The following is a 230,686-nucleotide window of genomic DNA, read 5'->3' as shown; positions in this document are numbered from 1 at the left end:
ATTGAATCACAATCCCTTTGTTCAACTCGGATACCGGCACCTGATCGCCGGGTTTGAGGAACATCAGGGAAGACCCGCGCAGTACCGGATTGCCGGTCGCCCAGGCATCCTTACCCACCGTGACCAAGTCACTTTCGTGAATCTTACCGGATTTAAGTGCCTGACCTACGACGTAGCTCACCATGATTTTACTCAGGCTTGCCGGGTCAAGGCGGGCATCGGGCTGTGACTCGGCAATGATTTTGCCGCTGCCGTAGTCCATCAGCACCCAGGATTTTGCGTTAATTTGAGGGGCGGCAGGCGCGCCCGGCGTTGCAGTTGCAGGGGTAAGCGCGACCGGTTTGGCCGGTGCCGTGTCGGCATGCGCTACAGGAAACGTCAGCAGAAAAACCGTGCCGCTGAACGTACAAAGAAGGTTCCGTTTGGATAAGAGAGAAATTGTCATAGGTTATTAGCGCTTCTGTCCGGGTAACTGAAAATCGGTTTATCTTTCAATCAGGTCTTTGAAGATGAAGTAAAAACTCGACCGACGTAAAAACTAACGTTTTATCCAGCGATAAGAAACCACTCCATTGTAAAGTTTCTTCGAATAGTAGACTTTAATGCGCTTTTGTCTGCTTTACATCCTCTAATTAGACGAAATTTAAACAAAATTTTCGCTTTCCACTTTTCATCGGCTAGCTTAACGATCCCACTCCCTGTAAATCTAAATGATCTGTCAACAATTTGGTAAATTCAGAGAAATATCAGATTCTGGAGTCTGGCGAGCCAATTTCATACTAAAAATATTCTTATTTCGTATAACTGTTCACAGTTTTTTCCACTAACCTCAATTTACATCGACCAAAAATGCAGGAACCGGTTATGGATTTAGCGCTGTTCGACCTCGACAAAACGCTGATTTGCGATGACAGTGCCAGTCTTTGGCTGCAATGGCTTATCTCTCAGGGTTATACGTCACCCGCTACCCTGCAAAACCACCAGCGACACATGCTTTCTGCCACCGAATATACCGATACTCCGCCCGACCCCCACAGCATTGCATCCTATTTGAAACTGACCCTTGGCCCCATGAGCGGATATCACTGCCGCACCGTTTCAGGCTGGGTAGAACGTTTCGTTCATCGCGATATCCTGCCACGTCTTTATCCGCAGGCCCGTCAGCAGATTGCCTGGCATCGCGAACGAGGTGACGTAATCGCGCTGGTCTCCTCCTCCGGAGAGCATCTGGTTTCTCCGATAGGCAGACGCCTCGGCATCGATCAGGTGTTTGCGCTGCAACCTGAAATCACGCAGGATCCCCTGTGCTTTACCGGTGAAACCACAGGAGACATCACCTTCCATCAGGGAACCGTCGAGCGCCTGCAAACCTGGCTCGCCCAACCCGCTACGCCGCGTTTTAGCACTCTTTATGCCTATACCGATTCGATATTCGATCTACCGCTGCTGGAATTTGTCGACAAGCCGACGGTGGTCAATGGGTGCCCTGCACTGCGCCAGATGGCGGTTGAAAAAGGGTGGCCGAGCCTGACGTGGACACGTCATCCGGCCCGGCAGACGGCGTATTCCTGAGCCTTATTCCAACCTGTTGAGAGACGTTAAAGGGCAAAGTCGCGTTCAAACGCGGCGCTTTCCCTTGCCAGCAGATCACAGCTGAAATCGATAAACTGACTCAACGCCGCCGAACGATGTTTACCCGCCTGTGTCTGTAGCTGCAGGGTGCGCTGATTCAGCTGCTCGATATTGATGGATTTAAGGATTAACCCATCGGTGCGGGCTTTGAACAGCACAGAGAAATGGCTGCAGGCAACAATTGCGCCGGGGGTCTCGCGCATGAAATCGTAAAGCGTACTGAAGCGATTACAGCTGAGAGCAGGCTCGAGGAAAATACCGCTCATGCGACAGGAAAGGTCGAACAGCTGGCGGATAGTGCTGGTCGGTTCATTGAGCGCCAGCGGATAGGCATGTAAATCCGTAAGCTTGATATCAGCGGCCGCCAAAGGATGATCGGGTCGCATCGCCATTCTGACTGTGGCCGGATGCGATGCCAGCACATCTACCCCACGCTCCGGCGACAGGCTGAACTGCAAGGCCAGATCGCAGTCGCCGCTGCGGATCATCTCCGACACCTGCAACGCCGTCCCGACATTGAGATAAAACATCACGCCCGGATTGATTGCCCTGAAGCGGGCAAACATCTGCGGCAGCAGGTCAAAGGCCGGGCCATCGGTACAGGCCATACGAATCACGGTGCGGCGAACCGCTTTTAACCCCTGAATTTCGGCAATCGCAAACTCCATATCCATCATGCTCTTACGCACATGATTTTCGAGAATTTGTCCGGCGTCATTAAGCACCATGCCCCGCGCGTGGCGCTCGAACAACGTCGCGCCGATTCGCGCTTCCAGCTGTTGAATCTGCCGACTGATAGCCGAAACGGCAACAAAAAGCTGCTTGCTGGCGGCACTGAGGGAACCGGTGCTGGCCACCGCCATAAAATAACGGATTTCGGTACTCTGCATGATTGCCCCTTAACTGTGCATGCCTCTCTTTCGTGCATGCCAGCGTTATAATTAAAGCAACGCTACATTGCAATTATTATTATTGTAGCAACGCTCGGAATGCTAGTAGATTGAATCGATAAAAACATAAATGACACAACATCAGGACATTTTATGACAGTGGAAAAAACGGTAGCACAAGCTCTGGGCTGGTTCGACAGTGGGGAGTTCAGGCAGGTTTTGGCGCGTCGCGTGGCGATGCCAACGGAAAGCCAGTCAGCCCTGCGCGACGACGCGCTGTTGAGCTATTACGAACAAGAGATAAATCCGGCGCTGGTCGCCATGGGCTTTGGGCTGCAACTTATTGAAAATCCTCATGCAGCCAATCGTCCTTTCCTGATTGCCACCCGAATCGAAGACCCGGCTTTACCTACCGTGCTGAGCTACGGCCACGGTGACGTGGTCTTCGGCGACGATGAAAACTGGCGTGAAGATCTCACTCCCTGGGAACTGAAAGAAGACGGCAACCGCTGGTATGGTCGCGGCAGCGCCGACAACAAAGGGCAGCACAGTGTCAATCTTGCGGCACTGGAGCAGGTCTTTGCGGCCCGCGGCGGCAAACTGGGATTTAACTGCAAGCTGCTGTTTGAAATGGGCGAAGAGATAAGTTCGCCGGGGCTGGCTGAAATCTGTCACCAATATAAAGACGCGCTGAGTGCCGATGTGTTTCTGGCCTCGGACGGCCCACGCCTGAGCGCCGAGCGCCCTACGCTGTTTCTGGGTTCACGCGGCGCGGTCAACTTCCGGCTGAGCGTCAACGCGCGTGACAAAGACTACCATTCCGGCAACTGGGGCGGCCTGCTGCCTAATCCGGGCACCCTGCTTGCCAATGCCGTCGCCTGTCTTGTCAATGCACACGGCCAGCTTCAGGTCGAGGCCCTGAAACCGCCTGCGGTCAGCGCGGCTATCCGCCAGATTCTCGCCGACGTCGAAGTGGCCGCCACGCCGGGCGACCCTGAAATCGATATTCACTGGGGAGAAGCGGGTCTGACACCGGCCGAACGCCTGTTCGCGTGGAACCAGATGGAAGTGCTGTCTTTCCTGACCGGTAATCCTGCCAGACCGATGAACGCCATTCCGGGCAAGGCGACGGCGGTGTGCCAGCTGCGCTTCGTGGTCGGCACCGACTGGCAGAATCTACAGCAGCACGTCCGCGAGCATCTCGATGCCCACGGTTTCCCGCAGGTGGAGGTTGAATTCCTGCGCGGCTCGCCTGCCACGCGCTTTGATCCGACCGACCCGCTGGTTGACTGGGTTCTTGACGTCATGTCGAAAAGTAGCGAGAACAAGCCTGCGTTGCTGCCAAATCTTGGCGGTTCACTGCCCAACGAAGTGTTCGCGGATATCCTCGGCCTGCCTACCCTGTGGGTGCCCCACTCCTATCCGGCCTGCGGTCAGCATGCGGTGGATGAACATATGCTGATTTCGATTGCCCGCGAAGGGCTTGAGATAATGACCCGCCTGTTCTGGGATTTGGGCGAACGCGGTACGGCGCTGCTCGATGCCCACCACGCACACGCCGCCAAAGGCGGTAAACAATGAGCCAGATTTCCTCACTCAAGACCGCCGCGATGCAAGGCAGCACCGTCAAGCCCAGCCTGACCAAAACGCTGTTCGTCACCTGCATCGGCAATGCGCTGGAATGGTTTGATATTGCGGTTTACGGCTTCTTTGCGGCCTATATTGCCCGCGCCTACTTCCCGACCACCGATCAAACGGTATCGCTGTTGCTGGCATTCGGCAGCTTCGGCGTTTCGTTCCTGATTCGTCCGCTGGGCGCGGTTGTGCTGGGCGCCTTCGCCGACCGCGCCGGTCGCAAGGCTTCGTTACTCGCCTCTATCAGTCTGATGATGGTGGGCAGCCTGATGATTGTCGTTACGCCGTCCTACGCGACAATCGGCATCGCGGCACCGCTGCTTATTCTGCTGGCCCGTCTGATTCAGGGCTTCTCGGCGGGCGGCGAATTCGGCAGTTCCACCGCGTTTCTGGTGGAACATTTCCCGGAGCGCAAAGCCTACATTGCCAGCTGGCAGTTTGCGACACAGGGTGCCAGTACCTTGCTGGCTTCGGCCTTTGGTCTGGGTCTGTCGCAGTGGCTATCGGAAACGCAGATTCAGGATTGGGGATGGCGCATTCCGTTTGCGTTCGGATTACTGATTGGTCCGGTCGGGCTTTATATCCGTCGCAACATCACGGAAGCAGAAAGCTTTGTGAAAGCAGACAAGACTGCCACGCCACTCAAAACCCTGTTTGGCAAGCAAAAATCGTTACTCTGCATGGCGATTGGCCTGATGGTGGTGTCAACGGCGGTCAACTATATGCTGAACTATGTGCCGACCTACGCCACCAAAACCCTGCATTTCTCGGGCCAGATTGCCTTCACCGCAACCCTGCTCGCCGGGGTGATTTTGACCGTCGCCACGCCGCTGATGGGCCTGTGGGCTGAAAAAGTGGGTCGACTGCCGCTGATGTGGGGATCGCTCATTCTGCTGCTGGTCACCATTTATCCGGGATTTTGGTTGATGACGCATTACACCACCGCGTTCTCGCTGGTGGCGCTGGTTTGCTGGATGGCATTGCTGAAATCGGTCTACTTCTCGGCAGTGCCGTCGATGATGGCCGACCTGTTCCCGGTGGGCACTCGCGCAAGCGGCATGGCTATCGGCTACAACATTGCCGTGACCGTGTTTGGCGGCTTTGCGCCGTTCATCTGTACGCTGTTGATTAGCGCCACCGGCACCAGCCTGGCACCCAGCTACTATCTGATGGCGGTCGCCTTGCTCTCTCTGTGGGCCTTGATCAAATCCCGGCAGGTTCGTCGATAACAGACGCAGCCTCGCCGATGCGGGTCGGCGAGGCTGCTATCATCGCGTCAAGTTTACTTAGGCGACAGCTTCAGCAATTTACCGTCAGTTTCGTCGGTCAGGACATAGACGTATCCATCCGGCCCGACCTGCACCTCACGAATACGCTGACCCAAATCGGTCAGGCCGCGCTTTTCATTCAACACTCGCTTGTCATTGACTCTCAACTGAATCAGCGTGGTCTCTTTAAGTGCGCCGACAAACAGCAGGTCTTTCCACTGCGGGAATTTATCGGAGGTATAGAACGCCATCCCGCTCACGCCCGGCGAAACGCGCCAGTAATAAATCGGGTCTTCCATGCCGTCGATGTGCGAGCCTTTGGCTTCGGGAATGGGCAGGCCGGAATAGTTGATGCCGAACGTCGCCACCGGCCAGCCGTAGTTGCTGCCCGCCTTGAGAATATTGACTTCATCACCGCCGCGCGGACCATGCTCGGTTTCCCACAGTTCACCTGTCTTCGGATTAATCGCCAGCGCCTGCGGATTACGATTGCCGAAGGTCCAGATTTCAGGGCGTGCGCCGGTGGTTTTGACGAACGGATTATCCTGTGGAATACCGCCTTCCGGCGTCAGGCGAATCACCTTGCCGCGCAGAGAGCTCATCTCCTGCGCCTGACTGCGCTGATTGTTGTCACCCAGCGACATCAGAATATTACCCTGTGCGTCGAACACCAGACGGCCGCCGAGGTTGATGCCGCTTTCAAGCGCCGGAGTTTCAACAAAAATCGTCTTGAAGTTTTCCAGATGCAGCCCGTCTTGCGACAGAGTGCCATAACCCAGCTCCGCATGCGGCTCGCCCTTGTCATCCTTTCTGGCATAACTTAAATACACACGGCGGCTGCTGGCAAAATCGGGAGCCAGACGAACATCCCAAAGCCCCGCCTGACTTTCTACCCACACCGCCGGTACGCCGGTGAGCGGTTCGGAGAGCGGTTTTCCGGGCTGCCACAGGCGCAAGTTTCCGCTGCGCTCGGTAATAAGTGCGCCCTGATTATCAGGAAGGAAGGCCAGCGACCAGGGATGATTCAAGCCGGTGAGTTCGGTTTGCACGTCGAGGGCCAATTTCGGTACGGGCTTGCCCGCAGCCTGGGCGAGCGCAGCACCCGGCGTTGCCAGCACGCCAGCCACCAGCAGCCAGGGCCAGACACGGGCGGATAAATGAGGGGAACGAGCCATCGGATAATCCTTTTAGAGCGACAAAATCTTATTCTAGCCGACTAATCACGCCATATTGTATAGAGACTGTAAATTAGAACGCGGCTAACCCTCTGAAAATTCGGCCTCCCTAAAATCTCACCGCCTCAGGGGTAACAAAATGCATATAGCTTAAAAGCATAACCAAGGCGCGAAAAATACTAACTCGAGGTTATTCCCCTGCATTTCATAAGCCGCTACTATGCTTGTGAAATTAGACACCTAGCCTTATGGATGTCTAAATAGTTGAATACTGCTCGCCTCTTGTGCGCCTTATTGATTTTTCCTGCCAACGCCTGACGGAGTAATAATGAAAAAAATGTCCGCGTCACTGCTTGCACTAAGCCTGTATGCCGCCGTTCCTGCCTTTGCCGCAGAACAGGCAACGGTCGCCGCCGTGCCTGCCGCCATCGCGCAGCACAGCGGTCCCGTGCGTATTGCCGTGATCCGCAATCTGGGTTCCGACGACAACACCACGCAGTTTCTGGCCGGTGCCATCAAGCAGGGTCGCGCATTAGGCTTCAAGGTCGATACCTTTTTGAGCAACGGCGACGACGCCAAGTTTCAGGATTTCGTCAATCAAGCCATTAGTCAGAAATACGACGGCATTATTCTTTCTCAGGGTCGCGGCCCCTACTCCAATAATCTGGTCAAGCACATTACGGCGGCAGGCATTGCCGTCTCCGTATTCGATACCGAAGTCACCGAAGGCACGCCGGGCGTGACCGTGACGCGACAAGATGATAAATCCCTGACTCAGGCTTCGATGGGCGAACTGGTCAAGGACTTCAACGGCAAGGCCAATATCGTTCGCCTATGGGTGGCCGGTTTCCCGCCGATGGAACGCCGCAACGTCACCTACCAGCAGATTCTTAAAGATAATCCGGGCATTCATCAGCTGGAATCCATCGGTGCGGTCTCATCCGACGTGCAGGGCGACACCGCCAATCAGGTCGGTGCTCTGCTAGCCAAATATCCAAAGGGCAAGATAGATGCGATTTGGGGCGCATGGGATGCTTTCAGTCAGGGCGCATACAAGGCGCTTAAAGAGAATGGCCGTACCGAAATCAAACTTTACAGCATCGATGCCTCGAATCAGGATTTGCAGCTGATGCGCGAGAAAGACAGCCCGTGGAAATTCACCGCGGCGGTGGATACCCAGCTTATCGGTGCCGTGAATCTGCGTCTGGTCGCGCTGAAGATTGCCGGTGAAAAAACGCCGTCTACCTACGAGTTCCGGCCCAGGTAATTCCGCAATCCCTGCTGCTGAGCCAGCCGGGTGCCGTCAACGTCAATGCGCTGGGTAAAATTATTCCGGGCTGGGGCAAGTCGGAAGACTTTACCGCGCCGTGGTTCGCCACACTGGAAGCCAAGTACAAGAAGTAGTCGTCAACCGCCTTGTGCAGCCCGCCCGTCGTCATGACAGGCGGGCTTTTCTATTTATGTCCTTCATCATGACGTTAGGCCCTTTCTGTCATCACCTTGTGGTATCACGTTCAACATCTGCCAGGAAAATTGCAGATGTGATGGCGATCACACTGGCAAGCCGATAAGTTTAATTGTATGATGAATGCATATTTCGACTGGGGCAAGGTTATGAAATCCGCACTCTCTCTACCTATCCAATATATTCGGGCATTTATTCTGATTTATGCCTGCCTTTACGCAGGGAATGCTGTTTCAGCCCTGCTTCCGCTCACCATTCCGGGCAGTATTATCGGCATGCTGATTCTGTTTGTGCTGCTCTCGACGCAAATCCTGCCCTATAAATGGGTCAAACCGGGCTGTAGCGTGCTGATTCGCTATATGGCGCTGTTGTTTGTGCCTATCGGCGTGGGCGTCATGAACTATTACGATCAACTGCGCAGTCAGTTCGGGCCGCTGGTCGTCTCCTGTTTTGTCAGCACCTTTATCGTGCTGCTGGTGGTCGCCTACTCGTCACACTATATGCACGCCGAACGCGCCACCGTGGTCAAACCGGAGGATAAGCCATGAGTGAAATCTGGTGGTCGCTGCCGTTGACGCTGGTGGTGTTCTACATCACCCGTCGGCTGGCGATGAAATTTCGTATGCCGCTGCTGAACCCGCTTTTGATGTCGATGGTGATTATCATTCCTCTCTTGCTGGTGATGCAGATTCCGTATGCGCGCTATTTTGCGGGCAGCAAAATCCTCAACGACTTGCTGCAACCCGCGGTCGTCGCGCTGGCTTTCCCGCTCTACGAGCAACTGCACCAGATTCGCGCCCGCTGGAAATCCATCATTGGCATCTGCTTTATCGGCAGCGTGGTGGCGATGACAACGGGTACCGCGATTGCGCTGTGGATGGGCGCTACGCCGCAGATTGCCGCGTCTGTCCTGCCGAAATCCGTGACTACGCCGATTGCCATGGCGGCTTCACAGTCCATACACGGCATTCCGGCCATCAGCGCCGTATGCGTTATCTTCGTCGGCATTCTTGGTGCGGTATTTGGTCACACCCTGTTGAATCTCCTGAAAATAACCACCAGGGCGTCGCGGGGACTGGCAATCGGTAATGCCTCTCACGCACTCGGGACGGCGCGCTGTGCCGAACTCGACTATCAGGAAGGTGCCTACAGCTCGCTGGCGCTGGTCATTTGCGGCATTATCACCTCGCTGCTGGCCCCATTCCTGTTTCCCGGTTCTGCTGAAACTCTTTGGTTAACACACTGGCACCCTGCCCATTGCGGGGTGCTGCACCAACACCTCTCAGGCCGATTTCAAAACGGATCATTTTAGTTCGCCCTGCCTATATTGACCGGGCACGTGTTCGCCACATTCTGCGCGCCCTGCGACTCCCGCTTATTGTCTAAATGTTTCAAAATGTTGGCCTCTTTATTGCTTGGTGACTTATTGCGTAGTCATGGACAGGTACCGATCTGTCTCTTTCACAGCCAATAAGGATTTTTGCCATGCAGCCAACCGATGCTTCGCCCTCAGCCGCAGACAGCGCCCTGCTTCAAGAAATTTGGGCGCTTATCGATGAGAAGAAAGCGATATTCTGGGATCTTAGCGACCGTATCTGGGCCACTCCCGAAGTGAATTACACCGAATTCAAATCTGCCGCCGCGCACCGCGAGCTGTTAACGCAGCAAGGTTTTCGCGTGACCGAAGGCGTGGCCGGTCTACCGACGGCGATGATCGGTGAAGCGGGTTCCGGCGGGCCAGTTATTGCCATCATGGGGGAATACGATGCGCTGCCGGGCCTCAGTCAACAGGCCGATGTCGCAGAACCTCTGCCGCTGGAAGAAGGCGGCAACGGTCATGGCTGCGGACACAACATGCTGGGTTCCTCGGCGCTGCTGGCAGCTACCGCAGTCAAGGATTTTCTCGAGGCTCGGGGTCTTGCCGGTCGGGTGCGCTATTACGGTTGTCCGGCGGAAGAAGGCGGGTCGGCCAAGGGCTTTATGGTGCGCGCCGGCCTGTTCGACGACGTGGATGTCGCTATCTGCTGGCATCCCGGCGCGTTCAACTGCGTCATGGACGCCAATTCCCTCGCCTGCAACGAACTCAACTACCACTTCACCGGCCGCGCCGCGCATGCCGCCGCGTCTCCTCATCTGGGCCGCAGCGCGCTGGACGCCGTGGAGCTGATGAACGTCGGCATCAACTATCTACGCGAACATATGCCCAACAGCGCCCGCATTCACTACGCCATCACCGACAGCGGCGGTTTTTCACCCAACGTGGTGCAGGCCCGGGCGACGGTGCGTTATCTGGTCCGCACACGCACGCTGCCGGAACTCACCGCGCTGCTGGCACGCGTCGATGACGTCGCCAAAGGCGCGGCGCTGATGACCGGCACCCGCATGAAAAGCACTGTGCTGAGCGGTGATGCCAACCTGATAGGTAACCGCCCGCTTGAAGAACTGATGCACTCGCACCTGCTGCAACTCGGCGGTCCGGGCTTTGATGAGGCGGATAGCGCCTACGCCGCGCGTTTTCGTGAATCGATGGATGGAGAGGAAGTGCGCAGTGCCTATCAGCGCATGAGTATTCCTGCAAAATCCGATGAACTGCTGTGCGACTACGTGCTGCCGCTGGATCGCCCCGAGAGTTCGCTGATTGGCTCGACCGATGTCGGCTCTGTAAGTTGGGTCGTGCCGACCGTTCAGTGTCGTAGCGCCACCTACACTATCGGCACACCGGCTCACTCGTGGCAACTGGTCGCACAGGGGAAATCCGCCCTGGCGCACAAGGGGCTTGCACATGCCGCCAAGCTGATGGCGAGCACGGCGATAAGTCTGTTGACACAGCCTGCGCTGATTGACGACGCCAAGGCCGAGCACGCACGTCGTCTTGACGGCACGCCGTTTGTGAATCCTATTCCCGACGAAGTACAGCCGCCGTTTCCGGACAGCCACTGAGTCCTGAACGGGCGGATAACACGTTGCCGGATAACACAAGGAGCGCGAGATGGGGAATTTGGGATTTTTGAATACATTGAGCTTCGGGCCGGGCGGTTGGGGGCCGATGCTGTTATCCGGCGCGCTGATGACCGTCGCTCTGTCACTGTCCGGCTTTTTGCTGGCCGCTGTGATAGGCGGCGTATTCTCGTGGGCAAAGATTTGCGGCAATCGCCCGCTGCGCTGGTTTGCCGACGGCTATACCACTGTAGTACGCGGCATTCCCGACCTGTTGATTATCTATCTCCTGTATTTCGGCGGCAGTCAGTTGCTGACCCATCTCGGCAAGCTGTTTGGCGAAGGTCAGTTCATCAGTTTTCCGGGATTTCTGGCGGGCATGCTGGCCGTAGGCATTGCGGCGGGCGCGCAGCAGACGGAAGTGTTTCGCGGGGCCTTTTACGCCATCGCGCCGGGTGAACTCGAGGCAGCGCGGGCCTTTGGCATGAGCACGCCGGTGCGCGTTCGCCGCATTGTCATTCCTCTTTTGCTGCGCCACGCCTTGCCCGGCATGGGGAACGTCTGGCAGTTGGTGCTGAAAGCCGCAGCGCTGGTATCGGTCACGGGTCTTGCAGAATTAATGAACAAGGCACAGACGGGCGCAGGCTCGACCGGCAAGCCTTTCGATTTCTACTGCGCCGCCGCCCTGCTGTATCTGCTGATTTCGGCCTGTTCGGGCTGGTCGCTTCGACAAGCCGAGATGCGCTATTCGCGCGGAGTGAAACGCTGATGGACATGGAATTTCTTGTCGATACCCTGTTTCAGTTGCTGCCCGGCATACCGCTAACGCTGGAGCTGACCTTCTATTCGGTACTCGCAGGGTTTTGTCTCGCGCTGCTGCTGGCCTTTGCGCGTCTTTCGCCCTACCGCTGGCTGAGCGCACCTGCACGACTTTATGTGTTCTGTTTTCGCGGCACGCCGCTGCTGGTGCAACTCTTTCTGATTTACTACGGCATGGGCCAGTTCGAGAGTGTTCGCCAGAGCTTTCTCTGGCCGCTGCTGCGTGAACCTTTCGGCTGCGCGTTGCTGTCCCTGTCGCTCTGTACGGCGGCCTACGGCAGTGAAATCCTGCGCGGTGGCTTGCAGTCCGTGCCGCACGGTGCGCTCGAAGCCGCCCGCGCCTGCGGCATGTCTCGCCTGCTCATGGTGCGACGGATTATTTTCCCCATCGCCATTCGTCAGGCTCTGCCCGCCTACGGCAATGAACTTATCTCTATGGTGCAGTCCACGTCGCTGTGTTCCATCATCACGCTGATGGATATCACGGGCATTGCCGCACAGATTATTTCCGACACCTATCGCGCCCTTGAAGTCTTTCTGGTCACGGGTGCCCTTTATCTGCTCATCAATCTGGTGATAAGCCGTCTGGTGATGCTGCTGGAGTACCGAATCACGCCCCATCTGCGTGCGCCGGTGACGCGTCCACGCAAGAAACCCCTTGGCGAGGTGCATTGACGCGTCCTGCGTTGCCGATTTCCCTGCCAACCGGCAGATATCCCGCTGTAACTTTGAATCCATGCATGACGAAAGAGGTTGTAAAACATGAAATTGGCAAGCTTGGTTAGTGCTTTGTGCTTAACGGCGTCGCTGGTCATCAGCGTTAGCAGTCATGCCGAGGAAGGTAAAAAATGGACCGTGGTCAAAATCGCCACTGAAGGCGCTTTCCGCCCTTTTAACTTCACCAAACCCGACGGCACGCTGGACGGTTTTGAAATCGATCTGTACAAGATTTTGTGCCAGAAGATGAGCGTTAAATGCGAAATTGTGGTGCAGCCTTTTGCGGGCATCATTCCAGCGCTCAATGCCGGAAAGTTTGACGCCATCATCGACGGGCTGTCTGCCACCGATGCCCGCAAGAAAATCATCGATTTTTCGGTGCCATACAGCAATGCGGGGCAAACTTTTGCCGTCTTGAAAAGTAGCCCGCTGGCGCAGTTGCCGGATCTCGGCCAGCGCTTTTCGCTGACAACCGATGAAGCCGGTGCAGAGGCCGAAGTGAAGAAACTCGCCCCGCTTCTGAAAGGCAAAGTCGTGGGTGTGCAAGGCTCGTCAATTGGTCAGCAGTTCCTGGAAAAGTACATGAAAGGCATTGTGACCGTTCGCCAGTACAAGACCACCGAAGAGCACGATCTGGATTTGAAATCAGGGCGGGTTGACCTCGTCTTCGCGTCTGCGACCTATCTGACCGGTGCCAAAGCCAAGGCAGGCAATGAAGAGATGCAGATGGCAGGCCCGCAGTTTATCGGCGGTCTGCTCGGCGCAGGATCGGCGGTCGGGATTCGTAAAAGCGATCCGGAGCTTAAAAAGATGTTTGACGAGGCCATCTTGCAGACCAAGCAGGACGGCACGCTGAAAACGCTGGCAATGAAGTGGTTCGGCACAGATACCGTCCCGCAGTGAAGTCTCTCGCAATCGGGTGAGTGGATTAAATCTGGCCTATCGATCGACGCGGAATGAACGCCGCGTCGAAATTCGGCATCACACCGGCCTCTTCACCACGCAAGTCACAGATTATCCGCCTTGCCGCCTCTCTGCCCATCTCGTACACCGGCTGGGCTATTACCGACAGCGGGGGCGAAACGATTTCCGTCCACGGAAAGTTGTCAAACATCACAAACGAGAGATCCTGCGGCACCTTGAGACCCCGATTGCCCAACTCGCGCAGCACACTCATCGCAATCAGGCTGTCTGAGGCAATCAGCGCGCTGGGCGGCACGGCGTGGTGGAACAGGTCGTCGATAATTGCGGCGATGGCCGCGTCGCTGCTGGCACGGGTTTTAATAAGGCCGGGAACAAATGCCACCTCCCGTTCGGCGAACGCCTGTTCCATTCCCGCCACGCGCTGCGCCACCGGCGTCAGGCCCAATTCGGACGAAGAGACAAACGGTTTGTCGAGCGTCATGCTGGTTAAATAGGCGATGCGCCGATGCCCGGCATCAAGCAGGGCCAATGTAGCCTGTCGCGCGGAGGCCGTGAAGTCGACCATGATGGTTTCCACCGCCAATCCCGGCACGCCGCGGTCAAACAGCTTCAACGCCCTGCCGTCGGCAAGAATTTGTGCCAGATGCGCGCTGTCGGCGGGCAGTGACGAACATGGCGCAATGATGATGCCATCGACCTGCTTCTCAAGCATGACTCTCACCGCGTCCTGCTCGTCCGCAGCCGTTTCATCGCTGTTGCCGAGCAGCACATGGTAACCCGCCTGCCGCGCGACATCGGCAATTCCGCGCAGCGCCAGACCAAAGTGCGGGTTTTCGATATCGCCCACAATGACGCCCAGGGTATTCGAGCGCCCGGTATTCATGCTGCGGGCCAGTTCATTGGGACGATACGCCAGCTTTTGCGCAGCCGCCATCACCCGCGCCAGGACGTCTTCACTGACCGACCCATAGCCGCCCAAAGCCCGCGCCGCCTGCGCTTTCGAGACTTGAGCCTCTCGCGCGACATCGGCCACGGTCGGCGCTTTACTGCGAATGTTGCCAAGACTCATAAGTTATTCGTATCACAGGTTGCGTTAAGGGAGATTGACGTTTCGATAATGCCGTTGCTAGTATCATCATAACTGATTTGAGACCGGTCTCACAAACGATTCCACTCGCTTATCAGCACCTGCATTGAGAACGGCTTATCATAAAATCGACAGTAAAGCCGCCTCACGTGTCGTTGATGTTAACTACAACAAAAACGGACTCACCATGAAATCGCAAAAGACCCTGATTAAGCTGGCCGCTGCACTGATAGCCTCAGTGTCACTCTTTTCACTTTCAGTCCCCTCTGCGTCGGCGGCGGGTAAGCAGGACAACCCTTACGGCCTTATCCAGCCCGGCGAACTGCGTGTCGCCAGTCTGGGTGATGCCAAGCCTTATACCTTCACTGATGCCTCGGGCAACTTTACCGGCTTCGACGTCGAATTCTTTACCGATGTCGCCAAACGTATCGGCATCAACAAAGTCGTGTTTATCGGTCAGGATTTTGCCGGCATTCTGCCTTCGGTCGCCAATGGCCGCTATGACGCCGGTGTCGCAGCCATTGGTATCACGCCCGCCCGTCAGAAAACCGTGGATTTCTCGCAAGGCTATCTCGCCGGTTATCTGACCGTTCTCACCCGCAAGGATTCGGGCGTTACCGATGTCAACTCACTGGCGAAACACCGTATGGCGGTGGTTCAGGGCACCTTGCAGGAAAACTATGCGGTTCAGCACTTTACGCAGACCGATCTGGTGCGTTTCCCGGACAACAATGCCGCGATATCGGCACTTAACAACGGCACGGTCGACGCGGACTTTCTGGATTACGAAGCGGCAAAGGATTACGCCACGCGCTTTAATCTGATCCACGCAGCCGATATTCCTTCCTTCGACGCGCCTGCCGGTTTTGCCATCGCCAAAAACAAACCCGAATTCAAGGCGGCGCTGGATAATGCTATCAAGGCATCCATGCAGGACGGCACCTGGAAAAAGCTCTACGAGAAATGGTTCCCTGGCTCGCCGATGCCAAAACAGTACCTGCCGGACGCCAGCTAACCCGCAGTCGTTACGACGTTTCTCTTCTTACATCCCGCGGTGGGGGCAACCTCACCCCGTTAAAGAGCGAGTCCCCGTATGAGTCTCTTTGAAATGCTTTCCCGCACCTTTTTCGATTTTCAATCGATGGGCGAAGTGTTGCCGCAGTTGCTGAAAGTCGGGCTTGTCAATACGCTCATCATCTCGATAGCCGCGACGCTGCTGGGCACCTCCATTGGCCTGATTCTGGCGCTGATGGGCATTTCACCCTCGCGCTGGCTGCGCGTGCCTTCCCGTATTTACACCGATCTGTTTCGCGGCCTGCCGTCAATTCTCACTATCTTGCTGATAGGTCAGGGGTTGGCGCGCTACAGCTATGAGCTGTTTGGTCCGTCGCCCTATCCGCTTGGCATTTTTGCCCTGAGCCTGATTGCCAGCGCCTACATGGGCGAAATATTTCGCGCCGGAATTCAAAGTGTGGAGAAAGGTCAGCTCGAGGCGTGCCGCGCCCTTGGCATGAGTTATGGCCGCGCCATGCGACTGGTGATTATCCCGCAGGGCATTCGTCGTGTGCTGCCTGCGCTGGTCAATCAGTTTATCGCCATCATCAAGGACTCTTCGCTGGTCTATCTTTTAGGTTTGATGGTCAACGAACGCGAGCTGTTCCGCGTGGGACAAGACGCCGCCGTGCTGACCGGCAACCTGTCGCCGCTGATGCTGGCCGGTTTGTTCTATCTCGTTATTACGGTGCCGATGACGCATCTGGTCAACTATGTCGATGACCGTTTCCGCACGGGACGCCGCAAGATGACGCGACCGGTCAGCAGCCTCAAGGAAGTCGACGAGCTGCAAAAAATGGACCCACGCGGCGGCGGCAGCAACGCCTTCACTATCGAGCGAGGACAATAATCATGACGATGACAGACACGCCTGCTTCCCGCGTTGAAACGCCTGCCTTTCATGGCGCCAGTGTGGAAATCCGTGATTTGACCCTGGCATTCGGCGACATTCAGGTGCTGCGTAACGTTTCACTCAACGTCGCGCCCGGCACCACAACCTGCATTATCGGGCCGTCGGGTTCTGGAAAATCCACGCTGCTGCGCGGCATTAACCGGCTGCACGAGCCACAGTCCGGCGATGTGCTCGTCTCGGGGCGGTCGGTACTGAAAGACAAACCTGACGCTCTGCGTCTGCGCATCGGCATGGTGTTTCAACATTTCAATCTTTTCCCGGACCACACCGCGCTGGAAAACGTGGCGATGGCCCCCTGGAAAATCAAGAAGCTGCCGAAAGCCGTGGCCTATAAGCTGGCCGCCGAGCGACTGAAAGAGGTAGGTCTCGAGCAGCGCGCCGATCATCGTCCGCGTTATCTCTCGGGCGGACAGCAGCAGCGCGTGGCGATTGCGCGCGCGCTGGCGATGGATCCCGAAGTGATGTTGTTTGACGAAGCCACCTCCGCACTGGATCCCGAACTGGTAAAAGGTGTGTTGAATTTAATGGCGGACCTGTGCCGCCGGGGCATGACCATGATTGTCGTCACGCATGAGATGGGCTTTGCCCGTAAAGTGGCGGATCAGGTGGTGTTTATGGATGAAGGGGAAATCGTCGAAGCCGGTACACCCGAGCAGATTTTTGACCGTCCGCAGTCTGCGCGTCTTCAGCGCTTTTTATCCGAGGTGCTGTGAACGCAGTCGGGTCACAGCAGCGTGAACTATCATTTTGTTTCGAATAGGAAATCTCCATGTCAGTTGAAAATGTAAACAACAGTGCCATTGTTCTGGGTGGCGGCATTATTGGCGTCTCGAGCGCCGTCCACTTGCTGCGCCGTGGCGTGGACGTCACCTTAGTGACCGATGCGGCACTGGCGTCGGGCGCATCGGGCCGTTCACTGTCATGGCTGAACTCGGCCGCCGACCGCACTCAGGAATACCACGCTATCCGCATGGCCGGGATTGACCGCTACCGCACGCTGTTTGCCCAGGATCCCTCTCGCGAGTGGCTCCGTTTCGATGGCGGACTGTATTGGGGCAAAGACAGGCAGGCGGAGACGCAGGCGCGTTATGCCTATGAAACGGCACACGGTTACGCCTCGCAGTTAACCGGGCCAGATACAGTGGGCAAGATAGATTCGCAGGTGAATGCCGAGGCCGTAGGTGAACCTGCCCTGTTCAATCCGGGCGAGGGCTGGGTGAGCCTGCCGCATCTGGTCAATTTCCTGCTGGTCGAGTTCCATAAACTCGGCGGTCAACTGGTGGAACATGCGGGTCAATGCTCGGTGTTGACCGATGCCAGCGGCAAGGCTACGGGTATTCGCACCAACAATGGCGAGAGCTTTAGCGCCGACGCGGTGCTGGTGGCCTGTGGTCCGCAAACCCCTGACGTCGTCGCTCCGCTCGGCGTGACCATTCCGAACGATTCTCCGCTGTCGATGCTGGTGATAACCGCGCCGGTCGAAGACAACATCAAGGTGGTGATGAATACGCCGCGTGTCGCGCTGCGCCCGAATCCGGGCAAGACACTGGCGCTGGACCACGACTGGTACGAATCTTCCATTACCCGTGATGAACAGGGCAACTACACCATTCCCGAGGCGGTGGTCGATGAACTGGTCGGCGAAGCGGCAAAAGTGCTGGCAGGCGACAAGGGACTGAAAGCGGCAAGCTGGAAGATTGGGTTAAAGCCGATTCCGGGTGACGGCAATCCGGTACTGGGTGAACTGAAAAGCGTACCTCATTGCTTTGTGGCCTTCACCCATTCGGGCGCGACCCTCGGGCTTATCGTAGGCGAACTGCTGGCCAGCGAAATCGCCAGCGGCAAGAAACACCCGATGCTGGCGACCTTCCGGCCGGAACGTTTTGACGTTTAACGGCACCTTTTCGCCTCAGGCCGATTGCAGATGAGGTGAAATAAACTGCTGAAAACGCGGCGACCCCTCCGAGCCAAACAGCGCCCGAGGGGCGCCTTTACAGTCAATCGCTCCCTGATGTAAAAACACCACCTGACTGGACACGCTGCGGGCAAAAGCCATTTCGTGAGTTACCACCAGCATGGTGCGCCCTTCTTCCGCCAGACTGCGCATCACTTTGAGCACTTCGCCTACCCGCTCCGGGTCCAGCGCCGAGGTCGGCTCGTCAAACAGCATGACCTCGGGGTCCATCGCCAGTGCACGGGCAATCGCCACCCGTTGTTTCTGGCCGCCGGACAACTGCGACGGATAATAATCTTTTCTCTCGAACAACCCGACTTTCTCGAGCAACGCCTCTGCCTGCTCGATACAGGTTTTTCGCGGACGTTTCAGCACATATCGCGGCCCTTCCATCACATTTTCCAATGCCGTCATATGCGACCACAAATTGAAATCCTGAAACACCATGCCAAGCCGTGAACGTATCCCCTCGACCTGTCGACGACTCACCGGTTGCTGAACGCCACGCGCATCGCGCTTCATGTGAATAATGTCGCCGCCAACCGCAATCGTGCCGGAATCGGGCGTTTCAAGGAGATTGATGCAGCGCAGAAAGGTGCTCTTTCCGGAACCACTGGCCCCGAGAATCGAGATGACATCTCCCTTTCGCGCATCGAGCGAAATGCCTTTCAGCACCTCGTTTTCGCCAAAGGATTTATGAATGTCGATTGCTGACAGCGTGATGTGCGGATAATTCGGGTGCATCGGCCTCTCCCTGCTCGAGATTTAATAATTCAATTAAAAATGAAGCAAGAAAGAGGCCAACCCCCTGATTTCGGATAAATATCAGGGAAAAATCAGGGTGGATAGCTGAAACTGACGGTGCAAAAACGCCGCAATGAAAACTGCGATGCTTAGGTGCAATTCTTTAGTTCAACGGCATACGCTCGGGATCGGGATACTGGTATTCGAACCCCAGCTCTTTCACGATACGGCTGCCATCGACCAGTTTACCCGTTGAGTCGGCAGGTTCGGGCGCGAATGTGGGTTCGGGCAGGCCGAGTTTTCTGGCCGACAGCGGGTAAAACTGCTGCTTGGCCGGATGTGCCGGTGCGCAGAGATTGTACGTATGGCCTCCACGCGGCAGCGAAAGCAGCAACTGCACTGCCGCAACCACATCGTCCTGATGCACCAGATTGACGCCGTGGTTTGCACCTTTAACGTCGGTTTTACCGGCCAGAAAACGCCCCGGATGACGTTCGGCACCCACCAGTCCGGCAAGACGCAGCACGTCGACGGAGGTGTTCGGCAACTGGTGGAACCACTCTTCCAGCTCCTTGAGCACCTTGCCGCTTGACGTCACCGGCAGGAGCGGCGATGTTTCGCGCACCATGCCCTCGACATCGCCATAAACGGATGTCGAACTGGTGAAAATCATGCGGGGAACATTGTGCGCCAACGCGCTGTCCACCAGCATTTGTACCGCCTGAAAATAGAGTTCGCTGCCCTCAACGGTGCGACGCGCCGGTAAGGTGATGATAAGCGCATCGACGTTGAGCAACACATCAAGGTCGTCGGCATCGCACTCCATCGTGACGCCCGGAGTGAAGTTAAGCTGATAGCATTCGATGCCGCTCATACGGGCGGCTTCCACGCCGTCAAGCGTTGTCTTGCTGCCCACCACCTGATAACCACGGGCGCTAAGCGCCATGGCCAGCGGCATGCCAAGCCAGCCTAATCCAATGATCGATACCTTCTTCATCCTGCTCTCCAAAGCTGCGTATTCTTGTTCATAAGTCTAGCAGGCTACCGTCGTGCCCTGCTCAACTCAATGCGAGAATCGTGAATGAATTTAACCGTCTTTTCAGTTGTTTACTCTGTACGGCATCTTGAGGTCTTCTATACAACTCATGACAATCCATTCACATTAATCATTAGACCCTGAAAGATATTAATATTACTCATCACCCTAAAAAAGGTTGCGCCCTCGGGCGCGGTGGTTTAGGTTAAATGCCAACAGATTATCAACCTGTTGCCCTATCGCGGCAGGTCGCAATTCATAAAACGAGAGAAAGACACATGCTTAACGTTCTGATCAACCACCATCATCACCATCATCCTGACTAGTCTTTCAGGCAGATTGGTGCTGGGAGACTTTTAAGATCTTCCAGTGGCGCAGAACGCAGCAGAGAGCCCTCGGAAGATTTCTTCCGGGGGCTTTTTTTACCCTGAAGATTTCTAAAAATGAATTAAAACATCGACTTAAACTTAAAAATACACATTGCTGGAAGGATTGAATCATGTTGGACAAGAACCGTTTACGTATCGCGATGCAAAAATCAGGTCGCCTGAGCGACGAATCCCGCGAGCTGCTGGCCCGCTGCGGGATCAAAATCAACCTGCAGGAGCAGCGCCTGATTGCCTTCGCCGAAAACATGGAAATCGACATCCTGCGTGTACGTGATGACGACATCCCGGGTCTGGTGATGGACGGTGTGGTCGACCTCGGCATTATCGGTGAAAACGTGCTGGAAGAAGAGTTGCTGAGCCGTCGCGCCCAGGGCGAAGACCCGCGTTACTTCACCCTGCGCCGTCTGGATTTCGGCGGTTGCCGTCTGTCGCTGGCCACCCCGCTGGACTTCGACTATACCGGCCCGCAGAGCCTCGGCAACAAACGTATCGCCACTTCTTATCCACACATCCTCAAGCAATACTTCGACAAAAAGGGCCTCGACTTCAAATCCTGTCTGCTAAACGGTTCGGTAGAAGTGGCTCCTCGCGCCGGTCTGGCCGATGCCATCTGTGATCTTGTTTCTACCGGCGCAACCCTTGAAGCCAACGGCCTCAAGGAAGACGAAGTTATCTACCGCTCCAAAGCCTGTCTTATCCAGCGTGACGGTGAAATGCCGCAGTCCAAGCAGCTGCTGATTGACAAGTTGATGACCCGCATTCAGGGCGTTATTCAGGCGCGTGAATCGAAATACATCATGTTGCATGCTCCAAGCGCCCAGCTGGACGAAATCATCGCCCTGCTGCCGGGAGCCGAACGTCCGACCATTTTGCCGCTGGCCAACGACAAGCAACGCGTGGCGATGCACATGGTAAGCAGCGAAACGCTGTTCTGGGAAACCATGGAAAAACTGAAAGCGCTGGGCGCCAGCTCGATTCTGGTATTACCCATTGAAAAGATGATGGAGTAAGACGATGCAAGCCAACGGTTTCTCTACCCCCATTGACTGGCAAGCCTGTGACGCGCAGCAGCGCCGCGAGTTACTGACGCGCCCGGCTATCGCCGCCTCGGGCAGCATTACCGAAACGGTGACGGAAATCCTGACCCGCGTGCGCAACGAAGGCGATGTCGCGCTGCGTGAATACTGTGCGCGTTTCGATAAAACCGACGTCGATCAGATTCGTGTCACCGCCGAGCAGATTGAGCAGGCATCGGCGCGTCTGGGCGATGATGTGAAGCAGGCGATGGCCGTCGCCGTGCGCAATATCGAGACTTTCCACGTCGCGCAGAAACTGCCGGTTGTGGATATCGAAACCCAGCCGGGTGTGCGCTGCCAGCAGATTACGCGCCCGATTGCCTCCGTCGGCCTCTATATTCCCGGCGGGTCTGCCCCGCTGCCGTCCACGGTATTGATGTTGGCGACTCCGGCGCGCATCGCCGGATGCCAGAAAGTGATTCTGTGTTCGCCGCCGCCGATTGCCGATGAAATTCTGTATGCCGCCAAACTGTGCGGCGTCACCGAGGTGTATCAACTCGGCGGCGCGCAGGCGATTGCCGCCATGGCATTCGGCACTGAAAGTGTGCCGAAAGTGGCGAAAATCTTTGGTCCGGGCAATGCCTTTGTGACGGAAGCCAAACGTCAGGTCAGCCAGCACCTGAACGGCGCGGCTATCGACATGCCCGCCGGTCCCTCCGAAGTGCTGGTGATTGCCGATGCAGGCGCCACGCCCGATTTCGTGGCCTCCGACTTGCTGTCGCAGGCAGAGCACGGCCCTGACTCGCAGGTCATTCTGCTGACGCCGGACCTCGGGATGGCCAACGCGGTGGCTACCGCGGTTGAAAATCAGCTGCAAAGCCTGTCGCGCAGCGGGATTGCCCGCAAGGCGCTGGAGAGCAGCCGCCTGATAGTTACCCGAGATCTGGCGCAGTGTGTCGAAATCAGCAACGCCTACGGCCCCGAGCACCTGATTTTGCAAACCCGCGAACCGGAAGCGCTGGTCGACAGCATCACCAGCGCAGGATCAGTCTTCCTCGGCGACTGGTCCCCGGAATCGGCGGGTGATTATGCTTCCGGCACCAATCACGTACTCCCGACCTATGGCTATACGGCGACCAGTTCCAGTCTGGGTCTGGCCGATTTCCAGAAACGGATGACCGTTCAGCAATTGACACCGGCCGGCCTGCTGGCACTGGCGCCGACCATTGAAACCCTGGCTCAGGCCGAGCAGTTGACCGCACACAAAAATGCCGTCACGCTGCGCGTTGCCGCCCTGATGGAGCGTAAATAATGACTGACAACAGTAAGAGCATCGTATCTCTGGCGCGTGAAAACGTGCAGCAGCTGACTCCCTATCAGTCGGCGCGCCGCCTGGGCGGTAACGGTGACGTCTGGCTCAACGCCAACGAATACGCGACAGCCCCGCGCTTCGAGCTGACCGCGCAAACGTTAAACCGCTATCCTGAAAGCCAGCCCGTGGAAGTCGTGCGTCGCTATGCCGCCTATGCCAAGGTGCAGCCCGAACAGGTTTTAGTCTGCCGGGGTGCCGATGAAAGCATCGAACTGCTGATCCGCGCGTTCTGCGAACCGGGCAAGGACGCTATACTTTATTGTCCGCCCACCTACGGCATGTACAGCGTGAGCGCCGAGACGTTTGGCGTCGAAGGCCGTACCGTGATGGCCAAAGCCGACTGGCAGCTGGATGTCCCTGCCATCGAACAGGCACTGGACGGCGTAAAACTGGTCTATATTTGCAGCCCGAACAACCCGACCGGGCAGTTGATTAATCCTGACGATATCCGCGCCGTACTGGAGATGACGCGCGGCAAGGCTGTCGTTGCCGTCGACGAGGCGTATATCGAGTTCTGCCCGCAGGCGACCGTTTCCGGCTGGCTTGAAGATTATCCGCACCTTGCCATTTTGCGTACCCTGTCCAAGGCCTTTGCGCTGGCCGGTCTGCGCTGCGGCTTTACGCTGGCAAACGTTGAACTGATTGACGTGCTGAACAAGGTTATCGCGCCTTATCCCCTCGCCACCCCCGTAGCCGACATCGCCGCACAGGCGTTGAGCGACGAAGGGTTGGCCGTGATGCGCCAGCGCGTGGCAGAAGTGACCGAGACACGCCAATGGTTACAGCAGGAACTCGAAGACTGCGACTGCGTCGAGGAAGTCTTCACCAGCGAAGCCAACTATTTACTGGTACGCATGACTGCGTCGGCAAGCGTATTTAAAACCCTGTGGAATCAAGGTATTATCTTGCGTGATCAAAACAGGCAGCCGAGTCTTTCCGGTTGTCTGCGCATTACCATTGGCACCCGTCAGGAGTGTCAGCGCGTCCTCGACGCCCTTCGTCCGTTACCGGGCGCATCATCATCCGTCAATGAAAACCGTTGCGCCAGCAAGGAGCCTATGTGAGCCAGACCCCTGTTAGTCAGAAAATCCTTTTTATCGACCGTGACGGTACGCTGATTTCCGAGCCACCGGAAGATTTCCAGGTCGACCGCCTGGATAAACTGGCCTTCGAGCCGGGCGTTATCCCTGCGCTGCTGGCCCTGCAAACGGCAGGCTTCAAGCTGGTGATGATCACCAATCAGGACGGACTGGGCACCGCAAGCTTCCCGCAGGAGACGTTTGATCCGCCGCACAACCTGATGATGCAGGTGTTGACCTCGCAGGGCATCGTGTTTGACGACGTGCTTATCTGCCCACATCTGCCGGCGGACGAGTGCGATTGCCGCAAGCCGAAAACCCGACTGGTGCAAACCTATCTCGACAGCGGCGTGCTGGACAGCGCCAACAGCTACGTGATTGGCGATCGCGAGACGGACATTCAACTCGCCCAGAACATGGGCATCGGCGGCCTGCGCTATCAGCGCGACTCGCTGGGCTGGGCGGCCATCGCCAAACAGCTGACGCAGCGCGATCGTCACGCCAAGGTGAACCGCGTAACCCGCGAGACGGCGATTGACGTCGACGTCTGGCTGGACCGCGAAGGCGGCAGCAAAATCAAGACCGGCGTCGGTTTCTTCGACCACATGCTGGACCAGATTGCCACCCACGGCGGTTTTCGCATGAACATCGAAGTCAAGGGCGACCTTTACATCGACGATCACCACACCGTGGAAGATACCGGTCTGGCGCTCGGCGAAGCGCTGAACAAGGCGCTGGGTGACAAGCGCGGCATCGGCCGTTTCGGCTTTGTGCTGCCAATGGACGAATGTCTGGCGCGCTGTGCGCTGGATATCTCCGGCCGCCCGCACCTCGAATATAAAGCCGAATTCAGCTATCAACGCGTTGGGGATCTCAGCACGGAGATGGTGGAACACTTCTTCAGCTCGCTCTCCTACGCGATGGGCTGCACGTTGCACCTGAAAACCAAGGGCAAAAACGACCACCACCGCGTCGAGAGTCTGTTCAAGGCCTTTGGCCGCACACTGCGTCAGGCGATCCGCGTCGATGGCAACACGCTGCCGAGCTCGAAGGGAGTGCTCTAATGAACGTCGTTATCCTCGATACCGGCTGTGCCAATCTGTTTTCCGTCAATGCGGCTATCAAGCGTCTGGGTTATGAGCCTGTCATTAGCCGCGATGCCGACGTAGTGCTGCAATCCGACAAGCTGTTTATGCCGGGCGTAGGCACCGCGCAGGCCGCCATGGACAAACTGGAAGAGCGCGACCTTATCGAGCTTATCAAAGCCTGCACCCAACCGGTGCTCGGCATTTGTCTCGGCATGCAGCTGCTGGCCTCGTCGAGCGAAGAGAACCGGCGGCATTGCGACGCTTGGCATCATCGACAAGCCAGTGATCAAAATGCCCGATCGCGGCCTGCCCCTGCCGCACATGGGCTGGAACAAGGTCAAGGCGCGTGCCGGACATCATCTGTTTCGCGGCATCGATGAAGACGCCTATTTCTATTTCGTGCACAGCTTCGCGATGCCGGTGTGCGAAAACACCATCGCCCAGACGCTGTACGGCGAGCCGTTCAGTGCGGCCGTCGAGAAAGACAACTTCTTCGGCGTGCAGTTCCACCCCGAGCGTTCGGGTGCCGCAGGCGCGCAGTTGATCAAAAACTTTTTGGAGATGTAAGCAGCATGATTATCCCCGCTTTGGATTTAATCGAGGGCAGCGTGGTGCGTTTGCATCAGGGCGACTATGGACAGCAGCGCGACTATGGCAATTCGCCGTTGCCGCGTTTACAGGATTATCAGGCTCAGGGCGCGCAGGTGCTGCACCTTGTGGACCTCACCGGCGCCAAGGATCCGGCCGCCCGGCAGATCCCGCTGTTGAAACAACTGGTGGCGGGCGTCTCCGTGCCGGTTCAGGTTGGCGGCGGGATTCGTACCGAGCAGGACGTCGAAGCCCTTCTGGCGGCGGGCGTTTCGCGCGTGGTCGTCGGTTCAACGGCCATTAAAAATCCCGAGCTGGTGCAGCAGTGGTTTACCCGTTTTGGTGCCGACGCGCTGGTGCTGGCGCTCGACGTACGTATCGACGACGCGGGCAACAAGCACGTTGCCGTCAGTGGCTGGCAGGAAAACTCGGATTCCACGTTGGAACAGGTCGTTGAACAGTTTTTACCGTTCGGCCTCAAGCACGTGCTGTGTACCGATATCTCCCGCGACGGCACGCTCGCCGGTTCCAACGTCGAGCTGTATCGCGAAGTCTGTGGCCGTTTCCCGCAGGTTGCGTTTCAGGCTTCCGGCGGTATTGGCGGTCTGGAAGATATCGCCGCCCTGCGCGATATCGGCGTCAAGGGCGTTATCGTGGGCCGCGCCCTGCTCGACGGCAAGTTTACTGTATCGGAGGCAATCTCATGCTGGCAAAACGGATAATTCCCTGCCTCGATGTTAAAGACGGACAGGTCGTCAAAGGCGTTCAGTTCCGTAATCACGAGATTATCGGCGACATCGTGCCGCTCGCGAAACGTTACGCCGAAGAAGGTGCCGACGAGTTGGTGTTTTATGACATCACCGCGTCTTCCGACGGACGCGTCGTCGACAAAAGCTGGATAACTCGCGTGGCGGAAGTGATCGACATTCCCTTCTGCGTGGCGGGCGGCATCAAGACACTGGAAGATGCAGGTCGCATTCTTGAATTCGGCGCGGACAAGATTTCCATCAATTCCCCTGCGCTGGCCGACCCGACACTCATCAGCCGTCTGGCAGACCGCTATGGCGTGCAGTGCATTGTAGTGGGTATCGATACCTGGCATGACGCCGAAACCGATACCTATCAGGTGCATCAGTTTACCGGCGACGAAGCGCGCACCAAAATCACCACCTGGCAGACGCTGGACTGGGTGCAGGAAGTGCAGCAGCGTGGCGCAGGCGAAATCGTGCTGAACATGATGAATCAGGACGGCGTGCGCAACGGTTATGACTTGCGCCAGCTGAATATGGTGCGCGAAGTCTGTCAGGTTCCGCTGATTGCCTCGGGCGGCGCAGGCGAGCGCGGCCACTTCCTTGATGCCTTTACGCTCGCGAAAGTCGACGGCGCACTGGCCGCCTCCGTGTTCCACAAACAAATCATTAATATCGGCGAGCTGAAACGCTATCTGGCCGAACCAAGGCGTGGAGATCCGCTTGTGAGTAACGCAGAACAGAATCAAGATGTGAAAAGTATCAAAGAACCCCGCATGCTGAGCGCAGAACAACTCGCGCAACTCGACTGGGAAAAGACTGATCACATGATGCCGGCCATCGTGCAACACGCCGTCTCCGGTGAAGTCCTGATGATGGGCTACATGAATCAGGAGGCGCTGGGCGTCACGCAAGACACCGGCAAGGTGACCTTCTTCTCGCGCACCAAGCAGCGTCTGTGGACCAAGGGAGAAAGCTCCGGCCACTTCCTGAACGTCGTCAGCATTACGCCGGACTGCGACAACGACTCGCTGCTGATTCTGGTCAACCCTATCGGCCCGACCTGTCACAAGGGCAACAATAGCTGCTTCCACCCTGCGAGCAGCGACTGGGGTTTCCTGTATCAGCTTGAGCAGTTGCTGGCCTCGCGTAAAACCGCAAGCCCTGACAGCTCCTATACCGCAAGCCTATACGCCAGCGGCACCAAGCGCATCGCGCAGAAAGTCGGTGAAGAAGGCGTTGAAACAGCGCTGGCAGCCACCGTCAATGACCGCTTCGAGCTGAAGAACGAAGCCTCGGATCTGCTGTATCACCTGATGGTACTGCTTCAGGACCAGGATTTGGATTTGAGTACAGTTATCGATAATCTGCGTCAGCGTCATAGCAAGTAACCGCCTGCGAAGACGACTCGCTGGCAGAATTATCTCGCTGCGATAATCAAAAAGGCCGCCTGAAATTATCGGGCGGCCTTTTTTGTCAGTTTATTTGGAGGGACACGTTATTTTTTTATGATAAATCGCGGTCGTCCCTTGGTTTCAACATATATTCTGCCGACATATTCACCCAGCACGCCAATACCAATCAGCTGAACGCCGCCCAGGAACAGGATTGACACCATGACGGAAGGATAGCCGTGAACGGGATTTCCAAAAACCAGCGTGTCGAGAACCAGCCAGGCACCGTAGACAAATGAAGTCAGCGCGACGAGCAGCCCAATATAGGTCCAGACGCGCAACGGGAAGGTTGAAAAGCTGGTGATACCTTCCAGCGCCAGATTCCACAGTTTCCAGCCATTGAATTTGGAGGTACCGGCTACCCTGGCCGCGCGGGAATACTCGACGACTTCCGTCTTGCCTCCAACCCAGCTCAACACCCCTTTCATAAAGAGATTTCTTTCGGGAAGTTGCTTGATATTCTCGACCATATCACGCGACATCAAGCGAAAATCACCCACATTCTCTTCGATTTTGGGGTTGCTGATTTTGTTGTGCAAGCGGTAAAACCACAGCGCAGACTGCTTTTTCAGATGACCATCGGTTGAACGATCGGTTCGTTTGGCGAGAACCATATCGGCACCGGTCTGCCATTTTTCAATCAATAGCGGGATGACCTCGATAGGGTCTTGTAAATCCACATCGATAGGAATGATGGCATCGCCCGTGGCATGTTCAAGACCGGCCAGCAACGCCGGTTCCTTACCAAAATTTCGGGTAAAGTTAATCGCCTGCACGTTATTGTCGGCCAATGCCAGGGCATTGATAATGGACTCGGTGCTATCACGGGAGCCATCGTTGATAAAGACTATTTCAACGTCGTAGTCTTTCAACTCGGCATAACCACGGACCTCTCTATAAAAAATCTGAATAGTGTCTTCTTCGTTATACACGGGAACGACAAGAGAAATTTTCATTATGCTTTTTTCCTGAACACGATGAAATTCGAATAAAGAAATCCGATGAGCAGACTGGTGCCTGAAAAACCGATCAGGGTAATGTACGGATTCAGTTTTAGTTCATCAGCCAGCAGGCCAAAGCACAGCGCGACAAGTCCCATGAAACCGACAAACATGAAATATCTCATGGAAGTATGCTCGGCTTTGAATGTCCATCTTGCATTGACATAGAAGCTGAAAGTGACGGCAACACAGAAAGCGACGAAGTTGCTGATCATCTGATTGCGAACAATCAGATTATAAACAAGGGCAAATGTGGCCCAATGCAGCAGCGTGTTAAAGCCTCCGACGACCACGTATTTGATAAAGACTTTAATCATGTTGCACCTCTCCGTGCCGAGTCAGGCAAACCGTACATATTAACGCGCGCCGATTATTCAACATTTATACTTTTGATACCTATTGCCAGCATGCGTGAATCCATACCCAGACCTGCATTGAGCGGAATAATCGCATCAGGAAGTTCAAAGTGAAGGCTCACGGTTTTACGGCCCTGAATCAAGGCGTGCGGAAGCGCAATCTCCTGGGTCGCACCCGCGCCGTCGGCACTCGAGAATTCAGCCAGCGTTTTACCCTCGAGCGTGACGATAACGTGCTGAACAGGCGTTTTTGAGGAGATAAACGGGTTATAGGCCAGCGTGATTTTGTGTGCTCCCGGTTTTATCGGCAACGTAATCGCCGTTTCGCGGTTGCTGCTCCATACGCCCCAGGGTTCCTGAACCGACCAGCCATCGGCCAGCAGCAAGGTGTTTTTACCCTGCTCCCTAAAGTCGAAGAAACTCTCTACCGTATTTTTCGGCTGAACCACTTCACAGGCAGCACATGCCGCATCACCTGGCGCAAGCACATATACGCCGTCAATTTTGGCATACAAATCCTGCGGTCGGAGATTGAATAATGAACTCCAGTCTCTGTCCATGACATACAGGGTGTCTTTTTGATAATTGCCTTCCAGCAGGGATTCAAGCACGGCCTGATTCATCTCCCCTGCTTTTTTGCTGTCAAAGCGCGCCATGTACACCGCATCCGTAGCCTTGTTGCCTTTGGACGCATAATAGGAAAGCTCTTTCCAATACTTCTCGGAGGAGTTGTCGAAAGGCACCCAGCGAATATATTTGTATTTAGCGACCGCATCGCGCCAGAAGGCGTTTTTCAGATGAGGGGTCCAGTCAGGTTGTTCAGACGCGCTGTACTGCTTGTGAATCGCCACCCAACCGCTACTGGTATCGACAATCTGCACAAATGCGCAAAACGCCAGCAGGAAACCGGCTGTGCTGCGGCTGTTGTTCTTGATAGTCCGTACGACCAGGAAAATAATCAGGAAATAGGTGACAGGCCACATGAGTCGACCTGACGCCCTGAATATGGCGCAGATTTTAAGCACGAAATCCGGCAGAGGATAATGTACGACGTAAGGACCAATACCTATCTGATTGCTCAGGGAGTAGATAAACAAGAAGGCAACGGCAAAGATGACAGCGCCATGCTGTTTGACTTTCGAGGCCGTGAAGTAGCGAACCACGCTTCTGACATTCAACAGCAGCAGGAATATTACGCCAAGTCCCAGGAAGTTGAAGCCTTCTCCCTCGGTCGGGTAATAGGAATGCGTATTGATAAGCAGTGACCAGCCATTAGCCAGTACAGGTGAAAGCAGGTTGGCCCGATATGCGCCGAATCCTTGCGCCGCCACACCATGACTTACGGAAAAATAGCCGGTGACATAGGCCAGCAGTGCGACACAGACAAAAATAGGCACCATCTCGAAGAGAATCATTTTAGGTGCTTTTTTAATGTCTTTAATCGCCCTGAACAACATGATGCTTCCCCAGAACCACGCAGACCATAAGGGAAAGATAGAGGTGAACCAAAATCGAAAAGCAGATGAGAATCCCCCACTTCAGCGCATTTTCTCTGTGTTTGGGATTCAGGGTGAGGTAAGCGGCGGCCAGTATAAAGAAGTTTGCCATAAGGTTGATGTGATAGATGCGGTTTATCCACGCAGGTATAAACATCAGCAGCAAGGTTCCCGCAAGCTTGATAACGATACTTTCGGAATACAATCGGATAATTTTCCAGGCGAAAATAGCCTGCAATACACAGCAACCCAACAACCAGATCCCAAAATACTGGAAATCGGCAGGCAGGAAAGAGTTAAATATTTTAAAGATTATGGCCAACAGTGGATTTGAATCCGAGTAGACCACGGCATTGCTCACTTCCATACCAAAATCAGGGGTCAAGCCAATGACAGGAAAGCGCCAGGGTGTGTTTCTAAAGAATTCCCACCCTAGATACGCCTGCGCCGTATCACCATGACTCAACCAGGCGATATTAGCGGGATTGATGATTTCGGTGCCAAAAATTGCAAAATAAAACACGATGCCAATAAAAATTGAAAGCAGAAAACCGCGATAGTTATCCCCTTGCTCGGGACTACTTAGCAACATGTAACATCCTTAAATATAATTGTATTTTTACCGTATGGAATCAGTAAGGAAGTTTACAGAGGTTGGCGAAGCGTGTCCAAACGTTAACGGCGTTTTAAGCATTGTCCTGTGCCTGCCGCCTCGGGAGGCTTGAAAAACGTATAAAAAAAGCCCCGGAGTAAAACTCCGGGGCCTTGATTGGCTGGACAGTATGACTGTCCGCAATAGGTCAGTTCACTGCTGAACTTATTCCATCCACTCGGTGTGGAAGACGCCTTCTTTGTCGGTACGCTTGTACGTGTGAGCACCGAAGTAGTCGCGCTGAGCCTGGATCAGGTTCGCTGGCAGAACCGCACTGCGGTAGCTGTCGTAGTAGTTGATAGCAGCGGAGAAGGTTGGCGTCGGGATACCGTTCTGTACAGCGTAGGAAACCACGTCACGCAGCGCCTGCTGGTATTCGTCAGCGATGTTTTTGAAGTAAGGCGCCAGCAGCAGGTTCGCGATGGACGCATCTTCCGCGTAGGCATCGGTGATTTTCTGCAGGAACTGGGCACGGATGATACAGCCCGCGCGGAAGATCTTGGCGATTTCGCCGTATTGCAGATCCCAGTTGTTCTCGTCGGACGCCGCTTTCAGCTGTGAGAAGCCCTGTGCATAGGACACGATTTTACCCAGGTACAGTGCACGACGGATTTTCTCGATGAACTCGGCTTTTTCGCCTTCGAAGGCTTTCACGGTTGGACCGGTCAGCACTTTCGAGGCAGCAACGCGCTGGTCTTTCAGGGAAGACAGGTAGCGAGCGAAGACGGATTCAGTGATAAGAGACAACGGTTCGCCGAGGTCCAGAGAGCTCTGGCTGGTCCACTTACCGGTACCTTTGTTGGCAGCTTCGTCAAGAATGACGTCAACCAGGTAGTTACCCGCTTCGTCTTTCTTGGTGAAGATATCTTTGGTGATGTCGATAAGGTAGCTGCTCAGCTCGCCTTCGTTCCACTCGACGAAGGTTTTGGCCAGCTCTTCATTGCTCAGGTTCAGAGACTGTTTCAGCAGGGAATAGGCTTCGGCGATAAGCTGCATGTCGCCGTATTCGATACCGTTGTGAACCATTTTAACGTAGTGACCCGCACCATCGGCGCCAATGTAGGCAACGCAAGGTTCGCCGTCTTCGGCCAGTGCCGCGATTTCGGTCAGGATTGGAGCAACCAGTTCGTAAGCTTCTTTCTGACCACCAGGCATGATGGATGGGCCTTTCAGTGCGCCCTCTTCGCCACCGGAAACGCCGGTACCGATAAAGTTGAAGCCCTGCTCGGAAAGTTCTTTGTTACGACGGATGGTATCTTTGTAGAAGGTGTTGCCGCCATCGATGAGGATGTCACCTTTATCAAGGTGCGGTGTGAGGGAGGCGATGGTTTTATCGGTCGCTTCGCCTGCTTTCACCATCAGCAGAATACGGCGTGGTTTTTCCAGTGACTCAACAAACTCTTCAACTGTGTAGTACGGTACCAAATTCTTACCCGGATTCTCGGCAACGACTTCTTCAGTCTTGTCGCCGGAACGGTTAAAAATAGCAACGGAATAACCACGGCTTTCAATGTTAAGCGCCAGGTTACGACCCATTACCGCCATACCCACTACGCCGATCTGTTGTTTGGACATTAGCAACTCCTGTCTGAAATAGTTGATAGCCCGGTGCAACGTAATCCCATGTTATTAGTGGGTTTATCGCCACCGCGCCATACAAATGAACCCAAGCATTGTACATCAGAATGACTGAGGGTGTACCTATCACAGCTATAACTAGCACAACCAGTACGTGGTCATTGCAGCCAAGCCTCAGCCACCATGCTGAGCACGAAACACTTTACCGGTAACAGCGGTAAATTGCAGGTCAAAAAGAGCGATGAAATGTTTTCTGCCGGAGTTTTCACCAGTTGGAATGGCTTCAGCGGCCCGAGATAAGTCTTTCATAGATTTGCGCGTACTGTTCGACCATCTTTTCGGCGGTAAACAGTTGATCAAAACGTATTTTGGAAGCCTCGCCAAAGCGCTGCGCCTCTTCGGGATTTGACCAGATTCGGTCCATCGCCACGCGTAGAGCCTTGGGATCGTCGGGTGGAACCACCAAACCGGTGGACTCGGCGATATTGATAAAGGTCGTGCCCGTACCGATTTCGCAAGAGATCAACGGCTTGCCATACAAGGAAGCTTCAATCAGCGAGATACCAAAGGCTTCCGAACGGAGGTGCGAAGGAAACACCAGGCACGTCGAAAGCTCGAGCAAGGCGGCTTTGTCTTCATCGCCCAACGCCCCCAGGAAATCGATATTGGTGACGCCGCTGGCGCTTGCCTGCTCTTTCAGTTCAGCTTCGATAGGCCCGCCACCGATAAGCACGATGGGGTACTGTGAATTTCTCGCCGCCTCAATGAGAATGTGCAGCCCTTTATAATAACGAAAAGCGCCGACGAACAGGAAAAAGCCGTTGGGATAGCGCTGTTTCCATTGGGCTTTCACATCAATCGAGGCGTTATTATAAAATTTCCGGTCGAGGCCATAAGGAATGACGGCGACTTTGTCCTTGAAATTCTGTAATACGCTGCTGCTTTCCACATAGTTGGGCGAGGCGGCAACGATGACATCGACATCAGACAAAAACTTGTTCATCAAGGGCGTATAAAGGCTTAGCAGATATTTTTGCTTCACGATATCAGAGTGATAACTGACTACGCTCGGCTTCTTGATACCCGCTCCGTAATGCAGAAAATCCATAAACGGATACGGGAAGTGATAGTGAATAATATCTGCTTGTTCGGCCAGCTTCTTGAATTCGTTGAAGGCTTTCAGAGAAAAAGGCGTCGAGGCCACTTCAAGCTGGGTCTTGATGCGGTAGCTTGAATGGTGCTCAATCTGGCGCGGGTTTGGTCCAATTTCGTTGGAGGTCAGCGTGAAAACGGTGGAAGCGATCCCACGTTGCGCGCCCCCTTCGGATAACTGATAGATAACCTGTTCAATGCCGCCAAAAGAGTCCGGGTAATAGGTTTTATAACAATGTAAGACGTTAATCATAGCGTTCCGAAACCTGATGATAGGCCTGAATGGTTTTATCCGCGCAATGCTTCCAGGAAAATTGGCTGGCCCTTTCAATACCGGCAGTTATCATGCGTTGTTCAATCGAGGGATCCTGAATAAGTCGATCGATCGATTCAGAAAAACGAGGAACGTCATAAGGGTCGTGCATGAGCGCCGCCTCTCCCACCACTTCCGGAAGTGAACTGGCGTTGGAACAGATGACCGGCACGCCTGAGGCCATCGCCTCAAGCACAGGCAATCCGAAACCTTCATAAATCGAAGGAAACAGAAAACCTTTGGCTGCGGCATAAAGCTTGGGTAAATCTTCCGAGGCCGTAAAGCCGAGATAGTTAAGCCAGCCTTCGTCGCTACCTTTCTTGAACAGCTTGAACAACTCTTCGTTTTCCCAGCCTTTATACCCGCTAATGACCAGCGGGAAGTTTCTCTTTGTCACCGCATCCAACCTATCGTAAGCCTGCAACAGACTCAGAATATTTTTACGCGGTTCGATGGTGCCGGTGTACAAGAAGAACTGCTTATAACCCAGCTTGTATTTGTTCAATACGGAATGCACGTCGGCGGGTTGTCGCGGCATGAAGAATCCGCTGCTCGCCAGTGGCGCAACCACAACGTCGCTGGCATCCAGACAGAAATACTCGACCAGCTCGGTTTTGGTATATTCCGAATCGGTGATAAGCACTTTCGCACGGGCTACCGTCTTCTTTAACTCTTTCTGCATAAGATGCACACGACCGGCAGGATGAAACTCCGGCCAGTGGAACACGGAAAGGTCATGGAAGGTCGCCACGCTTTTGCCGATATTGGGCGGAATATAGTAATTGGGGCTATGGAAGATGTGCTCTTGCTGTTTTTTCAGTACATAGGATTTGGCGTAAGGATAGGTGACACGGTAAATGTCACTGACCAGACGGCTTTTCTGTAACTGCCTTTTCAATCCTTGTCCGCTATTACCCGTTTCGCTGGCCACGGGCAATGTCTTCGTAATCGATAAGCCATTGAGGTAGGACAGGTCAACACTCTGGCTGTTTTCGAGCTGTTTGGCCAGCTCGAATGCATAGCGCCCAATACCGGTTAGCGGGAACTTTACGCAGTCAGTGGAAAGGATTATTTTCAACATTAGTTATTCAGCATCCAACGCAGGGTCTCTTCCAATTCGATTTTTTCGGCAACACGTGACAGGTTGACTGCAAACCACCTGTATCGCCGCAGAGTTCCTTGATTTCGTTTTGCCTGACGAACAGAGGATTCACCTGGACATCGATTTTATGGCCGGTTATTTTTTCGCAAAGCGAAATCACGTCACGCAGCGAATACATTTCGCCGGAAGCCACATTATAGGTGCCGCCAAAAGCCTGCGCGTTGATCAACGCATGATAAACGGCCGTAACATATCTGACATCGGAGAAATCGCGCCACACATCGATATTGCCCAACTCGATGGTCGGAGAACGTCTCTTGAAGTGATCGACGATTTTCGGGATCAGGAAATTGTTCGCCTGCCCTGCACCGGTATAGTTAAACGGACGTGTAACGATAATCGGCAATTTGCTCGCGTAAAGCTTAGCCACGTACTCCATGGCAATTTTACTGACGGCATAATCGTTGGCAGGGTTCAGCTCGGTCTCTTCGCTCAACCGCCCTTCTGCCGCGTTGCCATAGACATTGGCGCTGCTGGCAATGAGCACGGCTTCGGGTTGATGCGAGCATTCAACCAGTGCCTGCAACAGATTGCGGGTGCCGCACACATTCACGTTGTAGAAAGCGTTGATGTCGGCGTGGCCTACAAAGGCTATTGCGGCCAGATGCACGACAACATCGGGTTTGATGCTTTCTATAATGGATTTCGTCGCCTCGAAATCGGTCAGATCGGCGACGGCATAGTTAACCAGCGATGGGGATGGCTGCGTGCCCAGGCCATGAACCTGGTATCCGGCAGCCGATAACTCGGCTGCCATGAAATGGCCTGTAAATCCCTTAATCCCGGTGATTAAAGCTATTTTGCCATTTGTTGTCATTAGAAGGAGAAGCCCTGTTTGTTGCGACGCAGATCTTCTTCAACCATCATTTTGCACAGCTGCTCGAGGTTGGTTTTTGGTTCCCAGCCCAGCACTTCCTTCGCTTTTGCCGGGTCGCCGATCAGCAGCTCGACTTCCGCAGGACGGTAGAACTTAGGATTCACTTTCACCAGCGTTTTGTTGGTTGCGGTGTCGATACCTACTTCGTTCTCGTTTTCGCCTTCAAAGCGCAGAGTGATGCCTGCTGCCTTGAACGCCATGGAGACGAAATCACGCACGGTTTCGGTACGGTTGGTCGCCAGCACGAAGGTGTCTGGTTTGTCGGCCTGCAGCATGCGCCACATGCCTTCAACGTACTCTTTGGCGAAGCCCCAGTCACGTTTGGCATCCATGTTACCCAGCTCGAGCACGTCCAGTTTGCCCAGATGGATTTTCGCCACGGAATCGGTGATTTTACGGGTAACGAATTCCTGACCACGCAGTGGAGATTCGTGGTTGAACAGAATGCCGCTTGACGCAAAGATGTCGTAGCTTTCGCGGTAGTTGATGGTCATCCAGTGTGCGTACAGTTTTGCTACGCCGTATGGGCTGCGCGGGTAGAAAGGCGTGTCTTCCTTCTGAGGAATTGCCTGGACTTCGCCGAACATCTCGGAAGTGGATGCCTGATAGAAACGGGCTTTCGGATTAACGATACGAATCGCTTCCAGCAGGTTTACCGCACCCAGACCGGTAATTTCGGCCGTGGTGATAGGCTGTTCGAAGGACACGCCCACGAAGCTCTGTGCGGCCAGGTTGTACACCTCGGTAGCACCCGTGTTTTGCAGCAGACGGATGCTGGCTGACAGGTCGGTCAGGTCATATTCGGTCAGATGCAGGTTAGGATTACCTTTAATTCCCAGTTCTTCGATACGCCAGAAGTTAACAGAACTGGTACGGCGGTAGGTTCCGTAAACGGTATAGCCTTTCTCCAGCAGAAGCTCAGCCAAATACGCGCCATCTTGTCCGGTAATACCCGTAATAATCGCTACTTTATTAGTCATCATGAAATCCATCTAGGTTTACAAATGTTATAGTTTATTGATTATCAATCAAAAGTGCATTAATAAGTTGTTGAGTACTTTCAGCGTAAATCGGTACAACAATTCCCTTTGCATGACGATTTTTCTTTTGCCGAGGAGCAAGAGTGTGACGCAGGCAAAGCGATAATAAAATCGGATTTTTACAGCTTTTTATAAGCCTTGAGAGTCTCGTCCGCACAATGTGCCCAGGAGAACCCTCCGGCCTGATGAAGTCCGGCGGTGATGGCCTCACTGCGCCAGACCGTGTCTTCAATCGCGCGCTGAATCGCCTGAGTAAACCCCTCGACATCGAGAGGTTCACAAACCAGTGCCGCCTCGCCCACGACCTCGGGTAATGAAGCCGCATTCGAGCACACCACAGGCACTTCGGAAGACATGGCTTCAAGAACCGGCAAGCCAAAACCTTCATAAAGCGAAGGGAACAAAAACGCACGCGCGCCGGCAAACAGCAACGGCAGATCCTGCGAAGCCATATAGCCCAGATACTTGATCCACCCTTCGCGCTCGCCGCGCTCAAAGCGCTGGTGAATCGCCTCGCTGCCCCATCCTGAATATCCGCATAACACTAGCGGATAGTGCGCCCTGAGTGAAATCGGTAATTTCTCATAGGCATCCAGAAGTGTGCCAATATTTTTACGTGGCTCGATAGTGCCCGTATACAGGCAATAGTGACCATGTTTCAAACCCAGTCGACGCATGAGATCGGCTGTTTCTGCGCTCGAGCGTGCATAAAACTGACCGCTGCTCGCCAGGGGCGCCATATCGATTTTATCCAGCGGATAATTGAAATAGCTGGCTATCTCCTGTCGCGAGAATTCCGAGATAGTCACCAGCCGTTGCGCACGACGCAGCGACAGCAATAATTCCTTGCGCATAAATGCGATACGGTCGGCGGGATGACACTCGGGCCAGGTAAAAATCGACAGGTCATGAAACGTCGCGATGGCGCGGTCAACGCTTGGCGGCAAAAAGTAGTTGGGTGAATGAAATATAGCCCCTTCGGCCTGCTTCAAGGTGCGCGACTTGAGCCACGGGTAGACAAACCGATAGGCTCCGGTAATCAACGGATTCTTGCGTAACATGCCCCGCATCTTCGGCTCGACCTCACCGCTCTCGACCGGCACGGGCAACTTTTCTACCAGTGTTCGTCCGTTGAGATAACGCAGCGAGGTAATGTCGCTGCGGGTTTCAAGCTGCGTGGCTAACTCCAGCGCATAACGCCCAATCCCGGTCAGGGGATACTTTATGCAGTCTGACGCAAAGACTAGCTTCATGGTTAACACCTTTATGCCCTCGCTCGACCCCGCCCTATAAGGGGCGGGCGATTAAGGGATTGCATTCATATCGTGATCCTGGCGCGCGGGAAACTCGTCACGCAGGGAGTCAGTCGTCATGCTTATAAAGGCAATTGCCTGACCAGTAATTCCGTGCTTTCGCGCCATGTCAACCAGTTGATATCCGAAGACCGAGGGATGTTTCCGGTCTTGGCCTGCTCAATCCAGGTTACGATGGCATCGCTCAGAATGGCCGGATCTGACCCGTTGAAGTAGGTCGCATGATCGCCCGCGATTTCACGGAATACCGGAATATCACGAATAATGACCGGTAAATTTTTCTGCGCCGCTTCAATCACCGGCAGGCCGAAACCTTCGGCAAAAGATGACACCAGCAACGCGCTCGACTGGGCATACAGCATTTCAAGGAATTCGTCGCTTATTCCGTTCAACCAGAACAGTTGTTTGTCCAGTTCAGGATGGTTACGGATTCTCTCGACCAATTCTTCAACGGCCCAGCCCTGCTTGCCGACGATAATCAGATTGCACTTGACGCCCCGACGCCAAAGGAGGTCGAAGGCTTCGAAGGCCTGCTGATATCCCTTGCGTGGCTCGACGGTACTGACCATCAGGAACGAGTCGTTCTGCTTCATGGTCGCCAGAATCTGTGCCGCGTTTTCCGGCATGCCCTTGCTTGGCATACTGGCGTCGAGATCCGCACCGAGCAGGAAGTTTTTTACCGTCAGGTAAGGGTTGACGGGAATGCTGTCACGCTGCTCGTCGAGCCAGGTGCGCACTTCGTTCGCGACACTGTTGGAGATGCAGACGATACCGTCGGCATGCTGAGCCAGAGAGGCCAGCCACCCCGGGAACACTTGCTGAATGCTCTCCGCGGCCCATTTTGGCTGCGAAATCGGAATAATGTCATACACCACAAAGTGGACCTGGGTCCCGGTGCGGCGAATTTTGTCGAGCTGCGTATTCAGATAAGGGAACAGGTGCGCCGTAAGGTCCAGCACCAGCAGCAGGTCGCCCTTGCAGAACAGTACCGCGTCATCTTCGCCGTGGTGCGAACCAAACTTGCGGTCCTGATAGGTATTGGCGTAATGGTAGTTCTTGCCCATATGGCAATAAACCGGGCGCACGTCGTAGTCCGGCAGATTCATTTCCAGCAGACAAGACAACACACTACGCGCAACACGCTGAATACCGGTTCCGGCGTCGTGTTCGACCAGCACCGAGACATCCACCAGCAGTTTTTTCTTGTGGCGGGCAAAGCTGTTCTGAGCCAAGGCCCAGGCCGTTCCAAGCCGGTCTTCTTCCGTAAACGCCGGAATGGCGTTGATATGTTCAATCGCGTGGTCAAGACTTACCGCGTTGGAAACCGGTTCGATTTCAGCGGGCGCTGCCAGCGCTTGTTCAAAGGCAGCCAGTGAAAGCTCGGCGCTGCGCTCCCAGGAGAATTTGGTTGCCTGCTGGGTGGCGTGAGTGACCAGTTCGGCGTGGAAAGCTTCATCGGTCAACGCGCGCTCCATGAGCGCCGCCATTGCGCGGGTATCGCGAGGGTCAAACATCCCGGCTTCCCACCCCATGACTTCCGGCAGGCTGGTGGCATTGGAGGTAATGGTCGCCGCACCGCATTTCATCGCTTCAAGCGGAGGCAGGCCAAAGCCTTCATGCAATGACGGGAAAACAAACAGTCGACAAATATTGTAAAGGCCAATCAGGTCTTCATCGGAGAGATAACCGGTAAAGACGATTTGCTCCATCGGCACGCCATGCTTCCTGGCCACTTCCAGCAGATAGGTGCGGTTGTGCGGCTTAATCTGACAGGCCAGCACCAGGCTATATTGCGCACGCACACCTTCCGGCAGCAAACCGTAGGCTTCGATCAGCGCATCGATATTCTTGCGCGGTTCAACGACCCCGATGGTCATCAGGAAATCGCCCGGAATATGATATTTAGCTCGCAGTGCATCGCGTTCGACGTCACTTAATCCCAAAACATGGAATTCGTCGTCTACCGCAGAAGAAATATGCACTACTTTTTCCGGCACGACCTGCGTATGTTTTTTAACTTCCTCAACCACAGAATAAGAGATAGCCAGCACGCCGTCGTAATTCTCGTATTCTTTAATCTTGCTCATGTAGAACTGCTTGAATAACGCATCGCTAAGATAGACGGCAGGGTTAATCAGCGGGATCAGGTCATAACAAATGCAGAAGCTCTTCCATGAATGTTTGGATTCAGGAATCGACACCACGAAATTATCTGAAAAACCTTCAAAGAAAGAGGTCACAAAAACAATATCGGGATTAATATTGGCAATTGCGTGATCGCGGTTAATCTGTGCGGCTTTCAAACGGCCGTGGTTTGTCGTGTCGCTGTAATTGGTCGGCATATGCGCAGAGAATATATACATATCGGCCGGGTCAATCACATCGCGATAAAGCTTTTTAACGGCATTGATATTATCGATATCATACATGCCGTTAATTAGAATAGAAATTTTATGCTGCGGAGCAATGCGGATGAGCGCCTTGGTGAGAGAAACACTGTAACGCCCTATTCCACGCAAGCGACTTTCAGATTGACAACCTTGAAGGTCAATTAAAATATGCAAAGTATCTTTCCTCAAATTATCTTTATTTAAGCTTCGAGAATATTTCTTTAACTTCAACCGGGAGCAACGCAGGATCGTGGAGTTGATTCACGAGATCCTGATGCTGTAAGACTTCAGCGGTTGAAACAACATGAGGAGTACTTTGCGCCTTCACATAAATACGTCGGGCGATTTTCTCGAGACCGGCTTTTTTCACACCCTTGACCAGCTTCGCTTTAATATCGGGATAGCGATTGAGCCTGTGGTTCAGTGCGACGAGGATGCGCTTGATAATCTGTTTGGAGCGATTGACCGGACCATGCTGGGCAACGTATCTGAACTGTTGGCCTGCGAAACGATAGGGTTTGGTCATCTTCCACGAACGGCTGTACACGACATGGTGATGCGCGGTACTGACGTCAATGTATTCGCGGGTTTTCTGTTCCAGCGCGGCCTTGAGCTGCTCATTTTCGCTTTCGAGCGCAGCTTTAATCTGGTTGTTTTTGAAACCCAGCGCGGCTTCCAGTTCATCCCTTTCAAGCTCGAGCGCCGCTTTGAGCTGGGCTTTTTCAGTCTCGAGCTTTTTATTGGCCAACGCGAGTTGCTGATTTTCATATTCGAGACGAATTTTGGCTTCCAGCACGCCGCTCGAACTGAAAGATTCCACCCTATCCAGATTGGTTTTCAGTTCCGTTATCTCTTCTTGCATGGTCTGTACACGAGCCAACTGAGCGTCCTCTTTGTGTTGTATCCTGTCATCGTAGGCATTGGCCATCTCGATAAGTGACACCCCGTATCGCGTTGCAAAAGGCGTATCAAACTGAGCAAGAATAGCCTCGTCTGCCACTTTCTGCGCGACAACGCTGTAGTCCGGGCTGACAGACAGCAAGACGTCGGTGAGTGAAAACTGTTCGTTTTCCAGACTGATATGCCCAGGTTCCTGCAAACGCATAATCTTGGTGCGGTGGAACCCTGCATACTCTGCCACAAACTCCAAAAGCTGATGCGGAATCGGTTTGTCGTGCGTGGGATCAAGATGGAAAGTGTGCGTGCCGACCTGCAGGTTTTCAGCGTTTCGGCGTTTCAAGAATCAGCAGGCCACCCGGTTTCAGTACGCGCAGCGACTCGTTAATCAGACTGCGCACATTCTCGAATCCGATGTGCTCGACCAGATGAAACGACGAGATAAGGGCTATCGATTCATCCGGCAACGCTTTGAGGCTGGCAATCGCTTCGGCTTTTTCTGCTTTGAGATTCAGTTCGGTGCAATAAGACAGCATGCCTTCATCGAGGTCGACACCGCGGGCATCGAAGCCCATTTTGGAGACCATTTCCAGCCATTCACCACGACCGCAGCCTAAATCCAGTGCGCTGGCCTGCGGGTAAATGTCCAGCAATGGCGCGATGGTTGGAATATAAGCTTCAAGCCGCGCCCCGATTTGCTCACGGGAACCACGGTACTTCTTTTCAAATGCGCTATAAAAACTATCTTTCATAAGTACACTCTAGCTCCGTTTGCAACCACGACACTCCCATAAAGGTTGACCTGTCAATGTTGATAACATTGAACACCAGGGCCAGATCCCGCCACTCGAAGTTGTTGTTGATGTGCGTGTCGCGATCGTGCAGCGCGGTTGCCACGGAAAAGTTACCCTCACCGATATTCATCGGGAATTTATAGTTGAAGGTAACCTTCTGGCCCGCCGGCAAATCATTGACAATGGCTTTCATGTGGTAGGAGTTGGTGCCAAATACCACTTGTCCGAGACGGTCTTTAATCTGGAACCCAAGTACCAGCTCTCGGATTGGTCGATGCACATCGACATCAATCTTCAGAGTAACAAGATCACCGACACCGATATTCTCCGACACTTTTCCGCTGCTGTTGATGAGTGAAATAGCCGAGACTGTCGCATCGCCGTTACCGGAAATGGTCTGAACCTGACCGCTTTCGGTCTGCTCCTGGCGAATCGTTACAGGGTTGCCGGATTTTTCGGCCAGCATAGCATTGTAGTAATCCATAATTTCTTCCGGATTACCCTGCTTCTCGATGCGTCCCTTATTCAACAAAATGGCGCGATCGCAAATGGACTGTATGGCGGTTTTGTCGTGAGACACCAGCAACAGGGTCGTACCCTGCTCGCGGAATTCGCGAATACGGGCAAAACTCTTGTGCTGGAAATAGGCATCGCCGACCGAGAGGGCTTCGTCAACAATCAGAATATCCGGACGAATAGCTGTAGCAATACTGAAGGCAAGACGCACCTGCATGCCGCTGGAATAAACGCGCACCGGCTCGTCGATATAGTCGCCGATTTCGGCAAACTCTTCGATTTCGGGCATCAGGTCGGTGATCTGCTGAGACGTCATACCCAGTAGCTGACCGGACATATACGCATTCTGTCTGCCGGTAAAGTCCGGGTGGAAACCCATTCCCAACTCGAGCATCGCCGCCACGCGGCCTTCAAGGCGGATTTCGCCCGTAGTCGGTTTTGCCGTCCCGGTAATCAGTTTAAGCAGCGTACTTTTCCCTGCGCCGTTGATTCCGATAATACCGACCGCCTCACCGGGCTTCACCACAAACGAAATATCGTTAAGGATCCATTTGAGTTTGTGATGCTGTTTCTTGGTAGGCGACAACCACTCGACCAGACGGGCAGATTTAGAGGGATACTGTTTGTAGGCCTTGCCTACTTTATCAACAGAAATATAGCTCATTATAATTCATCCACCATGTCTGCAGAATGCTTCCTGAACAGGCGCATTCCTAACGCACAAAAGATAATCCCCAACAACAGCACCGGCCATAAAGATACCCAGTCCGGCATCTTCTGATAGGCGAAGATAGACTGATAGGCCGCCATTAAACGCGCCATCGGATTATACATAAGTACGTTGTGTGCCCAGCTTGGCAAGGCGCTGAGAACATAAACGACAGGGGTAAACCAGAACCAGAACTGCAATAACACGCTGACAAACTGACCGACGTCGCGGAAGAAGACATTCATGACGCCGAAAATCATCCCAAGTCCGACCGAGAACAGCAACTGAATAAACAGCAGCGGAATAATGGCCAGGAATAAGGTGCCGGGGAAACTGCCGCTAATCAGCAGGAAAATAACGAACAGGCTGAATATAATCAGGAAGTTCATGACCGCCGAAAGTACCACGATAATCGGCAGGCAGATTTTCGGGAAATTCAGCTTTTTAATCAGGTTGGAGTTGGCAATAAAAACATTCTGGCTTTTATCGATAATCTCGGTAAACAGAGTCCAGGTCAGTACGCCGGAACACAGGTAGATACTGTAGGCGAAGGGACCGATTTCACCCGGCATTTTTGCCTGCATGACCTGCGAAAATACCAGCGTATAAACCAGAATCATGGCGAGAGGTTGAAGCACCAGCCACAGAGCGCCCAGCATGCTTGTCTGGTAGCGAGACTGAAAGTCTCGCTTTACACTGCTGATAATAAAACCACGATAGCGATAGATAGCTAATAACAAATCTTTCACAGCGCCTCACCACCCAATAACTGCAGGATTTCCGCCGTTTTCTGTTTCATTAGCGCAATGTCCTCTTTAGATTCGACGTTTAAACGAACCACGGGTTTCGGTATTCGACGAGCGAAGGTTGAAGCGCCAGTCAGCATATTCAATACTGATGCCGTCGGTGAAATCCACATTTACCGCATCTTTCTCGTATACGGCGCGGATTTGACCGATGACTTCTGCGGCCCCGACGACTTTACGGTTAATCTCGCCCGACGCCGGGAAGGCCGCCATGCGGTCTTTTACCATGCTGCTAAGAGAATGGCCTTTCACGGAAACGAGCTCGGCCACCAGCAACCACGGGATCATGCCGCTGTCGCAATAGGCAAAATCACGGAAATAGTGGTGCGCACTCATCTCGCCGCCATAAATGGCATCTTCCAGACGCATACGCTCTTTGATAAACGCATGGCCGGTTTTCGACATAATTGGCACGCCGCCGGACTGGGTCACAATATCTTGCGTGTTCCAGGTCAGGCGCGGGTCGTGAATAATCTTTTGGCCCGGATTCTTTTCGAGGAACGCCTGACCCAGCAGGCCGACAATATAGTAGCCTTCGATGAATTCGCCGTCGGCATCGAAGAAGAAGCAGCGGTCGAAATCACCGTCAAAGGCAATGCCCATATCCGCTTTGTGCGCTTTGACTGCATCGGCGGTATCGGCACGGCATTCCGGCAGTAATGGATTAGGGATCCCATTGGGGAAATTGCCGTTTGGCTCGTTGTGGACCTTGATAAAGGTCACGGGCACGTTGTCGCGTTTGAAACGACGCTCTATCTCGTCAATGACGTGACCTGCTGCGCCGTTACCCGAGTTGATAACCAGTTTCATCGGCTTCAGGGCTGCGGCATCGATATAGCTCAGCAGGTGATCCACATAGTGCTCGAGAATATCGATTTTCTGATACGCGCCCCGTTTGGCGTCATCGACTGCGGCAAAGGTATTCTGCTCGGCCAGTTTTTTGATATCCAGCAGGCCGGTGTCGCCGCTGATAGGCTGCGAATTCTTGCGCACCAGCTTCATGCCGTTGTAGTTCATCGGGTTATGGCTTGCAGTCACTTCGATGCCGCCGTCCATATCCAGATGGAAAGTCGCGAAATAGACCTCTTCGGTGCCGCTCACGCCAATGTCGTACACATCGGTGCCCGCGTCCATCAGGCCGTTGGCCAGGGCCAGTTTCAGTTCTTCGCTGGTCAGCCTGACATCGCCGCCCAATACCACTTTTTCGGGTTTGAGGTATTCACCGAATGCACGGCCAATACGGTAGGCAATATCGGTATTTAACTCTTCGCCCAGTTTTCCGCGAATGTCATAAGCTTTGAAACAACTCAGTGTACTCATTCTTGCCTCATAATCTTGATTACGGCTGGATATTATAGCGACCGTACTGATCCTGGATACGCACTACGTCATCGGCACCCAAATAGGAACCCGAGCTGATTTCGAGTAGCTCAAGCGGGATCTTGCCGGGGTTTTCCAACTTGTGTAATGACCCGATCGGAATAAAGGTGGACTGGTTTTCCGTCAGCAGGAAGGTTTTTTCACCGATGGTGACCTTCGCCGTTCCGGCGAGAATAATCCAGTGCTCCGCGCGATGATGGTGCATTTGCAGAGAGAAACTGCCGCCCGGGATCACCGTAATGCGGTTAACGTTGAAGCGGTCTTCGGCGACCACGGCATCACAGCGGCCCCACGGACGGTAAATGTCGCGGTGGTGACGATATTCGCTACGCTCGTTCTCTTTAAGGAATTCTACAACGCGTTTTACGTCCTGGACTTGAGATTTATCAATGACCAGCACGGCGTCTTTGGTGTTGACGATGACCAGATTATCGACACCAATGGCAGCGACCAGTTTTTCATCGGTGTTGATGTAGCAATTGTTGGTGTTGTGCAGGAAGACGTCGCCGGTAAGCGCATTGGCCGCGTCGTCTTTGCTGTTTACTTCCCACAGTGCCGACCATGACCCGACGTCGCTCCACTCTGCCGACAGAGGTACCACCATGGCGTCATGGGTTTTTTCCATGACCGCATAATCAATCGACTCATCCGGGCAATTGGCAAAGGTTTCTTTATCGACGGAAATAAAATCAGAGTTTACATTGGTTTGCGAAAGCGCCAATTCACAGGCTTCCAGAATATCTGGACGGAATTTTTTCAGTTCCTGCAAATAACGTTTCGCGCGGAACATAAACATTCCGCTATTCCAATAGTAGTCGCCGGTTTCGATATAACTTTCGGCCGTCGGTTTATTTGGCTTTTCCACGAAGCATTTAACTTTATAGCCTTCGTTATTTTCGCCAATCAACTCGCCGCGCTGAATATAGCCGTAGCCGGTTTCCGGACCCGTAGGAACGATACCAAAGGTCACCAGACGATCCGCTTCGGCGAAAGGAATGGCTTTTTCGATGGCAACGTGGAAGGCGTCAACGTTATTGATAACGTGATCGGCGGCCAGAACCAGCATCACGGGATCGTTGCCGTCTTTCACCGCGTTGATTGCGGCAAGCGCGATGGCGGGCGCGGTGTTGCGGCCCATCGGTTCAAGAATAATATTGTTGGAGAGCTTATTGATTTCGCGCAACTGCTCCGCGACTAAAAAGCGATGCTCTTCATTACAGATAACTACCGGCTCACTCACACTCAAGTCATTCAAACGCAACAGGGTTTCCTGCAGCATTGAATTCTTGCTGTGCAATCTCAGAAATTGCTTAGGGTACATCTCACGCGACATTGGCCATAAACGACTCCCAGTGCCGCCCGCCATAATGACCGGTAGTATCATTTTTTTAATCCTTACAGAATTGCTAAATTTTCAAATATAGCGACTAACGGAAAGTTGAATAATTTCGTATGCAATTGGCATGCTACCGCCCTTGGCGTGTAGCAACCAAAGTACCAAAAAATTGTCGTTGAATGCTGTAGTGACGGCTGCGAATTTCCGGCCCGAGGGCAACCCGATAAATCAATGAATATCAGGTAATTAATAACTGTTACCTCACCACTGATAACAATGAAGCCCGTATATTACCACTACCTTTGTTGATTTTCTTCAAGAACGCTCTCGGTTCCTCTAGAAAGTCAGGGCGCTCGATTTTTACGTGGTTCAGGACCCAGCGCGAGGTCGAACGTTCGACCGTCATCGCATTAAAAATGGTCAATTCACACGTCTTATAAATGAAAAAAGGAAAGCCCAGTGAAGAGAGCTTTCCATGATTCGACAAAACAGCGAACTTATTTAGCGGTAAATTCTTCAAGCCACTCTTTGAATGCCGCGCCGGTCCCTTTGTGACGAATGCCGTACTCGACGAAAGCTTTCATGTAGCCCAGCTTGTCACCGCAGTCGTGTGAACGACCGGTCATGGTGAAGGCTTCAACGGTTTCTTTTTTCATCAGCAACGCGATGGCATCGGTCAGCTGGATCTCGTTGCCCGCGCCGTAAGGAGTTACCGCCAGCAGAGGCCAGATATCTTCGTTGAAGACATAGCGGCCAACTACGGCCAGGTTGGAAGGCGCGTCTTTACGATCCGGCTTCTCGACGATGGCTTTCATCGGGATGCTTTTACCCGGTTCGCCTTCAACGCCGTTACAGTCGACCACACCGTATTTGGAGACATCTTCTTCCGGCACTTCTTCTACCATAACCTGACTGTTGCCGGTTTCTTCGAAACGGCGCAGCATCGCGGCCAGGTTGTCCTTGCGCAGATCGCAGGAAACTTCGTCCATCAGCACATCAGGCAGGATAACGGCGAAAGGTGCATCACCAATCAGCGGACGAGCGCACAGAACCGCGTGACCCAGACCTTTGGACTGGCCCTGACGCACGTTCATGATGGTTACGCCTTTCGGGCAGATAGACTGGATCTCTTCGAGCAACTGGCGCTTGACGCGGGATTCCAGCATGCTTTCAAGTTCAAAGGAGGTATCAAAGTGGTTTTCGATGGCATTCTTGGAAGAGTGGGTCACCAGAATGATTTCTTTAATGCCGGCGGCAGCACATTCGTTCACGATGTACTGGATCAGTGGCTTGTCAACAATCGGCAGCATTTCTTTCGGAATTGCTTTTGTTGCAGGCAACATACGGGTACCCAGGCCAGCTACAGGGATAACAGCTTTTAACATTGTAAGAGATACTCCTCAACACCGTGAGATAAAATTTCAGCCAGCAACAATGCGTCTGGACAACAAGGCATTGCACCGAATTAACTTAAGGAATTGTTACCACGCCCTAATCACTTAAGCAAAGTATAGACCTTCGTCTTGGTTTGAACAGGGCCGAAATGCCAGGTCCCTTTCTGCATAAAGATGTTGGCTTACTGCTGCTTAATAACTGTACTTTCAATTCTTATTAACATAATGGTTTCGTTTAGTAAGATAGCAGCATCTTAAGCAAGACAGTAACTTAAACCCTTCAATTTAAGATTGTTACCTACTAATCGGTGCGTTTTTGAACAAAAGCGCTCTATTTTTTATACACCGCCGAGTCTTGCCCTTAACACGCTAGCCTACTGATTTTAAATTTGAATTTTACCGGTGCAGCGGCCATTATTCACTGAGCGGACTTCGCCGCGCATTCAAGGTTAAAACGCATTATGGAATGGATCGCCGATCCGTCAATCTGGGCCGGGCTGGCTACCCTGGTAGTGCTCGAAATCGTTCTGGGCATCGATAACCTGATTTTTATCGCTATTCTTGCCGATAAACTGCCCAGAAGTCAGCGTGAACGCGCCCGTGTGACCGGTCTGTTGCTGGCTCTGGTGATGCGCCTGCTGCTGCTGGCCTCCATCTCGTGGCTTTCAACGTTGACGCGCCCTCTCGTCACTCTCTTTTCGCACGGCTTCAGCGCACGCGACCTGATTATGTTGACCGGGGGCCTCTTTCTGTTGTTCAAGGCCACCACGGAACTCAACGAAAGGCTTGAAGGTAAAGACGAAGACAATGGTCAGCAGGGAAGCCGCGCGCGCTTCTGGCCCGTTGTGGCGCAGATAGTGGTGCTCGACGCCGTCTTCTCTCTCGACTCGGTGATCACTGCGGTCGGCATGGTCGACCACCTGCCCGTCATGATGGCCGCCGTGTGTATTGCCATCGGCTTGATGCTGCTCGCCAGTCGTCCGCTAACCCGATTCGTCAATGACCACCCGACCATCGTTATTCTCTGTTTAAGCTTCCTGCTGATGATAGGTTTCAGTCTGGTAGCCGAAGGCTTTGGTTATCATATTCCGAAAGGCTATCTTTATGCCGCGATTGGCTTCTCGGTCATCATCGAGATGCTGAACCAGTGGGCGCAGTTCAACCGCCGCCGTTTTCTGTCTTCCCGCCGTTCCTGCGCGAGCGCACCGCCGAAACGGTCTTGCGCGTGCTGCGCGGCAAGCATGACGATGCCGAGCTGGACGCCCATTCATCGAACATGATTGCCGATATCGCCAAGGAAGAAGATGCCATCTTCAATCAGCAGGAACGGCATATGATTGAGCGGGTATTGGGGTTGGCGCAACGTTCGGTGAGCAGCGTCATGACCTCGCGCCACGACGTCGACAACCTTGAGCTGAGCGAACCGCTTGACGTGCTGACGCATCGGATTGCCGAAAACAGCCACACGCGCATGCTGGTTACCGAAAACAGTTCGACCGACTCGCCACTCGGGGTTATCCATGTCGTGGATCTGCTCCGCCAGCAGTTGCTGCACAATAAATTGAATCTCAAGGCTATCGTCAAACAGCCGCTCATCTTTCCGGAGCAGCTCTCTCTGCTGGCGGCTCTGGAGCAGTTCAAGCAGGCCAAGACGCATTTCGCCTTTGTGGTCGACGAGTTTGGATCGGTGGAAGGCATCGTTACGCTGACGGATGTCATGGAAACCATCGCCGGCAGTATGCCGGAATCTTCCGCGACGCTGGACGCGCGGCATGACATTGTGCAACTGGAAGACGGCAGCTGGATTGCCAACGGCTACATGCCGCTCGACGATCTGGTGATGTATATTCCGCTGCCCATCGATGAAAAACGCGAATACCACACTATCGCCGGTCTGTTGATGGAGTACGCCCAAAATATTCCGCAGGAAGGCACGCAGCTGCACATCGACAACTACCTCTTTGAACCGCTCGAGGTGAACAGCCACCGCATACTCAAGGTAAAAATCACCCCGCTCAAGACCCTCGAACCCGATTACGAAGTCTAAAATTTGCAGGCGGCCGAAGTCTCGGCTCGCCTGCTGTTTTGGCAAAGCGATGCAGCGCGTTGATGCAGTCCGTCTGGCAACCTAGACAGGGGGATTTTCGAATCAGAGTGAAGTGTTCTGGCAGGAAGGCGCTATCAGCGATAGCTGGCTTGTTTTGCCCGGGACAGACTGTGCCATCCCGGACAAAACACGATAGGCTTGTTCGTCGATTATCTCTTTAACAGCGATTTGCCGTCTTGCAGCTGCTTGTTGTCCGCATTCTTGTCTATCCAGTTCTGAATAGCGCTGCGAGCATCTTTTTGCAGTTGCTGGCGCAGGACCTGATCGGCTTTCAGCTCGTAGTTGAGCTTCTTCCAGGGGCCGAAGACGCGCAGCGGAATATCGGTTTTTTGCAGCGTGGCAATCAGCGCATTGTCGCCCTGCCAGCCGCCGGTCACTCTCACCAGCAGGTTCATGTCGACCTGTTCACCCGGGAAATTCACCTGCCCTGCGCCCTTGGCGTTGATCATATCCGACTCTGCCGCCAGATTGTTCAAGTCCAGCACTCCACTACGCAGAGCGCCATGCGCGCTCAACTGGCGGATGTTGGAGTAGGTATTATAACGTTCCATTCCCTGAACCCGATTGCTGTTGCGGGTGACCGCCTGCTGGATAAGCTGCTGGATATTCAATCCGTTGAGATGCGCATCGGCCATCGACATTTGCGCGTCGCCCTGCCAGTTGCTGTTGAAATCGTTCATCGAGAGGCCGTTGCCGCTCAAATTACCCTGCATGCTGAAACTGCCCGACATGGCTTTGGGCAGATTGTAGGCCCGCAGCAAATCGCTGAGTTCGATGTTCTTGATGTCAGGGGTAAAGTTCACCACCAGACGTTTTCCAGTGGCATTTAGCGTACCCGGCAACGAGAACGTGCCCTGCCCGAGACTGCCGGTCAGCGTAGAAAGACGGACATTGCCTTCACGGTTCACCGCCTGCAGGTCGAGGTTCTGGATTTTCAAACCGCGATAAGTGAGATCAATAGCCTTGAGGGCAAGTTGCGCATTAAAACCATTGAGCAGTGACAGGCTGTTTTGCTGGCTGTCCATATCGTGAGCGATAACCGGTGCCGAGGTGACAGCCTGTCCCTTCTGCACCGTACTGTCGGTGCCGCTGGCCTGCCAGCCGGAAATGGCGTCGAGATCCATCTTGTCGGATTGCAGGCTCAACTGATAGGTCGGCACATCGTCCAGGATAGCCTGCCCGCTGCCGGTGAGTTGATTCTGGTTGGCCGTCAGCGCCAGTTTGTTCAGCGTCAGCGTATTGCTGTTTTGCAGATATTTCGCCTGTAGGCTGCCCTGCCCGCTAATCCCGTTGGGCGGCACATCGGCCCCGCTGAGTTTATAGGTCAGAGTGGAGATGTTGGCCGCGTACTGTCGCGGATAGTTCTGCATGTCGAGGGTGGCATTGAGACTCAGCGACAGGTCGCGTTGATCACGGTTGATGCGGCTCGAAAGCTGAACCGTTGCCTGCTGATGATCGTTTTGATCCATCTGCAAATTGATATCACGCACATTGACCGGGTAACTGTCACCGCGCTGCCAGATAAGCAGACTGTCGACCACGCTCAGGCGGCCGATATCGAATTTCCACCCCTGTTCGGCATCGTCCGACGGCTGACTGCCGGAACTGGCCGGAGCAATCGGGGCATCGGGTTCATTGGCTTCGCTGTCTGGCGTCAGGCGGATGACGGCGCTTTTCAGCATCACCTGCTTGACTGAAAGCTTATGTGAGAGCAAAGGCAGAAGGCGGACGTCGAGACGCATGTTCTCTGCGCTGACCACCGGGTCTTTCGCGCCCGGTGCCGTCAGAGAGGTTTGCCCCGCCAAAATGCTCAGCTGGGGCCAGACATGCCAGCGAAGATCGCCGTCGATTGCCAATTTGTAACCGCTTCTCTGTTCAACGCGATTGACCATGTAGTTACGAAAGTCATTCGGGTTGATCAAAAAACCAGCGAGGTCATACCGGCAATAACTACCACCAGCAAAATAACCAACGTTGTCACTAATCTCTTCATGCCATCCTCTTGTAGTTTGCCTGCTCTCGCATCCTGCCAGAACGTATCAGTCTTTATCTATACGGCTGGCCACCGCACTCTGCTGATCGCGATATTTGGCATCCTGCCGACTGTTGTACGGGCGTGCCGCCGGGCCTGAAAGCGGCTCGAAGCTCAACGCGCCAATCAACATACCCGGACGCAAGGCCAACGGCAGCTTACCTGAATTATAGAATTCAAGCACAATGCGGCCCTGCCAGCCCGGATCGATACGGTGTGCGGTCACGTGAACCATCAGGCCAAGACGCGCCAGCGATGAACGACCGTCGAGCCAGCCCACCAGATCGTTTGGCAGGGTGACAGACTCGAGCGTAACGGCCAGCGCCAGCTCGCCCGGATGCAGGAAGAATGCCTCGCCTTCGGGCAGAACGATTTCGTCGCTCATGACGCGGTCGAGCGCGGCGCCCACTTCGTGTTTCGGGCCGCTCAGGTCGATGTAACCCGCGTTGTGGCCCAGAAATACCCGAAAGCCGTTGCCAAGACGCACATCAATGGTCGCGCCGTTGATACGCTCGACGGGCGGCCGTGGTTCGATGCTGAGGCGGCCGTCGTCCAGCCACGCTTCTATATCCCTGTCACATAATCTCATGGTGTTTTCCTTTTCCTTCCGGGAGTTGGCGGTGTCACGACGCTGGCCTTGATGCGCCCTTCGACTCGCTGACAAGGTCAGCGCATCGCATAATGACGTCTTGCCGCCCTGAAACTACGCCAACTACCAGAGTGCTAGTGAATAGCTATTTGGATAATTCAAAAGAATAGAGTAAATATACTTACTATTCAAAGAACTGGCTGATTTTTGCCTTAAGGATATCGATGGCGATGCGGTTTTTGCCGCCGCGTGGCACGATGATATCGGCATACTGTTTGGAAGGTTCGATGAACTGCAGGAACATCGGACGAACCGGTCTTCTGATACTGCGCCATAACGGAATCCATGGAACGGCCGCGCTCGTTGACGTCGCGCTTCATGCGGCGCATCAGACAGATATCCAGCGGAGTATCGACAAAGATCGAGAAATTCATTTCCTGACGCAGACGGACATCGGTCAGCAGCAGGATCCCTTCAAGAATAATGACTTTTTTCGGCGCTAAGGTTACGGTCTCGTTAAGGCGAGTGTGCTCGATAAAGCTGTAGCTCGGCAGTTCGATGGCTTGTCCTGCTTTCATCGCCTGCAGATGCTGGAACAGCAGATTGTGATCCATCGCGTTCGGATGGTCATAGTTGGTCTTAATCCGCTCTTCCATGGTCAGATGACTCTGATCCCGATAGTAGCAATCTTCCGGGATTACACCGATATGTTCGTCACCGACCTGATCGCGCAACTCACGATACAAGGTACTGGCAATAAGGCTTTTTCCAGAGGCAGATGCGCCAGCGATACCTACGATGACACACTGATGGAACTTGTCAGACATAAAATTAACGACCTGATTTGGAGGTTTGAAGGGCAAGCAGCCAGATGGCGCTTTGATCGCGCCAATTATAGGTATATGTGATGGATGAAGCCAGCCTTAAAGCCACTAAGCGGCTGGCTGGCTTAAATTAATCGCCAAAAAAGGGCGTTTAGACGGCGCGGAAAGCGATTTCCGTCGGGATGGCATCGCCTTTCCAGTACAGCTGCGCGGCGACCCTGGCGGCAAGCTGGCGATAGATTGCCGTAAATTCGCTGTCGGGATTGGCAACAACCGTCGGTTCACCGCGGTCGAGGTCTTCACGCAGCGAGATATGCAGCGGCATTTGCGCCAGCAGTTCGCAGCGGTATTTCTCGGCCAGCTTCTGCGCCCCGCCGGTGCCGAAAATCGCCTCGTGATGACCGCACTGCGAGCAGATGTGCATGCTCATGTTCTCGATAATACCCAGCACCGGCACCTTGACCTTTTCAAACATGACGATGCCCTTCATTGCATCGAGCAGCGCGATGTCCTGCGGCGTGGTCACGACCAGCGCGCCGGTCACCGGCACACTTTGCGCCAGCGTCAGTTGAATGTCGCCCGTGCCCGGCGGCATATCCAGAATAAGGTAGTCGAGGTCCGGCCACAGCGTGTCCTGCAACATCTGCAACAGCGCCTTGCTCGCCATCGGGCCGCGCCATACCATCGCATTTTCATCTGTGACCAAGTAGCCTATCGAGTTGGTCGCAAGTCCATGCGCCATAATCGGCGCCATATGCTGACCATCGGGAGAAGTCGGGCGTTCCTCTTCCGTGCCGAGCATATTCGGTACAGACGGGCCATAGATATCGGCATCCAGCAGGCCGACCTTCGCCCCTTCGGCCGCCAGCGCCAGCGCCAGATTGACGGCAGTCGTCGATTTGCCCACACCGCCCTTGCCCGAGCTTATCGCCAGAATATTGCGCACGCCCTTGATACCCGGTTTATCGTTGGCACGGCGCAGCGTGACGATATCATGGGACAATCGCCACTCCACGGACCGGGTGCCGGTCACGCGCAGCAGTTCGGAGGTGGTCAGCAACTTGAGTTGTTCAAAGCCAGACTTCCAGGCAAAGGGCAGCGTCAACTCGATGTGCAGCACGTTGTCCAGCACCACACACTGGTGCAGCGCCTTCAGCGCCGTCAGGCTTTTTTGCAGGGTAGGATGGGTAAAAGTCGCCAGCACCACGTTGACAGCGGCGTGCAGTTCGGCGGGCGTTGCGTTCTGGGGGGATTGTGATGTCATCCCGGCTCCTTGAAATCTCTATTTGGTTTTTTGTTGGTCAGCAGGATTTACTGGGCAGAATCATCCGAACATTCTGCTATCTCACTGTTATAAAAATAGCATAACAGAAAGGCTCTAGGTTTACGTAGGGCCGCGCAGTGAGTTAACATCATGGGCCCAATACTCAAAAAGAAAGCACGCTCTAACTATGGCTCAAGTCGCGAAAAAATTTTGGTAACCTGTGCACTTCCTTATGCTAACGGTTCAATTCACCTCGGACACATGCTCGAGCACATCCAGGCAGATATCTGGGTCCGTTACCAGCGAATGCGCGGCAACCAAACTCACTTCATCTGCGCCGACGATGCGCACGGCACCCCGATCATGCTGAAAGCTCAGCAGATGGGCATTGCGCCGGAGCAAATGATTGAGGAGATGAGCCAGGAGCATCAGAAAGATTTCGCCGGTTTCGGCATCAGCTACGACAACTATCACTCTACGCACAGCGAAGAGAACCGCGAGTTGTCGACCCTGATTTACAGCCGCCTGAAAGAAAATGGCTTCATCAAGAACCGCACCATTTCCCAGCTTTACGATCCCGAGAAAGGCATGTTCCTGCCCGATCGTTTCGTGAAGGGCACCTGTCCGAAGTGCAAGTCACCGGACCAGTATGGCGATAACTGCGAAGTGTGCGGGTCTACCTACAGCCCGACCGAGCTTATCGATCCGAAATCCGCCGTGTCGGGCGCGACGCCAGAACTGCGCGACTCCGAACACTTCTTCTTCGACCTGCCGGAATTCAGCGCCATGCTTCAGGCGTGGACACGCTCCGGTGCGTTGCAGGAGCAGGTCGCCAACAAGATGCAGGAGTGGTTCGAATCGGGTCTGCAACAGTGGGACATCAGCCGCGACGCGCCTTATTTCGGTTTTGAAATCCCCGATGCCCCGGGCAAATACTTCTACGTCTGGCTGGACGCGCCAATCGGCTACATGGGTTCCTTCAAGAACCTGTGCGATCGTCGCCCCGATCTGGACTTCGACGAATTCTGGAAGAAAGACTCAACGACCGAGCTCTATCACTTCATCGGCAAGGACATCGTCTATTTCCACAGCCTGTTCTGGCCGGCGATGCTGGAAGGCAGCAACTTCCGCAAGCCGACCAACCTGTTCGTGCACGGTTATGTCACGGTGAACGGCGCGAAGATGTCCAAGTCGCGCGGTACCTTTATCAAGGCCAGCACCTACCTGAAACACCTGGATGCCGACTGTCTGCGCTACTACTACGCCGCCAAGCTCTCCTCACGTATCGACGACATCGACCTTAACCTCGAAGACTTCGTGCAGCGCGTGAATGCCGATATCGTCAATAAAGTGGTGAATCTGGCGTCGCGTAATGCCGGTTTCATCAACAAGCGTTTCGATGGCGTACTGTCCGACAAACTGGCAGACGAAGCCCTGTACAAGACCTTTACCGACGCGGCGGCCAGCATCGCCGAAGCCTTTGCCAGCCGCGAGTCGGGCCGTGCAATCCGTGAAATCATGGCGCTGGCCGACCTTGCCAACCGCTACGTTGACGAACAGGCTCCGTGGGTGGTGGCAAAAGAGGAAGGCCGCGACGCCGACCTGCAGGCTATCTGCTCGATGGGTATCAATCTGTTCCGCGTGTTGATGACCTACCTCAAACCGGTTCTGCCTTCGCTTGCCGAGCGCACCGAGGCCTTCCTCAACACCGAACTGACGTGGGATGCCATCGCGCAACCGCTGCTGAACCACAAAGTCAGCCCGTTCAAGGCGCTGTTTACCCGTATCGAAATGGATAAAGTGACGGCAATGGTTGATGCCTCGAAGGAAGATATTGCCGCCACGCAGCCTGCGGTAACCGGTCCACTGGCCGACGACCCGATTCAGGAAACCATCACGTTTGATGATTTCGCCAAGGTCGATATGCGTATTGCCCTGATTGAAAGCGCCGACTTCGTGGAAGGTTCCGACAAACTGCTGTGCCTGAAGCTGGATTTAGGTGGAGAGAAGCGCCAGATCTTCTCCGGCATTCGCTCTGCCTATCCGGATCCTAAACTGCTGGAAGGCCGTCTGACCATCATGGTCGCCAACCTCGCGCCGCGTAAAATGCGTTTCGGCGTGTCGCAGGGCATGGTCATGGCGGCGGGTCCCGGCGGTAAGGATATCTTCCTGCTAAGCCCGGACAGCGGCGCACAGCCGGGCATGCAGGTCAAGTAACCTCCCAGGCCTCGCACGCGAAGCCCGTCCTGTTTTCAGGGCGGGCTTTTTTTTATCCTGAACACAACGATAAGAACAAAAAGTGACTTCTAATAAACAAATTTGAATTTAGAGGGTTAATTTGTAAAACTGGTTTTTACTCTTGCCATTGAGCATAAAGGAAAAATCATGACTCAGACCGTACATCTTCAAGGTAATCCCGTCAGCGTTGCCGGCCAACTGCCGCAAAAGGGTGACGTTGCCAAACCTTTCACACTGGTCGCCAAAGATCTCTCTGACGTTGCCTTGAGCAGCTTCTCCGGGAAACGCAAAGTCCTGAATATTTTCCCAAGCGTAGACACCGGCGTATGTGCCGCTTCCGTTCGCACCTTCAACAAAGCGGCCGCCGAACTCGAAAACACCGTGGTACTGTGCATCTCCTCCGACCTGCCGTTTGCTCAGTCGCGTTTCTGCGGTGCAGAGGGGTTGGAAAACGTCGTGACCCTTTCCACGCTGCGCGGCGATGATTTCAAATCTACTTATGGCGTTGCCATCACCGACGGTCCGCTGGCGGGATTGACCTCACGCGCCGTGGTCGTTCTGGACGAACCAGGACAACGTTCTCTACAGCGAACTGGTCAGCGAAATCAGCCAGGAACCTGACTACGATGCCGCACTCGCCGCCCTGAACTGATACAGTCAGTCAGGCATCGACCGAGCATAAAAAAACCCGTCTCATGGACGGGTTTTTTATGTGTCACTCTTAAGATCACAAAACGGCTACTCTTCGCCCTCGCCGCCTTCCGGCTTACGGGTACTTAATCCGTATTCGCGCAACTTGTTGGCAATGGCGGTATGCGACACCCCAAGACGTTTCGCCAGCTTGCGGGTACTCGGATAGTTGCGGTACAGCCGTGTCAGCACAGACCGCTCGAAACGCTTGCTGATATCATCCAGAGATCCGTTCAGCGCCTCTTCACCCAGGGTGACTTCCGCATCGAAGTCCGGCAGCGCGACATCCTGCGGGCGAAGCTCGTTGCCCTCAAGCTGAGTCAGCGCGCGATAGATGGCGTTCTTCAACTGACGCACGTTGCCCGGCCAGCCGTAGTGGGTAAGGTAACTGCCAAGCTGAGGATTCAGCTTCGGACGCGACATGCCCTGCTCATCGGCAAAGCGCGCGACAAACAGCTCGGCCAGCGGCATGATATCGGTCGGACGTTCGCGCAGCGGCGGCAGCGTCACCGTTAACACGTTGAGACGATAATAGAGATCTTCGCGGAATTCACCGCGCTGCACCAGTTCTACCAGATTCTTCTGCGTGGCACAGATGACGCGCACGTCGACCTTGACCTCATGCTCTTCCCCCACGCGGCGGAACGTGCCGTCATTGAGAAAACGCAGCAGCTTTATCTGCATGCGAGGCGACATCTCGCCGATTTCGTCGAGCAGCACCGAACCGCCGTTGGCCTGTTCGAAGAAGCCCTTTTACCTTCAACCGCATTGGGATACGCGCCGGCCGCATAGCCAAACAGCTCGCTCTCGACCACGTCGTCGGGCAAAGAGGCGCAGTTCAGGCCAAGGAAGGCATTCTTGCCGCGCGCCGAGCGCAGATGGCAGGCGCGCGCCAGCAGGTCTTTACCCGTGCCGGTATCGCCGATGATAAGCAGCGGGGCATCGAGCATCGCCAGTTTTTTCGCCTGTTCCAGCACCTGACGCATTTTCGGGCTGACGGCAACGATGTGGTCGAACTCGCGCTCGTCGTTGATGGTCAAATCCTGAAGCTGACGTCCCATTCTGGCGGCCGATTTCAGCATCACCACGGCACCCACGACTTCGCTGGCGCGGTTCTCATCGTCCAGTTGAATAGGCGTGAGATCCATCAGGAAATCCTGCCCGTGGATCACAACGCGGTCGGTATGCGGTTTGTCGCTGTCGTGTTCGAGCCAGCGGGTAAAGTTGTAACCGCTAATCAGGCTGCCCGCCGTGTGCTGACGCACCCTGGCTTCTTCGAGATCAAACAGCGACAGCGCCGCCGGATTGACCAGTTCGATACGGCCTTTCATGTCGATGGAAAACACCGGCTCGGGCATGGAAACCAGCAGTGCACGCAGCGCGCGATGTTCTCTTTCCGACGGCATAAACGGCACGGTGCGTACATCGGTCACGCCTTCGATACGGCGTATTTCGGCCATCAGGGCGCGGAAGGTGTCAAAATCGAGCTGCGAAAAGTTGAGGTAGATTCGGCTGGAGGCCGCAATCTCTATCCCATGCAAATCAATACTGCGCAGCACCAATAAATCGAGTAACTCTCGGGCAAGACCCAGACGGTCTTCGCAAAAAACTTCCAGGCGCATCAGTGTTGACCTTCTTCGAGGAATACAGAATTTCTTGGGGTCATAATACCCTGTCGCGCCTCCTGTAAAAAGAGACTGTCACAAAATGTTGACAGAAAATTTGCTGCCTGACGGTTTCCTCATCAGGGTCAGGCGCTAACGCCCTGCTAATGCCTGTTCATCAGACGTAACAGTCCGCGCCCATCGTGACATTGCAGAACAAACTCTGCTACCATCAGCGGCTGAATTCAACGCCAAATGGTTCCCGACTATGAAGTTCGTCTCTTTCAATATCAACGGATTGCGCGCTCGCCCCCATCAGCTTGCGGCAATTATCGAACAACATCAGCCCGACGTTATCGGTTTGCAGGAAACAAAAGTCCACGACGACATGTTCCCGCTCGAAGAAGTCAGCCAACATGGTTATCACGTCTATTATCATGGGCAGAAAGGTCACTATGGCGTGGCACTGCTGACCAAAGAAAAGCCGCTGGACGTACGCCGCGGTTTTCCGGGCGATGAAGAAGACGCCCAGCGTCGCATCATCATGGCGGATATCGACACCCCGCAGGGCGTGCTCACCGTGATCAACGGCTACTTCCCGCAGGGCGAAAGCCGCGACCATCCGACCAAATTCCCGGCCAAACAGCGTTTCTACGCCGATTTGCAGGACTATCTGCAGCAGCAGCTTTCCGTCGAGAAACCGGTCGTGGTGATGGGCGATGTCAATATCAGCCCGACCGATCTGGATATCGGAATTGGCGAAGACAGCCGTAAGCGCTGGTTGCGGACCGGCAAATGCTCGTTTCTGCCGGAAGAACGTGAATGGATGGACAAGCTTAAAGGTTGGGGTCTGGTCGACACCTTCCGGTTTGCCAATCCCGAGGTCAACGATCAGTTCTCATGGTTTGACTACCGTTCCAAAGGCTTTGACGACAATCGCGGGCTGCGCATCGATCTGGTTTTGGCCAGCACGCCGCTGGCCGCACGCTGCACGGCAACCGGCATCGATTATGTGACACGCGCGATGGAAAAACCTTCCGACCACGCGCCTGTCTGGGCGGAGTTCGACCTTAAGTGAGCACCTTGAACACGTTGCATGTGGTCGCCGCGATTATCGAACGCGGCGACCATATTCTGCTGGCGCGGCGTGACAACAGTAGCGATCTTGCCGGTAAATGGGAGTTTCCGGGCGGCAAGGTCGAGGCTGGCGAAACGCTGTCGCAGGCTTTGCAGCGTGAGTTGCACGAGGAGTTGAACATCGACGCGCAGGTCGAGCAGTGGATTGCCAGCCACCGCTGGCAGCGCGGTGAAAGAATTATCGAACTGCATGCGCTGCGAGTCAGCGGCTTTACCGGCACCCTTTCGTTACGTTGTCACAGCGAAACGGTCTGGGTGACGCCGCAGCAGGCTTGCGAGTACGACCTTGCTCCTGCCGACGTTCCCCTTTTGGAAGCGTATCTCGCCTCGTGTTGCTAGGCGGCAGCGCAATAAAGCCCAACGTGACAACGTCACCTTGGGCTTTTTTTATTTCTCGCTTTTGCCGGCCTTGGCGGGCGCGCGTTTACGTTTTGGCGCGGCAGCTTTGGGCTTGGACGGGATAGTGCGAAAGGCCGGAGACACACGATTTTGTCTGGCCTGCACAATCAGGTCTTGCAGCGTCGAGACCAATGGCTGCATAAAATCTTGATAACGGCAGTTCTTTTCGCTGATGCGCGTCAGGGTCGATTCCCAGTCGGCGGTCATATCGGGGCGCGCGGCGATGTCGGGCAGCGAGTGAATCAACGCCCTTCCGGTGTCGCTGGAATGAATATAGCGTCCTTTCTTGTAGAGGAATTCACGGCGGAACAGCAGCTCGATAATTCCGGCGCGCGTGGCCTCCGTGCCTAGGCCATCCGTGGCACGCAAAATCTTTTTCAGCGCCTTGTCCTGCACGAAGCGGGCAATGCCGGTCATCGCCGAAAGCAGCGTGGCGTCGGTAAACGGGCGTGGCGGCTGGGTCTGGCGTTCGACCACTTCGCCGCGCTCGCAGAGCAGTTCATCGCCCTTGGCCACAACGGGTAACGGCGTTCCTTCGTTTTCTTCGTCGCGCTCTTTGCTGCCGAGCAGCGTGCGCCAACCGGCATCGGCCAGAAAACGCGCCTTGGCGACAAATTTACCGCCGGCGATATCCAGATCAATCACGCATTTACGGAACACTGCGTCGGCGCAAAACTGCATCAGGTATTGTCGGGCAATCAGGCCGTAAATCTTGCTTTCATCGTCGGTCAGGTTGACACGGCTGCTGCGCGCGGTCGGAATAATCGCGTGGTGCGCATCGACTTTTTTGTCATCCCAGCAACGATTGCGTTTATCGGTATCCAGCGCTGGCTGCGGCATCAGAGAGGGTTGATGGATGCCGATGGCGTTAAGCACGGAATGACGGCCGGCGAAATGCTCCTCCGGCAGATAGCGGCTGTCGGAACGTGGATAGGTAATCAGCTTGTGGGTTTCATACAGACGCTGGCAGATGTCGAGGATTTTCTGCGCGCTTAAACCAAAGGCTTTGGCTCCCTCGATTTGCAGCGTGGAGAGCGAGAACGGCAGCGGCGCGGTTTCAGACTCGCGTTTGTCGTTGTAGCCGCTGACAACAGCAGGCTGCCCGCCGATGCGCGCCACCACGTGATCGGCCAGTGGACGATGCAGCAGACGCCCCTCTTCATCCTGATAAGGTTCGCAGGACTCACTGGGTTGCCAGACGGCGACAAAGCGCTCGTCGGCGGGGGTCACGATGTGCGCCTTGACCTCGAAGAAGTCTCTGGCCACAAAGTTTTCAATCTCTTCGTCGCGGCGGACCACCAGCCCGAGTACCGGCGTCTGCACGCGCCCCACGGAAAGCACGCCGTTGTAACCGGCGTTGCGTCCAAGAATCGTGTAGGCGCGCGTCATGTTGATGCCGTAGAGCCAGTCGGCGCGGAACGAGCCAGCGCAGAAACACACAATGGAATGAAATCGCGATTGTCGCGCAGACGGGACACCGCCCGCTCGACCGCCTGCGGATTGAGATCATTGACCAGACAGCGTTGCACCTGCTGGCGCTTGGTGGCGTCAAGATCCAGATAATCCAGCACTTCGTCGACCAGCAATTGCCCCTCATCATTACTGTTACAAGTATTTTTTGTGAAAAAATTTATTTTTATGATTTCCATGAAAAAAATTGGACTTCAGAGTTTTGGGATTTTCATAAAAAAAAGTGCCAAGAGCTGACTATTGCATATAGAACAATGTAAAATTCGTTTGACATGAGCCTTTCAAAATCAACTAATGAGCCTGTTATGAGCGATAAATCATAATTATTTAACATTCCATTATCCTTTAGCAACCAAAAACACTAGATAAAAGTCTGAAATTAACCTCTCTAGAATAATAACTTAGCTAAGTTACTTTATGGACATTAAGATTTTAGTTACCTTATTTAGTAATACTCCCTTGTCCTATCACAAAAATAATAGCTCACCTCGCTAAGTTGTGTTTCAGACAGATTAAATAGGACTTCCTTTGCATCCTTTCTTTTATATTTTCTTTTAACATCGATTGGTTTATTTAAACAGCTCTGCAACTTATTAATTGACCAACCTTTTTTTAGATGATAAATTGGATTAACAAAACCTTTATATCTGGATAACTTTCCCAACATATACTCCTCAGAAAAGACATATCTATGCCATAGCTCCATGACACTAATTTCATACTCTTTTTGATATTTGAAAATAAAAAGAGGTGAAATAATTTCAAGCGCTTTAAGTGAAAGCCATATAGGCTCCTTCTCCCCTGTATGACAGAAGTTACAACTCCACTGATAAATATTTTTTATATTCTCCAAAGAACATGGTAAATCTAAGCATTTCAAATAAATCAGCTCATTTAATATGTATGTAAAAGGAAAATCATATGATTTCACATTATCACCATTTAATTTCACCACATCAATACTTTCAAAGCCGATAATGCTTTTTATTTTATTTTCAAGTGACACTCTAATTTTAAATGGAATAGAATAGACATCGAAGACTTTACCTGCATGTTGTTCTATAGTTCTATATGTATTGGGAAAAACTGGAGATGCAGCCAAATGAAACAAAGCGTGCTCAGCTATCCTAGATTGACCATACGTGAATATCTGATTTCCTCCTAAGTAAAGCCCATTTTCTGTGGAAAATTGCTCAAGGTCAGCCAGGAAATGTTTCAACAAATCAACTTTATCATCTTGATGGAGATTTAAACCTAGTACATTATCGTTTCCCCTCAAATTCAAAATCTTTTCACTTTGCTCAAAAATAATATTTATTTGCGCTTCATTAGTAGAGCTAATTTTATTTTTTCTTGGAAAATTATTATTGTATTTACCATTAGGGTTAGTTTTCTTTAAAGTGGTAATATATCCATTTAATTTCACACTAAGTTCATTCCACAACTCATCCATTACTATATCCTTTTTAACCATCCTGTACACTCAACGCATCTATTTTATCAATCAAATAATCCAGCTGTAAAGAATTTTTAATATTAGCATAAAGAATTATTTAGAAATTCACGTCTATTAATATTCATTAAACCTGTAAAAACATTATTCACTTAATTTTCATTTTCGTATAGAAGAAACATGCTAAAACAAGTGAGCTTTGTGAAATAAAGCTCACTGCGATAAAAATCAAAATTAATAAATTAACTAGGATGCTACGTAAAGCCTATATGCCGCATCAATCAGTCTTAAAGCTCTATTTTTATCAGTCCCAGGATATTTTAATTGACGTAAGGCGTAGGAATATAAGCAAGCACTAACCTCTCTGTTACCGCGTTTCCTTGAATTAAGCCAATCTCTACAAAATCGGATTTCAGAAGCAATAGGACAACCATCTAGATACTGCTCTATTGAATGCCAATTATCTAAATTCTCATCAGTGGGCCAGTCATACTTGGCTGCATCTGGATGAAATAAGAAGCTACATTCTAATGTAAGAGGATCTAAAATACTGACCATTTCTCCAATATCACCATAATCAATAAGAGATGATGATTGATCTTTGGTGTTAATCAGTATATTTTCACCATGTAAATCACCATGCTGAACGGAATGTGAACAATTTACAGTATGATTTTCAAAATGAAACGCTGTATTAAGATTATATTTTTTCATTAAATCAAAGGCATTTTCATCTGATAATATTTGCTGACGTATACTTTTTATAGAACAATTTCTCATAACTCGAGCATCATACCAAATATCAAGTATATTTCTCGTATTTAAGTATAAATCACTATTCATTACGCCGGCTTCAGAGGCACTGAAAAATGAATGATCATAAGTGTGAGCAAACCCATAGAATACAGCACCATAAGAAGCTGCCCCATGAACTATAAGATCTATGTATCGTGGAGTTGCTCCAGGTGACAACCTTGATATAAAAGTACGATAATTAGTTTCATCCTCATTAACTTTTTCATTTGGACCGCACTTAGACACCACTCTCAAAAAACATGACCATACTCATTTGACAGTTCTAATCCATAGACTTTTGATGCTGATAGCCCTCCCCCTATAGCTTTTATTTTTGTAATGACGCTGCCATGTTTTTTACTAAATATCCTTAATAATCGATCATGTTCAATCGGAAGAGTAATGTTATCAGATTCAAAATTCAGTTCTACATTATATATATTGTCAAATTTTATTTTTAAACTTTCAACAATTTTAGAAAGCTCGTTTATATTTTCCTTTCTACAATGCTCAATTGTAGGACCTGCAACTCCGCTACCCCAAATGTCAGTAATAACCGATGAGGATAAGAATTGCCCAATCATATCAACTGTACTAGTTCCAGTCAGGATGAGGATTGGTGTTCCTTTGATATCGCTCACGCATTTCGCAAGCACTGCTAGGCCATTTTGGGGATCTTTATCAAATCCATTTTTTATTACTGAAAAATTCAAATCCAATGTAATATAGTCAAAAAAAACATTCTCACTCTCTAGAATTTCAAATGCCTCATCACGACAAGTAGCAAAAGTAATATCTATATCATTGAATATGCGCTTAAACACGCTAGAAATATTATCCGATATATCAGGTTCATCTTCTACAATTAACAATTTAAAATTTCTATTTGACATTAAAAGTTACCCCACCGTAAATCTAACTTAGCTCCACCAGAAACGATATTAGCAAGAGATACAGAACCACCTAAGTTCTCAACTGCCTGCTGAATTATAGCCATACCAAATCCTGTATGATTGGCCTTATTGGTATTACCGATTTTAAAAGCAGCCTCTGGAGAACCTAGCAATCCGGTGCCAGTATCGATAATGCTTACCCAATTATCAACATCACTTGCTCCCCAACAAATCGTTAAATCTCTTTCACTAAAAGCGTGTGCGTTAATTGATTCAATGGCATTACGTATGCCATTCGCAAGTGCTAAGCCCAAAATGCGACGATCTGATTTAATTATGCAGGGCTGAATCCCCTCATATAAATATGAAATATTTTCACTATGCTCTTCAGCGATTATATCTCTAATTAACTGTGCCAAGTCAAACTCATGGCTTTCTGGCTTCTTAGCAGTGCGCCTAAGACTTTCAATCGCACCAAATATACGAAGCAGGCTATCAACGACTTTCCTTGAACTACTACTATCGTATTCATGGATTTCATTAGCTAAATGTTCTTTTAACAAACCAATTTTAGGTGAAAGTTCATGGAGTATTGTCCCTGAGAATTCATTTATTGCTTCACGCTTTAAGAATCTAACTCTTGCTTTATCAGTCAAATCATCTGTTTCAGGAAAATTCTGTGAATCTGGAGACATGTGGTGTAGAGCTTTATCCAAAGCCATACGAACATGTCTCACTAACTCCTTGCTCCTCTGGTTCCTCTAACTTAGAGCGAGCACTTGGAGTATTATTTTCTATAAAATATCTCGCTGCATAAAATCGTTCGTTGGCATCTGAAGATATCAAATTATCTAAAGCTTTTTTAAATCATCTACCATAGAAGTCAGCCCTACGGTTAAATGCCTCTCTGCCACCTTCCATGACATTAGATATTGAACTCACGATATTAATATCATCAAGTCCCCCTCTGCAATAACATATCCCCGAGTCCCATCAGAATTTAAATGAATAACAGTTTCGGCACCACCTAAAACTGGTACATTTGCATTGTGCGAAGAAACAATGATTTGCCCATCATTAGCTCGCCTAGTGATGGAAGAAATTAATGTTTCTACAATAAATGCATTATCAATATGATCTTCAGGCTGATCTACTACTAAGATGCTTTCCTTATGCTCTAAAATTATCGGTAGTATCACTGTACATCGCTGACCAGTAGAAAGCGCAGTAAAATCTTTATATTCAGAACCGTCTAATAACTCTAGTTTTATTTCATCTTCAAGCAGGACAGTGGCTATCTTATCAGTAGCTTGTTTGAGACTGTTGATTATCTTCAATGCTCGGTCTTTAGATATTGAAACAAGTGAAATAAAACCATCAATATCGTTAGACTCAAGAATTTTAATTAAAATAACAGGAGGAATTGATTCGCTAATAATCGGTGCAATGTCATTGTATCTAATACCCCCCTTTCAATGCATTTATCAATACCTGTTGATAGTCATCTAATCTATTAGCGACTTCGATAGTTACTTTTATTTTAGGTTTCAATGCTTTATTCAAATCATTGCATTTGGCAACACGTAAGTCAGACCTCTGTTTTCGGAGATCACAAAGCCTTGTTAGAGAAAGGTCTCTTTTGTTTTTTAAATCCAATACTTTAATACTTTTATCAAAGTTGAGTTTTTTAATATTTTCAAGATTTAAGATAGATTGCTGAAGTGTTTGACGCTTCCTAGCTACCTCTCCTGCTCCTTCCTGTATTTTATCGATGTCAGAACGCAAGCCTTGTCCTTGTTTTGTTATATCTTGTATCTTAACTTGCAGTTCATTTAATTCAATTGATATATCATGCATGAAACTATCAAAAGCAGAGATTATCGAAGATATATGACCTCCTGCTATTTTTAATTCATTTACTATTCTAGCATCACTAGAAACTTCACTTGACACCCACGATTCTACTTCTTGTTTTTCAGCCATGAATGAGTTTAAGTTACGCTTTAATGAACTGATTTTTTCTATCTTTTTATTATTTTTTTCAACATTTTCATTTAATTTAAAGTAAACATCACTTAGTTTCTTTAAGTCATCAGATTTTAATTTTGCGACTTCAGATATTCCAGCTATTTTTTTCTTCTAACTCGATTAAAATCATTTGTTGTCTAAGCTGTGGTAGCATTAACAATTTGTCTTCGACATCATCAACACTCGATGATAATGATAGAATCTCTGATGCATAAGATTCTACAATAGCTATTTCTGCAAATTCTTGCTGGTGTAACGTATCGAGACCAGACAAAAAATCGTCAATGAGTTTCATTCGCCCAGAGGATGTTAGCCCAACATTTTCAATTTCTGTTTGGGAAAATATCAGTGGAGTTTTCAGATTGCGATCTATTGGAGGAGTAGGCTCACTATCACCAGTTCTCGTATAAGAAAAAGAGTCACTACCATTACATATGGTAACGGTTATTTGCCCATCATTAAGAACAGATTTGGCATGAGATATAGCTTTATTATTTGATTCAATGGTATGACCTTTAACATCTAGGCAGTACCGAATCAGTTCGATGAATGTAGACTTCCCGGTTCCTCGTGCACCAATAATCGTATTTAAACCATGTTTTAGAGATACATCTAAACCATCAAGAAAACCACCTTCAATTTGCACACGACTAATATATATATCATTCATAAAAGTTCTTCTTTCACAGGTTTATCCAGATAATAGGTAAATAACCTTATCGATGTTCAGTCAAAGCTGATAAGTTCCATGTTTAAACACATTACATTTCAATGCTAATATATTGTCATTGAGCGAGAAAAATAACAATTCATTTCTTATCTCCACGAAGTATTTGGATAATGTTATTTTTTTCATTTTCATTCAAATCTTGAAAAAGAGTCACCATCTCAGCACTTAGCTCATCTTCACAAAAAAGTAACTCAGAGGAACATTCAGTATTGTTCCTATCTTACGTAATGTTTCAATATCAGGAGCATGCCGACCTTTCTCGTAATGATTCATACGACCACTGGCTGATCCTTCATCCATTCCAGCCTTCACCCCCAAATCCTTTTGGGATATGCCGGCTTTTTTCTGGCCTGCCTAAGGCGCTCTGGTATTGGGTTTTTTTGCAAATCTTTTTCATCACATAGCGTCTCAGTAGCTTAGATTGTCTAAGTTTCTCGCACTCCTGTATACTTAGCAATCCTAAGTATTAGTGTTAAGAGCTTTTGTAGATATGACCTGTAGGATTTCATTTAAGATCAGTAAAAAATTTGGTCGGGTTTTAGCCCAGATAAACCATAATAAAATTTCACGTAACCATTTGATTAATATAGCAATTAAAGAGATAAAATTGTCTAGAATACAGGCTACTGGATTGGTTGATCGTGGTGTTCATCAGTTGAAGATGCAAGGACTTGTCATCTCGAGTGGTAGTATCAAAAATATAATCTACAAATTTTCGTCAGAAGTCACAAATCCATCATTATTTCATCAAGCTAATGACGGTAACTGCATGCTTTCTTCAGAAAAGAAAGCATTAGAAAAAGATCTATTGCTGATTCGCTACGAACTGCAAGCTTACAGGGAGTTATTAGAAAAAATCCCACAAGAAAAGCTTAAAATCACGAAACTACAGAAAGATACTGCTGAAAAATTTAACCAGTTAAATGGTACAATTAGAGCAATTAACCAGCTGTTATCCATGTAGGGAAAGAAGGATGCCAACTAACTGGCATCCCATTCCAAACAATACTTTACCATGCGCAAGGACGATTATCTCCGGCACTAATTAATGTGATAGCCATATTTAAAGATGCACAACTCGTTATTGTTGCCGTTTTACCTGTTTTTTCTGCATCGCAATTTTTCGTGGAGCCTTACCTAAGCCTCTAAGCCCGTTAAAACGGATATTATCGACCTGATGAATAAACACATGTAAACCATCAACCATAGGTTGCATAAACTGACCATACTTAATTTTTTCTCAGAAATCGCTTCTAGCTGTGACTCCCAATGTGCCGTCATATCAGGCTTTGTCATAGCTTCTGGCAGAGATAGTATCAACCTGCGGCCAATATCCGTAGCATGAATTTCTTTGCCTTTTTTGGTCAAATAGTCACGCTTAAACAGTAATTCAATGATACCTGCTCGGGTCGCTTCTGTTCCCAAGCCATCGGTCTCTCTAAGTACCTTTTTGATCGCTCTATCGGTGACGTATCTGGCAATTCCAGTCATCGCTGATAGCAAAGAGGCATCGGTAAAGTGACGTGGCGGCGAGGTTTGCTTTTCATCTAGCTTGCCATCAACACAAACTACCCCCTCCCCTTTGATAACCTCTGGCAACCTTACGGCTGAGAACTCTGGATCTTCAGAAGATGATTTCCGCTCGGGTAATAATGCTTTCCAGCCTTTATCAACAACTTCTTTTTGCCTGCTGATAAACAAGCCGCCACCCACTTCGGTATCGATCTGCTTTTCCTGATATTGAAAAGGTGGATAAAACTGCATCAGATACTGTCTGGCGACCAATTCATAGATGTTCTGCTCATCAAGCGATAGACGATTCGTATCAACCCCACGACTGGTCGGAATAATGGCATGGTGCGCACTGACCTTATCATCATTCCACGCCTTAGATTTGACTGCCAGATCGGCAATTTCAACAGCTGTCGCCAGTCCAGGAACAGTTTTAGCGACCGCTTGGGTGACTCTATGTGTATCGCCAAAGTGTCCGCTGGGTAGATAGCGACAATCTGAACGAGGATAAGTAATCAACTTATGTTTCTCATAGAGCTGCTGGCACACATCGAGCGTCTTCTGGGCATTGAGATTAAAACGTCTGGAAGCATCGATTTGCAGTGCGGACAAGTTATAGGGTAATGGCGGGGCTTGTTTCGCCCGGTTCTTCAGTTACCGCAACCACAGTTCCTGGCTGGCCTGTTACCTTCTTCAATACGGTTTCAGCCAGCTTTTTCAGCACCAGTCGCCCCTCTTCATCCATATAGGGTTCACAGGCGGCACTTGGTTTCCATTTTGCCGTATAAATTTGGTCTTTATCGGTTTTAAGATCGATAACCACGTCATAGAAGGGTTTAGAGACAAAATTCTCGATTTCTAAATCACGATTAACGACCAAACCTAATACCGGCGTCTGTACCCGTCCTACAGATAGCACACCGTTATAACCCGATGACTGTCCCCGTAAGGTACATAAACGGGTCATATTGATACCATAGAGCCAGTCAGCGCGTGCACGCGCTAATGCTGAGGTAGCCAGAGGTATGAAGTCGATATTTCTACGCAGGTCATTTAGCGCCCGTTGGATAGCATCGGCGTTCATATCGTTAATTAAACAGCGCTTGGCTGCTTCACGCTTCTCTTTTGGGACACCGCAATAATTGATGATCTCATCAACCAGAATTTGCCCGACCCTATCGGGGTCGCCCATATTGACCAGCACATCGGCTTCGTTAATCAATTTTTTTATAACGTTAAATTGCTTCTGCGTGGCAGGTTTTACCGAGTGTTTCCACTCTATTGGCACGATGGGTAAATGCTCCCTGCGCCACTTTTTAAAGTCAGGGTTATAGGCATCAGGCTCAGCCTGTTCGAGTAAATGGCCAATACACCAAGTCACCACATCACCGTTTGCGGTTCTAATAAACCCGTCCCCTTTTTGATGTGGTTTCGGCAGAACATCAGCAACTGCCCTGCCAACACTCGGTTTTTCAGCTATGTACAAAATCACTGACTTCTCCTGCTACTTATATCAACAACCTTGAGTGCCGATACTTCCCTTTCCAGATCCTCGATCTTATCTAATGCTTCGAACAAAGAGAATTCTAACTGAGCATTTTTAGCAATAATCTTATCGCAGAAGGCTTTGATATCGTCTCGTTGAGACCTGTAACGCTCTTTTAACTCCCGTTCTTTGTCCCTTTGTACGCGCATTTTATCCACCGAGGCTTTACCTGACTCGATAGTAGACACTGCGTTGTCGAGCTTTCTTTCGTGAATAGCTCTTTTAGCTTTCTGGACAAACTCATCGTAATAGTAGATGCCCCCGAACCGAGACCTGCTTCCTGATTGATACGACTCAGACTGACTCGCCCATCGTGGGGAGTCCGTTCCGGAACGCCGTTTAATAAACGCTCAAGAGCCCGTTCAAGCCTGATTATCGTTAGTTTACCTCGCTCAGTGAGCGTTTCTTCATCAATCATAAATAAGTGTCCTATTTCTTAAAAGAAACATAATCAAAATGATGCTCGGATAAGACCTGCTCAATAGCCTTAATTCCATAGAAGAACTTTGAAGTGACATTCGGCATATCAAATCCGGCAGTGGCAATCAGATTATATTTTGTTATTAACTGTTCTCTAATCAGAATCAGTGATTTAGCTTGCTCTTTAGTCACAATTTTGTACTGACAGGTCGTCATATCGCAAATACGATCACAATTTGGATTCGTACAATAGCCGCCTGGATGTTCAACAAGAGAAAGCTGCCCATCTTGAACTTGTTTGCGAATCTCTTCTCGGCTTAAGTAAATACGCGTGTCGCCCTCAGACCGAAGGTTTTTTATTCTTTTTCCTTCATGCCCTGCTAAAGTTTCAGCTTCATTATAAAAATGATAAAAAACATCTGTCATATGGTTTAGATTCTCACCTGCAATTTCATCCTGGAGATCTTTATCAATCATCATATCAACATAAGAAGCGATATTAGCCTGATTGGCATACCAGGATGTCATGGTCATATTCATATGCTTAAACTGATACTTAATATCCAGCAGAGAGGCCAACTTATTACGCACCAAATAAACAGCAAAAGTTCGACGAAATGCATGAGGATGGACTTTCAGTATCTGTCCTATTTTAAGCTCACCTTTTCTGGATGGATTTAATAAGTCGAACTCTTGAACGTCATCCTTTGTGGCACGATATCCCACGGATTTAACGAAGGTGTTAAGAGAATGAGCCAATGATTGTTTTCCAGCATCAGGTCGATGTCCCCGCATATAGGGGAGCGTAACAAATAAGCTATCGACCTTTTCAAGAAAAACATTTTTTTCATCAGGATGTGCTATTGATTCCGCTCTTTCTCTCCACTTTTCACGCGCAAAGCTAAATGCATCCCAAAGCAGTTCGATTGCTTTTTTGACACTCGGTATCGTCACCCATGAAGTATGTCGTACCACACCACCCAAATTAGGCTTAGTATCTAGACCATGTAAGACAGGCACGATCATACCTGCGTATTTTTTCTCTTGATAGGAATCAATCCTAAAAGACTTTATCTCACCATCCCGGCAACCTGTAAATGCCGCAATCACGGTGTAACAGGCTCCTCTGAGCCAGGATAACCATGAACCACCATAGTCAAATTGAATATTAATATTTTTTGGTAGATTTTTAATATTCTTAAGTGCATATCTTCTTGCTGAACGATTAGAATCATAATGTTTTGATGATTCAAAATATCCGGACACGAAATCATTATAGCATGAAGATATTTCATTTCTGTAAGGGTGATAAGTTTCAATAACTTTCAATGCCTCACTATAATATCTGGACGCAATAGATTCTGGAATACACACGGCTTGCGAGACTAATGTACCACTTACTGATAAATACATAGCTAACTCTTCATGATTTTTTATCTCTCTTTTTATTATATCTGCGTTGTACAAATGAGATAAGAATATAAGGTTGTTTTTCCATGTTTTGAACTTCAACCTCTTATTTTTAGCCTCAACTAGTAACCGTCTGAAAAAATCATCATTATCAATAACGCTATATGATGTACCATTGCATATTGTTATACATTTTTCAAAAATGACAGCGCCTTCAATAATGCTTTTAACCGCACTTTTTTTGACTTTAAGCTATTATTTGATATGACCTTATAAACTAAATATTTTACTGTTGATTTGAACGAACCAGATAATCTAGAGAAAGAAATGTTAAAACCTAATGACCATAAATACCAATCATCAGAAGCATAGTGACTATATGGACGACCTTCAGTATCAAAAGAAACAATCAGAGCATCATAAGTATTATTGCCATCAATAAATTCCAGCGCTTTTTTCATCAGTAAATACCCAGCATCAATTCTAGATCATTCACATCCTGCCAAATGGGGTGCATTCCATTCAAATATTTATCATAGGCTTCATTGTATACCGCATTATGCTCCGTTTTCATTCGTTCAATGATGATCTGAATAGTATTATTCACTTTGTTCAGTAAGTTTGATGGGCGGGAGTTAATTGCTGGTCTTGTGACAGAATCCAGAATCACATCGTTAAATGAGAGTAAAAGCCAAATATCATCGACCTCTGCGATAATAGCGTGATGCTTGCACCCAAAACATTCAAGAAACTTATGGCAAGCTACGACATCATGGGATTCAGCCAAGCCATTTTTAACCAAAGCCTCTTTAACTTTTATAGCCTTATCTTTAAATGCTCCACCGCATCTTAAGCCATTAGTCAGTTTTTTAAATTCTTTACTGGCTTCACCTTCTTTTAGTGGGTCGTGGTAAAGGAATGCACTCTCAGTAATAGCCTTATCTAGAGGTTTTCCCAAGGCAGTCTGCTCTCGAATATACAGCGCGGAAGCCAGTGAGAACTCAGTGGTAACAGGGTTACCATCTGCATAATGTTTTGCGACCGTTTCAACGGAATTATTGAGCCCCTGAGAAACAAAGAACACACTCTCTGTAGCTCTCATAATTAATGAAGCTTTAGTTTTTCTAAAGCGCTGGCTTCTTAAGGCAGGTAAACCAAGGTCTACAAAAATTTTATTTAAAATGCCAGTGCTGTTACCTGTCATATAGGAATTTTTATCGTTAGTAGGATTTGGAAATAAAAATCCATTTTTATCGTGATTTATTATTTTACTTATCACGATCCACTTTTCAAAAAATATACGTGCTTCTCTGGTAAAGCCCACATCAATTTCATTGATTCGGCCAGACTGCCTTCCTTTTTTAACACTCAGTTTAAATACTTTCCTTGCAAGGTCTTTAAATGGTTCATCAGTAAGATCTGACAATTTCATTTTTAACAAAGATGTGGCGTTTGCGCCAGTATAAAAACAACTAATAAAATAGGCCGCTCGCACTAGGTCACTTATCCATACTGTATCACTGTTATTATATGATACCGTTCTTTCTGTTGATAAGTTATGTCTATATCGATAAATACCCTTTAGATCTTTTACGCTATAAAGAGGAAAGATATCAGGTTCAGTACCACTTTCAATATGCAAACAATAATCATCATAGATTATATACAGGGCTGAAACCAACTCTTTTAGTTCATCATCTGTATAGGGTAAAATGTTCTGAGTGTCAGCAGGGAATGTAATGAAGATATTTTTACATTGTTTAAAAAGATCAGGGTCTAACCCCATCAGCAACGCTTTAAGTGAATTTTGTCTGCCAGATAATGTTTTCCCTTTGTGCCCACTCCGGTAAGCTTCTGTAAGGCTCTTTATATATAAGCTGACAGAATCAATGCAAAAAATCTGATTAATATCTTGCTCGTCAACCATTCGGATAAAGCGTACAGTCTCATTAAAAATATTGATCTTCGTTCTATCTGTAACATCTAAAGAGTGAATTGTATTACAAATACGTACTACGAGTTCTCTTCTGTTTGCATCAATAAGATCTGGTTGATTAACAGATATAGTAACACGCCGCTCCTTCATAGCTAAAACAGGACAGTGTTTATATAACAAACGTTCGAAGTTCGCAGTACCATGGCCATCAGTGATGGATTGATCCCGTAAATTAATATTAATTATTGTATCCGTATCAATAAACGATGATGTTACTGTTTTGCGTTTATTCTCTTTTAAAAATGCCATAATTATTAATCACTCTTGAGAATAATATTCAATGCTTTCTCATGCACTTCATTAGCTTTCATTGTTTCTTCCTCACAGAATTTTAGGTAACCCAGTAAGGTCGCTCTACTTTTATGTCCCATCATTGATTGCAGATAATCAAGCGCTTTACCCTCCTTCAACCCAGCATTCAATAATTCTTTTAGCCTTTCTACTGCATAGGTTGAACGTAAATTATGAAATTTATGACTAAAGTTGGGTAACTCTTTTCTAACCGCATTTCTGATTTCACACCATCTGGCATCCAGTGTTTTAGCGGCATAGGGTTTACCATTTTGATTGAGCAACAATGGTGGGTTATCTTTATGTTCAGGATAACGCTCTTGATATCTATTTCTACGCTTAATATATCTGGATGAATTAATATAATCATACAGAGTCTGCATTAATTCAGAGTGGATCTCAGCCGTGCGTATTGTACCATTTTTAGTTTTAACGCCTTGTCGAGGATCAAGCAGCAAGCCTTCAGTATTGATCAGATATTTTTTCTTAAGCTGTTCAGTATCTGGTTTATAAATTTGCTTTACTCTTAACGATATTATTTCCGATCTTCTAAGCCCAGAGTATCGGCTAAGATCAATAGCTAACTTACATTCCTCTGATAGTGGAACCTCATTACCCTCACCTGTACTGGTTGAAACACCTAAACCACGGATTTTATATACAGACTCAACGATTTGCCATTCGTTACTGCTAATCGGAACCAGTTTTCGTGATAGTCCAAAGTGTCGGGTATCATTAGGTAATTTTAATCTTAAATCCGTGGTATCAACATGAATAAAATGATTTCTCATATATTCATGGGGTGAATTTCTATGTAACCGAACCACTTCATATTTAAAGGGAGGATAGGCAAAAAAGTGATCGCGAGCCAGATAAAATTTATAAAAATTAATCACCGATCCCATATAACTATTAGCAGTACTGCGCGCCAATTCATCCTGTTTGAACATTTCTCGTAAATGCTTACGGAATGCATAGGTAGGACGTAGTCTGAGCGATATTGGCATTTCATCCCATGACATACCAATATCATGGAGAAAGGTAAAATAATGCAACAATGCCTGAGCCTGTGTATTAACCTCTTTTTTACGTAAATTAGCTTTCAAATGAATTAGCCAATTATTGGCGACTCTGATACTGCTACCGTCTTCCATAAATAATAGCGGCAGCTTTCCTAAATGCTGACCTTCACCTACAAAATTTACCGATAACTCCCCAGTATCAGTATCAATTTCCCTATTAATCTTCTGGTCAACAACAAAGTCAGGAACTTCCCAAAGAATGATGCTCATACGAGTACCTGCCGGATGATTTCATAAGTTCATAGATTATCGACGTAACAATCTAATTCAATAAGAACATCGTACCAGTACGCGGTCGGGGTCACCGGCATGCACCACTTCCTGCGCCTCGAGCAGCAATCTTTTGATGACATTCAACTGTTTGGCAACGGAAGGACGCGGCTGCAACTGCCATTTTTCGGGAATAATCGGCAAGTCTTCCAGCGACCAGCGCGCAAAGCGGCTGTTGTAGGCGTCAGGCTGCGCCTGCTCCAGCAAGTGTCCAACACACCAGGTCACGACATCCTGATTGCCGCAGGCAATATACCCGTCGCCACGTTTATGCGGTTTCGGCAGGACATCAGCAATCGCTCGGGCAAGGCTGGGTTTTTCGGCAATAAACAAGCGCATCGGGCGTGACTCACAAGCAGAGGGCGGCATTTCATCCTTAATATCTGCCTATGTTAGCCGCTGGGCAAACAATTGATAAGTCGGGATTGCACTCTCGACGGGACGTTCGCTCACAAAAACGGCGAAAAAAGGATTTATCGGATAAATCAGACCGATAACGTCTGAAATCCTGCCTGCAAAAGCAGCGAATTGCCGATTATGTCAAAAAACAAGAGTCCACACGGTTGTTAGGGACGCAGGCCGGAAATCTTTGGCTACGCTTAATAGGGTGCAAGACATTCCCACAGAAAACTCATACCTACACGATTCCCAATAAAGAGTTTCGTCTTGCCACGCTGTTCTTTTGCATTACTCACCCATCGACGTTCAACATACTGTCAATACTGGAAAATCTATGTCTAACACTCTGCCATTGCGTTTTAGCATCAACGGAACCCAGCGGTCTATCTCTGTCGATCCGCGCACCACGCTGCTGGATGCACTGCGTGAACATCTTGCGCTGCCCGGCACCAAGAAAGGCTGCGATCAGGGTCAGTGCGGCGCCTGCACCGTGCATATCGAAGGCAAAAGCGTGCTGAGCTGCTTGACGCTGGCCGCACAGGCCAACGGCAAGTCTATTACGACTATCGAAGGGCTTGCCCAACCGAGCGGTGAACTGCATGCCGTGCAACAGGCCTTTCTCGACCACGACGCCTTCCAGTGCGGTTACTGCACGCCGGGCCAGATTATGTCTGCCGTTGCCTGTATCCGCGAGGGTCACGCCAACAGTGACGATGAAATTCGTGAATACATGAGCGGCAATATTTGCCGCTGCGGCGCGTACCCGCACATCATTGACGCCGTCAAACAGGCGGCGCAGGCCGTGAAGAAGGAGCAGGTATGAATGAACTCATCTTTCGTCAGGCCGCTTCCACCCTCGACGCCGCACAACTCAAGGGTCAGGCGGGCGTCAACCTGCTGGCCGGCGGCACGACGCAGCTCGATTTGATGAAGTGCGGCGTCCTGACCCCCTCTTCATTGATAAACATTCTTGACCTGCCGCAACTGGATCAGATTGAATTCAGCGACGACGGCATCAAAATCGGTGCGCTGGTAAAAATGAGCCAGCTGGCCGAGCATCCACTGTGCGCCTCGCTGGCGCCTGCGATTTGGGGCAGTCTGACTCAGGCGGCGTCGTCGCAGATTCGTCATATGGCGACCCTCGGCGGCAATCTACGTCAACGCACGCGCTGCACCTATTTCCGCGACCCTGAAACCTTCCCGGCCTGCAATAAAAGAGCGCCGGGTTCGGGTTGCTCCGCCCTTGGCGGCATTAATCGCAATCACGCCGTACTGGGCACCAGCGCCAGCTGTATTGCAACGTATCCGGGTGATTTTGCCGTGGCGCTGACGGCCTTCGATGCCGTTGTAGTGCTGACCAATGCCGCAGGCAATGAACGTCGAGTCAATATCGACGATTTCTATCTGCTGCCGGGTGACACGCCGCATCTCGAGCATGATCTCGCCGAAGACGAAATGATCACGGCAATCGAACTCCCGGCAACGGCGCTGCCTACGTTAAAACATTCGCACTACCTCAAGGTTCGTGACCGCGCCTCCTACGAGTTTGCGGCGGCAAGTGCGGCGGTGGGCGTCAAGGTCGTCGACGGCGTTATCGAAGATATTCGCATCGCCCTTGGGGGTGTTGCCACCAAGCCGTGGCGCGCGCGTGAGGTGGAACATGCGCTGATAGGTCAGCCCTTTGACGAGCAGTTAGTGTCACAGGCTGCGCAACAGGTAGTCGCAGCCGCACAGCCGCAGCACGACAACCGCTATAAAATCATTTTGGCGCCGCGCGTCATTACCCGTGCCGTATTGATGGCAGGAGAAGCGTCATGAGCGAGACCCTGAACACCCCGAAAACCGATTATCAGGCCCTCGGCAGCGGCAAGAGCCGCATCGATGGCGAGCTTAAAATCACCGGTGCCGCCAGTTATGCCGTCGAGCAGGAAAGAGATAACATGCTGTACGGCGTGGTTATCCAGTCGACCATCTCCAGCGGGCGTATCAGCAAAATGGATACGGCCGAGGCCGCCGCGCTGCCCGGCGTGCTGGCAATTTACACCCATGAAAGCGGCCTGAAAATCAACACGCCGACCGCCATTGCCGAAGGAGGCGCGGCGCAAACGACCTATGTGCCGTTGCAGGACGACGTGATTTTGCACAACGGCCAGAATATCGGCATCGCCATCGCCGAAACCTTTGAACAGGCAACCGCGGCGGCGGCGCGGGTTCACATCGAGTATGAAGAGACGCCCGCCATTCTGTTTCAGACCGACCCGCAGGCCAAACCGCAGCAGGTCGACAGCAGCGATATCGCCCTCGGCGACGCCGACAAGGCGATGCAGGCCTCTGCCGTGCGCATCAAGCATACCTATACCACGCCGCGCGAATACAATATGCCGATGGAGCTGCACGCCTGCATCGCCGACTGGCAAGGGCATGAGTTAACCCTGTGGGAGCCGAGCCAGTGGGTATCCGGATCGCAGACGGTTATTTCCGAATGGTTTGATTTACCGCGTGAAAACGTGCGTATCATTTCGCCCTATGTGGGCGGCGGCTTTGGCTCCAAACCGGTGCCGTATACCCACGTCGCCCTGGCGAGCGTTGCCTCGCGCGAGCTGAAACGTCCGGTAAAAGTCGTGCTGACCCGTCCGCAGACCTTTACCGGTTTCGGCGGCCGCCCTGCCACCTCGCAAACGCTGGAAATGGGTGCGGACCACGACGGCAAAATCAACGCCATCATCCACGAAGGGATGAGCGAAACCTCGCTCAATGACGCCTTCGCCGAGTCATGCAACAAGGTCACCGCCCTGATGTATGCCATTCCTAACGTCACGTCAAAACACAGCGTTGTGCCCATCAATACCGTTACGCCGGGCTGGATGCGCGCGCCGGGCGAGAATCCGAGCACCTTCGGACTCGAAGTCGCGATTGATGAAATGGCCTACGAGCTTGGGATAGACCCGCTTGAGCTGCGCCTGCGCAACTGGGCAGATCACGACTATAAATCCGGGATCCCGTGGACCACTCGCCGTCTGAAGGAAGCCTATGCGGCAGGGGCCAGAGCCTTTGGCTGGGACAAGCGCTCGGCCAAACCCCGTTCCATGCGCGAAGGCCATGAGCTTATCGGCTGGGGCATGGCGGCCGGAACGTATCCGGTGAGCCGGATGCCCGCCGAAGCCCGCCTGACTCTTCAAAAGGACGGCAGTTTCCTGCTGCAAAGCGGCGGCGTCGATTTGGGTACGGGCACCTACACGATTCTGGCGCAAACCGTGGCCGAAGTGCTGCAAGTGTCTTCATCGCGGGTCAAAGTCCAGCTGGGTGATACGCGCTTCCCGCTGGCCGGTGTGGCGGGCGGCTCGCAGCTCGCAGGCAATCTGACCACCGTAACGCACAAGGCGGCGCTGCAAATGCGCGAACGACTAGTCTCGCTTGCCGCCACGCAGGCCGGATCGCCACTGGAAAAAGAGTCCCCTTCCGCGCTGCTGCTGGTTGACGGTAGTGTCAGCTCCGCCAGCCAGCCCGAGCGGGCCATTTCGCTGTCACAGCTGATTCAGCTGGCCGGTCTTCAAGAGTTGCAGGTTGATGCCCACACCTTTAAGGACGGCACCTCGGCCGAGGATCGCAAGAATATCGTCAGCGCGATGGAAGATGCCGAAGGCGCGACGGCGGGCGATGTCTCCGCACACAGTTGGAGCGCGCAGTTTGTCGAGGTTCGGGTCGATGAAGACTTCGGCACCGTGCGCGTCAGCCGTATGGTCGGCGCATTCGACAGCGGCAGGCTCTATAACCCGAAACTGGCCCGTAGCCAGTGGATTGGCGGCATGATTATGGGTCTGGGTCAGGCGCTGATGGAAGAAGGTCAGGTCGACCCGCGCAACGGGCGGGTGATCAACAACAATCTGGCCGACTATATGGTGGCGATTAACGCCGATGTGCCGGAAATCATCACCCTTGACGTCGGCGAGCCGGATTATCAGGCGACGGGACTGGGCGGCAAGGCCGTGGGTGAGCTGGGTATTGTGGGCGTCGCGGCGGCATTCAGCAATGCGGTGTATCACGCAACCGGCAAGCGCGTCCGCGACCTGCCGATCACCCTGGACAAACTTATTTGACGGCGATACGGGCAGGGACGCCCGTTTCACGCATCATCGCCTGATTTTTGGTTTTCACCACATCAGACATCACCGCCAGCGCAATTTCGGCTGGCGTTTTACTACCTATCGGCAAACCAATGGGCGCATGAATGCGCTGCATCTCGTCATCGGTCAAACCGGCAATCCGCTTTAATCGCTCGAAACGCTTCTCGCTAGTGCGCTGCGATCCCATCGCGCCAATATAAAACGCGGGCGTCAGCACTGCTTCCATCAGCGTTAAATCATCCATGCGCGGGTCATGCGTCAACGCCACTACCGCGCTGCATTGATGCTGCCCGTGCTGCTCGAGCCATTTCGCCGGAAAGACCTCTTCAAGCTGTACGCTAGGCGGCAAACGATGGCGATAGTTTTGCAGCATGTCACTGCGCGTCTCGCAGACGATGGTATTAAACCCGAGCGCCGTGGCGAAGTCGGCGCAGTACACCGCCACCTCGGAGAGTCCGGCAATCACCAGCTGCGGTGCGGCCGCCAGTGTGATGGTGAGGGTTTGTTCATCGTCTTCGACCTGCGTGCTGCTGGCATAGTCGCACTCTTCGAGCAGATAGCACGGCAGAGGCAGCACCAGACGTTTACGCAGCGTAATGGCCCCTGCCAGCGCAGCCTGCATACGCGCCAGATAGGCCGCGCTTTCCGCACCGGGCTTCAACCTCTCAATCAGAATGGCAATCGACCCGCCGCACGGCAAGGTCTTGTTCGGCGTCAGTCCGGCTTCCCCGTAGATAACGCGCTGGCTGTCGGCATTAAACTGCCCAAGCGCGATACGCTCGAGAAAATCGTCTTCCACACAACCGCCGGAAAGCGAGCCGCAAAACTGCCCTGCGTTGTTGATTACCATCATGGTGCCCGGCGAACGCGGCGATGAACCAAAAGTACTGAGCACGGTGCACAGCCACAGGGTGTGATGGGTTATCCATTCACTCGCCTGCGCCATCACCTGCTTGTCCAAACTTTGCATGCGCATTCACCTTGTCGAGATCGTCAGGGGTATCGATGTCACAAACAACACCGGCATCATCAATATCTAAAAAATAGCAGTTATGGCGGCGAAGCAACGCCTTGGCCCCCTCGCCCGGCGTCAGGGCCAGCAGCGCCGATTGCATGCTTCTGGCAAACCCGACCGGATGGCCGGGCGCATGCCGATACACGGGGCGCGCGATGGCGTGTTCGCTCAGCAAGGTATAGATCGCTAAAAATGTCTGGCTGGCAACCTGCGGCATATCGGCCAGATGCACCAGCCAGCCGTTCCAGTCGTTACAGGCCTTGACGCCCGCCACAATCGAGTCGGCAAGCGTGTCGGTCTGATGGCAGCCGTAACTGACGCCCCGTTGTCGGCAGGTATCAATAATCTCTTGATGCTCGGGGCGGGTCACGACATAAACCGGCAACCCGGTGCGCAGACAACCTTCAAGCGTGGTGGCAAACACCGATGCGCCCCCTGCAAGCGGCGCATCGAGTTTAAAGACGTCAGGGGCCAGCGCACGATAGCGTTGCCCCTGACCTGCCGCCATCAGCAGAATGCCCATATCAGAAGTAGCTGACAAAGGCGGCGCTGTCGGCCGGAATAACCTGCGTGCTGGATTTAAGCTGCGGCGTGCCGAGATACAGGAAACCGACAATCTGGTCGTGGCCATGACAGCCGAATGCCTCGCGCACTGCTGCGTGTTCGGTCCAGGGACCGGTGCGCCAGATCCCGTTAAAGCCTTGCGCCAGGGCAGCCATCTGCATGGCGTGAACGGCACAGCCCGCCGACACCACCTGCTCCCACTGCGGCACCTTGGCACTCTCTTTGTAATCGGCAATGACCGTAATGATTTGCGGCGCGCGCATGGGCGCCTGCGTCGCCTTCTCGATAGCCTTCTGGTCCAGCCCGTCTTTCTCTGCGGCACTTTTCAGCAAATGACTAAAACGGATAAGCCCGTCGTTTTCGACAATCACAAAGCGCCAGGGTTGAAGTGCGCCGTGGTCCGGGGCGCGCATCCCGGCATTGATGATATTTTGCAGGGATTCCCCCGAAGGCGCAGGTGCGGCAAGGCGCGAGGCGGAACGACGGTTTAGCAAGAGGTCCAGAGCATCCATTTTTTCTCTCCTTATTATGAGCGTATGCCTTAACGTTAGCATAAGCCGCGCGGGTCTGACTAACCCACACGGGCTTCTCTGTTACGAATGCTGCCAATTTATCAAAGGATTTAAAGCTGACTTTTTTCCGGCAGGTCATTAGGATAGCAACACGAGTCGCTCTTGATGGAGACAACATGCGCATACTGTGGCGAATCATCGCCGGTTTTTTTAAGTGGACCTGGCGTCTGCTTAATTTTGTAAGGGAATTTATTCTCAATCTTTTCCTCGTGTTGATCATTCTGGTCGGCGTGGGGATTTATTACGAGCTGCAATCCAAACCTGCTGACACCACCCCGACCAAGGGCGCGCTGCTGGTCGATTTAAGTGGGTCCGTGGTCGACAAGCCAACGGTCAACAACCGCGTGCGCCAGCTGGGTCGAGAACTGCTCGGCACCTCGAGCAATCGCCTGCAGGAGACGTCGCTGTTTGACCTGGTGGAGACTATTCGTGCTGCCAAAGATGACAGCAACGTCACCGGCATGGTGCTGTCGCTGACCGACTTCACCGGAACCGATCAGGCCTCGCTGCAATACATCGGCAAGGCGCTGCGCGAGTTCCGCGACGCGGGCAAGCCTATCTTTGCCGTGGGCGACAGCTATGACCAGTCGCAGTATTATCTGGCGAGCTTTGCCAACAAGATTTACCTGTCGCCGATGGGCACGGTCGACCTGCATGGGTTTGCCACCAACACGCTGTACTACAAAACCCTGCTCGACAAGCTGAAGGTCACCACCAACATCTTCCGCGTAGGAACCTATAAATCGGCCGTCGAGCCGCTGATGCGCGACAACATGTCGCCTGCGGCGCGCGATGCCGATGGACGCTGGGTTGGCGGGCTGTGGAACAACTACCTCAACACCGTGTCGGCGAACCGTCAGTTAACCCCTGAACAACTCTTCCCGGGTGCCGCAGGCGTGCTAAGCGGATTGCAGCAGGTGGGCGGCGACACGGCGGAATATGCGTTGAAAAACAAGCTGGTGGACGAACTGGCTTCTCGCGGCGAAGCAGACGAGGCGATGATCAAGGCCTTTGGTTTCGACAAACAGAAGAAAGACTTCAACTACACCAGCATTGAAGACTATTCGCCAAAAGCCAAACCAGACAACGGTCAGTCGCAGATTGCGGTTATCTTTGCCAATGGCGCTATTGTTGACGGTGAAGGGCAGCCGGGTGATGTTGGCGGCGATACCACCGCCGAGCAGATCCGTGAAGCGCGTCTTGACCCGAAAGTGAAAGCTATCGTCTTTCGCGTCAACAGTCCGGGCGGCAGTGTAAGCGCGTCCGAAGTGATCCGTTCTGAACTGGCTGCGGCGAAGGCGGCAGGCAAACCGGTCGTCGTTTCGATGGGCGGCATGGCGGCATCCGGCGGTTACTGGATTTCAACGCCCGCCAACTACATCATTGCCAGCCCCAGCACCTTGACCGGTTCCATCGGCATCTTCGGCGTGATCAACACCTATCAGGATACGCTCGGCCAATATGGCGTGCATACCGATGGTGTAGCGACCTCGCCACTGGCGGATATCGCGACCACCAAGGCGCTGCCGCCGGAGTTTTCGCAGATGATGCAATTGAATATCGAGAATGGTTATAAAACCTTCCTCGGACTGGTTGCCAAGTCGCGTAACAAAACGCCGGAACAGGTAGACGAGATTGCGCAGGGCCACGTGTGGATTGGAACGGATGCCAAGAACAACGGTTTGGTGGATCAACTGGGTGATTTCGATGACGCGGTCAAGAAAGCCGCCGAGCTGGCTAAACTGCCTAAATGGCAGCTTAACTGGTATGTCGACCAGCCAAGCCTCACCGACATGGTGTTTTCACAGATGAACGCGTCGGTTCACGCGATGCTGCCTGCGGTGGCACAGGCTTACCTGCCCGCGCCGGTGGCCGATGTGGCGCTGAAAATGCGCTCGCAGGCCGACTTGTTCAACAACCTCAACGACCCGCAAAATCGCTATGCGATGTGTCTGACCTGCGGTGACGTGAAGTAACGGATGCTGAATTAATGCGCTGATTGCGTAAATCCTCCCTTTAAATGGCCTCGTGACGAGGCCATTTTTTTATCACTTAACATTCAAATTTTTATTCCGGCCCCACTCGCTTTATAATCGCCCCCACCTGGCCTGTCTGGCTGATTAAAAAAGACTTTTGCTCATGACTAAAAAATCGATTTATGTTGCCTATACCGGCGGTACCATCGGCATGCAGCGCTCGGAACAGGGCTATATTCCTGTCTCCGGTCACCTCCAGCGCCAGCTGGCGCTGATGCCCGAGTTCCATCGCCCCGAGATGCCCGATTTCCACATTCAGGAATATTCGCCGCTGATGGACTCCTCCGACATGACGCCGGAAGACTGGCAGCATATCGCCGACGATATTCAGGCACATTACGATCAGTATGACGGCTTCGTTATTCTGCACGGCACCGATACCATGGCGTTCACCGCCTCGGCGCTGTCCTTTATGCTCGAAAACCTCGACAAGCCTGTTATCGTGACCGGTTCGCAGATCCCGCTGGAAGCCTTGCGCTCCGACGGCCAGATAAACCTGCTGAACTCGCTGTACATCGCCGCCAACCATCCGGTAAATGAAGTCACCCTGTTCTTCAACAACCGTCTGTATCGCGGAAATCGCAGCACCAAGGCGCACGCCGATGGTTTCGATGCCTTCGCGTCGCCGAACATGGCGCCGCTGCTCGAAGCCGGTATTCATATTCGCCGCCTGTCCACGCCGTCGATTCCGGCAACCACCGGTCCGCTGCGTGTGCACAACATTACCCCGCAGCCTATTGGCGTCGTCACCATCTATCCCGGCATTTCTGCCGAAGTGGTGCGCAACTTCCTGCAACAGCCGGTCAAGGCGCTGATATTGCGCTCTTATGGCGTAGGCAACGCGCCACAGAAAGGTGACCTGCTCAACGAGCTGAAAGAAGCCTCGGATCGCGGCATTGTGGTGATTAACCTGACCCAGTGTATTTCGGGCAAGGTCAACATGGGGGTTATGCAACCGGCAATGCGCTGGCGCACGCGGGCGTTATCAGCGGTTTCGACATGACCGTCGAGGCAACCCTGACCAAACTGCACTACCTGCTCAGCCAGCCGCTGTCTGCAGCCGACATTCGCGAGCAGATGCAGCAAGACCTGCGCGGAGAGTTATCCGCCTGATAGATTATTGAGGAGATGAGATGAGCACTGCGCTGTTACTGATCGACCTGCAAAACGATTTCTGTGAAGGGGGCGCACTGGCCGTGGCGCAAGGCGATGCCACCGTGGAGGTCGCCAATCTGGCGATCGCCGCCTGTCGTCACGCCAATATGCCTGTGGTGGCTTCGCAGGACTGGCATCCGGCCCATCACCGCAGCTTTGCCGTCAACGCCGACGCGCAGGCATGGACAATGGGCGAGCTGGAAGGCCTGCCGCAGGTCTGGTGGCCGGTGCATTGCGTGCAGGGCAGCTCAGGGGCCAAATTTCATCCCGAGCTCAATATCGCCGCCGTGGACTATATTGTGCACAAGGGGCAGGACCCGGCCATCGACAGTTACAGTGCATTCTTCGACAACGGCAAACGTGCCGCCACGCCGTTGCACGACTGGCTGAAAGCCCGTCAGATAGACCACGTGATTGTCATGGGGCTGGCGACCGACTATTGCGTCAAGTTCAGCGTGCTGGATGCGCTGGAGCTGGGTTATCAGGTCACTCTGCTCAGCGACGGTTGCCGTGGCGTCAACCTGCGGCCCGAAGACAGTCAGCAGGCCATTGAACAGATGCAGCAGGCAGGCGCGCAGGTACAAACGCTGTCGCAATGGGTCAGTCATCTGCATTTTGCTCTATGATTTAAGCAGTAGCCGCCGACCTCGAGTCTGCACACCGCTTACTCCATGAAATAGTGAAACGGGTCGCGCACAAGGCGGCCCGTCTCCCAAAGAAGAAGTCGATTATTTATGAATTCAGTCAAGATCCACACTCAGCAGGAAATCGAAAAGGCGCGTATCGCCGGTAATACCGCGGCGAAGGTGCTGGAATTCATCACGCCTTATGTCAAGGTCGGCGTGACCACCAACGAGATTGACCAACTCTGCCACGACTATATCGTCAATGAACTCAAGGTGACGCCAGCCAATATCGGCTATCACGGCTACACCAAGACCTCCTGTACTTCCGTCAATCACGTAGTGTGCCACGGCATTCCTGCGGATAAAAAGCTCAAGGACGGCGATATCGTCAACATCGACGTCGCTATCATTCAGGACGGCTGGTACGGCGACACCAGCCGTATGTATTACGTCGGCAAACCGTCGATTCGTGCGCAGCGTCTGGTGGACGTCACCTATCAGTCGATGGTGGCGGGTATCAAGACCGTGCGTCCGGGCGCGACGCTTGGCGACGTGGGTGCGGCGATTCAGCATATTGCCGAGAGCAACGGTTTCTCCGTGGTGCGTGAATACTGCGGTCACGGCGTCGGCGAAGAGTACCACACTGCGCCGCAGGTGCTGCATTACGGACGCGCGGGTGAAGGCATGGTTCTCGAAGCGGGTATGATTTTTACCATCGAGCCGATGATCAATGCCGGTAAGGCAGCCACCAGCGTCTTGTCAGACGGCTGGACCGTCGTTACCAAAGACCGTTCTCTGTCGGCGCAGTGGGAACATACCATTGCTGTGACGCAAACCGGTTATGACCTGCTGACGCCGTGGCCGGAAGGCACAGGCGACTACGAGGCGATTTAAAGACCCGCCGGGTTAAAGGCAGGTCAGTTAATCCGCAGTCATCCGCTCTGTCTACGCCCCTTCTTGAAGCCCCGTGCAGACGGGGCAATTTCTCAAAGCCTGCTTTATTTTTACCCCACTTGAAAATATACGAAAATAAATGGCATGGCCTTTATATCGATATTTATTATGTTTGCCGCCGCACTAAATATTAAATTTTATTGAAATCATCATGATTTACCCGTTAATACATGAAAAATTTGAAACCGATCATAATTAAGTTAAGACCTCGACATTTAGTTAATTAAAAGCCATCACTTTCCGCTAAGTTTATTCCACCAAAGTTAAAGGCTAATTTAATTTTGGCGAGGGACCCTGAATGCGCATATCAGAGACCGATTTTATCTCATCAACGGTATTTCCATTATGGAATAAGGAAAGTCATTATGAATAAATTTACCTCGTTCGCTGTGGCGTTAACCTTGCTCGGCGCGGCAGGCGTCAGTTCGACGGCCAGCGCCGATCTGCTGCCGCTGCCGCCTGTGCCGGTTCCTGGCCTGTGCTCGACGTTAATCGGCCTGCTACCGGTCGGTGTACCAACCGATCAGCTTACGCCTGCGCAAATTATCGAAATATTAGGCAAACTTCCGGCCGGCACCACCATTCAGCAAGTGTTGGCCTGCCTGAAATAACCTTTTCCCCCTTCTGTATACAGGAGGGGGTTTAATTTCATTCTCATCATTAAAATACATCACCCTATTAATATTCACCAAGCAAATATATTGGATAAGAACTCATGCGCCCTCCTTATTATCATTGGCGTAAAAAAACAGGATGGCTGATTGGCATGACCTTGGCGCTTATTTTAATTCTGGGGTATCGGTTCGTTCGCCCCCTCCTTCCGCCTTGCCTTCGAGTGTGGCCGTTGTGCGCGATACCCTTGAAGATAGCGTGCTGGCAAGCGGCACCTTGCAACCCATAACTCGGGTCGATGTCGGCTCACAGGCTTCGGGTCAGTTGACCTCGCTTAATGTCAATCCGGGCGATTTTGTCAAACAGGGCCAACTGCTGGGCGAAATCGATCCCACGCTTTCGCAAAACGCCCTGAGAGATGCCGAGGTCGCGCTCAACAGCCTGCTGGCCCAGAAACGCGCCAACCAGGCATTGGTGAAGCGCGCTTATCTCGTGCTGCAACGTCAGCGACAGATGTATCAAGAGCACGCCACGGCGCGGCAGGACGTCGAGACGGCCGAGGCCGACTGGCAGGTGCAGCAGGCGCAACTTGCTTCGATGCAGGCACAGATTCGCCAGCAGCAGATCCGCGTCGATACCGCCAGAACCAGTCTCGGCTATACCCGCATCGTTGCGCCGGTCAGCGGCACCGTGGTGTCGGTCAGCACGCAGGCGGGGCAAACGGTCGTCGCCGCCTACCAGATTCCCGTCATTCTGCAAATTGCCGATTTATCGGTGATGACCGTCAAGGCGCAGATCCCCGAGGCCGATTTTTCGCGCATCCGGCAGGGTCTTGCCGTCTGTTTCACCACGCTGGGCGCTGCCGATAAGCGCTATTGCAGCACACTTCGCACCCTTGAACCCGCGCCGGAAAAGATTAACAACGCCCTTTTCTTCAACGCCCTGTTTGATATCGATAATCCTCAGGGTCTATTGCGCCCCGACATGACCGCGCAGGTCAGCATTGTGCTTGACCGCGCCGAAAATGTGCCTACTCTCCCCTTGCGGCGCTGGGCCGTGCAACCTCGTCTCATCATTATCAGGTCGAGGTCATTGATGCTCAGGGAAAAATCCGCAGCCGCGCCATTCAGACCGGACTCGACGACGGGATGAAAATCGAGGTTAAAACAGGATTACAGACCGGCGAGCGCGTGGTCCTGCCCGCTCCCCTACGCCAGGGCAGCGCATTATGACCGCCATTGCCACGCCACCCGCCCTTGCCCTTCGCGCCGTCTCGCAGCGTTTTGCGCTGGAGAGCGGCATCCTTGAGGTGCTTCACGATATTTCGCTGACCATCACGGCGGGTGAAATGGTGGCGATCATGGGACCTTCCGGTTCGGGAAAATCGACGCTGATGAATATTCTGGGCTGTCTGGATACCCCCTCCGACGGAGAATATGCGGTCGACGGCATTGCCGTGCACACGCTGCCTGCCGATGCCCGGGCGCAACTGCGCAGGGAAAAATTCGGCTTCGTGTTTCAGCGCTATCAGTTGATCCCTACGCTGTCGGTTATCGAGAATATCGAAATGCCTGCCCGTTACGGCAACGACTCACGTCTTGTGCGACGGGAGAAGGCCCGCCATCTTTTGACGGAGCTTGGACTGTCGGGTTTCGAGCATCGCCACGTCACGCAGTTGTCGGGCGGTCAGCAACAGCGGGTCAGTCTGGCGCGTGCGCTCATCAACGGCGGCACGATTATCCTCGCCGACGAACCGACCGGCGCACTGGACCGGCAGAGCAGTCAGGCGGTGATGCTGCTGCTGCAACGTCTGCATCGTCAGGGTCATACGGTCATCGTCATCACCCATGACCCCGACGTGGCCCGCTATGCCGAGCGCAAGATACAGCTGCGCGATGGCCGCATCATCGCCGATCGCAGACAGACCTCGCTACACAAGAAACTTCCCGCTTCGGCTCCGCGTCCAGTTTTAGCAAAACACGAACGTCGGCCGCTTGAGGGATGGCTTGATGTGCTGGTCGGCGCCTGGCGCACTCTCAAGGCGCATCGCCTGCGCTCAAGCCTGACGCTGCTCGGCATTGTTATCGGCATTGTCTCGGTGGTCACGCTCAATGCCGCGGGCGAAGGCGCACGGCGTTACGTGATGAAAACGCTGTCCTCGCTAGGGGGCAACGTCATCACCCTGTCGGCGGGCCGTGGATTGGGTGACGATCTGGCTGCCCAGAGCCGTGCCTTGCGGGAGCGAGATCTTGCAATGCTCTCGGCACAACCGTGGATAACCTCTCTGTCGCCGCAGGTCACTCTTGCGCTGCGTATTCGCTGGCAGCGGGTGGATACCAACGCCAACGTCCACGGCGTGAGCGCCGATTACCTGAAAACCGCTTCACTAAGCCTTGTGCGGGGCCGCAGTCTGCTGCCCTATGATATCGACCAGCATGCCGCCGTGGTTGTTATCGATGAAAACCTGATGAACAAACTCTTTCCGGCTCATCAGGATCCTTTAGGCACGATCCTCCTGCTCGGCAATCTGCCCTGTCGCGTGGTCGGGGTCGTTCGAAACGGCGCGGCGCTGCCTGCCCCGGTCTTTAATCTGTGGCTGCCGTGGAGCACAGCCAATAGCCGCCTGCTGGGGCAAGACTGGTTTAACACCATTACCATTACCCTGCCAGACGCGATGCCAACCGCCGCCGCGCGCGAGGCCTTGCACCACAGGCTTTTACAGTTGCACGGCCGCGAGGATTTCTCTTTGCAAGACAACGCGGCGTTTATTCACAGCATCGAAAAAACCAGTTTGGCGCTCCGGCTGTTTCTGTGGCTGATTGCGCTGGTGTCGCTGCTGGTCGGCGGTATTGGCGTGATGAATATCATGCTGGTGTCCGTTACCGAGCGCACCCGTGAAACCGGCATTCGCATGGCGGTCGGCGCACGGCAGCGGGATATTCAGTCGCAGTTTCTGGCAGAGGCGATTCTACTTTGTCTTGTCGGTGCGGCGGTGGGCATCGGGTTGTCTCTGGCGCTCGGAGGTCTGTTCGCCTTTCTGATGCCGGACTGGCAGCTGGTGTACTCCGTCAGGGCGATGTTGATGGCAACCGGCTGCGCCCTTGTCGTGGGCATTCTCTCCGGCTGGTTGCCCGCCCGAAAAGCCGCGCGAAGGGATCCGGCCGAGGCGCTGACGCGCGAATGAAGACAGGCAAGGCAGGGTTGCCCCTGAAACGTTTTATGCTCGCCTGCATGTTGGCGGTAGGGCTGGGCGGCTGCAACAGCCTGAGAACGCCGCCGCCCGAAGCACCGCCGCTGCCCGCACGCTGGATATTTGCCGAGGACAACGCCAATCATTCGCCCGCAGCGCCTTCGCCGCGCGGCGATGGTTTCTGGTATTCGCTTGGCGATCCCGCCTTGCCCGCGTTGCTGGCGACCGCACTACGACATAATGCAGAGGTAAAATTTGGCGTATTGCAAAGCAGACTGGCGCGACTTCAGGCGGCGTTCGCGGGTCTGTCGCGCTGGCCGTCCACCTCACTGTCGTTCAGTGCCGGGTTGGCGCGTCCTTTATCTCATCCGGCGGGTACTCAACCGCAGACGGTGCGCACGGCATCAACCGCATTCACTGCCGGTTATCCGCTGGATCTCTGGGGTAAAGAACAGGCAACCCGTGAGGCCGCCACCCTTCTGGCGCACGCCAGCGAGCGCGATGTTGAGGCCATCAGGCTGGCTATCTGTGTTTCCGTCGCCGAGGCGCGCTGGCAGATAGGTTTTCTGCATCGCGTGCAGCGCAATGCGCAAGCCGACCTCAAGGAGGCCGGCCAGAGTGTGCGGCTTGCGCAGGTTCGTTACGAGGCGGGTGCCATCAGCGGTGGCGATATGCTGTTTGCAAGGCAAGCGGTGGCGCTGAGGCAGAATGCCCTCTCCGTGATACAGCAAGACCTCGTCGAGGCGCGTCTGGCGTTTGATTTGCTACTCGGCACATCGACGCCCGACGAACTCACCGATCTGCAAGATACCCCGTTTCCGACACCACGGGCCGGACTTCCGGTGCAGATCCTTGCCCGCCGCGCAGATGTTCATGCGGCCGAGCTACGGGTGCGCAGCAGTCTGGCCGAAGCCGATGCCGTGCGACTCGGCTTCTATCCTTCGTTTAATTTAACGGCAAGTTACGGCACCTTGAGTCCAACGCTGACGCACTATTTCACCGATCCATTGGGTGCGCTCGGCGCGACGCTGGCCTTGCCCTTTATCCAGTTCAACACTGCCCGTTTCAGCCGAAAGAGCGCCTATCTGGTCTTCGAAGCCAACAGGGTCAATTTTATCAACCAGCTGCAAACGGCCTTGAAAGAGGTAGAACAGGCGCTGTCCGCCCGTCAGCAGTTGATGACTCAACGCATCTATCAGCAAGAGGCTCTGGCGTTGTCACAAGAAACCGAAAATCTTACCTATCTTCGCTGGCAGCGGGGCAGTACGGACATCCAGCCCTGGCTTGATGCCAAAAGCGCCCGCCGACAGGCGCAACTCGGCCTGCTACAAAACGTGCTGGCGCGTAAAATCAATGCGGTTCGGCTTTATGCCGCACTTGGCGGCCACTCTCCTGCCGAACCCGCCATCGATTGACTTATCTTCCGCGCAGCGTGTCGAGCGCCCTCGCAAAGAAATCCTTGCCGCCAAAATTGCCGGACTTCAGCGCCAATGCCAAAGGTTGGCTGCCGTGGGAAACCATGGCGGGCACGCCGGTATCGATCTCCTCGCCGATGGTCAAGGCTCCGAGATTAAGCGCGCTTACCACCGCTCCCGATGTTTCACCACCGCCCACCACAATTCGGCGCGTACCGGCTGCCACCAGTTTTTGTGCCGTCTCGCCAAAAAGCGTATCCAGTGCTGCGGCCACCTTTTCACGGCCGTACTCCTGCTGGATTTTTTCACCGACTCGGGCGTGCCGGAAGAATAGACCAGCGGCGCTTCCCCTGATGCGCCTGAATAAACGCCACCAGCTCATCCGGACCGGTAACGCCGCCGAGCACGTCTTTGACCTCAATCATCAAGACCGGATGCCGCTTCTGATGTTCATCTATCTGTCCGCGCGTGGCACCCGAGCAACTGCCCACCAGAATGGCCTCCGGACCTTCGACGCCGTCAACCCCGGCACAATGCCCTCTGGCAAGGCCCTTGACGATAAAGTTACGCGGTAACGCAAGCGCAATGCCTGAGCCGCCCGTCAGCAGCGGCAACCCGGCACAAGCTTCACCGATTGTTTGCAGATCACGCTCGTCCAGCGCATCCACCAGCACCAGCGTGGTTTCATGCGGTTCAGGCGTTTCGAGCGCCTGCCGCAAGGCCTCAACCCCTTGCGCCACCTTTTGCCAGCCAATGTGCGCCACGCGATGACGCGTCTGTTTATGCAGCACGCGGCGCAGGTCGGCATCTTTCATCGGCGTCAGGGGATGATGCTCCATGCCCGATTCGTTAAGCGGCTTGCCATGCACAAACAGATGCCCCTGATACAAGGTTCGACCCATCGCCGGAAACGCCGGACACATCACCACGCGGTCTGCCTTGAGTCTCTCGGCCAGCGCATCGGTAACGGGGCCGATATTGCCCTCGTCGGTGGAGTCAAAGGTTGAGCAATATTTAAAAACTATCTGCCGACAGCCTTGCGCCAGCAACCACTCGCAGGCAACCAGCGACTGTTCGACCGCCTGAGAGGCTGGAATCGAACGGCTTTTCAGGGCAATGACGCCCGCTTCCACCTCGGGTTCTGCGGGCTGCGACGGTGTGCCGAGATACTGCGTGGTGCGCAGGCCGCCCTCACCCGTCAGCCCTTTGGAGAGGGTCACCGCGATGTCGCTCGCGCCGGTAAAGTCGTCTGCAATGACGCCAATCAACATAGATTATTCCTTCTCGGCGGCCAGAATGCTGGCCTTGATACGATTGACCGCAGCGTGCGGCGCGGTCAAAACCGGGACCGTAACGTTTTCCCGCACGGCGGCAGCGGCGCGCGAGGTGGAAAAGTGCGCCAGCATGATGACATCGCAGTGCGCCAACTCTTTGGCACGCGCGGCGACCAGCCGGTTATGGCTTTCGGCATCGCCTTTTTTCAGTAAATCGATGGCGTCGTCGACCAGAATGGTGGTCAGGGTCGCCTTCGCGCCGTGTTCGGCAACGTAGCTGTCAAATTCGTCGGTCATGGTTTCGACGGAAGGACCAAAGGTCGCCAGCATGCCGATGTTGTTGCCCTGCGCTACCGCCTCGTGAAACATCGCCTCGTTGGGTTTCAGGACGGGGATCGGCAATTCGGACGCCAGTTGGTCGATAGCCGGACCAAAGGCCGAGCAGGTAATCAGAATACCGTCGGCCTTCATGTCGTAGCCGTAATGGCCGAAGCGGACGAACCGCGCAATCATCGATTCGCTAAGTTCAGACTCGCGAGCACGATCGGTAGACAAACCATCGTCCAGCAGATTGACCAGCTCGGCTTCGGGCCAGACCTCCTGAAAGGCGGTGTGAATCGGGGACATCGCCACCGGCGTGGCGTGCAGTAAAACGACGCGATGTGACATGAAAACTCTCCTTTCAAAGGGGGGATGCCGGGCTGGCTTATATAAAACAGCTGGCTCAATCTTGCCTGACTCATAATGTAAGGGCTTACAAATCATTCTGTAAAGTGAGCTGCGTCACATAAAAAAGTTATAATACTGTTACCGTAACGTTGAAATACACGATGATTAAAGCCAATATTGTAAGCGCTTTCAAATTTATCGCCTATTCAGAGAGGCCGGGTCCGCTTTGAACCGGGCGTCAACCATTACATCAAGCAAGAGTGTGGGAACGCATCATGACTTCATCTGCCAACGAATCCTCCCTGCAACCCGGCGTCAACGGCAACGTCACCAGCGCGGGCAACATCAAGGCCCCTGCCACGTCCGTGCGCACCGTGCCGCGCCAGTTTCGCGACCTGCTGGCGCTGGAAGATTTCGAGCGCCACGCGCGCCGCCGACTGCCGAACATGATTTTCCAATACGTGGCGGGCGGCGTTGAAACCGGCCGCGGCATCGCCGGAAATTTTAAAGCCTACCAGCAATATGCCTTTGTGCCGCGCATGTTCCGCGACGTGTCGGGCCGCAGTCAAAGCGTCGACCTGTTCGGCCATACCTACAATCATCCCTTTGGCGTCGCGCCGCTTGGCGGTGCATCCTTTGTGGCCTACCGGGCAGACATTGCGATGGCCAAGGCCGCGCGCGCCATGAATACGCCAATGATCCTGAGCGCCTCGTCGCTGGTTAAACTCGAAGACGTGCATCAGGCCAATCCCAACGCCTGGTTCCAGGCCTATCTTGCAGGCGACCAGCCGCGCATCGACCGACTGGTCGATCGTGTGGCGCAGGCAGGCTTCACCACGCTTGTGGTAACCGGCGACACGCCGATGCTCGGCAATCGCGAGCACAACACCCGCAGCGGCTTTAGCATGCCTATCAAGCTCACGCCCAAAGTCTGTTTCGAAAGCGCCATGAGCCCGCGCTGGCTGCTCGGGACCGTCGCGCAAACCTTCTTGCGTCACGGCGCACCGCATTTCGAAAACACCGATGCCGAGCGCGGGCCGCCCATGATGTCCAGCAAAGTGCGTAACACTCACGCGCGTGATCAGTTGAACTGGAAGCACGTCGAGGCGATTCGCAAGAAGTGGAAAGGTAATCTGGTCGTTAAGGGACTGATGTCGCCGGATGACGCCTTCATCGCCCGCGATTTGGGCGTGGACGGCGTGATTTTGTCCAATCACGGCGGGCGTCAGCTGGACTATACGGTGCCGCCGCTGCATACGCTGGCGGAGATTGCGGCGAAAAAAGGCAATATGAAGGTGATTATTGACAGCGGGATCCGTCGAGGCACCGATGTGCTGAAGGCGCTGGCGCTCGGCGCCGACTTTACCTTCCTGGGCCGCCCTTTCCTGTACGGCGCGGTGATTGGCGGTCAGGCGGGTGTTGAGCACGCGATGCACATTTTACGGGACGAAATCGACCGCGATCTGGCGCTGGTCGGCGTACGCACGCCGCAGGAACTGAATGCCGCCCTGCTGCGCCGTGCGCCGTTTTACGACGTCAATCTTTGAATAACATTAGCGCGCAGGTCGAGGTGCCGAGCCGGTACTGCCGCGCACGATAAGCTCGGGTTTAAACACCCACTGCGCCTCGACCGGGTCACCGTTCAGCGTCGCCAGAAGGTATTCGGCGGCGCGAATGCCTATCAGATCCAGCTCCACGCGCATGGTCGTTAACGGCCGTTCCAGATGTTCGGCGTATTCGTAATCGTTGAAACCGGTAATGGAAATGTCATTCGGCACCCGCAGATAGCGCTCGCTGGCGGCCCGCATCGCGCCAAATGCCAGCATGTCATTGCCGCAGATAACCGCTGTCGGCGGCTCGGGTCCATCCAGCAGGTCGAACATTGCCCTTCGCGCATCGTTCATGGTGAAGGCGCATTCAATCAGGTTGCTGGCGGGCAGCGTTAATCCTGCCGCCGCCAGCGTTTCACGCGTGCCGCGCAGACGATCCGATACGCGGTCGTTGGAGGGCGGCGTTCCGGCAATAACGCCGAATTTCCTGTGTCCCAGCGACAGCAGATGTTCAACCACATGCTGCGCGGCCAGCGTGCTGTCGTAGCCAATGCTGGGATACTGGGTGTCGATGGAGAAGGTTTGAATACACGGAATATCATGCTGGCGGATACGCTCCCACAGGCGCGGATGGTGAGTGTGTCCGACCAGCATCAGCGCGTCGATGCCGTATTCCACAAGCTTGTTGACTTCACGCAGTTCGATTTCCGGATCAAACTCGGAGTTCGCCAGCAGCAGCGTATAGCCTGACTGGTGAATATGCTGCTGAAAGGCTGCAAGGGTGCGGGAAAAGGTTTCAGTGGCAAGTGTGGGCACCACGGCGCCGATGGTCATGCTGCGGCGCGAGGCCAGAGTTCGGGCGGCACGGTTGATGACATAGCCCAGGGCTTCACAGGCGCTCTCGACGGCCTCACGTCTTGACTGGCGCACGCTGGTGCTGCCGTTCAGTACGCGGGATACCGTCGCGGTCGAGACGCCAGAAAGTCTGGCAACGTCTTCGAGTGAGGCTCTGGCCTGTGGAGGAGTCTTCTGTTTCATTGCCGTAGTCCCTATCAATTAGTGATGTCGCCCACAAATTTGGCAGACACTTTCGATTCAAGTTTGAAAGCGCTTACTTTTGGCTTGACTGAATTTTGTAATCGCTTACTTTTAACATCACATTATCAAATTTGAGGTATGGTTTTCACTAAATAATAACAGAACCGTTTCAGAGAAGGCCACTCTGTAGACAGTTCGGCTGAAAACCCTCAAAACCGAGTTTCTGTCCAGACAGTGTACGAGAGATTGCTTAAATAGCGCTCTCGACAGGCGGTCGAATGGTTCAGAAAACCTTAACTTACTAATAGACATAAGATAATAAAGGAATTCACCATGCGTAGATACCCTCGAATCCGCTGGATGATGATCGTATTTTGCTTCTTTGCCATCGCCATCAATTATATCGACCGCGTTAATCTGGCCATTGCTGCACCTCACATCAAAAAAGATTTAGGACTCGACGACGCCAGCATGGGCCTGATTCTGGGAGCCTTCTTCTGGACCTACGCCCTGATGCAAATTCCGGCCGGCCGCATGATTGACAAACTGGGGGCGCGTGCCGGTCTGGCGATTGCCGTAGGCTGGTGGTCGCTGTTTACCGTCTTTACGGCTTTCGGTAAAGGCTTTACCTCACTCTTCATTTCGCGTCTGCTGCTGGGCGTCGGTGAGGCGGGCGGTAATCCGGGCTGTGCCAAAGTGGTTTACAACTGGTTTGCCAAAAAGCAGCGCGGGACTGCGTCAGGCATATTCGATGCGGGTCCGCGTGCGGGTACCGCCCTCGCCCTGCCGCTCGTGGCCTGGCTTATCAGTACCTGGGACTGGGAAACTTCGTTTGTCGTTACAGGTGCGCTGGGTCTGGTCTGGGTCGTGCTGTGGCTGGTGTTTTACCGCGAGCCGGAAAACATGAAAGGGCTGGACGACATCGAGCGTCAAAACCTGATTGAAGACCGTGGCGAACCGTCAACTCGCGGGGGCAGAAAAAATCAAACTGCGCACGCTGTTCGGCTATCGCAATGTGTGGGGCATGATGATTGGCTTCTTCTGCATGAACTTTGCCACCTATTTCTTCGTGACCTGGTTCCCGACCTATCTGACCGTTTCACAAGGCTTCTCGCTGAAAGAGCTGGGTACACTCGGTGCCATCCCTGCGCTGATGGGCATTCCCGGCAGTCTGCTCGGCGGCATGACCTCCGACTGGCTGTATCACAAGGGCTTTAGCCTGACAGCGGCGCGTAAAACTTGCCTCATCAGCGGCATGGTGCTGTCTTCCGTAATTGCGCTCGCCGCCTTTACCAGCAATATCACCATCATCCTGACCCTGTTCTCACTGACCTACGCGGGTCTGGCGTTTACCGCAGCCAACATCTGGACGCTGCCTGCCGACGTCGCGCCCAACTCCAACTACGTGGCGACACTCGGCGGGATCCAGAACTTTGCCGGTAATCTGGCCGGTATTGTGACCGCTTCGTTCACCGGCGTGATGCTGGGCCTGAGCAACGGCTCATTTGTGGTGCCGCTGTGCGTTGCGGGCGGTATCTGTCTGCTCGGTGCGCTTAATTTCCTGTTTGTGATGGGAAAAATTGAACCGCTGAACACCCCTAAAGAAAAGGACAATGCCGACGACGTTAATCCGCAGCGTCCGGCGTCCGTCTCAAGTCACTGATTATAAAGCTCGATAGCCGTACCTATATCGATATGTGCCCTACATTACACAAGGATTGGGTTATGAAGAAGAGTCTTTGCGCCCTCGCGCTGATGTCCCTGCTGGCCGCAAGTCATGCGGCCAGTGCCAAGAGTTTTGTCTATGTTTCCAACGCGGACAGCGGCACCGTTTCTGGCTACACGCTGGATAAAAAGGCCAGCAAGCTTGAGCCGCTCGGCGATTTCCCGGCGGGGAAAAAGTAATGTCCTCCGTGGTGTCGCCCGACAGGAAAATGCTTTATGTGTCGGTACGCAGCAAGCCTTATCACGTTATTCAATACCGTATACAACCCGACGGCAAACTCGAGAAAGTCAGCGAGTCACCGCTGGAAGAGAGCATGGCCTACCTTTCAACCGACAAGACCGGCACGTTTTTGCTCAGCGCCTCTTATGGCGGGGATCTCTTTACCATCAACCGCCTCGACAGCAGTGGCAAAGTTGTGACGCCGCCGGTGCAAATCGTGCACACCGGCAAGCGCGCGCATGCCATTCAGGTCGACCCGAGCAACCATTTCCTGTACGTCACCCTGCTTGGCGCCGACCAGTTGCTGCAATTCCGCTTTGACCCCGAAAGCGGCAAGGTTACGCCGAATTCGCCCGCCTCCATCAATATTCAGAAAGAGGCGGCCACCGGTCCGCGTCATTTCCAGATTGCCCCGCAAAAGGATAAACAGGGCGAGCAGAACATGTACATTCTGACCGAAATGGCGGGCAACATTACGCGGGTCACGCTGGATGCCGAAGGCAAGGCGCACGAGCAGGAGTTCGTCAACTCTGTTTCGCCAAAGGAAGATATGCAGCGTGGCGAAGCGCGTCCGCTGACGGGCGACGATGACCTGCCTCCTTCACACAAACCGCGCATCTGGCAGGCGGATATTCACCTCACGCCAAACGGCCGTTTTCTTTACTCCACCGAACGCACGAGCAGCACTTTATCCTCGTTTTCCGTTAATCCCGACAACGGTCATCTGACTTATCTCGAGAGCATCAAGACCGAAGCGCAACCGCGCGGCTTTGCCATCGATAACACCGGCCGTTTCCTGATTGAATCAGGTCAGAAATCGACTCAGCTTTCGCTCTACAGCATCGATGAAAGCAGCGGCAAGCTGACCCTGCTGGGCCGTTACCCCACCGGCAAAGGCGGTAACTGGGTGTCAATCGTCGAGCAATAACTTACGGAAAGCGGACCAACCTACAGGAGACGTTAGGATGAAATCAGCAACACTGGCTTTGAAAGGCGCGCTGACCGGCGCAGCACTGATGACACTGGCAACGACATCCAGCGCGTTTGCCGCTGAAAAAGTGGTGGCGACCAATCTGGAGCCCGATCACCACGTCATTCTCGAGAATCAGTATGTGACCGTTATGCGGGTGATGATTCGTCCGGGGCAATCCACCTTGTTCCACGAACCAGCATCTCGATTACGTCAACACGCACATCGACGGCAGTCCGGTGCGCGCGTCTTATCCGGACAAACCGGCCAAAGACTTTGAAATGAAGAGCGGCAACGTCAAGTTTGGCCCGCATCAGGGGCATTCCGAAGTCGACAAGATAACCAACACCGGTTCCAGCCTGAACATGCAGATAGCTTTTGAAATCAAGCAGGCAGGGCCGCTGGGCTTCAACGGGACCACGCGCCCCGAAAGTGACGCCTTTAAGCAGGTGCTGGATCAAAAATCGGTCAAAGGCTGGAAAGTGACGCTGCAACCCGGCGAAAGCACCACCGTCTATACGCAGAAAGGACCCGGCGTACGCGTGTTCTTTACCGAAGGCCGCCTTCTGGAAGCGATTCCCGGACACGAAAACCGTACCCACGAAACCTGGGTACATAAAGGCGATGCCTCGTTAACCGCGGCGGGTCCGGTCGAGTTGATAAACGGCGGCGATACCGAGCTGGTCTTCAACGATTACGAATTGCAATAACGCGTGAATCGGTGGCGCGCGCAGAATGCGTCCAGCCACCCTTTTTGGGCGCGGCTCTCTCCCCGAAGGTTGCCGCGCCCGCTCGTAAAAACGTTATACCAATGAAGGATAGCCGTACGTCTGCGGGCAGGAACGCCCCTTTTTTCAATACATCACCTCGAAAAATAAAAAAATAATACGACTTATTCAACAGGAGCAATGCCGTGAGAAGACGCTGTCTGTCTCTTGCGATGGGTACACTTTTTGCCACGGGTTTCAACGCCGTGGCGGCGGATCCCACCAGTCCGGAAGATCTCATTGCGAAAGGCCACTATCTTGCCGTCGCCGCTGACTGCGGTGCCTGTCATACTCCGCCCAAAGAAGGGGCGGCGATGTCAGGCGGCTATGCGATTCAGTCCCCGCTCGGGACGATTTACGCCAGCAACATTACGCCGTCGAAAACGGCGGGTATCGGCAACTATACTGAACAGGATTTTGCTCGCGCAGTGCGTGACGGTGTCACGCCGCAGGGCGAAAATCTCTACCCTGCCATGCCCTACACTTCCTATGCGCGTATCACCGATGAGGACATCCACGCGCTCTATGCCTACTTTATGCATGGCGTTGCACCGGTTGATACCCCCTCGACCCAGACTCATCTTCCCTTCCCGTTCAATATTCGCAGTTCGATGGCGCTCTGGAACACGCTGTTTGCCACCCATCAACCCTTCAAGCCGACGGCCAACCGCTCTGCCGAGCTTAATCGCGGAGACTATCTGGTCAATGCGCTTGCGCACTGCGATACCTGCCATACGCCGCGAAATGCGCTGATGGGTCAGGATGACAGCAAGGCGCTGTCGGGCGGCGAACTGGGCAGTTGGTATGCGCCGAACATTACGCCGGACAAGGTAGCAGGCATCGGAAGCTGGTCCGGCAATGACCTCGCCGCTTATCTCAAAACAGGTCATGTAACCGGCAAGGCTCAGGCTGCGGGTCCGATGGCCGAGGCGGTCGAGCACAGTTTCCAGCATCTCGACGACGCGGATATCAGGGCCATGGTCGCGTATTTGCAGCAGATCCCGGCCATCAATAACGGCGAGAAAAAATCCCGCGACAGTTTCGGACAGCCCTCCACCAGCGAAAGTCAGCTGCGGGGCCTGACGGAGAATGTCGATGCAGGCTGGAAAGTGTACAGCGGCAGCTGCGCCAACTGCCATCAGGCGGACGGACAAGGCAACGCGCATTATCCTTCGCTGTTCAACAACAGCGCAACGGGCGCGGATCGTCCCGACAATCTGGTTGCGGCCATTCTGTTTGGCGTCAGTCGCGACATCAAGGGCAACCCGATTGCCATGCCCGCCTTTGGTCCAGAGGCCAATTTCAGCGAGCGTCTGACGGACAGGCAGATTGCCGACGTCAGCAACTATGTGCTCAAGCATTACGGCAATGCGCAGGTGACGGTGACAGAAGATAACGTCCGCACTATTCGCGAAGGCGGAGAAAAGCCGCTGCTGGCCAAACTGGCTCAACCTTCGTCTCTCATCATCGGTGTCGTCATTTTCGCCCTGATTTTACTGGCCCTGGGCTTTGGCGTGGCAAAAAGAAGGAGAAAACATGCTGCACAATAATGCTAACCAGGCAGGCGTAAGCCGTCGCAGCCTTCTGAAAGGCATGGGCATACTCTCTTTTGCCGCCATGACTTCCTCGCTGTTTCCGGCCATCAAGGCGCAGGCGCAAGCAATGTCAGACAGCGGATTTCTGCCGCTTTCCGCATTCCTGGTCAGCCGGGAGGTCAACCCCGTGCTGGCCCAACGTTACTATGCCACGCTGCAAAAACATTATGCCGACTTCTCAAGCCGTCTTGCCGCGCTCGGTGACTACGTCAATGCGCATAACTTCAAACACGTCGATGACTTTCTTGCAAGCCTAAGCGCCGACGACCCGCGCCTGAAAACCGCCTCGCTTATTATTTCGGCCTGGTACACGGGGGTGGTGGGCGAAGGCGAACATCTAGAGCTGATTGCCTATGCCGACGCCCTGATGTATCTCCCTACGCGCGGTATTCTGGTGGTGCCAAGCTATGGCGGCGGCCCTGATTCGTGGGGCAGCAAACCCGGCGCATCGACGTCGGTAAAAGGAGTAAATGCATGAGCGACAATAACAACAAAGCCGTCGATGCCGAGGTGATAATCATCGGTTCCGGCGTGATGGGCGGTCTTATCGCCACTCAGCTGGCCAAAGCCGGGAAATCGGTGATCATTCTGGAAGCGGGTCCGCGTATCAAACGCGAGGAGATTGTCGAGCGCTTTAGAAACTCGCCGTTCAAGATGTCGCTGACCAACATGAAACTGCAGGGCGTGGGGTCACCCTATCCTGACCTGCCGCACGTGCCGTCCACTTATGGCAGCTATCTGCAACAGACCGGACCCGTGAAATATCCGACCAAGTATCTGCGTGTGGTGGGAGGCACGACCTGGCACTTTGGCTCGGCGCTGTGGCGTATGATCCCGAACGATTTTAAACTGCAAAGCCTGTACGGACGCGGGCGTGACTGGCCGTTTGGTTATGACGAGCTCGAGCCGTGGTACGGACGTGCCGAGCATGAACTCGGGGTTTCGGGGGTAGACGGACAGGACGAAAGTGGTCAGGGCCAGCGCCCGTGGCCGCCACGTTCCACCCCTTTCCCGATGAAAGGTCTGGCCCCGAGTTATCTGTTTACCCGGATCACCGAGTTGCTCGGCAAGGACGGCTATCACCCGGTGCTGGAACCCAACGGACGCGCCACAGTGCCCTATGGCAAGCGGCCGGTCTGCGCGGGCAATAACAACTGCAATCCGGTTTGCCCAATCGGGGCGAAGTACGACGGTTCGATGCATATTGACGAAGCCGAACCGGCTTGGCGCAAAGCTGCTCGACAACTCGGTGGTCTATAAAATCGAAGCCGATGATAAAGGTCATATCACGGGCGTGTGGTACCGAAAACCCGACCGCTCCGAACATCATCTCACCGCCCGCCACTTTGTGCTCGCGGCCTATGGCATTGAATCTCCCAAGCTGTTGCTGATGTCGACCTCTGAACGGTATCCAAACGGGATTGCCAACAGTTCGGATCAGGTGGGCCGTAATTTGATGGGCCATACCGGCATCAGCATGAATATCATGATGAAAGAAGATGTGTGGCCGGGTCAGGGGCCGACGGAGCTGCTGGTGTATCTCAACAATCGCGACGGCGCATTCCGCAAGGATTTTCCGAGTTACAAGACCAAAATCCGCAATACGGTGCCGACGGCAGACTATGCCGCCGCGCTTATCGGCAAAGGGGTACTGGGGTCGAAGCTGGATGCCGAACTGCATCGTCAATCCGCCCGCTCCCTCAACTTCGCGGTGGATTTCGAAACTTTACCGCTACCGGAAAACCGCGTGGTGCCCAGCAAGACAAAAACCGATGCCATCGGGATCCCGTTGCCCGAAATCTATTACAGCGTGACGGATTATTGGGAAGCCGGAAAAGAGGTCGCACTGAAGGATTTCGCCAACATCGCCAAGTTGCTCGATGCCGAGGTGCTCAAGGTCGATACGGGTTATCAGGACCGCCAGCACATTATGGGCACCACAATTATGGGGGATGACCCTAAAAATTCGGTGGTGAATGCCCAGTGCCAGAGTCATGACCACCCTAACCTGTTTATCGCCGGAACCAGCGTGATGCCGTCGGCTTCGTGCATGAATCCTACGTTGACGGGCGCGGCGCTGAGTTTGCGGCTGGCGAAACATCTGCTCGAGACGATGGAAAGTTAAGCAATAACAGGAGTAGTGGGCGTCGGATGCCCTTGATGGCAAGCGGCAGGAGGGAAGCAGGTTGCTGTACGGCAGGAACCTGCTTTACCGCCATTCAATGAGGAAAGGCGAGGTTTACTCAGGCTTCAGGCGTATCAAATTGTCGTCAAGAAACTGTTGTTTAAGCTCCTGCTTGCTTTTGGTAACAATCTGCCCGTTGGTGCCGACCGTCATGTGCTGGGCATCGACATTGTGCCTGGCCTGATACAGCATGACGACCTGCAAACTGTGCTCTTTCTGCTGCTCGGTCAAACGAACGCCGTCCGGCCATTTGCCTAACTCGACGGCCTGCGCGAGACGCTGGTAAATCTCGGGCGTCATGACGTCTACCAGTTCATGAATTTCCACTTTAAATACTCCTGCCAGCTAGGCGAATACACCAATTATTCTTATCGGTTGAATAATTAGCTGAATCGATTTTGTGATTATTATGCCTGAAATTCGCATGGGGTAAACGCGGAGAAAACGCCAGATGAAAGGGTCCCTTTCTCCACGAAGCCCGTGTTTCAACCGGCCGTTTTGGAGCCGTTTTCGCCGTCGATAAAGCTCATGGAAGCCGAGTTGACGCAGTAACGATCGCCGGTGGGTTCCGGGCCGTCCGGGAAGACGTGCCCCAAATGCGCATCGCAGTTCGAACAACGGATTTCGACACGTTCCATTCCGTGGGAGTTATCGGTCAAATACTTGATGGAATCGTGAGTTACCGGCTCGTAAAAGCTTGGCCAGCCACAGCCGGAGTCATATTTGGTTGTCGAATAAAACAGGGGCGCATTGCAGACCAGGCAGTGATAAATGCCCTCACGATCGTTATGGAGGAGCTTACCGGAGTAAGGACGCTCGGTACCACGCTCTTGGGTCACATACTTTTGAATATCAGTAAGTTGTGGATTTTCAGGGGTATCTTTGATTTCATTGGACATAGTTGCCGCTCTCATCGCGATAAAAAATCAACTAATTTAACTGCTAATAATAACAAAAAAGTAACAACGAGTCAGGCGGTTTTGGCTTAAACTCTATGCCATTGGTGCGGTCGCAAAAACATGTGTGATTACGATCACATATTTGATTGGAAGGTGTTTAATACTCGTTATTACGCCCCAATATGCGTATCAGCTAATTAGGAAACGGAACGTACAATAAGCGCACGATCGTGGAGGCAAGGTTTGACCTACCGCAACTATTGACACGATTCCGCTTGACGCTCACCAAGGTTTTTGTAATTTTACAACCAACCTTTTATTCACTGAAAAATAGCTGGTGGAATATATGACTATCAAAGTAGGTATCAACGGTTTCGGCCGTATCGGCCGTATCGTTTTCCGTGCTGCGCAGGAACGTTCTGACGTTGAAATCGTTGCAATCAACGATCTGCTGGACGCTGACTACATGGCTTACATGCTGAAGTATGACTCAACTCACGGCCGCTTCGACGGTACCGTTGAAGTGAAAGACGGTCATCTGGTTGTTAACGGCAAAACCATCCGTGTTACCGCTGAGCGTGACCCAGCTAACCTGAAATGGAATGAAGTGAACGTTGACGTCGTCGCTGAAGCGACCGGTATCTTCCTGACCGACGAAACCGCACGTAAACACATCCAGGCTGGTGCCAAGAAAGTTGTACTGACCGGCCCGTCCAAAGATGACACCCCGATGTTCGTCATGGGCGTTAACCACGAGTCCTACGATGGTCAGGAGATCGTTTCCAACGCCTCTTGTACGACCAACTGCCTGGCTCCGCTGGCTAAAGTTCTGAACGACAAGTTCGGTATCGTTGAAGCGCTGATGACCACCGTTCACGCGACCACCGCAACACAGAAAACCGTTGATGGCCCGTCTCATAAAGACTGGCGCGGCGGCCGCGGCGCATCTCAGAACATCATCCCTTCTTCTACCGGTGCTGCGAAGGCAGTAGGTAAAGTTATTCCTGCGCTGAACGGTAAACTGACCGGTATGGCTTTCCGTGTGCCAACCCCTAATGTTTCTGTGGTTGACCTGACTGCACGTCTGGAAAAATCGGCTTCCTACAAAGAAATTTGTGCCGAAATGAAACGTGCTTCGGAAAACGAACTGAAAGGCATCCTGGGCTACACTGAAGATGAAGTGGTTTCTACCGATTTCAACGGCGAAAAACTGACTTCCGTATTCGATGCTAAAGCAGGTATCGCCCTGAACGACAACTTTGTGAAACTGGTTTCCTGGTACGACAACGAAACTGGCTACTCAAATAAAGTTCTGGACCTGATTTCCCACATCGCCAACAAATAAGTGAATGCATCGGGATGGGTTTATTCCCTTCCGTGCAGGCGATTTGTGAACTGACAGAGGGCGACATTCGTGTCGCCCTTTCTTATTGAAGCTCCTCTCTGTCAGCTCTCCTGTCCTGGTTTCATCACGTCGCAAAGGACTCAACAATGACCGAACAACTCTTTACGCTTCCGGTACAAAAACAGCTCTCTCCTGCGGTCAGCCAGTGCCAGATTGCCGATTTACCCGTGCTGATCGTGACCCATCCCAAGGGCCGCGCCGCCATTACCCTGCAAGGTGCCCATCTCGTCAGCTGGCAGCCTGCGGGGCAAAAGCCGGTTATCTGGTTGAGCCGCGAGACGGCATTCACACCGGGCGTTGCCATTCGCGGCGGCGTGCCGATTTGCTGGCCGTGGTTTGGTCCTGCCGGTAAACCCTCGCACGGCTTTGCGCGCAATCTGCCGTGGCAGTTGACCGCGCAGTCGGAAGACGACGAGAAGGTGCAGCTGACGCTGACCCTGAAAGACAGCGCAGAAACGCGACAACACTGGCCGCATGATTTTACGTTGCACGCGCATTTCACCTTTGGTGACGAGTGCACCATCGAGCTTGAATCGCACGGTGATTTTGAAACCACCAGCGCGCTGCACGCCTATTTCGAAATTGGTGACATCACCAAAGTCAGCGTCGAAGGTTTAGGTCAGCCTTACCTTGACAAGGTTTTGGGCGGCGAAAAAGCCGTGCTGCAAGGCCCCCTCACCTTTGATGGCGAGGTTGACCGCATCTTTACCGAACCCGCTACCGAAAGCCTGATTGTCGATCCCGTTCTGAATCGCACTTTGAGCGTCAGGCATCAGGGAAATAGCGACGTGGTGAGCTGGAACCCTGGCCCCGTGCTTTCCGCGTCAATGAAAGATATGGCCGATGACGGTTACCAGACCATGGTCTGTGTCGAAACCGCTGCCGTCATGCATTCTCAAATCAGCACGCAAACTGCGCCCGCCAGACTGGCCGTGCGTTTTGGTGTTAAATAAGCGCCGAAACAGAATAAAAAAGGGACGTCCCGGAGGCGTCCCTTTTAAATAATAAACTTGTTTAGACGATATCGAGCGGTGTTTTCTGGGCCGGCGTCGGGAAGGCCTGATCGATCAGGGCTATCTCTTCGGGATTGAGTTTTAACGTCAAGGCCGCCGCGTTGTCGCGCACGTGGTCATGCTGTACCGCCTTTGGAATGGCGATAATGTTATCGAAGCGTGTCACCCACGCCAGCGCAATTTGCGCACTGCTCACGCCCCTGGCACGTGCCAGTTGCTGCATGACGGGATGATGCAGGACCTCGTGACGTAGCTGCCCCGCCTGCGCCAGCGGACAATAGGCCATAATGGGCACTTCATGTTCACGACACCACGGCAGCAGATCATACTCCACACCGCGAGACGCGGCGTGATACAGCACCTGATCGGTCATGCAGGCTTCGCCTCCGGAGACATGCCACAGTTCCTCCATATCGGCCGTATCCAGATTGGACACTCCCCAATGACGAATTTTTCCGGCCTGCTGCAAGGATTCCATTGCCCTCACTGTTTCTTCCAGTCTGAATGACCCACGCCAGTGCAACAGATAGAGATCCAGCGTGTCGGTATCGAGCCGTTGCAGACTCTGCTCGCAGGCTTTGATAGCCTTGTCGCCACCGGCATTCTGCGGATAGACCTTGGAGACCAGATAAACCTGGTCGCGGCGACCCGCGATGGCCTCACCCACGACCCGCTCCGCTCCGCCGTCTGCATACATTTCGGCGGTATCAATCAGCGTCATGCCGAGGTCAATACCCAACTGTAACGCGCTGACTTCCGAGCGAAACTCCGACGCTTTCTCACCCATAAACCAGGTACCCTGTCCGATTGCGGGAACTCGTCTGCCATTTGGAAACAATACGGTTTTCGCGTTCATCATTTGCTCCTGTCCAGGTTGTTTTATCGGTGTTATCCGGGCGGTAAAATCACACTCGCGATAACGCCCTCTTGTATGTGAGGCACATCACATTGTGACGATAAACTCGCCCCTATGCGCAACACGCACCACAGATGTGCAAATGGGGCGTAATGCCCCATTAGTAAGCTACTGCTGCACCAAAATAAGACGGCGCGTCAAATAGACTCTATTAGAAGGTGTAGCTTACGCCGGTCATGATGACGCCGGTATAAGATTTATCTACCATCGGGCTGTCTTTGATTTCATCGGCCAGGCGGATATAGCGGCCAGTGAAGAAGGCCTGCCACTGTGGCGCAAAGCTGTATTTCGCCGAGACTTCGACGTAAGGATTGAAGCTGTCGTCCGGCTTGTAGCTTTGCAGCCCGCTGCGACGTGATTCATTACCGCTTACACCATAATAGTATTTGTTCTGGTTTGCGCTGTTCCAGATCACACCTACGCCAGGCACCACGGCCCATTTGTCGGCTTTGAACGCGTAAAGATAGGATACGTCGCCGACCAGACCGTCGGAGTTGTCCAGCGTGTCGCCGGTAAAGGTGGCGCGAATTGTCCCCCATTCGGCGTTATGGTTGTAAGACACACCGGCCATCAGCGTGCCGCGGCGCTTGTCCAGACGTTTCAGTTGTTCATCGTCCGTGTCCTGGGTTCTGAAACCGAACGGATTATAACCTGCTACCAGACTCAGCTGATTTTGCTGATCTTTCCACAGATAGTAGCCACCCATCAATGAATGGAAGTAGAAGTTGTCCCCTTCGTAATCGATGACCGGAATAGGATAGAACTTGTTGTCGTACCCTTTATACAGGCTGGTGCTACCTAGTGCGGCAGCCCCTAGAGAGAAGGTACTTGCCTGTGCCGTGTGACAGGAAAGAGCAATCAGGGCGACCAGAGGTAGTGCTTTAAAATAATGGGTTTTCATCAAAATCTTCCATAAAAAAATTAAAATCGACGCTAGTGTAAATCAAACGTAAGGAAGCGTCAGGGATAGCGCACAAAATCCTAAAGCAACCGGATAATTTATATGCGATTTATGAAATTAATATGACCAAATAGAGCTATGTCTGGCTGTATCCCACGTGCGCCAAGGGCTGGAGTTAACATTACTACAAGTGAGTCATTGATATGGCTTACAAAACGATAATTTAACAGAGGAAATTTTTCAAAGGTCAAACTACGCTTATAAATAGGAGAAAAAAACAGCTGGTTAGGCACCCTGCTCGTGTTGCTCATGAAGATTTCCATGACTCTACTTATGACAAGAAGAGCGACAACAAGTTGGCATCAAGTTGGCATAAGGGTTGCAGAATCTGTTGAAGTCAGGCAGATAATCAGTTGGGGAAATTTTCTTCCGGGAGCTGTTCCACCGCTTTACTGGCTCTCTTTAACCTGTGCTAAATAACGAAGGACGGGCATTTATGAACATATTTGACCATTATCGCCAGCGCTATGAAGCTGCCAAGGATGAAGAGTTCACACTGCAGGAATTTCTTACCATCGCTCGGCAAGATCGCAGTGCTTATGTTAACGCCGCGGAACGCCTGTTGATGGCAATAGGTGAACCTGTCATGGTCGACACCGCGCTTGAACCCCGCCTGTCGCGTCTATTCTCCAACCGCGTCGTTGCGCGCTATCCTGCCTTTGAAGAGTTCTACGGCATGGAAGAAGCCATCGAGCAAATTGTGTCCTACCTTAAGCATGCCGCTCAAGGTCTGGAAGAGAAGAAACAGATCCTTTACCTGCTGGGCCCGGTCGGCGGCGGTAAATCCTCCCTTGCCGAAAGATTAAAAGCGTTAATGCAACGAGTGCCGATTTACGTGCTCAGTGCCAACGGTGAACGCAGCCCGGTTAACGATCATCCTCTTTGCCTGTTCAACCCTCAGGAGGATGCCCATATTCTTGAAAAAGAATACAACATTCCAACCCGCTACCTCGGCACCATCATGTCGCCGTGGGCGGCAAAACGCCTCCACGAGTTTGGCGGCGATATCACCAAATTTAAAGTTGTAAAAGTCTGGCCGTCAATTCTGGAACAGATTGCCATCGCCAAAACGGAACCCGGCGATGAAAACAACCAGGACATCTCCGCATTGGTCGGTAAAGTCGATATTCGTAAACTTGAAAACCACGCGCAAAATGACCCCGACGCCTACGGGTATTCGGGTGCTCTATGCCGTGCCAACCAGGGTGTGATGGAATTCGTCGAGATGTTCAAGGCGCCTATCAAGGTGCTGCACCCACTGTTGACCGCCACGCAGGAAGGAAACTACAACGGTACCGAAGGGATCTCTGCGCTGCCGTTCAACGGGATAATCCTGGCTCACTCCAACGAATCCGAATGGGTGACTTTCCGTAACAACAAAAATAACGAAGCCTTCCTCGACCGCGTTTATATCGTCAAGGTGCCATATTGCCTGCGCGTCTCGGAAGAGATAAAAATCTACGACAAACTGCTCAGCAACAGTGAGCTGGTGCATGCGCCCTGCGCACCCGGCACCCTCGAAACGCTGGCCCGCTTCTCGATTCTGTCACGCCTGAAAACGCCGGAGAACTCCAGCACCTACTCCAAGATGCGGGTTTACGACGGTGAAAGCCTGAAAGATACCGACCCGAAAGCCAAGTCGTATCAGGAGTACCGTGATTACGCCGGTGTGGATGAAGGGATGAACGGCCTGTCGACGCGTTTCGCCTTTAAAATCCTCTCCCGCGTGTTCAACTTCGACCATGCCGAAGTGGCCGCCAACCCGGTGCATCTGTTCTACGTGCTGGAACAACAGATCGAACGCGAGCAGTTCCCGCAAGACATTGCCGAAAAATACCTTGAGCACCTGAAAGGTTATCTGATCCCGAAATACGCCGAATTTATCGGCAAAGAGATCCAGACCGCCTACCTTGAGTCCTATTCAGAGTATGGACAGAACATTTTTGACCGTTATGTTACCTACGCTGATTTCTGGATTCAGGATCAGGAGTATCGTGACCCCGACACCGGCCAGCTGTTTGACCGTGAATCGCTGAATGCCGAACTCGAAAAAATCGAGAAACCGGCGGGTATCAGTAATCCGAAAGATTTCCGAAACGAAATCGTCAACTTTGTCTTGCGTGCACGCGCCAACAACAGCGGCCGAAATCCGAACTGGACCAGCTACGAGAAATTACGCACGGTTATCGAGAAGAAAATGTTCTCCAATACCGAGGAGTTACTGCCGGTCATCTCCTTTAATGCGAAAACCTCTACCGACGAGCAGAAAAAACACGATGACTTTGTCGACCGAATGATGGAAAAAGGATATACACGTAAGCAGGTTCGCCTGTTATGTGAATGGTATCTGCGTGTGAGGAAATCATCGTAACGGGTCATCTCAGTAAAGCGGGGATCGTTGGCAACGTTGTTTGGGGGCTATATGACGTACTTTATTGACCGTCGACTTAACGGCAAGAACAAAAGCGCGGTTAACCGCCAGCGCTTTTACGCCGCTACAAGTCGCAGATAAAACAGTCGATCGCCGGAGCCATCAATAAGCGTTCGGTTACCGACGTTAACAGCGGGGAGTCAGTATCGATCCCCAATGAAGATATCAACGAACCCATGTTTCATCAGGGTCGCGGTGGCTTGCGCCACCGCGTTCATCCTGGCAACGATCACTTTGTGCAAAACGACCGTATCGAACGTCCACCGGGCGGCGGTGGCGGGGGTGGCGGTCAGGGTGATGCCAGTCAGGACGGCGAAGGTCAGGATGAATTCTCCTTCCAGATCTCCAAGGATGAGTATCTTGATCTTTTATTCGAAGATCTCGCGCTGCCCAACCTGAAAAAAATCAGTACAAGCAGCTGACCGAATTCAAGACGCATCGTTCCGGCTACACCTCCAACGGCGTACCGGCCAATATCAGCGTGGTACGTTCACTGCAAAACTCCCTGGCTCGCCGTACGGCGATGTCGGCCGGCAAGAAACGCGAGTTGCGCGAACTTGAAGGTGTGCTGAGCGAAATAGAGAACACGGAACCTGCCCAGTTGCTTGAGGAGGAGCGGCTGCGTAAAGAAATTGCCGAACTGCGGCAAAAGATTGCCAAAGTGCCGTTTATCGACACCTTTGACCTGCGTTATAAAAACTATGAACGTCGTCCCGAGCCTTCGAGCCAGGCGGTGATGTTCTGTTTGATGGACGTGTCGGGTTCGATGGATCAGGCCACCAAGGATATGGCCAAGCGCTTTTATATTCTGCTCTATCTGTTCCTGAGTCGGACGTATAAAAACGTCGATGTAGTTTATATCCGCCATCATACTCAGGCGAAAGAAGTCGATGAACAGGAGTTCTTCTACTCTCAGGAAACGGGCGGTACCATCGTTTCCAGCGCATTGAAACTGATGGATGAAGTCATACAGGAACGTTACGACCCTGCGCAGTGGAACATCTACGCTGCCCAGGCATCCGATGGCGACAACTGGGCCGATGACTCACCACTTTGTCATCAGTTGCTGGCCCAGAAGATACTGCCGATGGTCCGTTACTACAGTTATATTGAAATAACACGTCGAGCACATCAGACGCTTTGGCGCGAATATGAAGTCTTGCAGCAGCAATTTTCCAACTTTGCCATGCAGCATATTCGTGAGCAGGAGGACATTTATCCTGTGTTCAGAGAGTTGTTCCACAAGCAAACTGTAGAAAATTGAATCATTCTTACTCATAAAAAGCCGGATAATTGCTTATCCGGCTTTTTTATTGCCGAAATATCTCCACGCCAGTATCTGCTTATTCTGAAAAAGAACGCCCTTGTTGACATTATCTGCCCTACCGCAATTACGACCCTCTACGGCGCAATTTAATTCAAATATACAGCATAATATGCTGCAAGTGATGATGTAACGGCCGCCCCATCCTTATTATCTTAAAAGCCTGCCGGTTAAGCGCTTATTTATTGAATGTGCATATTGATCGACGTTACCCTATTTATGTTGGTGCGTAATTGTTATCCAATATTAAGAATTATTCGATTTATAATTCTTTCGCTGTCTATTCTCTACATTTCATGATTTTCACTTCCTTAATTTTTTCAAAACAGGGGAGTGGCTTAAATGGTTAAAAAACTTTATGGGTAATAAAGACGCAATTAATATTAACCTTTATTAAAGATAGAAGAATAGAAATGAAAAAAATTAAACTATTATTTTTACCAATCATTATATTGGCTAATGTTAATTATGCTCATGCAGCTTCCCCTGAACTCGCCTGTCTGAAAGGAGGCGAAGTCGATCCCTCTCATGTTATTTCCTGCTATCGCGAAAAGCTGGCCGCAGAACCGCTCAGCTATTGGTTTATGAGCAACCAGCTCTATGGTGATGTAGAAGTTAACCGATATCAGATGATTTCGCAGATGTGGTCGCCCGACGATCTCGTCTCCCCCGTGAAGTGGCAGGAAGATGTCGCCATCGCCATTCCCGATAATCCGCTTCCCCAGCGTGCGGTCATTGCCGTCGATATCAGTGAAGATATTCTGATTAGAGTAGCGAGGGCCACCCATACCGTCGTTATTTCGCTGCAAACCATTCCGAGCCGGAATCTTACCTACGGCAATGACAAAACGGCACTGATTGAAGATGACAGTATCGCCCGCAGCTGGCGACTGACAATGGACGACCCCGCCACTCGCCAAACGCTGCCTCTGCATGTGCCTATGGCGGCGGCAATTTCACAGACCATCAGAATGGCGAAAAAAGAGCTGACCAAAGAGAATATCAACAAGTTTATCGTCACAGGCGCTTCAAAACGCGGCTGGGCAACGTGGTTAACTGCTATTTCCGATCCCGACGTCGAAGCCATCGTGCCGATTGTGGCTGACGTTCTCAATACGCAGGAAGTGATGCAGCATATGTATCACACTTACGGCGGTAACTGGCCTATCGCGTTTGGCCCTTATTATCAGCAGGGCATCGACGAGGTTGCGATGACACCAGGCTTCGCCAATTTAATGAAAATCGAGGACCCCCTTCAATATTTAGGGACAAGCTACCAGTCTCGACTCGCCATCCCGAAATATATCGTCAATGCCAGCGGCGATGACTTCTTCATGCCGGATAATACCCGCTTTTATTACAATAAACTGCCCGGCGAGAAATCGCTGCGTGTCGCACCCAATACGGGCCACAATGGAATTCTGGCTTTCACACAGCAATCCCTGATTAGCTTTATCAACAGGCTGCAAAACAAGATGCCGTTGCCTTATCTCACCTCACAGATTGAAGGTAAAGACAAGGCGCAACAACTTGATATCACGTTCTCCGAACCGCCGGTGAAAGTCGTGCGCTGGACGGCAGTGAATCCCGTAGCGCGCGATTTTCGCTTCGCCTGCGGTATCAACTATACCGCCACCCCATTGGCAAGTCCCGACAACGGAAACCTGAGCATACCTCTTACCGAGAGTTCTCCGGGTTGGGAGGCGACGTTTGTCGAGGCAACCTTTAAAGACGGCTTTGTTGCCACAACCCAGGTAAATATCTTACCGGATAATAAATATCCTACCACGGCACCCCAGTCCAAAGGCGGAGCATGTTCTACCCTGCCCGGCCGCGGAATTGGGTGACGGAATCATATCAAGTAAACGCCGCCGTTATTCCACGGAAGGAATAACGGCATCCGAATATCTAATTAAAGGAGCTTAATAAAATGAATGACATTAAACACTCGGGAAAACTTACCTGCACCTTTTGTGAAAACATTCTGGCGACGGGTTCAACCCGATGTGCGGCCTGCGGTGCAGAAAGAGTAAGAGGACATATAAGCCATAAAGAAAGGGTGACTATCAATGTTTTCAGGGTGATTCTTTTCTTTATTGTTGTTATTTACTTTAATTACCTCTATCCCACCCCGACCAATCAATTGGTTAAATATTTAAATCTTGTTGGTTTTTTAACGCTATCTCTACTCATTCCATTATGGTTTTTTAAATTAAAAAACAGAAATAGTTATATCTGGAAGCGAAAATCACAATTCCTTTAATAATAAAGTCAGTTCTCCCAAAAATGTCATTATTGGCCACCGTTAAAATGGCGAACATCGGGGTGCGTGTTGCATGCGGCAGCCCTGCCGTGTTGCAATCCCCACAGGGTTTCAGCCCTGTTTCATCCTTTCTTCATCACCTCACCTTTTTGGTTTCGATTCTTTATATCTTTTTGGATGACAGGATTTGCCATAAAGGTTAGAGTTGTTCTAAACTGTTGAACAGTTAGAATTTAATACCGTCACTTTACTAGTTTCCCCTGCATCTACCTGGGGTTTTCATCCGCATATACTTATTAACAGCGGTAACTTGCATGACTACATCATTAGATTCCCATACACACACCAATACCTGTTCCATTTGCAATACCGAAATGCCCGCAAACGTAACCCGTTGTTCCAACTGCAAAGCCCAAATGATTAAAGGTTATCTGGACAAGAATTCCAGAAAACGTAGACGCTGGATAATATTTCTTTTACTGGTTATCTCATCGGTGTTTTTCTACTATGTTTACCCCACTACGACGCGTCCTGTTTTAGTTCTGGAACTCTTTTTAGCCGCCCTTGTGCTCTCGTTTGCCCTGCCATATCTTTATTACAAGATTAAAACCAAAGATGACGTTATCTGGAAGAGAAAAAACTGTAGCGGATAATGTGTTGGCGTGAGAGAAATTCTGGACAGGACCATGGTGTTGGAAATTGGCTGGAGAATAAGCGGAGGGTAGCTGAACTCTAGTCAATAGACCTGTAGTTGAAGAAGAGACATTACGACGTGAGATCTCTACATTAAACCACAGGTCTTTACTGCATAAATTCGTGCTTGTACTCGTTGAGATATGCCGTGCATGAATTCATGCAATGGCAGCATAGACGCCTGCTGCGGCAAGCGATACCCAAAACAGCGAGCACACTACAAAAATTCCTAACCAGACTTTCTCGGTAAACGACATCGTGGATTTGTGCCCAGCCACTGTTTTTACGCTCATCATAATATTGCTCCTGTCATTGTTATAACTACTGCCCTTCTATTGTTAAAGAAATGTTGACACAAAGAATCATTAAAAATAGTGATGAAAATCTCATCTCTGGAAAGAGAAAATCCTCCCTTATGAAGCAAAATTGAAATTAGTGATACAAATCTCATATCAAAAGTAGGATTTTCCAGCAATCCTCCAAGCTCTCAAAGACAGTCTTCACTTAAGCTCGCGTAATCACTTGGTACTTCAATCGCCTATCCCTTTACCCTGCTTAACAATCTAGATGTCGCGGTATCTCTTTTCACGTCTGTTAGCAATCCAAGCCGAAATCTACACCAATGCGCTTTTTTGAAGAAATTTTCGCTACAGCACACTGATTGCTAGCAAATAAAAACCCATAGTTGTACGCCTTTTTTTGGCCTTTCCATTACAAGATGTTTACAAACTATGTAATGACACCATGCTAGGATAGCGGTGTGCTGGAAACAGCACGTGTGTAATTATTGGCTCCACGTTTAGCCTGTCTCTCTGGCAGGCATTTTTTTCTCGTCTTTCCCTCACTTCCCTCCCCACGATATTCGCGCTGGAATCCGCATCAATCTAATTGCTAGCAATATTCCGGAAGGCTAAAGTGAAATTTTGGGCAAAAAAAGCCAACCACGAGGGCTGACCTTTTGTAACGCTTTTGAACCGGAAAAACGGCTCTGAATAAAACTTAAAGTCCGTAAACCAAATTAATGGAAGTGACGGTATCGGTCTTATCCGGTGCGCTGGAAGGCGGCTTTGTGTTGTAAGTCACGTTATAAGCCAGTTTCAGAGAGAATTTCTGATTGATTGCTACTGACAACGCCGTCTCGGAGTTGATGGTAGTATCATCATTGGCCAATACGGAAACACCTTCACTGAATTTGGCAGTGTCGCTTATCTGGTAGGAATAGGTACCGGAAGCATAGGCGATAGCTTTGGTTTCGTTACCGCCCTGGGTGAATTCGTCATGACGAACGCCCGGACCCGCTTCAAGGTTCAGAGTATGGATAGGACCATTCAGCACCTGACGACCGTAACCTACCGTTGCGGTATCGCGCGCGTGGTAACCGTTGTAACGGTCAGTCAACCAGTTTGCCTGTCCAAACAGGTAGTTGACATCCGACAGGTTGTAACGCGTACGTGCGCCCGCCTGATATTTTTCTGAAGAGCGAACACCGGAAGACGAGGTATTCAACGCCGAGCCCCAGATACTGTTGGCGAAATCGTTGTTGAACCAGGTCATGGTGGTGTTGGCATTCAGGTTGCTGCTGCTGGTGTTACCCGTTTGCGCGCTGTAACCAGCCTGCAGATTACCATCAAAATCTTTTTTGGCCGTAGCCGGGTTATCCAATGCAGTGAATACATCGGTATCGGCAAGACTTGAAACACTGAACAGCGCGGCACCACATACGATGGCACAAGCTGGTAAACGACGAGCAACCCTAAAAAACATTTTGTTTCCCCAATAGATTTAAGGCGAATAACGACACAATGCCGACGAACTTATTTGCCACTCTCTGCACCCTCAAAGACCCTGCAGATCAGACTCATGGCAGTTTGCATAATTAAGAGTCAACAAATATACAACACCAGGGTGGGATAATCCTTTTTGGAGGGGATTTTTTAGACCATTCCTAGGGTTGTATATTTCCTGAAAAATTACCATACAGAATTATTACGCTTTGCCGGGTTGCATTCTCACAATCGACAGGTTTTTCGCGGTGAAAAATTCCCCGCCCTTTTTTACATCTTGTGACCTTTTCCTTTCTTCCACATCAACCCTTGTCCTTTGCCGCACATCAGGATAATTTTACACTCTCTATATATTCGCTAGTTCAGCCAATTTTTTAGCCGCACTTTTCGCGGGCAGTCTAAGGAGGAAGGGTCATGGCACTTCAGCAAGAGATAATTCAGGCTTTGCATGTCAAACCACAGATTGATGCCGAGCAGGAAGTCAGAGTCAGTGTCGATTTTCTTAAAAGTTACCTGCGCGCCCACCCTTTCATTAAATCGCTGGTTCTCGGGATAAGCGGCGGGCAGGATTCTACCCTTACCGGCAAACTTTGCCAAACGGCAATTAACGAATTACGCAATGAGTCGCCGGATGCCGGTTATCAATTTATTGCGGTACGCCTGCCTTATGGCGTTCAGGCCGATGAGTCAGACTGTCTCGATGCCATTGAATTTATCAAGCCCGACACTGTATTCACCGTCAATATCAAAAATGCCGTGCTGGCCAGTGAGGCTGCCCTGCGTGATACCGGTATCGAGCTTAGCGATTTCATCAAAGGCAATGAAAAAGCCCGTGAACGAATGAAAGCGCAATACAGCATCGCCGGCATGAAAGCCGGTGTAGTGGTCGGCACCGATCACGCTGCCGAGGCCGTTACCGGTTTCTTCACCAAATACGGCGATGGCGGCACGGACATCAATCCCATCTTTCGTTTGAATAAACGCCAGGGCAAGGCGCTGCTCGCCCATCTTGGCTGTCCGGCCCACCTCTATACCAAAGCGCCTACCGCCGATCTGGAAGAAGACCGCCCGTCTCTGCCTGACGAAGTTGCCCTTGGTGTGACGTACGAAATCATTGATGATTATCTTGAAGGGAAAACCGTCGAGCCTAAAAACGCCGCGATTATAGAAAACTGGTATCTGCGCACGGAGCATAAGCGCCAGCCGCCCATCACCGTTTTCGACGATTTCTGGAAATAAATCCCGCCTGGTTTTTCTGGCAGGACACCCGATTATGTGTCCTGCCGCCCATTCCCTCTGCTATTTCATTACTCTGCTTTTCATTTCGGCCGGAAATCATTACTCTTGTCCCCTTTTTCAGAATGGATGCGCCGAAACGTTATGCAAAAATTCCTCTTTCTTCTCCTGACTCTGGTGCTGCTCGGCCCGCTCGGGATCGATCTTTATCTGCCGGCCATTCCCGCAATTGCAAAGGGGCTGAACAGCAGTGAAAGCGTAATTCAATCTTCTATCTCGTTGTTTATTTTAGTGCTTGGTCTGGGGCAGTTGCTGGCTGGACCGCTGGTTGACCGCTATGGACGCCGCCCCGTCGCGCTGGCCGGACTGGTGCTGTATCTCGTCGGCGTGGCGCTGGCCGCCACCGCCGTCAACGCCACGCTTTTTATGACCTCGCGCGTCGTGCAAAGTCTCGCGGTGTGCTGTACCTCCGTGGTTATTTTCAGCAGCGTGCGTGACCGGCTTGAAGGTGAAGAGGCGGCACGCGCCTTTGGGTTTTTAAACGGGACCCTGAACATTGTTCCGGCGCTGGCTCCGTTGATAGGCGGTCTCATCGCGCAATACTTTGGGTGGCGTGCTCCTTTCTGGGCGCTGTTCGGCTATACGCTGATGACGCTGCTGCTGGTGCTGGCCTTTTTGCCTGAAACGCGTCCGGCTCATACCAAACAGGTCGGCAGCCTGCCGCTGCGACAGTATCTGCGCATTCTGCGTGACGGTAATTTCCTGAACTTTGCGCTGGTCAATGCGGGCGCGATGGGCATGGCGCTGACCTACGTTTCCCTCGCGCCTACCGTTCTGATGACACAGGGCGGACTGTCTCCGCTCCAGTTTTCACTGGTTTTTGGCGCCAACGGTTTCTGGATAATGTTGATGAGTTACATCGCCAACCGCATTATTCGCAAGGTGGGGCGGCCTGTATGCCTGGCTATCGGCGGAATATTCATGCTGGTAGGCGGCGTTGGATTGTTTGCGGGGCTTGCGCTGCTCACCCCCGAGACTCAGCTCGCGACCTGGGTTTATATGCTGCCGGTCGCCAGTGCCTGCGCCGGTCTGGCGTTTGTGATTGGTCCCGCCACCAGCTACGCGCTGGAGCCCTATTCCAGCGAAGCGGGAATTGCCTCGGCACTGGTCGGTTTTGTGCAGATGGCCGGTGGCGCAGGACTTGGCCTGGTGGCGATGGCGCTACCTTTGCCGCCCAAAGCCAGTCTGGCGCTGGTGATGTTAACCGCATTTATACTGGCCTGGACCGCAAAAATGCGCAGCCGGAAGATGAAAGGCAAAATCGCCTCCGTCGCCTAAACGCTGGCCCTGCAGGGCCAGCCAGTGAACAAACTTAGGCGTCGACGCGAACGGGCACGCGCGGCGCCAATGCACTCATCAACTCGTACCCCAAGGTTCCGGCGGCGGCAGCAACCTCATCGATCGGCAATTGATGGCCCCATAGCTCAACCGGCGTGCCGATTTGTGCTTGCGGACACGGCGTGAGATCCACCATCAACATATCCATTGACACCGTCCCGAGCGTGCGGGTTTTCACGCCATCCACGATGACCGGCGTGCCGCTCGGGGCGTGGCGAGGATAGCCATCGGCATATCCACAGGCGACCACGCCAATCCGCTGCGCCTGTTCGGCGCAGTAACGGCCGCTGTAACCCACGCGATCGCCGGGGCTCAAGGACTGAATGGCCAGGATTTCGCTGTGCAGCGACATGACCGGTTCAAGTCCGGTTTCGGCGATGTCCTGCGGCTTGCCGCTTGGCGACGCGCCATAAAGAATGATGCCCGGACGTACCCAGTCCTGATGCGTCTGCGGATGCCAAAGTGTGGCGGCCGAATTGGCATAGGAACGAGGTCCGGGCAATTGATAACTGCCCTGTTCAATCCTGTCGACCTGCGCGTTTACCCCTTCAGGAACATCTGCGCTGGCAAAATGAGTCATGAGCGTAATCTCGCCTACCTGCGGCAGCGCGCGAAGCTGATGCCAGATTTCGGCGGCTTCGGCCGGTTGAAAACCAAGACGATTCATTCCGCTGTTAATTTTTAAATAAATATCGATAGGCGCGGTTACGTGAGACGTGGCCAATGCCGCCACCTGCCAGCGACTGTGCACCGCGGTCGTTAAGCCATAATGGGCTACGGCTTTGAGGTCTTCGGCCTGGAAAAAACCTTCCAGCAAGAGTATTGGCCCCTGCCAACCCGCCTCCCGCAATAGCACCGCTTCGTTAAAGTCCAGCAGGGCAAAACCGTCCGTCGTGCGAAGGCCTTGCCAGATGCGTTTAATGCCATGTCCATAGGCATCGGCTTTTACTACCGACCAGACTCTGCTGTGAGGAGAATAGCGGCGAACCACCTGTAAATTATTGTGCAAGGCGGATAATGACAAGGTGGCGGCAATCGGGCGTGGCATGAAAACTCCTGAATTTAATCGAGTGAACGCCCGCCATCAGCAGCAACGGGCGTCTCTTTCCTTTCTCTCTTTTGAGGATGTGTGCAGCGGGTTAAGGCGTTAGCTTACCGGATGCATTTTGCGGGAACGGTCGGACTGCGCCACAAAACCTTCGCTGTAGCGTGCGACGGAAAGGTCGTCTGACGGAATGGCCGGCGTGACACCGGAGATAATGTCGGCCAGCAACTGGCCCGAGCCGCAGGCCATCGTCCAACCCAGCGTGCCGTGGCCCGTATTGAGATAGAGATTCTTGAGGCTGGTTTTGCCGACAATAGGCGTGCCGTCTGGCGTCATCGGGCGTAAACCGGTCCAGAAAGTCGCCGCTTCAATATTACCGCCATTCGGGTAAAGGTCTCTCACCACCATTTCCAGCGTTTCACGGCGCGCCTTGGCGAGTTGAGTGTTAAAGCCGACGATTTCAGCCATTCCGCCAACGCGAATACGTTTGTCGAAACGGGTAATGGCGATTTTATAAGTCTCGTCAAGCACGGTGGAATACGGCGCAGACGCAGGATCGGTAATGGGAATCGTCAGGGAATATCCCTTGAGCGGATAAACGGGAATGGACACGAGGTCGGCCAGCAATGCCGTGGAATAGGAACCAAAAGCGACCACATAGGCGTCGGCCTTGACCACCTCATTGCCACATTGAACGCCCGAAATCTGTCCGTTTTCCACCAGCAGACGATCCACCTGCTTGTTAAATTCGAATTTCACGCCCGCCTGACGCGCCATTTCGGCCAGTTGACGGGTAAAGAGCTGACAGTCGCCGGTTTCGTCGTTCGGCAGACGCAAACCGCCGGTCAGCTTGTGTGCAACCTGGGCAAGCGCAGGTTCGGCGCTCGCAAGCTGACTGGATTCCAGTAGCTCATAGGGCACGCCCGCCTCTTTCAGCACGGCGATATCTTTATAGGCACTGGCAAACTGCTGCTCGGTGCGGAAAAGCTGCAATGTGCCGCCCTGACGCCCTTCATACTGAATGCCTGTCTCTTCACGCAATGCTTTCAGGCAGTCGCGGCTGTATTCGGCAATACGCACCATGCGGCTTTTATTGGTCTGATAATGACGCATGTCGCAGTTACGCAGCATCTGCCACATCCATTTAAGTTGCGTACTGGTGCCGTCAAGGCGAATGGCCAGCGGGGCATGGCGCTGAAACATCCATTTTACCGCTTTTAAGGGCACACCTGGAGCCGCCCAGGGCGCGGCATAGCCGGGTGAGATCTGTCCGGCATTGCCTGCGCTGGTCTCTTCGGCAGGACCCGCCTGACGATCGATGACCGTCACCTCATGCCCTGCTTTCGCCAGATACCATGCACTGGCGACACCTACTACACCACTGCCTAAAATCACCACTCGCATACTCGACTCCAGTTTACATCTCAATAAGCATAATATTCTGGCGCAGAAAGTATCTCACCCGCTGGAAGAAACCCACTGAAATCGCCAAAAGTGTGAAGAATTTCACAAACATTTATCGTTGAAACTGAATAATTTTTCAATAGGCGCAATTAAATAACGATATACCGCGACATTTCATGCTGATTGACAATAATTCCACGCATTTTGCTAGCAACGCTAGCATTGATTGCATTCAATCCCCTGCTTTGTCAAACCCGTTTTATCACAGCATTTAATGCTGATATTTGAGCCTTAAATCAGAACATAAAACTACATTTAAACACTTAACTGATATTCCCTAACTTTCTAGCAGACGTCGCGTTAACCTCCCCTATGGAGAATTATAATCCCGATAGGTTACCCCCGCCGATTCAAACAGATTTGCTTTCGTATTCCATAAAGGTTTACGGTGAATATTCATACCATTATTGACACCACTCTGGCCGAGGGATATAGAGTTGAGTATGGCATTGAATAAAAACCGGCCGGTTTTTTAAAAACGAGATATTGAAACGTCTGTCCGATAAGGTGATGAATAAGCGTAAAAAAAGGCTCGGCGGTCTTCACGAGGTCGAGATTGAGCTACGATTAGAAGTGGATGCATAAGTTTAATCCTTATCTTGCGTCCGTAACTGACTGAGGGTGCGCTGATGACGACGAAGACCCAGGAACACAAAACTGAAGACAAACGTCTGAGTGATGGACCAGACTGGACGTTTGAGTTGCTCCAGACCTATCTGGAAGAGATTGACCGGGTTGCCAAAGGCTACCGGCTTGAGACCTACCCGCATCAAATCGAGATAATCACCTCCGAACAGATGATGGATGCCTATTCCAGCATCGGAATGCCTATCAACTATACCCACTGGTCTTTCGGTAAAAAGTTTATCGAGACCGAACAGCGATACAAACAGGGCCAGCAAGGGCTTGCCTATGAGATTGTGATCAATTCCAATCCCTGTATTGCCTATCTGATGGAGGAAAACACCATCACCATGCAGGCGCTGGTTATTGCTCATGCCTGTTATGGACACAATTCGTTTTTCAAAAATAACTATCTGTTCCGTAGCTGGACTGACGCCAGTTCGATTGTCGACTACCTGATTTTTGCCCGCCGCTACATTAGCCAGTGCGAAGAGCGCTATGGCGTCGAAGAAGTCGAACGACTGCTGGATTCCTGTCATGCCCTGATGAACTACGGCGTAGACCGCTATAAAAGGCCGCAAAAAATTTCGCTGATGGAAGAGAAGGCCCGTCAGGAAAGCCGCGAAGCCTATCTGCAAAGTCAGGTCAATACGCTTTGGAAGACCTTGCCGCGCCGTGACAAGGAAGACGCGCCGGAACAGGTTCGCCGGTTCCCCTCCGAACCTCAGGAAAATCTGCTCTACTTTATGGAAAAAAATGCGCCGTTGCTGGAGCCGTGGCAGCGTGAAATCTTGCGTATCGTGCGCAAGATAAGCCAGTATTTCTATCCGCAGAAACAGACTCAGGTCATGAATGAAGGCTGGGCCTCATTCTGGCACTACACTATTTTGAATCATCTTTATGATGAAGGAAAAGTCAGCGACCGTTTCATTCTGGAATTTCTCCACAGCCATACCAATGTGGTTTATCAGCCTGCGTACAACAGCCCGTATTACAGCGGGATCAATCCGTATGCGCTGGGCTTTGCCATGTTCCAGGATATTAAGCGAATCTGTCAGTCGCCGACGGAAGAAGACAGGCACTGGTTCCCGGATATCGCGGGTTCAGACTGGCTCGATACCCTGCATTTCGCCATGCGTGACTTCAAGGACGAAAGCTTCATCAGTCAGTTCCTGTCGCCGAAAGTCATGCGCGATTTCCGATTGTTTACCGTGCTTGATGACGATCGTAACAATTATCTGGAAATATCTGCGATACATAATGAAGAAGGTTATCGCGCAATCCGTCAGGAACTTTCCGCGCAATATAATTTGAGTAATCACGAGCCGAATATTCAGGTCTGGAACGTTGACCTTCGAGGCGACCGCTCACTGACCCTGCGCTATATTCCCCAGGATCGCGCACCGCTCGACAAGAGCCGCCGCGAGGTGATGAAACACATTCACCGCCTGTGGGGATTTGATGTCTACATGGAGCAGTTGAACGAAGACGGAAGCATCGAACTGCTGGACCGCTGTCCTCCCCGACCTTCTGCACTTTGATTCAATTTTTACGCACAAAAAGGGCGCTTCCGCGCCCTTTTCTTTTATTTGCCACACAACGTTTCAACTTTGGCAGAATCATCACGCCAGGATTATCGGCGCTGTTCGGTTAAATCGCTCGGCATGGTGCCCTGCATGCTGTGCCAGATAGCGCCACTTTCCTTTCCGTATCCACGCACGCAATCGACAATCTGGTCAAACTGCTTCTGCTCGCAGATGTGCGACAGCTTCTGGTAAAAATCAACGGCCAGCTTGCGTGCCTGAGGATTGGAGAAATAGTAACGGCCAACACGCGTGTAAAGGCCTCGTAATCCATTGATTATCAGACCATATATCGGATTGCCGGAGGCAAAGGCCAGACCGCGGAAAATGCCGTAATCCAGCTCGGTAAAGGCTTCGGACGTGTCTTCGGCTTCCTGCGCCTTGGCCAGAACATTCTGCGTTTCTTCGGGATTGGTGCGCATCGCCTTGCGAATGAAAATGGTCGCGATATTGGTGCGCACGGACAGCAGATTATCGATAAGCTGCGGCACGCTTTCGTGATCGAGACGCGCCAGGGTTTCGAGAATATTCAGCCCGGACGTCTCCCAGAAGTTGTTGACCTTGGTCGGTTTGCCGTGCTGGATGGTGAGCCAGCCGTCACGTGCGAGGCGCTGCAAGACCTCACGCAAGGTGGTGCGTGTAACGCCAATCAGCTCGGAGAGTTCTCTCTCGGCCGGCAGGATGGACCCCGGAGGAAAACGACTGTTCCAAATACTTTCAATAATATATTCTTCGGCAAAACCGGCAGGACTCTGCGCCTTGATAACCATGTGTGTGGCTTTCCGTTACAGCTTCTACAAGCTGCTTTTTCAGATGTTATAATTCAGCTCATCATACCAGATGAAAATCTCCGGTTATAGCATCCGCGAGTCAGTAAAGTGCAAAATGTCCCTGCCTTGATTTACGACATGCAACGTCTGGATTTCACGTGCTATTTTAAATGCCCTCCTCTTCAAACAAGCTGGAAGATCGGATGAATTGGTTTACACTGCCTGTCGAAAGCTTACTGCATGGATAACTAGCCTATGTTGCAATATCTTAACCGCCTCTCGCAGGGCCGCGGTGCCTGGCTGCTGATGGCGCTCACCGCACTGATCCTCGAGTTGGTGGCGCTCTACTTCCAGCACGTCATGCTGCTGCTGCCGTGTGTCATGTGTATTTACGAGCGCTGTGCGCTGTTTGGTATTCTGGGCGCCGGACTGGTCGGGGCCATCGCGCCCGCAACCTGGCTGCGCTATGGCGCAATCCTTATCTGGCTTTACAGCGCCTGGGAAGGACTGCGTCTCTCGTGGCAGCACACCATGATTCAGCTCCACCCGTCCCCCTTTACGACCTGCGATTTTGCCGCACGCTTCCCGAGCTGGCTGCCGCTCGATAAATGGCTTCCGGGTGTATTTGTCGCAACCGGCGACTGCGCCGAACGGTCATGGACTTTCCTGAATATGGGCATGCCGCAGTGGCTGGTGGGTGTTTTCGCCGTCTTCCTGCTTATTGGCGTAGTGGTATTGCTGGCACAGTTTTTCCAGACCAGACGCCGGGATCTTTTTTCCGCAAGGTGATTAACGTCGCCTGTGGAAATTTGGCCTGCAATCATTAATGGTTTTCATTTTCTGAAGCTTCTCGTTCGAGAAGCTTTTTTGCAATAAGGCGTTGGCGCAACGAAGTGAACACTTTCATGCGGTTGCTTTTGTTATCCGGCCTGGGCTACTCTGGCAAAGAGTATAACGTTACAAGTTTTCGGAAAGCTTTTATGAAGTAACTTAACGCAAATAATTTCAGAAAATTGAAATTATTTACTTTATAAAACGGTGTTTTAGGAAGATTCGCTCTATCTTGACCAGCGAAATCTCACTTTTTTTCTTATAATAAAAAAGCTTAACGCAAAAGTTAATAATATTTCGGAGGTCCTTGTGTTTATTTCTGATGAAGCAAAGGGTAATACGCTGATTGGTGAGGCGACTATCAACCTTATCTTCAACAGGGAAGAAGTAACCGTTAATACGTTGCTGAGAGAGCTGAAATCTATGGCCGAGAGCGAAGACGATGAAAATCGCCTTTTGCTGATGCACGAAGTTTGCCGTTGGTTACAGGGTTTTTGCAGTTTGGGCAGTGTTAAACCCGAGCGCGCAGGTTGGCTGGACTCTGCTCTGAAAAATGGCAGTATGAACAATTCGGTTCCTTTTAACCGCTTCACCTCTTCGACGAAAGACGAGGGTTAGTTCTAGCGCACCAGAAGCTGCAAACTATTCAATGATGCAGGCGGCCATCGCCATGATGGCCAATTGAATGATAAATAACGCTCTTTTCGGAAATCACTCCTTTCTCGCCTTAGACATAACTTTCTGATTTAACACTGTTAGCACTTTTTGCTAAAAAACTGTGTTCCACTCTTTTAAAATAACTGTACAACAATGATAAAGCTGTATAACTTTGTACTTATACCCTCGATCACTTTTTAATCAGGCTTAGCCTAAGGATTACTTATGCGTCAGGACAAATACAGTGCACTCCCTTTGAGCGATGCCCATCTTTTCAATCGTGTTCCTGTCCTTTCTGCGGACGAGACCATGGGCCAAATCGTAGTTGAAATTCTGCGTGCCGGTAAAAACCTGAATCGCAAGGCGCTCTGTTCCAAGCTGTTGCGTCGCATCGAGGTTGCCGGAAGTGCCGAAGAAGAGAAGCATTATCAGGAGCTTATTCGTTTGGTGCTTGAGCGGGATGCCTGAGTCAGTATGGTAGAATCCTTATCGATGACCCGTGGCGTAGATGCTTCGTATTGTATTTTGTACTCTGACGTATTAAGCCATAACGGACAGACCTTACCCGAGAGAGAACATTCTCTGCCGGGTACGGCCCCCGCTTACTGATCGCAGGGCCTGGTATCCGCCTTTCCCGGTTCAACCGGTCGGGCAACTGAATTCCGAGAAGCTGATATGAACAGAAACGACGACGAAAAACTGAGTGACATTATGATGGGTAAGGCCGTTCTCGCCCTACTCCATGGTGGTGGGCCTGTGTCCACCGCAGCGCTGATAACGCAGCTGCAAGCTTTAGCTGATGAAGAGAAGAGCGAGGCGCGGAAACGGGCCTGCGAACGTGCCATCAATGAAGTGCGTAACAGCGCAACTGCCAGTCGAAACCGCACGACATTCAAAGTGCGAGGCAGTGACAACGTGGGCCATATTTTTTCTTCGGAAGGCCCGTCCGACGACAAGAAGAAACACTAATCAGTGTAGTCTGAACCACAAATTATTACGGGGAAATGTTCCCTGAAGAGGACGCGGCAAATGCAGCAGCTGTCAGAAGAGAGTGAGCTTTTCGAATACTTCGCCAACGCGGGCGAAATTCACGCGAACGAGCTTGAAGTATTGGGCGCCACTATCAGAAGTCTTACGGCCGAAAATAGTCTGATCACCAACAAATCGATCATTATTCATTTGATTGGTCAGATGGAACGTACCAACGATGCAGCACGACTGGACGCCATGCGCAAAACGCTGGAACTGGTCGTTGGGCTTACCCCGGATGACCCTGAAGTTTAACGCCTGCACCGGCGTTCTTGCGTGTCGTCGCGCAGTAAAAAACCGCCTCATGGGCGGTTTTTTTATTTATCTTGTTTGCTCGCTGACTCTCGTAAAAGGCGAAAGCTATCGTCAGAAATCTACCCGCGGCCGAAAAAGCGTGAATACGCGGGACTGCAACAGTACTGACGTTAATGGGTATCGCGCGGGTTTAGTTCATTTTGTCTGCGATGAGCCTTAGCGCATGCAGGCAATTTCTTTTCATGGCATCGTCCGATGCCCTTTCAGCCTGCTGCTTCAGCATGGCAGCAATCTCGTGCATATGCATGGGCTTCCCGGCCTCAAGCAGCGATGCCACCACATATCCTATAACGGCGTGAATCTCTTCCGGATTAGCCGCTTTTTCGTCGTTCAAAAGCCGTCCTCCGTCCTCTTATAGCTGGATGTACGTACAGTTTACCATCTCGTTCGACGAAATTACAGGCCAACATGACACAAGTTTGTGCCAGAGATTCAAAAAAATTACTTTGTGAAACCGCCAAATATCTCTTCAGGTTGTCTTAATATAAAGGAGATAGGCTTAAGGTTTGCTTAAGATCCACTTTGCGTAGGGCTCACGCATTTATGAAAATACTGATTGTCGAAGATGATGCACTTTTGCTGCAGGGACTTATCCTTGCCTTGCAGGGCGAACATTACCTTTGTGACGGGGTAAGCACTATCCGTGATGCGGAAGCGGCGATTTCATCGGGCATGTACAGTTTGCTCATTCTGGATTTAGGCCTGCCGGACGAAGACGGCCTGCATTTCCTGCTACGCCAGCGTCGGCAGAAAAAAGCCATGCCCGTGCTTATATTGACCGCCCGTGATACGGTCAGCGAACGCATTGCCGGACTCGACGCGGGCGCAGATGACTATCTGGTCAAACCCTTTGCACTTGAAGAGTTGCTGGCGCGCATTCGGGCGCTTATCAGACGTCACGTCAATCATGGCGAGGATATCGTCGTTGCCGGCCCTCTTTCGCTGGATATGGCCCACAGACAGATTCACCTTGCCGGTAAACTGCTGGATTTACCGCCGAAGGAGTATGCGATTCTTGCCCGACTGATGCTGAAAGCCGGTCAACCCGTGCATCGGGAAATTCTGTATAACGATATCTACAGCTGGGATACAGAGCCTCTGACCAATACCCTTGAAGTGTATATTCATAATCTGAGAGAAAAGATTGGCAAGACCGCCATCGGGACGGTACGCGGCTTTGGTTATACTCTCGTTAAAACTTGCGACAACAGTGGGCCTCAATGAGTCTGAAAACGACCTTGCAACAAAAAAGTACCACCCTGAGCTTCCGTTTGCTGGTGGCCATCGGGTTAATCTTGCTGGTTCTGCCAGATTATCAGCGTTGCGTGGCTGTGGCATGAAAGCAAGGAACAGATTCAGCTGCTGGTGCAGGCCTCGCTGCAACATATCAACGAGCAGCGGCACGTCAAGAAAGAGATCCATGAGGCCGTCGCCAGTCTGGCGTTGCCAAGCCTTATCATGATTGCGCTGGCGCTGGTGCTTTGCTTGCAGGCCATAAAATGGATAACCCGTCCTCTTTCCGAGCTGAGAGTCCATCTCGAAAATCGTGACGAGGACGATTTAAACCCCGTCGATTATCACAGTACCGTGCGCGAAGTAGATGCCGTTACGCAGGCCATCAACCGGCTGGTGTCGCGTATCACGGTCAGCCTCGAGCGTGAACGTCTCTTTACTGCCGACGTGGCCCACGAGTTGCGCACCCCGCTTGCCGGACTCCGGCTGCATCTCGAACTGTTTGAAAAAAATCAGAAGATTGACGTTAAGCCTCTGATTCAACGTCTTGATCAGATGACCAACAGCGTTTCCCAGTTGCTTCAGTTGGCGCGAGTGGGACAGTCGTTCACTTCCGGGAATTACGAGCATGTCCTCATGGCCCGCGATGTGGTTCAGCCGATGGAAAACGAATTGAGAATGATGGTGGCCCAGCGCCACCAGACACTGTCTGTTGAACTCGACCAGGAGTTTACGGTGATGGGGGATTCCACCCTGCTGCGCGTTTTGCTGAGAAATCTGGTCGAAAACGCCTACCGCTACAGCCCTGAAAACTCGACTATTTTCATCCGTTTGCTAAACGGAGCCTCTCCCCAATTACGCGTCGAGGATGAAGGTCCGGGCATTGACGAGAGTAAAAGCGGCGAACTGAGCAAGGCTTTTGTCCGCATGGACAGCCGATATGGCGGAATAGGTCTGGGGTTAAGTATCGTGACCCGCATTGTGCAGTTGCACCGGGGGCACTTTTTTCTTGAAAATCGCACTCCGCTAACCGGCTGCCGAGCGCGGGTGGCCTTTAATAATGTCTAATATCACGAGAGCAAGATTAGCAGATCGGACTGTCTTGATATCTGTAACTTAAGTAAAACTTATAGCAAGGTGCTGTAAAATTTAATATAACCTTACATTTTTTAAACCTTAGTTATAGTTGCGCAGTGTTATCATTCAGATGCTAAATTAGCAAATGTGTGTAAATTTTGGATATTCTTTTCCGCCCACCACCTTGGTGGGTTTTTTTATGCGTTTTAAGATTAAGTTGATAGTTAATTTCATGGTTTCTGGGAAACTTGAGGTATTAAGTTACTGGAGGTACATCATGAAAAATATACTAAAAATCGTAGGCGTGCTGGCTGTTGTCGTTTCTCTTAATGGCTGTATCTGGCCGGGCTATTACCACGGCGGCGGTCATGGCGGCGGGTACCATCATGGCGGCGGCCATCGTCGCTAGAAGCCTTGCGCAGTCAATAAAAAACCCACCGGCCGGTGGGTTTTTTTATATCAGTCTCAGTTAAGCATCATGGCAATTAATTTCGACAATACTTAACGCGTGATTGACTGTGACGCGTTATCTCGCCCACTGTGGCTTGTTTAAGATGTGGTCTTGCCAGTCTTCAACATCATCTTCGCGCACGGCGATATGTCGCACGGAAATACGCGCACCATGCATGGCCGATTTGGAGTCTTTATGCAAAAGCGGATGCCAGGGCAGCAAATCTTTACCCTCGCCGATTAACCGATAAGCGCAGGTTGGCGGTAGCCAGTCAAACTTGGTGAGGTTTTCGCGCGTCAACTTGATGCAATCTTCTTCCAGCGAGAAACGGTTCTCGTAATTGCGGCACTGGCACGATTTTATATTCAACTGGTTGCAGGCAACGTTGGTGAAGTAAATTTCGTCCGTGTCTTCATCAATTAACTTGTGTAAACAGCATTGCCCACAACCGTCGCACAGTGCTTCCCATTCAGTGTCTGTCATTTCGGACAGCGTTTTTTGCTGCCAGAAAGCGGGTTGAGCCATGGGTTCAGTCATAGTGACATCCGGTTTTAATAAAAAGAGGCAGACTATATAGACGCTTTGGCCCCGAGATGCAAGCAAAGGGGCGATTTAAGACGCCTATCTCCCCTTAAATGATACGGGAAGTCAATGTCCTGCCATTGAGTGAAACTTCGAGACGGTCGCCCGCCGTAATCGGTCCGACGCCTTTGGGTGTTCCGGTGATGATAACATCCCCTGCCCGCAGCGTAAAAAAGCGGCTCATATAAGCAATAAGCGGCACCACAGGCGTAATCATATCGCGCGTATTGCCCTGCTGGCGAATATCGCCGTTGACCGAAAGTATTAACTCAGCCTCCTGCGCGTCGCCAAAGTCGGCGGCAGGAATAAAACCGGATAACGGACAGGAACCATCAAATCCTTTTGCCTTGTCCCAGGGTTGCCCCTGTTTGATAAAGAACGTCTGAAGGTCACGCAAGGTTAAATCCAGCGCTACGCCATAACCGGCAATGGCCTCTTTGACCCGTTCTTCCGTCGCCTGTTTTAGAGGAGAACCGATTAATACCGCCAATTCGATTTCATAATGCACCGCTCCCAGCTCTTTCGGGATGGCGATGGGTTGCAATATATCGCATAGCGCCGTTTCGGGTTTGATAAAGACCAAAGGTTCGACGCTTTTCTCGCCGCCCATCTCTTTAATGTGGTCGCTATAATTATTGCCGACGCAGACCACTTTACTTACGGGTAAATCCAGAAGCGATCCGTGCCAATCACGATGCTGATACATAGGCTTCTCCCTTATTGTTTATCGTGAGCCGTGCGCGGCAATGATTACGCTGACCCGGATAATTATTGCGCCGGAGTGGCGGCAATATCATCCGCCAGCATGCCGACGCTGATGGCAAAGTAATAAGAACGATTCCAGTGCATGATCGTCCTGAAATTATCGTAAACCATAAAGGCGCGTCCCTGATCGGAATCGGGCTTGATAATCCAGGCACGCGTCACAGAAGTCGGTAAAGGTTTACCGTCGGCGGCGACAATGCCCTGCTGCTGCCACTGACTGACACTGCGCATCTGGTTATTTTTGGTGCCTAACTGGTTGTCGTCAAAATTGGCAGGCAACTGGATTTCCTGCCCCCAGGGCTGGTTGTTTTTCCACCCTTCGGTCGATAGATAATTGGCGGTCGATGCATAGACATCATCGGTGTTATTCCAGATATCGATTTTACCGTCGCCGTCGCCATCCGCGCCGTAGCGAAGATAGGAGCTAGGCATAAACTGCGACTGCCCCATCGCGCCGGCCCAGGAGCCTTTCAGCATGTCACTGGTGGCTTTGCCCTGATCTATAATTTTAAGTGACGCCATCAACTCCTTGGTAAAGAAGGCTTCACGACGCCCTTCAAAGGCCAGAGTAGCCAATGCCGACACCACATCATCCTTGCCCTGGATTTTGCCGTAACTGCTCTCCATGCCCCACAGCGCCATAATATATTGCGGCTGTACGCCATAGCGCGTGCTCGCTTTTTGCAGAGCACTGCTATTTTGCCGGAACAGTTCCTGTCCCTCACTGATTTTGGTGTCAGTCAGTACGCGGCGCAAATAGTCATCCAGCGTGACCTTGTTTTCGAGCTGGTTCTTGTCGGAGCTTATTGCGTGGTCAACGAAATGGACAGTGGCAAACGCCGAATCGATGGTCTGCTGACTGATGCCCTGCTGTTTGGCCTGCGCCTTCAACTGCTCGACATAAGCAGGAAATTCGGCAGGATCACGACCTTCCGTCGCAAGCGTGGTTTCTCCGTTATCCGGTTTGGACGCAGGTATGGAGGTAGAAGGCGCAGAACTTGTCGAGCCTGATTCGGTCGTTGTCGACCCGGAAGGTTGAGAGTCTGCGGAAAACGGGCTTTTGGCCGGAGAACTGGAAGGCGTTGCCGTGAAAGGAGACGCTGTGCCAGAGGGGTCACATCGCCTTCGGCAAAGACGCTCGCACCGCTGCCCAACAATATGGCACCCATTGAAAGGGTTAAAATCGATAACTTCATCCTCATCGCACTCTTCCTTTTCCAGATAATCTATTGGCAAATTGCCTAAATACAGTGATTAACGTGCAGCAGAGCGAGATTGATTGCAAGGTGCCCGCCTCTCATTTTCGTGAAAGACGGGAATTGTCGGATTTTCCCTAGAATAATCTGATTATTGGTTATTTGTGTTTAGATGTCGGTTCAGCAGATTTTCGACAGGAGGCGGAACTTGCAGATAATAGCCCTGTTCAGTTAACGACTGCTTAACTTTTTCGATATCGGCGGAGGCCAGTTTCTCGCGCGTGGCGAGGTTTAGCATCATGGCAAAATCCGGTTTACCAAAACTTTTCATCAATTCTTCAGGAACCTGAGAGAAATCGTCTTTTTTTCGACATACAGGTAGGTCTGATCGCGCTTACTGCTTCTATAAATTGCACAAAACATTTTTTTAACTCTATTTTATTAGATCGGTGGCTTGCCTAGATATAGCTGTAACTATACCATGCATAGCGTACATAGGAATATCGCCCCCCGTGTGGTATTCCGGGGAATTAAAGTTGCTGAGGCTGAGTCAGGATAGATGTCACAATCGCCAATAGAACTAAAAGGCAGCAGTTTTACCTTATCAGTTGTGCATTTATACAGTGCAGAACCCAAGGTTATTCATCAGGCATTACAGGAAAAAGTAGAGCAAGCGCCTGCTTTTCTGAAAAATGCCCCTGTTGTTATTAATGTTGCAGCGCTGAAAGGCGATGCAGACTGGAAAAACATTCAACAGGCTGTCGTTTCTGCAGGCTTTCGCGTTGTAGGCATCAGTGGTTGCAAAGACGAGCAGCAAAAGCGCGCCATTGCCCTTACAGGCTTACCGCTAATCAGCGAAGGCCGGGCCAAGCGTATGGCCGCCGAAGCGCTTCCGGAGCCGGTTCCTGCCGTGCCGGATAATGCACCTGCCAAAACGCGGATTGTCAGTACGCCAGTCCGTTCAGGCCAACAAATTTATGCCCGTAACAGCGACCTTATTGTAACCAGCAGCGTGAGCGCCGGTGCCGAGCTTATTGCCGACGGCAATATACATATTTACGGCATGATGCGCGGCCGAGCTTTGGCTGGCGCTGCGGGTGATACGAATTGTCAGATTTTTTGCACCTATCTCGGCGCAGAATTGGTTTCCATTGCCGGCCAGTACTGGTTGAGCGATCAAATCCCGTCCAGCTATTTCGGACAGGCCGCGAAACTGAGTCTTCTGGATAATGTGTTAACCGTACAACCCCTATTTTAAGTCTCTGCTCAACTTTTACCTGACGTAAAACGATTACGATGGGCATCTGGCAGACACTACGACCTTTGACAAGGAATCTTTACATGGCACGCATTATTGTTGTTACATCGGGTAAAGGGGGCGTTGGCAAGACTACTTCAAGCGCAGCCATCGCTACCGGCCTTGCCCAAAAAGGCAAAAAAACCGTCGTCATTGATTTCGATATCGGTTTACGTAATCTCGACCTGATCATGGGTTGCGAACGTCGCGTTGTGTATGATTTTGTCAATGTGATTCAGGGCGATGCCACGCTGAATCAAGCGCTTATCAAAGATAAACGCACCGAAAACCTGTATATTCTCCCGGCCTCGCAGACGCGCGACAAAGACGCGCTGACCCGTGATGGCGTCGAGAAAATCCTGAATGACCTCGCCGAGATGGATTTCGATTTCATCGTCTGTGACTCTCCGGCAGGTATCGAAACCGGCGCCCTCATGGCACTCTATTTTGCCGATGAAGCCGTCATCACTACCAACCCTGAAGTCTCTTCCGTTCGTGACTCCGACCGCATTCTAGGTATTTTGTCTTCAAAATCCCGCCGTGCCGAAAAGGGTCAGGATCCTATCAAGGAACACCTGCTTCTTACCCGTTACAACCCGGGCCGCGTAAGCCGTGGCGACATGCTGAGCATGGAAGATGTGCTGGAAATCCTGCGCATTCCACTGGTTGGCGTTATTCCTGAAGATCAGTCCGTACTGCGTGCGTCCAACCAGGGCGAGCCGGTCATTCTGGACCAGGAATCCGACGCAGGTAAGGCGTACGACGACACCGTCAGTCGTTTGCTGGGTGAAGAACGTGCGTTCCGTTTTATCGAGGAAGAGAAGAAGAGTTTCCTGAAACGCCTGTTTGGGGGATAAGCCATGGCCTTGTTAGATTTCTTTTTGTCCCGCAAAAAACAGACAGCGAATATAGCCAAGGAACGGCTACAGATTATTGTTGCAGAGCGGCGTCGCGGGGACAGCGAACCCGCTTATCTGCCCGATTTGAAAAGGGATATTTTGGCGGTCATCTGTAAGTACATTCAGATTGACCCTGAAATGCTCCATGTTCAGTTCGAGCAGAAAGGTGACGATATATCCATTTTGGAGTTAAACGTTACGCTACCTGAAACGGCGGCCGAGTCGGAAGTACCGCCTAAATGACTCACGCCGTCTGACTACCTCCTGTTTCACGAACGGGAGGTTTTCTTCAGGAGTTAACGCGTTTTTTTACGCCACCTATCCTGGCGTGCCGACGCCTGCCTACAGCCCCCTGTCCACTTAAATTTAAATTTATAAAGTGACTATTTATTATTGATCATCGAGACGCTTGAATAACCCTCATTCAGGTATGTGAAATGAACAATGCTACCGTTTTAGCACCCTATGCCCCGGTTTCGTCTTCTTCCCTGGGTTCTCGCCTTACAAGGACAGTCGCCATTGTCTCCACCAAGGGCGGAGAAGGTAAATCTACCCAGGCCGTCAACCTCGCAGGCTTTGCGGCAGACGCCGGACTTCGCACGCTCCTCATTGACGGCGACCATATCCAGCCGACCGCCAGCAGCATGTTCGCACTCGAATACGAGGCGCCGTGCGGCCTGTACGAGCTTCTGACGCTCTCTGCCAACCTTGATGATCCCGACAGTATTATTTCCCGCACCTGATCACCGTTTCTCTGCCCGGTGCGCTAGGGTTTTCGCCACGGCAACGTGCCCTTTTCTATTGCCAGAACAATCTTGTCGGTAATTTGCTGGTATAAATCCTGACGCAGGCTTTTGGGTGGCGTCTTTGTGTCTTTTTTCACGGGATAAACCTCAAGTAACAGGCGTACCCCTCCCTGACGGCGAAGAGTACACCGCAGGATGGATGAGTTGAGAAGACCTTTTATCACCGTCGGGTGATTTCCGATTTCAAAGGCTAAACGGAGGGCCGCCAGAAAGGCTCGCTCTTTCAGGCCGTGAGGATTTGCAGTCGCCCGGGGGCGCGCCACTTTCAGACTGCCGAAGCATCAATAATCACTTCGCCATTCTGACCGGGATGACGCGGCGGACCCGCTGAAATTAAGTATCCAGATACAAGAATTTCTATAGGGGAATAATATCAACTCTATTCAGTTGGCCAATTTCACTCTGCTTCCGGAATTGAATAATATCCTTGAGCGGTTGCAGAGAATTTAAACATGAGAGTGGAATAAGCCGTTCACTATCTTCCACCTATGCCGACAAATGGTTGTGCATGACTGCTCTTGACACATAGCAGCTCAAGGAAACAGCAGGGGCTGCTTTGAGCAAGAAGCGGACGTTCCGTTTGCAACAGGGGCCAAATGAGCTTCGAAATGAAAATGCCGGTCAGATTCGACTAACCAGAAGCGACGAAGACCCTTGAAGACTAATGACTCAAATGACCCGTTAAAAAATTATATTTATGGATTGATTACTTACTGGCGTACAAGCATGCGTACCTGCTTACCCCGATAGTTAACATAATCTTGAAACTGGAAACCAAAACGCTTAGCCAGATAATTTGAACGTTTATTTTCTTCGTCAATAATACAGCAGACTGGGGAGGAGAATGTCTGGTCGGCCCATAGTAAAACGGCGGTCAGAGCTTCAGAGGCATAACCTTTGCCTCGAACTTCAGGATTTAACACCCATCCAGCCTCAGGGTATTTTAACTCAGGTGTGATATCACGATGAGCATCCTGGAAACCCAGGGAACCAGCATAGCGACCTGTCGTTTTCTCAAACACTGCCCAATAGCCATACCCTAAAGCGTGCCAGTGCCCGATATAACGTAACAAGCGGGCCCAAACTATTTCTGCCGTTGGTTCCCCACCGCCATTAATTTTAGCCATTTCAGAAGTACTCCAGCACGCCATAAGTGCTGGAAAATCGTCGAGCGTAAATTGCTTCAAAATCAGTCGTTCTGTTTCAAGTCGAGGCGCTTGCTGGGCAGTCATCAGTTCTCCTAGTATCAGCGTATCTAAAACAGCTGTTCTATCACCATGCACGGTTCTTCTTTCACGGGCAATAAAACTGTACCCATATCCGCCTCTGGCAATGGCCAGATTCCATGCGGTAGTCACCATCGCCTGAACGACATCGACATGACTGCCTGCCGAATCGGCCGCCGCCGTCTGCATTTGAGTCGGCGCCCTCCAAATGAACCGCCCCACACCATAACGGCCATAAAGACAACGGCCTGCTCCCACATGCCTGCGACCAAAATCAGAGAAACTACAGCCAGCGCCGCAAGGCTGACCCGTTAGATAAGCGGGCAGTCGTCAAACTCATCGGTGCTTGCATCATTGATGATATGCGTCACCACGCCCCACACGATAGTTTCGCTTCCTTCCAAATCGCTCCTAGCGATTAACCGGACCTCTTCGGGATTGTCCAGCGACTCGAGGCGCGCCACGGAACCCGTCTTGAGGCGCTTGACCTCAAACTCTCCCTAATGGTCAACAATCACCAGGCTGCCGTCTACCGGCTTGCGGGCTTTGTTGACCACCAGCACGGCGTCCTTTTTGATACCGGCACGCCAACTGGCCTCGGTCGCGTGGACCAAAAACTGCGCGGGGCTGTCTTTCCATTTGCAGGCCACGTTCGGCGTGACCCTTCCTTCTGCGTAGTCAGTTGCCGGAGATGCGTATGCCATATTAAAAACCTCCATAGGGATTGAAACACTGGTAGGTTTTGTCTTCGCCTTCTTGTGTCGAGATATCGCGGTAGCCGGTAACGTAGAGCCGGATCCATTCATTGGCCTCGCCTGGTGACAAGTGCCAATTTACTTTTTCCAGCTCCTTGACGAAGTCCTCTGTTTTAACGGTCCGGCCGCCGCCCGGGTGAACCTGCTCAGCCGCAATGAATGCGCCGACTTTATCGCTGTAACGTGGCATGGGATTGCCCTCACTTATACTGTTTATATACACAGTATAAGCAGGAGTTTTCTACAACGTGAAGGAAAGTTTGGTAAATCTCAGGCAATGCTAATAGGAACACGCGTTTCTGCCAGAAGTGACCATTTACGGATTTATCTTGAGGTAGTTGAGTATCCTCAGTAACCAATGAATAAGTTGATGCTTTAAATATTCAAAAACATCGTTCAGGTTGTCGGTAATATTAGAAAAAACCGCAATGTAAAGGCATCAGGTCAGAAAACTGCGAAAGTCTTGGTGATATGACAGATTAGGTCGTCAAACGGCCTAATTTACTCTGGCACACTGCGATAATGACTTCCCGCAGCCACCGGTGCTCTGGGTCGGTGTGCAGGCGGGGATGCCAGATAGCCGAGATTTTTATGGGGGAGTGTCTACCGGCAACTCAAAATATGTCAGTCCCGCTTGCTCCGACCCGACAGGTGCCCAGCCCAAAGCAGATAAAGGCACCAGTCCGATAAGATCCGAATGGCGTACAATATTCATGGCATTAGCGAAAGCGGGAACAACCATAATGATCCGGCGCTCTAATCCCTGGCGTGCCAAGGCAGTATCTACGGGACCATATAAGTTGTTCTTTCTGGATACCACCACATGGGGATAACTCGCATAGTGTTCAGCCGTTAAGCCGGTCTGAAGCAATGGATGGCCGCTGCGGCAAATACCGACGAAGTGGTCATTAAACAATTTACGGGTTATCAATTCAGGAGCATCGGTACCGAGTACACCTATCTCCAAGTCAACGGAACCATCACGCAAAGACTGTGCATCTTTGTCACTTTTCGCCACAAAACACAGACGCACCCGGGGTGCATTTTTTTGCAATTCCATCACCAGCGCTTCAGCTGTTAAATCAATGAATCCTTCGTTGACCTTCAGAGTAAAGCTGCGTTCAAGCTTGGCAAGGTCTAAAGCCTGTTGTGCCGGTTGCAGTACGGCGTATGCGTTACGGGAAACTTCGTGTACACGTTCAGTGAGTCCCTGAGCATAGGGGGTTGCCACTAAATGACGACCGGCCTGCACCAACAACTGATCGCCGGTGACCTTCCGCAGTCGCGTCAGAGTGCGGCTCATGGCCGATACACTCAAACCCATACGATGTGCTGCACGTGTAACACTCCGCTCAGCCAGCAAAGCGTCTAGCGCTTTAAGCAAATTCAGATCGATATCGTGCATATTCAGAGATGATACTCATTTGTGTTTGATGCAACATAGTATTGATCACAACGCGTCTGGTGCAATCTCAATATACCTATAAACTCAAAACTCCACCTTCCCATAAGAGTAATCAATATGGCTGAATCAACTCCGCAGTCTACAGTACCGCGTATATTACTGATTGGTGCATCACGAGGAATCGGTCTAGCAATGGCTGAAGAATTTCTCAGACGCGGCTGGCAGGTTACAGCTACCGTGAGAGGCACAGCGCACATTGCGCTGGACAATTTGTCTCACAAATATCCGCACAAGCTGACAACTGAGCCGCTGGACATGACAGACAGGGCCCAGCTTACTGATTTACATAAGCGGCTCAGGGAAAAGCGTTATGATGTCTTGTTCATTAATGCCGGAACCTCCAACTATAATCAGGATGAAACAATCGCCGAGGTAAGCACCGAAGAATTCGTCCATTTAATGGTGACTAATGCTTTATCGCCAATGCGGGCCATCGAAGCTTTGCAAGACCTAGTCAACGTCGAGGGTCTGATTGGCATCATGTCCTCCGGCCAGGGGAGTATTGGCAACAATACTAAAGGAGGTAAAGAGGTCTACCGTGGTACCAAAGCCGCGTTAAACCAGTACATGCGCAGCTATGCGGTTCGTGAAGCTGAAATACACCCTGCTCGCTCCTTGCTACTTCTTGCTCCCGGATGGATTCGTACTGCGCTGGGGGAAGTGATGCCGCTTTTAGCCTTGAAGAAACCATTCCTGACATTGTTAATACCATAGAGTTCAGCCGCGGAAAATCCGGTTTGAAATTTTTAGACCGTTTCGGGAAAGCTGTAGCATGGTAAAGAGCAACTCCCCTTTTACTTTGATTGCTATCGAAGAGCACTTCCTGACAAAGGAAGTGCTACATGCTTGGCATAGGGCAGATTTATCAGTTACATACCCCAGCCTGGCGCATAGCGCGGGCGTCATTGGTGAACGTCTACTTGATATCACTCAGGGGCGGACTGCGTTAATGGATAAAATGGGAGTAGACGTGCAGGTTCTTTCACTTACCACACCAGCTCTATATGAACCGGGGCGTCAAGTGTGGATATTGCCAATCGCTGCAACGAGGCAATAGCAGAGGCGATCGTTCGTTACCCGGGGCGTTTCCAAGGCTTTGCCACATTACCCATGTTTGATCCAAAAGCAGCAACCTTAGAATTATAGCGTTGCATCAAAACGCTGGGTTTTAAAGGCACGATGTTGAATGGGCGTGTGGGCAAACGTAATCTGGTGGGGAACCTGGCTCAACCAGTCAGTGGTTACCTTAAAAATGATGTGTATGTGACTGCCAGCGGCATGTTTTTACCGCACTATTTAGAACGAGCCGCCAGCATAGTGGGTAAAGAAAGGTTGTTGTTTTCTACTGACTTCCCTTATTAGTATTGGTCAGGCCATGAGGCAAGGCGGTTTTTAAACACCAGTGGCTTCTCTGGTAAGGATTTGCTCATGCTAACTGGGAGCATCTGACACAGAACTGCGGAAAAAGAAAACGCAGTAGTAGACAATTAGCTGATTATAAATCGAGAACAATGGGTCTATTCATGATGTGTGTATTATCGACATAATGAGGTCAATTTATTTGCCCTAGAAAGCAATTACTACAGGACCGCTACTTTTCGCCACAGATGTCCGCTTCTCGCTCATTGCGGACTGAACAAACCTACGCAAACGTCCGCTTCGTGCCAAAAGCGGACGTTGATCATGCGACTTAAACGCGAACCATAATCGACAAAACTCTTGAGATTCGCTCCTCGTTTAAGAGCATCACTTTTATCAATTTGAATTACTGCATCAGATAACCCAAAATTCCACTTAAGCCCATAATTTATAGTGTGCAGTTACGTCAGCGCACCCGTTCGCTCACCGTCATGGTAAATTTAAGCGGGCCGCCCTCATTACATGCGTAGCTATGCGGTAAATCCGTTCTGGCAATGACTGAGCAACCCTCATTAACACTCAGTCGCTCATCTCCTAAGGTCAGTAGAAGAGAGCCCTGCACTACATGCAAAAGTTCGCAAGTGCCATCTGAATGTCCTTGAGAATCGAAAATCTCTCCAGGGTGCATTTTCCACTCCCACAACTCGATCATATCCGGTCCGCTGGTGCCAGCCAGAAGCCGAGCGGTACCGCCTCTTTCGCCGTGCCATAGGCATGGGATATCTTCTGAAGTAATGAGATGTGCGTTGGGTTTACTGGCAACGTTGACGATGTCTGCTACCGAGACGCCCATCGCTGCGGCCAGCTTACAGAGGATTGCGATGCTAGGGTTCGCCCTGCATGCTTCAATCTCAACGAGCATTCCCTTGCTAACACCTGCAAGACGCGAGAGTTCGTCAAGAGACATTTTTTCTGGCTACGATACTGCTTCAGGGAAGCAGAAAGAGCCTCATTAATTCTGGAAGCATCAGCATCGGTCATTATATTGACTTTTTTGTTCATTGGTCATTATCATAATCTAAAACGGTCATTACAGGATTATTCAATGTTTTCAGCTTATCCGTCAATCAGTCCCGACGTGGCACGTCTGGCACCTGGTTTTCGCGCTCTCAGTATCAGTGTCACTGCTGCTCCGCTGGTTAAAGCCAGCTTAGGGGAGGAAGCGCTCCGCAAAGCCTGTGAAGAGGTACTCAACGGACAACCTCACTGGGCAGAAGCGCATCTGAATGCATGGTCTGATACATTTCGCGCTTTCGGTGCGAAGCCTAAGCGTACGCCTTGCTCCGCCGAAGCCCTCCGCAAACGTGTTTTACGTGACGGGTTATTGACGGCTCTTGATCCGGTAGTAGATCTTTATAACGCAGTAAGTCTGCGCTATGCCGTTCCAGTGGGTGGTGAAAATCTGGAAGCCTATCAGGGTATGCCCCGTCTTATTATTTCAGACGGCAGTGAACCGTTTGACACCCTTAAAGATGGTGGTCCCTTCGTGGAACAGCCCGATGCCGGAGAAGTAGTCTGGTGTGACGACTTAGGTGTTACCTGCCGACGCTGGAACTGGCGTCAGGGCGTAAGAACGCGACTGAACTCTTCAGATAAACACATGTGGTTCATTCTGGAGAGTCTGCCACAGATGCCAATTGAAGCTCTGCATGAGGCCGGGAAAATGCTAACAGAGGGGCTGGAAGTCATGATGCCAGGAGTTCAGTCCCATGTTTCATTAATTGAAACGCTCTAAGCTAATTTTAATCCGGCAGATCATTAGCCGGAATTACCTTATGAAAGTCTGCTGGTTCGCTCAAAGCGGACTGTCATGTCTGCTTAAGATACAGGCTTAACGTAGGATATTTTCCCTTTTCCAAGCGGTCCCCGTGTTTTACTCGCTAGTTACACCTGGATTTAACCATCAAAAACATGCTTGTTCAGTTATGCGTCTTCCCACTGATACTACCTTGAAGCTTTGGGGGTCGGCATTGAGTACCGCATAGCGTATTTGGGGACAAATCAGTTCTAAGCTTCGTTTGCTGCAATCAAGCTGTATTAAAGAGCGTACGCCGGATTCGGTTTGCACCCTATTGGTCTCAGGATAGTCGCTGCAATCAAATCCTTTTGTACTTAACTTTTCTTTCGCCGCATCCAGGCTCATTCCGACAAGATTCAGGCTTTCGACTTCTCTGGAATGCGATTTTTCAGAAACTCGAGTCAGTGAGCACCCGCTCAGTAATTGAGCGATGAGTAAGAAGAATATAAGGATGAATATCTTTTTATTGTTTGTTCTCTGCATCAGGCGACCCTTTAGATTTTATACCTTTGAGCGATATTGTTAGATATTGCAATAAACAGAGTGAGGAATAAAATTCACATTGTCCGCTCAAAACCTATGTTTACTATGTGGCTGATTGTCACAGACAATGATTTTCTCTCCCCGGCTATAGAAACAACTAAATGTAAGGCTTTTGAGTCCTAGGGCGGGGAAGTCTACTAAGTGCCAAGAGCGGACGTGGCTAACACTTAAATGTATTAACCTGCGGGCAGGTCACTGCCTATCAACTTTGCCTGAATTTTTTGTTGGCGATGGTCAGGTAAAATACGATCGGATAGCTAAACTGCATGTAATTATAAAGTTACAAAGCGGGAAAGCTGTATCGCCCCAAAAATCAGTCGGCTTGGCCGCGCAGCCGGTGGCGGTAATATTTAAGCACAACGTATGTCACTATTTGGCCATACAGGAAACCGCCCAATGCGGCCATCAGTACGCCGCCCACCATACCGCATAAATAGATGCCTGCGCCCGCACAGCCACCGCATAGCGCGATCCCGCACCAGGTTTCCCACTGCCGGAAAGCGGACTTGTATGCGCTCCTCCACCGGCTTCCGCGGTTCCGCGGGGATAAATCGGCCAGTTCAGGAATGCTTTTCAGGGTCCAGTAGATTTTCACGGTAGTGTCCTTGTTCCGTTGATTACGCAGGAATAAACATAACCTGCCGGATAGAAAAATGTTTTGACATTATCGCCGCTCTGCGTCGGCGGCTACACGGCAGGATAGCCTGTGTCTCCTGAGTACCGCCGGCACGCCGGAGCATTTCATCAGGCGCGGCCCAGTACCCGGAATTTCGTACGTACGAAATTTTTCCGCTCTTTAAGCCGAGGGCGGGATTCACAAAGTAATAGAAAAGGTAGGACGACTGTGTGGCTTATAACACGCCCGGCTATTACACGCTCGGCGACTTTCCACATGGTCTATCGATGAGTCTCGCTAGAATTGAGCTAGGGTGACCGTACTTAAATGTCGTGGTCATGATTGAGAAATTCCACTCTTATGAGTCCCAATTTAATATCTTCAGGGTTTAAATAAATTAATCTGAATTTCACTTTATGCAAGTGCCGATACAGAAACATTGAGGGCAGTCAGCAACATTATAAACCGGAATCCTAAAGAAAGCGGATCGCCGAGATGGAAGCGAACCGTTACTGTCTCAGCCAAAGGTCCGCTTTTCGCTCATGACATATATGAATTCTCTAATGACTGGACGTTAAATGCCAAAAGTGGACATTATTAGATCAGTGTTTAACAATAACATCGCACCGGTCAGTATTCGTCTGACATACAGTCATACCGCATCCATATAACCTGGTTTCAGAAGGCTACATGCTTTAAACCCTGCATCCAGAACCGACTGAGTTCTGCTGCGGAAATAGTGGATGCAGGCAGCAGTGGCTCTGGCTGCTCAGAAAAAATTTTTTTAGCAAATTGTCTTCCAACCAACTGCGCTGCTGAAGTTTTGATATGTCTCTGTTGGTAAAAGCCTTGCAGAGCAATTTCCAAATCATCTGTCTCCTTCATTAAACAAGTAAGGTGCCATGCATCTTCCAGTGCCTGACACGCTCCCTGCCCAGATGTCGGCAAGGAAGCATGAGCCGCGTCCCCGATGATTAAAACATTGTCTTGATGCCAAAAGGGAAGAGGATCAATGTCATGCACGAAAATGCCTTTAACAGATGCACTGTCACATGACAGCAACAAATTTCGCACAGGATCAGGCCAGTCTCGAAAACGCCGATGCAACTCATTGTACCAATGTGCCCGAGGACGTTCATTGTCAACAGGAGCGTTCCACGCTCCTGCCCAATAGCACAATCCATCCTTCACCGGGACGATACCAAAACGCTCACCTTGACCGCGAAAGTCATCAATAGCGTTGTGCAATGCGTCCTCTCGTTGCCTTCCCACTCCTATCACGTTCACAAAACCATGATAACGAGGCGTTTCTTGCTCCCCATGCAATGACTGACGCACGACTGAATTCATACGCCCGTCAGCTCCGACGACTAAATCAAACTCCAGGCTCAATTTCGTGACGTCCGCGGTAGTGATTGGACAATTGAATTTAATCTCCCTACCCAGACTCTCTAACCTACCGGCCAGTAAGCGCATCAGTTCACGCCGTAAGACAGTAACACTCGGAAAACCGCAAAGTGAATTCACTGATAAAATATCGAAATGTGTCTGAAGGTGACCATTCCGATCAAACTGGCGCATCATGCACGGTGTACCCCCTACGTGCCTGATTTTTTCGTCCAGCCCCATCTTCTGCATGACGAACCATGGCATTGGGCCATAAAGTTACGCCAGCTCCTAAGTAAGACACGTTGCTGCCACGCTCAAACAGGCTGACTTGATGGCCCTGTTTGGTCGCGAGTATTCCAAGTGCCATTCCAGCAACGCCGGCACCTACGATGGCAATTTTCTTAGGCTTGGTCATCATTACTTTCCTGTTACGAAACTTAACGAAAATTGTAATGGCCACCTGATTATTGATAAATATAGAGTTATAACTTTGTTAAACTCATTTTTTGGGATAATTAATGATTGAGAAATGTGAATTGCAGTGGCTGATGAGTTTTCAGGCTGTTTATGAAAAGCTGAGTTTTAAGCTCGCGTCAGAGCAGCTTCAGTTGCCATCATCCAATGTCAGTAGACATGTCGCTTTACTTGAACAACAACTTCATGTGCGGCTACTGGAACGTACGACACGTAGGATAATGCCAACCGCAGCAGGTAGAATGCTGTATCAATCTATTACGCCGCTCACGCACGCTTTGGATCATGCTCTGCAAGAAGTCGCCCTGTTTGGTGATTCACTATCAGGCCACCTGAAGATCATTACACCAGACCTTCCATTCATGGCAGATATTCTCGCTGACTTCTGCATCAAGCATCCACGAATACAGCTCAGTTGTGACACACAATTGGAGCCAACAGAGGGCCTACTGGATGGATTCGATCTGATACTACGCTTTGGACGTGGGCCACTGGAGGATTCTTGCTGGGTTGCCAGGGAAATTCTGCGTTGGCCGAGCTGTGTGGTAGCCGCACCAGAACTTTTGGCACGTCACCCATCACCACAATCGGTGGATGAACTAACCAAAACCCCCTGCATTACGAGTATGTCGGTACTCCAGGGAATGCCCTGGAGATTTAAACAAAACCAAAACGTCCAGGTGCAGTCAAGCTATAAGGTGAACAGTGGGCGGATGGCCAAGGCCGCTGCACTAAAAGGACTTGGTTTCGCCATTTTGCCTCTCCATGCCTGTGAATCAGAAATCAATAACGGCTCCCTTGTTAAAATTAACTGTAACCGCGAACCCGAAGATTTGATGCTATACGCGCTCTATTCCGGCAGAAAATACCTACAGGTGAAAGTGAAGGCGTTTCTGGAACACCTGCAAAAGGCTATTGCTCAATTAGAGATATGCAGTAAGGAAGGAAGGAACATGATTGGCTAAGCCATCCAGTATCTTGGACGAAGTGAAAAGAAATATTGGTAGAATGTTTTAAAGGCGAAGTTTTTCCGTATAGCTGCATTAAGCGGGCTTACTCCCTTTGTTAAAGATATCTCGATCTAAGTGTGCCGTCATAACGTCCGCTTTTCGCTCTTAAGGGACAACCATACTCAAATCTCCCATATTGCAGGAGATTTGAGTATGAAAACGTCACCGTGGAACAAAGACTGTATCATCGGTCAAAAAAGGGCGCTTCAGATATCTCACATCTGGGGTATCCGAATCCGACTTGAACTGGAAGGTAAAACACGCGATTTAGCTCTGTTCAATATGGCCCTAGACAGTAAGCTTCGGGGCTGTGATCTGGTCAAACTCAAATTATCTGATGTTGTATATGGCAGCTCTGTTTCAAGCAGAGCAACGGTGTTGCAACAGAAAACCGGTAGCCCTGTGCAATTTGAGATAACCAAAGGCACCAGAGAAGCGGTTGCTGCATTAATAAAGCTTGGCAATTTGCACAGTAAAGACTTCTTGTTTCGGTCTCGGGTTGGAACTAACCAGCACATTTCAACCCGGCAATACAACCGAATCTTTCATGGGTGGGTAGCAAAGCTTGGTCTCGGAGATTCGCTTTACAGCACACATTCCATAAGAAGAACAAAACCTTACCTGATCTACAAAAAAACTAAGAATCTCCGGGTGATCCAACTTCTTTTGGGTCATAAGAAACTGGAAAGCACAGTCCGTTATCTGGGCATTGAAGTCGATGATGCGCTGGAGATATCTGAATCGATCGAAGTCTAAGGTTGTCAGGGCTGCGACAGCGGCCCTGTGCCAAAAGCAGAAGTTGTTACATCATTTTTTCTTAGTCAATTGAGAGCAGGTCATGAGCTCAAAGAATGGGTAGAACGGCCAGCAACTCATTGACACTAAAGTGAAGTTTTTTACAGTACAATCAAATTATAGCGTTTAAGTGAAAGAGGTTGAGTAGTAATCACAATTTTAAAGAACACATTTCTAATCATTGAGTTAGGCTATGTCTTGAGTGATAATCTCGAGAGAGTGCTAATCAAACAGACAACATCGCTAAATGCTTACCCTTATTATAACTATTGAAATCCGGAGGTGGTAACATGGTAGAACTACCTGCATCATTGAGTTTAGACAAGATAGATACCTTCATCAGGAAGGTTATGATGGCAAACAGTGATCAACCGTTGCTCCTGCCGGTAGGGAAGAAAAATTCCGCTTTTGGAGGGATTGCCGTCGCTGTCCAGTCTGTTAATACTTGGGCAAACTTAAGTTTGAACAAAAAATTGATTTTGAAAGACTCGTCCATAGAGGACAATGATTATCTTTCAGACCTGATCAATACTCCGCATAAGTTCACCGCCGCAATGATGTCGAAAGAAATATCATTTTCTGGTTCTCCTGATATAAGCATAAGGCGTGATATAAATAAACTTGCTAAAGAGGCTATTGAATCACAATCAGACAATCTTTTTGGGCAACAACATGGGAGACTCTGTTGGTATTCGTTTGTAGATCATAGTACCAAAGGATTCGATAGTAATTTTTATAACACTTCACCGCTTCAGCACCCTGAGCCGAAAGGTTATGAGCAAATAAGAAACATAATAAGCGCCATGGTTCTAAGATCATCAACTGTTGCGGGGGGGCAATATATCTTAAAGATGACAGCATTGATGATCTCGGAAGGATATTTTACGAATTATTCATTAATACACATGAACATGGCAGTCGTTCTGAAAATAGACACAAGTGGATAAATCCAGGTAATAGACTTATTTACACATATGGAATAAACTTATCTGATGATGCAATAAATAATTATCTACTGAATGATGAAGTGCTTGAGGAATATATTACAAGCCTTAAAAAAACCAGTGTCTCCTCGCGAAGATTCATTGAAGTAAGTATTATTGATTCTGGTTTAGGATTCTGTGGTCGATGGTTAGCGGATCACTCGGATGTTGGGTCAACACCTAACATTGATGATGAATACCAGATAATTAAGAAATGCCTAAAATTTAGGAGTTCATCGACAAATAATGACATAAAAGGGAATGGTTTACCTTCAGTTATGGCATCGTTGACCAAGCTGAATGGCTTCATGAAAATAAGAAGCAATAGAGTATCTATCTATAGAGATTTTAATACCACCCCATATCGCTTTGAAGAAAATGATGACTGTAATTTTTTAGATTGGTCAACCAGAAATTATTGTGACACGCATATTACCGAACACGCTGAAGTTCGTGGAGTCTCAATAACGATACTCATACCTCTTATCGATAAAAATAATTCCAAGGACGATTATAAATGAGTGGTATTTTTCTTTTTAGATTTAATAAACCAAGCACCAAACTCTCCCCAACAATGGCAATCTTCTGCTTTTCATCAATAGACTTGCATCTTTTGATCAAAGAAATTAAAGAAGACATTGTAAAAAATCTAGTACCCAATGAAGTTTTAATATTTGGTTTTGGTATAAATGAAGATCAGAAGTCACGCTTGTTAGCTGATCAACTTTTCAACCAAGAATTCGAGTCTTACATTGGCTCAACTTCAAGTAAGATACAATTCTTAAACGTTGACAGTGACGGTGTACTCCGGGAAATAACAACAAAAAAAATATATAGTTATCGTGATGAACTTCTTCAGGCTGGCTCTAATGAAATATTTAAGAAACGTAAAGGTGTAATAACATCTACTCAAACCTATCACTTTAGTAAGCCTTCAGGTGACCATTGTGATAAATTCATAAGAGCATCGAATTTATTTACCTCAAGCGTAGAGGTGACTTTTTTAGCAATAGGATTATTAGGCTCTATTGTTTCAACCCTAAAGAAAGTTTATGTCGACACATCATCCATCTCCTTTTTGGTTAGCACTGCGCTACATTTATCTAATAAATTCACTTCTAGCACTCCTGTAATTGAAAGTTTTGAATCATACTCCTCATTAAATCAACCATTTAATTTCATCAGAGATAAAAATCACTTAGTGATAATTTCAGCCACGACCAGTGGTGGACTTGCTCGCACGCTAGAAAAAAGAAAAAAATATCACAGGATAATATAAAAACTCTTTTCTATTCGTCAATAGGTGAAAATCAAACTGGACTATATAACATCATGGACGCTTTAGGTGGTGAAATATATTCCGAATCAGAGGAGAGATGTAACCTGTGCGCTAACGGTTCAAAAGTAATCAGACTTGAAGGTGAGCAGTTTTTGCCTGAGACGCCAAAGCATGATTTACTTATGATAAAGAAATTGGATTTCAAATCAGAAAGACAAAAATTTTTTAGAGAGTTTGCAGCAAAAAAAATTCTAAACATTAATGCCATAACTCAAGATAGCAATGACGAGTTTTACGATATCGATATTCCTGGATTGATGAAGAACCAGTCTGCCCCTCTCTTTTCTGATATGCAGAAAAGAATCAACAAATTTTTTCCCGTGACATCAACACAATAATCCACTTGGATGATACAGGTTCAGAACTCTTAGCCCTTAAGGTCAAAAAACTTGTTGACGATGATAACATAAAAATCTTCAAGTTTGGAGAATTGAAAGAATCTGACTATACCGAAATGTCATCAGTTTTTGTCGTGGCTGGAGCAATAACGACTGGAAGAAAACTATTATCAGCCTCCAGAAAACTGAGATGTTTAAATAAATCATCATCCATTTCATATCTAGTCGGATTTTCTAAATTACAAAATGCACCAAGTCTGGATCAACTCAGAAAAGACTTATGCATGGGGGGCATGAACTTATTATCCTCAGGAACTGTTTCTTACCTAGGATCAGTAGTAAGTCAAAAACCTATTGGGATCTGGAACATGAAAAAATTTCCCGATTTACAGATGAAGACCCTTTGGATAATTATTATCACCAACAAAAAATCTCTACCGATTTACTCACAAGATTATCATTACTCGACTCGCCAATTAGTCCAGACGAACTGTTCTTGAAAGACACTAAGGGGAAAACACTTAGTATCAGGGAGACATTTGTTTTTTGGGACAAGCTGGATATTGACACAAAAAAATCATCTCAAGCAGATGTGTTTTGGACTATTCAAACCTTGCTGCATGATTTGAGGATGAATGATGGAAAAGGTTTATCTACAATTTATCATTATACTCTCCTAAGCCCTATTTGCTTTGACAGGTATAATGATGGCGTTATACAAGCATGTCTTTTGAGGGCGGCATATTCATCCGAACTTAATTATACTATTGATGAGAATTACAGCCAACAAATGTGCGACATAATAAGTTCGGTCGTTAGAAATCATGATAATGAACAAGGTGAAGGATGCCTTGAGTTCTTAATGTCAATCTGGATCAGGCACCTAAGAATACTAGATCACCACCTGCAGGAAATTATATCGTTGAACAATGAAAACATGCCGGACTCGGTCAGATTCTTGTTGCATCAGATAAATCGAGATTTCTTTGGAAGTGACTAATTAGCATAATGAAGGTTGGTAATCCAATCTTCATTACTTCCCCCTGACAACTAACATGAGCAATCATAATTAAGGCTTCCTTGACCACCTCCCAGTTGATCCCCAAATGAAAATGTTAGTGATACTACTATGAGCAGAACTTCTGCTCCTCGCTCAAAGCGGACATTACTTAACTTCCCCTGCTACTTAGCTGCAGGAAGCCCCCTGCCTGACTGTCTTAACACGTCCGGCCGGATTACCCTCACCGGCGAAGTATGGAGGTTTATCTGTGCAAACGGTTCGTACCATTGCCTTACCGGCTGAAAGCAAGCTCACCGCCCTTTATCAGCAATCCGATCTCGCCGACGCCTTTGCCATTACCCTGCCGCCTGACGTACCTGTTGATATTGAAAAACTGTCGCAGATTCTGCTGGCTACTCCGCCATGCTGGTTTCGAATGTTACTGGCCTGTCGCGATTCCATGGTCATGCCGTTCGGCATACAGACTTCCGTGCAGCTCCGAAAAAGACTGGAAACAGGCGGACGGGAACGTATTGATTTCTTTCCCGTGTTATCCGTGGACGAGAACGAACTCATCATTGGTGAAAATGACATTCATCTGGACTTCCGAACGTCGGTTCTGGTCCGCAATCAGGAGCGCGGTGGAAGGGAGGTAGTGCTGACGTCTGTCGTGCGCTGTCATAACGGGATCGGCAAGCTTTATACGCGGCTTGTCGCGCCATTTCATCGCACCGTTGTCTGTTCCATGCTCGCCCGGGCAGCAGCAAGGAACTGGCGGTGACCCGCCGCTTCCTTAGGCGAAAACAGGCTCAACAACCGGTAAATCCTTATTGCTTCTGAATAAACCAGCCGCGATACACCTGTTTAATTAAAACTTCTCTCTTCTGCAGCAATGGCCAGATAAGAGAGCTGTCCTTACTTCACCTTGAAGCGCGTTATCTGAACCTCACCCACATTGGATGTCAGCAGCACATGCGTGCCGCCGCAAGCGTAGGCGGCAATGATCAGTTTTCCACTGACAGCTTTTTCCATCTTTTTCTTGTCAGGCAGCCGCGCGCGTTTTGCCCGGCCCGAACGCACCGACCTTCACGTCTCCGGCGGGTGGTTCCCGCCGTTTTCCATCATGTCGACCATTGCACCCCGCTGGGCCTTGATGTGGCGCAGGTAGCGCATCAGCGTTTCGGTCTTTTTCCAGGTGCCCTCCTGCATGATCCGCGCCAACGCGTAGCCGTGGCGCGCCATATCCTGAGCGGCGCCGACGCGCGCGCTGTGCCCACTCCAGCTGCAATAGCGTCCCTTGTTGGCCGCCGCCGCAGAGACCGGCCCCACCGTGTCCCATGCCCGGGCGAAAATGGCCTCCAGCGCCGGCGCGCTTAGCGGTGCGGCGGTGGTGAGGGTCGCTCGATTGGCGCGGTGTACCGGGCAGAACAGAAAGGCGTCCGGCTCGGCCGCCAGTCCCGCCACCGCCATCCACTCCTCCAGGCGTCGTGTCGAGGCCGAGCTCAGCGCCTTGACCAGCCCACCGGCCTCCACCACCGTCTTGGTCCAGCCAACGTGCAGGAGAATGCGCCCGTCCCCGGCGCGGTCGGCGTCGCGCAGCTGCGCGGATCCTTGCCAGGCGCGGTCCGCAGCCAGCAAATCGCTCAGGCAGAAGGGCTCGGCCTGACCGGTGCGCTCGCCAGCCACCACCGCCGCACGATTGATTTTACGCAGCGTGCGAAAGACCAGCGGCGAGGCGTTAGGGGGCACCAACCCTGCGTGACGGTGTAACATCGAGATTAGCGCCGCGTTGGCGCGCACGGTGGTCGAGGCCCGTCCCGAGGCTTGAAGAAACGCTTCGTGCCAGAAGTGGATATTGATCTAACCGAACACTGCTGATTTATACGGTGCAGGGTAATTCTCTCGTGGATAACGTCCCCTGTTGTTCTGCCACTGCGTTAGACTACCTGGCCCCGCTTAATCATGATTTTCTACACGCCCTTTAATTTACTGCGAAGCGAAGTAGTCGGTTATGGTTCTGAAATGCACCTTTCTTTCCGACCCCCATCGCGCAATTCCTTCCAATACCGATTACAGATGCAATGGTTAAGTAGACTTCTCGTTACTGATAATCGAAGGGAATTTCATGTTTACGACACCGTTCTGGCCCGCTGCTGACTCATACCATATCCACATGATGGAGATCTCTCTGCCTGACTCACTTTCGCCCGCGGCGCTAGACCTCATCCACCAGGCTACGCGTCTTGCAGAGGCAGCCTTGGCGTTCCTGCAATGCTATTCACCTCATCATCAGCGTGAAGAGGCGGACCTGCTTCTGAACCGGCTGGGTAAAACTGTCGACATGATCGAGTACGACCAGAAGATCAAAGGCTTTACGTTATGATCGAGTTTTCAAGTGGTTTCTTACTGAGCCTTTCGCTGTGTCTTGATATTGGAATTGCCAATATCGCCATGATTACCCTTGCCATGCAACGCGGATATTTTCATGGTTTCTGGCTGGGAATGGGGACTTGTGTGGGTGACCTGGCATATGCATTACTGGCACTGGCGGGAATGGCCGTACTGCTTCAGTATGAAGCCGTACGCTGGATACTGTGGGTTGGCGGTGGCGCGATGCTCCTGTGGTTCGCCGGCAAAATGCTGATAGCCGCTTTCAGGAAGGCTTCAGAACTTAACGTGAGCGAAACTCATCAGTATCGCCCGCTACTGCGTGAATTTGGCCGGGGCGTGGTGCTTGCCATGTCTTCCCCACGGCCATTCTGTGGTTTGCGACAGTGGGCGGTGCGCTGATATCCCGGATGGGCCAGCACAGCGTTACGGCAACGTCCTGGTTTCTGAGTGGCTTTTTCATCGCCGGAATGTTCTGGACATGTGTCCTGTGCCTGGTTGGAAGTTTGGGAGGCAAACTGCTTGGTCAACGCCTGCTTAAATATTCCTACATAGCCTCGGCGTTCATATTCAGCTATTTTGCGCTTTACGTGATTGTGTCAGGGTACCGCGAGTTTATGGGGGCCTGATCTGACCTGCGATGCATAGTGATGGGGCGTTGTTCCCATCACTTTACGAAACGCATTAATGAAATGACTCTGATCGTAAAATCCCAGCATTATCGCCGCATCGAGCGGATGCAAGTTTCTACGAAGCAAGTCACGGGCATGGTGCAGACGAAGCTGCATATGATACTGCAGAGGCGGCATACCCGTATGCCGGGTGAAGAAGCGTACAAGATGGTATTTGCTCATCCCCGCCAGCTGCGCGAGCATCTCCAGCTTCGGTTTTACGCTGAGGTGATCCCGCAAGTATTCGATAACAACATTGATTTTCTGTTCATCACCACTCTGAAGTAGAGCTGGCGTCTCAAGCAGCTCACCGCAAAGTAAAATCAGTTCCTGCTCCTCGTCCATGTCCCACTCCATCCCGGCTGATGTTGCAAAACGGTACAGCGCGTTAAACAGGCGAGTGTCATTGATTATGCCTTCTCGCAGAAACAGGGGCTTCATGAGCACTATTGAAATTGTCCTCATCTGCAAGCATTTTGATCACTGTCTGGGGTATGTGCACACTGATGAATTCCACGACTTGAGTATCAAAACGCGAAGCCTGAATGGTTCCCGGATTATATAAGGTAACCTGACCGCTTTTAACATACGCGGTATTCCCTGCCAGCCAGATTTCCTCTACCCCCGTCAGGTTTGCACTGATGACATATTCATCGTGAAGATGTTTCGGAAAGCCTGAGTTATGTGCCCTGACTCGAGAACACTCTATGCCATTCCGGCTAAACCACTCAGCAGACTCTAGTGACAACGTATCTGACCTTATGCAGCAATAGTGAATAGTTATTAATGAATGATAAAACCATTTGCTGAGCACTTTTTCAACTGATGGTTTTAGAGTGCCTGAGAATAAATTATCTTCCGAGCGTAGTCTGCCAGTAATCGCACATGTCCCATTCTGACCAGACCGTGCCCGCACGGCCGGGTAAATCGAACATTTGCAAAGATGCATGTGATGCCATGGGAAGCAAATACTGTAGCAAGTAAACTAGCCGAGATATGGAGCATATCGCACGATGAAGCATCTTTTTTGCTGAAATCGAATGGGTTACATTGAATAGAGTCGGGTTTCCTAGACGGTTCCGTGCCCCATGAACCAGGCACTTTCATAAACTGCAGGGGGTTGATCCTCACAGGCACTGTGGCGGCGTTTAGCATTATAAAACTTCTCTACATTATCGAAGATGAGGCAAAAAAATGTCTACGAAACCCGCGTCTATTCATTACTTACTGAGATAATGTCCTCAAGTACTTTCAACTGACTTTGTTCAGCAGCTTTGATTGAATTATTAAATATTTCTAATTCTTTTTCACATTCAAATATGAATTTCTCACGCCTTTGCTCCCAATAATCTACCCAATCGCGAGTAATGCTTTTTACTTTCACTTCATCTCTCCTATTTGATAGATAAGCACTTAATTCCGGATTTTCAACAGCGTAATAATAAATGCGCAAGCAAAGAAAAAGGATGCAACCCAAAATGATAAATGCATTCCTTTTTCAAAGTCTGACATTACCCCGAGTAATCCTCCAAGGACTGCAATTCCCATTACACTTCCACTTTGACGGGCTGCATTGATAATTCCTGATACTATTCCACCTTGACCAAGAGGTGCTTCCGACATACCCGCAGTAACAGTCGCAGGCGCAGTAAAGGACATTCCAAATCCGACCGCTAACATTGGGATAAGGACTGTTACGTAGGAGCTTTCACTATCTACAAACCCCAACCCTAATAACCCTAATGTACCTGCCGTGAGACCAACCACCATAGGAAATCGGGGGCCTTTTTTTGCAGTAATTTTCCCGCAATAGAATGCTGTCAACGAGCACACAATTGCTTGCGGGAGCAAAGCCAGCCCTGTATCCATAGCGGAATACTTGAATATTTTTTGAAAAAACAAACTCAATACAAAAAGTTGACCGTAAAACCCAAAGTTAATGATCATTCCCACAAAAGTTGCTGCAGAGAATTTTTTTGACTTAAAAATACCTCTAGGTAGCATCGGGGAAGAAGTTGACTTTTCTATTATGATAAAAAATATTGTTAAAATAACAAACGTCAGGCTAGCAATCCCTACATCTTTACTTAACCATCCATTTTCACCAGCAGATATAAATATGAATGCCAATGATGCTAATGCAATTGCTGAGATAATCTGGCTTATAATATTCAAGCTTCGTGCTTCACCCTTCACCGAAGGCAAATATTTTATTGAAAGAAACACTCCTATTATCCCAAACGGCACATTAACCCAAAATACTGATGGCCATCCAAATGTTGATATTAAAATCCCCCAAGAACCGGGCCAGTGGCAACTGCTACACCACCAACCCCTCCCCAAACTCCGAACGCATTCGCCCGTTCACCAGGTTCGACAAAAACTTTTTGTAGAAGAGATAATGAGGTAGCTACGAGAAGCGCTGCCCCTAATCCTTGAAGTACCCGTGAGATTAATAATTCATTTAATGTGCTGGATATCGCACAACAGGCTGATGCCAAGGAAAATATGATTAATCCTATATTAAATATCTTTTTTGAGCCAAAAACATCCCCTAAACCACCTGCGCCAAGTAATAATGCTGCAAATGCTAGTGTATAGGCATCAACTGTCCATTGTAATCCACCTAAACTCGCATTTAAACTATTTCCAAGACTGTTCAAAGCAACATTTACAATAGTTGCGTCTAAACTAACCATAAAAAAACCGATACAAATAATCAATAGTACTCGTGACTTATTTGATTGAATCGATTTTTCTTCAGTTCCATTAATTATCGTTGTTACTGAGCTATTTTCAGACAAGAGATCCTCCTCCATCAACGACTACCACAGCACCCGTCATATGATTAATTTTTGAAAGAAATAGTATTAGTTCTGCAATGCTTTCAGGTGAACCATTTTATTTAAAGGCAATTTTTTACCAAGATTAATACGATCTTCTGTATTCAGATTGACAAGCATTAATGCATTCTCAAGAACTGCAGATGAAACAGCATTAACTCGAATGGGGGGCTCGTTTTAATGCTAAACCTTTTGTTAAATTCTCAATTTCCCCATTTATAGAACCTATTAAAGCAATAAATCTTGTTGGCCTTAAAGATAGTATTCCATAAACAAATGTTTAAGACCCACCTTGGCTAATTGCTATAGAGCGTGCAATTCTATAGGTACCCCAAAATTTGGTATTAAAAGCACTGTAGATACATAAATTACTTTCCGTCTATTTTATATTACTGAGTCTAGCGGCAATTCTTTCTAAAACTAAAATCCCGCGGGGGCCACATCCTACAATCGCAATTGTGAAAGGTAATTTCTTCCCGTTTGAATTTTTCCCCACCCTTTTCATACTTCTATAATATAAATAACATTTTATACTTATGTGAAATTCAAATTGAGGATGAATCTACAATAATAATTTCATACGTGCAACAAGGTTTAACAAACGCCCTACAAATAAAAACATAAATGTAACTAGGATTATTATTAGTGTTAGGAGGTTTCTTATATACAGTATTAGAAATCAATATTCACATTTCAAGTGAAATAATGATTTACAAATAACAATTAAATGTAATTTATGAAAGCTTTACCTTACATAAACTCATATTTAAAAAAATATATAGACACATATGCAGTGGCCTACCCACAGTTCAATATACATCCGTCATTTCAGCATGCTGCTGGCTATTTCGATTTAGCTAAAGCGCATGATGGCTAAAAAATCAATGATTATCTATACGGTTATTACAAGCCGTCTCCTGCGCATTGACGACGTCTAGTAAGGAACATGTTATGGAGGAAGGGGGTAAATCGCAGATCCCATAATACTTGTCGGATCGTGTCGCGCCTGGCTCGTTTCAGTTGTTGCAGGCTGGGCCATCGTATAATCAGTTCACACAACCGTAAGCTACCCCGATGTGAGAACCACTCCAGCGGCTGAGGATAATAATGCTTAAGCGTGTCGATTATACGGTTCACAAAACGGCGTTTATCTTCAACCAGTTGTATAGCCAGCAGTTACCTGAATGCCCTGAGTATTCGTTAGCGAACGTGGAGCACCTACTGGCTCGAAAGAAAAGCGGCGATCATCACGTGATTCTCGCTCAATATTTGTAACCAGTAAGCGCATACCCTGAATCGCTTAAAAGCGTAATTCTCAGGGTGCGAATGACTATACCTCGCTCAAATCAGAACGGACGCCGTTAATTTTGGGAGCTTCCAGCCGGTGTTGATGTATATGAAGCGAGGAATTTAATGGTTTTGAAAATGCTGCGCAGGCTTTACATTCGACCCGTCATGAGAGCATTTACCCAGTCGGGCCTATTATTTTCGAACGCAACTGCGGCAGCCGACTCCCAGTCATAATCAATCGCTTTGAACTCCACATTCCATTCTCCATTTTGCCGCTCCACAATTGCATAACGCGCATGTGGCGAACCACTTTCCATCACATGCGAGCGGGGCGTATCATCGTCATATGCCTGAAGCCCCACGCTGCCGGGGTTAACGATAAGGCGACCGTCAGCCAGGCGCAACTGCCGGGGAATATGCGTGTGCCCGCAAAGGATCAATGATGCGCTTCTGTCAGCCACAAGCGATAAAACACGCGCTTCGGACGACGGTCGCACACCTGTATCAGTAACGTCTTCAAGAAGATAAATGCGGTCGTCCCCTGGTACTCCATGCACCATTAATACGTCATCATTGATGGTCAGCTCTGCCGGCAGGTTTTTAAGCCAGTGCCAGTGTGGTGCGCGCAGGCGCTCAAAGGCATGCCTGTCGGACAGGCTCATGCTTGCAACATCTTGTTCAAGCAGTTGCCGTTCGTGATTTCCTCTTATAGTCGGAATATTGAGAGGCATGAGCCGGTCTGCCGTTTCTGCCGGAAATAGCCCCCCGAAACGATATCTCCCAAGTTCAGGATGAGGTCGACACTCCGAGCCTGTATGTCTGCCAGAACGGCGTTTAGCGCCGGAAGGTTCCCATGGATGTCTGAAATTACTGCCAGTTTCATACTGACTTTCCTGTGCTGTATGACTCATATGCCTGCCACTGCGGCCTGCAACCCAAAGAAGATGTATTTCAATTTCAACAGATATTAGTGAATAAGACCAAATTTACCGCTCCGGGGATATCTGTTCAGTGCCAGAAGCGGACATAGGTATAGGCTGGTACGTTAAAATAATCTATCTGATAAGCCGCAGCCCTCTCGATACAATTTTTTTGAATTCCTCACACTCGGAATGCTCACTCTTCGTGCAACATGTAATATGTTTCAGCCCCCGGCTCAACAACTGGAGTTTATGAATAGTGTCGTCAATCTCCTCTGCTCGTTTAACTAGCTGAACGCTGTCTAATGCGAGTTTGTTCTCAGAACTAAACATCGAAGCTATTTCATCGAGTGAAAACCCTGCAGCCTGCCCAAGCGCGATTAATTGCAATTTGTTGATTACATTGTCGTTGTACTGTCTTCTCAGGCCATTGCGGCCAACAGGTTTGATTAGTTCTTTCTTTTCATAATATCGCAACGCTGACGGGGTAACCCCTGTAAGATCAGCGACTTCCCTGATATCCAGTTCTTTCATTGTTGACTTCAACCTGACTTTAAGTTGCACACTGTTGTTTACGACATTACAAAGAAGGAGTGGGCGTTGGATATCATTATTTTTTTCAAAACTGTCATAACGGGCATCAGCGCAACGCTGGTCATGGATTCGTGGTCGCTGTGTCAAAAGCTCATTTTAAAAATTCCGCCGTTGAATTATGCATTGGTAGGTCGCTGGATTTTATGGCTTCCCCGGGGAAATTCAGGCATCACACCATTCTTTCAGCGCCACAGATACGTGGGGAAAATCTAACTGGCTGGATATTCCATTATCTGAGCGGAATAATTTTTGCTGTTATCCCGCTTCTGCTTAACGGAGGGGTCTGGCTTCAAGAACCTTCCCTTTTCACGGGTGTGTTGACAGGTTTGCTAACTCTGTTTGCTCCATTCTTAATTTTGCAACCCGCGTTTGGGTTTGGTTTCGCGGCTGCCCATACATCTCGCCCATGGACGGCGCGTTTGTTAAGCCTGATAACGCACCTTGCGTATGGTGTCGGGCTATATGGCATCACCGCTTTTTTGGCGTCATCACCCTGGCTTCATTGAGCAGTTTAAGTGTCAGAACACCCGCATTTGCTTTGGCACTGACTCTGTCGCGGTTCTGGTAAGCCGGGTAACAAAGAAATCGTCAACTGTGGACAATTTCATTGTCCACTTCTCGCTCAAAGCGGACCTTAGGCTGACATGTCCGCTTCGTGCCAGAAGCGAACGTTGCTAACATCAGGATGTACTAATCTGCGGGGAGCAGATCACATCAGCTACACATTAGTCCGCTTTGTGCTACGAGTTCAATTGCTCGATGCAACGCTATCTTAATCAACGGGGGAGATGAGAATCGCCTGAACGATAGGAGCTCGAAGTCATTTGACTTTTTTCACGGTCCTAAGCTATTTCAATAAGTGAAGGCCATTGCTCATAAGGTGGTTAAAATCTTTGAAAACGGCTGCGCCACGATTAGTCAACAGATTAGCTTTAGCATCGCTTCCTATGCCTATAAAAGGTAAGTTGAGATTTTGAGCCTTTTTAAATCCCATAAACCATCGCCTATGGATATTACTGATTTTTCCTCTTTACTTGGAAGATTTTTACTTACCAATCGGATAGCTTCTCGCAAGAGATTTTCGCGAGTTGTAAATTCGGAAGCGGTTACCAAATGCGCTTTTTCAGTGTCCACGTCCACTGCCTCCAATTGTTTCAAGGCACCAAAACGAAGGCTGCCGGTCGCGAAAACCATTATCCAGGAATGATCTTCTAACCAATTTAAGAAGACAGCGGCACCGGTAATCTGAGCGAAAGGCCTAGATGTAATTTCATACTACAGCGTTTTTCGATACTGGGACTCCAGCTTGGATAAATCAGCGCGACCTTCAAAACGAGCCTCTTCCCAAGCCTGTTCGAAAATAGCGCTATCCGTGTGGTGCGTATAACTGCTCCAGTCAGTTCTCAGACTGGGACGCACGGCTGATTCAAATGCACTCTGATGTTGTGCGACACTGTCAGTCAGAGTGCCATCGATATCAAATATTACGATTCCTGGAATTGCGTCAGTCATTAATTAAATCGTCCACGATAGAGGAATTTATTTGGTGACTTAAATAGCAATACCAATACATGCCTAAAAAATCGTTATTTTTAGTACTTTATTTGCATTAGTAACTAATTAAATGGATAAAACAGCCTTGCGAATCAATCTATGCTTGTCGTGAAATTAACATCCGCTCTTCGCTGCCCCGCGTCGTTGCAGTGAGCTGCTTGAGGTTAATTGCAAATTTGACACTCTTAAGCAATGAGCCTAAATTCTCATTTTAGTCGTTTATAAATAATTTCCATTTCTAGCGCTGTGACTGATTGCTTTAAGTATTCTTCGTCTTATTAAGCCGCTTGCCGGCCTGATTACATACCAGTAAGGGGTAAAGCGGCGTAGCGCATTTTTATCCAGACAATACACCCGAGTTTCCGTGGTTAATTGAGTCTGTCTTTCGCTGAGCTTCTCAACGGTAAAACTGAGAGTTAGTTTGGCAGTGCCGGGCTCACTAAATGCGAGAAAGTCGACTGCATTTGTTATGATTGATTGACCATAATCTGCTTTCCAAAATCGTCCAGCCAGGCCGAATACCAATTCTCGACCCCCTTTTTTCTCCAATAGTGTGAAATTATCCATTCCAAATACTTGGCGGAACGAAGCGGGTCGGCTCTGTATCAGGTCGAGTAACCGGATTGGTAACTCACGGACAGCTGTGGCGTATCGGAAAAGCCAATCATCCTGAGGGCAGAAATTCAGCACTGCTGCCATTATGTCTGCTTGCGGGGCCAAAATGTTCAATGAATGTCTCTCGTTAAACTGATAGACAGGCAGATATTTTTCGCTAAGACACACTCCGAACCTCCCAAATTGGTGGGCATTTTCCCTACAAGTGCTCCCGCCGTGTACCTCGCGAGACGACAAGCACCACATTGAAATGCATTCAATTGGCACTCAAACGTCGCTTGCTGGCCTCGACAAGCCTGCGTATGCGATGCTGAGTAACCCTATCCCGCATACCATTGTGCATGCAAGCTAGAATGAAAAAGATCAGGACAAATATTTATCTAAATTAAGGTGAGTATGGCACGGCCCTCTGTTGCGCGAAACTTGTGTCGTAAAGACTTTGGTAAACTTGTGTTCCTTGCTCAAAGCTGCCTGTCATGCCTGCTCGATCAACACATGATTATCTCGCCCACTTTCTATTCAGCACCGCATATCCTTAGGCGCAAAGCCGTATTTCTTGCGAAATGCGACCGACAGATGAGCCGGTGAATAACCTACCTGATAAGCCACTGACGACACGCTGGCCTCTCCGCTTGAGAGCATGTGCCATGCGGTTTCCAGTCGAAGTGTCTGAAGATAGCCATATATGCTTTGATCAAATAATCGTCTGAACCCGGTCGTGAGTTTACGCGTGTTGAGACCTACCAGAGCGCTGATTTCTGTAATAGAGGGCGGTGAATCAATCCGCTCGGCCAGCAGCGTTTTAACATCGTGCAAACGTGCGATATCACCGGTACTCAAACGTGGCATCGCGGATCCAATCGCGCCATTTTTCGCACTCAAACTGTCAAGAGTATGCGCCACAATCTCCAGTGCTTTACCTGTCATATAAAGCTGACGGGCAACGCCCTCAAGAGGGTTGGTAAAAAGCTGGGCTTTAAGTCCACACAGGCATTTTGGCGCGGCCTGTATGCGCATTTTAGATTGAGCAGAAAGATCAAGATTCATACCTGCCTCTAACCGGCTCATTGAATCCTCACACAGATACTGACTTAATGAGTTAGTGGAGAGATTAACGGCTGTGAAACGCAGGTCCGCACCCGGAAGAAAACACTGGCTGGCCTGTGCGATATCCTGATTCCAGACAGCGCACAGCGCAGGTCCCTTGATATGTAACTCATTTTGCTGGGGGAAGCGGCACAATATTTCACCGCTTTCAATGATGATGACTTTCAAGCCGAGATGAAGCTGTTCATCGTGCCAGATGGCACGTTGCGGTTTTACACTGCCGCTGGTCAGCGCAATATCGCCGTTCAGTAGTACCTGTGCACCGCTTTCTACCCGCTCCTTCATGCCACGCTGTTGTCGCTCCATCACCGTTCTCCCCGATGCGAAAAATGATATTGATAATCATTCTCACAGTAAAGGGGATCTAGATAACTGTCTATCACTTTAGGCCTTGAACATTTAATATCTAATGTTAATAACCGCATAATAATAACGGGTTACCAGTTTTAATTGGCCCAGACCTTCATCATTTCTAAGGAATTAGTTTCTACAGCTAAAGTTCTGATGATTGTTATTAATAATCTGAAAGCATAACAATAGGGCCGGCATCGATGCCATCGATCGCCATCTGATATCCCTGTTGCAGAAGCACCTGACGTATGTGCTGGCTGCATCACCATTCAAACCTGATGTGAGAGCATTCCGGCCCCTGAACGCGTGGATAGCATGCTGATAGACCGGCTGGAATGGGCCAAAGATGAGGGAATGGATCCACCGTTTGTTATTGGATTGTTCCATCACATTATCCCCTGGTATATCGATACCCCAATTGCTTGGCGGCGCAAAACCACACCTGATTACCTGCTGAACTTCCCGGATAAGCCGGGAAGTTCCCTTTTGCTTTCCACCTAAAGAAAGAGTTCCGCTAGCGAAAGTGTTGCTGATTGTTTGCCAAGTGTCTCACTGACACACTTTTAGCCGACAAATAAGTCGACACATTTTCGGAGAACACCTTGGAAAACAATAATAAAAATTGGACGCGCTGGATGACTCCTTTAACCTGCCTCGCATTGCTGGTACACGCCGGTTGTGTACAGGCGGAAGAGACGCTTACCGTTACAGCCGGTGGGGATAACGTTGCAGATAAAGGTTACGTTTCGCAAACCAGCACAACGGCAAGCCGTACCAACTCATCCATGCTGGCAACACCTCAGTCAGTTTCCGTCATTACACGGGGTGAAATGGATGATCGCAACGTCCAGAGCACGACTCAGGCGTTGCAGTACACGCCCGGCGTTTTTGCCTCAACCTCTGCCATCTCATCGCGTTTCGATTATTTCAATATTCGCGGGTTTGATTCCACGCTGAACGGTACGCTGCTGGATGGATTACGCTCCACTACCCAACAGTCCTACGTTCGCTATGAACCTTACGGATTAGAACAGCTTGATGTGCTGCGAGGACCGAACGGTTTTCTTTACGGAGCGGGCTCACCTGGCGGCATTGTAAATGGCATCAGTAAGCATCCCACGCTCAACGCCCAGCATGAAGTCGGTATTCAAACGGGCAGCCACGGTCGTATGCAGGGGCAGTTTGATACGTCAGGACCGGTCAATGAGGATAAGACATTGCTCTATCGGATCGTCGGTGTTGCACGTGACAGTAATACGCAGTTCGACAACGTACCCGATGACACCCTCTATCTGGCACCCTCACTGACGTGGCTCCCTGATGCGGATACCCGGTTTACAGTACTGGCCTCAGTGAACCGTAATAAATTCGGTCCGCCGCGTGCATTCTTGCCGCTCTATGGCTCGCTGCGCAGTAATCCCAATGGTCAGGTTGACAGCAACAGTTATCTCGATGGCACCAACCTCGACAACCACATGACGCAGACCAATCTGGGTTACGAACTGGACCACAACTTTGGCGATCGCTGGAGCTTCCACTCTGCGAGTCGCTATACCGAAACTGACCTGATGACACAAACGCTCTCCGGTACGGCGCTGGCGGCAGATATGCGGACCCTCAATCGCGCTGCCTATGAGTTTGGTATCAAGGGAAAGATCTTCGCTACAGATAACAACCTCAAAAAGGAGTGGGATGCCGGGCCGGTTCACGGCTCCAGCGTTGCCGGGTTGTCTTTTCGTCACACCGGGGAGGACTACTATCTCAACTACGGACGTGCAAGCAGCATTGATATTTATCAGCCCACCGGCAGTGGTCGCTTTCCCGCTACTACGGCGTTCACCAGCACACAGCAGAATGCCAATGAAACCGGTGTGTATCTCTCCAACAGCCTCGCGCTGTATCAGCATCTGAATGTAGATCTTTCCGCGCGTCAGGACTGGGCGTCGGTCAATACCAAAAATCGCCTCAATAACACATACACCTCGCAGGATGACCACCGCACCACCTGGCGGGCAGGCCTGAGCTGGATAACCGACAGCGGTGTGGCGCCTTATGTGAGTTATGCCACCTCATTTGCGCCGGTGCTGGGGACAAATATTTACGGTGAAACCTATAAACCCACCACCGGTAAGCAGTGGGAAGTGGGAGTGAAATACCAGCCTGAACAGATAGATGCGCTATTTACCTTAGCCTGGTTTGATTTGCAGCAGAATAACGTTCAGACCATCGATCCCAATAACTCACTGAACAAAGTCCAGACCGGTCAGATCACATCAAAAGGAATCGAGACCTCTGCGACAGCCAACCTGACGGAGCAGTGGAAACTTATCGCGAGCTACAGCTGGAATGATCTCGAAACCACAAAATCCAACGTGGCAGGTGCCCAAGGCAAAATGCCCGTCGCCATGCCGGAAAACATGGCTTCATTGTGGAGCAACTATACCGTGGCAAGCGGTCCACTGGCCTCGTTGGGCTTAGGCGCAGGTGTGCGCTATGTCGGTTCTACCTGGGCCGATACGAACAACACCATCAAGGTACCGGACTACACGCTGGTAGATGCCGCCATTCGTTACGATCTTGGTCAGGTAAATAGCCAGCTGCATGGACTGAATGTGGCGCTCAACGCGAACAATCTGTTCAACAAACATTACTGGGTGAGTTGTTCAACCACCAGCTGTAGCACCGGCTATGACCGCTCACTGAGCGCCACCCTCTCCTATCGCTGGTAAGTTATGAAGGATTTTATGAAGAGAATAAACTGGTTTTCATTGCTGATAATCATGTGCTTTGCATGGAGCACACCATCCGCCTGGGCAACAATCACCGTTACCGACATGTTGCAGCGTCAGGTCACTTTGCCGGGTCCCGCGAAACGCGTTGTGTTGGGCGAAAGCCGCCACATTATAACGCTGGCGCTACTGGAGAAAGATCCCTTTAGCAACCTTGTTGGCTGGGGCGACGATTTGCAACGCTACTCACCGGCGACCTGGGATGCGATTGCAAGGCAATATCCCGCGGCACGTAATATTCCAGTTTTGGGTACCATGAACAGTGGCACCTTTTCAATGGAAGCGACCATTGCGGCTAAACCCGATCTGGTTATTTTCACCCTCTACGGTCCGATTCCACCGGATCTCAAGGCACTCGATGCTGCGCACATTCCTTATGTGTTCGTGGATTTTTTCCGCAAACCACTGGCCAATACAGTGCCGAGCCTGAAATTACTCGGTGATGTTCTGAATGAGAAGGCAAGAGCAGATCAAATTATTGCCTTCTGGCAGCAACATATGGATGAGGTTCAAAAGCGACTGAATTCAGTCAGTACGCGTCCTTCCGTGTTCTTCCATCTTAATCCCGGTAAAGGCGACTGCTGTTTCACCTCCGGTCCCGGCAACATGAGTGATTTTATCGCGGCGGCGGGAGGCCACAATATTGGTGCCGATAAGATCAGTGCACCCATTGGCAAGCTCAACCCGGAATATGTCCTTGCGCGCAATCCTGATTTTTACCTGATGGGCGGCGGTTCAGCCGTTAGCCGAGACGGATTACAGATAGGCACTGGAGCGAGTACTCAGCAGGTTGCTCAGAGCAGCACGCACCTGCAGAAAGCGGCGGAAATAGCCAACTTGCCGGCAGTGAAAGCAGGACACACGGGGGGCGTCTGGCTGTTCTTCTTCGATAGCCCTCTCTACTTCGTCGGCATTGAAGCGATGGCAAAAATGTTCCATCCAGCACTGTTTGCCGATGTTGATCCCGACGCAACCCTACATACGGTAACCAGCGAGTGGCTCTCAGTGCCGCTAAAGGGAACATTCTGGACGGCGTTGCCGGGCAAATAAGGTAAGTGGCAGCGGTAATTACGCCGCTGCCCTAAGGACCGTTATGATTAAATCACCTTCTACAGGACTGACTTCCCAATTCACACCTTCACTCGTGGTAAACCTACTCTATGGGATGTTAATCACCGCTAGCTATCTGACACAGGCATGGCTGTTTACCCACATTATCCAGCATGCCCTCTTGTCTGATACCGGCATGAATATCGCTCTGATACTGACGTTAGTCGGTAACGTGCTGGTAAGGTCATTGCTGATTGCTATACGGTCGACACAAATCGAACAGCTGGCAGCCGACGTAAGAACCCGATTTCGTGAGCAGCTCTTTCGTCCACTTCTGGCTCCCGGATATGCGGTAATGCAAAGTCACTCCGCAGCGCAACTGCAGGCCACGTTGTTGGAAGGCGCAGAAGCCATGGAAAGCTTTTATAGTCGTTATCTGCCCGCCCTGCTTTTGGCCATCATCGGAGGAATTATTACAGTTGCTACACTGGCGAGCATTGACCTGATATCCGGCGTCATTCTTCTGCTGTTCATGGTAGCCTGTCCTGTTCTCGACGCGCTGTTTATGCGCCATCAGCGGCCGCATATTGTGGGCGTCTTTGCGGCCATGCAACAATTCGCCGATGACCTTATGGATACGCTGCGCGGTATGCTCACGTTAAAGGCGTTTAATGCCGTACCCCAATTTCGCGCACAAATGGTCGATCGCGCTGCACTCCTGCGTCATGAATCTATGTCAACTCTGCGTGTCACCATGATACGTGGCGGTTTGACACGTTTGATTTCCTTACTGGGCATCGCGGTTCTGCTGATTATCAATGCAGGGCGGGCAGTTGAAGGCAAGATTGACACGGACGTCTTACTCTTTACGCTATTTATTTCGTGGGAAGCCTTCCGCCCCATTTTACAGTTGGAAAATGTCTTCCATACATTGTGGGCTGCGCAAGCAATGCGACCTGCGGTGGAAGCGTTGGCTGCAGCGACTGCAACCCTTCATGAGCCGAACTCGCCTCACATCCCACCCGCTCACCATAATATGCACTTTGAAGCGGTGACATTCCGCTGGCCAGGCCAACAGAAGCCTCTCTTTGAAAATCTCTCTCTTCAGATCGCCGAAAATCGTCATACCGCATTTATTGGCCCTTCAGGTTCGGGAAAAAGTACCCTGATTCAGTTAATAACCCGTTTTGTCAGCCCCGAAAGCGGCGCGATATCTCTCGGTGATGTCCCCATTGACCAGCTATCCATAGCAGAGCTGCGATCGCGTATTAGCTGGGTAACACAGGACATTTTTCTTATTGCGGGTTCGCTTGGTGAAAATGTGCGCTTAGGTAGACCGGAATCAACTGATGCGGAAATCTGGCAGGTATTGCAACAGGCACAACTGGATGACTGGGTTCGGGGGCTTACACATCAGCTGGATACGAGTATTGGCGAAAATGGTGGGCTGCTGTCAGGCGGCCAACGCCAGAGACTGGCAATTGCGCGCGCCTTGTTAAAAAAATCACCCATTCTTATCCTCGATGAAGTGACTTCGAATCTGGACGTAGCCACTGAATCTGCGTTTGAGAACGTTATTGCTTCACTGCGTGGGACATGCACGCTTATTAGCATAGCGCACCGCCTGACGACGGTAGCTCAGGCCGATCATATTGTGGTGATGCAGGAAGGCAAGATTCTTGAGCAGGGCACACCTGCCCAGCTAAGCCGACTCGATGGATACTACGCTTCGATTAAGACATCCGTGGAGAGTGCTACGTGAATACAAAACATCCTTCTCTATGGCAATCGCTTATGTCGCCTTTGGCTGAGCATAAATGCCACGTGTTTATGACGTTACTTGTCGGTTTGTTGACACAATGCGGTGCCTTTACCTGCATAGTCATGGCTGGCTGGATCTGCATGAGCGTATTAAGTGGGGCAACGCCAACTACATTCATTTTTTATGGTGGGCTTCTCATCGGGTGCGTAATAATCACTGCGGTCTCTCGATGGGCATTGGCATGGTTATCACACGATTTGGCTTTTGCCCTGATTGAAACCCTGCAAATGGACATTTTTGATGGACTGGCACGTGGGACACCCGCTTATACCGGAACACAATCACTTGGTGAGGTTGCCGCAACAGCAACAAGTGATGCCGAATTTATGGAGCGTTTTTATGCGCACCTGCTGATTGATTACCTGACTGCTTTTGTTATGCCTTGCATCGCGCTGCTTATGCTGGCACTCCTTTCTCCCCTACTTTGCCTAATATTTTTACCCTGTGCCCTGATGATCATGGCAACTCCCTTACTCAACTCCGAGAGTTTAAAAATACATGGCAGTACGGCACTTAACCTGAAACAGGTGCTCAATAATCAGATCATTGAGCTAGTTCAGGGTTGGAAAGATATTCAGATGTTCGGAGCGGAACATCGTTATGCCGGAAAGCTTGAGAAGGCCAATAAACAACTTATTCGGGCACAACGTGATTATGGCAGACACGTTGGAACGGGTCAGGCATTGCTGGATGCATTGATGTCCATAACACTCATAACTCTATTAGCTGGCAGCCTCTTTATTGTTGAGCGATCAACACTTCCCATTGAGAGGTTGCCTTTAATTATCAGCATTGTGGCAGCAGCACTTTTACCGGTGCTGGAAGTTTTACATCTTGGTGGGCAATGGGAGTCTCTCAAAGTCAGCGCAGAAAGAATATTTAATCTGCAGCGTCTACCTGAGAGCGTAGAGGATTCCTCTTCAACTCTGCAACCTCATGGGTTTGGCATCCATTTTGACCGCGTCAGCTTCTGCTATCCGCAGAGTTCTATAAAGGTTCTGGAAGAGTTGAGTTTAACCATTGAACCAGGTGAGCGAGTTGCTATTGCGGGTACATCAGGAAGCGGTAAAACGACCTTAGCCCACCTACTTCTGCGATTTTATGACCCACAATCTGGCACGTTCTTTTTGGGTGAACGCAAATATTCTGATGTGAGTCTCTCAACCCTTCGCCATCACATTGCCTGGGTATCACAGGAAAGCTGGTTATTTAACGATACTATTGAGAACAACATACGACTTGGTCGCCCCGGTGCAACCATGACCCAAGTCGAATGTGCCGCTAAACTCGCACAGGCCTCCGAATTTATTGATGAGCTGCCACTCGGATATCAAACCCTCTGCAGAAATGGTGGTTCTCATTTTTCTGGCGGACAACGTCAACGCATTACTCTGGCGCGTGCGTTGATCAGCCCGGCGACGGTCATTGTAATGGATGAAACTTCAGCAGGACTGGACAGCGAAAATGAAAAGAGAATTATTGCAGCATTAGATTCTCTTTCAGGAACTCGCACGATAATTATGATCGCACATCGGTTATCAATGCTGAAAAATGCCGATCGTATCTTCCTACTGGAGCACGGGCACATAACAGAAACAGGCGATCATCTTACGCTAGTTAAGAAAAAGGCAGTTACGCAAAACTCGTGGCCTCACTTTAAACAAAGGGAAAGTTTGTTCGGGCCACAGATTACCCACTTAGCTGCTCTTGATAGGGGAGCATGAGTTTAGGTTGATGCTTAGCGGTTGAGTACTTTCTGTGACTGAATCGCCACGGATAATCTAGACACTTTAGAGCCGTTTATTGCATGTGCGCCCTTAAACGTCTAGCAAAAGCTTTAAACTCTTTACAACCACCAATCTCGCTGAGATTCAAAACATTTCATCAATGCTGTACTGCTCAATCTTAGGAGCGAGTTCTTCAAATGCAGTCATAACGCTTTAAGACATTGAGTGATTCATGTGGAATGGAAATCCACATAAATGATTGATGCCACAAGGGTTGTTGTGAGCGCAGACTGTGTAAATACCCTAACCCAAACCTGAAGTGCGCGCGTCTAAGCAAAATATGAAATTGCTCGATTGGCTGGATGAGCCAAATTTCGCGTGTGAGCGCAGTTTTCAGCTTTGTTTTTGGCAGTTTAAGCGACCAATTTCCTGATCGTTCTACGTATGCAATAAATACATCAATGATTGGCCAATACGCTGCCAGCCTGCGAGCAACCAATGAATTCACATGTTTGCGTATAGCGAATTAAATCGGAACCTTTAACTTTCTTCGGCCATATTCACTGCTAAACCACAGAGCACCAAATCCAATTCCGTATCAGACCCTATAGTATGAAATTGCCCTATTACGGATTAAAGCGCTTTAGCGCCAAAAAAGGCATGACGGTCTACTCTCAGTTTTTCACGTGAGCTTTGGTAAAGATTAAATACCTCTGTCTCGCTATTCTGCAAGATAATTCCAGCGTTAAAAATGATAAGTTAAATTTTAATCAACCTAATTAATTTAATGGTTTTAAAGGAGAATATCTGAGGTAAAATTTATCGATGACAGATGTAGGGTCCAGCCCGACTAATCTGGCCAAGTGAATAAATTCGATGATGTCCAACCTTCTCTCACCGTTTTCGGCTTTGGCGACGAAAGACTGAGGGCGGCCGAGTGCTACCGATAGCTGAACTTGAGTGATTCCACGCGCTTTCCTTGCGTTTTTAAGCATTGCAATCATTAACTGGTAGTCATCTGAGTAGATGGAAGTCATGCAAGTAATAACCTTTTATAAATTATCCTAATATTGCTTACAGGTTGGAAATCCGTCTTGCCCAATATTAGGCCTTCCGCTATCTCGACTTTCAGTCCAGGGATATTCTCGAGGCGTTCGAGATTGCATCGTACTGTAATAACCCGAGTTATTCAGGAATAGTATGGGATCCGAGCCACTCAATATCGCGAAGGACAGCCTTGTCTTTAGTCATTCGCTGATCATGAAACTGCCAGCTGTACATCGTCGTGGCGTAGCAGTCATTGGTGAAATCCTGTAACTCTTTCGCCAACGCAGGGTTGTGAATACGGGAATGCTGCACCTGAAATCTCAACTGTCGGAAATCCGGACGGCAGGGAATCGTCACTACCGCCGCCTGGGTAATCCCTTTGGAAAGTTTATGCAGCAAAAACCACCAGATAGGGATTTTGGCTGTTTGTCCGTTCATGCTGGTCACGATGTTTCCGTAACCCGTATCTTGAGGTGGCTTTGGGGCCCACCGTCAGCAGCTGGACGCCCTCACAGTGGCCGTTAACTCAGCCACTGTGAAGAAGTTACCGCACGCGCTCAACGAACAATTCTTTTTGAATTGACAATAAAAAAACATCATAAGAGTGGCGTTAGATTTTCGCGAGGAAAGTCAGTTGTGTTGAAGCGGATCACCTACTCCTTTTGCGCCGCGGAGCAGGCCTTCTGTACTCAAGTCTTCATCAAGCTCCGGCCAGTGAATCCCCTGACCGGCACTGGAAAGCTCCCAATGATTACGCTGGTCAGAAGTACCCGAAGCAAGGCGAGGAAACCACGCAACAGGGACAGAGATAGTTCGTCCGTCCATCAAATCAACAGACAATAAATCATCGTCAATTTTAACGTTCATAACCCGCAAGTCATTTTCTTTACACAAAGTAAGCATCCCATGCCTCCTGTAATAAAGTTCGATTTTCCGACACCATGCGTACAAGTATTCAAAGTTCACGCGGTAAAAAAACTACATTACTCGCAACACTGAACTTATGTAACCAAATTTTAGCCGTTGCGCTGTCTTTATCAACGTGGAGATGCGCAGGCTTATTAGGTTCGTGACTATAAAAGAAAATGCGGAAGCCGCCGACCCTCAATATGGTTGGCAAAAATGTGTTCCTTCACTGGTAGATTTGTTGAAAAAACCTTTATCATCGTCGGATGCTCTAAGGCTAAACAGGGTTACCGCCACTATGGCATCCTATTTCAGGTTTAAAGGATATTACGACCGCCAAAAAGCATCTCTAAGCTCGCTGAAACTTTGGTGCAACCACCCAAAGGCGCTTCTTACTGGTTGCTGAAGCATTTTGTTAATGTCGAAGGACAACCAATTAACTTTTGTATTTTGAGCGGCTAAATAACACAGTCACGGGGTTCTGATTCAATTGGGAGTTAGCTTAGCAAAAAGTTGCAAGATAAACATTAGTAGTTCAATTAGTGGTTAACTGTTATTTGGCAATTTTATGTTTTTTTATTGGCGGCTTCATTTTTAACTTCAATATTAATTAATCCACGGCAGGTAGGATAATTGATACACTTCCAAAATTTACGGTTCTCTTTTTTATTGAAGCTTTTTTTCATGTCCCCCTTACAGTAAGCACATAAAGACTTAGTCGATATCGTCAGATGCATTATGGGTAACAGCGCTTTGCAGACCGGCCTTGCGTTTATTATTCCTTCGCTGGCCATTTTTGCCGGAACGCAGTTCGGAGCCCGACTTGCAAATGGCCTGCCGATGCGCACGGTATTACTGGCCGGATTTGTTGCTGGAATTGCGGGTACGCTGGCACTGGTGCCAGCAGCCTTTTCAGGTGCATCGTATGCGACCATTTTGCCCGGGCTAGTCATCTCAGGAACAGGCAGGGGATTGTCTGGACGGCAATGTGGATAGCTTCTGGTTCAGGGGTAAAGCATAACGAACAGGGGATCACTTCGGGCATGGCTTCTACAACGCTAAATATGGGTAATGCTTTGCTGATAGCCCTATCCGCAAGCGGGGCCGAAATCCTGCAGCAGGAAACGTCTGTGAGCAGTCTCGAAAATGCCCTACAGCCCGCTTTTTATCTGGCTACAGCCGGGCAGGTTGCAGGCCTACTTGTCTCCCGACTTTTACCTCGCAGAGGGGCAACTGGTTTATCAGCAGAAACCACATAACTGAAAATCAGTTTTCTCATGTAAATGCTTGCGGATGAAAAGAAGCATAATAAAGATCTGCTGCAAAGCAGATCTTTCTGTTATCGGTCCGAAGTGGGTGCATAAAAATCTTAAGTTACTGCTGTGTCGGCCTGTATATGAATGTCCGCTCTTGGCACATAGCAGCCCTCAATGGACGCTGAAATAGCATCACATAGAGCAAAAATCTCCTGTTAAGCATGGGTGGGCACTTAGCAAATGGTCATGAATTCATGGCTCAACCCTGGCCCCAGTCCTGAAGGCATGCTTCTTTGCGTAATAAGCTATAACGTACGCAACACTCATCAACCCGAGGATAACCCAGGGAAACGATATGGCTCCGATATTGTCGAGGAGCAGGCCTCCAACGACACCGCCGCTGGCAATGGCCAGATTCCATGCGGTAGTCACCATCGCCTGAACGACATCGACATGACTGCCTGCCGAATCGGCCGCCGCGGTCTGCATCTGAGTTGACGCCCCCCAAATGAACCGCCCCACACCATAACGGCCACAAAGACAACGACCTGCTCCCGCATGCCTGCGACCAAAATCAGAGAAACTGCAGCCAGCGCCGCAAGGCTGAACAGAACCAGATTTCGCAGATGGCGGTCGACCAGCGCTCCAGTAATCCAGATGCCGACCAGCGCTGACAGCCCGAAGACAAGCAGGATGAGCCCGACGTAGGCGGTCAGGCCAGACAGGCCAAGGAATGGACCAATATACGTATAAAGAATATTGTGTGCCGTCATCCAGAGAAAGATGACCGCCAGTACCGGACATATCCCGGGCAGAAGAAACACTCTCCAGACCGGCAGACGGCGTTCAGCCCGCTGTCCCGGCAAGTCAGGAACCGCAACCAGTGTCCAGATAAACAAAATGACCGCCAGTGCGGCCATGAGCCCAAACGGAACTCTCCATCCCAATATGCCGCCCAGCCATGCTCCCGCGGGCGTTCCCAGTGACAGGGCGACCGGTATTCCCACCATGGCCACCGCCAGAGCGCGACCCTGCAAATCAGAAGAAACAAGGCGGCGTGCGTACCCTGCCAGTATTCCCCATGCCAGACCCGCAGCCACACCCGACATAAACCGGGCCGAGAGCGTCAGCCAGTAATTGGCGGAAAAGGTCGTAATGGCGTTGAAAATCAGAAACGTACCGATGGCAAGCAACAGCACTTTTTTACGACGCCATCCACTGGTCAGCACGGTTAACGGAATTGCCGCAAGCAGCGAGCCAAGTGCATAGATACTTACCAGCTGACCCGCCATCACTTGCGAGACGCCAAGGCCCTTTCCGATTTCAGGAAGGAGGCCCGCCGGAAGTGTCTCTGTCAGAATGGCTATAAAGCCGGTCATGGCAAATGCCAGTAAGGAAGACAGGGGCAGTCCTCGTTGTTTTGTCATCTCATGTAATGCTGTATCGGCGTGCACGGTGCATCCTTTTTAAGTGAGTAAAGTGGCTCGTCAGCGCGGGGTGTCAAACAATCACTGACATCTATACTGATTGGTACATATATCAAAAACTATAGACCGGCCTGAAAGTTGTCAAGCACATCTGTATCGATTAGTATTTATGTCCAGTTAGCAAAATCGGGAAATAATATGGCTCAGATGGGGCGTCCCCGTTCGTTCGACCGGGACGAAGGGATTCGACAGGCTATGTATCTCTTTTGGCAGTATGGCTACGAGTCCACTTCACTTGCCCTGCTCAAGGCGAACCTTGGCAACGGTATCACCGCGCCCAGCTTTTATGCGGCATTTGGTTCAAAAGAGGCCCTGTTTGAAGAGGTTGTCGAATGCTATATGTCGTCCTATGGTCAGGTTAACGATTGCCTGTGGGATGACACGCTCAGCCCGCGCAAGGCTGCAGAACAGGCGTTGCGCAGTTCGGCTCGAATGCAGACGGAACAAGGGCATCCCAGTGGCTGCCTTATCGCGCTATCCGTTAACACCTGTTCGCCCGGACACGAGCATATCCGCAGGATTCTTGCAGAGCGACGCGCACGCACGCGAGAGGGATTTTTGCGATGCGTTTTGAGGGCAAAAGACATCGGGGAACTGGCCGCCGACACCGACGCGCATGCGCTGGCCATGCATCTTCACAGCTTTGAAATCGGCCTGTCAACGGAGGCGCGCGATGGGGTAACCGGCGAAGCCCTCGATGCTGCAGTCTCGATGGCAATGAGACTCTGGGATGCGAACATTCACTAGTTCCCTAAGTAATGGCATTACCCAACGCCCTGCGGCGCAAGGCGGACTGACAGTTTGGTGTCAATTTCGGCCCCCTTCTTTCAGAACCGTTATGACTCGGGCCGACATAGCGGTGTGCAACGCGTAGTTGTTGCTGAACATGACCACCAGACGCTATTACGCAAAAACCAGCAGCAATGCCCGCGACCCCACAGATATAACCAGCATAAAAAGTATGGGGAGTCGAATTGCACATAGGAGAGCAATAAACATGGCAATGGCAAATCCATAGGCATCGACGTTGCCCAGTACCGGACCCTAGAGCCCAAGTGATGGAAAACCCAATTCAGATGGGATAATACGGGAGGCATAGTCGCTGGAAAAAAGGTAAGTCCAGGACAGATGTATTCTCTTTTTACCATCGTACGCTGGGTAAGATGTAAAAAGTCGGCGGAGGAAAATATAGTCTATTAATTGATAACGATAATTTTATCGAAGCAAGCGGGTTTTTTAAATGAGCATTACTTGATTGATCTCGTTATTTAATAAAGAATTAATAAAAATCTCTTTGTATAGAATTAAGAAGATAAGGCCATCTGAAAGATGGCCTATCCTACTGCTTAACAACGATGGTGAAAATGGCTTGCTCAGAACCAATTCACAGAACGAAATATAACATTGTTTATCACATGAAACCGCTCACCTTTGGTAAGAGTTTTGAAAAAACCTTGCAGCGTTTTTTAGACAACATACCATGAAGATATTTAGTTGCTTATCATCTTACTCTATCAATTCTTGGCAGTTACTGAAAATCACACACACCCCATCGTAAGCGTATTGTACACATTCATCAGCTAATGATTTTGTTACTAAGAACTTCATAATGATTTCGTGAAAATAACGTTCGGTAATTGTAATTAAATAGCAAAGCTTTCAATACTGGAAAACCTTTTAGATAATGTAGAGTCATCTGAAATAATAAAATTAATCTTTTACTCAGCCTAGTGCCTGCGGTATCAGCCTACTACCCTTTAGATGATGATGAAATGCATATTAAAAACATAAACCGAATACTGATAGCTCTCTTAATGACGACATCCCAGACAGGCTATGCTGAAGACAGCTTTGTCATAAAGAATATCAAGATAGAAGGCTTACAAAGGATCCCTCTCCAGACTGCATTGCAGCAGGTGCCGCTGCGTATCGGTGATGCTGCAGACTCTGAAAGGATACAGAACAGTATTCGAGCCCTATTTTCTACCAATAACTATGATAACGTCCAGATTTTAAAAGATGATGCGACAATTATCATCAAACTTAGCGAGCGCCCCCTCATCGCAGGGATCTCTTTTTCTGGGAACCAAGGCACTTAAAGAAGAACAATTGAATCAAAATCTGGAAGCTTCTGGCGTTAAAGTCGGTGAGCCATTAGATAGAACAACCGTTTCAGCATTGGAGAAAGGACTTCAGGATTTTTATAACAGTGCGGGAAAATACAGCGCCCAAGTCTCTGCCATTGTCACTCCGCTACCCAATAATCGCGTAGACTTGAAATTTGTATTCAATGAAGGTAAAACAGCAAAAATACAGCAAATTAACATTCTAGGTAATCATGTTTTTAGTACTGAACAGCTTACCTCCCTGTTACAGCTTCGGGACCATGTTGCCTGGTGGAACGTTGTCAGCGATAAAAAGTTTCAACAACAAAAATTATCCCGTGATGTCGACACCCTTCGTGATTATTATTTCAACAGAGGCTATGCGCGTTTTAATATCGACTCCTCGCAGGTAAGCTTAACACCGGATAAAAAAGGGACATTCATCACTCTCAACGTACATGAGGGGGAAAAATATACCGTTAACGGCATCATAATTAATGGAGATATGGCCGGACATGCAAATTTTGTTAATGATGTCAGCCACCATCTGGTGAGTAAAACCTATAATGCGCAGCAGATAACACAGACAGAAGAAGATATTAAGAAATATTTCGGTCGGTATGGGTATGCCTATCCCAAGGTCACTTTTCAACCGGAATTCGACGATATTTCGAAAACTATACGACTGCATCTCAACGTCGAAGCGGGTAGCCGTTATTACGTTCGTCAAATTCGATTCGAAGGAAATACGACTTCGCGAGATGAAGTGCTTCGTCGTGAAATGCGCCAGATGGAAGGCTCGTGGTTGGGCAGCGATAAACTCGATCAGGGTAAAGAACGTCTCAACCGTACTGGCTACTTTGAAAGCGTTGACGTAGAGACCCAGCCTGTTGCGGGATCAAAAGATCAGGTTGATGTCGTCTATAAAGTCAAAGAGCGTAATACGGGTACTTTTAATATTGGAGTTGGCTACGGCTCGGACAGCGGCGTCACCTTCACGCTGGGCATCAGTCAAGATAACTGGTTAGGGACCGGTTACAGTCTCGGATTTACGGGAACAAAGAGCAGCTATCAAACTCTTGTTCAGGTATCTGCGACAAATCCCTACTTCACGACCGACGGCGTAAGCCTCGGGGGAAAGTTTTTTATAACGACTACAATGCGGGAGACAACGGTCTGGCAGAATATAATCAGAAAAGTCTAGGTATGGGGTCCAGCCTAAGTTTTCCGGTTAGCGAGAAAAATGCTGTCAGCGTCGGGCTCGATTACGTTTATAACAAGATTTCCGACATGACTCCTCAGGTAGCCACCTGGAACTATCTCAATTCTCAGGGAGTGTATCCCGACGTGACCACCCGCACCGTTGATGATGACGGTACCAGCAATACCTCGTTCGTTGCCAATGACGTGTTCGCCAGCATTGGCTGGAGTTACAGTTCTCTGGACCGCGGTTACTTCCCAACCTCCGGAGTTTCTGCCTCTTTCAATACTAAAGTGACCCTTCCAGGCTCAACCAACAGTTATTACAAAAGCACGCTGAATGCCAACGGATATTTGCCCCTCGATCACGATCATCAATGGGTCTTGATGGGTAGAGCCAAGGCAGGGTATGCGGACGGTTTAGGAGGAAGCGCCGTACCCTTCTACGATAACTTTTATGCCGGGGGTTCCACCAGTGTTCGCGGTTTCTCGTCAAACACCATTGGTCCAAAGGCGGCATATTACCGTTGTAACGGCTCCGAAAGTCACTACGCTAGTTGTCCAGTGGTTACTTCAGATGATGCGACGGGCGGGAATGCCATGGCCATCGCCAGTGCCGAGTTGATCGTGCCAACACCCTTTGTAGGCGAGCGCTATAAAAATTCTTTACGTACATCGGTTTTTGTCGATTCAGGCACGGTCTGGGATACAAGCTGGCACAATACGACAGAAACTCTCGCCGCAGGTATCCCCGATTACAGCGACCCATACAAGATCCGTGTATCATCTGGCATTGCACTACAATGGCAGTCCCCGCTTGGCCCACTTTCCTTTTCCTACGCCCAGCCTCTGAAAAAGTATTCGGGTGACAGTGCTGAACAGTTCCAGTTCAATATTGGGAAAACCTGGTAATGAGTTTTCATTCAGAACCTCCTGCGGGAGGTTCTACTAAACTATGAGTGACTAGCCTATGAAGAATGCTTTCGTCATACCCGGCGTTAAATATGCTCGCCGCAACCTTAACGCCTCTTCTCGCACATAGCGGACTGCGCTTTACGCAAACGTCCGCTTTGTGCCAAAAGCAGCCATTGACCCACTCATGATGGCTCGCCGAGATTATCCTTCGAAGACTGAGTAAGGTTAATTACGATTTGGGCGGGTTGCGAAGAAGACAACTGCGGCTCCGAGAGCGACGATGAGCGTATCTTCAATTATGCCACTCTTGGTCTGCCCTATTTCTGCCATGGCTTTTTTGCGTGCCGCAAGCGTGGCATAGGCAAGTGGCACAGCGGCAGAGACAGCGATCGCTGCCCCGGTTTTTCTTCCCCGCGTGGTGCCAGTGCGGCACCCGCAATCCCTGCACTGGCCACACGCGCTGACAAGCCCAACAACACGGTGCGGTCTGGCGCTGACTTCATCTTATCGCCAAACAACTCACCGACACCCATCGCTAGCGCGCCGTATTTAAATAACGGGCGGTTGAGCAATAACAGACTGCCCGAGGTGTCGCGCCGGGCAAGACGTGCAGCGGCGAGGGCCGCCATCGGCGTCATGGAGCGGCAACTGGCGACAAGGCCAATGAGGGCGGAATAGGCAAACTTAGTTATTTTCATTAATCATCTCCCGGATAAACCGAAGTTTATTATTTTAAGCTTTATGGGGGGCAAGAAGCAGGAACACGTTGTTTCATTAACGCATTTACACGGTGACGTAATTTAGACGCCTTTCCTTTGAACGCTGAGTTGCATCTTGCAATGCCACAAGGATTTTGTAGGCGATGCACATCTTATTTTATTGGCAGATTGAAAATGTTGATGATGGCGCGACCTCCCGGGCAAATGACCAATGGAATAGTCAGTATAGATGAACTGTTTGAGATAGCAGAAATGACGGAAATGGGAGGCTCAAGAATAGGAGCCGCACTTAATGGCCGAGCCAAACCTTAGCGATAATCATCTGGGAGTAAAGCCGTCAAGAGGTGCGGCTACGTGCTGACTCCATTTACTGGCATGACCGTTCACCAGGAAAACTCATGCCAAACGTCCACTTTTTGTCAGAAGCGGACGTTGCTGACATCGGCCTGTTTATTCTGCGGGGAGCAGGTCAAAAAGACATTAATTCACTCAACAGCCAGGCCTTGTTTTACCCAAACTGCTTACCAGAACGCATCGCTGTCATTAAATAGAACACGAGGCAACTCAAGCTATTTCCAGGTGTTGTTTACGTTGACGGGAATATTCTGCATCCACCGCTTCGAGCAGTTCCCGTGTGTAAGGGTGTTGGGGGCGGTTCCAGACAGTTTCCACCTCTCCGGATTCCACAATTTTACCCTTTTGCATTACAAGCACGCGATCTGCCATATAGCGCACCACATCGAGATTGTGCGAAATAAACAGGTAGCTCAGCCCGAATTCGTGTTTCATTTCCAGCAAGAGATTCAGGATTTGCGCCTGAATGGAGACGTCGAGTGCTGACACGGCTTCATCACAAATGATCAGCTCCGGTTGGGTTATCAAAGCCCGCGCAATGCCAATACGTTGACGCTGCCCGCCTGAAAACTCGTGTGCAAAACGATTAAGACTGTTTTGCGGAAGGCCTACGCGGTCCACCATAAAAGCAATCCGTTGTTTTCGCTGTGTTTTATCTTTGACACCACTGACTTTCAACACCCTATCGAGGATCCCGCCTACCGTCTGCCTTGGATTTAGAGAGGCAAAGGGGTCCTGAAAAATCATCTGCACTTTGCTGCGCAGCGCTCCCAGCTGCGATTCTTTCAGGCCAACAGTATCTATGCCGTTTAGTCGAATGTGTCCGCTGTCAGGATTAACCAGATGCAAGATAGCGCGAGACAGGGTCGATTTCCCACACCCGGACTCGCCCACCAACCCCAGTGTCTCTCCTTTGAATAAATCGAAAGAAACATCGCTCACCGCATCAATCCTCTGGCCGCCTTGCGTATACGAAACGTTAACTTCCTGTGCGGAGAGTATCGGCTGTGATGGCGCGGTATGCGCCAGAGGCGGGAAGCGCAGCGTGGGAGGGGTATACAGTGAAAACGACCGCTCACTCTGTCCTTGTAGAGTACGAATTTCTGTCAGTCTACGTTGCCGATAGTGCACGTCGTGCTGGCTATGTAATGACGCGGCCAATAGCCCCCGCGTATATTCATGCCGGGGCTCGGCAAACAGCTCGCGGGTATGATTTTGCTCAAGCTTGCGGCCACCGTGCATCACGGCAACTTCATCAGCCCATCGTGACATCAGGCCTAAATCGTGACTTATCATCAATACGCTCATCGACATCGATTTTCGTAAATCATCGATGAGTGCCATGATTTTTCCCTGAACGGTCACATCCAGGGCGGTGGTCGGTTCGTCGGCGATAAGCAGTTTTGGCTCACACGCCACGGCCATGGCAATCATCACCCTTTGCCTCTGGCCGCCTGAAAGCTGATGTGGATAATAATCGACACGCTTATCTGGATTGGGAAGTTCCACCCTATCAAGAAGTTCGATAGCTCTTGTTCTGGCCATACGACCCGATAATCCGAGATGCTCGTGGAGCGTTTCGATAATCTGCTGACCCACGGTTTGTACGGGATTCAATGAGGTCATAGGCTCCTGAAACACCATGGCAATCTCGTTACCGCGTAATGCCCGTAGTTTTCGCGAAGACAGCGTCAGAAGATTTTGCCCTTCATAGGTCATCGTACCGCTGACTTGCGCGTAGGCCGGCAGCAGCCCGAGGATTGACAGTGCGGTAGCCGATTTACCGCAGCCCGACTCCCCCACCAGCGCCAGCATTTTTCCACGTGCCAATGTCAGACTGAGACCGTCGACCGCCCGATGCTGACCAAAGCGCACGCCCAGTTCCTGAATCGATAATAATGGGTTCATTTAGCGTTCCCTTAACCGTGTATTGAAAGCGTCGTTTAATGCGTCGCCCAGCAGATTGAGTCCCAAAATGGTCATTACCAGCGCCAGCCCCGGTTCTGCGGTCAGATACCAGGCGCTGCGCAGCATTTCTCTTCCGCTGCCAATAAGAAAACCCCAACTCACCTTGTTGGGGTCACCAAGGCCCAGAAAGGATAAAGCCGATTCCATTAAAATGGCTGAGGCGACCATCACCGAAGAGGTGACGATAATTGCGGGCAACGCATTGGGGAGGATTTCCTGAAAAATTATTCGCCATGACGAAAAATCTTGCGTGCGTGCCGCCAGCACAAACTCGGCATTACGCAGGGAACGAAATTCGGCTCGCACCAGTCTCGCCACGGTGGGCCATGAGGTGATCCCTATCGACAGGGCAATGAGTGTTACCGAGGGAGTTGAAATGGCCAGCAGGATAATCACCAGCAAAAAGGCGGGCATGGTCTGGAACAATACGGTAATGCGCACAAGAACATTGTCGGTAATGCCGCCAAAATAGCCGCCGATGCTGCCAATCAAAATGCCTATGACCAGCCCGATAACGGTCGCGCTGACCCCAATCAGCAGTGAGACGCGAGCGCCGTGGAAGATACCGGCAATCACATCCCGCCCCATTGCATCGGTTCCCAATGGATAAGCCGCATCCGTTCCGGGAGTCAGGAGTGGAGTCGCAACCATATCCAGCGGATCACCCGGATAGATCCAGGGCGCCAGTAACGCCATCAGAATGACTGTCAGCAGGATGAGCAGTCCCACCACGCCGGCAGGGTTACGCAGCAACTGCCGCAAAGCGCCGGATGGACGGCCCGGAGAGGTAGCAGTAGATTCAGGAATAATCGTCATATCAACGCACCTTGATTCGCGGGTCAAGCCAGGTATGGATCAGGTCCACTAAAAAATTAGCCACCAGTACCAGCAATGACGAGAAGAACAGTATTCCCAGTAGTACATTGACGTCGCGCGCCATGACTGCATCCAGTGCCAGACGACCTAATCCCGGCCAGGCAAATACCGTTTCAATCACCGCCGCGCCGCTTAGCATGGTAGCAATATGCAGCCCCGCCACCGTGACAACGGGAATAAGCGCGCAGCGCAACACATGGCGCACCGTGACGCGCAGGGGAGATATTCCCTTGGCTCTGGCGGTGCGCACGAAATCCTGATGGGTAATTTCCAGCATCGAAGCCCGTGTCAGTCGTGAATAGATGGCAATAAAGAAACTGGCGAGAGAGAAAACCGGCAAAATAGCATGGAGGACACTGTCTTTGAGGGTTCCCCAAAATGACAACTGGGCACCGATAGTGATATTTCCTCCGCTTGGCAACCATCCTAATTCCACGGAAAAGAGTACCAACAGCATGAGACCAATCCAGAAACCAGGCAGGGAATACAGCAGCAGGGTAAATAGGGACAAAAAGCGGTCAGGCCATTTACCGACAAATAATGCCATCACCACGCCAAATACCACCCCGAAAGTCAGGGCAACGACCTGTGCGGCCACCATTAATCCCAGCGTGGCAGGCAGACGCGAAAAAATGAGCTCTGTTACGGGGGCATTAAATCGCGGGGAAAAACCAAGATTGCCCTGTAGTACATGAACAAACCACCTGATAAATTGCTGCCATGCCGGAAGGTTAAGCCCATACTGATCTCGCATCAGTGCCATCGACGCGGCGCTGGCACCTCCAGACTCGCCTGCCATCACGTCGACCGCATCGCCCGGGATTAAGTGGAGGATAATAAACATGATAAGCAGGATACCGAGCAAGGTCGGGATCACCTGCAATAAAGTACGCCCGAGCAGCGCCAGCAGCCAGTGCCGTTTTTCCAACATAATTTTGTGACCGGTAGAATAAAAGTAGAGTGAAAAAGACTACCAGCCCAAAAGATCCAGGCTTAATGCTTAATCTCGCTTTGCATATATCAGTTATTCACTATTCACGCGCCCTTCTTGAATTAAATATCGTCATTTGATTTACGACCGCCGAAATGTTTTAGCAATTTAATCTTGATAAAGATAATTTGGCTTAAGCCGTCCATTAACACTAAAACGCATTCTTTTAGTCATTATCCTGCTTTGCAAACCCGAAAAAATCAGTAGTCAGTCTTGTAAATATTCCCGTTAACTGGATGTTGAATTAACTCTTGATTAGGGCCTGAGAATGTCTGGAACGGAGCACTCCTTTACAGGAACACAGAAACAGAAACACCGTCTGGCGGTAGACGTTGGCGGCACCTTTACTGACGTCGTGCTTATTAGCGGGGTAAATCAGTTTTCCTCCAAGGTATTAACCAGCGCCGATGCGCCAGAGCGCGCCGTACTTGATGGCATGGAAAATGTATTGCGTGACGCCGCGCTGCAATTCGCCGATGTGGATTTACTGATCCTCGGCACAACGCTTGCGACCAATGCATTAATCGAACGTAAAGGGGCCAAAACCGCATTGGTCACCACTGCCGGCTTTCGGGACCTGGTAGAAATTGGTCAGGAAGACAGGTTTGCCCAATACGACGTTTTCCTTCAAAAACCGCTGCCACTGGTTGAACGCCAATGGCGTTTTGGTATTGAAGAACGCATCGATGCACAGGGAAAAGTCAGAATCGAGCTAAACGAGCAGCAGGTGCATAACCTGGCCGACGAACTGGAAGAACCTGGGCATTGAAAGTGTGGCCATCGGTTATCTGCAGAGCTTTGTGAATCCGCACCATGAAAAACGTACCGCTGAAATCCTGCGCGCCAGACTTCCGGGAGTGACGTTTTCCCTGTCTTGCGACGTGTGCCCTGAAATTCGCGAGTATGAACGTCTCTCCACCGTATGCGCCAATGCCTATGTACAGCCGCTGGTTGCAGGGTATCTTTCCCGGCTGCGCCATCAACTCGGTCTTCGGGGACTGCGTGTCCCGCCCTTCTTGATGACCTCCGGTGGAGGCATTACCACCTTGGAAACCGGCATTGACGAACCGGTACGGCTGGTCGAATCCGGGCCGGCAGGCGGTGCCATTCTCGCCAGCAATATCGCCACCCAACTTGGACTGGAAAAAGTGTTGTCCTTCGATATGGGGGGACGACGGCAAAAATCTGCTTTATCGATCAGTTTCAGCCGCAGATCTCGCGCAGTTTTGAATTCGGTCGCGTCCACCGCCATCAGAAAGGTTCCGGCCTGCCTATCCGTATACCGGTAATCGATCTGGTCGAGATTGGTGCAGGCGGCGGGTCCATTGCACGTATCGACAATCTCTCGCGTTTACAGGTGGGTCCGGACAGTGCCGGTTCCGCGCCGGGACCGGTGAGCTATAATCTTGGCGGGCAAAACGTCACCATTACCGATGCCAACGCGCAATTGGGTTTGCTGGATCCCGCGGCCTTTGCCGACGGCAAGGTCGAACTTAATGTCGCGTTGGCTGCCGCCGCGCTTCGGCAACAGGTTGCCGCCCCGCTTGGGCTTGGCGTTGACCACGCTGCCCTGGCGGTAACTGAAATCATCGCCGAGAACATGGCTAATGCGGCGCGTGTTCACGCCAGCGAGTCCGGTAAGGCAGTGGAAGACTACACCCTGATTGCCTTTGGTGGTGCCGCCCCTTTGCATGCCGCCCGTCTTGCCGCCAAACTCGGGATAAAGAAGGTAGTTATTCCGCACGCTGCGGGTGTCGGTTCGGCATTGGGCTTTCTGTGGGCACCGGTTGCCTATCAGGCTGTTCGCAGTTTTTATCAACGACTGGATAAGCTGGACTTTGATGCCGTGGGGGCCTTGCTGTCGGAACTGAGCCAACAAGTGCGCCAGGTCGTGGAACAAGCCGATGCCCATGCCCCCATCAATATTCAGCGCAGCGTGTATTTACGCTATTCCGGTCAGGGCCACGAAGTTCCTGTTGCCCTCGACGACGGCGAGGTGAATGCTCAATCCCTGGAAGCATTGCATCGGCGTTTTACCCTTGCCTATCGCCAACTGTATGGCCGCAGTCTGGATCACGTCGCGGTTGAAGCGATTAGCTGGACGGTGACCGCAAGCACACCGGCGCCCGATATCAATACGTCTTCCTCAACACCTCGACCTGACCTCGGCCCTGACACCCCTTTACCTCGGCGCGACGTGTTTTCCGCACGTCAGCAACAGCGCATCCGCGTGCCGGTCTACCGTCGCGAGCAACTTTCAACGGTGACCGCTGCCTCCGGCCCGCTGCTGGTCGTTGAAACCGAAACCAGTACCTGGGTAGACGAAGGCTTTTCGGCAAAGGTTACTGCCGAGGGCCATCTCATATTGCAACAGAACAACGCGGCACAAGGATAACAATGATGACTCAGGACGTTATTCAACATCAGGTAATCTGGAATCGCCTGATTTCGGTGGTTGAAGAGCAGGCGCAGGCACTGATCCGTACCGCTTTCGGCACATCGACTCGTGAGGCCGGTGACCTTTCGGCCGGTGTGTTTTTACCTGATGGTCGTATGGTGGCGCAGGCCGTGACGGGCACGCCGGGTCATGTCAATTCCATGGCCGATTCGGTACTGCATTTTCTTGACGTATTCCCCATTGAAACCTTAAAGCCGGGCGATGTGCTGGTGACCAATGATCCCTGGAAAGGCACGGGGCATCTATACGACATCGTGATGGTGACGCCCGTCTTTTATCATGGCAACCCTATCGCGCTCTTTGCTTCTACCCTGCATGTGGTGGACATCGGCGGACTCGGTCCGGGCCCGGATGGCCGTCAAATTTATCATGAGGGTCTATTCCTGCCGATCATGAAGTTTATTCACGGCGGCGAGTTGGACAACAATGTGCTGTCGATAGTGAAAGCCAACGTCCGCGAACCGGAACAGGTCGAGGGTGATTTTTTTGCTCTGGTGGCCTGCAACGATGTTGGCGCGCGTCGCCTGGTCAGCGTGCTTGACGAGTTCGGATTAGCGGATCTGCTCGACGCGGGTGAATACATTCTTGACCATTCAAGACAGGCGATGCTAACGGCAGTAAGGGAATGGCCTCGGGGCACCTGGGATGCCGAGATGTGGATAGACGGCTATGGCGAACCCCTGCTTCTGAAAGCCAGACTGACCGTCAGCCATGAAGGTATTGATGTCGATTACACCGGCACATCCGGGTTTGTCGCCAAAGGTATTAATGTCGTTAAAGCCTATACCGACGCCTACACCTCATTTGGTATCCGCTGCCTGATTGGCTCGGACGTGCCGAACAACTCGGGATCGCTGGGTGTTATCCGCGTCTCAGCGCCCGAAGGTTCCATTCTCAACGCGCCCTATCCCGCGGCGGTGACCTCGCGTCACATCATTGGCCAGATGCTGCCCGATGTGGTGTTCGGCTGTCTGCGTCAGGCACGTCCCGGAGACGTTCCAGCCGAAGGATCATCATGCCTTTGGAATATTCAACTATCCGGCGGGCACGTGTTGCCGGGTTATGACGCCCAAAGCTTTTTGTCGCAGCCACGCTTCTCCATTACCAGCTTCTCAACGGGCGGCACCGGCGCGCGTCCACATCTGGACGGGTTGTCTACAACGTCTTTCCCAAGCGGCGTACGAAACGTGTCGCTGGAAATACTCGAATCCATCAGCCCGGTAGTGTTCTGGCGCAAGGAATACCGCACGGACTCTGGAGGTGCCGGTCAGCAGCGGGGAGGACTGGGACAGATTATTGAAGTTTCCCACGGTCAGAATGCCCCCATGGCATTAGGTGCGGCGTGGGATCGCATCGATTTTCCGGCGCGGGGTGCCGAGGGCGGTAGTGCCGGAGCGCCCGGTCGCGTTCGTCTGTCTACCGGCGAGATACTTTCCGGCAAGGGGCAGCAAATCATTCCACCGGGCGCGCATTTAATCGTCGAAACGCCGGGCGGCGGCGGATTGGGAGTACCGGCGGAGCGCGCCATTACCCGCATTGAGCGCGACGTAAAAAATGCGCTCATCAGTGCAAGCTCCGCGCTGCACGACTACAGCCTTAAAAATAATGAATAATGGAGCCACAGCGATAATGAAGCATTCAATTTTTCGCCGCAGCCTATGTGCCGTGGCGTTATTAGCCAGTCTCTCGGGGAACGCCGTTTTAGCCGATACGCTGCAACCTCGGCACGGCGGCACTCTTAATCTTGTACTGAGCTATGAACCCCCTGCGCTTATCTCATTGACTACCGTGGCCACCCCGGCATTGAGTGTCAGTGCAAAAGTCACCGAAGGCCTGCTTAGCTACGATTTTGATTTAAAGCCCAGGCCGCAGCTGGCAACAAGTTGGGAAATCAGCCCTGACGGTACCCGCTACACTTTTCATCTGCGCCCGAATGTAAAATGGCAGGATGGACAGGATTTCACCTCTGCTGACGTCGCCTACTCCATCGAATTGCTCAAAAAGGTGCATCCACGCGGGTCCAGTACCTTCGCCAATGTTACCCAGGTCGAAACCCCGGACCCTCTAACTGCCGTGATTGTCTTGTCAAAACCGGCGCCCTATTTGATTAAAGCTTTCGCCGCCGCTGAATCACCGATAATTCCACGCCATTTGTATGAAGGCACCAACGCGCTGACGAATCCCCATAACAATGCGCCGATTGGCACCGGGCCCTATATCTTCGAGAAATGGGTACGCGGCAGCTATATTCTGTATAGGCGAAACCCCAATTATTGGGATCATTCCAAGCCCTATCTCGATCAACTGGTCGTTAAGTTTATTCCTGACGATGCCGCCCGTTCGGCAGCGTTTGAAACAGGGGATGCCGATCTTGGCTATCGTACACCGGTCGCATTAAATGACGTCGCGAGGTTAAAAACCTTGCCCACACTCGGCTTTGAGACCGTGGGAAACAGCTACTCATTTAATGTGACGTCGCTTCAGTTCAACCTCGACGACCCGCATTTCAAAGACCTTCGCGTGAGGCAGGCGGTGGCTCATGCCATCAACCGCACTATTATCTTGCAGGTAGCCTATTTTGGGCTGGGGCAAGTGACGGCCTCGCCCATTGCGCCCGGCCTGAAAGAATATAATGACCCGACCCCCTCCCCCTACAATTTTGATATCAAGGCTGCCAATGAACTTCTGGATACGGCGGGATATAAAAGAGGCGCCGACGGCACGCGTTTTGCCGTTACGCTGGACTACAATCCCATTGCCGCAGATATTTTCAAAACGGCACAATATATCCGTTCGGCCCTCTCGCCGCTGGGTATCAAAGTGACCTTACGCTCGCAAGACCTCTCGACCTTTGTACGACGCGTGTATACCGACCGAGATTTTTCTTTCACCGTGAACGGACACAGTAATCTTTTTGACCCTACCGTAGGCGTACAAAGGATCTTCTGGTCGAAAAACTTCCGCAAAGGCGTACCGGTTCTCCAATGCCTCTCATTACCAGAATCCTGAGGTGGACCGCCTGCTTGAGGAAGCTCAAACCGAAAACAATCCACAGAAACGCGTGGAAGAATTTCGTCAGTTTCAACAAATCGTCAAGAAAGACTTGCCGAGTATTGATCTGATCTCGCCGCAATTTATTACCATACGAAATCAACGCGTTCATGACGACTCAGTCACCGCGGATGGAATAGAGGGTAATTTATCGGATGTCTGGGTAGATAATAAAACACCTTGATGTTCATCGGCAGGCCGGCATGAATGCAACAGTAACAATGTTCGCTGTATCTTGTTGCTTTGTATAATGCCGGCCGCCATAACCGATGGGGCGAGATAATGCGGATGCCGCCCCTGCTTTTTGCAAACGCGTTGTTTACAGTCTAGCCTCAATGCCTATTGAAAAGCACTCACCCCGAACATCACCGCTATATAAACTTGAATAAGTGCAGAGAAAATCGTTTACCCGAAGCCAAAGTCAGCGTTTTTTGCGAAACACAGGTCATGCCTGCCTCCACCGCACTGTTGTTTAGCGTATCGGGCGAGACCCGTTTCATGAGCGAGCCGAGCTGTTTGGAGCATGTGATTTCAGCAATAGCTCGAATTCATTGGCCAGCATTTGTGCTTGCCCCACATCGGGGAGCGCCATATGTCCTTCATAATCTTCCAGAGGAATCGTCAACAACGGGTTGTTCATGCTTTTCTCTCGTCAATGGCATCAAGAATAATAGATAGTTAAGGAGTTATACCGCCTTCAGGCGGACAGGAAAGGTATTGACCTGAACGCAACAAAAAATAGTGCAGGGTCAGTAACGTTCGTTTCCGACACAAGACAGCCCGCTATTCAAAACCTTGGCCAGTTTTGAAGCCTTGACTATGATGATCCGCTTCCGGATTTTTAACATATCCCGAGATAGTCCCCCTTTTTACCGCAACAGTGCCGGTCACTCGCCTATGCTTGTAAATCAGAAAGAAAACCTGCAACTGCCCTTTGGCGATAAATTACACACTATTCACAGGAAGACTTTATGCATACGTCCGCTTCAGCCCTGATTATTGGCGCGTCCCGAGGAATCGGTTTGGGTATCGTTAAACAACTCGCAAATCTTGGCTGGCACGTGACGGCCACCTGTCGTGGGATTCCCCCAGAGGACAGTCCTCTGTCCGTTCAATGGCTTACCGTGGACATTAACGATCAGGTTCAGAGACAGGCCTTGAGCGCGCAGTTGTCATCTCGTGAATTTGACCTGATCTTTATCAATGCTGGCGTTTACGGACCAGATCATCAGGACGTGAATCAGGCGAGTGAACAAGAGATTTTCGCGCTGTTCATGACCAATACCTTTTCTCCGGTTCGCTGTGCAACGGAACTTCTGCCACGGCTTAAGCCTCAAACGGGCGTACTGGCATTGATGACTTCTCAGTTGGCGAGTCTCAATGAAAACGATTCAGCGACTTACCCTTTATATGCCGCCAGCAAAGCCGCCCTCAATATGCTGACGCGGGGTTTGAAAAATGCGAATCGAGAAAGTGATTTTACCCTCCTGTCGATTCATCCAGGCTGGGTACAAACCGATATGGGCGGCAAAAATGCCACATTGACGGTGGAAGAAAGCACGGAAGGTATTGCTGAACAGGTGCTCGCCTGGCGCGGTAAAGGTGGGCATCATTTTATTGATTACTCAGGGAAAACATTGAAGTGGTAACGTTAGAAAACGTGTTCTATTCGATAACGGACGGACAGTTTTGCCCCACTAAAATCCTCTGCGCCACCCAACGGCGGCCGTTCATCGGATGAAATTCTGACTGCTTTTATGATGTTGTTCTCCACGTGAGGCCCCGTATATGGCCATCAGCCGATGACCGTTGATACGGGCCTCGGCGTCAGGGATTCATCATGATGACATGGGTTCCATGAGCGTCCCGGCCCTGCAATCGTTCACGCCCGTTTTCAGCTGCGCGCAAAATCTCGTTTGAGTCGCAACTTTGTCGATATATTTTCTACAATGCAGATACCACAGAAAGGGTATTGTCTGGGCTTCTCATGAAATAGCCGCGAGATTGACAAAATCACGCCCCTGCCACAGTCTGCGTGACTGTGGTCATCGCTATCTTGTCGCGGCGTTAATTAAAAGAGCCAGTCATTGCCCGGCTTATCTTTAAAAAGATCACTCATATTATGCGAAAAACAGAGCATCTAGGCGGTATCACCGCCTTTGTCACCACCGCGCAGCTCGGCAGTTTTACTGCCGCGTCCGAGCGGCTTGGGCTGACCAAATCGGCAGTAGGCAAAAGTGTCAAGCGCCTCGAGGACCGGCTTGGGCTCAAGCTTTTTCAGCGGTCGACGCGCAGGCTCAGCCTGACGCCGGATGGCGAGCGTTTTCTGCTGAGCTGTCAACATGCCCTCGATATTCTCGAGCAGGCCGAAGCGGAGTTGACGTCACATATTGCCCGCCCCGCCGGACGATTGAGAGTAGACTTGCCCGCGGCATTTGGCCGACAGCGGGTCCTGCCCGTGCTGTTAAATATCACGCGTCGTTATCCTGAGCTGGCCTTGACGGTGACCTTCAGCGAACGATTCGTCGACCTGATTGAGGAAGGCATCGACTTGGTTATTCGTATTGGTGAACTGCCTGACAGCAGTGGTCTGGTGGCGAGACGATTAACCACCCAGAAGCTGGTTATCTGCGCGTCGCCGGATTACCTCATCGAAAAGGGCGAACCCGAGACGCCCGACGCATTAAGCCAACATCATGGCGTGGTCGGCTTTCGCAGGAACCAACCCGTGTCCTGGTTATTGAAGGAACAGGACGGGCGAATAAAGCGCTACACACCCCCGCCCACCTACGAGTTCGCTGACGGCGACGCCATGCTATCCGCCGTGTTGGCCGGATGCGGGCTATCGCAGCTGCCGCTATGGCTGGTCGGTAAATATCTGCACAGCGGGGAGTTGAAAGAAGTGCTGTCCGGCCATTCGGGCGGCGAAATGCCCATCAGCGCGCTGTGGCCCAAAAGCCGCCAACTGCTGCCCAAAATTCGTTACGTGGTCGACGAATTACTCAAGGCGGCGGCAGACGGTTTGCTGGATTAACCGGTCATCAAGTCAGACCAGACTCACTAGCCTTTTGAAAGGAAGAAGTAAACACCTGTCCGCCGCGGACAGATGCTCCTTGAATTCTGCCCTTAAAGCGGGTTATTCAAAACTCCGCCGAATATCAGGCCGCTTCCTGACTGGACTGATAACTGCTGCGATCGGCGCGGTGCTTGATAACAATGCTCAGAAAGGCCAGCAACGCAAAGATAACGCTGCTCAGAACAACGGCGTGCGTGCCGAGATTGGCGATAAACCAGCCGCCGGTCAGCGAACCGAGAGTTATCCCAAGATTCGAAAACGACATATACAGGCTGTTGGCAAATTCCGGCGCTTCACTGGCCTCACGCATCAACCAGGTCTGGCTGACGACCAGACCGGAAGAGTGACAGGCACCCCAGAACACGGTAAGCAGACACATGGCGAGCGGCGAAAATCCTAACCACCAGACTAACAGCAACACAACGGTGAAAAGCAGCGGATAGATAGAGGTTGTCTTGACCAGGCTTTTTTGCAAAAAATTGCTGAAGATAAAATTGCCGATAAACCCGCACAGGCCAAAGAGAATGAGCATGGCGCTGATGTCGTTGTTATCGAGGTGAGTTATCTTCGTCAAATAGTCCGCTACGTAACTAAAGCTCGAGAACATCGCGGCAAATATCATTGAAACGGTGGTAATGGTCATCCAGAGTTTACCGTTTCGCAGCACTTTAATCTGGCTACCAAAGGATACCTTTTCCTTGGCAGGCATTGACGGCACGAACAGCAAGACGCCCACGAAAGCCATGACACAGGCCGCGGCACCAAAGTAAAACGCGGCGGCCAGAGAAATATGTTCGGCAATCAGCGAACTCAGCGGCACGCCCAATACCAGCCCAATCGCCACGCCTGCAAATACCTTGGCGGCGGCACCGGCGCTTTTCTCTTTCGGCACCGAATTGGCCGCCACAACAAGCGCCACGGCAAAGAATACGGCATGTGCCAGCGCCGGAAGAATACGAAATAGCAGCATTAAATTGAAGACATCCGTGGTGGCGTAAATCAGGTTCGAGATGATAAACACCACGAGAATGGACAGCAGCACGGTTTTTTTATTGAAGCCGGACAACATCAAGGTAATAAACGGCCCTGTTACCGCAACAATTACGGCGTAGATACTGACCAGAAATCCAACCTGCGTCGGCGTGACATGAAGCTGTGAAACCAGCATCGGCAATAAACCGATAATGGCAATTTCCGTGGTGATGACACCGAATACCGCTACCGACAGGGTCAGCAATAGCAGCGTACTTTTATTTTGCATGGAGATACCCTACGAAACACATCGCAAATGAGAAGTTCAAAAAATAACGTCAGTAATCGGTTATTCGTTTTGGCCTAATTTGGCGAAGCGATCATCGCGGAATCTCCAATCGTCGGAAAGACCTCTATGGGCATTACTCAGGAGACAAAAATTCTCCAATCAGAATAAGGTAATAAAAATCTGCCCGCGCTGTCTCCATGAGCAGCTTATTCAGGATTTGTTAGATGCCCGATTGAGCAGGTATCGACTCACCCGGGTGTCTTGGCGAGTAATGAAACAACCGGTTCCACTCATTGGCCTCGCCAAGCGAAATGACGATAAGCGCAGAATGCGTCCGGTATTTAATCTGGCCTTACTTATGCTGCCTGAAAATCCATTCCCGCACGGGTTCCAGAGTGTAAGCGATGCGCCAGGTATTTCTATGCCCCGACGCGCCCGCCATCGACTCACCTTTCGGCACCACGGTGCCTTTACGAAGGCTGATGTAATTGATGGCGGCATGTTGTTTATCGATAGCGGTGAACGCCTGTCTGAACTGCTGCGCGCGCCATGTGCCATCCCATTCTGCTCGTGCGATATGTGCTCCTTCCTTTTCCAGAACCTCCATGATGGCATTCTGGCCCGGCCATGCCTTGTCATCGTCTTGTGAAACGATAACCCATAGCTTTTGCCTTGCGAGCGGTTTCACCCGTGCAGGATCCCATTGCCCGGCCACTAGAAACGAGGCGGCGAAAAGGTCGGGATATTTGATGTCCATGGCAATCGACATCATGCATCCGCCGGACTGACCGGTGGTATAAAGTCTTTTTGCGTCAATGGCGTACTGTTCACCCAGATGATGAATAAGGTTTACGGTCGTCTCGAGCATTGTGGAAGTCTGCGAATTATCATCCGCAATGATCTCTTCATACTGCGGGGCCAGCACAAAACAGGGCCTGTCTGCCTGATCGGCGGGTGATGCCCAGCAGATTGCGCCCAATCCCTGATACAGCGTAGTTTTTGTCACATCGCTCGTTGCTCCGGCGTCGTGCATAAACAACACCAGGGGCCACGCGGTGGAGGGACGATAATGGGCGGGAATAAATAAATTGTATTTTAATGAACGCCCCGTCTTGGGGTCATGAAATTCATACTGTTTAAAATTATCGACAACAAGATTTTTCACCTGTTGGGTCGTGGTTTTCGCAATGCGTGGCATCGCCGCACCCGTTTTGTCGCGGAAAATTTTTGTCTGCTCAAAGGTCGCCTTAGGCGCGGGATAGACCGTGTCATAGACGGGAATGTCACCCGCATTACCCGGTCCGCCTTTCGAAGATGCCGGGTCGTTCTTCTCCCCGGATTCGCCGTAGGCGCACTCTGCTTTTGCGCCAGTAACGCGTTCTTGTCATCGGGCGATAACATGATGATGACATAAGCGCCAGTAGGTTTTTTATCGGCAGGATCGGCGGAGGTACTGGTAAAAACATCGGTTATCGTACGATTTTCGACACTGAAATCTTCGGGTGACAATTCGGTGCTCTCTATTGGCTGGTTATATTGCACCGCAATGCCGACCAGACGAATACCATTACCAAAAACCTCCGTTATCGCCGTGCTTTTCTGGAGGGCCATTGCCGCGGCAGACGTGGAATCCGCTGCTGCCATAGCGGGAACCCGCATTGTCAACGCAACCCCGACTCCGGCGGTCATGACAAGAAATTGACGGCGTGTTTTCATCGCTATTCCTTATGTTTTTCTGTGTGAACGTAGCCCCATAGATTTACCCGCAAGCGTCATGGGCACTTAAACAACGCAGCTTTCTATACTGCGGATAACGTCATTTTGATGCCACCGGATTAACACTGCCCTTACAAAATCGCCGAAAAAATCACTAACCAACTGTTTAAAAATGACTTTTTTGTACAACCAACCTTTATGCCACTTTTTCTGCACCTAGGTGCAGAAAGTGTTTGCAAAACCGCCCTTGAATTAACATAATCTCAACAATGAATAAAAGGTTATACGAAAAGTCTTATACAGATTACTAACAGCGTGGACTTCTTGACGGAGTGTGCAGTGGAGAGTTTCTTTTCGTCTTCTTTTGACGTTCAATATGTTTATGAAACCAAACATATCCAAAGCGAACTGATGACAAAAGCAATCAAACCGACCAAGCAGGCAAAAGCGAACCGCGAGCGATGTGGCCAAACTGGCAGGCGTGTCTAAATGGACTGTCTCCCGGGCATTCACGCCGGGTGCCTATGTTTCACCGGAGACAAAAGAAAAAGTCATGGCTATCGCCGCCGAGATTGGCTATCGCCCTAATTTGCTGGCCAGAAGTTTGACCAAACGAAACACTCATATCATCGGCATTGCCATTGATGAGCTAAAGAACCCGCATTCGATGAGAGTGCTTGATGCAGCGACCAAAGAGCTACAGGCGCGGGGTTATCTGGCGCTGGTCCTGAACATTACGGCGGGTGAAAATCACCAGTCCATTATCCAAATGGCCGATCAGCTTCAGGTCGACGGGATTTTGTTTATTGCCAACATATTAAGTAATGAATTGTTTGACATTGCCCATAATCTTCACTCTGTGCCACTGATTCAGATCTGCCGCAACAGCGAAGATCACCGCAATATCGAGATAGTGAATGTCGACGGTTATCAGGCAGGCCGGGAGATTGGGCAGTTGCTGCATGAGCAGGGTTATAAACGATTTGGCTATATGAAAGGGCCGGATACCGAATCCAGGCATCTCCTTCGCATGGATGGATATCAGTACGAACTTGAACAACATGGGCATCAACTGGATCTGCGGCTCGTGGCCGGTAGATATGAGCGAAAGCTGGCTTACGACATCATGAAACAGTATTTGCAGTCTACGCCTGCGGCCAATCGTGTAGAGGCCATGTTTTGCGAAAACGATATTTTGGCCATAGGTGCACTGGAAGCCTTATATGAAATGCAGCTTTTTCACAGCATGGCCATTGTAGGTTTTGACGGAATTGATGAGGCGGACTCGCCCGTGTGGCAATTGACGACCTACAACCAGAATACCGAAAAGTTGATAACCGAGGCGATTAATCGTTTAACAGAAGGTAAGGTGAATAACGAGGGAGAATGGCGTCATGGCGAGCTGGTGATAAGACGTTCGCACTTGAAACATTAATTCTTCAACCTGCGGCAGTCATTCATCGGCCGCAGGTCAGTTTTAATATTTATCGGAAATCATGAGCGAGAATAATTATCCCCATAAACTCGTCATTATAAAAATAATACTTTACTTATTACGGGCGTGAATTTTATTACCTCTGCTTAACTTTCAACAACACTATAGGTCTCCTCATGAAAAATACAGCGCCTCACTCCTAAGCACTCAGCGTTATAGCGAAAACAAAGTAAAAATAACTTTTGAAATTTCAAGGGTCGATGTTTTACGTCGCTAAATAACCGTCATAGGCATCATGACGTTTTTATACCGTGTTTCAAAACAGGGTTGGCTTTCTATTGCCAATTTACAGGTCATTCGCCTTTTTATCAGCCTATTTATTGCTGCAGGCGAATGGGTTCAGTGCAAGCAATGACAATGTCGTACGAGTCAAGGAAATAACCATGAACCGAAGAGAAGCGCTCTTTTCCATCAGTTCAATTGTTGCCACGTTAACCGTCGCGCCAAAGCTGAGTGCCAAAGAGCTGCACAATGTTCCGCTTGAATCCGGGCTCAATGCCGATAGTGTCCCCGGTTCCGCCATGCAGGGCGGCTATCGCGTTTTGACCAACGAGACAGACAGAAAGAATCTGGCCGCTATCTATGACCGGCTGATCCCGGCCGACGAACATGGCCCTTCCGCATGTGAAGAAGGCGCCATCGCGTTTATCGACGATCAATTGGCGGGCGACTATGGTTCGGGCGCGGCACTTTATCTTCAGGGGCCTTTGCGACCTGAAAATGAAGAAAAGCTGATGGGCGCGCCGCAATTTCTAGCGCCACCGCGTGAACGATATGTCACCGGCTTAAGGGCGCTGGAGGCGTGGGCGAAGGTTAATCATAAAGCCTCCTTTTATACCCTCAACGACGAACAAATTGATCGCTTCCTGACCGACATGGAAGCCGGAAAAATCAATCTCGGTGCCGACGTCAACAGTCAGGCCTTCTTCGAACTGATGCTGCAAAACGTGCGTGAGAGTTATTTGGCCGACCCTCTCTATGGCGGCAATAAAACCATGGCGGGCTGGAAAATGATCGGCTTCCCGGGCGCGCGTTATGACTACCGTCAATATGTTGACCGTCGCGGCGAAAACTTAAAATTAATTCCCGTAAGCCTTATTCCAAAAGATTGATTGTCGGAGCAGAGTAAATGTCAGAAATAAGAAATAAAGCCGACGTCGTGATTGTCGGACTAGGCTGGGCCGGTTCCGTCATGGCCGAAGAACTGACCCGCGCGGGACTTAACGTGGTGGCGATTGAGCGCGGCGCATGGCGCGATACCTCGACCGATTTTCCGGTCGCCGTCGACCCCGACGAACTGCGCTGGCACACCCGTCGCCAATTGCTGCAACCGATGAGCGTCGAGACCACCACCTTTCGCAACAACAGCAGTCAGGATGCCGCGCCGGTGCGTGACTGGTCGGCGTATCAGTTCGGCTGGAACGTCGGCGGTGCGGGCACCCACTGGGCGGGGATGTCCTGGCGCTTTACGCCGTGGGATTTCGAGGTCGCCACCCGCACCCGCGAACGCTACGGCGCGGCGAGGATGAAGGATCTCCAGCTTCAGGACTGGGGCGTCACCTATGCCGAGATGGAACCCTATTACGACCGCTTCGAGCGCATCGCCGGAACCTCGGGTATCGCCGGGAATTTAAACGGCAAACCGCAACCGAACGGCAATGTTTTCGAAGGTCCGCGCAGCCGCGATTACCCTACGCCGCCGCTGAAAGACACCCATTGGTTGCGTAAGTATCGCCAGACTACGCAAGGCATGGGGTATCACCCGTTCACCATTCCGGCGGGTAACCTTTCGCAGGCCTACGTCAATCCGCTCGGCGTGACCATGGGACCGTGCACCTACTGCGGTTTCTGCGACTTCCACGGCTGCGGCAACTTCAGTAAATCGTCGCCGCAGGCCTGTATTCTCCCCGCGCTGATGCGCCGCCCGAACTTCACCGTGCTGACCGAAACCGAAGTGTTGCAGGTCATCAAGCACGACGACGGCAAGACCGCCAAGGGCGTGCGTTTTATTACCCGCGACGGCAAGGAAGGCTTCCAGCCTGCCGACGTGGTCTGCATCACGGCCTACCAGATGGACAACGTGCGCATGCTGTTGCTGTCGAAAATTGGCGAGCCGTACGACCCGAAAACCGGCAAAGGCACCGTGGGACGCAACTATAACTACCAGAGTTGTTCTTCCGTCACCGGTTTCTTCGACGGCGAATTCATGAACCCGTTCATCGGCGGCGGCGCGCTGGCGGTGCAAATCGACGACTTCAACGGCGACAACTTCGACCACAGCAACCTCGATTTCATCGGCGGGGCCGGCATCATGGCCTATAACACCGACGGCCGCCCCATCCAGCACATGAATAGCCTGCGTGAAGGCACCAAGCGCTGGGGCAGCGAGTGGAAAGCCGGTTACGCGCGGGACTATCAGACCGCCGCGACGATTTTCTGTCAGGGGACGTCAATGCCGGTGCGCGAGGCCTATCTGGATCTCGATCCGGTTTACAAGGACCGTCATGGTCGCCCTCTCCTGCGTGTCACTTTCGACTGGAACACCAACGATATCAAGATGGTGGACTTTGTGACGGACAAAGCCAAAGCCATCATGAAACAGGCTGGCCCTGCGGCAACTATCATGGAAAAGCAGACCGACAAGGCGTGGAATCCGTACCAGCAAGAGAGCTCGCACACGATTGGCGGTGCCGTGATGGGAGCGGATCCTCAAACTTCCGTGGTGAACCCTTACCTGCAAAGCTGGGACGTGCACAACGTCTTCGTGGTCGGCGCGTCGGCGTTCCCGAACAACGGTGGCTACAACCCGACCATTACCGTCGGCGCGCTGGCCGTCCGCGCGGCCCAGGCTATCCATCAGACCTACATTAAAAATCCGGCCCCTCTGGTGAAGGCGTAAATCATGAGTGCAAAAAAGAAAATCGGCTATAGCCTCGCAGCCCTGGCCGTCGTGGCCGGGATTGGGGTGTTCGGCAGACTGTGGATGGTGATGGACAGCTCGCGCTCCGAAGTGGCCGACAACACCACCAAACTGGCGGACTTCCACAGCACCGACGCCGCCGCCATCAAGCGCGGCGAATACGCCATGCGGCTCGGCGACTGCGCCGCCTGCCACGAGCAGAGCTTTGCGGGCGGCTATAAAATCAACACCCCGTTTGGCGAGTTGCAGACCTCGAACATCAGCCCCGACCGCGAAACCGGTATCGGCAACATGACCGAGCGCGACTTCTTCAACGCGGTGCGGCTGGGGCGCGGCGACCACGGCTTCCTGTATCCGGCGATGCCCTACACCGCCTACGCCAAGATGAGCGACCGGGACATGCACGACCTGTGGGCCTACATGTCGACCCTGAAACCGGTCAGCAACAAGGTCGACGAAAACGGCGGCATGAACTTCCCGTACAACATTCGTCTGGCGATGGCGGGCTGGAACCTGCTGTTCTTCGACAACAGCGGCTTCAGGCCGGAGAATCTCAAGACCACCCGCAATACCCCCAATGCCGAAAACGCCAGCGCGGAAAAGGTTATTAACCGCGGCAAATATATAGTCGACGGTCCGGCGCACTGCAGCGTCTGCCACACGGCGCGCAACGCGCTCGGCGGCGAAATCGGCAGCCAGTATTTGCAGGGCGGCAATCTGGGTGACTGGTACGCGCCCGACATCACGCCAAATCCGCATGCCGGTATCGGCACATGGAGCAACGACGAGATTGCGCAGTACCTGAAAACCGGTTCTGACGGCAAAAGCGTGGCGGCGGGTCCGATGGCGGAAGCCGTCGAGCACTCGATGCAGTATTTCACCGACAGCGATTTGCAGGCCGTCGCGGCTTATCTCAAGAGCCTTCCGGCATCAAACACCCCCGCGCCGAAGGCCCTGGCGATGGATGACGCGGCCCGCAGCAAGGGCGCGCTGACCTTCGAAGTCAACTGTTCGGCCTGCCACGGCGAAAAAGGCGAAGGTATTGCGGGGATGGTGCCGGCGTTTGCAGGCAATGGCTCGATGCGGAATAACCCGACCAACATGATAACCGCCATGCTCAACGGCGCGCGTGCACCTCATACTGCCGATCGTCAAACCGCGGCGGGCATGCCGTCGTTCGACTGGAAAATGGACGACCAGCAGATTGCCGACATCCTGAACTACGTGCGTAATTCATGGGGCAATCAGGCGGGCGAGGTAACGGCACAGGAGGTCGCCGCACTGCGCAAGCAGACAAAGGCGAGAAATAACCTGCAGCCCGCCGCATTGAAAGACGCAAGTCAGAAAAATGACGCAAAATAACCCATCAATAATAACCCTTATTGATTGACCGTTATTATAAAAAAAGAATCAAGGATGATTCAGGTTGATGACTTTGGCGCTCTTTGAGCGCCTTTTTTCATTACTCATCATCCTAAACGCCAATATAACGTGAACCCCCTTCCAGGCAGAACCCGATTCTTCATGCCATTACCGCATAATATTATAGAGAGTAGAGGCTATTTCCACTTAGCCTATAACTTCTCGCCAGTTCGTTATCACTTAAATGAATTAGGAATGTCAATAAAGTACTTATTGTCTGCATTGCCCAGGAATAGATTGGCTTTAAGATGAATCCGCCGAATCATTCTTTTCCAAGGGACGACACAATTAATGACCCACGACATTCCCGGTATCGTAATCTTTGATATTGATGGCACCTTGACTGACAGCGTTGCACAGCATCAGCGCGCATTTGAATCCGCCCTGCGTACTTTTTCTTTTCCGGATCTGAGAACAGACTGGAGCCATTACACACACCATACGGACAGCGCAATTTTCCAGCAAGCCTGGGAAGAGGCGCAATTTGATGGTCGCGCAAAGGTCGCGGATCTCGAGTCAAGGTACCAACTCGCGTTGGAACACGAATTTGCATCTAGCCCTTTCACCGAAATTGCCGGCGCGACTCTCTTTTTGCAGTGGTTAAAAGAGCGCGCATGGACAGTGGTTTACGCCACGGGCAGCCTTCGCTTTGGCGCAGAGAAAAAACTGGCGGCAGTCGGTGTGGTTGCCGAAGAGGTCATCCTCGTCACCGCCTCCGAGTTTTCCACGCGCGAAGATATCCTTCGGGAAGCTATCCGAGTGGGAAGTCAGCATTTTCCCGAACAAAAGCCAGGCGCCATTATTTCTATCGGCGATGGACTATGGGACTTGAAAACGGCCCGGAATCTTGCCCTGCCGTTTATTGGCATAGGACGCGACGCCAAGGCAGAACTGTTGAAGGCGTCGGGCGCTCCCGTATTCAGTGATTTTCATGACCTGATGAGCAACGGCACTGCCCTGCTGAAATAGCTGAAAGTCTTGAAGAGGAAACCAGACGGCCTCGACAGGCAATGCTTGAGGCCCTGTTAATCTACTGAATGCGTTTGATTATCTGGCGTGTCGCAGGCAAAAATGTTTAACATCCGCCGTCTGGAAATCTGACAGGTTTTCGATGATTTTAGCGAGGGGCCAATCCCACCAGGCAATCTGTGCGAGTTGCAACGCAATTTCAGGGTCAAATCGATTTCTGATTAACTTGGCCGGTACACCGCCAACAAGGGTGTAGGGCGCAACATCTCTGGTTACTACCGCACCGGCCGCCAGAACCGCTCCGTCGCCGACCTTGACGCCGGGCAATACGATAACCCCGTGCCCTATCCAGACATCGTTTCCTATCACGACCCTGTCTTCATGGCGCGCGGCAAAAAACTCGGCATCTCTTATGGCATCAACGTCATAGTATTCGGGGCAATAGGTGATACGGTGCTGCGAGGCGCGATCCATCGGATGATTGGGAGCGCCGATGCGAACCTGATTGGCAATCGCCGTAAACCGGCCAATGTCGGCATCGGCGATACAGCAATATTCACCCACATAAGAGAAATCACCCAGCGAACAGTATTCAAGATAGCTGTGGGCCAGGATCTCGCACTGCCGACCCACTTGCGTTGCGCGCATCCGCACACTGGTATCGATAACAGTTGTTTCAAGCTTGGCAGGCAGAACGGTAGCGACGGACATGGCAACTCCAGACTTATCATCTCGTTAAAAGTAACGTTCGCACGATGTTACAGCGCCAAGATGACAGCAAATTGACATGGCCGGTCGACAGCCAACGTTTTCTCCTCGGCAGAAAGCGCAACGCCGGTCTGCAAATCAGTCGCGAGCATCAAACCTTTTCGCCGTGACTGGCGTCGATGATGGGAGAGGCCTGTTACGTGCGGCGTGAATGCAGTGCAGCCGACCAGATTTCCCGTCCGCACACGGGGCATTGCCGTTTGTCTCCGGCCGTCATCTGTCGAGTGGTGCCACAGCGATTACAGGCAAACAGCCCGTTATGCGGAATGAGCGAGAAACAGGGGCGATGTTCTGCGGGCAGAACAGAAAGGCCGGGGACGACATCGTCGTCTTTATAGAAATAGAGACTCAACTGACCATCGACCTCCACCAATCCAAGGCGAATCTGGCCCAGATGTTCCGTACCCTTGAGGCGTAACTCCATCAGAAATTCATCTTCGGAGATATTCAGCCGGTCGAGGTTGGTTGAAACGTATTTTCCGTGGGCAATAAGCGTGACGACTTTACCCTCCACAAGCGTTGATATGAAAGATGATTTTGTCATCGACCAGGTCGTTAGCCGATAGAGCATAAGCAGCACAACAAAAACCAGAACCACCGGCAGTATGGGAACATCATCATAGAACGTGACATCGCCGGAGGCAGACCCCAAGGTCAGTATGATAACCACTTCAAAGAGTGAAAGTTGCTGAACCCCTCGGCGGCCCGACACTTTGAGAAAGGTGAAAACTACCGCATAGGCAATGAAGACGCGTAGAATGACTTCGAAAAGAAAGGTGTAAGGCTGGTCATTGATAAGGAATTTATGTAAATCGAACCCTGACATGGCGTACCCCTGCAAACTGTCATTTATTTCAGGTGAACCTTTGTATTATCAGTGCATGGTATGAAAATTTGCGTCCGATGCATGTTTCCATTCAGTATAGTCCAGATGCGTTAAACGAATTTGCAAGGGCAACCACACCACCGCCTTGGAAATAGCTGTAAGCAATGCATTATTCGACATGGCCGATTCTATTCCCGAGCCTGCGTCTTTTTAAAATCACGGCCCCATAAGCGTCGCATTTTTATTTCCTTCCGCCTTCTGTTTCGATATTTCGCGCAGAACATCGAGTTATTCTCCACGAAACTCACAAGGCGATTCGGCAACATTTCGTGCCTAAAAACAGTTAAGTGATGAAAACGGAATGAAGTAAACTCCAAAGCATTTACAGGTTAACCGACCATCCTATATGGCTTATAGGCAGACTCTTTCCGGAGGTCAGAATTGCAGACATCCCGTCGTACATTTATTGGTGTCATGGGCGCATTGGGCGCTGGAATACTCACCCGTGCGCGCCCTGCCCATGCAGCAGAAAAGCCGCTTGCCCTCGAGATTGCCGTGCGATCGCCGTGGATGGCCAATCAGGTTGCATTAACCCGTCATAATACGCTTTTTTAGGGCTCCCCCGTTACGCCGCCGATAAACCGACGCCGTCGTTGGCTCGCCTTGAAAGCGACGGGACGTTGGCAGCCTTCCCCGGCAATAGCTGGAATGAATGGGCGCCCGGCAAGGACGGACGCGAGGCCTTTGTTTACCTGAATTCCGTGCATATTTTCGAAGACGATACGATTTGGTGTGTGGATCAAGGCTCCGTGAGCGCCGGTGTATTTCCGGCGGAGTATGCCGTGCCTCAAACCGGTGCGCAGAAACTGGTGCAACTCGATTCAAAGTCGGGGGCTATTCTCAGGATAATCCGCTTTGACGACACGATTTTGCCGCCTGGGGCGCAGATGAATGATTTACGCTTTCATGGCAACAAGATGTATATCTCGGATTCTGGACTGGGCGGAATCATCATTCATGATCTGCAATCAGGAAAAACAGTACGCAGGCTTTCGGGCAAAAAGGCATTACTCGCGTCGGCAGCGAAAGTGCCCGCCATTCTGGCCCACATCAAGGGAGGCAACGTTTTTCATCCGCCCAACAGCGACATGATTGAAATTACTTCCGAGGGGAAATGGCTTTATTGGGCGGCCCCTACCGGTCCGCTATATCGACTCGAAACGCGATTACTCAACGATGCCGATGTTTCCGAGGAACAACTGCAACAAGCCATCGAGCGTGTTTACGACAACAATTTTGCGGGCGGATGCTGTATGGACTCCCTGGGCAATGTGTATTTTTCAGAGACCATTACGCACAATATTACCCTGCTTTCGCCATCCGGAAAGACCGCCGTCATCGCCTCGGGTCCAGAACTGGTGCGCCCCGATGGCTCGTTTATCAGCCATGACAGAAAACTCTATATACCGGTAAAGCAGCCTGCGCCCCATGCCGGTTCAGATGCGCCTTTCATTGTTTATTCCATCACGTTGCCGGAAGAATTTTCCGGTATAAAGCTGGGTGGTCTGGTGAGAGGCTAATTATCTCAAGCCCGGGTAACGTTATTGGCGATACCCGGGTAATATTATCGAAAGCTTGTTACAGCAATCCCCAATAAGCGCCAAACTCTGGAAGAATATGCCCTTTTAAAGACTCAAGCGCTGTATCGAGGTCGTTATCCCGCAGTGCGGCAACAATTGTCACATGCTGCACATAGGAACGGTGCATATGCTCATCATTGCTGCCCATATAATGACGAATTGTCGCCATGCGTGATGAAATAAGCCCGTATGCCTGAGTAAGATAAGGATTCTGACACCAGTTGAATAACGCCTCGTGAAAGAGATTATCGAGCCGAATATATTCCACTGTAGAACCGTTGTTGATGCAGAAATCCATATTATCCAGAATGGACGATATTTCCTGCACCAGCTGTTTAGGGTTCTTTTTCAATGACAACGACATGGCTTTAGATTCGATATAAAAGCGAAAATCGAGTAAATCCTTGAAATCCACGTCGCTGAGACTGAACACAAAGGTGCCGCTCTTGGGTTTGATTTGCACCAGACCTTCACTCTGCAATCGGCGCAGGGCATCACGGACCGGCGCTTTGCTGGCCGAGAGACGGGTAGCTAAAACCGTCTCTGACAGTTTCCCGGCCATTGGCAGAGAACCATTGATGATCATGTCCTTGATTCGCTTGTAAACTACATCCTTCAGAAGGTCCTGCGCCATGCTGTTCTGCTTCTCCATCGCCACGCCTGGTGGATAGACGGCTTTTTTGCCGTGCCCAAGTCCTATGTATACCAGAAAATTCTTCCCTAAGACACGTCGGCGGGCCTTGCAGCGCATCTCGTCAGGAGGTGCGTCACATCTTGCTGTTATCGGGTGATTGTCTTGATAAAGTGCTCGACCTCCTGCCTTGAGGGGATTGGCTTGACGGCACCATAACCCTTCGTAGTCAGGGCTGCCGCGGCGTTGGCATAGTCAAGCGCCCGCTCGGGTGAACATCCTGAGAGATACTGCGTCAGAAAGGCTCCGGAGAAACAGTCGCCTGCCCCGGTAGCATCAACGGTATCGACGCGATGCCCCTTCACCTGCCATCGTTGATGTGCATTGGCATACATCGCGCCTTCGCTGCCCAGCTTCAAGACTACCTCCTTGACGCCGAGATTGAGGTAGAAATCGACAATCGCCTCGGCCTCGTGCAATCCGGTCAGTAAACGTGCCTCATCAAGACTCGGCAGACAGAGGTCAACCGAACGTGCGACTTCATGAATGATGGCCCTTGCACGAGAAAGTGGCCACAGCTTGAGCCGGAGGTTGGTATCGAAAGAGACAAGCGTATCGTGGCGGCGTGCAAGTTCGATGGCAGCAAATACGCTGTCGCAGGCCGAATCGCTGATAGCCAGTGTGATGGCAGAGGTGTGCAGCAATTTCGCGTCTGCGATGGCCTGGTTCGGGAAGTTGGGAAGGCTGGAGACAGGCGGCCGCCGAGCCTTTGCGATAAAAGGTAAAATGATGTCCCATGTTGTCGTGGGTGATGAAATAGAGGCCGGTCGGCGCGCTGTCGTGACGCAGCACATGCTGATAATCCACGCCCTCACGCCGCCATAACGCGATAAATCTGTCGCCAAAAACGTCTGTGCCCAGTTGAGTAAACATGGCCACTTTTGCGCCCTGTCGTGCTGCACTGATGGCAAAATTCGACGTATCGCCGCCGTAACCGCCGAGATAGTGGAGCGCTTCCCCTTCCTGTGGCAACTCGCTGATTTCGTATAGCGGTTCGCCGAAAGAAAGAATATCGAAATTTTTCATTTTCCCTGTCCTCCCGGCCTCGCCTCGAAAAGCATCGGCGAGGCCGCTTCTAGCTAATCAAATACGGCCATACTTGGCCAGACCTTCACGCAATGAACCCGATTCGATAATAAGCTTGGCCTGTTCCAGTTCACGATTATCGATGGAAACCGACAACGCGAGTACAGCCTCGACATGCTCTTTCGGAACGCATACCACGCCATCGACATCACCGACTATCAAATCGCCCGGATTAACCGTGACATCGCCCAGGGTGACAGGCTGATTGGACGCCAGCGTTTTGAAGCGCCCAAGCGTTGTGCCCGGCGTGACGGTTTTGGCGAATACCGGGAAATCATAATCACGGCGAATTTCAATCAAATCGCGCACGCCGCCCATCAACACCGCCCCTTCATGCTTGTTGGCGACGGCACCCGCCGTCATCAGGCCGCCCCACACCGCCACCGTTTCAAGCGCCTTGCACCCTCCGATGACGATGACTGAACCGGCTTCCGATTCATCAATGGCATCAAGCGCATGCTGCGGCGGCAGTTTTTCTTCGGTAACATCTTCCAGAATCGTGACCGCCGGGCCGACTATCTTTTTGTCATTGATACGATTCTTGACTTCGAACGGCAGGAACATGGTTTTACCTACAATAATATCGCAGGCATCGGCGATGGATGCCGTTGAAAATATCGCGCGATAACCTTCAATAATCTCTTTGCTGTACATCGTATACTCCTGATTACATTGTATTTAAATTATGGATTCACCCAGTGCAAGGGTCGGTTGCCTTCAAAAACACGCAAGACCTCCTGTGCGGCTTTGCGCTGGAGTTCAATCACTGACTCTTCGGTAAACCAGGCGGTGTGATCGGTACAAATCACATTGGGCAGGCTCAGCAGAGGGTTGTCCGCGTTGACAGGCTCGGTTTCGAACACGTCCAGACCCGCAGCAAACAGGCGGTTATTGCTGAGCGCGTCATACAGTGCCTGCTCATCAATAAGTCCGCCGCGCGAGGTATTGACTAAAACTGCCGTGGGTTTCATCAATGCCAACTGTTCCCGGCCTATCAAATGCCGAGTCGCCTGAGAGAGCGGAACATGCAAAGACAGGAGATCGGCTTCGCGACACAGGTTTTCGAGAGAGGACTTGACGACGCCCGCAGCCTCCGCCTGCGCCTCGTCAAGCAGGGGATCACACACCAGAATATTGCTCAAACCCAGCCCGCTGGCCTTGGTGGCCAGACAACGGGCAATGCGCCCAAAACCCACAATGCCCAGCACCTTGCCGCCGAGTCTGAACATCGGCTCGGCCTGACCAATATTCCACTGCCCCTGATGAACCTGGGCATTGCGTGAAGCAATACGACGGACACTCGCCAGCAGCATGGCCAGCGCATGCTCGGCAACATCCTCCGAGCCATAATCGGGCACGTTTGCGACATAGATACCCTGCGTTTTCGCGGCGTCCAAATCCACATTGTCGACCCCAACCCCGTAGCGGACGATAATCTGGCATTTTTCCAGGGTGCGAATTGCACTAGCCGGGAGTGGCGCTTCGCGAATCATGACCGCGTCAGCGTCTGCCAACGCCTGTTTGCGCACCTCGTCAGACGCCCCTTTGGGGATGACGACGAACTGAGGGTTAAAGGCAGCCAACACGGTTTCTTCTTCATGATAATTGGCATAACCCGGTTCAAGGACGACGATTTTTTTCATTGCCACTCCTGAAATCTGACATGTTAGTTTTAATTGATACTGACAAAGCCTATCTCGACTGGCAATATTTATTGTTGCCAGTAGTGATTCACGTCACACTAAAATTGCAAATCTGAAATGTCAGTTAGTGGCCTGCAACAGGGGCGGCGACAACCGTCTCGCCTTTGCGTTGCAGCCATTTGATGATAAGGACGGTACAGATTCCTCCCACCAGCATCACGATACTGAGGTAGATCATAGGCGCAGAGGCACTCTGCATTTCGTCACGCACTAAAGGAATGGTGTTCTGGGCAAAGAAACCGCCGAGGTTTGCCAGCGAGTTGATAATGGCAAGACCCGCCGCCGCCGATGCACCAGAGAGGAATTTGGTCATATTCCAGAAGCAGGGCTGGATAGCAAAGACGGAGAGCACGACACCGCATATGAAGGCGAAACTGACGACCGGTACGGCATAGAACCACACCGATCCTATCAGGCAGAGTGACGCGGTAAACATGGGTAGCGCAACATTAATGAAGGGGTTATTGGTACGCTCCGGATTTTTGGTCAACCAGCGCAGCAGGATCATGACCAGCGCCCACGGGATCATATTGACCAGGCCGTTTTTCATATCCGAAACACCAAACGACTTGACGATGGTGGGCATCCAGTAGCTGATACCGTAGGCACCAAAACAGATAAATCCATAGACCAGCGCCAGCGCCAGTACACGCTTGTCGGTTAACGACTTGAAGAGCGTATTGACGGACTGATCGGTTTGCTGACGGCGCTCTTCGTCAAGACGCTTGAGCAACCACGCTTTTTGGGCCGGTGCCAGAAAAGTGGAGTGCTCCGGAGTGCCCGGGAAAAATACAATACGGGGACTATCAGTATCAGCGCCAGTAATCCTGTCACAAAGAATAACCACTGCCAGCCTTCATACCCCATAAAACCGTGCAGACTCAGCAACCCGCCGTTGAGGGGAGCCCCAATCATGTTGGCAAACATGCTGGCCATGACCAGAAAACCCACGATTCGCGGACGGTATTTGGTCGGGAACCATTGGGTTGAATAATAGATAAGGCCCGGATAAAAACTGGCCTCTGCCAATCCGAGAATAAAGCGCAGCAGATAAAACATGGTCAGGCTTTGAGTAAATGCCAGCGAAATGGTGATAACGCCCCACGCGCAGAGGCTCAAGGCAAACCAGCGTTTTGCGCCTACCTTGGAGAGGATGAGATTGCCCGGCACGCTAAAAACAAGATATCCGATAAAAAACAGTGAAGAACCCAGTCCGAATGCCGATTCACTCCAGCCCAGACTGCCGATCATCTGCAATTTTGCGAAGCTGATATTTTGGCGATCAATATAGGCAATCACGTACATAGCCACCATCAGGGGCACCAGCATCATGATGGTCTTACGCACCGTAGATTGCTCAAGGTCTCCCGCGCTTGCACTGCTTTGTTGGGTCAACGTACTCATGGCGATTTTCCTGCTTATTCTAGAGGTTGAAGAACGATGAGTGAGTGAGACGATGACCGCAGAAATGGAAAAGCAGGGATCTGGAAAGACCTTCCGCTCGTTATCACTGGCGTTCACAATCTGACATGTCACAAATTTATCAGATACGTTTTCAAACACGCTAAAATTGTTAAATATTTGCTAAAAAAATCACAGAACCCAGATATATTCGCCGAGTGTGGTGAGCAAGATCACAGTCGATCATTTTCATGGCACGCAAATTGCCGTGCTTGCCTCCAACCCTACCTCATGCTTCACCCAGACGCGAATCAGCCACAATTTCCTGTTATCTTTCGATTAATTTTTTCGACTGTCTTGCTTCTGATGTGAAGGAGAAAGTTGGGCGCAATTTTTGTGAGGTTAGAAGCATTTCAGAAAATTATTTCAAGAGAAATAAAAAAGGAATGCTAAATTCTGACATGTCAGAAAACCCACTGCATACTTTATGGAGTCCGTATGAAATCAAACAGCTTCAAGCCCGGCCTGATTGCCCTTTCCATGACTTCTGCCTGTCTAGGCTTTGGATTTACAGCACTGTCATTCGCTGCGACGCAGCCCGAACTTACGGTCGTGGCCGAATGGAACCGCCTGCCCTACGATTTGGGAAACGCCACTGCCGAGGCGCAGTGGAAAAAAATGATACCAAGGCGATGCTCCACGGGGTCAAGGTGGATGCCCATGACAATATTTATGTCAGCACCGCACGATGGGGAGGTCCCGAGGTTCCGGCTACACTCTCAAAACTGGAGAAAAAGGATGGCCAATGGGTGTTGAAACCTTTTCCAAGCAGGGAAATGAACGACATCAATAACCCGCAGGGATTGAAAGCCGTACTCGGCTTCGAAATTGATCGAAACAACGTGATGTGGATTCTGGATCAGGGTCATATTGCTGGTGCGCCGAACAAGCCGGGAGATGAAAAACTCATCGCCTGGGACTTGAACAGCAACAAGGAAGTGGCGCGATATCAATTTACTTCGGATCAAGTGGATTTCGCCTGCTCCTTCCTGAACGATGTGGCCGTTGATAATGATAACGGGGTTGTTTACATCACAGATTCCGGGATTATGTGTCACCCTCTCAAAGGCGCTCTGCTGGTCTATAACATGAAAACCGGTCAGGCCAAACGTGTACTGTCGAATCCTGCCTGGGTTAACGATCAACCCGGCTTCACCTTTCGCATTCATGGCGAGAAGGTCCTGAAAGACAAAGACGGCAAGCCTAACGCCATGCTGACAGGGGCCGACGGTATTGCCTTATCCGGCGACAAGAAAACGCTCTATTGGACCAATCTGACGGGCAACCGTTTGATGAGCGTGCCAACCTCATTGCTGCGTGACTTTGGCAACAGCGAAGAAAAAATCGAAAGCGGGATAAAAGTCGTGAATACCTTGCCCTCCAACACCGATGGTATGACCGCCGATCGCGCGGGCAATCTCTACCTGACGGCGCTCACCTTAAATGGTTTGACCAAGCGAGACGCCAAAACCGGCAAGATAACGACGCTTGTGAGCAGCCCGGATATCGCCTGGCCCGATACCATTGGCTGGGGGCCTGATGGCAGCCTTTATTTTGTCAGCAATCATCTTAATTCCTGGGTCGGGGGCGAGATGAATTTTGATAATCCGAAGGTAGCCAACTTCCGCATCTACAAGGTTCAGGTGGGTGGGAAACCTTATACCGCACGTTGAAGTCCCGGCAACAAAACAGCAAGGCGGAATATTCTGCCTTGCTGCCCGTCTCGCTAACTTTCTGGCTGCAGGCGTTCGTCCATCACTTCACTCTCTTTTTTCACAATGGGTTTGCGAACCAGAAACCAGTAACAGAAACCGGTCAACGCGGCGATGGCACCGCCACTCACAAACGCCATGGCATAGGAACCCGTCGCATCGGCAATATACCCGGTCACCAGCGGTGACAGCGCCCCGGCAAAGAAACCGCCAAAGTTCTGTATCCCGCACACCGAGCCAACGATGTCATTGGAAGCCACATCGCCGGGAATAGCCCAGCAGGTGCATGAAACGGCCGAAAGACAGAACATGGCCACCGTCATCATCACAAGCGTCAGGGTCAGGGTGTCGCAAAATGGGACGGCAATCGTTGCCGCGCCACTGATCAACGCCGCAACCATGATGACTATCTTCTTGGCTCTGAGCGGATCGGACTGAGTCTGATGATCGGTTAGCCATTTTACGGCGTACCCCCCAATGCCGCCCCGACGATACCCGCCAGATAGGGAATGCTGGCATAAATGCCCATCGCGTTAAGCGTGACATGCTGCGTTTTCATGAGATACAGCGGGAGAAAGGTGACAAAGATATTGAACAGCCAGATATAGCAGAACCAGCCCAGCATCATTCCCCACATGGACTGATATCGAAACAGCGACGCCCATTTTACTCTCGCGCCCGGCTCTGCACGCGGTACATTCCCTCCCCACCCGCCTGAATATAATCCCGTTCGCGAGAGGAAATACGGGGATGATTTTCAGGTTGGCGATAGATGAGGAAAAATATCAGGCCAAAAATAACGCCCAGACTTCCCGCCAGATAAAACAAGGCACCCCAGCCGAAATGAATACTCATAAACACCAGTAAAGGCGGGGCGAATGCCAAACCCCAACGCGATGAGGCATCCCAGATAGAACTTGCCAATGCCCGCTCTTTTCGTGGAAACCAAATCGAGGTGATTTTGGCGGAGGTTGGCCAGCCGGGCGCTTCTGTCATTCCCAGCAGCGCACGGGCACAAAGCAGGGAGGTCAATGAGCTGCAAAGTCCGGTCAGCATGGTTGAAAGCCCCCACAGCGTCGCGGCTCCGGCATAAACCTTACGCGGGCCGAAACGGTCGGCCAGCCAACCGGCAGGAAACTGACTAAAAGCAAAAAGAGTGAAAACACCGATCCCATCAGTCCGATATCGGTGTTGGACAAATGCAGGTCCTCCATCATGGTAGGCGCAGCAACAGATAAACTCGCCCGATCGAGATAATTGATAAAACCACCAACCAAAAGGATAAACGCGACAGACCAGCGCCTGTTTCCCATCGTGTCATTCAGAGATTTTTTAGCAGAGTACATAGTTATTTTCCTGTTTCGACAAGATCAACTGACATGTCAGAACAGTAAAGAGCGAGAAGCTGAATTTAGGAAGAGTTTTATCAAACAAAGCAGACTTCGATCACAAACAGAGATTTTGCCACGTAAAATCAACTTTTATAGGATGACTGGTGTAAATTACCGGTTATTATTTACTCCACTCACCTCAATAATGACATGTCAGTTAAAGCAAGGTTTGTTTGCTTGCACTGACTTGTAACTCTCGAAAACGAGGAGATCACGATGGAGCAAAAAGATAAAAATCTGGATACGGAAACGCTGCGCCGTATGCCTTATCAATTTTCACAACCTTCGGAAATGGTGCCGGATCTCGTTGTCAGCCAGGCGATGCCGGAAGACCCCCGTATCTGGGTGCCTCAGGCGGAAAACGTGTGGTTTCGCCCTCTTTGCCTGAATCGTTCCGCAGGTTATTGGGTCAATCTGCTCAAAGTCAGAAAATCGGGTGTGCTCAGTCGTCATCGCCACCCTGCGCCGGTTCATGCCTATGTCATTAAAGGTCGCTGGCGCTATCTGGAACATGACTGGGAGGCCGTGGAAGGCGGTTATGTTTTTGAGCCACCGGGTGAAACCCACACCTTGGTCGTAGATGAAGATGTGGAGGAGATGATCACGCTGTTTCAGGTCAATGGCTGTATGTATTACGTCGATCCCTGGGGCGCTAACGTCGGCTTTGAAGATGTCTTTACCAAAATTGATATGTGCCGCAAGCATTATGAATCCTGCGGGTTGGGCGCCGATTTTGTTGACCGGTTTATTCGCTAGGTTTGACTTTGGTGATGAATGACTTTCACCCGCGAGTCGTGAGTAAAAATTTGTCATTCGTCTGGCCGCATTTCTATGGAGGAATCAGTGCATGATGTCGTTTTCCACTCATTTGCTGGCGGGTAAAACTGCGCTGGTAACAGGAGGCACAACCGGTATTGGCGCGGGCATCGTCACGCTGCTTGCACAACTTGGTGCACGAGTTATGGCAGCAGGGATTCGATGTGACGATAATCAGTTGGCATTACAGGACACCGTGGAGATTCGTGAACTCGATGTTCGCGATAACTCGTCCATTGTCGCGTTGATGGCCGACATGTCTAAACTCGACGTGCTCGTAAACTGTGCCGGCATCATCAGTCGTGGGGCTGAACATCAGGTCGACGTCTTTGAAAATGTGATAGATATCAATCTCACCGGCACACTGCGTTGCTGTTCTGCGGCCCGTGAAAAACTGGCGCAAAGTCAGGGCTGTATTATCAATATGGCCTCGATGCTCAGTTTCTTTGGAGGCGGATTGGTGCCGGGCTATAGCGCAAGCAAGGGCGGGATCATGCAATTGACCAAATCGCTGGCCATTGCCTATGCCGAGGAAGGTATTCGGGTCAATGCCGTGGCACCCGGCTGGATAGCAACATCATTGACGCAGGCGCTTCAGGACGATCCTCGCCGTGCGGCCCCTATTCTTGAGCGCACGCCTCTCAGGCGCTGGGGAACACCGGAAGATGTTGCGCAAGCCGTGGTGTTTCTTGCCAGTCCTGCGGCGTCGTTTATCACCGGCATTATCCTGCCTGTGGACGGCGGTTATCTGACCGTTTGAGGGCCTGCCCATGACTTTGACGGGCTCAATAAACAACGCTTTTAGCGGCGAGGTTTTTTTCAGTGCGCTGATGCGCGCGAGAGGAAAACAGGAGATTACGACTAAAGGTAGGGAAATAAGCCGTTATCACCCCAGTTTGGGGCGATAACGGGAACGCGCAGCGTGATTAGGCTTTTTTGGAAGCGGCCTCGATTAACCCGTCGAGCCATTCCTGGTGTCCGTTCAGCATAGGATTCGGACGGGTTGTCGCCAACGCTTTGGCGGGTGCGCCGTTCTGGGTTTCCTGCGTCAGGATACGCACACGGTTACCCGGCAAATCTTCGAGCAGCCACGCATGATGAACATCCAGACGATCGGCGGCGTTTTTTTCACCAGACCAGCCGTGCCAGGCCACGCGCGCAGGTTGTCCTTCGGCAGGCGCAACATATTCAACGACTTGAGACTCGACAGGAAAACCAAAGGTGCTGAAGTAAAAGCGCACGCCGTTTTCCAGTTCAGGACCTTTGTCGTCGTAGAAGCGTACGTCGGCAGAGTTTTTGTAGTACGTCGGCCAAAGGAAAGGCTGATTCAGGAACGGCCAGATGTCTTTGACACTCAGGTCGGCCACAATCATTTCGTTAGACACAAAGTTATCGCTAAAACCGGGAACAAAACCTTCAGGCCAGTGAATCGAATGCATAATTTAATCCTCATTTTAAAATCGCCACCTCAGGTCAAGGTCGCGTCAACATGAAGCTATTATCGGCCCAAGGTTTTATAAGACAAATTATCGTTAATGATAAGCAATATAAGATAAGTAATATTACCTACCCCACTCCCTGCCTTCCCCGTTTAATATTAACGCTATGATGGACGATTCTGGCTGACTTCGACACAAAGCGCACGAATCCATTGATGGGCCACATTTCGATGAGCACGCTCGTGCCAGGCCATACTTTTGATAAATCCCGGCACCGTAAGCGGCGTTTTCATGATGACCAGATAGTCGTGATGATAAGCCAGACGGTATGGCACGACGGCAATCATGTCCGTCAACCTGAGCAGTTCAGGCAATGCCAGAAAGCTGTTTACAGACATACCGACGCGGCGGGTCAGCCCCTTTTCGGCCAGCGCTTCGTCAGTGCCTCCCCAGAAACGGCCTTCGTTGGACACCAGAATGTGTTCCTGGGCGCAAAACTGCTCCAGCGTGAGAGAGCCTTGCGCCGCAAGGGGATGCCCGGCCCGCATGACACAAACGTATTCTTCCTGATAAAGCGCGCGGCTGTGAAGATCAACAGGCGTGGTTTGCGGCGTCAATAGCGCCAGATCGACATCGCCCCGCTCCAGCTGATGAAATATTCGTTCGCTGTCATAGCTCCGCACGGCCACGCGGATCAGGGGCGCACGCTGCTTCAGCGCCAGCATCAGCGGAGCAATGACCGCTCTCAGGGCGTAGTCCGTCGCGGCAAGGGTATAAGTGAGTTCTGCCCTGACAGGATCGAAATCAACCGGTTTCAGCAGGATGGAAATTTCCGTCAAAATCTGTTTAACGGGACCGCCAAGCTCGAGGGCTCGAAGGGTGGGCACCATCCCCTTGTGCGTGCGAATAAAAAGCGGATCGTTGAAATAGTCACGCAACCGCGTCAGCATTCCGCTTACCGCAGGCTGAGTCAGAGAGAGACGTTGCGCCGCCAGGGTGACACTGCCTTCATCAATCAGGGCATCCAGGGCTTTAAGTAAATTAAGATCCAGTGATCTTATATCGTTGTTCATTCCAACCCCTGTCGTGAAGATGAGCACTTACCCTATCGAGGCTCTGTGACTTAATTCCTGCCCTAGTGTAATCGTCTAAAAATATCGTTCAAGACTGGGTAAAGTAAGCCAGTGTCGCCAATCCGTTTTCAACGTCATAGTGAACCTATTTACGAACAGGGGCATCACAATTAGAAATATTGATAAAATACATAACAAATTCTCATGTATTTGCATAAATAAATGATGACGATCACAAAACGAGAACTTGATAGTAGGTCATCTTCGACCTCCTCTAAATGCCTTTATCCCCTCCCCTCACGCACTTGCAGTCAGTTTACAATTAAATGCAAATCCAACAAAAAGAAAGTCAATGGCAGCAATTTTGATGCTTTACGCAGCTTTTTATGATCATCTTTTTGGGATAACACCTTACTCTATCGAGCAGATATCAACCCTTTTTCGTTAACTTAAGAGTAAATTACTGTAAAAAGAACGCTACAAAAAGTTTGGCAGCGCTTTGTAATTCGGCTAGCTTTTAGTTAATTTTCCTTAAGTATTTATTGTCCTGCTACCTTAAATCGATAGGGAGATTCATGCCATGCCTAAAGTGCAGATACATTACAAAACCAACGTTCAGTCCGAGCTTACGTTTGAAGGCGTCATCGCGCCGGATGGAAGCCGAGGTTACACCTTTTCGGGGACGTTAATCGCGCGATCCGGACTCAATAGATCCGGTGGAGGTTTAAAGAATATCGTGCGTTTCCAGCATGGAGGCTCGAAGAGTGGTTATAACGACATCGACTACGTGCTGGAGAACTATGGGGATAATCGAATAGCCGTGGAGGGAAAGGCACCCGCGAACCCAACGATACCGTCGACTTCAGGATTGCCTTTAACGAAGGCACCAGCGGCCAGTTTCCTGACAGCGCCACCAGCTTTAGAAAGAATGTCACCCCCGGCGGCCCGTGGCAGAAACTGGCTCCCCTTTACATTGCCGAAGACTCCCTTGGAAATCGGACCTATGATGTGCGCTTTGACGGACGCTCCCGCGCGGATGGTCCCGATGGATATGTTATCGAAGGCACTTTTGATGCATCCGAAGGGCCGGGCGCAATGACCACGCAATACGCGAAGTTTTGCTATAAGTCATCGAGCGAGTCATGGTCCAATCAAACCTATGACTGCAAACAAACTCCTGTCGAATTAAAGCTGTCAGGCAGCCGAAAAGCCGGAGATAAACTTTAGGTTCAGGTGGGGGCCACGAGCAAAGTGCTTAATCTATATGGCTATGGCACGGAAATTTCGTGCGAACTCCCGGACAATTTTTAATGCCGGTGCCGGAGATTAGTTTGCCCCGCCGCTAGGCCGAAGAAGGTTAATCGTTGGCAATCAGGCGAAGCGTGATGCTCCTCGTCGGGTATGCGTCAATTATTCTGACCGCTAAAACAGAAAGATTAACCATCTTTTTCCTCCTTACCGTGACACCCTTCCTCCATTGCCGACAAACGGGCAACCCGCCTCGCTATGCGGTTACCGTGGGTCAAGCTGCCTACCCTCGCACCGCTTTTCATCAGCTGATGTCGCGCGAAACTAACTTAATCTTCCCCGCCCCTTCGATCATCGCCTTTGAGAAAATCCAAACGAACCAAATGGAACGAAATGAAAGGAGATATGTTCCGCTGTTACAATTTAACAACTAATATTTTCATTTGAGCTTTTTATGTAAATAAAATGATGCAATTTCTTGTCAGGGTAGTTAAGTAAAAGCTGTTACAGGGTTCAGCTTTTCTGATTATCCACAGAATAGAGACGTATTCTGCCCATTTCTGACAGGGCAAAGCCCCGCCTGTCAGAACAAAAATTATAAGGATCGATAATGATTAGTCATGAAAATGCCTTGGCGAAAGGAGGCAGAAGACTGCTTTCATTCGTTTTAGGTGTGTTTGGACTTGTACTGGCTATCGGTGGAACGTGGCTCATCACGTTGGGCGGTAACTGGTACTACGCAATAGCAGGGTTATTAAGCATTATCAGCGCGGTATTACTGGCGCGTCGATCACCCAAAGCCTCCTTGATTTTCGCTTTACTCTTTGTTTTCACACTGATTTGGACCATCAGCGAGTCAGGTCTGGATTACTGGGGTTGGGTACCGCGATTCGCGCTGATGCTGATTTTCGCCATCGCCTTCTCGCTTCTGCTCCCTTCTTTACACCCCACGCTCTCCCGCGCCGTATCACGTTCGGTATCCGCCGTGCTGGTGCTGGCCTTTGTGGTAGCAGGCGGTCTTGCCTTCGTGCCGTATCATGTCACCGAAGCGAAGGATGTGCCTGACGGCGCAGACAATCCTTTCCTGGCCAACACCGGTACAGGCGTGAATCACACGATTCCATCGACCGACTGGACCTCCTATGGCGGTAATCAGGCTACCGATCGTTACTCTTCGGCGACGCAGATTACGCCTGCCAATGTGAAAGACCTCAAGGTCGCCTGGCAGGCCGAAGTTGGCGACGTGCCTAAAGACACGCGCTGGGGGTGCAAAATACGCCCCTTAAAATCGGCAACTCACTCTATGTGTGCGGCTATCTGAACAGAGTGGTAGCACTCGATGCCACTACGGGTAAAAAGCAGTGGGAATTTGACCCAGGCATTACACCCGAAGCGGTTCCCTACACGCCCTCTTGTCGTTCTATGGCGTATTATCAGGACCCCGGCCTTCCAGCCAACACATCGACAGCCGCCTCTTCTCCCGCGGCCGCCTGTGAGCGTCGAGTTATCGTGGGTACGCTTGATGCCCGCATCATTGAACTCGATGCACAGACCGGCAAACGCTGCGAAGATTTTGGCACCAAAGGCGAAGTCAGCCTCACCGGGGATATGGGCGAAGTCTATCAAGGCTATGTTTCAATCACCTCGCCGCCCGTAGTCATCCGCGATACCCTCGTCGTGGGTCATACCACGGTGGACGGGCAACGCGCATTCGGCCCGTCGGGTGTAACCAAAGCCTTCGATGTGAAAACCGGTAGACTGAAATGGGCGTGGGACGCTGCCGACCCGGAAAACACCGCGCCGCGTCAGGGCAAGGATCTCTATAAGCGTGGATCGCCCGACGTCTGGGCTCCGTTCACGGGCGACGACAAACTGGGACTGGTTTATCTTCCTGTGGCAAACGCCTCGGGCGATTACTACTCCAGTACACGTTCCGCCAATGAGAATAAATATTCCCCTTCTCTGACTGCGCTGGATATCGAAACTGGCAAGCCGCGCTGGTCGTTCCAGAATACGCACGACGATGTGTGGGACTATGACCCGGGTGCCTCACCGACGCTGGTCGACTATCCGCAGGCTGATGGCTCAAGAATTCCGGCCATTATCTTCCCGACCAAAAACGGTGAAACCTATGTGCTCAATCGTGAGACGGGTAAATCGCTGTTCGGTGTAGAAGAACCGCCCTGTTCCGCAAGGCGGCATCGAGCCGCAGGCGCGTAGCAAGACCCAACCCTTCTCGCTGTTTAATTCCATGGCAAAACCGGATCTCAAACCCGAGAATATGTGGGGTCTGACGCCCATTGATCAGATGGTGTGTCGTATTCAGTTTGCCAAGGCGGATTATCGGGGCAGGTTCACGCCGCCGAACACGACGAAACCTATCATCGACTACCCTGGCTATAACGGTGGCGTTGACTGGGGTGGCGTAGCCTTTGACCCGGCGCGTGGCCTTATCATTGCCAACTATAACGACATGCCGAACTACACCATTCTGGTCACACGTAAAGAGGCCGATGCGCGTGGCTGGAAGGCGCGTGACATTCTCAATGATCCTCAGACCGAGGGGAAAGCGGAAGGTGCGGGGGACCCGCAGGAAGGTATCCCTGTTGCAGTCAACGTTAACGCTGGCTGGCAGTTGCCGTTTACCGGCATGCTTTGTAAAGAGCCGCCTTACGGCGGGATCCGCGCCATTGATATTCGCGATGGCCGTACGGTTTGGGATCGCCCACTGGGTACTGCACGTGAAAATGGTCCCTTCGGCTTGCCAACCGGATTACCTATCGAGATAGGCACGCCAAACAATGGGGGATCGGTGGTCACTAAATCGGGGCTGGTGTTTATTGCCGCCGCGACGGACAACCTGCTGCGCGCCATCGATATCACGACCGGCAAGACAGTGTGGTCAGTCGCGTTACCGGCCGGTGCGCAGGCCAACCCCATGGTGTATGAGCAGAACGGACGCGAATACGTTGCCATTACGGCAACCGGTCATCACTTCATGCATACACCACGCGGTAACTTCGTTATCGCCTATGCCCTGCCTCAATAACGGCGAAGTGTAATAACCCCGCCGCCCTCTCCTGCAGAGGGCGGCTTTTTTGTCCGCGACCTTCCTCACTCGTGCAGTTACCAACCCCTAAGAGGACTTCACGAACTCAAAACACCAGCTGGACCTTGGCCGCGCGTGCCTTGTCTGAAGCAAGCTCCAGCGCGTGCGCGGCTTCCTGCATGGGCATTTCTGCCGACAACAGCGGCAACGGGTCAATTTTTCCTTGTTCCAGCCAGCGAACGGCCGTAGTGAATTCGTCGGTAAAACGAAACGAGCCTCTTAACTGCACCTCTTTGACCAGCAAGGGACCTATCGGATAGTTAACCTCCGCCGCCCCCATGCCAAGCTGTACGATTATCCCGCCGGGACGGGTGAATTCCACCAGCGACACCACCGCAGCGCCTGCACCCGATGCCTCGAAGCAGACGTCGAAGCTGCCTCCGTTTTCAGCCCAGACGGCGGTGTGAGCCGTGTCTCGTGGATCCAGCGTCAGGCTGGCGCCCATCTGTTTTGCCAGTTGACGGCAGCGGTCGCTGACATCCGTTGCCACGACTTCTGTCGCGCCGCTTGCAAGCGAGGCGGCAATAACCAGACAACCAATCGGCCCCGCGCCGGTAACAAGTACACGCTTTCCGACAAGATTTCCGGCCTGACGCACGGCGTGAATGCACACCGCCAGCGGTTCGGCAAAGGCGATGACCCTGGCCTCGGCATTCTCGCTATAAGCAACACATTGTTCAGGGCTTACCGCCACATAGTCTGCAAATCCGCCATCGACATGCGGGAAGTATTGCGCGCTGCCCATAAAGCGCATAGCGCGGCAGAGATTCTGTCTGCCCTCCTGACAGAGCCTGCATTGTCGGCAAGGCCGGGAGGGATTCACAGCCACGCGCTGACCCGTTTTCAACGCGGCATTTTCAGGCGCATACTCGATAACGCCGACAAATTCATGCCCTAGAATCATGGGCGCTTTCAGCACCGACATTCCGGCGCGACCCTCCTGATAATAATGAATGTCAGAGCCGCAAATCCCGCCACGCTCAACCTTGACCAGTACCTGCTCGTCACGCCAGCTCATCTCGCGTGATTCGCAGCGCACATCATGTGCGGCATTGACGATAACCGCGTTGACAGTTTTCCGATGCATTTTGCCTCCCTTATGCGTTTGACGGGGTTTTGAATGTGTTCTTTTCTGCGGCGGACGCTTCACCCGGGGGTGTCATGACTTCGATTTTGCCCACCAGCAGCAGATAGGCCAGAAAGCCCATCAGGGCAACAGCGGCGATATACCACATGGCGTACTGGAAATTGTGGGTTCGCTGTAAAATGACGCCAATGATAATGGGGCTGACAATGCCCGAAAGATTGCCGAAGATATTGAGAAATCCGCCCACGGTGCCAATGAGATGGCGCGGAATCACATCGCTGCACACCACCCAGCCCAGATTGGAGAAAGCATTGGCGAAAAAGGCAATCGACAGGATACCGATGGCAATGACCGGGCTGTCCTGGAAATAATTGACCAATGCTATCGAGCAGGTCAGCAACATTCCCGCCATTACCGGCAGTTTTCGGGCAAAGGTCCGGCTGCGGCCGCGCTTTAACAGAAAGTCACTGAGGGTTCCGCCACACAGTACGCCCGCCATCGCCATGAGATACGGGAACATGGCGCCCATTCCCGCCTTGTCGATAGACAGATGCAAACCTTTCTCGAGATAGACGATAAACCAGGTCAGGAAAAAATAGAGCGTCGACGAGGCGGCAAACTGCGCAATAAACAGCCCCCAGGTAGTGCGCTGACGCAGAATGTATTTCACCGATTTCCAGTTGACTCGGCTGCCGCTATTTTGCTGATTCACCGACCCGTATCCCCCGCCCCGACGAATAAGGTCAAGCTCCGCGGGGTTCACTTTATGGCTGTGCTGCGGATCGCGATAAACAATCAGCCAGTAAATACCAAAGACAATGCCGACCAGACCGGAAAGGTAAAACGACATCTCCCAGCCCCATTCACTCACAATGAAAGACAGCAGCGGTGTGAGCAGAGCCAGACCGATATATTGCGCGCTTGAATAGGTCGCGGTCGCTCTGGCGCGTTCGTGGTCGGGAAACCAGGTGGCAATGATTTTCGTATTGGAGGGAAAGGACGGGGCTTCAGCCACACCAATCAGCGCACGACATACCAGCAACATCATGAATGACGCCGTTGCCGTGGTGAAAAAGTGATGTGAAGCCAGTCCCATCAGGAGCGTAAAGAGACTCCAGAGTACAATCGCGCTGCCGTAGAGCCAGCGCGAACCCAACCGGTCAAGCAGATAGCCGACCGGAATCTGGCTCATGGCGTAGAACCAGGTAAACATCGAAAACAGCAAGCCAAGCTGCGTGGCGGACAGGTAGAACTCGCCCTGAATATGCGATCCGGCCACCGCCAGATTCGCCCGGTCCATGTAGTTGATTGCCGTAACCACAAACAGCATCAACAAAACGCGAATACGAACACGGGAAGCGTCTTTCATCATCACCTTTTCTCCCTCAGTAAACCGCGCGAACCTGTGCCGCTGGCGTCTTCATACTGCTGAAGGTCGTGAACGCGGTCAGTAAAACGGCAACAATCAGCGATCCTCCCATGAAGATGTACGACGCGCCCGGACTGCCGGTCAATCCGTTGAGGTAGCCGACTATCCAGGCTCCCACGAAGGAACCCAGCGCGCCGAAGCAGACCACAAAGGACATGGCCCCCGCCACGACATTTCGCGGCAGCATTTCTGGAATGGCCGCAAAGAATGGCCCGTAAGGCGTATACATCGCCCCGCCTGCAATAACCAGCAACACCCACGACAGCCAGAAGTGCGTCGCGCCCAGTGTAAAGGAGGCGATAAAGCACACAGCGCCAAGTCCAAGGAAAAGCACAACAATAAGCTTGCGCTGCTGGAATTTATCAGAGAACCATGACGCGCCGAGCATAAGAGGAACGGCGAGCAGATAAGGAGCCGCCGAAAGCCAGCCGGTCGCCACAATGCCCATTCCGGAGGCGCTTTTCAGCATCGACGGCAGCCACATAATGAAACCGTACATTCCGATGTTCCAGAAGAAGTGAATGAAGGCTAGCGCCAGCACCTTCGGCGAACGAAATGCTTCGCGGTAATTTTTAACCGGCTTGATGGATTGCTGTTCCGCCAGCAGCGCATTTTCCACCGCCCGCTTTTCGGCCTCGGTAAGCCACTTCGCATCGTGAGGGCGGTCGGCATAGATGCGCCACCAGATGAACGCCCATAATATGGCCGGCACCCCTTCAATGATGAACATGCCGCGCCAGCCAAATGAATTCACCAGATATCCCGAGAGAATTGACATCCACAGCACGGTAATCGGATTACCGAGGAACAGGAAGGTATTGGCTTTCGAACGTTCCGCGCGGGTAAACCAGTGACTGAGAAAAATGAGCATCGCAGGCATGACCACACTTTCCGCAACGCCGAGCATGAAACGTATTCCCGCCAGCAGTGCCACGCTGTGCACCATACCGGTGGCGGTAGCCAGCAAGCCCCAGAGGATCAGGCTCCAGAAAATAAGCCGTTTGGCCGAATGTTTTTCTGCATAAATGCCCCCGGAACCTGGAAACAGAAATATCCGAGAAAAAAGAGAGCACCCAGCAAGGAGGAGATAGCGGGCGTGATATGCAAATCTTCGGCAAGACCCGCTGCCGCACCAAATCCATAGTTGGCTCGGTCGAGGTAGGCGAGGCTGTAGGTAATAAAGGCGATCGGAATAAGTTTACCCCAACGGCTGGCCGGTAAATTCCCTGCAATTTTTGAGTTCATAGTTTAACCTCGTGACGCTTATCAGGTAGGGTACGGCCAAGTCTGAAGCTCGGCTCTTGCGTAGCAGGCTGTTGTTTACAGGGTCGCCAGCCAGCCGCCATCGACGTAAATCATTTGACCATTGATATAGTTGGATGCCGATGACGCCAGATAGATGGCCGTTCCGACCAGTTCGTCAGGCTTGCCCCATCGGCCGGAAGGATTACTGCTGCAGACCCACTGATTGAATGTTTCGTTTTCGACCAGCGCTTCATTCATATCGGTCAGGATATACCCCGGTCCGATACCATTGGTCTGGATATTGAAAGCGGCCCATTCCGCTGCCATCGATTTAGTCAGCATCTTGATACCGCCTTTCGCCGCCGTATAAGGTGCGACGGTAGCCCGTGCCGCCTCACTGGTCAGCGAGCCGATATTGATGATTTTGCCGCCGCGCTTGCGTTCAATCATGCGTTTTGCCGCCGCGCGCGAAACCAGAAAAGTGCTGGTCAGATTGACGTCCAGCACGCGCTGCCAGTCACTCAAGGCGAGTTCCAGCATCGGTTTTCGAAACTGAATACCGGCATTGTTGATGACGATATCGACGTGTACGTCTCTGGCATCGAGTTGACGAAATACCGATTCGATCGCCTCTTCATCCGCCACATTGAACAGAAAGCCTTCGGCTTCCAGATCCTGTGCGTGCAATTTTTCCAATGCCGCACTCATGTGCTGCTGCTGTGTCCCGTTCAGAATGACTTTGGCACCCGCCTGCGCCAGGCCTTGTGCGTAGGCAAATCCCAGGCCGCGCGTTGAACCGGTAATCAGGGCAACTTTCCCCTCGAGATTGAATAACGTCTGCATGAACCACTCCTCATGTAACATGACTAACAAGTGAATGAAATGGTTTTACGTTAAGCTCAATTGAACGGCAATTGGCAGGGTGCAAATTTGTAAGACAACTCACAAACTTTTAACGTCATGGTGGAGAGCACTTAGAGGGTAAAACTTTTAAGTTATTGATTAAAATAAATAATAAACCCTCACCTGCGTTACTCACTTCAATGCCTTCAAAATAATCGCTTGTCATTACCGTTGCCACAGGTTAAAAAAACGTAAGACATGTAGGACAAGTGAGAGATGCCGTGGCGTTGGAAAGTATCCAGAAACATAATGTGGTCGATGTTATTTACGAGCAGATGAAGCAGAACATTCAGAACGGGTTGTGGAACCCGGCTGCAAGCTGCCTTCGGAGGCCGAACTGACGGCCACGTTCAAGGTCAGCCGCGTGAGCGTCAGGAGTGCCGTGCAGAAGTTGCGCGACCTGGGCGTGGTCGTGACCCATCAGGGAAAGGGAACCTATGTCACTCGCGAGGTTCAGCGTTATGGTGC

Annotated in this window: 197 protein-coding genes, 37 pseudogenes and 1 other annotated feature (2 of these 235 only partly in view); of the genes and pseudogenes, 115 read left to right on the top strand and 119 right to left on the bottom strand. The window is 51.3% G+C overall.

Annotated elements, in window-relative coordinates:
* Positions 1–445, bottom strand: the 5' end (the start) of a protein-coding gene (locus tag O1V66_RS06085; protein ID WP_045048026.1) for a serine hydrolase. 824 nt of this gene lie to the left of the window's left edge; only the first 445 of its 1,269 coding nucleotides appear in the window; it begins with the start codon at positions 443–445; its stop codon lies off the left edge, out of view.
* A gap of 419 nt (positions 446–864) precedes the next feature.
* On the opposite strand from O1V66_RS06085, the gene O1V66_RS06080 reads away from it, so the two are divergent.
* Positions 865–1,572 carry an HAD family hydrolase gene (locus tag O1V66_RS06080; protein ID WP_045048027.1) on the top strand — a complete coding sequence of 236 codons (708 nt, stop codon included), beginning with the start codon at positions 865–867 and terminating at the stop codon, positions 1,570–1,572.
* 26 nt (positions 1,573–1,598) lie between these two features.
* Here O1V66_RS06080 and O1V66_RS06075 read toward each other — a convergent pair whose 3' ends face one another.
* Positions 1,599–2,522 carry a LysR family transcriptional regulator gene (locus O1V66_RS06075; protein ID WP_045048028.1) on the bottom strand — a complete coding sequence of 308 codons (924 nt, stop codon included), beginning with the start codon at positions 2,520–2,522 and terminating at the stop codon, positions 1,599–1,601.
* A gap of 153 nt (positions 2,523–2,675) precedes the next feature.
* Between O1V66_RS06075 and O1V66_RS06070 the strand changes: the two genes are divergently transcribed.
* Positions 2,676–4,103 (top strand): M20 family metallopeptidase, encoded by a 1,428-nt coding sequence (locus O1V66_RS06070; protein WP_045048029.1) that lies wholly within the window; start codon positions 2,676–2,678, stop codon positions 4,101–4,103.
* Positions 4,100–5,386: an MFS transporter gene (locus tag O1V66_RS06065; protein WP_045048030.1), complete on the top strand. Its 1,287-nt coding sequence runs from the start codon at positions 4,100–4,102 to the stop codon at positions 5,384–5,386. The genes O1V66_RS06070 and O1V66_RS06065 overlap by 4 nt, the downstream gene beginning before the upstream one ends.
* Positions 5,387–5,439: 53 nt before the next feature.
* Here the strand turns inward: O1V66_RS06065 and O1V66_RS06060 are convergent, their stop codons facing one another.
* Positions 5,440–6,600, bottom strand: coding sequence for a PQQ-dependent sugar dehydrogenase (locus O1V66_RS06060; RefSeq protein WP_082051013.1), 1,161 nt, complete (start codon positions 6,598–6,600; stop codon positions 5,440–5,442).
* A gap of 328 nt (positions 6,601–6,928) precedes the next feature.
* Here O1V66_RS06060 and O1V66_RS06055 point away from each other — a divergent pair.
* From O1V66_RS06055 to O1V66_RS06025, 7 genes and pseudogenes are all read left to right on the top strand, one after another.
* A pseudogene (locus O1V66_RS06055) lies at positions 6,929–8,004 on the top strand (sugar ABC transporter substrate-binding protein).
* Between the two features lie 210 nt (positions 8,005–8,214).
* Complete coding sequence (locus tag O1V66_RS06050) at positions 8,215–8,613, top strand: CidA/LrgA family protein (protein WP_045048223.1); 399 nt, start codon at positions 8,215–8,217, stop codon at positions 8,611–8,613.
* Positions 8,610–9,303 (top strand): annotated as a pseudogene (locus O1V66_RS06045) (CidB/LrgB family autolysis modulator). Before O1V66_RS06050 ends, O1V66_RS06045 begins: the two are co-directional and overlap by 4 nt.
* A 247-nt stretch (positions 9,304–9,550) precedes the next feature.
* On the top strand, positions 9,551–11,005 hold the full coding sequence (locus O1V66_RS06040) for a M20 family metallopeptidase (protein WP_045048033.1): 1,455 nt from the start codon (positions 9,551–9,553) through the stop codon (positions 11,003–11,005).
* Positions 11,006–11,054: 49 nt separating this feature from the next.
* A complete protein-coding gene (locus O1V66_RS06035) occupies positions 11,055–11,771 on the top strand; it encodes an ABC transporter permease (RefSeq protein WP_045048034.1) in 717 nt (238 codons plus the stop codon).
* Complete coding sequence (locus tag O1V66_RS06030) at positions 11,771–12,496, top strand: ABC transporter permease (protein ID WP_045048035.1); 726 nt, start codon at positions 11,771–11,773, stop codon at positions 12,494–12,496. Before O1V66_RS06035 ends, O1V66_RS06030 begins: the two co-directional genes overlap by 1 nt.
* A gap of 87 nt (positions 12,497–12,583) precedes the next feature.
* Positions 12,584–13,441, top strand: coding sequence for a transporter substrate-binding domain-containing protein (locus tag O1V66_RS06025; RefSeq protein WP_045048036.1), 858 nt, complete (start codon positions 12,584–12,586; stop codon positions 13,439–13,441).
* A 25-nt stretch (positions 13,442–13,466) separates the two neighbouring features.
* Here O1V66_RS06025 and O1V66_RS06020 read toward each other — a convergent pair whose 3' ends face one another.
* A complete protein-coding gene (locus O1V66_RS06020; protein WP_045048037.1) occupies positions 13,467–14,531 on the bottom strand; it encodes a LacI family DNA-binding transcriptional regulator in 1,065 nt (354 codons plus the stop codon).
* Positions 14,532–14,736: 205 nt separating this feature from the next.
* Between O1V66_RS06020 and O1V66_RS06015 the strand changes: the two genes are divergently transcribed.
* The 4 genes from O1V66_RS06015 to O1V66_RS06000 all read left to right on the top strand — a co-directional run bounded on the left by O1V66_RS06015 (position 14,737) and on the right by O1V66_RS06000 (position 18,409).
* Positions 14,737–15,564, top strand: coding sequence for an ABC transporter substrate-binding protein (locus O1V66_RS06015; RefSeq protein ID WP_045048224.1), 828 nt, complete (start codon positions 14,737–14,739; stop codon positions 15,562–15,564).
* Positions 15,565–15,642: 78 nt separating this feature from the next.
* Positions 15,643–16,452 (top strand): amino acid ABC transporter permease, encoded by an 810-nt coding sequence (locus tag O1V66_RS06010; protein ID WP_045048038.1) that lies wholly within the window; start codon positions 15,643–15,645, stop codon positions 16,450–16,452.
* Positions 16,453–16,454: 2 nt separating this feature from the next.
* The gene (locus tag O1V66_RS06005) at positions 16,455–17,228 is read left to right on the top strand and encodes an amino acid ABC transporter ATP-binding protein (RefSeq protein ID WP_045048039.1); all 774 of its coding nucleotides are present in this window, start codon (positions 16,455–16,457) and stop codon (positions 17,226–17,228) included.
* 56 nt (positions 17,229–17,284) lie between these two features.
* Positions 17,285–18,409, top strand: coding sequence for an NAD(P)/FAD-dependent oxidoreductase (locus O1V66_RS06000; protein ID WP_045048040.1), 1,125 nt, complete (start codon positions 17,285–17,287; stop codon positions 18,407–18,409).
* Between the two features lie 15 nt (positions 18,410–18,424).
* On the opposite strand, the gene O1V66_RS05995 is transcribed toward O1V66_RS06000, so the two are convergent.
* Entirely contained in the window at positions 18,425–19,213 is a 789-nt protein-coding gene (locus tag O1V66_RS05995; RefSeq protein WP_045048041.1) for an ABC transporter ATP-binding protein, read from the bottom strand.
* A 163-nt stretch (positions 19,214–19,376) separates the two neighbouring features.
* Positions 19,377–20,210, bottom strand: a complete 834-nt coding sequence (locus tag O1V66_RS05990; protein WP_045048042.1) for an SDR family oxidoreductase — start codon at positions 20,208–20,210, stop codon at positions 19,377–19,379.
* A gap of 340 nt (positions 20,211–20,550) precedes the next feature.
* Positions 20,551–20,674: a sequence feature (His leader region), on the top strand.
* Positions 20,675–20,748: 74 nt separating this feature from the next.
* On the opposite strand from O1V66_RS05990, the gene hisG reads away from it, so the two are divergent.
* The 8 genes and pseudogenes from hisG (at position 20,749) to hisIE (ending at position 27,921) form a co-directional block, all read left to right on the top strand.
* Positions 20,749–21,648, top strand: coding sequence for an ATP phosphoribosyltransferase (gene hisG / locus O1V66_RS05985; protein ID WP_045048043.1), 900 nt, complete (start codon positions 20,749–20,751; stop codon positions 21,646–21,648).
* A 4-nt stretch (positions 21,649–21,652) separates the two neighbouring features.
* Positions 21,653–22,966: a histidinol dehydrogenase gene (gene hisD, locus O1V66_RS05980; RefSeq protein ID WP_045048044.1), complete on the top strand. Its 1,314-nt coding sequence runs from the start codon at positions 21,653–21,655 to the stop codon at positions 22,964–22,966.
* Positions 22,966–24,090, top strand: a complete 1,125-nt coding sequence (hisC, locus tag O1V66_RS05975) for a histidinol-phosphate transaminase (protein WP_045048045.1) — start codon at positions 22,966–22,968, stop codon at positions 24,088–24,090. Before hisD ends, hisC begins: the two co-directional genes overlap by 1 nt.
* Positions 24,087–25,169, top strand: a complete 1,083-nt coding sequence (gene hisB / locus O1V66_RS05970; protein WP_045048046.1) for a bifunctional histidinol-phosphatase/imidazoleglycerol-phosphate dehydratase HisB — start codon at positions 24,087–24,089, stop codon at positions 25,167–25,169. The genes hisC and hisB overlap by 4 nt, the downstream gene beginning before the upstream one ends.
* Positions 25,169–25,760, top strand: a pseudogene (hisH, locus tag O1V66_RS05965) (imidazole glycerol phosphate synthase subunit HisH). Before hisB ends, hisH begins: the two are co-directional and overlap by 1 nt.
* 5 nt (positions 25,761–25,765) lie before the next feature.
* Complete coding sequence (gene hisA / locus O1V66_RS05960) at positions 25,766–26,503, top strand: 1-(5-phosphoribosyl)-5-[(5-phosphoribosylamino)methylideneamino]imidazole-4-carboxamide isomerase (protein WP_045048048.1); 738 nt, start codon at positions 25,766–25,768, stop codon at positions 26,501–26,503.
* A pseudogene (gene hisF / locus O1V66_RS05955) lies at positions 26,485–27,259 on the top strand (imidazole glycerol phosphate synthase subunit HisF). Before hisA ends, hisF begins: the two are co-directional and overlap by 19 nt.
* 47 nt (positions 27,260–27,306) lie before the next feature.
* A complete protein-coding gene (gene hisIE, locus O1V66_RS05950) occupies positions 27,307–27,921 on the top strand; it encodes a bifunctional phosphoribosyl-AMP cyclohydrolase/phosphoribosyl-ATP diphosphatase HisIE (protein ID WP_045048225.1) in 615 nt (204 codons plus the stop codon).
* Between the two features lie 107 nt (positions 27,922–28,028).
* Here hisIE and O1V66_RS05945 read toward each other — a convergent pair whose 3' ends face one another.
* The 18 genes and pseudogenes from O1V66_RS05945 to galU all read right to left on the bottom strand — a co-directional run bounded on the left by O1V66_RS05945 (position 28,029) and on the right by galU (position 49,137).
* On the bottom strand, positions 28,029–28,940 hold the full coding sequence (locus O1V66_RS05945) for a glycosyltransferase family 2 protein (protein ID WP_045048050.1): 912 nt from the start codon (positions 28,938–28,940) through the stop codon (positions 28,029–28,031).
* Positions 28,940–29,302 (bottom strand): GtrA family protein, encoded by a 363-nt coding sequence (locus O1V66_RS05940; RefSeq protein WP_045048051.1) that lies wholly within the window; start codon positions 29,300–29,302, stop codon positions 28,940–28,942. The genes O1V66_RS05945 and O1V66_RS05940 overlap by 1 nt, the downstream gene beginning before the upstream one ends.
* A 53-nt stretch (positions 29,303–29,355) precedes the next feature.
* Positions 29,356–30,798: a hypothetical protein gene (locus tag O1V66_RS05935; RefSeq protein WP_269128214.1), complete on the bottom strand. Its 1,443-nt coding sequence runs from the start codon at positions 30,796–30,798 to the stop codon at positions 29,356–29,358.
* A complete protein-coding gene (locus O1V66_RS05930; protein WP_269128213.1) occupies positions 30,779–31,429 on the bottom strand; it encodes a DUF6311 domain-containing protein in 651 nt (216 codons plus the stop codon). The genes O1V66_RS05935 and O1V66_RS05930 overlap by 20 nt, the downstream gene beginning before the upstream one ends.
* Before the next feature lie 225 nt (positions 31,430–31,654).
* Complete coding sequence (gndA, locus tag O1V66_RS05925; RefSeq protein ID WP_045048053.1) at positions 31,655–33,064, bottom strand: NADP-dependent phosphogluconate dehydrogenase; 1,410 nt, start codon at positions 33,062–33,064, stop codon at positions 31,655–31,657.
* Positions 33,065–33,350: 286 nt separating this feature from the next.
* Positions 33,351–34,472: a glycosyltransferase family 4 protein gene (locus O1V66_RS05920; protein ID WP_045048054.1), complete on the bottom strand. Its 1,122-nt coding sequence runs from the start codon at positions 34,470–34,472 to the stop codon at positions 33,351–33,353.
* A complete protein-coding gene (locus O1V66_RS05915; protein ID WP_082051014.1) occupies positions 34,465–35,613 on the bottom strand; it encodes a glycosyltransferase family 4 protein in 1,149 nt (382 codons plus the stop codon). The genes O1V66_RS05920 and O1V66_RS05915 overlap by 8 nt, the downstream gene beginning before the upstream one ends.
* 7 nt (positions 35,614–35,620) lie before the next feature.
* On the bottom strand, positions 35,621–36,451 hold the full coding sequence (locus O1V66_RS05910; protein WP_269128212.1) for a GDP-mannose 4,6-dehydratase: 831 nt from the start codon (positions 36,449–36,451) through the stop codon (positions 35,621–35,623).
* Between the two features lie 59 nt (positions 36,452–36,510).
* Positions 36,511–37,551: a GDP-mannose 4,6-dehydratase gene (gene gmd, locus O1V66_RS05905; protein ID WP_045048056.1), complete on the bottom strand. Its 1,041-nt coding sequence runs from the start codon at positions 37,549–37,551 to the stop codon at positions 36,511–36,513.
* A gap of 179 nt (positions 37,552–37,730) precedes the next feature.
* Entirely contained in the window at positions 37,731–38,864 is a 1,134-nt protein-coding gene (locus O1V66_RS05900) for a glycosyltransferase family 4 protein (protein WP_045048057.1), read from the bottom strand.
* Between the two features lie 122 nt (positions 38,865–38,986).
* Positions 38,987–41,488, bottom strand: a complete 2,502-nt coding sequence (locus O1V66_RS05895) for a glycosyltransferase family 4 protein (protein WP_045048058.1) — start codon at positions 41,486–41,488, stop codon at positions 38,987–38,989.
* A 22-nt stretch (positions 41,489–41,510) separates the two neighbouring features.
* Entirely contained in the window at positions 41,511–42,554 is a 1,044-nt protein-coding gene (locus O1V66_RS05890; protein ID WP_269128211.1) for a hypothetical protein, read from the bottom strand.
* The gene (locus O1V66_RS05885) at positions 42,535–42,963 is read right to left on the bottom strand and encodes a class I SAM-dependent methyltransferase (protein WP_269128210.1); all 429 of its coding nucleotides are present in this window, start codon (positions 42,961–42,963) and stop codon (positions 42,535–42,537) included. Before O1V66_RS05885 ends, O1V66_RS05890 begins: the two co-directional genes overlap by 20 nt.
* Positions 42,953–44,185, bottom strand: a complete 1,233-nt coding sequence (locus tag O1V66_RS05880) for an ABC transporter ATP-binding protein (protein ID WP_045048059.1) — start codon at positions 44,183–44,185, stop codon at positions 42,953–42,955. The genes O1V66_RS05885 and O1V66_RS05880 overlap by 11 nt, the downstream gene beginning before the upstream one ends.
* On the bottom strand, positions 44,185–44,979 hold the full coding sequence (locus tag O1V66_RS05875) for an ABC transporter permease (RefSeq protein WP_045048060.1): 795 nt from the start codon (positions 44,977–44,979) through the stop codon (positions 44,185–44,187). Before O1V66_RS05875 ends, O1V66_RS05880 begins: the two co-directional genes overlap by 1 nt.
* Positions 44,976–46,356 (bottom strand): annotated as a pseudogene (gene cpsG / locus O1V66_RS05870) (phosphomannomutase CpsG). The gene O1V66_RS05875 and the pseudogene cpsG overlap by 4 nt, the downstream one beginning before the upstream one ends.
* 19 nt (positions 46,357–46,375) lie before the next feature.
* A complete protein-coding gene (locus O1V66_RS05865; RefSeq protein WP_045048062.1) occupies positions 46,376–47,800 on the bottom strand; it encodes a mannose-1-phosphate guanylyltransferase/mannose-6-phosphate isomerase in 1,425 nt (474 codons plus the stop codon).
* Between the two features lie 449 nt (positions 47,801–48,249).
* Positions 48,250–49,137, bottom strand: coding sequence for a UTP--glucose-1-phosphate uridylyltransferase GalU (gene galU / locus O1V66_RS05860; protein ID WP_045048063.1), 888 nt, complete (start codon positions 49,135–49,137; stop codon positions 48,250–48,252).
* Positions 49,138–49,607: 470 nt separating this feature from the next.
* Here galU and O1V66_RS05855 point away from each other — a divergent pair.
* Positions 49,608–51,193: pseudogene (locus O1V66_RS05855) on the top strand (TerC family protein).
* A 209-nt stretch (positions 51,194–51,402) separates the two neighbouring features.
* Here O1V66_RS05855 and asmA read toward each other — a convergent pair.
* The 4 genes and pseudogenes from asmA to apbC all read right to left on the bottom strand — a co-directional run bounded on the left by asmA (position 51,403) and on the right by apbC (position 55,962).
* A pseudogene (asmA, locus tag O1V66_RS05850) lies at positions 51,403–53,246 on the bottom strand (outer membrane assembly protein AsmA).
* A gap of 46 nt (positions 53,247–53,292) precedes the next feature.
* On the bottom strand, positions 53,293–53,874 hold the full coding sequence (dcd, locus tag O1V66_RS05845) for a dCTP deaminase (RefSeq protein WP_045048066.1): 582 nt from the start codon (positions 53,872–53,874) through the stop codon (positions 53,293–53,295).
* A gap of 184 nt (positions 53,875–54,058) precedes the next feature.
* Positions 54,059–54,701, bottom strand: a pseudogene (udk, locus tag O1V66_RS05840) (uridine kinase).
* Between the two features lie 148 nt (positions 54,702–54,849).
* Positions 54,850–55,962 carry an iron-sulfur cluster carrier protein ApbC gene (apbC, locus tag O1V66_RS05835; protein ID WP_045048068.1) on the bottom strand — a complete coding sequence of 371 codons (1,113 nt, stop codon included), beginning with the start codon at positions 55,960–55,962 and terminating at the stop codon, positions 54,850–54,852.
* Positions 55,963–56,112: 150 nt separating this feature from the next.
* On the opposite strand from apbC, the gene metG reads away from it, so the two are divergent.
* The gene (metG, locus tag O1V66_RS05830) at positions 56,113–58,179 is read left to right on the top strand and encodes a methionine--tRNA ligase (RefSeq protein WP_269128209.1); all 2,067 of its coding nucleotides are present in this window, start codon (positions 56,113–56,115) and stop codon (positions 58,177–58,179) included.
* 168 nt (positions 58,180–58,347) lie between these two features.
* Positions 58,348–58,852 (top strand): annotated as a pseudogene (tpx, locus tag O1V66_RS05825) (thiol peroxidase).
* A gap of 86 nt (positions 58,853–58,938) precedes the next feature.
* Here tpx and tyrR read toward each other — a convergent pair.
* Positions 58,939–60,512: pseudogene (gene tyrR, locus O1V66_RS05820) on the bottom strand (transcriptional regulator TyrR).
* A 250-nt stretch (positions 60,513–60,762) separates the two neighbouring features.
* On the opposite strand from tyrR, the gene xthA reads away from it, so the two are divergent.
* Both xthA and O1V66_RS05810 read left to right on the top strand, forming a co-directional pair.
* Entirely contained in the window at positions 60,763–61,572 is an 810-nt protein-coding gene (gene xthA, locus O1V66_RS05815) for an exodeoxyribonuclease III (protein WP_045048072.1), read from the top strand.
* 5 nt (positions 61,573–61,577) lie between these two features.
* Positions 61,578–61,970 carry a pyrimidine (deoxy)nucleoside triphosphate diphosphatase gene (locus tag O1V66_RS05810; protein ID WP_152623632.1) on the top strand — a complete coding sequence of 131 codons (393 nt, stop codon included), beginning with the start codon at positions 61,578–61,580 and terminating at the stop codon, positions 61,968–61,970.
* Between the two features lie 48 nt (positions 61,971–62,018).
* Here the strand turns inward: O1V66_RS05810 and O1V66_RS05805 are convergent.
* From O1V66_RS05805 to O1V66_RS05765, 9 genes and pseudogenes are all read right to left on the bottom strand, one after another.
* Positions 62,019–63,625: pseudogene (locus O1V66_RS05805) on the bottom strand (DNA topoisomerase III); the annotation flags it as partial.
* Positions 63,626–63,945: 320 nt separating this feature from the next.
* Positions 63,946–64,953, bottom strand: a complete 1,008-nt coding sequence (locus O1V66_RS05800; RefSeq protein WP_045048074.1) for a hypothetical protein — start codon at positions 64,951–64,953, stop codon at positions 63,946–63,948.
* Between the two features lie 246 nt (positions 64,954–65,199).
* Complete coding sequence (locus tag O1V66_RS05795) at positions 65,200–65,994, bottom strand: protein kinase family protein (protein ID WP_269128208.1); 795 nt, start codon at positions 65,992–65,994, stop codon at positions 65,200–65,202.
* Between the two features lie 5 nt (positions 65,995–65,999).
* Positions 66,000–66,641, bottom strand: a complete 642-nt coding sequence (locus tag O1V66_RS05790) for a response regulator (protein WP_269128207.1) — start codon at positions 66,639–66,641, stop codon at positions 66,000–66,002.
* Positions 66,641–67,363 carry an ATP-binding protein gene (locus O1V66_RS05785; RefSeq protein ID WP_269128206.1) on the bottom strand — a complete coding sequence of 241 codons (723 nt, stop codon included), beginning with the start codon at positions 67,361–67,363 and terminating at the stop codon, positions 66,641–66,643. The genes O1V66_RS05790 and O1V66_RS05785 overlap by 1 nt, the downstream gene beginning before the upstream one ends.
* Positions 67,364–67,579: 216 nt before the next feature.
* Positions 67,580–67,978, bottom strand: a complete 399-nt coding sequence (locus O1V66_RS05780; RefSeq protein WP_269128205.1) for an AAA family ATPase — start codon at positions 67,976–67,978, stop codon at positions 67,580–67,582.
* A gap of 121 nt (positions 67,979–68,099) precedes the next feature.
* Entirely contained in the window at positions 68,100–68,624 is a 525-nt protein-coding gene (locus O1V66_RS05775; RefSeq protein WP_269128204.1) for a hypothetical protein, read from the bottom strand.
* Positions 68,625–68,754: 130 nt separating this feature from the next.
* Complete coding sequence (locus O1V66_RS05770; protein WP_269128203.1) at positions 68,755–69,339, bottom strand: ATP-binding protein; 585 nt, start codon at positions 69,337–69,339, stop codon at positions 68,755–68,757.
* A 225-nt stretch (positions 69,340–69,564) separates the two neighbouring features.
* Entirely contained in the window at positions 69,565–69,699 is a 135-nt protein-coding gene (locus O1V66_RS05765; RefSeq protein ID WP_269128335.1) for a helix-turn-helix domain-containing protein, read from the bottom strand.
* Positions 69,700–70,006: 307 nt separating this feature from the next.
* On the opposite strand from O1V66_RS05765, the gene O1V66_RS05760 reads away from it, so the two are divergent.
* A complete protein-coding gene (locus tag O1V66_RS05760) occupies positions 70,007–70,363 on the top strand; it encodes a hypothetical protein (RefSeq protein WP_152623621.1) in 357 nt (118 codons plus the stop codon).
* A 117-nt stretch (positions 70,364–70,480) separates the two neighbouring features.
* Here O1V66_RS05760 and O1V66_RS21850 read toward each other — a convergent pair.
* From O1V66_RS21850 to O1V66_RS05720, 7 genes and pseudogenes are all read right to left on the bottom strand, one after another.
* Positions 70,481–72,403, bottom strand: a pseudogene (locus tag O1V66_RS21850) (DNA topoisomerase III).
* Positions 72,400–72,645: a hypothetical protein gene (locus tag O1V66_RS05745; RefSeq protein ID WP_269128200.1), complete on the bottom strand. Its 246-nt coding sequence runs from the start codon at positions 72,643–72,645 to the stop codon at positions 72,400–72,402. The pseudogene O1V66_RS21850 and the gene O1V66_RS05745 overlap by 4 nt, the downstream one beginning before the upstream one ends.
* A gap of 241 nt (positions 72,646–72,886) precedes the next feature.
* Positions 72,887–74,389, bottom strand: coding sequence for a site-specific integrase (locus tag O1V66_RS05740; protein WP_269128199.1), 1,503 nt, complete (start codon positions 74,387–74,389; stop codon positions 72,887–72,889).
* 83 nt (positions 74,390–74,472) lie between these two features.
* Positions 74,473–74,748, bottom strand: coding sequence for a hypothetical protein (locus O1V66_RS05735; protein WP_269128198.1), 276 nt, complete (start codon positions 74,746–74,748; stop codon positions 74,473–74,475).
* Complete coding sequence (locus O1V66_RS05730) at positions 74,748–76,532, bottom strand: hypothetical protein (RefSeq protein ID WP_045048083.1); 1,785 nt, start codon at positions 76,530–76,532, stop codon at positions 74,748–74,750. Before O1V66_RS05730 ends, O1V66_RS05735 begins: the two co-directional genes overlap by 1 nt.
* Before the next feature lie 5 nt (positions 76,533–76,537).
* Positions 76,538–77,866 (bottom strand): site-specific integrase, encoded by a 1,329-nt coding sequence (locus O1V66_RS05725; RefSeq protein ID WP_045048084.1) that lies wholly within the window; start codon positions 77,864–77,866, stop codon positions 76,538–76,540.
* A gap of 81 nt (positions 77,867–77,947) precedes the next feature.
* Positions 77,948–78,265: pseudogene (locus O1V66_RS05720) on the bottom strand (toprim domain-containing protein); the annotation flags it as partial.
* 394 nt (positions 78,266–78,659) lie between these two features.
* Between O1V66_RS05720 and O1V66_RS05715 the strand changes: the two are divergent.
* Genes O1V66_RS05715 through O1V66_RS05705 form a run of 3 tightly spaced genes read left to right on the top strand, consistent with a single transcriptional unit; the run spans position 78,660 to position 82,422 of the window.
* Positions 78,660–79,148, top strand: a complete 489-nt coding sequence (locus O1V66_RS05715; protein ID WP_045048086.1) for a (2Fe-2S)-binding protein — start codon at positions 78,660–78,662, stop codon at positions 79,146–79,148.
* A complete protein-coding gene (locus O1V66_RS05710; protein WP_045048087.1) occupies positions 79,145–80,143 on the top strand; it encodes an FAD binding domain-containing protein in 999 nt (332 codons plus the stop codon). Before O1V66_RS05715 ends, O1V66_RS05710 begins: the two co-directional genes overlap by 4 nt.
* Positions 80,140–82,422, top strand: a complete 2,283-nt coding sequence (locus O1V66_RS05705; protein WP_045048088.1) for a xanthine dehydrogenase family protein molybdopterin-binding subunit — start codon at positions 80,140–80,142, stop codon at positions 82,420–82,422. Before O1V66_RS05710 ends, O1V66_RS05705 begins: the two co-directional genes overlap by 4 nt.
* Here the strand turns inward: O1V66_RS05705 and O1V66_RS05700 are convergent.
* From O1V66_RS05700 to O1V66_RS05690, 3 genes are read right to left on the bottom strand one after another with little or no spacing between them, the layout of a single operon-like run.
* Positions 82,415–83,419, bottom strand: a complete 1,005-nt coding sequence (locus O1V66_RS05700; RefSeq protein WP_045048089.1) for an XdhC family protein — start codon at positions 83,417–83,419, stop codon at positions 82,415–82,417. The two genes, O1V66_RS05705 and O1V66_RS05700, sit on opposite strands and share 8 nt — an antisense overlap.
* Positions 83,379–84,005, bottom strand: coding sequence for a nucleotidyltransferase family protein (locus tag O1V66_RS05695; protein ID WP_160292251.1), 627 nt, complete (start codon positions 84,003–84,005; stop codon positions 83,379–83,381). Before O1V66_RS05695 ends, O1V66_RS05700 begins: the two co-directional genes overlap by 41 nt.
* Positions 83,989–84,540 (bottom strand): NAD(P)H nitroreductase, encoded by a 552-nt coding sequence (locus O1V66_RS05690; protein ID WP_045048091.1) that lies wholly within the window; start codon positions 84,538–84,540, stop codon positions 83,989–83,991. The genes O1V66_RS05695 and O1V66_RS05690 overlap by 17 nt, the downstream gene beginning before the upstream one ends.
* Before the next feature lie 176 nt (positions 84,541–84,716).
* Between O1V66_RS05690 and sppA the strand changes: the two genes are divergently transcribed.
* The 8 genes and pseudogenes from sppA to O1V66_RS05650 all read left to right on the top strand — a co-directional run bounded on the left by sppA (position 84,717) and on the right by O1V66_RS05650 (position 94,588).
* A complete protein-coding gene (gene sppA / locus O1V66_RS05685; protein WP_045048092.1) occupies positions 84,717–86,576 on the top strand; it encodes a signal peptide peptidase SppA in 1,860 nt (619 codons plus the stop codon).
* Positions 86,577–86,739: 163 nt separating this feature from the next.
* Positions 86,740–87,749 (top strand): annotated as a pseudogene (ansA, locus tag O1V66_RS05680) (asparaginase).
* Between the two features lie 20 nt (positions 87,750–87,769).
* The gene (gene pncA / locus O1V66_RS05675) at positions 87,770–88,417 is read left to right on the top strand and encodes a bifunctional nicotinamidase/pyrazinamidase (RefSeq protein WP_045048094.1); all 648 of its coding nucleotides are present in this window, start codon (positions 87,770–87,772) and stop codon (positions 88,415–88,417) included.
* Positions 88,418–88,525: 108 nt separating this feature from the next.
* The gene (gene map, locus O1V66_RS05670) at positions 88,526–89,311 is read left to right on the top strand and encodes a type I methionyl aminopeptidase (protein ID WP_045048095.1); all 786 of its coding nucleotides are present in this window, start codon (positions 88,526–88,528) and stop codon (positions 89,309–89,311) included.
* A 425-nt stretch (positions 89,312–89,736) separates the two neighbouring features.
* Positions 89,737–89,982 (top strand): hypothetical protein, encoded by a 246-nt coding sequence (locus O1V66_RS05665; protein WP_045048096.1) that lies wholly within the window; start codon positions 89,737–89,739, stop codon positions 89,980–89,982.
* Between the two features lie 235 nt (positions 89,983–90,217).
* On the top strand, positions 90,218–91,135 hold the full coding sequence (locus O1V66_RS05660; RefSeq protein WP_269128197.1) for an efflux RND transporter periplasmic adaptor subunit: 918 nt from the start codon (positions 90,218–90,220) through the stop codon (positions 91,133–91,135).
* Positions 91,136–91,211: 76 nt separating this feature from the next.
* Entirely contained in the window at positions 91,212–93,167 is a 1,956-nt protein-coding gene (locus tag O1V66_RS05655; RefSeq protein WP_052673421.1) for an ABC transporter permease, read from the top strand.
* Positions 93,164–94,588, top strand: a complete 1,425-nt coding sequence (locus O1V66_RS05650; protein ID WP_045048097.1) for a TolC family protein — start codon at positions 93,164–93,166, stop codon at positions 94,586–94,588. The genes O1V66_RS05655 and O1V66_RS05650 overlap by 4 nt, the downstream gene beginning before the upstream one ends.
* Before the next feature lies 1 nt (position 94,589).
* Here the strand turns inward: O1V66_RS05650 and O1V66_RS05645 are convergent, their stop codons facing one another.
* From O1V66_RS05645 to O1V66_RS05635, 3 genes are read right to left on the bottom strand one after another with little or no spacing between them, the layout of a single operon-like run.
* Positions 94,590–94,862, bottom strand: coding sequence for a nucleotide-binding domain containing protein (locus O1V66_RS05645; protein WP_269128196.1), 273 nt, complete (start codon positions 94,860–94,862; stop codon positions 94,590–94,592).
* Positions 94,863–94,893: 31 nt separating this feature from the next.
* Positions 94,894–95,859: a 3-oxo-tetronate kinase gene (gene otnK, locus O1V66_RS05640; RefSeq protein ID WP_269128195.1), complete on the bottom strand. Its 966-nt coding sequence runs from the start codon at positions 95,857–95,859 to the stop codon at positions 94,894–94,896.
* A gap of 3 nt (positions 95,860–95,862) precedes the next feature.
* Positions 95,863–96,531: an aspartate/glutamate racemase family protein gene (locus O1V66_RS05635; RefSeq protein ID WP_045048099.1), complete on the bottom strand. Its 669-nt coding sequence runs from the start codon at positions 96,529–96,531 to the stop codon at positions 95,863–95,865.
* Between the two features lie 275 nt (positions 96,532–96,806).
* On the opposite strand from O1V66_RS05635, the gene O1V66_RS05630 reads away from it, so the two are divergent.
* A complete protein-coding gene (locus tag O1V66_RS05630) occupies positions 96,807–98,078 on the top strand; it encodes an alpha-hydroxy acid oxidase (RefSeq protein ID WP_045048100.1) in 1,272 nt (423 codons plus the stop codon).
* Positions 98,079–98,084: 6 nt separating this feature from the next.
* Here O1V66_RS05630 and O1V66_RS05625 read toward each other — a convergent pair whose 3' ends face one another.
* The gene (locus tag O1V66_RS05625; protein WP_045048101.1) at positions 98,085–99,119 is read right to left on the bottom strand and encodes a LacI family DNA-binding transcriptional regulator; all 1,035 of its coding nucleotides are present in this window, start codon (positions 99,117–99,119) and stop codon (positions 98,085–98,087) included.
* A 333-nt stretch (positions 99,120–99,452) separates the two neighbouring features.
* Between O1V66_RS05625 and O1V66_RS05620 the strand changes: the two are divergent.
* The 10 genes and pseudogenes from O1V66_RS05620 to O1V66_RS21980 all read left to right on the top strand — a co-directional run.
* Positions 99,453–99,974: pseudogene (locus tag O1V66_RS05620) on the top strand (MFS transporter); the annotation flags it as partial.
* Between the two features lie 169 nt (positions 99,975–100,143).
* On the top strand, positions 100,144–100,782 hold the full coding sequence (locus O1V66_RS05615; RefSeq protein ID WP_330873470.1) for an MFS transporter: 639 nt from the start codon (positions 100,144–100,146) through the stop codon (positions 100,780–100,782).
* Between the two features lie 62 nt (positions 100,783–100,844).
* Positions 100,845–101,024: a hypothetical protein gene (locus O1V66_RS05610; protein WP_269128193.1), complete on the top strand. Its 180-nt coding sequence runs from the start codon at positions 100,845–100,847 to the stop codon at positions 101,022–101,024.
* Entirely contained in the window at positions 101,024–101,992 is a 969-nt protein-coding gene (locus tag O1V66_RS05605; RefSeq protein ID WP_269128192.1) for a beta-propeller fold lactonase family protein, read from the top strand. Before O1V66_RS05610 ends, O1V66_RS05605 begins: the two co-directional genes overlap by 1 nt.
* A 37-nt stretch (positions 101,993–102,029) precedes the next feature.
* A complete protein-coding gene (locus O1V66_RS05600) occupies positions 102,030–102,314 on the top strand; it encodes a hypothetical protein (RefSeq protein ID WP_269128191.1) in 285 nt (94 codons plus the stop codon).
* Positions 102,274–102,744 (top strand): hypothetical protein, encoded by a 471-nt coding sequence (locus tag O1V66_RS05595; protein ID WP_269128190.1) that lies wholly within the window; start codon positions 102,274–102,276, stop codon positions 102,742–102,744. Before O1V66_RS05600 ends, O1V66_RS05595 begins: the two co-directional genes overlap by 41 nt.
* A 230-nt stretch (positions 102,745–102,974) precedes the next feature.
* Positions 102,975–104,351, top strand: coding sequence for a c-type cytochrome (locus tag O1V66_RS05590; RefSeq protein ID WP_045048104.1), 1,377 nt, complete (start codon positions 102,975–102,977; stop codon positions 104,349–104,351).
* On the top strand, positions 104,338–104,874 hold the full coding sequence (locus tag O1V66_RS05585; protein WP_045048105.1) for a sugar dehydrogenase complex small subunit: 537 nt from the start codon (positions 104,338–104,340) through the stop codon (positions 104,872–104,874). Before O1V66_RS05590 ends, O1V66_RS05585 begins: the two co-directional genes overlap by 14 nt.
* Entirely contained in the window at positions 104,871–105,656 is a 786-nt protein-coding gene (locus tag O1V66_RS21985; RefSeq protein ID WP_462127720.1) for a GMC family oxidoreductase, read from the top strand. The genes O1V66_RS05585 and O1V66_RS21985 overlap by 4 nt, the downstream gene beginning before the upstream one ends.
* Positions 105,601–106,521: a GMC oxidoreductase gene (locus tag O1V66_RS21980; RefSeq protein ID WP_462127719.1), complete on the top strand. Its 921-nt coding sequence runs from the start codon at positions 105,601–105,603 to the stop codon at positions 106,519–106,521. The genes O1V66_RS21985 and O1V66_RS21980 overlap by 56 nt, the downstream gene beginning before the upstream one ends.
* Positions 106,522–106,635: 114 nt before the next feature.
* On the opposite strand, the gene O1V66_RS05575 is transcribed toward O1V66_RS21980, so the two are convergent.
* Complete coding sequence (locus O1V66_RS05575) at positions 106,636–106,908, bottom strand: YeaC family protein (protein ID WP_045048107.1); 273 nt, start codon at positions 106,906–106,908, stop codon at positions 106,636–106,638.
* 158 nt (positions 106,909–107,066) lie between these two features.
* Positions 107,067–107,480 carry a peptide-methionine (R)-S-oxide reductase MsrB gene (gene msrB / locus O1V66_RS05570; protein WP_045048108.1) on the bottom strand — a complete coding sequence of 138 codons (414 nt, stop codon included), beginning with the start codon at positions 107,478–107,480 and terminating at the stop codon, positions 107,067–107,069.
* 346 nt (positions 107,481–107,826) lie between these two features.
* Here msrB and gapA point away from each other — a divergent pair, with 346 nt between their 5' ends.
* Positions 107,827–108,825, top strand: coding sequence for a glyceraldehyde-3-phosphate dehydrogenase (gene gapA / locus O1V66_RS05565; RefSeq protein ID WP_045048109.1), 999 nt, complete (start codon positions 107,827–107,829; stop codon positions 108,823–108,825).
* 146 nt (positions 108,826–108,971) lie between these two features.
* Positions 108,972–109,838 (top strand): D-hexose-6-phosphate mutarotase, encoded by an 867-nt coding sequence (locus tag O1V66_RS05560; protein ID WP_045048110.1) that lies wholly within the window; start codon positions 108,972–108,974, stop codon positions 109,836–109,838.
* A 61-nt stretch (positions 109,839–109,899) separates the two neighbouring features.
* Here O1V66_RS05560 and O1V66_RS05555 read toward each other — a convergent pair whose 3' ends face one another.
* Together O1V66_RS05555 and O1V66_RS05550 are read right to left on the bottom strand one after the other, a co-directional pair.
* Positions 109,900–110,754, bottom strand: a complete 855-nt coding sequence (locus O1V66_RS05555; RefSeq protein ID WP_045048111.1) for an aldo/keto reductase — start codon at positions 110,752–110,754, stop codon at positions 109,900–109,902.
* A 211-nt stretch (positions 110,755–110,965) separates the two neighbouring features.
* Positions 110,966–111,715, bottom strand: coding sequence for a MipA/OmpV family protein (locus O1V66_RS05550; RefSeq protein WP_045048112.1), 750 nt, complete (start codon positions 111,713–111,715; stop codon positions 110,966–110,968).
* Positions 111,716–112,211: 496 nt separating this feature from the next.
* Here O1V66_RS05550 and yeaG point away from each other — a divergent pair, with 496 nt between their 5' ends.
* The 4 genes and pseudogenes from yeaG to O1V66_RS05530 all read left to right on the top strand — a co-directional run bounded on the left by yeaG (position 112,212) and on the right by O1V66_RS05530 (position 117,793).
* Entirely contained in the window at positions 112,212–114,146 is a 1,935-nt protein-coding gene (gene yeaG / locus O1V66_RS05545) for a protein kinase YeaG (RefSeq protein WP_045048113.1), read from the top strand.
* Between the two features lie 51 nt (positions 114,147–114,197).
* Positions 114,198–115,470 (top strand): annotated as a pseudogene (locus tag O1V66_RS05540) (YeaH/YhbH family protein).
* 512 nt (positions 115,471–115,982) lie between these two features.
* Entirely contained in the window at positions 115,983–117,377 is a 1,395-nt protein-coding gene (locus O1V66_RS05535; protein ID WP_330873466.1) for a PhoPQ-activated pathogenicity-related family protein, read from the top strand.
* Positions 117,378–117,460: 83 nt separating this feature from the next.
* The gene (locus tag O1V66_RS05530; RefSeq protein WP_152623623.1) at positions 117,461–117,793 is read left to right on the top strand and encodes a hypothetical protein; all 333 of its coding nucleotides are present in this window, start codon (positions 117,461–117,463) and stop codon (positions 117,791–117,793) included.
* A gap of 851 nt (positions 117,794–118,644) precedes the next feature.
* Here the strand turns inward: O1V66_RS05530 and O1V66_RS05525 are convergent.
* Both O1V66_RS05525 and O1V66_RS05520 read right to left on the bottom strand, forming a co-directional pair.
* Positions 118,645–118,782: a hypothetical protein gene (locus O1V66_RS05525; protein ID WP_160292252.1), complete on the bottom strand. Its 138-nt coding sequence runs from the start codon at positions 118,780–118,782 to the stop codon at positions 118,645–118,647.
* Positions 118,783–119,485: 703 nt separating this feature from the next.
* Entirely contained in the window at positions 119,486–120,250 is a 765-nt protein-coding gene (locus O1V66_RS05520; protein WP_045048116.1) for a DUF481 domain-containing protein, read from the bottom strand.
* A 434-nt stretch (positions 120,251–120,684) separates the two neighbouring features.
* Between O1V66_RS05520 and nadE the strand changes: the two genes are divergently transcribed.
* Together nadE and O1V66_RS05510 are read left to right on the top strand one after the other, a co-directional pair.
* The gene (gene nadE, locus O1V66_RS05515) at positions 120,685–121,509 is read left to right on the top strand and encodes an ammonia-dependent NAD(+) synthetase (RefSeq protein ID WP_045048117.1); all 825 of its coding nucleotides are present in this window, start codon (positions 120,685–120,687) and stop codon (positions 121,507–121,509) included.
* A gap of 141 nt (positions 121,510–121,650) precedes the next feature.
* Positions 121,651–122,844, top strand: coding sequence for a multidrug effflux MFS transporter (locus O1V66_RS05510; RefSeq protein ID WP_045048118.1), 1,194 nt, complete (start codon positions 121,651–121,653; stop codon positions 122,842–122,844).
* Positions 122,845–122,878: 34 nt separating this feature from the next.
* Here the strand turns inward: O1V66_RS05510 and dadX are convergent, their stop codons facing one another.
* Together dadX and O1V66_RS05500 are read right to left on the bottom strand one after the other, a co-directional pair.
* Positions 122,879–123,952 (bottom strand): catabolic alanine racemase DadX, encoded by a 1,074-nt coding sequence (gene dadX, locus O1V66_RS05505; RefSeq protein ID WP_045048119.1) that lies wholly within the window; start codon positions 123,950–123,952, stop codon positions 122,879–122,881.
* Positions 123,953–124,051: 99 nt separating this feature from the next.
* Positions 124,052–125,353: a D-amino acid dehydrogenase gene (locus O1V66_RS05500; RefSeq protein ID WP_045048120.1), complete on the bottom strand. Its 1,302-nt coding sequence runs from the start codon at positions 125,351–125,353 to the stop codon at positions 124,052–124,054.
* 689 nt (positions 125,354–126,042) lie between these two features.
* Here O1V66_RS05500 and O1V66_RS05495 point away from each other — a divergent pair.
* A complete protein-coding gene (locus O1V66_RS05495) occupies positions 126,043–127,578 on the top strand; it encodes a SpoVR family protein (protein ID WP_045048121.1) in 1,536 nt (511 codons plus the stop codon).
* A 92-nt stretch (positions 127,579–127,670) separates the two neighbouring features.
* Here O1V66_RS05495 and fadR read toward each other — a convergent pair whose 3' ends face one another.
* Complete coding sequence (gene fadR, locus O1V66_RS05490; RefSeq protein ID WP_045048122.1) at positions 127,671–128,390, bottom strand: fatty acid metabolism transcriptional regulator FadR; 720 nt, start codon at positions 128,388–128,390, stop codon at positions 127,671–127,673.
* A gap of 255 nt (positions 128,391–128,645) precedes the next feature.
* On the opposite strand from fadR, the gene dsbB reads away from it, so the two are divergent.
* From dsbB to O1V66_RS05465, 5 genes are all read left to right on the top strand, one after another.
* On the top strand, positions 128,646–129,179 hold the full coding sequence (dsbB, locus tag O1V66_RS05485; protein ID WP_045048123.1) for a disulfide bond formation protein DsbB: 534 nt from the start codon (positions 128,646–128,648) through the stop codon (positions 129,177–129,179).
* A gap of 351 nt (positions 129,180–129,530) precedes the next feature.
* Entirely contained in the window at positions 129,531–129,839 is a 309-nt protein-coding gene (locus O1V66_RS05480) for a hypothetical protein (protein WP_052673423.1), read from the top strand.
* Between the two features lie 264 nt (positions 129,840–130,103).
* Positions 130,104–130,346 carry a regulatory protein YcgZ gene (gene ycgZ, locus O1V66_RS05475; protein WP_045048124.1) on the top strand — a complete coding sequence of 81 codons (243 nt, stop codon included), beginning with the start codon at positions 130,104–130,106 and terminating at the stop codon, positions 130,344–130,346.
* 207 nt (positions 130,347–130,553) lie between these two features.
* Positions 130,554–130,847 carry a hypothetical protein gene (locus tag O1V66_RS05470; RefSeq protein WP_045048125.1) on the top strand — a complete coding sequence of 98 codons (294 nt, stop codon included), beginning with the start codon at positions 130,554–130,556 and terminating at the stop codon, positions 130,845–130,847.
* Positions 130,848–130,907: 60 nt separating this feature from the next.
* Positions 130,908–131,162 (top strand): biofilm development regulator YmgB/AriR family protein, encoded by a 255-nt coding sequence (locus O1V66_RS05465; protein ID WP_045048126.1) that lies wholly within the window; start codon positions 130,908–130,910, stop codon positions 131,160–131,162.
* Positions 131,163–131,352: 190 nt separating this feature from the next.
* Here O1V66_RS05465 and O1V66_RS05460 read toward each other — a convergent pair whose 3' ends face one another.
* Positions 131,353–131,556 carry a hypothetical protein gene (locus tag O1V66_RS05460; protein WP_045048127.1) on the bottom strand — a complete coding sequence of 68 codons (204 nt, stop codon included), beginning with the start codon at positions 131,554–131,556 and terminating at the stop codon, positions 131,353–131,355.
* Between the two features lie 209 nt (positions 131,557–131,765).
* Between O1V66_RS05460 and pmrA the strand changes: the two genes are divergently transcribed.
* The 3 genes and pseudogenes from pmrA to O1V66_RS05445 all read left to right on the top strand — a co-directional run bounded on the left by pmrA (position 131,766) and on the right by O1V66_RS05445 (position 133,941).
* Positions 131,766–132,446: a two-component system response regulator PmrA gene (pmrA, locus tag O1V66_RS05455; RefSeq protein ID WP_045048128.1), complete on the top strand. Its 681-nt coding sequence runs from the start codon at positions 131,766–131,768 to the stop codon at positions 132,444–132,446.
* Positions 132,443–133,523 (top strand): annotated as a pseudogene (gene pmrB / locus O1V66_RS05450) (two-component system sensor histidine kinase PmrB). The gene pmrA and the pseudogene pmrB overlap by 4 nt, the downstream one beginning before the upstream one ends.
* Positions 133,524–133,809: 286 nt before the next feature.
* Positions 133,810–133,941: a hypothetical protein gene (locus tag O1V66_RS05445; RefSeq protein ID WP_269128189.1), complete on the top strand. Its 132-nt coding sequence runs from the start codon at positions 133,810–133,812 to the stop codon at positions 133,939–133,941.
* A gap of 117 nt (positions 133,942–134,058) precedes the next feature.
* Here the strand turns inward: O1V66_RS05445 and O1V66_RS05440 are convergent, their stop codons facing one another.
* The 4 genes and pseudogenes from O1V66_RS05440 to O1V66_RS05425 all read right to left on the bottom strand — a co-directional run bounded on the left by O1V66_RS05440 (position 134,059) and on the right by O1V66_RS05425 (position 136,949).
* A complete protein-coding gene (locus tag O1V66_RS05440) occupies positions 134,059–134,508 on the bottom strand; it encodes a YcgN family cysteine cluster protein (RefSeq protein WP_045048233.1) in 450 nt (149 codons plus the stop codon).
* A gap of 106 nt (positions 134,509–134,614) precedes the next feature.
* Positions 134,615–135,271 (bottom strand): fumarylacetoacetate hydrolase family protein, encoded by a 657-nt coding sequence (locus O1V66_RS05435; RefSeq protein WP_045048130.1) that lies wholly within the window; start codon positions 135,269–135,271, stop codon positions 134,615–134,617.
* Positions 135,272–135,333: 62 nt separating this feature from the next.
* Positions 135,334–136,308: a lytic murein transglycosylase gene (locus tag O1V66_RS05430; RefSeq protein WP_045048234.1), complete on the bottom strand. Its 975-nt coding sequence runs from the start codon at positions 136,306–136,308 to the stop codon at positions 135,334–135,336.
* A 369-nt stretch (positions 136,309–136,677) separates the two neighbouring features.
* Positions 136,678–136,949: pseudogene (locus tag O1V66_RS05425) on the bottom strand (YcgL domain-containing protein).
* 136 nt (positions 136,950–137,085) lie between these two features.
* Between O1V66_RS05425 and minC the strand changes: the two are divergent.
* The 4 genes and pseudogenes from minC to O1V66_RS05405 all read left to right on the top strand — a co-directional run.
* Positions 137,086–137,784 (top strand): septum site-determining protein MinC, encoded by a 699-nt coding sequence (gene minC, locus O1V66_RS05420; RefSeq protein WP_045048132.1) that lies wholly within the window; start codon positions 137,086–137,088, stop codon positions 137,782–137,784.
* 83 nt (positions 137,785–137,867) lie between these two features.
* Positions 137,868–138,680: a septum site-determining protein MinD gene (minD, locus tag O1V66_RS05415; RefSeq protein ID WP_045048133.1), complete on the top strand. Its 813-nt coding sequence runs from the start codon at positions 137,868–137,870 to the stop codon at positions 138,678–138,680.
* Between the two features lie 3 nt (positions 138,681–138,683).
* Entirely contained in the window at positions 138,684–138,965 is a 282-nt protein-coding gene (gene minE, locus O1V66_RS05410; protein WP_045048134.1) for a cell division topological specificity factor MinE, read from the top strand.
* Between the two features lie 194 nt (positions 138,966–139,159).
* Positions 139,160–139,462, top strand: a pseudogene (locus O1V66_RS05405) (ParA family protein); the annotation flags it as partial.
* Between the two features lie 29 nt (positions 139,463–139,491).
* On the opposite strand, the pseudogene O1V66_RS05400 reads toward O1V66_RS05405, so the two are convergent.
* The 6 genes and pseudogenes from O1V66_RS05400 to O1V66_RS05375 form a co-directional block, all read right to left on the bottom strand.
* Positions 139,492–139,605: pseudogene (locus tag O1V66_RS05400) on the bottom strand (ArdC-like ssDNA-binding domain-containing protein); the annotation flags it as partial.
* Between the two features lie 633 nt (positions 139,606–140,238).
* Positions 140,239–140,760, bottom strand: coding sequence for a GNAT family N-acetyltransferase (locus O1V66_RS05395; RefSeq protein WP_045048235.1), 522 nt, complete (start codon positions 140,758–140,760; stop codon positions 140,239–140,241).
* Positions 140,761–141,065: 305 nt separating this feature from the next.
* On the bottom strand, positions 141,066–141,218 hold the full coding sequence (locus tag O1V66_RS05390) for a hypothetical protein (protein ID WP_241481407.1): 153 nt from the start codon (positions 141,216–141,218) through the stop codon (positions 141,066–141,068).
* A gap of 36 nt (positions 141,219–141,254) precedes the next feature.
* Positions 141,255–141,458, bottom strand: a complete 204-nt coding sequence (locus O1V66_RS05385; protein WP_241481408.1) for a S24/S26 family peptidase — start codon at positions 141,456–141,458, stop codon at positions 141,255–141,257.
* Position 141,459: 1 nt separating this feature from the next.
* A complete protein-coding gene (locus tag O1V66_RS05380) occupies positions 141,460–141,699 on the bottom strand; it encodes a hypothetical protein (RefSeq protein WP_045048136.1) in 240 nt (79 codons plus the stop codon).
* Between the two features lie 289 nt (positions 141,700–141,988).
* A pseudogene (locus tag O1V66_RS05375) lies at positions 141,989–142,914 on the bottom strand (LysR substrate-binding domain-containing protein).
* A 117-nt stretch (positions 142,915–143,031) separates the two neighbouring features.
* Here O1V66_RS05375 and O1V66_RS05370 point away from each other — a divergent pair.
* Positions 143,032–143,753: pseudogene (locus tag O1V66_RS05370) on the top strand (SDR family oxidoreductase).
* 1,046 nt (positions 143,754–144,799) lie between these two features.
* Here O1V66_RS05370 and O1V66_RS05365 read toward each other — a convergent pair.
* Positions 144,800–145,395 (bottom strand): annotated as a pseudogene (locus O1V66_RS05365) (XRE family transcriptional regulator).
* Positions 145,396–145,438: 43 nt separating this feature from the next.
* Here O1V66_RS05365 and O1V66_RS05360 point away from each other — a divergent pair.
* Positions 145,439–146,128, top strand: a complete 690-nt coding sequence (locus O1V66_RS05360; protein ID WP_045048140.1) for a B3/B4 domain-containing protein — start codon at positions 145,439–145,441, stop codon at positions 146,126–146,128.
* 168 nt (positions 146,129–146,296) lie between these two features.
* Here O1V66_RS05360 and O1V66_RS05355 read toward each other — a convergent pair whose 3' ends face one another.
* From O1V66_RS05355 to O1V66_RS05345, 3 genes are all read right to left on the bottom strand, one after another.
* The gene (locus tag O1V66_RS05355) at positions 146,297–146,674 is read right to left on the bottom strand and encodes a hypothetical protein (RefSeq protein ID WP_045048141.1); all 378 of its coding nucleotides are present in this window, start codon (positions 146,672–146,674) and stop codon (positions 146,297–146,299) included.
* Between the two features lie 1,354 nt (positions 146,675–148,028).
* A complete protein-coding gene (locus O1V66_RS05350) occupies positions 148,029–148,934 on the bottom strand; it encodes an FAD-dependent monooxygenase (protein ID WP_269128188.1) in 906 nt (301 codons plus the stop codon).
* Entirely contained in the window at positions 148,918–149,157 is a 240-nt protein-coding gene (locus O1V66_RS05345) for an NAD(P)-binding protein (protein ID WP_269128187.1), read from the bottom strand. Before O1V66_RS05345 ends, O1V66_RS05350 begins: the two co-directional genes overlap by 17 nt.
* Before the next feature lie 100 nt (positions 149,158–149,257).
* Between O1V66_RS05345 and O1V66_RS05340 the strand changes: the two genes are divergently transcribed.
* From O1V66_RS05340 to O1V66_RS05305, 8 genes are all read left to right on the top strand, one after another.
* Positions 149,258–150,178, top strand: a complete 921-nt coding sequence (locus O1V66_RS05340) for a LysR family transcriptional regulator (RefSeq protein ID WP_045048144.1) — start codon at positions 149,258–149,260, stop codon at positions 150,176–150,178.
* A 198-nt stretch (positions 150,179–150,376) separates the two neighbouring features.
* Positions 150,377–150,979, top strand: a complete 603-nt coding sequence (locus tag O1V66_RS05335) for a site-specific integrase (protein WP_045048145.1) — start codon at positions 150,377–150,379, stop codon at positions 150,977–150,979.
* 329 nt (positions 150,980–151,308) lie between these two features.
* A complete protein-coding gene (locus O1V66_RS05330; RefSeq protein ID WP_269128186.1) occupies positions 151,309–151,965 on the top strand; it encodes a hypothetical protein in 657 nt (218 codons plus the stop codon).
* An 80-nt stretch (positions 151,966–152,045) separates the two neighbouring features.
* The gene (locus O1V66_RS05325) at positions 152,046–152,522 is read left to right on the top strand and encodes a hypothetical protein (protein WP_269128185.1); all 477 of its coding nucleotides are present in this window, start codon (positions 152,046–152,048) and stop codon (positions 152,520–152,522) included.
* Positions 152,519–153,280: a hypothetical protein gene (locus O1V66_RS05320; RefSeq protein ID WP_269128184.1), complete on the top strand. Its 762-nt coding sequence runs from the start codon at positions 152,519–152,521 to the stop codon at positions 153,278–153,280. Before O1V66_RS05325 ends, O1V66_RS05320 begins: the two co-directional genes overlap by 4 nt.
* Before the next feature lie 53 nt (positions 153,281–153,333).
* Positions 153,334–153,678, top strand: a complete 345-nt coding sequence (locus tag O1V66_RS05315; protein ID WP_269128183.1) for a hypothetical protein — start codon at positions 153,334–153,336, stop codon at positions 153,676–153,678.
* A gap of 5 nt (positions 153,679–153,683) precedes the next feature.
* Positions 153,684–154,178 carry a hypothetical protein gene (locus tag O1V66_RS05310; protein WP_269128182.1) on the top strand — a complete coding sequence of 165 codons (495 nt, stop codon included), beginning with the start codon at positions 153,684–153,686 and terminating at the stop codon, positions 154,176–154,178.
* Positions 154,179–154,946: 768 nt separating this feature from the next.
* Positions 154,947–155,459, top strand: coding sequence for a DUF2867 domain-containing protein (locus O1V66_RS05305; RefSeq protein WP_045048147.1), 513 nt, complete (start codon positions 154,947–154,949; stop codon positions 155,457–155,459).
* Positions 155,460–155,764: 305 nt separating this feature from the next.
* Here O1V66_RS05305 and O1V66_RS05300 read toward each other — a convergent pair.
* Positions 155,765–156,511: pseudogene (locus O1V66_RS05300) on the bottom strand (tyrosine-type recombinase/integrase); the annotation flags it as partial.
* Positions 156,512–156,803: 292 nt separating this feature from the next.
* Between O1V66_RS05300 and O1V66_RS05295 the strand changes: the two are divergent.
* Complete coding sequence (locus tag O1V66_RS05295) at positions 156,804–157,061, top strand: hypothetical protein (protein ID WP_045048148.1); 258 nt, start codon at positions 156,804–156,806, stop codon at positions 157,059–157,061.
* Positions 157,058–157,695, top strand: a pseudogene (locus tag O1V66_RS05290) (LysE family transporter). The gene O1V66_RS05295 and the pseudogene O1V66_RS05290 overlap by 4 nt, the downstream one beginning before the upstream one ends.
* Here the strand turns inward: O1V66_RS05290 and O1V66_RS21750 are convergent.
* The 8 genes and pseudogenes from O1V66_RS21750 to O1V66_RS05255 all read right to left on the bottom strand — a co-directional run bounded on the left by O1V66_RS21750 (position 157,666) and on the right by O1V66_RS05255 (position 163,324).
* Complete coding sequence (locus O1V66_RS21750) at positions 157,666–158,082, bottom strand: helix-turn-helix transcriptional regulator (protein ID WP_330873465.1); 417 nt, start codon at positions 158,080–158,082, stop codon at positions 157,666–157,668. The pseudogene O1V66_RS05290 and the gene O1V66_RS21750 overlap by 30 nt on opposite strands.
* A gap of 58 nt (positions 158,083–158,140) precedes the next feature.
* Positions 158,141–158,686 (bottom strand): AraC family ligand binding domain-containing protein, encoded by a 546-nt coding sequence (locus O1V66_RS21745; RefSeq protein WP_330873464.1) that lies wholly within the window; start codon positions 158,684–158,686, stop codon positions 158,141–158,143.
* Between the two features lie 264 nt (positions 158,687–158,950).
* Positions 158,951–159,121 carry a hypothetical protein gene (locus O1V66_RS05280; protein ID WP_160292253.1) on the bottom strand — a complete coding sequence of 57 codons (171 nt, stop codon included), beginning with the start codon at positions 159,119–159,121 and terminating at the stop codon, positions 158,951–158,953.
* Between the two features lie 29 nt (positions 159,122–159,150).
* Positions 159,151–160,556, bottom strand: a pseudogene (locus O1V66_RS05275) (MFS transporter).
* Positions 160,557–161,561: 1,005 nt separating this feature from the next.
* Positions 161,562–161,744: pseudogene (locus tag O1V66_RS05270) on the bottom strand (IS110 family transposase); the annotation flags it as partial.
* A gap of 275 nt (positions 161,745–162,019) precedes the next feature.
* A complete protein-coding gene (locus tag O1V66_RS05265) occupies positions 162,020–162,601 on the bottom strand; it encodes a metallophosphoesterase family protein (protein ID WP_269128181.1) in 582 nt (193 codons plus the stop codon).
* A complete protein-coding gene (locus tag O1V66_RS05260) occupies positions 162,577–162,753 on the bottom strand; it encodes a metallophosphoesterase family protein (protein WP_269128180.1) in 177 nt (58 codons plus the stop codon). The genes O1V66_RS05265 and O1V66_RS05260 overlap by 25 nt, the downstream gene beginning before the upstream one ends.
* Before the next feature lie 172 nt (positions 162,754–162,925).
* On the bottom strand, positions 162,926–163,324 hold the full coding sequence (locus tag O1V66_RS05255) for a MerR family transcriptional regulator (RefSeq protein ID WP_045048152.1): 399 nt from the start codon (positions 163,322–163,324) through the stop codon (positions 162,926–162,928).
* A 123-nt stretch (positions 163,325–163,447) separates the two neighbouring features.
* Here O1V66_RS05255 and O1V66_RS05250 point away from each other — a divergent pair.
* A pseudogene (locus tag O1V66_RS05250) lies at positions 163,448–163,890 on the top strand (DUF2938 family protein).
* Positions 163,891–164,335: 445 nt separating this feature from the next.
* Here the strand turns inward: O1V66_RS05250 and O1V66_RS05245 are convergent.
* The 3 genes from O1V66_RS05245 to O1V66_RS05235 form a co-directional block, all read right to left on the bottom strand.
* On the bottom strand, positions 164,336–164,518 hold the full coding sequence (locus tag O1V66_RS05245; RefSeq protein ID WP_241481410.1) for a hypothetical protein: 183 nt from the start codon (positions 164,516–164,518) through the stop codon (positions 164,336–164,338).
* A 639-nt stretch (positions 164,519–165,157) separates the two neighbouring features.
* Positions 165,158–165,637 carry a hypothetical protein gene (locus O1V66_RS05240; protein WP_241481411.1) on the bottom strand — a complete coding sequence of 160 codons (480 nt, stop codon included), beginning with the start codon at positions 165,635–165,637 and terminating at the stop codon, positions 165,158–165,160.
* Positions 165,638–166,072: 435 nt separating this feature from the next.
* Positions 166,073–166,966, bottom strand: a complete 894-nt coding sequence (locus O1V66_RS05235) for a helix-turn-helix domain-containing protein (protein WP_045048154.1) — start codon at positions 166,964–166,966, stop codon at positions 166,073–166,075.
* 360 nt (positions 166,967–167,326) lie between these two features.
* Between O1V66_RS05235 and O1V66_RS05230 the strand changes: the two genes are divergently transcribed.
* The 5 genes from O1V66_RS05230 to O1V66_RS05210 all read left to right on the top strand — a co-directional run bounded on the left by O1V66_RS05230 (position 167,327) and on the right by O1V66_RS05210 (position 174,396).
* Positions 167,327–167,512 carry a chorismate mutase family protein gene (locus O1V66_RS05230; protein WP_269128179.1) on the top strand — a complete coding sequence of 62 codons (186 nt, stop codon included), beginning with the start codon at positions 167,327–167,329 and terminating at the stop codon, positions 167,510–167,512.
* A gap of 134 nt (positions 167,513–167,646) precedes the next feature.
* The gene (locus O1V66_RS05225; protein ID WP_082051026.1) at positions 167,647–169,740 is read left to right on the top strand and encodes a TonB-dependent siderophore receptor; all 2,094 of its coding nucleotides are present in this window, start codon (positions 167,647–167,649) and stop codon (positions 169,738–169,740) included.
* Between the two features lie 3 nt (positions 169,741–169,743).
* Positions 169,744–170,850: an ABC transporter substrate-binding protein gene (locus tag O1V66_RS05220; RefSeq protein ID WP_082051018.1), complete on the top strand. Its 1,107-nt coding sequence runs from the start codon at positions 169,744–169,746 to the stop codon at positions 170,848–170,850.
* Positions 170,851–170,893: 43 nt separating this feature from the next.
* Positions 170,894–172,612 (top strand): ABC transporter ATP-binding protein/permease, encoded by a 1,719-nt coding sequence (locus O1V66_RS05215; RefSeq protein WP_045048157.1) that lies wholly within the window; start codon positions 170,894–170,896, stop codon positions 172,610–172,612.
* On the top strand, positions 172,609–174,396 hold the full coding sequence (locus O1V66_RS05210; RefSeq protein ID WP_269128178.1) for an ABC transporter ATP-binding protein: 1,788 nt from the start codon (positions 172,609–172,611) through the stop codon (positions 174,394–174,396). The genes O1V66_RS05215 and O1V66_RS05210 overlap by 4 nt, the downstream gene beginning before the upstream one ends.
* Positions 174,397–175,178: 782 nt before the next feature.
* Here the strand turns inward: O1V66_RS05210 and O1V66_RS05205 are convergent.
* The 6 genes and pseudogenes from O1V66_RS05205 to O1V66_RS05180 form a co-directional block, all read right to left on the bottom strand.
* On the bottom strand, positions 175,179–175,436 hold the full coding sequence (locus O1V66_RS05205; RefSeq protein ID WP_045048158.1) for a helix-turn-helix domain-containing protein: 258 nt from the start codon (positions 175,434–175,436) through the stop codon (positions 175,179–175,181).
* 30 nt (positions 175,437–175,466) lie between these two features.
* A pseudogene (locus O1V66_RS05200) lies at positions 175,467–175,935 on the bottom strand (conjugal transfer protein TraG N-terminal domain-containing protein); the annotation flags it as partial.
* Positions 175,936–176,076: 141 nt separating this feature from the next.
* Positions 176,077–176,349, bottom strand: coding sequence for a DUF2442 domain-containing protein (locus O1V66_RS05195; RefSeq protein WP_045048160.1), 273 nt, complete (start codon positions 176,347–176,349; stop codon positions 176,077–176,079).
* A 52-nt stretch (positions 176,350–176,401) separates the two neighbouring features.
* On the bottom strand, positions 176,402–176,554 hold the full coding sequence (locus O1V66_RS05190) for a DUF4160 domain-containing protein (RefSeq protein WP_241481421.1): 153 nt from the start codon (positions 176,552–176,554) through the stop codon (positions 176,402–176,404).
* Between the two features lie 364 nt (positions 176,555–176,918).
* A complete protein-coding gene (locus tag O1V66_RS05185; protein ID WP_160292254.1) occupies positions 176,919–177,287 on the bottom strand; it encodes a hypothetical protein in 369 nt (122 codons plus the stop codon).
* 573 nt (positions 177,288–177,860) lie between these two features.
* Positions 177,861–179,035: pseudogene (locus tag O1V66_RS05180) on the bottom strand (MFS transporter).
* A gap of 198 nt (positions 179,036–179,233) precedes the next feature.
* On the opposite strand from O1V66_RS05180, the gene O1V66_RS05175 reads away from it, so the two are divergent.
* Both O1V66_RS05175 and bamA read left to right on the top strand, forming a co-directional pair.
* Entirely contained in the window at positions 179,234–179,842 is a 609-nt protein-coding gene (locus O1V66_RS05175; RefSeq protein ID WP_045048162.1) for a TetR/AcrR family transcriptional regulator, read from the top strand.
* A 1,025-nt stretch (positions 179,843–180,867) separates the two neighbouring features.
* A pseudogene (bamA, locus tag O1V66_RS05170) lies at positions 180,868–183,312 on the top strand (outer membrane protein assembly factor BamA).
* A gap of 320 nt (positions 183,313–183,632) precedes the next feature.
* On the opposite strand, the gene O1V66_RS05165 reads toward bamA, so the two are convergent.
* The gene (locus tag O1V66_RS05165; RefSeq protein ID WP_269128177.1) at positions 183,633–184,013 is read right to left on the bottom strand and encodes a hypothetical protein; all 381 of its coding nucleotides are present in this window, start codon (positions 184,011–184,013) and stop codon (positions 183,633–183,635) included.
* Between the two features lie 419 nt (positions 184,014–184,432).
* Here O1V66_RS05165 and O1V66_RS05160 point away from each other — a divergent pair, with 419 nt between their 5' ends.
* A complete protein-coding gene (locus tag O1V66_RS05160) occupies positions 184,433–184,585 on the top strand; it encodes a hypothetical protein (RefSeq protein WP_160292255.1) in 153 nt (50 codons plus the stop codon).
* A gap of 13 nt (positions 184,586–184,598) precedes the next feature.
* On the opposite strand, the gene O1V66_RS05155 is transcribed toward O1V66_RS05160, so the two are convergent.
* Genes O1V66_RS05155 through O1V66_RS05145 form a run of 3 tightly spaced genes read right to left on the bottom strand, consistent with a single transcriptional unit; the run spans position 184,599 to position 188,163 of the window.
* A complete protein-coding gene (locus tag O1V66_RS05155; protein WP_045048165.1) occupies positions 184,599–186,296 on the bottom strand; it encodes an ABC transporter ATP-binding protein in 1,698 nt (565 codons plus the stop codon).
* The gene (locus tag O1V66_RS05150; RefSeq protein ID WP_045048166.1) at positions 186,297–187,172 is read right to left on the bottom strand and encodes an ABC transporter permease; all 876 of its coding nucleotides are present in this window, start codon (positions 187,170–187,172) and stop codon (positions 186,297–186,299) included.
* Position 187,173: 1 nt separating this feature from the next.
* Positions 187,174–188,163 carry an ABC transporter permease gene (locus O1V66_RS05145; RefSeq protein ID WP_045048167.1) on the bottom strand — a complete coding sequence of 330 codons (990 nt, stop codon included), beginning with the start codon at positions 188,161–188,163 and terminating at the stop codon, positions 187,174–187,176.
* A gap of 328 nt (positions 188,164–188,491) precedes the next feature.
* On the opposite strand from O1V66_RS05145, the gene O1V66_RS05140 reads away from it, so the two are divergent.
* The 5 genes and pseudogenes from O1V66_RS05140 (at position 188,492) to O1V66_RS21740 (ending at position 193,916) form a co-directional block, all read left to right on the top strand.
* On the top strand, positions 188,492–188,992 hold the full coding sequence (locus tag O1V66_RS05140; RefSeq protein WP_269128176.1) for a hydantoinase/oxoprolinase N-terminal domain-containing protein: 501 nt from the start codon (positions 188,492–188,494) through the stop codon (positions 188,990–188,992).
* Positions 188,993–188,996: 4 nt separating this feature from the next.
* Positions 188,997–190,618: pseudogene (locus tag O1V66_RS05130) on the top strand (hydantoinase/oxoprolinase family protein).
* Between the two features lie 2 nt (positions 190,619–190,620).
* The gene (locus O1V66_RS05125) at positions 190,621–192,294 is read left to right on the top strand and encodes a hydantoinase B/oxoprolinase family protein (protein WP_241481412.1); all 1,674 of its coding nucleotides are present in this window, start codon (positions 190,621–190,623) and stop codon (positions 192,292–192,294) included.
* Positions 192,295–192,346: 52 nt separating this feature from the next.
* Complete coding sequence (locus tag O1V66_RS05120; protein ID WP_330873463.1) at positions 192,347–193,690, top strand: ABC transporter substrate-binding protein; 1,344 nt, start codon at positions 192,347–192,349, stop codon at positions 193,688–193,690.
* A gap of 1 nt (position 193,691) precedes the next feature.
* Positions 193,692–193,916, top strand: coding sequence for a hypothetical protein (locus O1V66_RS21740; protein WP_330873462.1), 225 nt, complete (start codon positions 193,692–193,694; stop codon positions 193,914–193,916).
* A gap of 312 nt (positions 193,917–194,228) precedes the next feature.
* Here the strand turns inward: O1V66_RS21740 and O1V66_RS05115 are convergent, their stop codons facing one another.
* The gene (locus O1V66_RS05115; RefSeq protein WP_160292256.1) at positions 194,229–194,372 is read right to left on the bottom strand and encodes a hypothetical protein; all 144 of its coding nucleotides are present in this window, start codon (positions 194,370–194,372) and stop codon (positions 194,229–194,231) included.
* Positions 194,373–194,703: 331 nt separating this feature from the next.
* Between O1V66_RS05115 and O1V66_RS05110 the strand changes: the two genes are divergently transcribed.
* Together O1V66_RS05110 and O1V66_RS05105 are read left to right on the top strand one after the other, a co-directional pair.
* On the top strand, positions 194,704–195,381 hold the full coding sequence (locus O1V66_RS05110) for an SDR family oxidoreductase (protein WP_045048170.1): 678 nt from the start codon (positions 194,704–194,706) through the stop codon (positions 195,379–195,381).
* A gap of 473 nt (positions 195,382–195,854) precedes the next feature.
* Positions 195,855–196,766: a LysR family transcriptional regulator gene (locus O1V66_RS05105; protein WP_045048171.1), complete on the top strand. Its 912-nt coding sequence runs from the start codon at positions 195,855–195,857 to the stop codon at positions 196,764–196,766.
* Positions 196,767–196,890: 124 nt separating this feature from the next.
* On the opposite strand, the gene O1V66_RS05100 is transcribed toward O1V66_RS05105, so the two are convergent.
* On the bottom strand, positions 196,891–198,069 hold the full coding sequence (locus tag O1V66_RS05100; RefSeq protein ID WP_045048172.1) for an MFS transporter: 1,179 nt from the start codon (positions 198,067–198,069) through the stop codon (positions 196,891–196,893).
* A gap of 352 nt (positions 198,070–198,421) precedes the next feature.
* Positions 198,422–199,785: pseudogene (locus tag O1V66_RS21735) on the bottom strand (carboxylesterase family protein).
* A 463-nt stretch (positions 199,786–200,248) separates the two neighbouring features.
* Between O1V66_RS21735 and O1V66_RS05085 the strand changes: the two are divergent.
* The 5 genes from O1V66_RS05085 to O1V66_RS05065 all read left to right on the top strand — a co-directional run bounded on the left by O1V66_RS05085 (position 200,249) and on the right by O1V66_RS05065 (position 206,591).
* Positions 200,249–201,220: a LacI family DNA-binding transcriptional regulator gene (locus tag O1V66_RS05085; protein WP_414058435.1), complete on the top strand. Its 972-nt coding sequence runs from the start codon at positions 200,249–200,251 to the stop codon at positions 201,218–201,220.
* Positions 201,221–201,663: 443 nt separating this feature from the next.
* Positions 201,664–202,392 carry a gluconate 2-dehydrogenase subunit 3 family protein gene (locus O1V66_RS05080; RefSeq protein ID WP_269128171.1) on the top strand — a complete coding sequence of 243 codons (729 nt, stop codon included), beginning with the start codon at positions 201,664–201,666 and terminating at the stop codon, positions 202,390–202,392.
* 17 nt (positions 202,393–202,409) lie between these two features.
* A complete protein-coding gene (locus O1V66_RS05075) occupies positions 202,410–204,179 on the top strand; it encodes a GMC family oxidoreductase (protein ID WP_045048175.1) in 1,770 nt (589 codons plus the stop codon).
* 3 nt (positions 204,180–204,182) lie between these two features.
* Positions 204,183–205,562, top strand: a complete 1,380-nt coding sequence (locus O1V66_RS05070; RefSeq protein ID WP_269128170.1) for a c-type cytochrome — start codon at positions 204,183–204,185, stop codon at positions 205,560–205,562.
* 351 nt (positions 205,563–205,913) lie between these two features.
* Positions 205,914–206,591 carry an HAD family hydrolase gene (locus O1V66_RS05065; RefSeq protein ID WP_045046895.1) on the top strand — a complete coding sequence of 226 codons (678 nt, stop codon included), beginning with the start codon at positions 205,914–205,916 and terminating at the stop codon, positions 206,589–206,591.
* 78 nt (positions 206,592–206,669) lie between these two features.
* On the opposite strand, the gene O1V66_RS05060 is transcribed toward O1V66_RS05065, so the two are convergent.
* Positions 206,670–207,302, bottom strand: a complete 633-nt coding sequence (locus O1V66_RS05060) for a DapH/DapD/GlmU-related protein (protein ID WP_045046896.1) — start codon at positions 207,300–207,302, stop codon at positions 206,670–206,672.
* 44 nt (positions 207,303–207,346) lie between these two features.
* Here O1V66_RS05060 and O1V66_RS05055 point away from each other — a divergent pair, with 44 nt between their 5' ends.
* Entirely contained in the window at positions 207,347–207,469 is a 123-nt protein-coding gene (locus O1V66_RS05055; RefSeq protein WP_269128169.1) for a hypothetical protein, read from the top strand.
* Between the two features lie 26 nt (positions 207,470–207,495).
* Here the strand turns inward: O1V66_RS05055 and O1V66_RS05050 are convergent, their stop codons facing one another.
* Entirely contained in the window at positions 207,496–208,185 is a 690-nt protein-coding gene (locus O1V66_RS05050; RefSeq protein WP_045046897.1) for a DUF421 domain-containing protein, read from the bottom strand.
* A gap of 441 nt (positions 208,186–208,626) precedes the next feature.
* On the opposite strand from O1V66_RS05050, the gene O1V66_RS05045 reads away from it, so the two are divergent.
* Both O1V66_RS05045 and O1V66_RS05040 read left to right on the top strand, forming a co-directional pair.
* On the top strand, positions 208,627–208,800 hold the full coding sequence (locus O1V66_RS05045; protein ID WP_269128168.1) for a hypothetical protein: 174 nt from the start codon (positions 208,627–208,629) through the stop codon (positions 208,798–208,800).
* A gap of 38 nt (positions 208,801–208,838) precedes the next feature.
* Positions 208,839–209,765 carry an L-dopachrome tautomerase-related protein gene (locus O1V66_RS05040; RefSeq protein WP_269128167.1) on the top strand — a complete coding sequence of 309 codons (927 nt, stop codon included), beginning with the start codon at positions 208,839–208,841 and terminating at the stop codon, positions 209,763–209,765.
* Between the two features lie 58 nt (positions 209,766–209,823).
* On the opposite strand, the gene O1V66_RS05035 is transcribed toward O1V66_RS05040, so the two are convergent.
* The 7 genes and pseudogenes from O1V66_RS05035 to O1V66_RS05005 form a co-directional block, all read right to left on the bottom strand.
* Positions 209,824–210,576: a GntR family transcriptional regulator gene (locus tag O1V66_RS05035; protein ID WP_241481369.1), complete on the bottom strand. Its 753-nt coding sequence runs from the start codon at positions 210,574–210,576 to the stop codon at positions 209,824–209,826.
* Positions 210,577–210,605: 29 nt separating this feature from the next.
* Positions 210,606–211,310, bottom strand: a complete 705-nt coding sequence (locus tag O1V66_RS05030; protein ID WP_269128166.1) for a sugar kinase — start codon at positions 211,308–211,310, stop codon at positions 210,606–210,608.
* Positions 211,255–211,542: pseudogene (locus O1V66_RS05025) on the bottom strand (PfkB family carbohydrate kinase); the annotation flags it as partial. The gene O1V66_RS05030 and the pseudogene O1V66_RS05025, both read right to left, overlap by 56 nt.
* Positions 211,543–211,599: 57 nt before the next feature.
* The gene (locus O1V66_RS05020; RefSeq protein ID WP_045046899.1) at positions 211,600–212,256 is read right to left on the bottom strand and encodes an RraA family protein; all 657 of its coding nucleotides are present in this window, start codon (positions 212,254–212,256) and stop codon (positions 211,600–211,602) included.
* Positions 212,257–212,285: 29 nt separating this feature from the next.
* On the bottom strand, positions 212,286–213,245 hold the full coding sequence (locus tag O1V66_RS05015; RefSeq protein ID WP_045046900.1) for a C-terminal binding protein: 960 nt from the start codon (positions 213,243–213,245) through the stop codon (positions 212,286–212,288).
* 124 nt (positions 213,246–213,369) lie between these two features.
* Positions 213,370–214,038, bottom strand: a complete 669-nt coding sequence (locus O1V66_RS05010) for an MFS transporter (protein ID WP_269128165.1) — start codon at positions 214,036–214,038, stop codon at positions 213,370–213,372.
* Positions 213,966–214,709, bottom strand: a complete 744-nt coding sequence (locus O1V66_RS05005) for an MFS transporter (protein WP_269128164.1) — start codon at positions 214,707–214,709, stop codon at positions 213,966–213,968. The genes O1V66_RS05010 and O1V66_RS05005 overlap by 73 nt, the downstream gene beginning before the upstream one ends.
* 665 nt (positions 214,710–215,374) lie before the next feature.
* Here O1V66_RS05005 and O1V66_RS05000 point away from each other — a divergent pair.
* Entirely contained in the window at positions 215,375–216,439 is a 1,065-nt protein-coding gene (locus tag O1V66_RS05000; protein WP_269128163.1) for an L-dopachrome tautomerase-related protein, read from the top strand.
* Positions 216,440–216,492: 53 nt separating this feature from the next.
* On the opposite strand, the gene O1V66_RS04995 is transcribed toward O1V66_RS05000, so the two are convergent.
* From O1V66_RS04995 to O1V66_RS04985, 3 genes and pseudogenes are all read right to left on the bottom strand, one after another.
* A complete protein-coding gene (locus O1V66_RS04995) occupies positions 216,493–216,888 on the bottom strand; it encodes an MFS transporter (RefSeq protein ID WP_330873489.1) in 396 nt (131 codons plus the stop codon).
* A gap of 50 nt (positions 216,889–216,938) precedes the next feature.
* Entirely contained in the window at positions 216,939–217,106 is a 168-nt protein-coding gene (locus tag O1V66_RS04990; RefSeq protein ID WP_269128161.1) for a hypothetical protein, read from the bottom strand.
* Between the two features lie 38 nt (positions 217,107–217,144).
* A pseudogene (locus O1V66_RS04985) lies at positions 217,145–217,791 on the bottom strand (MFS transporter).
* A gap of 294 nt (positions 217,792–218,085) precedes the next feature.
* Here O1V66_RS04985 and O1V66_RS04975 point away from each other — a divergent pair.
* Together O1V66_RS04975 and O1V66_RS04970 are read left to right on the top strand one after the other, a co-directional pair.
* Positions 218,086–218,625 (top strand): 2,4'-dihydroxyacetophenone dioxygenase family protein, encoded by a 540-nt coding sequence (locus O1V66_RS04975; RefSeq protein WP_045046903.1) that lies wholly within the window; start codon positions 218,086–218,088, stop codon positions 218,623–218,625.
* A 91-nt stretch (positions 218,626–218,716) separates the two neighbouring features.
* The gene (locus O1V66_RS04970) at positions 218,717–219,445 is read left to right on the top strand and encodes an SDR family NAD(P)-dependent oxidoreductase (RefSeq protein WP_206540480.1); all 729 of its coding nucleotides are present in this window, start codon (positions 218,717–218,719) and stop codon (positions 219,443–219,445) included.
* 166 nt (positions 219,446–219,611) lie between these two features.
* Here the strand turns inward: O1V66_RS04970 and O1V66_RS04965 are convergent, their stop codons facing one another.
* Together O1V66_RS04965 and O1V66_RS04960 are read right to left on the bottom strand one after the other, a co-directional pair.
* Positions 219,612–220,124: an SRPBCC family protein gene (locus O1V66_RS04965; RefSeq protein ID WP_045046904.1), complete on the bottom strand. Its 513-nt coding sequence runs from the start codon at positions 220,122–220,124 to the stop codon at positions 219,612–219,614.
* 164 nt (positions 220,125–220,288) lie between these two features.
* The gene (locus O1V66_RS04960) at positions 220,289–221,197 is read right to left on the bottom strand and encodes a LysR family transcriptional regulator (protein ID WP_045046905.1); all 909 of its coding nucleotides are present in this window, start codon (positions 221,195–221,197) and stop codon (positions 220,289–220,291) included.
* Between the two features lie 1,382 nt (positions 221,198–222,579).
* Here O1V66_RS04960 and O1V66_RS04955 point away from each other — a divergent pair.
* The 4 genes from O1V66_RS04955 (at position 222,580) to O1V66_RS04940 (ending at position 225,494) form a co-directional block, all read left to right on the top strand.
* Positions 222,580–222,879, top strand: coding sequence for a hypothetical protein (locus O1V66_RS04955; RefSeq protein ID WP_152623583.1), 300 nt, complete (start codon positions 222,580–222,582; stop codon positions 222,877–222,879).
* A gap of 176 nt (positions 222,880–223,055) precedes the next feature.
* Positions 223,056–223,766, top strand: a complete 711-nt coding sequence (locus O1V66_RS04950; protein ID WP_269128159.1) for a hypothetical protein — start codon at positions 223,056–223,058, stop codon at positions 223,764–223,766.
* Positions 223,712–224,665 (top strand): outer membrane protein assembly factor BamB family protein, encoded by a 954-nt coding sequence (locus O1V66_RS04945; protein ID WP_269128158.1) that lies wholly within the window; start codon positions 223,712–223,714, stop codon positions 224,663–224,665. The genes O1V66_RS04950 and O1V66_RS04945 overlap by 55 nt, the downstream gene beginning before the upstream one ends.
* A gap of 31 nt (positions 224,666–224,696) precedes the next feature.
* Positions 224,697–225,494: an outer membrane protein assembly factor BamB family protein gene (locus O1V66_RS04940; protein WP_269128157.1), complete on the top strand. Its 798-nt coding sequence runs from the start codon at positions 224,697–224,699 to the stop codon at positions 225,492–225,494.
* Between the two features lie 106 nt (positions 225,495–225,600).
* Here the strand turns inward: O1V66_RS04940 and idnD are convergent, their stop codons facing one another.
* The 4 genes and pseudogenes from idnD to O1V66_RS04920 form a co-directional block, all read right to left on the bottom strand.
* Entirely contained in the window at positions 225,601–226,641 is a 1,041-nt protein-coding gene (gene idnD / locus O1V66_RS04935; protein WP_045046909.1) for an L-idonate 5-dehydrogenase, read from the bottom strand.
* A 10-nt stretch (positions 226,642–226,651) separates the two neighbouring features.
* The gene (locus O1V66_RS04930; protein WP_414058473.1) at positions 226,652–228,013 is read right to left on the bottom strand and encodes an MFS transporter; all 1,362 of its coding nucleotides are present in this window, start codon (positions 228,011–228,013) and stop codon (positions 226,652–226,654) included.
* 13 nt (positions 228,014–228,026) lie between these two features.
* Positions 228,027–229,315: pseudogene (locus O1V66_RS04925) on the bottom strand (MFS transporter).
* Positions 229,316–229,390: 75 nt separating this feature from the next.
* Positions 229,391–230,158 carry an SDR family oxidoreductase gene (locus tag O1V66_RS04920; RefSeq protein ID WP_045046911.1) on the bottom strand — a complete coding sequence of 256 codons (768 nt, stop codon included), beginning with the start codon at positions 230,156–230,158 and terminating at the stop codon, positions 229,391–229,393.
* A gap of 281 nt (positions 230,159–230,439) precedes the next feature.
* Here O1V66_RS04920 and O1V66_RS04915 point away from each other — a divergent pair.
* Positions 230,440–230,686, top strand: a pseudogene (locus tag O1V66_RS04915) (FadR/GntR family transcriptional regulator); it runs 454 nt beyond the window's last position.

The sequence above is a fragment of the Rouxiella chamberiensis genome (genome assembly GCF_026967475.1).
In the GTDB taxonomy this organism is placed as follows: Bacteria; Pseudomonadota; Gammaproteobacteria; order Enterobacterales; family Enterobacteriaceae; genus Rouxiella; species Rouxiella chamberiensis.
The sequence above is the reverse complement of the archived record's forward strand: the minus strand, read 5'-3'. Positions and strand labels throughout refer to the sequence as shown.

What these genes read in the sequence shown, in the direction of transcription:
- nadE (WP_045048117.1), top strand. Translation starts at nt 120,685, where the DNA reads ATGGCACTTCAGCAAGAGATAATTCAGGCTTTGCATGTCAAACCACAG.
- O1V66_RS05725 (WP_045048084.1), bottom strand. Translation starts at nt 77,866, where the DNA reads ATGAGCATCATTCTTTGGGAAGTTCCTGACTTTGTTGTTGACCAGAAG.
- O1V66_RS05080 (WP_269128171.1), top strand. Translation starts at nt 201,664, where the DNA reads ATGAACCGAAGAGAAGCGCTCTTTTCCATCAGTTCAATTGTTGCCACG.
- O1V66_RS05710 (WP_045048087.1), top strand. Translation starts at nt 79,145, where the DNA reads ATGAATGAACTCATCTTTCGTCAGGCCGCTTCCACCCTCGACGCCGCA.
- O1V66_RS05175 (WP_045048162.1), top strand. Translation starts at nt 179,234, where the DNA reads ATGGCTCAGATGGGGCGTCCCCGTTCGTTCGACCGGGACGAAGGGATT.
- O1V66_RS05145 (WP_045048167.1), bottom strand. Translation starts at nt 188,163, where the DNA reads ATGTTGGAAAAACGGCACTGGCTGCTGGCGCTGCTCGGGCGTACTTTA.
- O1V66_RS06020 (WP_045048037.1), bottom strand. Translation starts at nt 14,531, where the DNA reads ATGAGTCTTGGCAACATTCGCAGTAAAGCGCCGACCGTGGCCGATGTC.
- O1V66_RS05055 (WP_269128169.1), top strand. Translation starts at nt 207,347, where the DNA reads ATGTTACAGCGCCAAGATGACAGCAAATTGACATGGCCGGTCGACAGC.
- gapA (WP_045048109.1), top strand. Translation starts at nt 107,827, where the DNA reads ATGACTATCAAAGTAGGTATCAACGGTTTCGGCCGTATCGGCCGTATC.
- O1V66_RS05935 (WP_269128214.1), bottom strand. Translation starts at nt 30,798, where the DNA reads ATGTTGTTCAGGGCGATTAAAGACATTAAAAAAGCACCTAAAATGATT.
- minD (WP_045048133.1), top strand. Translation starts at nt 137,868, where the DNA reads ATGGCACGCATTATTGTTGTTACATCGGGTAAAGGGGGCGTTGGCAAG.
- O1V66_RS05995 (WP_045048041.1), bottom strand. Translation starts at nt 19,213, where the DNA reads ATGCACCCGAATTATCCGCACATCACGCTGTCAGCAATCGACATTCAT.
- O1V66_RS05940 (WP_045048051.1), bottom strand. Translation starts at nt 29,302, where the DNA reads ATGATTAAAGTCTTTATCAAATACGTGGTCGTCGGAGGCTTTAACACG.
- O1V66_RS05265 (WP_269128181.1), bottom strand. Translation starts at nt 162,601, where the DNA reads ATGCCTCTCAATATTCCGACTATAAGAGGAAATCACGAACGGCAACTG.
- minC (WP_045048132.1), top strand. Translation starts at nt 137,086, where the DNA reads ATGTCACAATCGCCAATAGAACTAAAAGGCAGCAGTTTTACCTTATCA.
- O1V66_RS05060 (WP_045046896.1), bottom strand. Translation starts at nt 207,302, where the DNA reads ATGTCCGTCGCTACCGTTCTGCCTGCCAAGCTTGAAACAACTGTTATC.
- O1V66_RS05330 (WP_269128186.1), top strand. Translation starts at nt 151,309, where the DNA reads ATGGTAGAACTACCTGCATCATTGAGTTTAGACAAGATAGATACCTTC.
- O1V66_RS05065 (WP_045046895.1), top strand. Translation starts at nt 205,914, where the DNA reads ATGACCCACGACATTCCCGGTATCGTAATCTTTGATATTGATGGCACC.
- O1V66_RS05930 (WP_269128213.1), bottom strand. Translation starts at nt 31,429, where the DNA reads ATGTTGCTAAGTAGTCCCGAGCAAGGGGATAACTATCGCGGTTTTCTG.
- O1V66_RS05910 (WP_269128212.1), bottom strand. Translation starts at nt 36,451, where the DNA reads ATGGCAGCCGAGTTATCGGCTGCCGGATACCAGGTTCATGGCCTGGGC.
- O1V66_RS05035 (WP_241481369.1), bottom strand. Translation starts at nt 210,576, where the DNA reads ATGCGCTGCAAGGCCCGCCGACGTGTCTTAGGGAAGAATTTTCTGGTA.
- fadR (WP_045048122.1), bottom strand. Translation starts at nt 128,390, where the DNA reads ATGGTTATCAAGGCGCAGAGTCCTGCCGGTTTTGCCGAAGAATATATT.
- O1V66_RS05550 (WP_045048112.1), bottom strand. Translation starts at nt 111,715, where the DNA reads ATGAAAACCCATTATTTTAAAGCACTACCTCTGGTCGCCCTGATTGCT.
- minE (WP_045048134.1), top strand. Translation starts at nt 138,684, where the DNA reads ATGGCCTTGTTAGATTTCTTTTTGTCCCGCAAAAAACAGACAGCGAAT.
- O1V66_RS05785 (WP_269128206.1), bottom strand. Translation starts at nt 67,363, where the DNA reads ATGGCTTTGGATAAAGCTCTACACCACATGTCTCCAGATTCACAGAAT.
- O1V66_RS05800 (WP_045048074.1), bottom strand. Translation starts at nt 64,953, where the DNA reads ATGGATGAGTTGTGGAATGAACTTAGTGTGAAATTAAATGGATATATT.
- O1V66_RS05195 (WP_045048160.1), bottom strand. Translation starts at nt 176,349, where the DNA reads ATGCTTACTTTGTGTAAAGAAAATGACTTGCGGGTTATGAACGTTAAA.
- O1V66_RS05610 (WP_269128193.1), top strand. Translation starts at nt 100,845, where the DNA reads ATGAAGAAGAGTCTTTGCGCCCTCGCGCTGATGTCCCTGCTGGCCGCA.
- O1V66_RS21750 (WP_330873465.1), bottom strand. Translation starts at nt 158,082, where the DNA reads ATGGACGAGGAGCAGGAACTGATTTTACTTTGCGGTGAGCTGCTTGAG.
- O1V66_RS05050 (WP_045046897.1), bottom strand. Translation starts at nt 208,185, where the DNA reads ATGTCAGGGTTCGATTTACATAAATTCCTTATCAATGACCAGCCTTAC.
- O1V66_RS05435 (WP_045048130.1), bottom strand. Translation starts at nt 135,271, where the DNA reads ATGTATCAGCATCGTGATTGGCACGGATCGCTTCTGGATTTACCCGTA.
- O1V66_RS05900 (WP_045048057.1), bottom strand. Translation starts at nt 38,864, where the DNA reads ATGAAGCTAGTCTTTGCGTCAGACTGCATAAAGTATCCCCTGACCGGG.
- hisC (WP_045048045.1), top strand. Translation starts at nt 22,966, where the DNA reads ATGACTGACAACAGTAAGAGCATCGTATCTCTGGCGCGTGAAAACGTG.
- dsbB (WP_045048123.1), top strand. Translation starts at nt 128,646, where the DNA reads ATGTTGCAATATCTTAACCGCCTCTCGCAGGGCCGCGGTGCCTGGCTG.
- O1V66_RS05015 (WP_045046900.1), bottom strand. Translation starts at nt 213,245, where the DNA reads ATGAAAAAAATCGTCGTCCTTGAACCGGGTTATGCCAATTATCATGAA.
- O1V66_RS05360 (WP_045048140.1), top strand. Translation starts at nt 145,439, where the DNA reads ATGTTTTCAGCTTATCCGTCAATCAGTCCCGACGTGGCACGTCTGGCA.
- gmd (WP_045048056.1), bottom strand. Translation starts at nt 37,551, where the DNA reads ATGACTAATAAAGTAGCGATTATTACGGGTATTACCGGACAAGATGGC.
- O1V66_RS05525 (WP_160292252.1), bottom strand. Translation starts at nt 118,782, where the DNA reads ATGATGAGCGTAAAAACAGTGGCTGGGCACAAATCCACGATGTCGTTT.
- xthA (WP_045048072.1), top strand. Translation starts at nt 60,763, where the DNA reads ATGAAGTTCGTCTCTTTCAATATCAACGGATTGCGCGCTCGCCCCCAT.
- O1V66_RS05005 (WP_269128164.1), bottom strand. Translation starts at nt 214,709, where the DNA reads ATGAGTACGTTGACCCAACAAAGCAGTGCAAGCGCGGGAGACCTTGAG.
- O1V66_RS05125 (WP_241481412.1), top strand. Translation starts at nt 190,621, where the DNA reads ATGATGACTCAGGACGTTATTCAACATCAGGTAATCTGGAATCGCCTG.
- hisD (WP_045048044.1), top strand. Translation starts at nt 21,653, where the DNA reads ATGCAAGCCAACGGTTTCTCTACCCCCATTGACTGGCAAGCCTGTGAC.
- O1V66_RS05520 (WP_045048116.1), bottom strand. Translation starts at nt 120,250, where the DNA reads ATGTTTTTTAGGGTTGCTCGTCGTTTACCAGCTTGTGCCATCGTATGT.
- dcd (WP_045048066.1), bottom strand. Translation starts at nt 53,874, where the DNA reads ATGAGATTATGTGACAGGGATATAGAAGCGTGGCTGGACGACGGCCGC.
- O1V66_RS05220 (WP_082051018.1), top strand. Translation starts at nt 169,744, where the DNA reads ATGAAGGATTTTATGAAGAGAATAAACTGGTTTTCATTGCTGATAATC.
- O1V66_RS06040 (WP_045048033.1), top strand. Translation starts at nt 9,551, where the DNA reads ATGCAGCCAACCGATGCTTCGCCCTCAGCCGCAGACAGCGCCCTGCTT.
- O1V66_RS05345 (WP_269128187.1), bottom strand. Translation starts at nt 149,157, where the DNA reads ATGATGACCAAGCCTAAGAAAATTGCCATCGTAGGTGCCGGCGTTGCT.
- O1V66_RS05230 (WP_269128179.1), top strand. Translation starts at nt 167,327, where the DNA reads ATGCTGATAGACCGGCTGGAATGGGCCAAAGATGAGGGAATGGATCCA.
- O1V66_RS05605 (WP_269128192.1), top strand. Translation starts at nt 101,024, where the DNA reads ATGTCCTCCGTGGTGTCGCCCGACAGGAAAATGCTTTATGTGTCGGTA.
- O1V66_RS05100 (WP_045048172.1), bottom strand. Translation starts at nt 198,069, where the DNA reads ATGCAAAATAAAAGTACGCTGCTATTGCTGACCCTGTCGGTAGCGGTA.
- O1V66_RS05885 (WP_269128210.1), bottom strand. Translation starts at nt 42,963, where the DNA reads ATGAAAGATAGTTTTTATAGCGCATTTGAAAAGAAGTACCGTGGTTCC.
- O1V66_RS05205 (WP_045048158.1), bottom strand. Translation starts at nt 175,436, where the DNA reads ATGACTTCCATCTACTCAGATGACTACCAGTTAATGATTGCAATGCTT.
- pmrA (WP_045048128.1), top strand. Translation starts at nt 131,766, where the DNA reads ATGAAAATACTGATTGTCGAAGATGATGCACTTTTGCTGCAGGGACTT.
- O1V66_RS06010 (WP_045048038.1), top strand. Translation starts at nt 15,643, where the DNA reads ATGAGTCTCTTTGAAATGCTTTCCCGCACCTTTTTCGATTTTCAATCG.
- O1V66_RS04990 (WP_269128161.1), bottom strand. Translation starts at nt 217,106, where the DNA reads ATGATGCTGGGCTGGTTCTGCTATATCTGGCTGTTCAATATCTTTGTC.
- O1V66_RS05770 (WP_269128203.1), bottom strand. Translation starts at nt 69,339, where the DNA reads ATGAATGATATATATATTAGTCGTGTGCAAATTGAAGGTGGTTTTCTT.
- O1V66_RS05625 (WP_045048101.1), bottom strand. Translation starts at nt 99,119, where the DNA reads ATGAAACAGAAGACTCCTCCACAGGCCAGAGCCTCACTCGAAGACGTT.
- yeaG (WP_045048113.1), top strand. Translation starts at nt 112,212, where the DNA reads ATGAACATATTTGACCATTATCGCCAGCGCTATGAAGCTGCCAAGGAT.
- O1V66_RS05650 (WP_045048097.1), top strand. Translation starts at nt 93,164, where the DNA reads ATGAAGACAGGCAAGGCAGGGTTGCCCCTGAAACGTTTTATGCTCGCC.
- gndA (WP_045048053.1), bottom strand. Translation starts at nt 33,064, where the DNA reads ATGTCCAAACAACAGATCGGCGTAGTGGGTATGGCGGTAATGGGTCGT.
- dadX (WP_045048119.1), bottom strand. Translation starts at nt 123,952, where the DNA reads ATGCCACGCCCGATTGCCGCCACCTTGTCATTATCCGCCTTGCACAAT.
- O1V66_RS05470 (WP_045048125.1), top strand. Translation starts at nt 130,554, where the DNA reads ATGAACAGAAACGACGACGAAAAACTGAGTGACATTATGATGGGTAAG.
- O1V66_RS04965 (WP_045046904.1), bottom strand. Translation starts at nt 220,124, where the DNA reads ATGCATTCGATTCACTGGCCTGAAGGTTTTGTTCCCGGTTTTAGCGAT.
- O1V66_RS05155 (WP_045048165.1), bottom strand. Translation starts at nt 186,296, where the DNA reads ATGAACCCATTATTATCGATTCAGGAACTGGGCGTGCGCTTTGGTCAG.
- O1V66_RS05110 (WP_045048170.1), top strand. Translation starts at nt 194,704, where the DNA reads ATGCATACGTCCGCTTCAGCCCTGATTATTGGCGCGTCCCGAGGAATC.
- O1V66_RS05530 (WP_152623623.1), top strand. Translation starts at nt 117,461, where the DNA reads ATGAATGACATTAAACACTCGGGAAAACTTACCTGCACCTTTTGTGAA.
- O1V66_RS05765 (WP_269128335.1), bottom strand. Translation starts at nt 69,699, where the DNA reads ATGGATGAAGGATCAGCCAGTGGTCGTATGAATCATTACGAGAAAGGT.
- O1V66_RS05915 (WP_082051014.1), bottom strand. Translation starts at nt 35,613, where the DNA reads ATGTTGAAAATAATCCTTTCCACTGACTGCGTAAAGTTCCCGCTAACC.
- O1V66_RS06015 (WP_045048224.1), top strand. Translation starts at nt 14,737, where the DNA reads ATGAAATCGCAAAAGACCCTGATTAAGCTGGCCGCTGCACTGATAGCC.
- pncA (WP_045048094.1), top strand. Translation starts at nt 87,770, where the DNA reads ATGAGCACTGCGCTGTTACTGATCGACCTGCAAAACGATTTCTGTGAA.
- O1V66_RS05445 (WP_269128189.1), top strand. Translation starts at nt 133,810, where the DNA reads ATGAAAAATATACTAAAAATCGTAGGCGTGCTGGCTGTTGTCGTTTCT.
- O1V66_RS06035 (WP_045048034.1), top strand. Translation starts at nt 11,055, where the DNA reads ATGGGGAATTTGGGATTTTTGAATACATTGAGCTTCGGGCCGGGCGGT.
- O1V66_RS05225 (WP_082051026.1), top strand. Translation starts at nt 167,647, where the DNA reads ATGACTCCTTTAACCTGCCTCGCATTGCTGGTACACGCCGGTTGTGTA.
- O1V66_RS05790 (WP_269128207.1), bottom strand. Translation starts at nt 66,641, where the DNA reads ATGTCAAATAGAAATTTTAAATTGTTAATTGTAGAAGATGAACCTGAT.
- O1V66_RS05395 (WP_045048235.1), bottom strand. Translation starts at nt 140,760, where the DNA reads ATGACTGCCCAGCAAGCGCCTCGACTTGAAACAGAACGACTGATTTTG.
- O1V66_RS05705 (WP_045048088.1), top strand. Translation starts at nt 80,140, where the DNA reads ATGAGCGAGACCCTGAACACCCCGAAAACCGATTATCAGGCCCTCGGC.
- hisG (WP_045048043.1), top strand. Translation starts at nt 20,749, where the DNA reads ATGTTGGACAAGAACCGTTTACGTATCGCGATGCAAAAATCAGGTCGC.
- O1V66_RS05495 (WP_045048121.1), top strand. Translation starts at nt 126,043, where the DNA reads ATGACGACGAAGACCCAGGAACACAAAACTGAAGACAAACGTCTGAGT.
- O1V66_RS05070 (WP_269128170.1), top strand. Translation starts at nt 204,183, where the DNA reads ATGAGTGCAAAAAAGAAAATCGGCTATAGCCTCGCAGCCCTGGCCGTC.
- O1V66_RS05730 (WP_045048083.1), bottom strand. Translation starts at nt 76,532, where the DNA reads ATGGCATTTTTAAAAGAGAATAAACGCAAAACAGTAACATCATCGTTT.
- O1V66_RS05235 (WP_045048154.1), bottom strand. Translation starts at nt 166,966, where the DNA reads ATGGAGCGACAACAGCGTGGCATGAAGGAGCGGGTAGAAAGCGGTGCA.
- O1V66_RS05555 (WP_045048111.1), bottom strand. Translation starts at nt 110,754, where the DNA reads ATGAACGCGAAAACCGTATTGTTTCCAAATGGCAGACGAGTTCCCGCA.
- O1V66_RS06050 (WP_045048223.1), top strand. Translation starts at nt 8,215, where the DNA reads ATGAAATCCGCACTCTCTCTACCTATCCAATATATTCGGGCATTTATT.
- O1V66_RS05185 (WP_160292254.1), bottom strand. Translation starts at nt 177,287, where the DNA reads ATGGTCGCATACGATGCACCTGAAAAGGCTGCTGGCACCAGTGCCAGC.
- O1V66_RS06030 (WP_045048035.1), top strand. Translation starts at nt 11,771, where the DNA reads ATGGACATGGAATTTCTTGTCGATACCCTGTTTCAGTTGCTGCCCGGC.
- O1V66_RS05140 (WP_269128176.1), top strand. Translation starts at nt 188,492, where the DNA reads ATGTCTGGAACGGAGCACTCCTTTACAGGAACACAGAAACAGAAACAC.
- O1V66_RS06080 (WP_045048027.1), top strand. Translation starts at nt 865, where the DNA reads ATGGATTTAGCGCTGTTCGACCTCGACAAAACGCTGATTTGCGATGAC.
- O1V66_RS04950 (WP_269128159.1), top strand. Translation starts at nt 223,056, where the DNA reads ATGATTAGTCATGAAAATGCCTTGGCGAAAGGAGGCAGAAGACTGCTT.
- O1V66_RS05630 (WP_045048100.1), top strand. Translation starts at nt 96,807, where the DNA reads ATGACTTCATCTGCCAACGAATCCTCCCTGCAACCCGGCGTCAACGGC.
- O1V66_RS05590 (WP_045048104.1), top strand. Translation starts at nt 102,975, where the DNA reads ATGGGTACACTTTTTGCCACGGGTTTCAACGCCGTGGCGGCGGATCCC.
- O1V66_RS05700 (WP_045048089.1), bottom strand. Translation starts at nt 83,419, where the DNA reads ATGCAAAGTTTGGACAAGCAGGTGATGGCGCAGGCGAGTGAATGGATA.
- ycgZ (WP_045048124.1), top strand. Translation starts at nt 130,104, where the DNA reads ATGCGTCAGGACAAATACAGTGCACTCCCTTTGAGCGATGCCCATCTT.
- O1V66_RS04920 (WP_045046911.1), bottom strand. Translation starts at nt 230,158, where the DNA reads ATGCAGACGTTATTCAATCTCGAGGGGAAAGTTGCCCTGATTACCGGT.
- O1V66_RS05500 (WP_045048120.1), bottom strand. Translation starts at nt 125,353, where the DNA reads ATGCGAGTGGTGATTTTAGGCAGTGGTGTAGTAGGTGTCGCCAGTGCA.
- O1V66_RS05690 (WP_045048091.1), bottom strand. Translation starts at nt 84,540, where the DNA reads ATGGATGCTCTGGACCTCTTGCTAAACCGTCGTTCCGCCTCGCGCCTT.
- O1V66_RS05340 (WP_045048144.1), top strand. Translation starts at nt 149,258, where the DNA reads ATGATTGAGAAATGTGAATTGCAGTGGCTGATGAGTTTTCAGGCTGTT.
- apbC (WP_045048068.1), bottom strand. Translation starts at nt 55,962, where the DNA reads ATGACATCACAATCCCCCCAGAACGCAACGCCCGCCGAACTGCACGCC.
- O1V66_RS04940 (WP_269128157.1), top strand. Translation starts at nt 224,697, where the DNA reads ATGGCAAAACCGGATCTCAAACCCGAGAATATGTGGGGTCTGACGCCC.
- O1V66_RS04970 (WP_206540480.1), top strand. Translation starts at nt 218,717, where the DNA reads ATGATGTCGTTTTCCACTCATTTGCTGGCGGGTAAAACTGCGCTGGTA.
- otnK (WP_269128195.1), bottom strand. Translation starts at nt 95,859, where the DNA reads ATGTTGATTGGCGTCATTGCAGACGACTTTACCGGCGCGAGCGACATC.
- idnD (WP_045046909.1), bottom strand. Translation starts at nt 226,641, where the DNA reads ATGCATCGGAAAACTGTCAACGCGGTTATCGTCAATGCCGCACATGAT.
- O1V66_RS06070 (WP_045048029.1), top strand. Translation starts at nt 2,676, where the DNA reads ATGACAGTGGAAAAAACGGTAGCACAAGCTCTGGGCTGGTTCGACAGT.
- O1V66_RS05465 (WP_045048126.1), top strand. Translation starts at nt 130,908, where the DNA reads ATGCAGCAGCTGTCAGAAGAGAGTGAGCTTTTCGAATACTTCGCCAAC.
- O1V66_RS05865 (WP_045048062.1), bottom strand. Translation starts at nt 47,800, where the DNA reads ATGATACTACCGGTCATTATGGCGGGCGGCACTGGGAGTCGTTTATGG.
- O1V66_RS04930 (WP_414058473.1), bottom strand. Translation starts at nt 228,013, where the DNA reads ATGATGAAAGACGCTTCCCGTGTTCGTATTCGCGTTTTGTTGATGCTG.
- O1V66_RS05715 (WP_045048086.1), top strand. Translation starts at nt 78,660, where the DNA reads ATGTCTAACACTCTGCCATTGCGTTTTAGCATCAACGGAACCCAGCGG.
- O1V66_RS05510 (WP_045048118.1), top strand. Translation starts at nt 121,651, where the DNA reads ATGCAAAAATTCCTCTTTCTTCTCCTGACTCTGGTGCTGCTCGGCCCG.
- O1V66_RS05160 (WP_160292255.1), top strand. Translation starts at nt 184,433, where the DNA reads ATGCCAAACGTCCACTTTTTGTCAGAAGCGGACGTTGCTGACATCGGC.
- O1V66_RS05320 (WP_269128184.1), top strand. Translation starts at nt 152,519, where the DNA reads ATGAGTGGTATTTTTCTTTTTAGATTTAATAAACCAAGCACCAAACTC.
- O1V66_RS21985 (WP_462127720.1), top strand. Translation starts at nt 104,871, where the DNA reads ATGAGCGACAATAACAACAAAGCCGTCGATGCCGAGGTGATAATCATC.
- O1V66_RS06025 (WP_045048036.1), top strand. Translation starts at nt 12,584, where the DNA reads ATGAAATTGGCAAGCTTGGTTAGTGCTTTGTGCTTAACGGCGTCGCTG.
- O1V66_RS06065 (WP_045048030.1), top strand. Translation starts at nt 4,100, where the DNA reads ATGAGCCAGATTTCCTCACTCAAGACCGCCGCGATGCAAGGCAGCACC.
- O1V66_RS04960 (WP_045046905.1), bottom strand. Translation starts at nt 221,197, where the DNA reads ATGAACAACGATATAAGATCACTGGATCTTAATTTACTTAAAGCCCTG.
- O1V66_RS05635 (WP_045048099.1), bottom strand. Translation starts at nt 96,531, where the DNA reads ATGTCACATCGCGTCGTTTTACTGCACGCCACGCCGGTGGCGATGTCC.
- O1V66_RS05020 (WP_045046899.1), bottom strand. Translation starts at nt 212,256, where the DNA reads ATGTACAGCAAAGAGATTATTGAAGGTTATCGCGCGATATTTTCAACG.
- O1V66_RS05380 (WP_045048136.1), bottom strand. Translation starts at nt 141,699, where the DNA reads ATGCCACGTTACAGCGATAAAGTCGGCGCATTCATTGCGGCTGAGCAG.
- O1V66_RS05295 (WP_045048148.1), top strand. Translation starts at nt 156,804, where the DNA reads ATGTTTACGACACCGTTCTGGCCCGCTGCTGACTCATACCATATCCAC.
- O1V66_RS05655 (WP_052673421.1), top strand. Translation starts at nt 91,212, where the DNA reads ATGACCGCCATTGCCACGCCACCCGCCCTTGCCCTTCGCGCCGTCTCG.
- O1V66_RS05920 (WP_045048054.1), bottom strand. Translation starts at nt 34,472, where the DNA reads ATGATTAACGTCTTACATTGTTATAAAACCTATTACCCGGACTCTTTT.
- O1V66_RS05260 (WP_269128180.1), bottom strand. Translation starts at nt 162,753, where the DNA reads ATGAAACTGGCAGTAATTTCAGACATCCATGGGAACCTTCCGGCGCTA.
- O1V66_RS05355 (WP_045048141.1), bottom strand. Translation starts at nt 146,674, where the DNA reads ATGCAGAGAACAAACAATAAAAAGATATTCATCCTTATATTCTTCTTA.
- O1V66_RS05775 (WP_269128204.1), bottom strand. Translation starts at nt 68,624, where the DNA reads ATGGCTGAAAAACAAGAAGTAGAATCGTGGGTGTCAAGTGAAGTTTCT.
- O1V66_RS05075 (WP_045048175.1), top strand. Translation starts at nt 202,410, where the DNA reads ATGTCAGAAATAAGAAATAAAGCCGACGTCGTGATTGTCGGACTAGGC.
- O1V66_RS06060 (WP_082051013.1), bottom strand. Translation starts at nt 6,600, where the DNA reads ATGGCTCGTTCCCCTCATTTATCCGCCCGTGTCTGGCCCTGGCTGCTG.
- O1V66_RS05440 (WP_045048233.1), bottom strand. Translation starts at nt 134,508, where the DNA reads ATGGCTCAACCCGCTTTCTGGCAGCAAAAAACGCTGTCCGAAATGACA.
- map (WP_045048095.1), top strand. Translation starts at nt 88,526, where the DNA reads ATGAATTCAGTCAAGATCCACACTCAGCAGGAAATCGAAAAGGCGCGT.
- O1V66_RS05350 (WP_269128188.1), bottom strand. Translation starts at nt 148,934, where the DNA reads ATGATGCGCCAGTTTGATCGGAATGGTCACCTTCAGACACATTTCGAT.
- O1V66_RS05560 (WP_045048110.1), top strand. Translation starts at nt 108,972, where the DNA reads ATGACCGAACAACTCTTTACGCTTCCGGTACAAAAACAGCTCTCTCCT.
- O1V66_RS05735 (WP_269128198.1), bottom strand. Translation starts at nt 74,748, where the DNA reads ATGAAAAAAGCGCTGGAATTTATTGATGGCAATAATACTTATGATGCT.
- metG (WP_269128209.1), top strand. Translation starts at nt 56,113, where the DNA reads ATGGGCCCAATACTCAAAAAGAAAGCACGCTCTAACTATGGCTCAAGT.
- O1V66_RS05165 (WP_269128177.1), bottom strand. Translation starts at nt 184,013, where the DNA reads ATGAAAATAACTAAGTTTGCCTATTCCGCCCTCATTGGCCTTGTCGCC.
- O1V66_RS04975 (WP_045046903.1), top strand. Translation starts at nt 218,086, where the DNA reads ATGGAGCAAAAAGATAAAAATCTGGATACGGAAACGCTGCGCCGTATG.
- O1V66_RS05105 (WP_045048171.1), top strand. Translation starts at nt 195,855, where the DNA reads ATGCGAAAAACAGAGCATCTAGGCGGTATCACCGCCTTTGTCACCACC.
- hisA (WP_045048048.1), top strand. Translation starts at nt 25,766, where the DNA reads ATGATTATCCCCGCTTTGGATTTAATCGAGGGCAGCGTGGTGCGTTTG.
- O1V66_RS05255 (WP_045048152.1), bottom strand. Translation starts at nt 163,324, where the DNA reads ATGAAAGAACTGGATATCAGGGAAGTCGCTGATCTTACAGGGGTTACC.
- O1V66_RS05665 (WP_045048096.1), top strand. Translation starts at nt 89,737, where the DNA reads ATGAATAAATTTACCTCGTTCGCTGTGGCGTTAACCTTGCTCGGCGCG.
- msrB (WP_045048108.1), bottom strand. Translation starts at nt 107,480, where the DNA reads ATGTCCAATGAAATCAAAGATACCCCTGAAAATCCACAACTTACTGAT.
- O1V66_RS05315 (WP_269128183.1), top strand. Translation starts at nt 153,334, where the DNA reads ATGGACGCTTTAGGTGGTGAAATATATTCCGAATCAGAGGAGAGATGT.
- hisIE (WP_045048225.1), top strand. Translation starts at nt 27,307, where the DNA reads ATGCTGAGCGCAGAACAACTCGCGCAACTCGACTGGGAAAAGACTGAT.
- O1V66_RS06075 (WP_045048028.1), bottom strand. Translation starts at nt 2,522, where the DNA reads ATGCAGAGTACCGAAATCCGTTATTTTATGGCGGTGGCCAGCACCGGT.
- O1V66_RS21745 (WP_330873464.1), bottom strand. Translation starts at nt 158,686, where the DNA reads ATGCATCTTTGCAAATGTTCGATTTACCCGGCCGTGCGGGCACGGTCT.
- O1V66_RS05990 (WP_045048042.1), bottom strand. Translation starts at nt 20,210, where the DNA reads ATGAAGAAGGTATCGATCATTGGATTAGGCTGGCTTGGCATGCCGCTG.
- O1V66_RS05385 (WP_241481408.1), bottom strand. Translation starts at nt 141,458, where the DNA reads ATGGCATACGCATCTCCGGCAACTGACTACGCAGAAGGAAGGGTCACG.
- O1V66_RS06000 (WP_045048040.1), top strand. Translation starts at nt 17,285, where the DNA reads ATGTCAGTTGAAAATGTAAACAACAGTGCCATTGTTCTGGGTGGCGGC.
- O1V66_RS05115 (WP_160292256.1), bottom strand. Translation starts at nt 194,372, where the DNA reads ATGAACAACCCGTTGTTGACGATTCCTCTGGAAGATTATGAAGGACAT.
- O1V66_RS06005 (WP_045048039.1), top strand. Translation starts at nt 16,455, where the DNA reads ATGACGATGACAGACACGCCTGCTTCCCGCGTTGAAACGCCTGCCTTT.
- O1V66_RS05880 (WP_045048059.1), bottom strand. Translation starts at nt 44,185, where the DNA reads ATGAGCTATATTTCTGTTGATAAAGTAGGCAAGGCCTACAAACAGTAT.
- O1V66_RS05150 (WP_045048166.1), bottom strand. Translation starts at nt 187,172, where the DNA reads ATGACGATTATTCCTGAATCTACTGCTACCTCTCCGGGCCGTCCATCC.
- O1V66_RS05945 (WP_045048050.1), bottom strand. Translation starts at nt 28,940, where the DNA reads ATGAAAATTTCTCTTGTCGTTCCCGTGTATAACGAAGAAGACACTATT.
- O1V66_RS05030 (WP_269128166.1), bottom strand. Translation starts at nt 211,310, where the DNA reads ATGTGCTGCGTCACGACAGCGCGCCGACCGGCCTCTATTTCATCACCC.
- O1V66_RS05585 (WP_045048105.1), top strand. Translation starts at nt 104,338, where the DNA reads ATGCTGCACAATAATGCTAACCAGGCAGGCGTAAGCCGTCGCAGCCTT.
- O1V66_RS05600 (WP_269128191.1), top strand. Translation starts at nt 102,030, where the DNA reads ATGAAATCAGCAACACTGGCTTTGAAAGGCGCGCTGACCGGCGCAGCA.
- O1V66_RS05335 (WP_045048145.1), top strand. Translation starts at nt 150,377, where the DNA reads ATGAAAACGTCACCGTGGAACAAAGACTGTATCATCGGTCAAAAAAGG.
- O1V66_RS05215 (WP_045048157.1), top strand. Translation starts at nt 170,894, where the DNA reads ATGATTAAATCACCTTCTACAGGACTGACTTCCCAATTCACACCTTCA.
- galU (WP_045048063.1), bottom strand. Translation starts at nt 49,137, where the DNA reads ATGTTAAAAGCTGTTATCCCTGTAGCTGGCCTGGGTACCCGTATGTTG.
- O1V66_RS05615 (WP_330873470.1), top strand. Translation starts at nt 100,144, where the DNA reads ATGATGATTGGCTTCTTCTGCATGAACTTTGCCACCTATTTCTTCGTG.
- sppA (WP_045048092.1), top strand. Translation starts at nt 84,717, where the DNA reads ATGCGCATACTGTGGCGAATCATCGCCGGTTTTTTTAAGTGGACCTGG.
- O1V66_RS05240 (WP_241481411.1), bottom strand. Translation starts at nt 165,637, where the DNA reads ATGGCAGCAGTGCTGAATTTCTGCCCTCAGGATGATTGGCTTTTCCGA.